Annotated in this window: 178 protein-coding genes (2 of these 178 cut by a window edge); 76 read left to right on the forward strand and 102 right to left on the reverse strand. The window is 41.9% G+C overall.

Features of this window, described 5'->3' with window-relative positions; genetic code table 11:
• From P1X15_RS02265 to P1X15_RS02290, 6 genes are all read left to right on the forward strand, one after another.
• On the forward strand, positions 1 to 685 hold the 3' end of the coding sequence (locus tag P1X15_RS02265; protein ID WP_277336516.1) for a bifunctional aldolase/short-chain dehydrogenase. 1448 nt of this gene lie to the left of the window's left edge; only the last 685 of its 2133 coding nucleotides appear in the window; its start codon lies off the left edge, out of view; its stop codon occupies positions 683 to 685.
• A gap of 149 nt (positions 686 to 834) precedes the next feature.
• A complete protein-coding gene (locus tag P1X15_RS02270; protein WP_277336517.1) occupies positions 835 to 2109 on the forward strand; it encodes a TIM barrel protein in 1275 nt (424 codons plus the stop codon).
• A 1-nt stretch (position 2110) separates the two neighbouring features.
• Entirely contained in the window at positions 2111 to 3505 is a 1395-nt protein-coding gene (locus P1X15_RS02275; RefSeq protein WP_277336518.1) for an FGGY-family carbohydrate kinase, read from the forward strand.
• Between the two features lie 194 nt (positions 3506 to 3699).
• Positions 3700 to 4131: a hypothetical protein gene (locus tag P1X15_RS02280; RefSeq protein ID WP_277336519.1), complete on the forward strand. Its 432-nt coding sequence runs from the start codon at positions 3700 to 3702 to the stop codon at positions 4129 to 4131.
• A 14-nt stretch (positions 4132 to 4145) separates the two neighbouring features.
• Positions 4146 to 7892: a M12 family metallo-peptidase gene (locus tag P1X15_RS02285; RefSeq protein ID WP_277336520.1), complete on the forward strand. Its 3747-nt coding sequence runs from the start codon at positions 4146 to 4148 to the stop codon at positions 7890 to 7892.
• Positions 7893 to 8298: 406 nt separating this feature from the next.
• Positions 8299 to 8637, forward strand: a complete 339-nt coding sequence (locus P1X15_RS02290) for an Hpt domain-containing protein (RefSeq protein ID WP_277336521.1) — start codon at positions 8299 to 8301, stop codon at positions 8635 to 8637.
• A gap of 1 nt (position 8638) precedes the next feature.
• On the opposite strand, the gene P1X15_RS02295 is transcribed toward P1X15_RS02290, so the two are convergent.
• The 16 genes from P1X15_RS02295 to kduI form a co-directional block, all read right to left on the reverse strand.
• A complete protein-coding gene (locus tag P1X15_RS02295; RefSeq protein ID WP_277336522.1) occupies positions 8639 to 10168 on the reverse strand; it encodes an ATP-binding protein in 1530 nt (509 codons plus the stop codon).
• 6 nt (positions 10169 to 10174) lie between these two features.
• On the reverse strand, positions 10175 to 11314 hold the full coding sequence (locus P1X15_RS02300; protein WP_277336523.1) for an FIST signal transduction protein: 1140 nt from the start codon (positions 11312 to 11314) through the stop codon (positions 10175 to 10177).
• Positions 11315 to 11542: 228 nt separating this feature from the next.
• The gene (locus P1X15_RS02305; RefSeq protein WP_277336524.1) at positions 11543 to 13195 is read right to left on the reverse strand and encodes an MGH1-like glycoside hydrolase domain-containing protein; all 1653 of its coding nucleotides are present in this window, start codon (positions 13193 to 13195) and stop codon (positions 11543 to 11545) included.
• An 11-nt stretch (positions 13196 to 13206) separates the two neighbouring features.
• A complete protein-coding gene (locus P1X15_RS02310; protein WP_277336525.1) occupies positions 13207 to 15942 on the reverse strand; it encodes a hypothetical protein in 2736 nt (911 codons plus the stop codon).
• Between the two features lie 29 nt (positions 15943 to 15971).
• Positions 15972 to 17846 (reverse strand): six-hairpin glycosidase, encoded by a 1875-nt coding sequence (locus P1X15_RS02315; protein WP_277336526.1) that lies wholly within the window; start codon positions 17844 to 17846, stop codon positions 15972 to 15974.
• A gap of 4 nt (positions 17847 to 17850) precedes the next feature.
• Positions 17851 to 18759, reverse strand: a complete 909-nt coding sequence (locus tag P1X15_RS02320; RefSeq protein ID WP_277336527.1) for a glycoside hydrolase family 43 protein — start codon at positions 18757 to 18759, stop codon at positions 17851 to 17853.
• Positions 18760 to 18779: 20 nt separating this feature from the next.
• The gene (locus P1X15_RS02325; protein WP_277336528.1) at positions 18780 to 21842 is read right to left on the reverse strand and encodes a DUF6298 domain-containing protein; all 3063 of its coding nucleotides are present in this window, start codon (positions 21840 to 21842) and stop codon (positions 18780 to 18782) included.
• Between the two features lie 289 nt (positions 21843 to 22131).
• Positions 22132 to 23760 (reverse strand): polysaccharide lyase family 1 protein, encoded by a 1629-nt coding sequence (locus P1X15_RS02330; protein ID WP_277336529.1) that lies wholly within the window; start codon positions 23758 to 23760, stop codon positions 22132 to 22134.
• A gap of 65 nt (positions 23761 to 23825) precedes the next feature.
• Positions 23826 to 25586, reverse strand: coding sequence for a RagB/SusD family nutrient uptake outer membrane protein (locus P1X15_RS02335; protein ID WP_277336530.1), 1761 nt, complete (start codon positions 25584 to 25586; stop codon positions 23826 to 23828).
• Between the two features lie 90 nt (positions 25587 to 25676).
• Positions 25677 to 28856: a TonB-dependent receptor gene (locus P1X15_RS02340; RefSeq protein WP_277336531.1), complete on the reverse strand. Its 3180-nt coding sequence runs from the start codon at positions 28854 to 28856 to the stop codon at positions 25677 to 25679.
• A 40-nt stretch (positions 28857 to 28896) separates the two neighbouring features.
• Positions 28897 to 29529, reverse strand: coding sequence for a DUF3826 domain-containing protein (locus tag P1X15_RS02345; RefSeq protein ID WP_277336532.1), 633 nt, complete (start codon positions 29527 to 29529; stop codon positions 28897 to 28899).
• Between the two features lie 72 nt (positions 29530 to 29601).
• Complete coding sequence (locus P1X15_RS02350) at positions 29602 to 32391, reverse strand: glycosyl hydrolase family 95 catalytic domain-containing protein (protein ID WP_277336533.1); 2790 nt, start codon at positions 32389 to 32391, stop codon at positions 29602 to 29604.
• Positions 32392 to 32395: 4 nt separating this feature from the next.
• A complete protein-coding gene (locus tag P1X15_RS02355; RefSeq protein ID WP_277336534.1) occupies positions 32396 to 33298 on the reverse strand; it encodes a TIM barrel protein in 903 nt (300 codons plus the stop codon).
• Positions 33299 to 33318: 20 nt separating this feature from the next.
• On the reverse strand, positions 33319 to 34452 hold the full coding sequence (locus P1X15_RS02360; RefSeq protein ID WP_277336535.1) for an exo-alpha-sialidase: 1134 nt from the start codon (positions 34450 to 34452) through the stop codon (positions 33319 to 33321).
• 482 nt (positions 34453 to 34934) lie between these two features.
• Positions 34935 to 36023, reverse strand: coding sequence for a pectate lyase (gene pelA, locus P1X15_RS02365; protein ID WP_277336536.1), 1089 nt, complete (start codon positions 36021 to 36023; stop codon positions 34935 to 34937).
• Between the two features lie 38 nt (positions 36024 to 36061).
• Positions 36062 to 36892, reverse strand: coding sequence for a 5-dehydro-4-deoxy-D-glucuronate isomerase (gene kduI, locus P1X15_RS02370; RefSeq protein ID WP_277336537.1), 831 nt, complete (start codon positions 36890 to 36892; stop codon positions 36062 to 36064).
• 432 nt (positions 36893 to 37324) lie between these two features.
• Here kduI and P1X15_RS02375 point away from each other — a divergent pair, with 432 nt between their 5' ends.
• Together P1X15_RS02375 and P1X15_RS02380 are read left to right on the forward strand one after the other, a co-directional pair.
• Positions 37325 to 38365 carry a LacI family DNA-binding transcriptional regulator gene (locus P1X15_RS02375; protein WP_277336538.1) on the forward strand — a complete coding sequence of 347 codons (1041 nt, stop codon included), beginning with the start codon at positions 37325 to 37327 and terminating at the stop codon, positions 38363 to 38365.
• A 52-nt stretch (positions 38366 to 38417) separates the two neighbouring features.
• On the forward strand, positions 38418 to 39629 hold the full coding sequence (locus P1X15_RS02380; RefSeq protein WP_277336539.1) for an N-acetylmuramoyl-L-alanine amidase: 1212 nt from the start codon (positions 38418 to 38420) through the stop codon (positions 39627 to 39629).
• Positions 39630 to 39671: 42 nt separating this feature from the next.
• Here P1X15_RS02380 and murF read toward each other — a convergent pair whose 3' ends face one another.
• The 9 genes from murF to plsY all read right to left on the reverse strand — a co-directional run bounded on the left by murF (position 39672) and on the right by plsY (position 48721).
• Complete coding sequence (gene murF, locus P1X15_RS02385) at positions 39672 to 40955, reverse strand: UDP-N-acetylmuramoyl-tripeptide--D-alanyl-D-alanine ligase (RefSeq protein WP_277336540.1); 1284 nt, start codon at positions 40953 to 40955, stop codon at positions 39672 to 39674.
• Between the two features lie 29 nt (positions 40956 to 40984).
• The gene (locus P1X15_RS02390) at positions 40985 to 41683 is read right to left on the reverse strand and encodes a membrane or secreted protein (RefSeq protein ID WP_277336541.1); all 699 of its coding nucleotides are present in this window, start codon (positions 41681 to 41683) and stop codon (positions 40985 to 40987) included.
• A gap of 119 nt (positions 41684 to 41802) precedes the next feature.
• Positions 41803 to 42729: an AraC family transcriptional regulator gene (locus P1X15_RS02395; RefSeq protein WP_028667550.1), complete on the reverse strand. Its 927-nt coding sequence runs from the start codon at positions 42727 to 42729 to the stop codon at positions 41803 to 41805.
• 346 nt (positions 42730 to 43075) lie between these two features.
• Positions 43076 to 44230 (reverse strand): acyl-CoA dehydrogenase, encoded by a 1155-nt coding sequence (locus P1X15_RS02400; protein WP_277336542.1) that lies wholly within the window; start codon positions 44228 to 44230, stop codon positions 43076 to 43078.
• A 106-nt stretch (positions 44231 to 44336) separates the two neighbouring features.
• A complete protein-coding gene (gene fabG / locus P1X15_RS02405; protein ID WP_277336543.1) occupies positions 44337 to 45071 on the reverse strand; it encodes a 3-oxoacyl-ACP reductase FabG in 735 nt (244 codons plus the stop codon).
• A 16-nt stretch (positions 45072 to 45087) separates the two neighbouring features.
• Positions 45088 to 45546 (reverse strand): MaoC family dehydratase, encoded by a 459-nt coding sequence (locus P1X15_RS02410; protein ID WP_277336544.1) that lies wholly within the window; start codon positions 45544 to 45546, stop codon positions 45088 to 45090.
• 148 nt (positions 45547 to 45694) lie between these two features.
• Entirely contained in the window at positions 45695 to 47311 is a 1617-nt protein-coding gene (locus P1X15_RS02415; RefSeq protein WP_277336545.1) for a M28 family peptidase, read from the reverse strand.
• 26 nt (positions 47312 to 47337) lie between these two features.
• On the reverse strand, positions 47338 to 47958 hold the full coding sequence (locus P1X15_RS02420) for a rhomboid family intramembrane serine protease (RefSeq protein ID WP_277336546.1): 621 nt from the start codon (positions 47956 to 47958) through the stop codon (positions 47338 to 47340).
• 118 nt (positions 47959 to 48076) lie between these two features.
• Entirely contained in the window at positions 48077 to 48721 is a 645-nt protein-coding gene (plsY, locus tag P1X15_RS02425) for a glycerol-3-phosphate 1-O-acyltransferase PlsY (protein ID WP_277336547.1), read from the reverse strand.
• A gap of 133 nt (positions 48722 to 48854) precedes the next feature.
• On the opposite strand from plsY, the gene P1X15_RS02430 reads away from it, so the two are divergent.
• The 6 genes from P1X15_RS02430 (at position 48855) to P1X15_RS02455 (ending at position 54871) form a co-directional block, all read left to right on the forward strand.
• On the forward strand, positions 48855 to 49565 hold the full coding sequence (locus tag P1X15_RS02430) for an SDR family oxidoreductase (RefSeq protein ID WP_277336548.1): 711 nt from the start codon (positions 48855 to 48857) through the stop codon (positions 49563 to 49565).
• Positions 49566 to 49649: 84 nt separating this feature from the next.
• Positions 49650 to 50558 carry an ROK family protein gene (locus P1X15_RS02435; protein WP_277336549.1) on the forward strand — a complete coding sequence of 303 codons (909 nt, stop codon included), beginning with the start codon at positions 49650 to 49652 and terminating at the stop codon, positions 50556 to 50558.
• Between the two features lie 91 nt (positions 50559 to 50649).
• The gene (locus tag P1X15_RS02440) at positions 50650 to 51765 is read left to right on the forward strand and encodes a glycoside hydrolase family 130 protein (protein WP_277336550.1); all 1116 of its coding nucleotides are present in this window, start codon (positions 50650 to 50652) and stop codon (positions 51763 to 51765) included.
• Between the two features lie 66 nt (positions 51766 to 51831).
• On the forward strand, positions 51832 to 52518 hold the full coding sequence (locus P1X15_RS02445; protein WP_409049665.1) for a DUF1080 domain-containing protein: 687 nt from the start codon (positions 51832 to 51834) through the stop codon (positions 52516 to 52518).
• Positions 52519 to 52581: 63 nt separating this feature from the next.
• On the forward strand, positions 52582 to 53463 hold the full coding sequence (locus P1X15_RS02450; RefSeq protein ID WP_277336551.1) for a tyrosine-type recombinase/integrase: 882 nt from the start codon (positions 52582 to 52584) through the stop codon (positions 53461 to 53463).
• A gap of 91 nt (positions 53464 to 53554) precedes the next feature.
• The gene (locus P1X15_RS02455; protein WP_277336552.1) at positions 53555 to 54871 is read left to right on the forward strand and encodes an Nramp family divalent metal transporter; all 1317 of its coding nucleotides are present in this window, start codon (positions 53555 to 53557) and stop codon (positions 54869 to 54871) included.
• Here P1X15_RS02455 and P1X15_RS02460 read toward each other — a convergent pair.
• On the reverse strand, positions 54864 to 56048 hold the full coding sequence (locus P1X15_RS02460) for a hypothetical protein (protein ID WP_277336553.1): 1185 nt from the start codon (positions 56046 to 56048) through the stop codon (positions 54864 to 54866). The two genes, P1X15_RS02455 and P1X15_RS02460, sit on opposite strands and share 8 nt — an antisense overlap.
• Positions 56049 to 56197: 149 nt before the next feature.
• Here P1X15_RS02460 and purN point away from each other — a divergent pair, with 149 nt between their 5' ends.
• Entirely contained in the window at positions 56198 to 56782 is a 585-nt protein-coding gene (gene purN / locus P1X15_RS02465) for a phosphoribosylglycinamide formyltransferase (RefSeq protein ID WP_277336554.1), read from the forward strand.
• On the opposite strand, the gene P1X15_RS02470 is transcribed toward purN, so the two are convergent.
• Together P1X15_RS02470 and P1X15_RS02475 are read right to left on the reverse strand one after the other, a co-directional pair.
• Positions 56769 to 58076, reverse strand: coding sequence for an OmpA family protein (locus P1X15_RS02470; RefSeq protein WP_277336555.1), 1308 nt, complete (start codon positions 58074 to 58076; stop codon positions 56769 to 56771). The genes purN and P1X15_RS02470 overlap by 14 nt on opposite strands.
• Positions 58077 to 58249: 173 nt before the next feature.
• A complete protein-coding gene (locus P1X15_RS02475) occupies positions 58250 to 60061 on the reverse strand; it encodes an acyl-CoA dehydrogenase family protein (protein WP_277336556.1) in 1812 nt (603 codons plus the stop codon).
• A gap of 127 nt (positions 60062 to 60188) precedes the next feature.
• Here P1X15_RS02475 and P1X15_RS02480 point away from each other — a divergent pair, with 127 nt between their 5' ends.
• The 4 genes from P1X15_RS02480 to P1X15_RS02490 all read left to right on the forward strand — a co-directional run bounded on the left by P1X15_RS02480 (position 60189) and on the right by P1X15_RS02490 (position 63332).
• The gene (locus tag P1X15_RS02480) at positions 60189 to 60353 is read left to right on the forward strand and encodes a hypothetical protein (protein ID WP_157585573.1); all 165 of its coding nucleotides are present in this window, start codon (positions 60189 to 60191) and stop codon (positions 60351 to 60353) included.
• 1 nt (position 60354) lies between these two features.
• A complete protein-coding gene (locus tag P1X15_RS32550; protein WP_409049667.1) occupies positions 60355 to 60546 on the forward strand; it encodes a DUF6169 family protein in 192 nt (63 codons plus the stop codon).
• Positions 60543 to 62030 (forward strand): Asp-tRNA(Asn)/Glu-tRNA(Gln) amidotransferase subunit GatB, encoded by a 1488-nt coding sequence (gene gatB, locus P1X15_RS02485; protein WP_277336557.1) that lies wholly within the window; start codon positions 60543 to 60545, stop codon positions 62028 to 62030. Before P1X15_RS32550 ends, gatB begins: the two co-directional genes overlap by 4 nt.
• A gap of 204 nt (positions 62031 to 62234) precedes the next feature.
• The gene (locus P1X15_RS02490) at positions 62235 to 63332 is read left to right on the forward strand and encodes a T9SS type A sorting domain-containing protein (RefSeq protein ID WP_277336558.1); all 1098 of its coding nucleotides are present in this window, start codon (positions 62235 to 62237) and stop codon (positions 63330 to 63332) included.
• A gap of 423 nt (positions 63333 to 63755) precedes the next feature.
• On the opposite strand, the gene P1X15_RS02495 is transcribed toward P1X15_RS02490, so the two are convergent.
• The 9 genes from P1X15_RS02495 to hemH all read right to left on the reverse strand — a co-directional run bounded on the left by P1X15_RS02495 (position 63756) and on the right by hemH (position 79894).
• Positions 63756 to 65930, reverse strand: a complete 2175-nt coding sequence (locus P1X15_RS02495; RefSeq protein WP_277336559.1) for an alpha-galactosidase — start codon at positions 65928 to 65930, stop codon at positions 63756 to 63758.
• Between the two features lie 65 nt (positions 65931 to 65995).
• Entirely contained in the window at positions 65996 to 68149 is a 2154-nt protein-coding gene (locus tag P1X15_RS02500) for a TIM-barrel domain-containing protein (protein ID WP_277336560.1), read from the reverse strand.
• A 42-nt stretch (positions 68150 to 68191) separates the two neighbouring features.
• A complete protein-coding gene (locus P1X15_RS02505) occupies positions 68192 to 69553 on the reverse strand; it encodes an alpha-L-fucosidase (RefSeq protein WP_277336561.1) in 1362 nt (453 codons plus the stop codon).
• Between the two features lie 4 nt (positions 69554 to 69557).
• Complete coding sequence (locus P1X15_RS02510) at positions 69558 to 71216, reverse strand: glycoside hydrolase family 172 protein (RefSeq protein WP_277336562.1); 1659 nt, start codon at positions 71214 to 71216, stop codon at positions 69558 to 69560.
• Between the two features lie 287 nt (positions 71217 to 71503).
• On the reverse strand, positions 71504 to 73207 hold the full coding sequence (locus P1X15_RS02515; protein ID WP_277336563.1) for a RagB/SusD family nutrient uptake outer membrane protein: 1704 nt from the start codon (positions 73205 to 73207) through the stop codon (positions 71504 to 71506).
• A gap of 13 nt (positions 73208 to 73220) precedes the next feature.
• Positions 73221 to 76673 carry a SusC/RagA family TonB-linked outer membrane protein gene (locus P1X15_RS02520; RefSeq protein WP_277336564.1) on the reverse strand — a complete coding sequence of 1151 codons (3453 nt, stop codon included), beginning with the start codon at positions 76671 to 76673 and terminating at the stop codon, positions 73221 to 73223.
• 205 nt (positions 76674 to 76878) lie between these two features.
• A complete protein-coding gene (locus P1X15_RS02525) occupies positions 76879 to 77961 on the reverse strand; it encodes a FecR family protein (protein ID WP_277336565.1) in 1083 nt (360 codons plus the stop codon).
• Positions 77962 to 78126: 165 nt separating this feature from the next.
• Positions 78127 to 78705 (reverse strand): RNA polymerase sigma factor, encoded by a 579-nt coding sequence (locus P1X15_RS02530; RefSeq protein WP_277336566.1) that lies wholly within the window; start codon positions 78703 to 78705, stop codon positions 78127 to 78129.
• Positions 78706 to 78829: 124 nt separating this feature from the next.
• Positions 78830 to 79894: a ferrochelatase gene (hemH, locus tag P1X15_RS02535; protein WP_277336567.1), complete on the reverse strand. Its 1065-nt coding sequence runs from the start codon at positions 79892 to 79894 to the stop codon at positions 78830 to 78832.
• Positions 79895 to 80059: 165 nt separating this feature from the next.
• Here hemH and P1X15_RS02540 point away from each other — a divergent pair, with 165 nt between their 5' ends.
• From P1X15_RS02540 to P1X15_RS02580, 9 genes are all read left to right on the forward strand, one after another.
• Positions 80060 to 81559 (forward strand): N-acetylneuraminate synthase family protein, encoded by a 1500-nt coding sequence (locus P1X15_RS02540; protein ID WP_277336568.1) that lies wholly within the window; start codon positions 80060 to 80062, stop codon positions 81557 to 81559.
• Positions 81560 to 81580: 21 nt separating this feature from the next.
• Complete coding sequence (locus P1X15_RS02545; RefSeq protein ID WP_277336569.1) at positions 81581 to 83230, forward strand: hypothetical protein; 1650 nt, start codon at positions 81581 to 81583, stop codon at positions 83228 to 83230.
• Positions 83227 to 84876, forward strand: a complete 1650-nt coding sequence (locus P1X15_RS02550) for a hypothetical protein (protein ID WP_277336570.1) — start codon at positions 83227 to 83229, stop codon at positions 84874 to 84876. Before P1X15_RS02545 ends, P1X15_RS02550 begins: the two co-directional genes overlap by 4 nt.
• Before the next feature lie 78 nt (positions 84877 to 84954).
• On the forward strand, positions 84955 to 86472 hold the full coding sequence (gene murJ, locus P1X15_RS02555) for a murein biosynthesis integral membrane protein MurJ (RefSeq protein ID WP_277336571.1): 1518 nt from the start codon (positions 84955 to 84957) through the stop codon (positions 86470 to 86472).
• A gap of 225 nt (positions 86473 to 86697) precedes the next feature.
• Positions 86698 to 87042 (forward strand): NADH-quinone oxidoreductase subunit NuoK, encoded by a 345-nt coding sequence (gene nuoK, locus P1X15_RS02560; RefSeq protein WP_028667580.1) that lies wholly within the window; start codon positions 86698 to 86700, stop codon positions 87040 to 87042.
• Positions 87043 to 87124: 82 nt separating this feature from the next.
• Entirely contained in the window at positions 87125 to 89038 is a 1914-nt protein-coding gene (gene nuoL / locus P1X15_RS02565; RefSeq protein ID WP_277336572.1) for an NADH-quinone oxidoreductase subunit L, read from the forward strand.
• A 67-nt stretch (positions 89039 to 89105) separates the two neighbouring features.
• Positions 89106 to 90314, forward strand: coding sequence for a hypothetical protein (locus tag P1X15_RS02570; protein WP_277336573.1), 1209 nt, complete (start codon positions 89106 to 89108; stop codon positions 90312 to 90314).
• A gap of 33 nt (positions 90315 to 90347) precedes the next feature.
• Positions 90348 to 91811 (forward strand): NuoM family protein, encoded by a 1464-nt coding sequence (locus P1X15_RS02575; RefSeq protein ID WP_277336574.1) that lies wholly within the window; start codon positions 90348 to 90350, stop codon positions 91809 to 91811.
• A 63-nt stretch (positions 91812 to 91874) separates the two neighbouring features.
• On the forward strand, positions 91875 to 93269 hold the full coding sequence (locus tag P1X15_RS02580) for an NADH-quinone oxidoreductase subunit N (RefSeq protein ID WP_277336575.1): 1395 nt from the start codon (positions 91875 to 91877) through the stop codon (positions 93267 to 93269).
• A 43-nt stretch (positions 93270 to 93312) separates the two neighbouring features.
• Here the strand turns inward: P1X15_RS02580 and P1X15_RS02585 are convergent, their stop codons facing one another.
• The 18 genes from P1X15_RS02585 to P1X15_RS02670 form a co-directional block, all read right to left on the reverse strand.
• Positions 93313 to 93690, reverse strand: a complete 378-nt coding sequence (locus P1X15_RS02585; protein WP_277336576.1) for a hypothetical protein — start codon at positions 93688 to 93690, stop codon at positions 93313 to 93315.
• Complete coding sequence (locus P1X15_RS02590; protein WP_277336577.1) at positions 93691 to 94701, reverse strand: 2OG-Fe(II) oxygenase; 1011 nt, start codon at positions 94699 to 94701, stop codon at positions 93691 to 93693.
• 20 nt (positions 94702 to 94721) lie between these two features.
• Positions 94722 to 97154, reverse strand: coding sequence for an outer membrane beta-barrel family protein (locus P1X15_RS02595; RefSeq protein WP_277336578.1), 2433 nt, complete (start codon positions 97152 to 97154; stop codon positions 94722 to 94724).
• A 41-nt stretch (positions 97155 to 97195) separates the two neighbouring features.
• On the reverse strand, positions 97196 to 97921 hold the full coding sequence (locus P1X15_RS02600) for an HlyD family efflux transporter periplasmic adaptor subunit (RefSeq protein ID WP_277336579.1): 726 nt from the start codon (positions 97919 to 97921) through the stop codon (positions 97196 to 97198).
• Positions 97922 to 97945: 24 nt separating this feature from the next.
• Positions 97946 to 100246 carry a peptidase domain-containing ABC transporter gene (locus P1X15_RS02605; protein ID WP_028667588.1) on the reverse strand — a complete coding sequence of 767 codons (2301 nt, stop codon included), beginning with the start codon at positions 100244 to 100246 and terminating at the stop codon, positions 97946 to 97948.
• 77 nt (positions 100247 to 100323) lie between these two features.
• Positions 100324 to 101373 (reverse strand): hypothetical protein, encoded by a 1050-nt coding sequence (locus tag P1X15_RS02610; RefSeq protein ID WP_277336580.1) that lies wholly within the window; start codon positions 101371 to 101373, stop codon positions 100324 to 100326.
• Between the two features lie 11 nt (positions 101374 to 101384).
• Positions 101385 to 102743 carry a radical SAM/SPASM domain-containing protein gene (locus P1X15_RS02615; protein ID WP_277336581.1) on the reverse strand — a complete coding sequence of 453 codons (1359 nt, stop codon included), beginning with the start codon at positions 102741 to 102743 and terminating at the stop codon, positions 101385 to 101387.
• 68 nt (positions 102744 to 102811) lie between these two features.
• Complete coding sequence (locus tag P1X15_RS02620; protein WP_277336582.1) at positions 102812 to 103012, reverse strand: hypothetical protein; 201 nt, start codon at positions 103010 to 103012, stop codon at positions 102812 to 102814.
• A 78-nt stretch (positions 103013 to 103090) separates the two neighbouring features.
• Positions 103091 to 103285: a hypothetical protein gene (locus tag P1X15_RS02625; RefSeq protein ID WP_028667591.1), complete on the reverse strand. Its 195-nt coding sequence runs from the start codon at positions 103283 to 103285 to the stop codon at positions 103091 to 103093.
• 65 nt (positions 103286 to 103350) lie between these two features.
• The gene (locus P1X15_RS02630) at positions 103351 to 103557 is read right to left on the reverse strand and encodes a hypothetical protein (RefSeq protein WP_028667592.1); all 207 of its coding nucleotides are present in this window, start codon (positions 103555 to 103557) and stop codon (positions 103351 to 103353) included.
• Positions 103558 to 103649: 92 nt separating this feature from the next.
• On the reverse strand, positions 103650 to 103853 hold the full coding sequence (locus tag P1X15_RS02635) for a hypothetical protein (RefSeq protein WP_277336583.1): 204 nt from the start codon (positions 103851 to 103853) through the stop codon (positions 103650 to 103652).
• A 218-nt stretch (positions 103854 to 104071) separates the two neighbouring features.
• Positions 104072 to 105283, reverse strand: a complete 1212-nt coding sequence (locus P1X15_RS02640) for a radical SAM protein (RefSeq protein WP_277336584.1) — start codon at positions 105281 to 105283, stop codon at positions 104072 to 104074.
• Entirely contained in the window at positions 105280 to 105480 is a 201-nt protein-coding gene (locus P1X15_RS02645) for a hypothetical protein (RefSeq protein WP_028667594.1), read from the reverse strand. The genes P1X15_RS02640 and P1X15_RS02645 overlap by 4 nt, the downstream gene beginning before the upstream one ends.
• 19 nt (positions 105481 to 105499) lie before the next feature.
• Positions 105500 to 105703, reverse strand: a complete 204-nt coding sequence (locus P1X15_RS02650) for a hypothetical protein (protein ID WP_037327995.1) — start codon at positions 105701 to 105703, stop codon at positions 105500 to 105502.
• Between the two features lie 130 nt (positions 105704 to 105833).
• Entirely contained in the window at positions 105834 to 108866 is a 3033-nt protein-coding gene (locus P1X15_RS02655) for a lantibiotic dehydratase (RefSeq protein WP_277336585.1), read from the reverse strand.
• 26 nt (positions 108867 to 108892) lie between these two features.
• Entirely contained in the window at positions 108893 to 109030 is a 138-nt protein-coding gene (locus P1X15_RS02660) for a hypothetical protein (RefSeq protein ID WP_277336586.1), read from the reverse strand.
• Between the two features lie 159 nt (positions 109031 to 109189).
• Positions 109190 to 109960, reverse strand: a complete 771-nt coding sequence (locus P1X15_RS02665; RefSeq protein ID WP_277336587.1) for a LytTR family DNA-binding domain-containing protein — start codon at positions 109958 to 109960, stop codon at positions 109190 to 109192.
• Positions 109944 to 111089 (reverse strand): sensor histidine kinase, encoded by a 1146-nt coding sequence (locus tag P1X15_RS02670; protein ID WP_277336588.1) that lies wholly within the window; start codon positions 111087 to 111089, stop codon positions 109944 to 109946. Before P1X15_RS02670 ends, P1X15_RS02665 begins: the two co-directional genes overlap by 17 nt.
• Before the next feature lie 277 nt (positions 111090 to 111366).
• Between P1X15_RS02670 and P1X15_RS02675 the strand changes: the two genes are divergently transcribed.
• From P1X15_RS02675 to P1X15_RS02685, 3 genes are all read left to right on the forward strand, one after another.
• Positions 111367 to 111543 carry a hypothetical protein gene (locus P1X15_RS02675; protein WP_169579805.1) on the forward strand — a complete coding sequence of 59 codons (177 nt, stop codon included), beginning with the start codon at positions 111367 to 111369 and terminating at the stop codon, positions 111541 to 111543.
• 72 nt (positions 111544 to 111615) lie between these two features.
• On the forward strand, positions 111616 to 111987 hold the full coding sequence (locus P1X15_RS02680; RefSeq protein WP_277336589.1) for a helix-turn-helix domain-containing protein: 372 nt from the start codon (positions 111616 to 111618) through the stop codon (positions 111985 to 111987).
• Between the two features lie 153 nt (positions 111988 to 112140).
• Complete coding sequence (locus tag P1X15_RS02685) at positions 112141 to 114117, forward strand: alpha-1,4-glucan--maltose-1-phosphate maltosyltransferase (protein ID WP_277336590.1); 1977 nt, start codon at positions 112141 to 112143, stop codon at positions 114115 to 114117.
• An 18-nt stretch (positions 114118 to 114135) separates the two neighbouring features.
• Here the strand turns inward: P1X15_RS02685 and P1X15_RS02690 are convergent, their stop codons facing one another.
• Positions 114136 to 114360: a hypothetical protein gene (locus P1X15_RS02690; RefSeq protein ID WP_028667600.1), complete on the reverse strand. Its 225-nt coding sequence runs from the start codon at positions 114358 to 114360 to the stop codon at positions 114136 to 114138.
• A gap of 110 nt (positions 114361 to 114470) precedes the next feature.
• The gene (locus P1X15_RS02695) at positions 114471 to 115670 is read right to left on the reverse strand and encodes a glycosyltransferase family 9 protein (protein ID WP_277336591.1); all 1200 of its coding nucleotides are present in this window, start codon (positions 115668 to 115670) and stop codon (positions 114471 to 114473) included.
• Positions 115671 to 116118: 448 nt separating this feature from the next.
• Here P1X15_RS02695 and P1X15_RS02700 point away from each other — a divergent pair, with 448 nt between their 5' ends.
• The 5 genes from P1X15_RS02700 (at position 116119) to atpG (ending at position 121734) form a co-directional block, all read left to right on the forward strand.
• The gene (locus P1X15_RS02700; protein ID WP_277336592.1) at positions 116119 to 116841 is read left to right on the forward strand and encodes a DUF5672 family protein; all 723 of its coding nucleotides are present in this window, start codon (positions 116119 to 116121) and stop codon (positions 116839 to 116841) included.
• The gene (locus P1X15_RS02705; protein ID WP_277336593.1) at positions 116838 to 118040 is read left to right on the forward strand and encodes a glycosyltransferase family 9 protein; all 1203 of its coding nucleotides are present in this window, start codon (positions 116838 to 116840) and stop codon (positions 118038 to 118040) included. The genes P1X15_RS02700 and P1X15_RS02705 overlap by 4 nt, the downstream gene beginning before the upstream one ends.
• Before the next feature lie 201 nt (positions 118041 to 118241).
• Positions 118242 to 119819 (forward strand): F0F1 ATP synthase subunit alpha, encoded by a 1578-nt coding sequence (gene atpA, locus P1X15_RS02710; RefSeq protein ID WP_277336594.1) that lies wholly within the window; start codon positions 118242 to 118244, stop codon positions 119817 to 119819.
• Positions 119820 to 119828: 9 nt separating this feature from the next.
• Positions 119829 to 120746 (forward strand): class I SAM-dependent methyltransferase, encoded by a 918-nt coding sequence (locus P1X15_RS02715; RefSeq protein ID WP_277336595.1) that lies wholly within the window; start codon positions 119829 to 119831, stop codon positions 120744 to 120746.
• 97 nt (positions 120747 to 120843) lie between these two features.
• Positions 120844 to 121734, forward strand: coding sequence for an ATP synthase F1 subunit gamma (atpG, locus tag P1X15_RS02720; protein ID WP_277336596.1), 891 nt, complete (start codon positions 120844 to 120846; stop codon positions 121732 to 121734).
• Between the two features lie 90 nt (positions 121735 to 121824).
• Here atpG and P1X15_RS02725 read toward each other — a convergent pair whose 3' ends face one another.
• The 12 genes from P1X15_RS02725 to P1X15_RS02780 form a co-directional block, all read right to left on the reverse strand.
• Positions 121825 to 122364, reverse strand: coding sequence for a hypothetical protein (locus P1X15_RS02725; protein ID WP_277336597.1), 540 nt, complete (start codon positions 122362 to 122364; stop codon positions 121825 to 121827).
• A 28-nt stretch (positions 122365 to 122392) separates the two neighbouring features.
• On the reverse strand, positions 122393 to 122869 hold the full coding sequence (locus P1X15_RS02730; protein WP_277336598.1) for a hypothetical protein: 477 nt from the start codon (positions 122867 to 122869) through the stop codon (positions 122393 to 122395).
• A gap of 114 nt (positions 122870 to 122983) precedes the next feature.
• A complete protein-coding gene (locus P1X15_RS02735) occupies positions 122984 to 123637 on the reverse strand; it encodes a hypothetical protein (protein WP_277336599.1) in 654 nt (217 codons plus the stop codon).
• A gap of 5 nt (positions 123638 to 123642) precedes the next feature.
• Complete coding sequence (locus P1X15_RS02740) at positions 123643 to 124467, reverse strand: DUF4249 domain-containing protein (protein ID WP_277336600.1); 825 nt, start codon at positions 124465 to 124467, stop codon at positions 123643 to 123645.
• The gene (locus tag P1X15_RS02745) at positions 124464 to 126827 is read right to left on the reverse strand and encodes a TonB-dependent receptor plug domain-containing protein (RefSeq protein ID WP_277336601.1); all 2364 of its coding nucleotides are present in this window, start codon (positions 126825 to 126827) and stop codon (positions 124464 to 124466) included. The genes P1X15_RS02740 and P1X15_RS02745 overlap by 4 nt, the downstream gene beginning before the upstream one ends.
• Positions 126828 to 126984: 157 nt before the next feature.
• A complete protein-coding gene (locus P1X15_RS02750) occupies positions 126985 to 127704 on the reverse strand; it encodes a hypothetical protein (protein ID WP_277336602.1) in 720 nt (239 codons plus the stop codon).
• Between the two features lie 182 nt (positions 127705 to 127886).
• Positions 127887 to 128726: a DUF4249 family protein gene (locus P1X15_RS02755; protein ID WP_277336603.1), complete on the reverse strand. Its 840-nt coding sequence runs from the start codon at positions 128724 to 128726 to the stop codon at positions 127887 to 127889.
• The gene (locus tag P1X15_RS02760) at positions 128726 to 131053 is read right to left on the reverse strand and encodes a TonB-dependent receptor (protein ID WP_277336604.1); all 2328 of its coding nucleotides are present in this window, start codon (positions 131051 to 131053) and stop codon (positions 128726 to 128728) included. Before P1X15_RS02760 ends, P1X15_RS02755 begins: the two co-directional genes overlap by 1 nt.
• Positions 131054 to 131072: 19 nt before the next feature.
• Entirely contained in the window at positions 131073 to 131585 is a 513-nt protein-coding gene (locus tag P1X15_RS02765; RefSeq protein WP_277336605.1) for a hypothetical protein, read from the reverse strand.
• A gap of 58 nt (positions 131586 to 131643) precedes the next feature.
• The gene (locus tag P1X15_RS02770) at positions 131644 to 132423 is read right to left on the reverse strand and encodes a hypothetical protein (protein ID WP_277336606.1); all 780 of its coding nucleotides are present in this window, start codon (positions 132421 to 132423) and stop codon (positions 131644 to 131646) included.
• 174 nt (positions 132424 to 132597) lie between these two features.
• A complete protein-coding gene (locus P1X15_RS02775) occupies positions 132598 to 132882 on the reverse strand; it encodes a helix-turn-helix transcriptional regulator (protein WP_037328000.1) in 285 nt (94 codons plus the stop codon).
• A gap of 121 nt (positions 132883 to 133003) precedes the next feature.
• On the reverse strand, positions 133004 to 133273 hold the full coding sequence (locus P1X15_RS02780) for a LuxR C-terminal-related transcriptional regulator (RefSeq protein WP_277336607.1): 270 nt from the start codon (positions 133271 to 133273) through the stop codon (positions 133004 to 133006).
• Positions 133274 to 133841: 568 nt separating this feature from the next.
• Between P1X15_RS02780 and P1X15_RS02785 the strand changes: the two genes are divergently transcribed.
• The 4 genes from P1X15_RS02785 to P1X15_RS02800 all read left to right on the forward strand — a co-directional run bounded on the left by P1X15_RS02785 (position 133842) and on the right by P1X15_RS02800 (position 142481).
• Positions 133842 to 135491, forward strand: coding sequence for a glycerophosphodiester phosphodiesterase family protein (locus P1X15_RS02785; RefSeq protein WP_277336608.1), 1650 nt, complete (start codon positions 133842 to 133844; stop codon positions 135489 to 135491).
• Between the two features lie 295 nt (positions 135492 to 135786).
• Complete coding sequence (locus tag P1X15_RS02790; protein ID WP_277336609.1) at positions 135787 to 137061, forward strand: Gfo/Idh/MocA family oxidoreductase; 1275 nt, start codon at positions 135787 to 135789, stop codon at positions 137059 to 137061.
• 30 nt (positions 137062 to 137091) lie between these two features.
• Complete coding sequence (locus tag P1X15_RS02795; protein WP_277336610.1) at positions 137092 to 140526, forward strand: DUF1080 domain-containing protein; 3435 nt, start codon at positions 137092 to 137094, stop codon at positions 140524 to 140526.
• Positions 140527 to 141041: 515 nt separating this feature from the next.
• A complete protein-coding gene (locus tag P1X15_RS02800) occupies positions 141042 to 142481 on the forward strand; it encodes a glycosyltransferase family 39 protein (RefSeq protein WP_277336611.1) in 1440 nt (479 codons plus the stop codon).
• Here P1X15_RS02800 and P1X15_RS02805 read toward each other — a convergent pair.
• Entirely contained in the window at positions 142478 to 143182 is a 705-nt protein-coding gene (locus tag P1X15_RS02805) for a response regulator transcription factor (RefSeq protein WP_277336612.1), read from the reverse strand. The genes P1X15_RS02800 and P1X15_RS02805 overlap by 4 nt on opposite strands.
• A 10-nt stretch (positions 143183 to 143192) precedes the next feature.
• The gene (locus tag P1X15_RS02810; RefSeq protein WP_277336613.1) at positions 143193 to 144947 is read right to left on the reverse strand and encodes a sensor histidine kinase KdpD; all 1755 of its coding nucleotides are present in this window, start codon (positions 144945 to 144947) and stop codon (positions 143193 to 143195) included.
• Positions 144948 to 145130: 183 nt separating this feature from the next.
• On the opposite strand from P1X15_RS02810, the gene P1X15_RS02815 reads away from it, so the two are divergent.
• A complete protein-coding gene (locus tag P1X15_RS02815) occupies positions 145131 to 145973 on the forward strand; it encodes a T9SS type A sorting domain-containing protein (protein ID WP_277336614.1) in 843 nt (280 codons plus the stop codon).
• An 11-nt stretch (positions 145974 to 145984) separates the two neighbouring features.
• On the opposite strand, the gene P1X15_RS02820 is transcribed toward P1X15_RS02815, so the two are convergent.
• From P1X15_RS02820 to P1X15_RS02855, 8 genes are all read right to left on the reverse strand, one after another.
• Entirely contained in the window at positions 145985 to 146587 is a 603-nt protein-coding gene (locus P1X15_RS02820; protein WP_277336615.1) for a tetratricopeptide repeat protein, read from the reverse strand.
• Between the two features lie 204 nt (positions 146588 to 146791).
• Positions 146792 to 147277, reverse strand: a complete 486-nt coding sequence (locus tag P1X15_RS02825) for a hypothetical protein (protein WP_277336616.1) — start codon at positions 147275 to 147277, stop codon at positions 146792 to 146794.
• 14 nt (positions 147278 to 147291) lie between these two features.
• A complete protein-coding gene (locus P1X15_RS02830) occupies positions 147292 to 148584 on the reverse strand; it encodes an HlyD family secretion protein (RefSeq protein ID WP_277336617.1) in 1293 nt (430 codons plus the stop codon).
• Positions 148584 to 150791 carry a peptidase domain-containing ABC transporter gene (locus P1X15_RS02835; protein ID WP_277336618.1) on the reverse strand — a complete coding sequence of 736 codons (2208 nt, stop codon included), beginning with the start codon at positions 150789 to 150791 and terminating at the stop codon, positions 148584 to 148586. Before P1X15_RS02835 ends, P1X15_RS02830 begins: the two co-directional genes overlap by 1 nt.
• A gap of 11 nt (positions 150792 to 150802) precedes the next feature.
• Positions 150803 to 151987, reverse strand: a complete 1185-nt coding sequence (locus tag P1X15_RS02840) for a hypothetical protein (RefSeq protein WP_277336619.1) — start codon at positions 151985 to 151987, stop codon at positions 150803 to 150805.
• Entirely contained in the window at positions 151974 to 153308 is a 1335-nt protein-coding gene (locus tag P1X15_RS02845; RefSeq protein WP_277336620.1) for an amidohydrolase family protein, read from the reverse strand. The genes P1X15_RS02840 and P1X15_RS02845 overlap by 14 nt, the downstream gene beginning before the upstream one ends.
• A gap of 5 nt (positions 153309 to 153313) precedes the next feature.
• Positions 153314 to 154651 carry a DUF5106 domain-containing protein gene (locus P1X15_RS02850; RefSeq protein ID WP_277336621.1) on the reverse strand — a complete coding sequence of 446 codons (1338 nt, stop codon included), beginning with the start codon at positions 154649 to 154651 and terminating at the stop codon, positions 153314 to 153316.
• Between the two features lie 116 nt (positions 154652 to 154767).
• Positions 154768 to 154932, reverse strand: coding sequence for a hypothetical protein (locus P1X15_RS02855; protein WP_277336622.1), 165 nt, complete (start codon positions 154930 to 154932; stop codon positions 154768 to 154770).
• Between the two features lie 227 nt (positions 154933 to 155159).
• Between P1X15_RS02855 and P1X15_RS02860 the strand changes: the two genes are divergently transcribed.
• From P1X15_RS02860 to P1X15_RS02890, 7 genes are all read left to right on the forward strand, one after another.
• Positions 155160 to 155549, forward strand: a complete 390-nt coding sequence (locus tag P1X15_RS02860) for a helix-turn-helix domain-containing protein (RefSeq protein WP_277336623.1) — start codon at positions 155160 to 155162, stop codon at positions 155547 to 155549.
• 421 nt (positions 155550 to 155970) lie between these two features.
• Entirely contained in the window at positions 155971 to 156540 is a 570-nt protein-coding gene (locus P1X15_RS02865; RefSeq protein WP_277336624.1) for an adenylate kinase, read from the forward strand.
• 157 nt (positions 156541 to 156697) lie between these two features.
• A complete protein-coding gene (gene obgE, locus P1X15_RS02870) occupies positions 156698 to 157690 on the forward strand; it encodes a GTPase ObgE (RefSeq protein ID WP_277336625.1) in 993 nt (330 codons plus the stop codon).
• A gap of 105 nt (positions 157691 to 157795) precedes the next feature.
• Complete coding sequence (locus P1X15_RS02875) at positions 157796 to 161626, forward strand: sialate O-acetylesterase (protein WP_277336626.1); 3831 nt, start codon at positions 157796 to 157798, stop codon at positions 161624 to 161626.
• Complete coding sequence (locus tag P1X15_RS02880) at positions 161623 to 162375, forward strand: shikimate dehydrogenase (RefSeq protein WP_277336627.1); 753 nt, start codon at positions 161623 to 161625, stop codon at positions 162373 to 162375. The genes P1X15_RS02875 and P1X15_RS02880 overlap by 4 nt, the downstream gene beginning before the upstream one ends.
• An 83-nt stretch (positions 162376 to 162458) precedes the next feature.
• Entirely contained in the window at positions 162459 to 163247 is a 789-nt protein-coding gene (locus P1X15_RS02885; RefSeq protein WP_277336628.1) for a metallophosphoesterase, read from the forward strand.
• Positions 163248 to 163371: 124 nt separating this feature from the next.
• A complete protein-coding gene (locus P1X15_RS02890; protein ID WP_277336629.1) occupies positions 163372 to 164598 on the forward strand; it encodes a 4-hydroxy-3-methylbut-2-enyl diphosphate reductase in 1227 nt (408 codons plus the stop codon).
• Positions 164599 to 164723: 125 nt separating this feature from the next.
• Here the strand turns inward: P1X15_RS02890 and P1X15_RS02895 are convergent, their stop codons facing one another.
• From P1X15_RS02895 to P1X15_RS02905, 3 genes are read right to left on the reverse strand one after another with little or no spacing between them, the layout of a single operon-like run.
• Positions 164724 to 165665 (reverse strand): GDP-L-fucose synthase, encoded by a 942-nt coding sequence (locus tag P1X15_RS02895; protein WP_277336630.1) that lies wholly within the window; start codon positions 165663 to 165665, stop codon positions 164724 to 164726.
• A 49-nt stretch (positions 165666 to 165714) separates the two neighbouring features.
• A complete protein-coding gene (locus P1X15_RS02900; RefSeq protein WP_277336631.1) occupies positions 165715 to 166485 on the reverse strand; it encodes a LytTR family DNA-binding domain-containing protein in 771 nt (256 codons plus the stop codon).
• A 12-nt stretch (positions 166486 to 166497) separates the two neighbouring features.
• The gene (locus P1X15_RS02905) at positions 166498 to 167532 is read right to left on the reverse strand and encodes a sensor histidine kinase (protein ID WP_277336632.1); all 1035 of its coding nucleotides are present in this window, start codon (positions 167530 to 167532) and stop codon (positions 166498 to 166500) included.
• A gap of 156 nt (positions 167533 to 167688) precedes the next feature.
• Between P1X15_RS02905 and P1X15_RS02910 the strand changes: the two genes are divergently transcribed.
• Positions 167689 to 168213 (forward strand): gamma carbonic anhydrase family protein, encoded by a 525-nt coding sequence (locus P1X15_RS02910; RefSeq protein ID WP_277336633.1) that lies wholly within the window; start codon positions 167689 to 167691, stop codon positions 168211 to 168213.
• Here P1X15_RS02910 and P1X15_RS02915 read toward each other — a convergent pair.
• Entirely contained in the window at positions 168206 to 168787 is a 582-nt protein-coding gene (locus tag P1X15_RS02915; RefSeq protein WP_277336634.1) for a Uma2 family endonuclease, read from the reverse strand. The two genes, P1X15_RS02910 and P1X15_RS02915, sit on opposite strands and share 8 nt — an antisense overlap.
• A 100-nt stretch (positions 168788 to 168887) precedes the next feature.
• On the opposite strand from P1X15_RS02915, the gene P1X15_RS02920 reads away from it, so the two are divergent.
• Positions 168888 to 170948, forward strand: a complete 2061-nt coding sequence (locus P1X15_RS02920) for a S9 family peptidase (RefSeq protein WP_277336635.1) — start codon at positions 168888 to 168890, stop codon at positions 170946 to 170948.
• A gap of 482 nt (positions 170949 to 171430) precedes the next feature.
• On the opposite strand, the gene P1X15_RS02925 is transcribed toward P1X15_RS02920, so the two are convergent.
• From P1X15_RS02925 to P1X15_RS02940, 4 genes are all read right to left on the reverse strand, one after another.
• On the reverse strand, positions 171431 to 171757 hold the full coding sequence (locus tag P1X15_RS02925; RefSeq protein ID WP_277336636.1) for a co-chaperone YbbN: 327 nt from the start codon (positions 171755 to 171757) through the stop codon (positions 171431 to 171433).
• Between the two features lie 471 nt (positions 171758 to 172228).
• On the reverse strand, positions 172229 to 176227 hold the full coding sequence (locus tag P1X15_RS02930) for a hybrid sensor histidine kinase/response regulator transcription factor (RefSeq protein WP_277336637.1): 3999 nt from the start codon (positions 176225 to 176227) through the stop codon (positions 172229 to 172231).
• Between the two features lie 292 nt (positions 176228 to 176519).
• Complete coding sequence (gene recQ / locus P1X15_RS02935) at positions 176520 to 178682, reverse strand: DNA helicase RecQ (protein WP_277336638.1); 2163 nt, start codon at positions 178680 to 178682, stop codon at positions 176520 to 176522.
• Between the two features lie 238 nt (positions 178683 to 178920).
• A complete protein-coding gene (locus P1X15_RS02940; RefSeq protein ID WP_277336893.1) occupies positions 178921 to 181392 on the reverse strand; it encodes a glycosyl hydrolase in 2472 nt (823 codons plus the stop codon).
• Positions 181393 to 182025: 633 nt separating this feature from the next.
• Between P1X15_RS02940 and P1X15_RS02945 the strand changes: the two genes are divergently transcribed.
• From P1X15_RS02945 to P1X15_RS02960, 4 genes are all read left to right on the forward strand, one after another.
• On the forward strand, positions 182026 to 182574 hold the full coding sequence (locus tag P1X15_RS02945) for a ferritin (protein WP_277336639.1): 549 nt from the start codon (positions 182026 to 182028) through the stop codon (positions 182572 to 182574).
• A 166-nt stretch (positions 182575 to 182740) separates the two neighbouring features.
• Positions 182741 to 183241 carry a hypothetical protein gene (locus P1X15_RS02950; protein ID WP_051211140.1) on the forward strand — a complete coding sequence of 167 codons (501 nt, stop codon included), beginning with the start codon at positions 182741 to 182743 and terminating at the stop codon, positions 183239 to 183241.
• Positions 183238 to 183438, forward strand: coding sequence for a helix-turn-helix transcriptional regulator (locus tag P1X15_RS02955; protein ID WP_277336640.1), 201 nt, complete (start codon positions 183238 to 183240; stop codon positions 183436 to 183438). Before P1X15_RS02950 ends, P1X15_RS02955 begins: the two co-directional genes overlap by 4 nt.
• A gap of 134 nt (positions 183439 to 183572) precedes the next feature.
• Positions 183573 to 184043, forward strand: coding sequence for a hypothetical protein (locus P1X15_RS02960; RefSeq protein WP_277336641.1), 471 nt, complete (start codon positions 183573 to 183575; stop codon positions 184041 to 184043).
• Positions 184044 to 184050: 7 nt separating this feature from the next.
• On the opposite strand, the gene P1X15_RS02965 is transcribed toward P1X15_RS02960, so the two are convergent.
• Entirely contained in the window at positions 184051 to 184890 is an 840-nt protein-coding gene (locus tag P1X15_RS02965) for a histidinol-phosphatase (RefSeq protein WP_277336642.1), read from the reverse strand.
• 12 nt (positions 184891 to 184902) lie between these two features.
• Complete coding sequence (gltX, locus tag P1X15_RS02970) at positions 184903 to 186414, reverse strand: glutamate--tRNA ligase (protein ID WP_277336643.1); 1512 nt, start codon at positions 186412 to 186414, stop codon at positions 184903 to 184905.
• Between the two features lie 402 nt (positions 186415 to 186816).
• Between gltX and P1X15_RS02975 the strand changes: the two genes are divergently transcribed.
• The 4 genes from P1X15_RS02975 to P1X15_RS02990 all read left to right on the forward strand — a co-directional run bounded on the left by P1X15_RS02975 (position 186817) and on the right by P1X15_RS02990 (position 189549).
• Entirely contained in the window at positions 186817 to 187494 is a 678-nt protein-coding gene (locus tag P1X15_RS02975; RefSeq protein ID WP_277336644.1) for a CAP domain-containing protein, read from the forward strand.
• A gap of 94 nt (positions 187495 to 187588) precedes the next feature.
• A complete protein-coding gene (locus tag P1X15_RS02980) occupies positions 187589 to 188047 on the forward strand; it encodes a GNAT family N-acetyltransferase (protein WP_277336645.1) in 459 nt (152 codons plus the stop codon).
• A gap of 8 nt (positions 188048 to 188055) precedes the next feature.
• Positions 188056 to 188841, forward strand: a complete 786-nt coding sequence (gene hisF, locus P1X15_RS02985; protein WP_277336646.1) for an imidazole glycerol phosphate synthase subunit HisF — start codon at positions 188056 to 188058, stop codon at positions 188839 to 188841.
• 144 nt (positions 188842 to 188985) lie between these two features.
• Positions 188986 to 189549, forward strand: a complete 564-nt coding sequence (locus tag P1X15_RS02990; protein ID WP_277336647.1) for a YceI family protein — start codon at positions 188986 to 188988, stop codon at positions 189547 to 189549.
• 57 nt (positions 189550 to 189606) lie between these two features.
• On the opposite strand, the gene P1X15_RS02995 is transcribed toward P1X15_RS02990, so the two are convergent.
• Positions 189607 to 190452 carry an MBL fold metallo-hydrolase gene (locus P1X15_RS02995; protein WP_277336648.1) on the reverse strand — a complete coding sequence of 282 codons (846 nt, stop codon included), beginning with the start codon at positions 190450 to 190452 and terminating at the stop codon, positions 189607 to 189609.
• Positions 190453 to 190656: 204 nt separating this feature from the next.
• On the opposite strand from P1X15_RS02995, the gene P1X15_RS03000 reads away from it, so the two are divergent.
• Both P1X15_RS03000 and P1X15_RS03005 read left to right on the forward strand, forming a co-directional pair.
• A complete protein-coding gene (locus P1X15_RS03000; RefSeq protein WP_277336649.1) occupies positions 190657 to 191358 on the forward strand; it encodes a response regulator transcription factor in 702 nt (233 codons plus the stop codon).
• A 198-nt stretch (positions 191359 to 191556) separates the two neighbouring features.
• Entirely contained in the window at positions 191557 to 193593 is a 2037-nt protein-coding gene (locus tag P1X15_RS03005) for a M3 family metallopeptidase (protein WP_409049668.1), read from the forward strand.
• Positions 193594 to 194077: 484 nt separating this feature from the next.
• Here the strand turns inward: P1X15_RS03005 and P1X15_RS03010 are convergent, their stop codons facing one another.
• The 5 genes from P1X15_RS03010 to P1X15_RS03030 all read right to left on the reverse strand — a co-directional run bounded on the left by P1X15_RS03010 (position 194078) and on the right by P1X15_RS03030 (position 202263).
• The gene (locus P1X15_RS03010) at positions 194078 to 194695 is read right to left on the reverse strand and encodes a hypothetical protein (protein ID WP_277336651.1); all 618 of its coding nucleotides are present in this window, start codon (positions 194693 to 194695) and stop codon (positions 194078 to 194080) included.
• A 94-nt stretch (positions 194696 to 194789) separates the two neighbouring features.
• Positions 194790 to 198434 carry a M1 family aminopeptidase gene (locus tag P1X15_RS03015; protein WP_277336652.1) on the reverse strand — a complete coding sequence of 1215 codons (3645 nt, stop codon included), beginning with the start codon at positions 198432 to 198434 and terminating at the stop codon, positions 194790 to 194792.
• 654 nt (positions 198435 to 199088) lie between these two features.
• Positions 199089 to 199382 (reverse strand): GIY-YIG nuclease family protein, encoded by a 294-nt coding sequence (locus tag P1X15_RS03020; RefSeq protein ID WP_277336653.1) that lies wholly within the window; start codon positions 199380 to 199382, stop codon positions 199089 to 199091.
• 724 nt (positions 199383 to 200106) lie between these two features.
• Positions 200107 to 200988 (reverse strand): ABC transporter ATP-binding protein, encoded by an 882-nt coding sequence (locus tag P1X15_RS03025; protein ID WP_277336654.1) that lies wholly within the window; start codon positions 200986 to 200988, stop codon positions 200107 to 200109.
• Positions 200989 to 201270: 282 nt separating this feature from the next.
• Entirely contained in the window at positions 201271 to 202263 is a 993-nt protein-coding gene (locus P1X15_RS03030; protein WP_277336655.1) for a polysaccharide deacetylase family protein, read from the reverse strand.
• Positions 202264 to 202327: 64 nt separating this feature from the next.
• Between P1X15_RS03030 and P1X15_RS03035 the strand changes: the two genes are divergently transcribed.
• Entirely contained in the window at positions 202328 to 203494 is a 1167-nt protein-coding gene (locus P1X15_RS03035; RefSeq protein ID WP_277336656.1) for a serine hydrolase, read from the forward strand.
• A gap of 835 nt (positions 203495 to 204329) precedes the next feature.
• Entirely contained in the window at positions 204330 to 204983 is a 654-nt protein-coding gene (locus tag P1X15_RS03040; protein WP_277336657.1) for a response regulator transcription factor, read from the forward strand.
• Between the two features lie 3 nt (positions 204984 to 204986).
• Here the strand turns inward: P1X15_RS03040 and P1X15_RS03045 are convergent, their stop codons facing one another.
• Both P1X15_RS03045 and P1X15_RS03050 read right to left on the reverse strand, forming a co-directional pair.
• The gene (locus P1X15_RS03045; protein ID WP_277336658.1) at positions 204987 to 205982 is read right to left on the reverse strand and encodes a hypothetical protein; all 996 of its coding nucleotides are present in this window, start codon (positions 205980 to 205982) and stop codon (positions 204987 to 204989) included.
• A 12-nt stretch (positions 205983 to 205994) separates the two neighbouring features.
• Positions 205995 to 208910, reverse strand: a complete 2916-nt coding sequence (locus P1X15_RS03050) for an FAD-binding and (Fe-S)-binding domain-containing protein (protein ID WP_277336659.1) — start codon at positions 208908 to 208910, stop codon at positions 205995 to 205997.
• An 87-nt stretch (positions 208911 to 208997) separates the two neighbouring features.
• Between P1X15_RS03050 and prmA the strand changes: the two genes are divergently transcribed.
• From prmA to P1X15_RS03065, 3 genes are all read left to right on the forward strand, one after another.
• Positions 208998 to 209837 carry a 50S ribosomal protein L11 methyltransferase gene (prmA, locus tag P1X15_RS03055; RefSeq protein WP_277336660.1) on the forward strand — a complete coding sequence of 280 codons (840 nt, stop codon included), beginning with the start codon at positions 208998 to 209000 and terminating at the stop codon, positions 209835 to 209837.
• The gene (locus P1X15_RS03060; protein ID WP_277336661.1) at positions 209827 to 210648 is read left to right on the forward strand and encodes an SDR family oxidoreductase; all 822 of its coding nucleotides are present in this window, start codon (positions 209827 to 209829) and stop codon (positions 210646 to 210648) included. Before prmA ends, P1X15_RS03060 begins: the two co-directional genes overlap by 11 nt.
• A gap of 295 nt (positions 210649 to 210943) precedes the next feature.
• On the forward strand, positions 210944 to 211456 hold the full coding sequence (locus P1X15_RS03065; RefSeq protein ID WP_277336662.1) for an RNA polymerase sigma factor: 513 nt from the start codon (positions 210944 to 210946) through the stop codon (positions 211454 to 211456).
• A gap of 97 nt (positions 211457 to 211553) precedes the next feature.
• Here the strand turns inward: P1X15_RS03065 and murB are convergent, their stop codons facing one another.
• Positions 211554 to 212573 (reverse strand): UDP-N-acetylmuramate dehydrogenase, encoded by a 1020-nt coding sequence (murB, locus tag P1X15_RS03070; RefSeq protein WP_277336894.1) that lies wholly within the window; start codon positions 212571 to 212573, stop codon positions 211554 to 211556.
• A gap of 44 nt (positions 212574 to 212617) precedes the next feature.
• Entirely contained in the window at positions 212618 to 213823 is a 1206-nt protein-coding gene (locus P1X15_RS03075; protein WP_277336663.1) for an RsmB/NOP family class I SAM-dependent RNA methyltransferase, read from the reverse strand.
• Between the two features lie 194 nt (positions 213824 to 214017).
• Between P1X15_RS03075 and panD the strand changes: the two genes are divergently transcribed.
• The 4 genes from panD (at position 214018) to P1X15_RS03095 (ending at position 216735) form a co-directional block, all read left to right on the forward strand.
• Positions 214018 to 214368 (forward strand): aspartate 1-decarboxylase, encoded by a 351-nt coding sequence (gene panD, locus P1X15_RS03080; RefSeq protein ID WP_028667320.1) that lies wholly within the window; start codon positions 214018 to 214020, stop codon positions 214366 to 214368.
• A 28-nt stretch (positions 214369 to 214396) separates the two neighbouring features.
• A complete protein-coding gene (locus tag P1X15_RS03085; RefSeq protein WP_277336664.1) occupies positions 214397 to 215443 on the forward strand; it encodes a lysylphosphatidylglycerol synthase transmembrane domain-containing protein in 1047 nt (348 codons plus the stop codon).
• Entirely contained in the window at positions 215436 to 215921 is a 486-nt protein-coding gene (gene rfaE2, locus P1X15_RS03090; RefSeq protein ID WP_028667318.1) for a D-glycero-beta-D-manno-heptose 1-phosphate adenylyltransferase, read from the forward strand. The genes P1X15_RS03085 and rfaE2 overlap by 8 nt, the downstream gene beginning before the upstream one ends.
• A 103-nt stretch (positions 215922 to 216024) precedes the next feature.
• The gene (locus P1X15_RS03095; protein ID WP_277336665.1) at positions 216025 to 216735 is read left to right on the forward strand and encodes a zinc metallopeptidase; all 711 of its coding nucleotides are present in this window, start codon (positions 216025 to 216027) and stop codon (positions 216733 to 216735) included.
• Between the two features lie 55 nt (positions 216736 to 216790).
• Here the strand turns inward: P1X15_RS03095 and P1X15_RS03100 are convergent, their stop codons facing one another.
• Both P1X15_RS03100 and proC read right to left on the reverse strand, forming a co-directional pair.
• Positions 216791 to 220459, reverse strand: coding sequence for a gliding motility-associated C-terminal domain-containing protein (locus P1X15_RS03100; protein ID WP_277336666.1), 3669 nt, complete (start codon positions 220457 to 220459; stop codon positions 216791 to 216793).
• A gap of 80 nt (positions 220460 to 220539) precedes the next feature.
• Complete coding sequence (gene proC / locus P1X15_RS03105) at positions 220540 to 221343, reverse strand: pyrroline-5-carboxylate reductase (RefSeq protein WP_277336667.1); 804 nt, start codon at positions 221341 to 221343, stop codon at positions 220540 to 220542.
• 99 nt (positions 221344 to 221442) lie between these two features.
• On the opposite strand from proC, the gene P1X15_RS03110 reads away from it, so the two are divergent.
• Genes P1X15_RS03110 through P1X15_RS03120 form a run of 3 tightly spaced genes read left to right on the forward strand, consistent with a single transcriptional unit; the run spans position 221443 to position 226405 of the window.
• Positions 221443 to 222744 (forward strand): AAA family ATPase, encoded by a 1302-nt coding sequence (locus P1X15_RS03110; protein ID WP_277336668.1) that lies wholly within the window; start codon positions 221443 to 221445, stop codon positions 222742 to 222744.
• On the forward strand, positions 222741 to 223490 hold the full coding sequence (locus tag P1X15_RS03115; protein WP_277336669.1) for a hypothetical protein: 750 nt from the start codon (positions 222741 to 222743) through the stop codon (positions 223488 to 223490). The genes P1X15_RS03110 and P1X15_RS03115 overlap by 4 nt, the downstream gene beginning before the upstream one ends.
• Positions 223491 to 223516: 26 nt before the next feature.
• Positions 223517 to 226405, forward strand: coding sequence for a S9 family peptidase (locus P1X15_RS03120; RefSeq protein WP_277336670.1), 2889 nt, complete (start codon positions 223517 to 223519; stop codon positions 226403 to 226405).
• An 88-nt stretch (positions 226406 to 226493) separates the two neighbouring features.
• On the opposite strand, the gene P1X15_RS03125 is transcribed toward P1X15_RS03120, so the two are convergent.
• Positions 226494 to 227450, reverse strand: coding sequence for a MoxR family ATPase (locus tag P1X15_RS03125; protein ID WP_277336671.1), 957 nt, complete (start codon positions 227448 to 227450; stop codon positions 226494 to 226496).
• A 140-nt stretch (positions 227451 to 227590) separates the two neighbouring features.
• Between P1X15_RS03125 and P1X15_RS03130 the strand changes: the two genes are divergently transcribed.
• From P1X15_RS03130 to P1X15_RS03145, 4 genes are all read left to right on the forward strand, one after another.
• Entirely contained in the window at positions 227591 to 228487 is an 897-nt protein-coding gene (locus tag P1X15_RS03130) for a LysR family transcriptional regulator (RefSeq protein ID WP_277336672.1), read from the forward strand.
• Positions 228488 to 228576: 89 nt separating this feature from the next.
• Entirely contained in the window at positions 228577 to 229809 is a 1233-nt protein-coding gene (locus P1X15_RS03135; RefSeq protein ID WP_277336673.1) for a sulfite oxidase, read from the forward strand.
• A 52-nt stretch (positions 229810 to 229861) separates the two neighbouring features.
• Positions 229862 to 230272, forward strand: coding sequence for a hypothetical protein (locus P1X15_RS03140; RefSeq protein ID WP_277336674.1), 411 nt, complete (start codon positions 229862 to 229864; stop codon positions 230270 to 230272).
• Positions 230273 to 230318: 46 nt separating this feature from the next.
• A protein-coding gene (locus P1X15_RS03145) for a GntP family permease (protein WP_277336675.1) crosses the window boundary here: on the forward strand, positions 230319 to 230686 show its 5' end (the start). It continues 970 nt past the right edge of the window; only the first 368 of its 1338 coding nucleotides appear in the window; the start codon lies at positions 230319 to 230321; its stop codon lies off the right edge, out of view.

Genomic DNA, 230686 nt, shown 5'->3' on the forward strand with positions numbered 1-230686 from the left:
GCGTTTGGAAGGAGCGAAAGCGGAGTTTGTGGCAAAGTTTGGCAGAGATGCCGTCGCTACTACTTTATTGAACGTAACTGACGCTCCAAGTATCAAAGAGGCCATGAATGCTTCGGCCTTGGCTTTTGGGGGGGTAGATATCATTGTCAACAATGCCGGCATTAGTATCTCTAAGCCTATAGAAGACCATACTCTTGAAGATTGGGACAGACTGTACGATATTTTGGTAAAAGGACAGTTTTTGGTAACTCAAGCGGGCGTGGAAGTAATGCGCAAGCAAGGGTTTGGTGGAGATGTGATTAATATTGTAAGTAAAAACGCGCTTGTCTCTGGTCCCAACAATGCGGGATATGGCTCGGCCAAAGCAGCTCAATTACACTTGAGTCGCTTGAATGCAGCCGAACTAGGCGCTGATAAAATTAGAGTAAATACCGTAAATCCTGATGCCGTAATCGCAGATTCTAATATCTGGGCTGGTGGATGGGCCGCAGGCCGTGCCAAAGCATACGGTATCACGATTGAAGAACTTCCTGCTTATTACGCTAAAAGGACATTGTTGAATGAGGCGATTTTGCCCGATGATATTGCCAATGCGTGCTTTGCTTTTGTGGGAGGACTTCTCAGTAAATCTACCGGAAATGTACTCAATGTGGATGGCGGAGTAGCGATGGCTTTTGTTCGCTAATAAACATCAATCTGTTGTTTCTTAAACAGATTTTTAAGACTGTTTTTTCATCATAGGTTAGTTTAATACTTGAATCTAACGCCTGGCTTCAGGCGTTAGATTTTTCTGAAATACCTATTCATGAAATATGACTCTAAATCCGGAAAACCATGCAACTCGAAAAATATAAGATACAACAACACAACGACGACTTACTGAAAATCCACGAACGTCGTTTGAATTTTGCTGTTTCGGAAATTGAAAATGCCGAGCAAATCATCCAAAAATTGATTGATTTTCAGATTGCTATTCCTTCTTGGGCACTAGGTACAGGTGGTACGCGCTTTGGCCGCTTTTCGGGTGGAGGTGAGCCACGGGTGTTGGAAGAAAAAATCGAAGATGTAGGGCTTCTTAACGCTCTCAATCAGGCAAGTGGAGCGATTTCGCTGCATATTCCTTGGGATATTCCCAAAGATGCCAAGGCTATCAAGGCATTGGCGGCACAGCACGGACTCAAATTTGATGCCGTTAATTCTAATACTTTTCAAGATCAACCTGACCAAGCTCTGACGTATAAGTTTGGGTCGTTGCAAAATGTAGATAAGGCCGTACGCAAACAAGCTATCCAGCACAACATCGAGGTAATAAAGCACGGGATTGAATTGGGATCAGAGTCGCTCACCGTATGGCTTTCTGACGGTTCGTGCTTTCCGGGTCAATTGAACTTTCGCAAAGCTTTTCAAAATACATTAGAAAGTTTGGAAGAAATCTACGCGGCCTTACCCCACGACTGGAAGATGTTTGTGGAATATAAAGCCTTTGAACCAAACTTTTATTCAATGACCGTTGGTGATTGGGGGCAATCATTGCTTTTTGCTCAAAAATTAGGCCCTAAAGCCTATACTTTGGTGGATTTGGGACATCATTTGCCCAATGCCAATATTGAGCAGATTGTGGCGTTGCTGTTGATGGAAGAAAAGCTAGGTGGGTTTCACTTCAATGATTCCAAATACGGCGACGACGACCTTACGGCGGGTGCTATGAAACCCTATCAATTGTTTTTGATATTCAATGAATTGGTAGAAGGAATGGATGCCCGTGGTATGAATCACGCCACTGATTTGGGATGGATGATAGATGCGTCTCACAATGTCAAAGACCCGCTCGAAGATTTGCTCCAATCCGTTGAGGGTATTATGGTGGCTTATGCGCAGGCGCTGGCTGTTGATAGAAAATCATTGATAGAGGCTCAAGCTGTAAATGATGTGGTAAAAGCGCAGGAAATCCTCCAAAATGCTTTTCGTACTGATGTGCGGGCATTGGTAGCGGAGGCGCGTTTGAGAGCAGGAGGCGCGTTAAATCCCTTGTCTTTGTACCGTGGTTTGAAAGTTCGCGAAAATTTAATTGCGGAAAGAGGTCTTAAAACTGTTGCGACTGGATTATAGTATGAAAATACCCGTTTGTGCCGTATTGGATGTTGGCAAAACCAACAAAAAAATATTCCTGTTTGACGAAAATTACCGAATCGTTTTAGAAAAAACAGAGCAATTTCCCGAAACTGTCGATGAAGATGGTGACCCCTGCGAGGATGTAGATTTGCTTACTCGCTGGGTCAAAGACTCAATAGCCCAAGTGCTACAACTATCCGAATACGACGTCAGAGCTATCAATTTCTCTACTTATGGGGCAAGTTTAGTGCATGTTGATAAAGACGGCAAAACAGTAGCGCCCTTGTACAACTATCTAAAACCTTATCCTGATTCGCTCAAGAAGCAGTTTTATGATACTTACGGAGGAGAGCAGCACGTATCTCGTCAAACAGCGTCGCCTATCTTAGGGAGCCTCAATTCGGGGATGATATTGTATCGGTTGAAATATGAGCAACCTGAGGTTTTTCAACAAATAGCCTATTCTCTTCATTTACCCCAGTATGTTGGGTCTTTGATATCAGCAGTGTTTGCGTCTGATATCACAAGTATCGGCTGTCATACTCATTTATGGAATTTTGATACAAATAGTTATCATGAGTGGGTCGAAAAAGAAGGTGTTTTAGACAAACTCGCCCCTATCGAAGAAGGTGATAAAGTTGTAATTCAGACAATCAGTAACCAAGAGTGTTTAGTAGGCATAGGTCTGCACGATAGCTCATCGGCATTGATTCCCTACTTGGTTAGTTTTTTGGAGCCTTTTGTCCTTATCTCTACCGGCACCTGGTGTATCAGTCTCAATCCTTTCAATCATACGCCTTTGACCAATGAAGAACTACAGTATGATTGCCTCTGCTATATGCAATACAACGGTAAGCCAGTGAAGGCGTCGCGGTTGTTTGCAGGCTATGAGCATGAGCAGCAGACCAAACGCCTAGCGGAGCATTTTGGAGTAGCCCTAGATTATTATAAAAGTGTGGCTTTCGATGCGGAGATAATTGCTCAACTCAAAGCCGATAAAAAAACAGACGGAATTGATTTCGAGTCATTGTCAAAACCGCCCATGCCTACTACGATTTTTGGACAGCGCGATTTGGCAAGTTTTGCCTCTTATGAACGAGCCTATCACCAATTGATTTTGGATATAGTGGCGCAGCAGATTATTTCTACCGAGTTGGTTTTGGCAGGTTCTACGGTTAAGCGGATATTTGTGGATGGAGGGTTTGGCAAAAATCCTATTTATATGAATTTATTGGCGGCGGCTTTTCCGACCATGGAAGTGTTTGCGGCATCCGTTGCACAAGCAACTTCGCTGGGAGCTGCCTTGAGTATTCATCGGCACTGGAATTCAAAATCTCTTCCACCTGATTTGATTGATCTACGGTTTTATAATAGTAAACTTTCGCTTCCTTAAAATCTTTTTAGGTTTCCACAAAAAAGGGCTTGGCTTTATTAAAGGCCAGCCCTTTTTTTATTATTTTACAATAATGCTGGAAAGAATATAGCTTGGGCAATAAAGGAGAAAAATACGGTATGAAATAGGGGATTTTTCTCCTCGAAGCGGACTTATATGTTTTTTAGTTTTGCGAAAAACTAAAAATATAGGTTATGAAAAGAAATGTATTTCTCTTCTTTTTTATTATTATTGGCTTAGGGTCGTGTAAAGAAAAAATTCCGCCTTTGTCGGAGCGAATTCAAGCCACTTGGATACTTGCCGAAGTAAAGGAGGGAGCGACCCTTGTGTATAGCAAAGGCGCGAATGCAAATATTCGTGCAGGCTATGCCAATTGGCGATTGGTACTGAGTGGGCAATCGGTTGTTTATACCGAGTTTGATAACACCCGATTTAGTGGGCAGTACGAATTGCAAAACGATACCAAACTCATTCTTAAAAATCTTACTCCTAAACCTTCGGCCACTGACGGTACGATGGAGTTTATGATTAGCGACGCTACTGATAAGCAAATGACGCTCAAAAGTGCTATCGCAAGCCTAAAAACAGGGAATAGTATTAATGAATACAAACTTATAAAAGAGTAAAACTTTACCCTCACATGAAAAAACTTTTATGCTTTTTGATAGCATGTCTATGCGCTAGTGTCTATGCGCAAGTTCCCCAAGAAAAACCTTTGGCGTGCGGTACTACCGAAGTTCCTGACCATATACGAAAGCTAATGCTCAGTCTCAAAGGAGCAAGTACTCCTACTGCTCGCACTGCCAACGAACCCCTACGAGAAATGAAAGTATGGGTGGTGGTGGATTCTACCATTTATGGCTTCTACAAGGCTGATACCAATGCTATTAAAGCTCACATCTATTTTATTTACCAGCAAACAAATATCATTTTTAATAAACAGTTGGGGATTCACCTTAATGTAGTATCTATTGAGATTTTGAAGAAAAAAAACAGATATACTTTTGCTACTAGAGGTGTATCTAATGACTTTGGGCAGCTCTATAATTTCAGTGAAGATTATTCAAAGAGGCGCGACGTGGTAAGAGACCTCACAGTGATGTGGACGCGCTACACAGGAGAGCCTTATGGTGGGGTTGCATTTTTGGGTGGAGCGTATCAGCATGATACTGGCGACCAGCTGAGTCCCTATTTGATAGCACACGAAACAGGTCATAATCTCGGTTCGCCACATACACATGATTGCTCCTGGAGGGGTGGGCCTATTGATGCTTGCAATGACATCGAAGGAGGAAACTGCTATACAGGTACCAAAACCTCTAATACAGGTACTGTAATGAGCTATTGCAGTAAATATGGCATTGAAGGACATAATGTATTTCATCCGCTTTGTGTAGAACTTATCAAAAAAGTAGCTAAGGATTCTTATGGGTTGATTCCGATGCAATCGGCTCCTTTTGCTGCACCTGCGTTGTTGTATCCAACCAATGGCTCCGAAAGTACCACCAATCATTACTTTTCGTGGCGTACTACTACCCAAACTACTCACTATCAGGTACAAATATCCGATAAGGCCGATTTTGCGAATGTTCTCCTAGATACTACCACTCATGCCCCTTCATTTTGGGTAGGCAAAAAACTCGCCTTCAACACGCCACATTATTGGCGGGTACGTGCCCGAAATGAATCAGGAGCGGGGGCATGGTCGGCATCTTTTACTTTCAAAACGGCCTCTTCTATTTCGTTGACCAAACCTGTGGTGTATGAAGTTTATAACCTAAAAACACACGAAGATCAAATTATTGCTTTTTCTTCGATTGCTGATGCCGTAGAATACGAAGTGTCTTTTCATCGGGTAGGAAGCAATGAAAGTTTGACGGCGGCCAATACCTACAAAACTATCAAAACCACTAAAACAACTTTGAGGATAGGTGACATCTTGAGCCGACCTGCCGACTTAGGCAGCTATCGGTGGAGAGTAAGGGCTTTGAATGGGACGACGGTAGGAGAATGGAGTGACGATAACGATCGCTCTGTCTATTTCTACAATAAACTAAACCTCAATATCACTGCCAACCCTACTTATAGTGTGCCTTTGGAATTTCCAATGTCATTGAATGTAGATTTCAATAGATTGGATAACTATCGAAGAATAACAGTGGACGTAGCGAAAGATGCTGATTTTAAGAATATAGCCTTTACCAAACAGCTAGTGAATGATGATAGCAATCAGCCCGAAAATTTTTACGTAGGTGTGTTGCCGATTTCAGGTTTAGAAAGTGATACCAAATATTTTTATAGGGTCAAGGCCGTCTCAAGAATTGATAGTAGTACACAGAGCTCAGAATTTAAGACAGGCTTGGAGCAACGCTGGAAACTCTGGAACAGTACCACCAATTCGGTGTTACCTGCAAATGCTTATTTAAGAGGGGTTTATGTGGATAATGCCAATTCTCAATGGGTATATGGCATCGATGGAATTTATGAAATAAAATCTGATGGAAGTGTCAACGCCTTCAATCAAGCTACATCCAACAAAATGCTGCCTAATTCTATCAACGACCTTACCAAAGATTCACGAGGAAGGGTGTGGGCAGCTACTAGAGATGGCTTGGCTTACTTTGAAAACAATCAATGGACTACCCTGAGAAATCGAGCGCCCTTTGGTCGAAATGTGGGAGGGTATATTTGGTACAATTCATTCAATAGAGTGGCTAGTGCTCCCAACAATGTGGTGTATGCCAATGCTAGCGATGTTTCTAAAATATTACGCTATGATGGCAATGAATGGAGTGATATTACGCCGCCTTCTACCTTATATGGTAGTTATCCGGCTATATTCAATACCGATAAAAATGGGAATTTATATATACTATCACCCGAAAAGAACAATAGAATTGGCGTCTATGAAAACGGAACTTGGAGCGAGATAACAATCCCCAATTTTACCAACAATCCCAATACTTATTATAGATTGTTTGATAATACGGGCCGAATATGGCTCGCTACATGGATTCCGTCCCAAAGCAATTATGATATTGCGGTCTTTACATCAAGAGCAGACATTAAGTTTTTGACCAATCAAATCAGCTATGTAGAATCCTCGACGGGGGTTACGAAAACTGGTTTTTTGACGAGTTTTATGAATACCATATTAGTCGGTAAAAAATACACCTATTTTATGGGATACAATGGCTTTTTGGAGTATGATGGAGCAAGGTATGTTTATTACAATTACCCTACTATATCGGCTTATACAATGAGTGCGGTATATACTCCCCAAAACTTTTCGATTGACTCCGAAGATAGGCTCTATTACGTAGAAGCGGGCAATACCATCTATCGTTTTGAACGCAATAACTTCAATGGATTTTTACAAAAACAAGTGGGTACGGGCTGTAATCTTACTTTTAGAGTAGGTCTTGCCACTCCGCCCACCAACTCAATGGCGATGAAGTTTTATTTGTCGGATGCTAATGGTGCTAATTTCAAAGAAACTCCGGCTACTTATAAAGACGGCTACATTACTTTTTCAATTCCCAATGATGGCGCAGGAAAAGGGTATCGGGTAAAATATACTTTTGCTGACATTTTTGAGAGTAAAGAAAGTGAGCCATTTGAAATAAGCGCACCTTTTACGAAATTGGCAATCACGGGAAACAATACCTTCTGTTTTGGAAATGCTACTACTTTAAAAGCAGAAGTTACGGGCGGGAAAAGCCCTTATACTTATGCTTGGTCAAAAGGAGGAAGTGCCGAAACCTATACAGCTTCTGCCGAAGGAGCCTATACCGTAACCGTAAAAGACGCCAGCAACTGTATCCAAACATCGGGAGAGGTAATTCTTACCACCACTGGTGCCAAAGAAGCAAAAATCACACCCGTAGGCAATCTTGAAGTGTATGAACCCAATACAGTGGTACTTAATGCCAATACAGGAGATAACTTCACCTACCAATGGCAAAAAGACGGTACTGATCTGGCAGGAGCCACTACTGCTACCTATGAGGCCAAAACATCGGGGAGCTATGTGGTAAAAGTACAGAAAGACGGCTGTAGCTTGGCGTCGGCGTCGGTAGGGGTGAAAATAGATAAGCTGCTATCAGTTCCTAATTCGGATATTCCGACAAGTTTAGTGTTGACCAATTACCCTAATCCATTTGCGACGAGTACTACTTTTAAGTTAGGGCTTCCTCGTCAAAGCAAGGTAAAGATGAATTTACTTAGCACCAAAGGCGAAACCCTAAATACTATCAAGGAAGGAATATTGGAAGCGGGCTGGTACTTGATAAAACTAGATGATACTTCACTACCCGCTGGCGTTTATTTTTGCCAAATCATGACGGAAGAAGGTACCAAAACGCTCAAACTGATGGTAGCTAAATAGGGCTTATCAACCCCTAGATATTGCCAATAAGGTATGTTTTACAAAAAGAAGAGACTTGGGTTCATTCATACCAAGTCTCTTCTTTTTTATGATATTCTTTAGCTTATATGTTTCCTAAGAGGGAGCAGCACTATACCTTCCTGTCTCTGACTTTAACTACAATAGATAAATAATTGTAAATTTTATATACCTTTATGGTTAGATTTTTTGGTAGAAAGCTTTCATTTTGAAAGAGATTGCACAGAAAATAGTTTTATATACTGTCTATTAGAAAATATAGTTTTAGGATAAGTAAGGGTTGTGAATAGAAGAAATTGAGAAAAAATATTGACCTAATCTAATACAAGTACTGAAGTAATATTGCACGGCTAAAAAACCCCACCTAACCTACACTTAGTTTTCTTTTATGATAGATTATAATCGCTTACAGCAGATTTATGGAGATGATAAGTCATACATTGCTGAGATGTTTGAAACTTTTCTACAAGATGCCCTTCCCGATTTTGACTTGATTCCTGACTTTATAGTACGCCAAGATTGGGGCAGTTTAGCACAATTAATTCATAAAGTTAAGCCTTCTCTTGGGATGGTTGGCTTAAGTGATTTAGAAGAGCAATTGAACGAGATTGAAATGAGGGCCAAAACCAACCCTGACGCTTCTCAGATACAGGCGCTTTGGCAATCGGCTCAGGGGGATTTAGAAAAAGCCGTAATAATTTTGCGAGATACAATGACTAAATTTTAGCCTAAGTTCTACCCGTATAACGAGCGATTTTTAAAAAAAGCTCTTTAGGGTTAAAGGGTTTTGTAACATAGTCGTTGATACCTACTGCAAATGCCTGGTCTTGATTCCCCAAAGAAGCAGAAGCCGTCAGTGCCACAATAGGAATATCAGTATCGACTTCCCTAATTTTTTGAGTCGCAGTATAGCCGTCCATGATAGGCATCTGAATGTCCATCAGAATAATATCATATTTCTCCTTTTCAAATTTGTCGACTGCAATCTGACCGTTTTCGGCGACGTCGACCTCTACTTGCCATTTCTGGAAAAACTTCGTTGCTATTTTGATATTGACCGCGTAATCTTCCACTAAAAATATCCGTACACCTTTCAGGGTCTGGTCATTGATTACTTCAGTAGGGTCTTCGATAGTAGTAGTTTTTACGAGAGAAGTACCAATGGGCAGGGCGAGTGTAAAATAAAATTTAGAACCTTTTCCAAGTTCACTTTCAATCGAAATATCACTATCGTGGAGTTGAAGCAAGAGTTTTGTGATGACCAATCCTAATCCTGTACCTCCGAATTGGCGTGTGGTGGCAGAGTTGGCTTGGGTAAATTTGTCGAAGATGAGACTCTGTTTTTCGGGGGCGATACCAATACCCGTATCCGTTACAGAAATATCCAAAAAAGCCGTTTGGTCTACTTTTTTCTGTAGCGAAAGCTCTACAGTGATGCTTCCCTTTTTGGTAAACTTGACGGCATTAGAAACCAAATTGGAAATCACCTGTCCCAAACGCAAAGCATCTCCTATAAGTATATTGGGTACATCATCGTCAATCATCAATTTGATTTTATTACCATTCTCTTCAGCTTTGATTTGATTGGCTTTTTTGATATTGGAGATGAGTTGTTTGAGGTCAAAGGGGTTTTGTTCGAGTTCGATTTTACCAGCTTCGATTTTGCTAAAATCTAAGATGTCGTTGATGAGGACGTAAAGATTATCGGTCGAAAATTTGAGTATTTTAAGGTTTTCGGCGATTACAGGAGGGACTTCCTCTTGCTGCATGAGATAGGTAAGTCCTACGATGGCATTAAGGGGGGTTCGGATTTCGTGACTCATCATCGACAAAAACTCCGACTTGGCTTGGGTGGCGCGTTCGGCGGCTTCCTTTGCTTGACGTAGCTCTGCCTCCATTTGCTTACGATTTTCGATCTGCACTTGGAGAAAATCTACCAAACTCAATAGATTGTTGGAGTCTAGGGCTTTACTTTCTAATCCTTCTTTGATTTCTAAAGAATAAATCGCTTCGATGAGTTTTTCGACCGAAAGCTTTCTTTGGACGATTTCTTCTTTCAGTTTATTGTTGATTTCACCATACTCTTTTTCATTGAGGGAGGCTGAATGTTCAAAGAGTTCTTTATCTCTGTCAAAACTTAGATATGACTCATTGACAGCTTTGATAAAATTCTGGAAGTGAACATACTGCATGCATTCTTCTGTCAGATGCCTGTTGATTTGTCGTTTTAGTAATTGATGAAAGGTAGAAGTATCCATTAAAGTTTAGGCTTCAGCTAAGGTGGTGATGGTCATAGTTTGGTTGTGAAGGTCGCAATGAGCGGTAGGATTCAGTGGGGAAATTTCGCCGTAAGAATAGAAACCAGTAATAGTAGGTTTGGGACCAAGTATTTCACGAGCTACTTCTACTTCTTCTTCGGTACGTTGGCCGAGCACAAGCTTGCGTCCTACACAGCTTACCAGCAGGGCAAATTCTGGAGGGCTTGAAAAAGTCTTAATAGAACTTTGGGCTGCCTTACCAGAAGCATCGACCAAGCGGTCGAAATTGGCTTTCATGAATCGCACCAAAGCGCCTTCAGGCAATGAACCCGCAAAAGTCATGCTTTTGGCCGTTTCGTCAATGGATAAAATAGTACGAACTACGGGCTCCGAATCAGGGGTGGCTCGCATAGATAAGGGAAACAATAGCGCCGCTCCTGGGAGCTTATCGGCGTATTTGCCTAGGTATTCTTTGTACAAATCTAAGGCGGCTTTATCCCCAATTTTGTACAATACATTGTATTCAGAAGAAGTTACTTCCCGTTCGGGTCCAAATACATCCCAGCCTCCCATACTACCATGACCTACTTTGAGGGCATCACCATAAAGGCCTATGCCCACAATTTTTCCCTCTTTAGGATTGTCATTGAGTCCCACTAATGTTTTTTCGAAGCGGGCTTCGTCTCCGGCAAGCCCTCCCGAAATAGAAATTTTATTGTCGGTCTTGAGATTAAGGGCGGCGATAAGCTCACTGCCATTTACTCTTCCTCCGTCCGAAATGATAAGTATCGCTTTTAAATCTTCTCTTTGTAAATTTTCTGCGATTTGCTCGCCTGCAGAAGTACTTTGGAAATGGTTTTCAACTTCAACTTGGGTGGTACGCACTTCTGTTTTATCAAAATGGATAGCGGTGGAGATGATGGTTCCGCTGTGTACAGCATCTCCGTATATTTCGCCCGAAGTAGAATTGATAACAATATCGGCAACAGGGTAAAGACTCCTTAAATACTCATAAGGTTTGACATTTTCCAGACAGATTCTTTCTCCAAAAACGAGCACTAATTGTGCAGCGGAAGCAGAAAATTCGGAGTTTTCGGATACTGGAATCCAGTTCTCTTCTTGAAAAGCGATTTGTTGGGTCTTCATTTGGATTTAAAAGTACGAAATTAAAACATCTTTTGGTATATTTTGTGGATTGTCACATTTTTCGTTACAAAAAAATGACTTATAGCACTATTTTCTTTTAAAGATAGACAAATATCAAGCCATTGATTGTCAGTGACATAAAAGACCAAAGAAAATTGTACATAAAAAAGCCACTACTTGCCCTTGTTTTAGAAGACCAAGCAGTGGCTAATAAACTCTATAAAATGACTATATTTTTATGGAGGTGTTTCCTAATTTTTGAGATTTGAATACTTCTTTTCCGTCCACAAAAACCCGCATCCCTTTGCCTTTGTGATAGCGTTTCCCTGTTTTATCCCACATAATTGTAACAGACTTGCCATGATATAGCACTTTGTCCAAACAAAACCAATCCCACTGCTGTGGGCTAAGCAGGGGTTGGATTTGTAAGGTGTTATCACTTCTAGGTTTTAGACCAATCAAGTCAGCAATAATTAAGTCGGCAAAGCCTGAATGGTTGTAGAATTTACTTCGAGGAATATCTCCTTTGAGCCATTCGCCATTTTTTTCGTCTTGGTATTCACCCAAATAAAGCTTCCCATTCATTTGGTGGGATTGGGCGTATTTGTATAATTCTTCATAAAACACCTGCTTTGTCATGGAGCCGTGGTGTTTATAATTGTTGAGTAAGTTGGACAATGCACGTAAGGTTTGGGTCGTGGCAAATGGCCATACGGGGCCGTCCCATTCGCAGCTATGTCCAGAGCCGTGGGTGCGAAAGAGCGGATGCCGCCTCTCGGCAGTAGTGATGCCCCACTTGGCCCGAAAGCCCGTAGTATCGGTGAGTTGGTCCCACTGACGTGCATAAAGGGGAGAATCATAAGGAAGATTGAAATACCACGGGATAAACCCAATCGCTTCTCGGGCATTGGCAAAATCTCCTTTTTCTAGCTTTACTTTGAAAAAAGTAGCCTCTCTATCCCAAAGATTTTCGTGTACTAGTCGCTTCAACACCTCAGCTTTTTGTTGGTATTTTTGTTGAAGAGTGTCGTTGTCCAAAAGTGCAGCCATCTTACTAATCGCCAAGGCATTACCATACATATAGCTGTTGATAGTAGGCCGAATATTTTTTTCTTTGCGTGAGCCACTGATAGATTCTTCCATGGCGTCGCGCACATCAAATTGCCAAAAAAGTTGATTAGGCAATTGGCGCTCTTGCTCCCATTTGCGGTAGTCAGCCTCTAAGGCAAAGAGGTGTTTTTGAAGGAATGTTTTATCTAAATTGACCAAATATCGCTGATAAACTGCATCCTGTACCCAACTGCTAAAGGCATGAAAGCGGGGGGCGGTGTGTTTTGGGTCAACATACAGCCAAAATGAAATGTAGTCGTCAATAAACTGTGATTGATGCAGCCAGCGCCCTTCGTAGATGTGGTGTCCGAGGGCACTACTGATGGCGTTGTGTTTGCCAGCGTGGTTTACTTTGGTAATGAACTCCGTAAAAATAAAGCCATCGGGAGTTTGCTTGAGGTGTTTTCGTAGCGACCACCAACGATAATTATATACCGTCCGAATGACCGAATCAGGGCAGTCAAAAAGAGGAATATTGTTGGCAAGCCATTCAAAAGATTGGGCATTAGGAACGTAGTTTTTGATGGCTTCATCATCGATAGCATTGAAATATTCGACGTCTTTCTTGAGTGATGCGGTGCTTAAAACGGCTGCTTTTTGTCCATGGCAAATCTTCACCGACCAAAGACAAATGACCAAAAATAAAGTATCTATTTTCCAATGTTTGTGAGTCATCATATTAGATGTGGGGGTAGAATGATGGGTATTTAAACCTTCCAAGTTTTCAAAACTTGGAAGGTTTTGAAAGGCGTCGTTTTTCAGGTGACTCATGGGATAAAACATTATTCAAACAGCCAATCTATATTTTTTTTATTTCCTGCCATGCCTGCGTCAAAGGTGGGAATTTCTTGAGAGCCTTTGACAAAACCTAAAATGAGACAAAATCCACGCCCCAATTGAAGGGTATGTGTGCCTGCCCCAAAAGAATAAGTATGAACGTTGGCGGGCGGAAAACCATTGACCAAAATCGCATTAGAAATTTTGATTTCTGCTTGACCATAATCATTGGCACTTGCATCGGTTTCGAGTTCAGGAGCGGGGTGATAGGCCGGATTTTTTTCGTTGAAAAAACCAACTAAAAGTTTGACGGGTTCTTGCGTCGTAAAGGTGATAGACGTACGATTTTGCTGTTGTACTTTTTTAGCAAACTGCAATCCCTTCAACTCCTTAAGTTCCGGTGCCACACCGCTGATGAGGGTGGTGCTGTCTGAAAATACGCTTTGGCCTTTAATGATAGCATATACGCCGATGGCAGGACTTTGGATTTTTACTAAGGCAGGTTTTAGAGTAGTTAATTGGCTTATTTTTTGATTAGTATGTGTTTTGAGGGAGTCGATTTTTCGTTTAAATGTACTCAATTCTTTTTCATAAATAGGAAGCATTTCGCTCCAAGTCTTGTAATTGCCATTGGCGCCTCTCATCGGAATTTTACGCTGTTGGGTCTGCATACTATTGGCATACAAATAAGTGTCTTTGGTCAAGTCAACAAGCTTAGTATAATAGGCTACGCTGTTCTGTAAATGTGGCAAAGCTTTCTCCAAATCTTTGACATCGTTGGAGTACTTGAAGCGGAGCGTGGTTAAGGCAGCACGCACTTTTTCAGCATAAAAATTTGCCATTGCATCCTGACAATAAACGTCGTTTTTAAGCCGATTAAATTCTTCTTGGTTTTTGGTTACACTGTTAGTGGCGCGGTTGATGGCAGTTACAGCTTTTTGACCGTGTTGTACTACCTCGTCGGCTATCATGAGGGGTGTTTCGCCAATGTGTTTTTGTTGATTCCATTCTTTTTCGGCATACTCCACAATCATCTCTCCTTCGGGTGCTTCTGATTCGTACATGAGCGTAAAAAGCCCATAGCGAAAAGGGTTAATGAGTTGTGTCATTAGCATGCCGAGCGTGAGGGTTTGGCGGTTGCCATCCGTAATACCATAGCGACGAAGAAGCTTAGGTGAGATTTCGCCAGTTTGCTCATAAGCTTCCAGCACCTCTTTGCCTTTGTCGAGCGGAAGACCGTACTTTTTGGCTAGTTGACTGCCCCAGTAATTGGTTTCGAGTGAGCGGTCACGATTGGCGTTCCATGCATAGCGTGCCCATGTTTTGTACCAAATCCAGTCACGGTCTAGTTGAAGCAGACGTTGCGGGGCTTTGTCGGCGGTATAGGGCCAATCCCAGTAGGAAGCTTGAGGATACAAGTGCAGCGCATTGGCTTCATACACAGAATGCATGGCTTGCACAGATTTCTGAACAAAATCGGGAGAACCATAGCGGAAAGGCTCTAAGTTGGCCAGAATATGTACGTTTTCGACGTGGACAGTACCAATTCGGCTCAAACTACGGTGTAGGTCGGCCCATTTGCCACGGGGAGTATAGGTGGTAAGTGCTTCGCCGTTGTATTTGGCCATGGTATACAGATTTTTGTAAAGTGGCAAAGCGGCTTTCATCACACGGGGAGCGTCGGTATCATGAGCGCGTAATACTATGGGTGGTTCGGTGGTCTTGCCCAAGGCTTTGAGGCCGTCTTGTACGCCGGGGATAATGGTTTTTGTGAACCAATCCACATCATCTTGGCCTTGGCCTTCCATGGCTTCTCCTAAGGTAATAAGAAGACCAACGTTCGGATATTTTTCAACAAAAGCGGCGATAGATTTGCGCGTATAATCGGCAATGAGGGGCAAAATAGGGCGATTGCGGTCTTGAGTTTTGATGCCATGTTTTTCGGCAAATGGTTTGGATACTATGATATTATAAAACATCTGAATCACCCAAATGCCCCGCTTATCAGCTTCGGAAGTCAGGAAACGAAACATATCTTCGTTTTTCTTAAAAGTGGCTTCGTCTACCTCTACAGCATACGGATATTCCTTGAGCTTAACCAATGACGCAAAGGGGTGTCCATTCCAGAGATAAAGAGAATTATAACGGTTTTCGACCATCATGTCGAGGTACTGAAGCCAAAGTGCTTTGTCGTAAAGCCAAGGGAAGGTTTCGGGCGTGTAAGGGTATTCGTACACTTCACGACCGGGCAAATAGTAAGGTTTTTGCACACCTATGCAAGTGCCGCGTAGTACCATGTCGGGCTGGTCTTCTACCGCAATTTCTGAGGGGAGAGCACCTTCTTTTTTTACTCTCTCTGCTACCTCCAAGCATCCATACAAAGTCCCCGATGCGTCGCTTCCAGCAATGATCAAGGGCGTATTTTGAGATTTATGTAGTTGAAATCCTTCCTTAGGTTTCTGGTCAGAAAGAGTCAGATGATGGTTTTGGGCGGTGATTTGAATGCCTTTTTGGGTGAGCGTTCCGACGATGATTTGAGAAGCACTTTTACTGATGGTTTTAGTCACAGTGGTTTTATAACCAGCATCGCTCAGGGCTTTTCTTAATTTTTCTACCCCAAAATCAATACGCGGATGAGATTCGGTGAGTACTATTTGGAGCGATTTTGAGGGAGGGGATTGGGCATATCCATCATTTAGCACCCATAGTATAATCGTCAAATAATAAATTATCTTTTTCATCAGAAATGGAGGATTAGGAGCTAAAACTATTAGAAAGGGCTAATTTGTAAAGATTTTATAAAAAATACCGCTTCTGCATCGCGGGCATCGGCGTTGGGCAAATCGTAGTTTTGGTCGGTGGGGGTATCGGCATCAGGAAAACGACGTACCTCACCCGTCCGAAACACCACCCGTTTGAACGATGCGACAGGCGCAAAAAATACCTTGGCACCCTTGCTTTGACCATTTATATAGACATTAAAAATGCGCTTGCTTTGGTCGAGTTCGAGGCGAATGTCATAGGTTTTTCCTGCTTCATATTTCATAATGTTGGAGTTTCGATAGCCAACTTTTACTTTGAGTTCACCATCGGTGTCAAAAATCAGGCGAGTGGCAGCCGTCCCTTTGGCATCTTGCATCTCAATGTGCAATTTGCCGTGGGTGTTTTGCTGGGGAGTTACGGAAAAAGCAACGGTAAGTTTTTTAGATTCAGGAATGATTCTTTCCGCTTTGGCATAATCAAATTTATCACTATCGCGGAGTACCAAAGCCCGAGTACCGTCAGTAGTAGATTCGATTTTGACAGAGGCTTGCAGTGGACTGTAAATATTCCAATAGGTAAGGGCAGTATTGGGGGATATTTCGTTGAAAGATTCTTTCACGTGGGTTTTTACTTCGTCAGTTACAGGCACCGGAATTTTAGATACCCAAATGTCTTCTTTATTCATACTATAAGTGACCCAGAGGTTTTTGTCGGGAGGAGAGCCATTCCCTTCTTCGATACCCCTTACGTATTGAGGACCATAGGATTTATAATTGCCCCCGTATCGCATCGACGTGATTTCGCCATTGATAAGCAATAGATTGGTATACGTGAGGCCATCGCTACTGGTCGAAATGGCAAGCGGCCAGCGGAATTCGGCTGGATTATAAACTGTAGCATATTTGTCGTCGCTGGTGCGTTGTCCCCAGATTTTGGCGTTGCTATTGATAAATCCCGGTGCCCGCAGTGGAGCATAAAGCCAAGTTTTACCATTGTCGCGACTGACCGATGTAAGGGCGTGTTTCCATAAACCTACTACGTTGCCATTAGGTAAATGATAATAACTAAAAGCTTTCAATTCTCCTTTGAGCGGAATGAGCGGGTCGTTGCGGTCGGCTTCTTCGAGCCACTGTTGCATCATTAGGGTATTGGAAAGTAGCTCGTCGCAAGCTTCTACAAAACCTGCATCTTTTGAACTTTTGTAAAATGGATAAGCAGATTTGCTTTTGTCCCAAGAAGAATTGTGACGAATAAAAAAGATGTCGCCTAGTTTGCCGTCGCTGTAGATTTCGCGTACTACACGACCCGTGCCTTTGCCATCGTTGGGGTCGTCTTTGGCATCCAGTGCAATTCCATAATAACCCAATGCCAGCAGGCGATTTTTTTTAGACACAAAAAAGCCCATACGTTGATGCATCACCGCATCTAAGTTTTTGGCTACACCTTCGTAACCTTGTTTTCGCCAGCCATCAGGAATTCGATAAGGAGGGAAGATGACAGTGGGCTTTGTCCATTGGTATCCGTCTTTGGAAGTTGCCATGAGCGTAGCTCCTGGCGGTACGTGCTCGCCTACGGGATTGCTGAGATAGTGTAAATAAAAAGTGCCGTTCCAATAAGCCAACATTGGCGCGTGGTTGTAGGTCCAGTTGAGTGCTAAACCTTCTTTATTGTCACGATTGGCTCTAAAAACCTGGATATTATGAACCCCCACGGCGGGACTTAATTGACCATGATGATAATCCACGTTGGAGAGGGTTTGGCCCACATATCGAATCGTATCTTGGGCATTTGCCATCATTCCCCACCATATTATAGACAGGGTGAAACACGCTCGTTTTAAGAATAATAGAGGTGTGTGTTTTTTATAAAAAAGGTGTGTCATCTTCCTAGGAGGCTTTAATGAGTTTTTTAATTATTGGGAGCTTTACCTTCAAAATAGTGCCGTGCTTGTGTCCTTCGGGAATTGAGATGTGAGGGGAAACGTTTGTAAAAGATTTAAAATCAGTGGTTTTAATGGCATCATAGCGTTTGTCTTGGTAAGTGTCAAAATAAATCAGCCACTCTTTTCCCACTTTAGTGACCGATGGACCTTCCGTAAATTTTTTGGTAAAAGGAGCCGAAACATTTTCAAAAGGCCCTAAGGGCGTTTTGCCAAAAGCAACTTTAAGGTTCCGCTCAGGACGAGTGTTGTCTTTTAGTACAAGTACGTAGTCATTTTTCTGACGTTTGACTATCACGGCGTCAATCACACTAAAGCCAGGGTCGAAAAAGAGCTTGGTAGGCGAAAAAGTCTTAAAATCTTTGGTAGTGGTATAATACATTCGGTGGTTGTTGTCTTCGTCTTCTACGCCTTTTGGAAAACGAAACGGAATCGTCGAAGCCCAGATAATGATGAATTGGTCGGCTTCATCGTCATAAAATAACTCAGGCGCCCATACATTGACGGTAGAAGATTCATGAGCCATCACAGGTAAGAGCCGTTGGTCTGACCAATGAACCAAATCTTTGGAATGCGCATAGCCAAATCCCTTGTCGCCTTTCCAACTTGTAGTCCATACCAAATGAAAGGTGCCGTCTTTGGCTTGCACCATCGAAGGGTCACGCATTACTTTTTGATTACCGATTTTGGGGGCTAGAAAAGTCTTTTTCAGGTCGTTCCAATGGTAGCCATCATAGCTATAAAGCAGCCGTAGACCTTCGTTGGCGGGTTCGTGAAAAGAAGTAAAAAGCCAAGCCTTTTTTTGACAAGAACTTAGGAGTAACATAGAAAGTAAAACAAGTAACCACTGTTTCATAGAGGGTGGGATTTGAAAAATCAAGGGTTTGTTTTTTTGAGCCAAACGACCAGTGGGGTTGTGGAAGTGGTTTGGATTTTTACCATTTCTCCGCCCCTAATTCTTTGTTCTTGGGGAGTAGCTTGACCCGTTTTAGGATTTATAAAATATACCAAAAAGGAATTTTTAGTAGTGCGCAGGTCTATTTGAATTTCGTCAGCCTCTTCGCAGTAAACTACATATCCAATATCAGGATTGCCCAGAGTCCATTGGGGAGATTGAGAGGTAAAAGGTGTCATAAGTGCGACGTCTTTGGCAAAATGAGCATCATTAATCATCGGAATACTTGCTAGCGAACCACCTGACATAAAAACCGCCCAGCCCAAAGCATCGAAACTATCAGCTGAATAGATGACTGCTTTTTGGGGGTATTTTTGACGGTACTCGTTTACGGCGCGGTATACTTGCTCAAAAGAGCTGCGTTTTGGGGGAGTAAGGCGGGCGTGTTGACGAGGGGCGAGGTTTTGACCCCCTATGGGCGCATAAATACTTCCATTGGCCTGATAATGCCAATACCGAATATCTATCACATCTACGACGGCGGCGCGTGAAGCATCGCTCAAAATCGCATCTTGCACGTCTTTGGTGGTACTAAGGGCAATCAATACATTTTTTTTCTTCTCTTGTTCCCATTCTTTGATGACATCTAACCAAAACTGAACGAAAGCCAATGGCCCCGTAAATTCGGCACTGATAGCGTGGATGACCCCGGATTGGAATGCGAAGTTGTCGAGACACTGACGGATGTAGGCGCGGTGTAATTTTTTGCGCACAGGGTGCGAAACATCATAAAACTGTTCGGCCATAAAAATGCGCTTGTCGCCCGCATAGGGTACAGGTTCGGGAAAGCCCGTGTGGTTGAGATTGTTGGCGGGTCTCCACGGGAAATCAGCATAATGTGCCCCTGCCTCGATGATATTGTGTTGGAAATAATGCTGGTGAAGCAGTACTAAGTTCTTTTGGTCGGCCAAGGTTGCAAATTCTTTTAGCCTACTCCAATACCATTTGTTGTATTTGGTCAAATCATATTTGCTAAGGCCGTCCCAAGCGGTTTCGTGGCCACTACGTGCAAAGGGTAATTCGTAAAAAGGTGCCCAAACTTCTCCATCCATGCGTCGGATACGCTCGTGGTCGTCGCGGCGACGATCGTACCATAAGCCATAGTTGTGGTCTAACGTGAGGATATTGTTGATTTTCATCCAGTTGCTTACTTCTTCCAAATCATCCGTAAGCCCGTTTCCAGTCATTCGGGGTACAAAACGGGTGATATGTGGCTTCGCATTGGTTAGGCCATAGGGGCGGGCGCTACCATTCCACCACGGCACTTCATGCTTTTTGCCCGTGAGAAGGGCTTTGTTTCGAGTCAACCGACCGTTTTTTAGTTGCAACACAGACGATAGCGGCGATGCTATAGCAGGCTTTAAGCCGATTTCTTCGATGGTTTTGGCGTTTGATTCGAGGGTCAAAGCTTGTCTTTCAGGAGCCTTGTGGATAAATTCGGACAAGCTAAGGGCGGGCGTTTGGGCCGATTGAGTAAGAGTGGAGGCTACTTCCACTTTGGGACTACTAGAGGCTTCGGTAGGAGTAGGCATCAAAATAGTGCGAGAAGTGATAGTTTCGCCTAGTCGGTCTTTGAGTTGGGCATAGTAGAGGCTGCGGGGTTTGATGTGCTCGTTTGACATAGCCCAATGCCCATCACCTGCAAACTGCGCCCATGTACCAAGTGCCCAATTTTGAGCGGTAGGTGGGCTGTAACATTCTACTTTTGCGGCCGTACATTGCCAAAAAACGCTGTTGGCCGCCGTCCAGCCTGCCCCTTGGCCGTCTTGCCCGAGATTGCTAAAACGTAAGGCATGACCGTCTATATTGACAATATCAAAAAGTACGCCTGATGCCCAGCTATCGATGGTTCCACTAAAACTATGTGGCAGATGAGCCTCGCATTGGACAAAAGCATTGGGTCCTGCGGCACAGTAGCCTACTGCAAAATCGTGGTAGCCATTTTCGGCATAGAGGCGCTGAAAAAGACATTGTTGGCCTTGCGTAAAAAAAGTATAACGACGCTCGCCACCGATTTCGGAAACAGGAGTTAACGCTTGACAATCTTCTACCGTAATACGGCGTGCAGTTGCCAATACGCTGACGGCAGAGCCAGCAAAATGCTTGAAAACGATACGTCTAGCCCAGGTATCCTGCACATTTTCAAACGAAATACCTACCCAACGATGGTCTTCATCTTTGGGGTTGGTTTTGTCAAAAGTTGAAACAAGGCTGAGATTTTCGACTCCTACCTGAGTGATGTTAGACTTTTCGATAATTGGGATTACGGAACCACCTCCAAAAGCCGTATCTAAAGCAGTGGTAAGGGGGGCATCGATGGTGATTTCGTTGCCGGAGATACTCACAATGGTTCGGTCCCAGAAAATATCGCGCTGATTAGGTTTCCACCCCAAGGCTGTCACACCGCCGCCAAAATGATCGGTACCAAGGCGTTGAATCCACTCTTTGGTAGAAGGGCGGTGTATCTGGACGGCTCCTCCCACTTTCAACTGTGCTGTACTTTCTACTTTGAAAGTCTGTGCATTTACAGGTATGTAGGGGGTGGTGATGCGGATTTTGGTTTTACTTGTTGAAGCGTTTTTCCCAGAAATCCTAACCAAATGCGCACGAGATGTACCCATACCGACAATGATGGTTTCATTGGTTCCACTCCCTCTTAACACCACCCCAGAATTATGCAAAAGCAGTTGCCCTGAAACTTCAAAAACGCCTTTGCCCAACAATACTGTCCCGCGAAAGCCATTTGCATCAAGTGGTAAGGTAGATACATAGTCAATGGCCGATTGAATACGATGGGTAGCATCGCCTTTTTGTGATTTTACTAAGACTTGAATCGCTACGTCGGGAATGGCGGTTTCTCCTGCTTGGTACCCACAATACGAAAAATCGGGTATCCGATTACCCAACGAATCGGGGGTATAGGCCAAAGTCCCTTGCTCAGTTTGATATACAAGGGGCTGTTTTTTAGGAGGTTTCTGGGCCAAGTTTTTAGAACCAAAACTCAGAAATACGCCTAAGAAAAAGAATAAGGTTTTATGAATATTGGCAACTAACAAAATACTTATATGATTTAAGGGCTAAAACATTGTTAAGCGTGAATAGTGGTTTTAATCCAACTTAATTTTCCAATCCTGCTTTGTCTCCCCACTGCGCGGAGATAGGGACAATCAGGGCTAAAGCCCTTAGCATTCTTATGTTGTAAAGCCCACGTCTATAGGCGTGGGGTTAGAATATTGTATTTAAGTGGATGAAACGAGACGGGTCTCTTTCCTCCTAGGGTTTTACTTCTTTTACTGATACAACACTGTTGAGATACTCTTCGATGTTGGTATAGCCGTCTTTGTTTTTATCCAAACTTGCATCGGCAGGATTGCGAGGGTCGAGGCCATTTTTGGTTTCCCAGGCGTCGGGCATACCGTCATTGTCGGAGTCTTTGTAAGGTGTGCCTTTGTATTCGGGATAGCCTCCTACTTGAGCAATATCGGTAATAATCCCCTGTTTGTAGGAATCAATGGGCAAACGGCGATGCTTAAATTGCGTTTCGGGGAGTTTTACATCATCGCGATACATGATTTTTCCAGTGCGTACTTGCTCTACTACTCGCATATCCACCGCGTCTCTTTTGGGGAGAGTGGCTCCTGCATGGGCCAGTACATAATCGTGGGCTTTTTGAGTAGGCAAAATCGTCATTTCGGGCATTGGAAGTGGCTGATTCACTTTGATGTCGGCAGTATATTTGTCGGCATTTTTGAAATTTTCAACTTGTACGCCGCCGTTCCAGTTGTCTTTGGTGACAGTCTCATTTCCTTCTACTACATTGCCTGTTACGTAGGCTCTGCCAAAAGTAAGATAGCCTAATTTGCTTCTGCCCGACTCTGGCTTTAAGATACGATACCCGATAGGAGAGTCTTTGGGCGTAAGTGGGCCGGGTTTGAAATAATTGTTGACAATGTTGTACATAGCCCGATAATCCCCGCCATCTACGGAGCGGTGTACCCAGTTGAAAACGACATTATTAACAAAATTAAAAACTCCATACCAGCCAATAGAAGGATTTCTGCCGGCATTGTCGGCCCATAGATTACGCATAAAACTACAATTTTCGCCACCAAGTGTACTTCCAAAGGCGTGATTCCATGTATCAAGTGCTTCTGAAAAAATAGAGTTTTGGATGGTAATATTGACGGTTGGGAGTTTTTGCTCAATGGCTCCCGTGCTGTCGTTGTACATATGTCGGTACATCGACATATTTTCGTCTAGCCCCCAACTCGCCGAAACGTGGTCGATGATGATATTGCCGATGGGGTTGCCACCGATAGAATCGTCACGGCGCCCTACGTTGGTTTCGCCACGTCTAAAACGCATATAGCGAACTACTACATCGTGCGTATTAATCCACACAGATTCGCCCGCTACGCAAACGCCGTCACCGGGTGCGGTTTGACCCGCTATGGTGATATAAGGTGCCCGAATGATAAGTGGGGATTGGAGGCGGATAATACCCGCTACATTGAACACCACCGTACGAGCACCGCCTTGTTCGCAAGCTTCACGGAGTGTACCGGGGCCGCTGTCGGCCAGGCTAGTGACCACATACACTTTTCCACCCCGCCCTCCAAAAGAGAAAGCTCCGCCGCCCTCTGCTCCCGGAAAAGCAGGAATAGAAGCCTGCGGTAAATCTATGGGACGCCCTGCCCAAGGAATGTAAGGTTTGCCTTCACGCGCTTCTTTTTGGATGATAGGCAGCGCTTTTTGCCAAGCAATATTTGATTGATGATAGGCTTCTTTGAGCATTTCATCGCTGGCTTTTTGGACGTCTTGAGGTACTTGGGGGTACTGCGCCCATGTCGAAAGCGACAGCAGGCTTACAACTATCAGTGGTGTGAGAAAGTGTTTTTTCATGTTTTATTAAGTTCAAAATTTAACCTTCCCTTGCTGATTGATTGAAACAAGAGAAGGTTGGAGATTTATTGTAAAGGGTCGAATCCGCCTCCCCATGTATTGTTTTGGATAAGTTTGGGGTTGTTGTCTAGTGCTGATTGGGGAATTGCAAAAAAGTAATATTCGGGTTTCCAGTTGATAGCGTACTTGGTATCCAATTGTTTGGTAACAATCGTAAAATATTTAGAGTAAGCAAGGTCCAAATCCACATTGTCTCGGTTGGTGGCAAAATCCGCCGGTACTCCCGTCGTATTGAGGTTGATGGTCACGCCTGTCCTACGTTTTCCATTCAAGGTTTTTTCGATGAGCTTCCAACGGCGCAAATCCCAAAACCGTTTGCCTTCAAATGCAAATTCAATTTGACGTTCAAACAGAATAGCCTCAAACATTTCGTCACGACTCATGTTGGCTTTGAGACCATACATACCGTCGGTGCCTGCTTCGATACCTGCTCGTTTGCGAATGGCTTTGAGCTGTGTATAAGCTTCGTCGAGGTTATTGATGCCGCAAGCACTTTCGGCGAGGTTGAGTAGTACTTCGGCAAAACGGATTTCAATCCAATCGGTTCCCGAAAATTGCACATCACTTACTCCTACGGTAGGGTTGATGGCTTTGCGCGTATAAAAACCCGTATTGGACGCGCGCGCTTCTACGGTTTTGTTGTTTACAAAATAAGTCCAAACCTTGAAAGCGGTGTTGCCATTCAAAGGCCAATTGGCACCGTTGTAAGCGATAGTTTTATCAAAACGCGGGTCACGGTTTTTGTAAAACAATTGGTCCGTATAAGGGTATTTGGTAGATTCTCCTACTTTTTTACCGTCTTTCATCGGAAAAGCCTTTACCATTTCCCATGAGGGCTGATTGGAGCCGCCGCCGGTACCCGTATAAGAAGGTCGAGTGCTATTGTCGTACCCATTGTTTTTTCTGACTTGGTCGCCCGTAGAAGTATTGAATCCTGTCAAGAAAACAGCTTCGGGATTGTTGACTTCCTGAAACCATAGTTGGTCAAAGGATGCATGAAGGCCGTAACCGCTTGCGACCAATAAGTCATAGGCTTGCTTGTTGGCGGTGTAGGCGGCTTGCCATTTGGCAGCATCACCCGATGGATTGAACTGAGGACTAGCTGCAAAAAGTAGTACGCGACCTTTGAGTGCGGCGGCGGCGCCTTTGGTAATGCGTCCCCAATCAGAACTGCCCCACTTGCCTGGCAAAAACAGAATGGCCGAATCGAGGTCGCTGACGATTTGCTTATAACTTTCGGTGGTGGAATTACGGGGCAAAAATGCCAAGTCTCGGGCTTCTACTCCCACGGCTTGGAGGGGTTTAGTAACCAAAGGCACTCCTCCATACAAACGTACCAAATCAAAATAACGCCAAGCTCTGAAGAAAAGGGCTTGGGCATTTAACCGGTTTTTGGTGGCTTGGGCGATAGGTCCGCTGTTGACATCGTTGATAAACATGTTGATAACTCGGATTCTTCCGTAGTTGTTGGTGGCGTTGAGGGCGGTTCCAAAGTCGGTCACGTCGTTTACTACCAAAGTCCCTTCAAAAAACTTGCTTTCGCCAAAAGACTCATCCGACAAGTCGGGGCGCGTGCCCCAAGTACCACCCCAGTTAGGAAGGTTTTGGTCGTAGATATAGTCGAGGTTCATACGAGCCAAAACAGAATCCTTAAAAATGAGATTGCCATTGACCGAGCCTAAGTCGGTTTTGTCGAGTACTTTTTCGCAGCTAGCTAATCCCAGCAAAGCCAGTATGCAGAGGGTGAAAATATGACTCAGTTTCATGATTTAGGTGCTTGCGCACAGTTATTTGTGATGGTTTTACCTGTCAATCGGGTTGACATCAGATGTCAAATTGTTGGATTCAACGGTTGGTTACAGACCTAAATTAAGACCCAATGAAAACGAGCGAAGCGTAGGATACGCATCATAGCTACCTGAGTAGGTTTTGTAACTGTAAGGATTATAAAAATTGAAAGGATTGACGGCTACCAAATAAACTTTTAGGTTGTTGAGCCCCAGTTTTTTAGAAGCTTGGGCGGGTAGATTATAAGAAACATTGAAATTGCGCATCCCTGCCGATAGAGCATTGACAAACCAAAACTCCGAAATCACATTGTAAGCATCACGATAGTAAGGACTTGGGTAAGCGGCTTGGGTGTTTTGAGGAGTCCAGTGGTCGGCCCAGAATTGAGGGCGATTAGCGGTTAGGGTAGCTTGCGAACGAGCGCTTGATTCAATCACGGCTTGTCCGCCAAACGAAGCTCCCATAACCGCCGAAACCGTGAGGTTTTTGTAAGTAGTGCTTATATTAAATCCTAGACCGTAATGATTGTTGACTTTTTTGGTCAAAAAATCCAAATCGGCATCGGTAATTTTTCCGTCAGGGGCGGTATATTGACCAGAGGCGTCTTTAGGTCCTCTAATGTCTTGATAATAAAGCATCCCGGGCTTAGGTGCCGCCCCGAAAATGGTGTAATTGGGGTTTTTCTCCAACCAACTATCCACGTCTTGCTGCGTACGGAACATCCCCAAATAGTGATAGCCTTGGACGCCCATGTCGGTTGATTTGCCGATAGGGTCTTCATAAGTGCCAAGTTTACCTTTGTCCACATCTACTTTCAATTGCTTGTTGTCGCTCCACGATAAGAAAGTGTTGATTTTGTAAGACCAATCGCTGTTGATTTTGTTGGACCAACCCAGTGAGATTTCATACCCAAATCCATCTACCGAGGCGTAGTTTTCGGAGGGAAGTGTGGCACCTACTAGCAGAGGTACGGAAGACGTAAGAGCCGTGAGCATATTGTAGCGATGGTCATAAAACGCATCAAAGCCGAAAGAAAGACGATTTTTGAGGAATTGGGCATCTATTCCAAAGTTGTACTTGGTGTTGTTGTCCCAGCGTGCCTGACGGTTTGACATAGCATTGTTGGGAGAGATAATCAAAGGACGATCGGCATTACCTCCAAATACGGCTCCTTTGCCAGTTTGGATAGAATAGCTAGTAAGCCAGTTGTAGGCTTTAGTGGCATCTCCTCCCATAAAGCCCAATGAGCCACGGAATTTGAGAAAATCTACAAAAGAGACATTGTTTTTGAAAAACTGCTCATCCGAAATCACCCAACCTGCGGAGATAGAAGGGAAAAATCCCCAGCGATATTCGGGGGCGAAGTTGGTAGAAGCATCATAACGAGCGGCTATTTCGACTAAGTATTTATTGGCAAAATTGTAATTGATACGACCTGCATAAGACAGGTTTCCTGATTCTGATTGTGTCTCGTTGGCGGTTTGGGTTCCAGTGGCATAGCGCATATTGTCAAGGCCGCCGATGATTACGCCCTCAGCCATGGCCGCTACACTGTTGAAATTGGTTTCGGATTGTTCAAAAAAAGCAATTGCTGATACATGATGCTTGCCAAACTGCCGGTCGTAGTTAAGATAGCCGTTCAACTGATAGGTGTCGTTGTAGCTAGGATTGATACGGACGCGGTCGCCGTTGTTGAGCGTAACCGTTCTTAAAATGTCTCCTCCGTAAATGTGCTTGTTTTGACCTAACATCGTAAAGCTGTACACATTGTATTTGGTGCCGTATTGTTTGCCAAAGCTATTGTCGAGGGTTTTGGCAAACAACACCCGAGCTTTAAGCCCTTTGATAAAAGGTATTTCGTAGTCAATATTGGCTGTGACGTTGAGGCCAGTATTGCGGGTACGGGTGTAGTTGTCAGAATTTTGTACTTCAAAAAAATGAAAAGCGTCTACAGTATTAACATTGCCTGCATTAGACAAAAGTACAGGTAAGCCATTGACATAGGGTGGGTTGAATTGAGGAGTGTAAAGCAACGCTTTCATGTCGTTTTCGGGGTTTTCTCCACCTTGTTTGAGATAATACATCCGCTTGTCGTAAAGGTCACCGCTCAACGAAAGCCCCGTTTTGAGTCCTTTTGCTACCGTAATATCGGTACTAGCTCGGAAAGTCCATTTGTTGGCGTTGATGTTGTCGAAATTGGCATTTTGAGCATTATAAGTAATACCCGCAAAGTATGTAGCGCGGTCGTTGCCGCCGCTTACATTGAGGGCGTGACGCATCACCGTGGAGGGTTTCCAAGCGGTTTCGAGCCAATTATAGTTGTTTTGTTTGAAATGCTCCAATTCATCTTGGGTATAAATGAGCGGGTCGGTGGCCGTTCTTCCTGCGGCAAAATTGAGGTCGTTGAGATAGGTGGCTTGTTCAAAACCATTCATCATTTTGGGGAGCATAGCTGCATCCGAGATTCCTACCGAACCACTATAGCTAAACTTAGGTGCTCCTACTTTGCCGCGTTTGGTACTTACTACTACTACACCTTGATTAGATCTTGCGCCATAAATAGCAGCAGCGGCGTCTTTCAAGACCGAAATAGCTTCTACTTCGGAGACATCAAGTAAGTTGAAATCCTCTTCGGTTCTGACTACATTGTCAATCACATAAAGTGGACGAAGTGTACCGCCGTCTTTGGATAAAATAATGGGATTACGAACAGTGATTTGGGCGTTTTCGCCGGGGCGACTTGTTCCACCTGATACACTTACGCCCGGCATCTGCCCCTGCAAAGCCGCTGAAAGGCTACCTACGGGAAGTTCTTGAATGGCTTTCATATCCACTGCTGCAACGGCTCCTGTAAGACTCACTTTTTTCTGGGTACCGTACCCTACTACCACCACTTCGCTGATAGACGCGACGTCGTCGTCGAGCGTGACGGCCACAAAGTTTTGCCCAGTAACCGCCACTTCGCGGCTTTGATAGCCTACCGAACTGATAACCAAGGTTTCGTTTCCTTGCGACAACGTAAGTTTAAAGTTGCCTTCACTGTTGCTCACAGTTCCTATTTTAGTGCCTTTGATGATGATATTGGCACCGGGAAGGGGCTGTGAGGCTGCATCTTTGATATTACCAGTGATGGTTTTGCCAGTTTGAGCAAAAGCTGCCCCCCAGAGAAAAAGGATAGCTACTATGGGAAAATAAGCTTTACTCAGCCTCTTGCCCCGAAATGAGAAGGTTAGTAAAAAGGAATTCATAGCATTTGTTTGGATTAGTGTAAACTGGTTTGAAAGCGGGTTATTTTTTGGCGGCTTTGGCTTCTTTGATGCGTTTTTCCCATTCCTGGCTCTCTTTTTTCATGTCGATGCCTTGGGCAGAGAGGTAGTTGTTGATTTTTCCTTTGTATGTGCCAAACCAAGCATGTTTCTTTTCTGATGATTCGGCATCCATAGCGTACTCGCGGGCTTCGGTAAGGTAGGCTAGAATTTGTGCTTTTTGAACTTCGGTCAAATCGGGCAGCATTTCTTGGTAAGCACTGTAAGTTTTAGGCAACACGCCATAGGTCATACCATCTTTGATTTTTTCAATCTGAACCAATGAAAGCTCTTTGTTCAATTGTGCTAAATATTGGATGTGTAATTGGCTCAATTGACGATTGGTTTCTACTTCCAATTCTTTTATTTTGTTTGGTTCAGTGATGCCTTTTTTTGCTGGTTTATGCTGCTCATGCAGATGATTAAGGTCTTGATACTGTTGAGCTACGACTTGGCTAACTCGCTTGAATTGGGCAGAATCGGTCAAGGCTAGCGTAGCCACAATCTTATCGGCACGTTGGGCAATGACTTGTTGGTAATTGCGGTCTTCTGATTGTGCAAAGGTGTTTGTGAGGCATACGAATACAGTAAGCCCGAAAAACAAAAATGTTTTCATCTTAGATTGAGTTTAGAAACAAGACACCTAGAGATCCAAATAGGAGTGCTTTGGGTGTTTATTTGGGGTTATTTATTGTTTTTGCAATTGTCCGTCAAATTCATAAATACTTCCTTTTTGCGTCGGGAATTTTAGTACTTTGTCTCCGTAGCGAAGTTGACAAACATTACCTGCTAAGGATTTTATTTTGAGGGTTTGGAGTGCTGATTTTTTCCAACTAAACTCTAGTTCAAAACCGCCTCTGGCTTTGATACCTTTGATGTTGCCTTGAGACAAGTCTTTGGGTAAGGCAGGCAGTAAATCAATAAATGAGGTATGACTTTGGAGTAGCATTTCGGTGATGCCCGCCGAGCCTCCAAAATTGCCATCAATCTGAAAAGGAGGGTGCGCATCAAAGAGATTAACATACGAGCCTCCTGCCCCAGAAGCGGGTCTCAAGAGCATTTTGACCATTTGAAGAGCGTGGTCTCCGTCTTTGAAACGTGCCCAAAAGTTGATTTTCCATGCCAAACTCCAGCCTGTACCTTCGTCGCCACGATAAATCAAAGACAGACGGGCGGCTTTGGTAAAGGCGGGGGTTTCGTCCCAATTGATTTCATTGCCAGGATGTAGTCCCCATAAGTGAGATATATGCCGATGCTTGTTGGTAGTATCATCTTTGTCTTCGAGCCATTCTTGCAATTGCCCAAATCTCCCGATTTGGTTGGGAGCAATTTGAGCATACTTGTTTTGGAGAAGCAGGCTAAAATCGGCGTCTGTTTTTAGGATTTTGGCAGCTTCGATGCAGTTTTTAAACAACGAACGGATGATTTGGTGGTCCATCGTAGGCCCTGCTACCAAGCCGCCATTTTCGGGAGAATTGGAAGGAGTACTTATCAACCAGCCTGTTTTGGGGTCTTTTACCAGAAAATCTACAAAAAACAAGGCGGCTTCTTTCATAATGGGATAGGCTGTTTTTTGTAAAAAAGCTTGATTTTGAGTAAACAAATAATGCTCCCAAAGATGCAAGCACAACCAGCCTGCGCCCGTCACCCAGATACCATGATTGGAGGCATTGATAGGGGTAGTGTTTCGCCAAAGGTCGGTGTTGTGATGCAATACCCATCCCCGGGCTTGATAGTATTTTTGGGCGGTTTCTTTCCCTGTTTCGGCAAGTTCCTCAATCATCTTTAGCAAAGGACGATGAAGCAAAGAAAGATTGAGCACTTCTGCCCCCCAATAGTTCATTTCGGCGTTGATGTTGGTGGTATATTTACTTCCCCACGGAGGCGCTAAGAGGTCGTTCCAGATGCCTTGCAGATTGGCAGGGCGGGTGTTTGGTCGTGAGCTCGAAATCAATAAATAGCGGCCGTATTGTACATACAAGGCCATGAGTGAAGGGTCTAAAACAGTCCCAAATCGCCCCAAACGTTGGTCAGTGGGAAGCGCCTCTGCGGGGCTTGTTCCTAGGTCAATATTGAAAGTCTGATAGTAAGATTGATATTCTTGCAGGTGCGCCTTACGGATATGGTCATACGTCGAAGCTTTGAGAGCGGTCAAAGTGGTTTTACAGCGAGTATCGGGGTTGGCCGAAACATCGCGATAGTTGATATAGTTAGTGGCGGCAACTAAGTACAGGGTTGCGTTGTCAGCCTCAGTGATTCTGATACGATTATTTTCGGTCTCCACTTTACCGTTGGTGGTTTCTATCCTCAGATAGCTTGTACCTTTCAATGTCCCATGTTTGACTTGCACTGCGAGTGAAAGGGTCTGTGAATCGAGCCGTGTCAGGGTGGTGTTTTGATGAGGACTGCTCAAGATAGCTTCAAAACTGATACTTGCTTTTTGGGTAGCTTCAAGTCTTACGACCAGTACTTGGTGAGGTTGGCTCACAAAGTAAGTACGAGTATATCCGATTCCGTTGGCCTCAAAGGAAGTTTGACAAAGGGCCTTGGCGAGATTCAACTCGCGGCGATAGTGGGTAGCATTACTTACATTTTTGAAATGAAGTTTCAAATCGCCAAAGGGTTGATAATCGGCCTGGTAGCGCGCCACAGCGGGTGGGTTGCTGTCTTGGATTTTGTATTTCCAAGGTTTATTCAAAGAAATCAGGCGGTCGGGCTGAGTCGCAGGATAAATACCAATAGCGCGAGTGGCGTCTTTGTATCCAGCAATTCCTCCTTTATCAAAAAAATTGATAACCTGAATGGCAATTGTATTGGAACCTGCCTTGACCAACTCCGCCGGGATGCGATATTTTCTAGGGTCGAGGCTACGAGTGCTTCCAATCAATTTTCCATTGAAATAAGTCATATCATAATCGCGAATGCGGTTGAGGTCTAAGATTAAATCTTTGCCGGCCCAAGAGGCTGGAATATCAATCGTAGTTCTGAACCATACCGCGCCGTCGAGTCCCTCAAACCCAATCGCCTCCCACCCTTCGTAGGACGGTACGGGCATCATAGGCCATGCTTGGTCGTCGTATTGAGGGAAGGCAGGATGAATGGGAAAGTCTTTCAATGCCAAAACCTCAGACAGCCACTTGGCTTGGTCACCTTCGGGGGTTTTGAGTCCCATAAAATGCGTTTCGGCCAGTTGTTCGGCTTCTTTTTGTTTTCCTTCTGCTAAAAGGCTTCTGATTTTTGATAAATATTGGGAGGCATCGGCTCGATTAGGATTGCGAGGGCTACCCGTCCAGAGGGTTTCTTCGTTGAATTGAATTCTGTCTTTTTCTATTCCGCCAAACACCATCGCACCTATGCGGCCATTGCCTAGGGGTAGTGCGTCTGTCCATTTTTGGGCAGGGGCAGTGTACCATAGCTTGTACTCTTGCGCATAGGTCAACAATGGTAAAAGGAAAATATAGAAAAGTAGTTTTCGCATATCCTTACGAATGTTGGAATATAGATTTAAGATAGGTCGTGTTGGCTTCAAAGTTTTTCTTCACGTTGTGAGGTTCTTTGGCATCGCGTGAGCGTTCAATCACCAGCCATCCTGTCCATTTGATTTCGTCTAAAGTTTGTTTTACTTTTTGAAGGTCGAGGCGCGTGTTGTGCTCAAGCCACACGCCATCTTCGTCGGTACAATGAATCTGACAGATACGTCTTTTTCCCAAAATTTTAAGTTCATTCACTAAATCACGGCCTGCTTTGAGGGGATTCGAGAAATTGAAATAAATTTGGATGTGTTTGGAACCTATTTCTTTGAGTAAAGCTACTTCTCCTTGGGCATCAAGCGAGGTTTCAATGCCGATAATTACCCCTGCTTTTTGAGCCATTTTGCCCACCACTTTGAGCCGTTGTACGATGGCGGGGCGGAGTTCAGGATTTTTTACTAAATCTCCCTGTACTCCTAGGGGCAAAAAAGCTATTTTGACATTCATGGCTTTCATGGTGTCGATGCAGTCTTGTACCATACGCTCATAAGTGGGACGAGTAGCAAAGGATTGAGCATAAAAACCCGTCATGGCCAAAGAGCAAATTTCAAGGTTTAGTTCTTTGGCTTTGTTTAAAAACTGTTGTCTGATTTCTGGAATAGATAGCTGATTGTCAAATGTTTCTCTATTTCCAAGTCCTCCCATGTCTATCTCAAGGCCATCGGCGCCAATGTCTTTGGTAAGTTGGAAAGCACCAAGTTTTTGGCGTTTCAAAATCATCAAATCTACCACTGCGATTTTATACCCCCCTTCCTGTGAGGCACTTGCCCAGTAAGGCGCACTGGCCATTGCCGTTGCCAACAAGCAGCTATGCTTGAGAAATTGGCGGCGATTAGTGATAAAGGAGGCTTTCATAAGGCAAATACAAACGAGGATTAATCTTTATTGTTTTCGGTTATTATGGGAGCTTGGTATCCCTCCATTTCGGGCCATTTGGCATTTTGGATAGGAATAAGCTTCCATTTTGAAGGGTCCACTACGGCGTGTTTGATGCGTTGACGACGCCATGTATAAATCACATGAATCATCCCATCAGAAGTCTGAATCACCGAAGGATAGGAATATTGACTAATGGGCGAATCTTCTAGAATAACGGCTGCTGACCAGTTCTTGCCGTCGTTGGATACCGACAAGTTAAGGGGGGTGCGAGGGCCTTTTGCCAAGTCGCCAGGAGGCAATACGTGATTATAAACCAGCACATGACGACCATCACGCAAGGTAACGGCGTCGGTGCCTGAGTTGTTGTTTGGTAGGTTTGATGCTGCTAATGGAGACCAAGTTTCACCATTGTCATAAGACCATGATTCCAACACGGCGCGGTTACGACTACGGGCCAAAATTTGAAGCTTACCTTTTCCGTGGTCTAAAATGCTTGGTTGAATGGCATTGGTGGCTTTGCCGTCATTGATCGGGCCGACTTTACGCCAAGTTTTGCCAAAATCAGGCGTCACCTCAAAATGAATCTTCCAACCGTCGCCCTCGGTACTTGTAGGACAAAATAGATTGCCGTTTGAAAGCAAAACAGGCTTGTTTTTGATAGGTCCTAAATATCCTTCAGGAAGTGCTTGCGCTGACGACCAAGTAATGCCCCCATCGGTAGAGGTTTTAAGCCATCCTTTCCACGTAGAAGGACTGGGTCCGATTTTATAAAAAAGCATCAAAGGGCCGCCGTTGGGCACTTGATACAATACGGGATTCCAACACGCATAGCGAAGTTTATCATTCACAATCCCATCGGCTACGTTTTGAGGTGCAGTCCACTTGCCATCTAGGCGGCGGCTTACCCAAATGCAGACATCAGGGTTACGTTCTTTGGTGCCACCAAACCACGACGCCACAAGCCCCTTGGGGGTTTCGGCGATGGTAGAAGCATGGCTTTCGGGAAAAGGTGCCGTTTCAAACAAAAATTCATCCACAATAACACCCGCTTGCCATTTTGATAATTGGGCAAATGTGGGCAGTGTTAAAGCCAACGAGAAAGCTAATACGTAGCGTTTTATGAATTTCATAGAAGGTTTGGAGGACTTTGATAAACGTATTTTTAAAATATTTTAGATAAACGAAAAGAAAAATGTTAAAAACAAAAATAAATGAAATATTTAGCTTGTATTGTCTTCAAGATATAGGATTCTGACCCTATTTTATTCTGATTGTCTCTTTCGATTTTTTTCTATTTTTATCAAAAAACCTTTGTTTTTTGATTTTAGAGGGTTTTTTGTGATATTTTGAGAATTAAATGTGTGAAAGTTAATACAAGTATAATTTTTTCTCCGAAAATAACCCTCCTGTACTGTCTGCTTGGGCAGGACTATGACAATGAATATGGGTAAAATCGAAAGTTAAATCTTTGTGTTTAATGATTTTGAAGTTGGTATAGGGTATCATTTCTTTCTTTTTCTTTCGTTTTGTCTAAAAAAGAAAAGTGTAGGTGCTGTAAAAGTGTTTTTAAGAAAGTCTAGCGTTACGAAGGAAGAGAAACGGAAGGAATATGTTAATTTTTACCCCATTTTTTCACCCAATTAGGATAATCAGTACCTATTAACTTCGCTGGCCAACTGCCATAATAAGCGTAACCTACACGGCGTTCATTTTCGATTTCGGCAAGTGAAGATTTGGGTATACTATTTCGACCTGTAAAAAAGGGTTTGTTTGTTTTGAGGTCATAAAATCTAGCCCAAACCGTAGAACTTGGGTCGACCACCACAATACGGTCGCGGCCTTTAGGTTGGGTAGCATCTGGGATAGTATCCACTCTAATTCCTACGATTTTAGATGCTTCGAGCCAGTTGACAGCCGCTTGGATGGCTTTTTTGATAGGAGGAGTAGGATTGTCGATACTCATCAAAAATTGTACGATTCCGACTGTTTCGTTGCCACTCAAAGAAGGAAGTTCAAAAGCGCGGGCTTTGGCAGGAAGTAGAGTTTGGCGGTCGTGTTGAGCACACCAAGCGGTGAGAGTTCCGTTTTGGACAAATTGAGTTTTAAGAATACAGTCGATTCCCCTTGCCATGGCGACTTTGGCGAGGGGAATTAGAGAGGGGTCGATGACTTCAAAGTCATTTTTACCTTCGACGATATATTTCAAAATCCACATTACATCTATCATCGCGTTGTCGTTGTAGGTAATGTGTTTGTGGTAGCTACTAGAGTCGGGATAAAATTGACCCCAACCGCCGGCCGCATTTTGAGCCATGATAAGATACTGAATGCCCCGTTCGGCTGCCTGGAGATAGTGGATATTCTGGGTCTTTTTGTAAGCTGTTACTAAGCTTTTAATCTCTCCGGTAGTAGCTTGGTCGTCGATAGTCGCATCTAAGTTATTTTTTTCAGAAAGAAGTTTCTGTTTTAAAGTCTCTTCAATGGCCTTATTGTAATTAATAGGATCGCCATTTGGTTGAGGCCATCCGCCGTTGTTACGTTGATACAATAGCATTCGTTCGGCAACAGAATCACTAGCCATGTGCTGAATTCCCTGCCAAGGGTAAGCATAGCTTTTGGGGGTTATCCAATAGGATAAAATGAAAAAAGACAAACATCCAAATTGGATAAGGAAAGAAGAAAAAGCTACGTTTTTTTTCATACTCAATAGATGGGTGAGAAAAGCTTTTTAGAGGGAACTTAGCGAAGTTGGGGGATAGGCACCGCATCCATATCCGTAAAATCTTTGTTTTCGCCAGCCATTCCCCAAATAAACGAATAGCTAGAAGTGCCGCATCCTGAGTGAATAGACCAAGGGGGCGAAATGATGGCTTGGTGATTGGCAACCCACAAATGACGCGTTTGGGTAGGCTCTCCCATCAGATGCAAAACGCCGTGATTTTCGGGAATATCAAAATAGCAATATACCTCCATGCGGCGGTCGTGAGTGTGAGAAGGCATGGTATTCCAAACACTCCCTGTTTGAAGTACAGTGAGCCCCATCACCAACTGACAACTCTGAATACCTCCTAAATGAATGTACTTGTAAATGGTGCGTTGATTGGAAGTCTCAAGTGTACCCAAATTGACGGGGGAAGCTTGCTCTTTGGTAAAAGTTTGATTGGGATAAGAATGATGCGCGGGAGCAGACAATAAAAAGAATCGGGCGGGGTTTGTGGGGTCTTCACTGGCAAAAGTGACCTCTTTTGTGCCTTTTCCAAGATAAACACACCCCAATTTTTCGAGATTGAAGAGGGTGCCGTCAGCATTTACCAAACCTTTACCGCCCACATTGATGATTCCTATTTCGCGACGTTCTAAGAAATACTCAGCTTTGAGAGCGTCGTGGGTATCTAGGGTGACAGAGGTGGTGGTGGGCATAGCACCGCCTGCCAATACTCGGTCATAATGTGTATATACCCATTGTATTTGATTGGAAACAAAAAGGCTTTCAATAAGGAAGTTTTCGCGAAGTTCTTCAGTATTCATTTGAGCCGTTTCTTTACGACTACTTTCGTGTCTGATTTGCATTATAGGTAGTTTTTGAAGTGAAAAGAGAGTTGAATGTCATTAGCCTTCCAAATAGTACTTTCTGAATCAGCGATCAAGAATATCAGTAAGTCCATTCTGATACCCCTATTGCTGTGGGATGCTAAGATAGTTTTACTTATTTCTTAAAAAGATTCATAGAATACTAATTTTAATTTTTTTTAGAATATACAGTAAGACAATCTCTATTGTATAAATGATATTATAACCAAGTTTAGAGAGGTTGTTTAGTACATAACAAATATTTTGTTGAATTTTTTTATGCAATCGTTGTCGGTAACGTTCCCAAAATCTTGCCTTTTCAGTTAATGGTGATTATATTTGAACCTATACCCAAAAAATGGTATTTTCACCAGTCTAAATAGGAAGCTGCACTTTCTAGTATATAAATTGTACTAAACCAATATCACAATAGTGGGAATTATTACGATAAAAGATATAGCCAAAGCCCTTAATTTGTCAACCTCTACGGTTTCGAGGGCGTTGCGAGGGAGCTATGAAATCAACGCCGAGACCAAGCGGCTAGTGATGGAATACGCTGAACGGATGAATTATCGTCCCAACCCTATTGCCCTGAGTTTGAAAGAAAACCGGAGCCGTTCGATTGGGGTAATTATCCCAGAAATCGCTAATAATTTTTTCTCCCAGGCCATTAATGGCATAGAGTCTATTGCTTATAATCGAGGCTATCACGTAGTTATTTCTCAAAACCATGAGTCTTATGAGCGAGAATTAGTAAGTACACAGTACTTAGCTCAGCGTCGTGTAGATGGGTTGTTGGTTTCATTGTCGGGAGAAAGCAATGATTTAGAGCACTTTAAAGAACTTCAGTCAAAAGGCTTGCCGATTGTGTTTTTTGACCGAGTTCCCCAAGATTATATTACTCACAAGGTCACTGCCGACAATTTTGCAGGTGCCTATGAAGGTACTGAGCACCTGATTCAGCAGGGTTATCGACGTATTGCTCATTTGACTAGCCCGTCGTGGTTGTCGATTACGTATGAGCGACTTGAAGGATATAAAAAGGCCTTGCAAAATCATGGGATTCCGATTGATGAGTCCTACATTAAGTATTGTAGTCATGGAGGAATGATCGCGGACGAAGTAGAAAATGCGGTTTTGGAATTGATTCATCACCCCAACCGCCCACATGCAATATTCTCAGCAGGCGACCGTCTGACTACTTCCTGTATATCTTTGATTAGAAAAGAAGGTTTGCGTATTCCTGATGATATTGCTATTGTAGGGTTTACCAATTTGGTATCAGCGCATTTGCTCAATCCTGCTCTGAGCGCGGTCACCCAGCCTGCCTATGAAATGGGACAGCTTGCCACAGAATTTTTGATTGATTTGATAGAGCGCCCCAAAGCCACTATTCGTTTTGAAAGCAAACGCCTTGATACTCGTCTAGTAATAAGAGAGTCGTCGCTCAAGTCTAGCAAAAACTTTAATTAAATAGCTTGCAAATTCCTACAAGAGCTATCTTTCACTTATTTATATTTGCTGAATGCGTCGTTTTGTTTACTTATGGATGTGGCTTATTGTCACTGGTGTTTCTGCTCAGATACCCCGAGATACGATTTTTAATTTTCCTCCTGACTCGTCCGTTTTCATTCGTACCAAAGGTCCGATGCCTTATCTTAATTATGGATTGGGGGAAGATCGGCTTGGTGGAGCCAAAATGGGCACAATTGATTCGTTGATTTTATTGAAAGTGACGGGTCAATACAAAAACCTCTATCGCGTGAGATTGACGCCACATTTGTCAGCCTGGATACCCCAAAATCTTACCAAACGTGATACCCTTGTGAAGCTTCCCTTACAATACCTGACGGGTTCGTGGAAGGTATGGGGAGAAGGCCATTTTGATTATGTTTCGATACCCTTACCGGACCGCTTGGCTTATCGAAGTTGGCAAGAAGTAAATCCTTCTAAAATCGTAGTGGATATTTTTGGGGCGACTACCAACACCAACTGGATTACGCAATTGAGGTCAGTAAAAGAAATAAAAAGCGTGGATTATGAGCAAGTAGCGGATGAGCAGTTGCGTATTACCATTTGTTTGCGGCATTCTCAGCATTGGGGCTATCGGGTAGGATACGAGGGGCGGCGGCTTGTGATAGCGGTGAAACACCAACCCGAAAAATTAAAACTAAAAACCTTGACCATTGCGATAGATGCAGGCCATGGAGGGACTAATTTAGGAGCGAGAGGGGTACGATCAAAACAATGGGAAAAAGACTTGAACTTGAGTATTGCTTTGCATCTACAAAGGGAATTGGAACGAAAAGGAGTGAAAGTACTTATGAGTCGTGTCAGTGATACTCTTTTCAATAACAATGACCGCGTATTAAGATTCAGAACCCAAAAACCGGATTTGTTGGTAAGTATTCACAACAACGCTGCTGGCGATACCACCAAAACTCGCGGGACTAGTACTTATTATAAGCATCTGGGGTATCGGTCTTTGAGTCAGACCATTTTGAAGCGACTGTTGGATATGGAGCTGGCTGAATATGGCAACGTAGGACGATTCAATTTTGCGCTCAATAGCCCCACCGAATACCCTAACGTATTGGTAGAAGGGGCTTTTATGAGTCATCCTGCGGATGAAGCTTTGTTAATCAATGATGATTTTCGCAAGAAAATGGCCAAACAAATTCGGAGAGGTATCGAAGATTGGTTGAAGAAAATCCGAAAAGGGCAGGATTTTGAATAAAATGTTATGAGCGAAATATTCGGATTTCGCTCATAACATTTTTTACAAATAAGGTACAACCGTCTCAAGCCCCATGCCACGAGAGCCTTTGATAAGAACGTGCGTATCTTGCTGAGGATGGTCTACTATCCAGTTGTGTAAGGAAAATTTGTCAGGAAAATAATAGGCTTTGGGAAGGGCAGGCAAAGCATCTTGCATAAGCTTACCTGCCAAAATCACAAGGTCAAATTTTTGTTGTGCAATAAGTTTTCCTAATGCCAAATGCTCTTCAGGAGACTCTTCTCCTAGCTCCAGCATATCTCCCAAAATTACTACTTTACGTTGTGCTTTGAGTTTGCCAAAGTTTTCGATAGCGGCGGCCATCGAAGAAGGGTTGGCATTGTAAGCATCCATAATGATGGTATTAGAACCTTTCTGTACAATCTGTGAGCGGTTGTTGGTAGGATTGTAATCGGCTACTGCTTGGTTTGCATCTTGAGAAGATACCCCAAAATAACTCCCTATCGCCAAGGCGGCTGCGATATTTTCAAAATTGTATTTGCCGGTAAGGTGTGTTTGGATAATAGTGCCCTGAGTATCTTTAAACACCACTAAGGGAGCGTCTTCAATCATTTGGGGAGCATCCTCATCCAGAAGATATTTGATACAAGTTTTGAAGGTACGTTCCTGTGCCATTTCGGTAAGCGTAGTATTGGAGGCATTGATAAATACCGTACCACCTGATTTTGCAAGCCAGTCATACAACTCTCCTTTCCCTTTACGAACTCCTTCTATACCGCCAAACCCTTCCAAATGAGCTTTTCCGATATTGGTAATAAGACCGTGAGTAGGAGCGGCTATACTAGACAAAAGAGCGATTTCTTTCTGATGATTGGCACCCATTTCTACGACGGCTATTTCGTAGCTTGAGTCGATAGCCAACAGCGTAAGTGGTACACCAATATGATTGTTGAAATTGCCTTTGGTAGCGTAGGTTTTGTATTTTTTTGCCAAAACCGTAGCGATAAGCTCTTTGGTGGTAGTTTTACCATTTGAACCAGTCAATCCTACGATGGGAATAGAAAGTAGGCTACGATGATGGTGGGCAAGTTGCTGAAGCGCTTCTAAACTGTCTTTTACTAATAGGTAGCGGTTATCCACCGCTACAGCGGGGTTATCCACAATGGCGTATTTAGCCCCTTTTTCCAACGCATCTTTAGCATAGGCATTTCCGTCAAATTTATCGCCTTTAAGGGCTACAAAAAGACAATCTTGGGTGATTTGGCGGGTATCGGTCGAAACGCCTCGGCAAGTGAGAAAATAATCGTATAGGTGAGGGATTGTCATTCTAAAAATTAAAGAATTATATGATGATATTACTGCTCTTTACTCCAGACTTCGTAGATTTTAGCCCCTACGCTGCTGAGTCCGCTGTGATGCCAGTCTTTGTTGTTTTTGAGTTCATAATCAAAAGACAGTGAAGCCCCTACGCGACTATTGTCTTTGCTAAAAAAATCAATGGTTTCGGTATATTTTCCGTCTTTGATCGTATAGCTGCCACCGCCCGTTCCCGAAAATTGTTTGGTTTCGGGATTAATAGCTGCCCACTGAAAACGTGTACCTGTCAATAATTTAAGGGTTTTGCGGGCACCGCGTTGCATAGGTGAAATGTTGCCGTCGTTGCCCATGCGCCCCGTAATCCGATAAAGCGCAGCTGCGGGGGTGTTTGCATTGTCTACTTGTTCCCAATCTCCTAAATTTTCAACAGATAGCTTGTTGCCTGAAAGATTAATTTTAAAACTCAACGTTTTACCTACTCTAGAAGTATCCATCGAGTTGAACTCACTCTTGTAGGTAAGGGTACCATTGGCAATACTATAAGTGCCTCCTTCGGTGTACAAAAACTCTTTTTCGGTATATCTGGTAGCCATCAGATAATCATCCGAGCAAATCAACATCGTTGTTTTGCCGTCGGTGCTAGTTTGCTTCCATGCTCCTTTGACTTGACTCCATGCTTGAGAGACACTTATGAAGCTAAACAGAGTGATGAGTGAAAAACATAATGTCTTTTTCATGTTTGTGAAAGATTGGTGGTTGTGAAAGCAAATTTAAACCAAAACCCCGACAAACAATAAAGCAGCCCACTTAGTAGGCTGCTTTATTATATCAATTAACCAATTTTTATTAAAGAAAACTAGACATTCATGAGTGATTCACGACGGCGCATTTTGCCTGCGGGGATACCAAACATCATCTTGAAACGGCGACAAAAATAGGCAGTGTCTTTATAGCCTACTTCAGAGCCGATAGCTCGAATGCTTTTCTTAGAGGTACGGAGAAGTGTTACGGCTTCTTCCATACGTTGATATTCGATATAGTCTTGTGGATTGATACCGGTCAGCATTTTGAAATACTGACCTACATAATCCTCCGATACATTGGCTACGTTGGCCAATACCTTATTGGAAAGGTCTCCACCTAAGTTGTCTTTGATATAAGCAAAAATATCAATCAAACGAGGATCTTTGAAATAAGTACTGTTGGTAACAAGCTGCTCTACAAAGAGCTTGTTTTTCAAAATATATCGAATGACTTCAATCGCCAATTCTTCAGTTTTGATTTTGATAATACGCCCACGGCCAGGGGTATCGTTGAAATCTTCTTGGAGAATTTCACCAATAAGCCGACCCATGTAACTGTGCTGCTTGATAATAAAAGGAGGAATGTCCAAAGAAGTAAAGAAATTGACCGAATCAAAAACTTTGGCATCAAATGCTACAAGCCCAAAAGAATGGGGGATTTTGCCCACTTGGCTAGCATCGCGCAATGTTTCAAAATATAGTTCACGACGGGTCAGAAACTCCTCATTGCTTACTACTTTCGGTTGTACATTGTCTCCACTACTATAGGTGATTGTCGCATGCTTACCACCAGGAATGAATAGCATATCACCAACTTCGATTTTTTCGTTTGCAAACATCACTTCCCCATCATACAAAATCATGAGTGAGTTTTCGACGTCATAAAAATTCTTAATGGTAATAGTTTGCAGCATTCGGATATGACGAGCTTTGATAAACTTCACTCCGAGTGATTCGATGATTTTATTATAATCTTCCATTGGACAATGGGTTAAGTGCTTCAGTGTTTGAAATTGCAAATTTACTAAATTTCAAAATTTGTACAAAACTAATAATTGTACAAAACTAATACAAGTGTGTAATTTTTTTCAATATAAAAAAAAGTGCGCGAATCCTGCAAGAAAACACACACTTTTTTTTGAGAAAAATAGTAAAATTGGACTTTTTGGACTTTTATATTAGTCTGTAATATTGCCTTTTTTTGTATTTCTGAGGTACTTTTGGAGAAAATAAGCCTTTACCCTTAGAAATACATCTCTATCAAAACAGCCTATTTGTGGTCTTTTGGGGTGTTAGAAAAATCCAAAAATATTTTATTTGAAACCCTTAATTTTTGAGTTCTCGTGCAATTACCAACTTCTGAATCTCAGAAGTACCCTCATAAATTTGGGTGATTTTTGCATCACGCATCAGACGCTCTACATGAAACTCTTTTACATACCCATATCCCCCGTGTATCTGAACAGCCTCGGTAGTAGCCCACATTGCTACATCAGAAGCAAACAATTTGGCCATTGCTGCTGCCTGTACATAATCTTTGTGTTCGTCCTTGAGACGGGCGGCTTTATATACCAATAAGCGAGCGGCTTCTATTTTGGTAGCCATTTCGGCCAACTTAAACTGTATCGCTTGATGTTCGAAGATGGGTTTCCCAAATGCTTTGCGTTCGTGGGCGTATTTGAGTGATAATTCCAAGGCACCTGTGGCAATGCCCAAAGCTTGGGCAGCAATACCTATGCGGCCGCCGTTGAGGGTACTCATCGCAAACTTAAACCCAAAGCCATCGGCACCAATGCGGTTTTCTTTAGGGACTTTTACATCCGAAAACATCAAAGAGTGAGTATCAGACGCACGAATACCCATTTTGTCTTCTTTTTTTCCTACCACAAATCCGTCCCACCCTTTTTCTACAATAAGGCAGTTGATGCCTCGATGTTTGAGTTCGGGGTGAGTCTGAGCAATCACCAAGCATACTGACGAAATCCCACCGTTGGTAATCCAGTTTTTGGTTCCATTGAGAAGATAGTAGTCTTCCTTATCTTCGGCAGTGGTATGTTGAGAGGTTGCATCCGACCCTGCTTCGGGTTCGGAAAGGCAAAATGCCCCGACGATTTCGCCTGAAGCTAATCGAGTAAGGTATTTTTGTTTTTGCTCTTCAGTGCCATATGCTTCTAATCCATAGCATACAAGAGAGTTGTTCACAGAAATTATCACAGAGGCTGAAGCGTCTATCTTTGAAATTTCTTCCATCGCCAATACATAAGAAACTGTATCCATGCCGCCTCCACCGTATTCGGGAGATACCATCATTCCCAAAAAACCTAATTCCCCCATGCGTTTCACTAGCTTAGGGTCGAATTTTTGTTCGTTATCACGTTCGATAATGCCCGGTAAAAGTTCGTTTTGGGCAAAATCACGTGCTGCTTCTTTGACCGCAAGATGCTCTTCTGTCAAATTGAAGTTTAGACCTTCCAATACCATGGTGTTTAGTTAATCTATGAAGTGAAATGTTTTACTTGGCTTGATGTCTCAAATGTACAGTTTATCCAAAAGGTATGCAAGCATACTAAAAACATCTTATTAAAGATTAAGCGACTCCTCCATTGACGCTCAATGTATGACCGTTGACATAACTCGCCTCGTCCGATGCAAGATATAGGTAGGCATTGGCAATATCTTCGGGCAGTCCCATTCGTTTGACAGGAATGCCAGCAACAGTCTGATTTTTTATTTCTTCCGGAATAAGATCTGTCATGTCGGTCTTGATAAAACCCGGTGCCACGGCATTGGCAGTAATATTGTATTTGCCAAGTTCTTTGGCCCACGTTTTGACCATCCCAATGATAGCAGCTTTGGTAGCAACGTAATTGGTTTGCCCGAAATTGCCCGTTTGCCCCACCACCGAAGAAGTACAAATGATACGGCCGTATTTTTTTTCTACCATGTAAGGAACAATGGTTTTGGTACAATTAAAAACGCCATTGAGGTTGATGTCAATTACTTGTGACCACTCCTGATACGACATTTTGAGCAGGGATTTGTCGCGAGTAATACCCGCATTGTTGACTAGAATATCGATTTGGCCATATTGCTCAAATATATCACGCGCTGCTGCTTCAATGGCAGGTACATCAGTGACACTAATCTTAACAAATTCGGCCTGAAATCCTTTGTCACGAAGTTCCTGAGCGGTTTGTTCGCCCGCATCCAGCATATCCCAAATGATGACTTTGGCTCCTTCTCTTGTAAAAATTTCGGCGGTGGCTTTCCCGATACCTCGGGCTCCGCCTGTGATGATAGCAACTTTATTTTCTAAACGCATGATAAAAAAGAGATAATTATTCAAACATCAAAGTAATCAATTCGGCTACACAAGCAGGCTTAGAACTGCCTTCAAGCTCAAAATACGCGTCTATTACGGTCTTGATACCATTGGGCTGTTGGTCTTCGATTTCTTTAAGGATAGCTCTCATTCGGATACGGCTACCCGTGGGCACAGGCGCGGTAAACCGAACTTTATTAGTCCCGTAGTTTAGCCCCATTTTGACTGATTTGACTCTATAAAGTTCATACAAAAATTTGGGAGCTAAAGAGAGAGTCAAAAAACCATGAGCGATAGTAGTTTTGAAGGGAGAATACTGAGCAGCCATTTCGGAGTTGACATGAATCCATTGCTGATCACCTGTGGCTTTGGCAAAGTCATTGATCATCTCTTGGGTAATCATCACCCAATCGCTCGTTCCTAATTCTTTTCCTAAGTGCGTTCGAAAATCAGAAAGTGTAGCAAAAATAAGCATAAAAAATAAAGGGAGTAGTTTATGTCTAAAGTACAAAAAAAACGAAGATATGTTCTTTTAAAGTACAATGAAATAAAGTTTTTCTCCTTATTTATATGATAAGAGAGACCGATGGCCTCTCTCTTATCATATACGCTTATTCCCAATCTTAAGGCTTATTGCTATCGACTTTGATGCGTTCATCTCGATTAGCGAGTTCCCAAGCGGTATGAAAAACAAGTTGGACAATTTTGCTTTGTTTATCAAACAAAATCTTCTCTACATCATCTCCTGGGCGATGGTAATCTTCATGAACACCTGTAAAATAGAAAATAACCGGAATTTTGTTTTTGGCAAAATTGTAATGGTCGGAGCGGTAATAAAAGCGATTTGGATCGGAAGGGTTGTTGTAGGTGTAGTCTAGTTGATAATTGATGTATTTGGAGTTAGCAGACTCACCAATGGCATGAAGTTCGGACGATAATTTGTCAGAACCAATAATGTAAACGTATTTTGGATCTTTTTGATGGGCATTATCTACTCGCCCAATCATGTCTATATTGAGGTTACAGACTGTATTTGCCAACGGAATCACGGGATTGGCAGTATAATATTCTGACCCCCATAGCCCTTTCTCTTCTCCTGTTACGGTCATAAACAAAATACTGCGACGAGGACCGTGCCCTTCGGCTTTGGCTTTTGAAAATGCCTCGGCTAATTCAAGGATTGAGACTGTACCAGAACCGTCATCGTCTGCACCGTTATTTATTTGTCCATCAGCTGATATACCGATGTGGTCGAGGTGAGCCGTAATTACAATCACTTCGTCTTTTTTGTCGGTGCCTTCCAAAAAGCCCATGACATTTTCGGTCATGACGATGTTGTCTTTGCGCTCCGCTTTGAGCTTGACTGTACTTTCGGCAATACTACCTGCTGCCGGTGGAATACCTTTTTGAGTAATATTCTTTTGAATTTTTGCTAATTTCTTTTCTTTAATATTCAACAAGTCCAATGCCATTTGACGTGAAATTGTGAAGGCAGCGTTACCATTGATTTTTTCGGTATAGGGCTTAGTGGAAAGCCGATTGAAACGTTGACTCATGGCGCTTCTTTTGGCGATTTGCTGGGAGAAGGCCGAGCCAGTCAGGTCTGAGACGATAAACACATACTTGGCACCTTTTTGAGTGGCTAAGTTTGCTTTACGTTGCCAAGCCAAATTATCGTCGCTCCATTTAGAGAGAGTCGCATCACCACTGAGCAAGTATTGTCCATTTTTGTTTTTGGGTTCTCCTTCCAAAATGACTACCGCTTTGCCTGTAACATCAATATTTTTATAATCATCATAGCGATCAGATTCGATGCCATAACCCGCAAAGATAACCGGCACTTTTTCTTCCGAAAGCACATTGAGCAACCCACTGAGATAGAAATCATGTTGTAACTCATAGCGTTGGGTTTCGGTTGCGAGATACACTTCTCCCCAATTTTTCTGATACAAGGCATAAGGCTGAAAATACGATTTGTTTCCGTCTTCGGTGGGGACAATCGCTTGCAGGCCGACCGACTTGAAAAAGTCAGCGACATATTTGGCGGCTTTTTTTTGCCCTTTCGAACCAGTATCACGTCCTTCGAGGCTATCGTGAGCAATGACTCTCAAATGGCGTTCTAAATCTTGAGGTGTGATTGTTTGCGAATACTGTAGCGATAAGTCTTGGGCGTAGGCGGTTGAGTTTGTCAGGCATAGAAGCGAGATACAGCTCAAGGCTAATAATTTTATTTGATTCATGGGGTTGATGAATAAAGTGGATAGCTTTAGAACAAACGCCAAGTGGCGATTTGATCAAAGAAATTTGGAATGGATGCTGGTAATAAAAGCGCCATGAAAACAATCCCAAACAAAGCACCGTACAGGTGGGCATCGTGGTTGATATAACCACCTGATTTTCGGGATTCATAAAATGAATACAGCATGTAAATAGCGCCAAAAATAAACCCTGGAATACAAATGGCGAAGTATAAGCACACTTTTTGTAAAGGAGCTAAGAGAATAAAAGCAAATAAGAGCGATGCTACGCCGCCTGAGGCTCCAAGCGAAAGATAGCGGCTGTTGGTACGGTGTTTGAGAAAAGTAGGAATATCCGAAACGACGATTCCCAATAAGTACAAAGCCAAATAATAAATAGTGCCAGTAGGTCCAAAAATACTGTTCAGAAACATTTCCATGGCTTCACCAAAGAAATACAAGCTAAACATATTGAAAATCAAATGACCAAAGTCGGCATGGATAAAACCCGATGTAATAAAACGATAGTATTCGTTTTTAGACGCAACCCGTACGGGATTCATTGCCCATTTGTCAAGAAAAGAAGGATTTTGAAATCCATACCAACTAATACCTGCTGTGATGATTATCAGAATGAGCGTAAGAGACATAGAATAAATGTACAGTTTATAGGGCTATATTGGAAACAACGAAATTGCTTGTAATCTTAAACAAGCTGAATTTCAAATGCAAACATACAGGAAGTACTCTAAAACTCTCTTTTTTGACTTATTTGTTTTTTTTGGAGCGTAGATACACCCGATTTTCGCTACCATTGAGGAGACGAATGATGTTTTTTTGGTGGGTAATTACTACTACAGCAAATAGCAAAAATCCAAATACAATCAATAGTGTACTAGCTTGCCCAAATATACCTAGCACCAATATCATAGGAAAAGCAAAGGCTGCCACAATAGAACTTAGAGAGACATAATTGGAGGCCAAAAATACCAATATAAAAATCGCAATGCACAGTGACGCCACTGGTGGGTCAATAGCCAAAATCATTCCTAGGGAAGTAGCAACTCCTTTTCCACCCTTAAAACGCACAAAAATAGGATACAAATGCCCTAAAACTGCCGCAGAACCTAAGAGTAGCTTGAAAGTGAGGATTTGAGAGGTGTCAATTACGTCTAAAAAATAGAGTATATTGGCCAACATAGTAGCCGTCCATCCTTTCAGTACGTCGATTAGTAATACAATGGTGCCAGCTCGTTTACCCAATACACGGAACGTATTTGTTGCCCCTGCATTTCCACTTCCAAATTTCCTAACGTCGATTCCAAAATAAGCTTCACCGTACCAAATGGCGGAGGGTATAGAACCCAACAAGTAAGCTGTCACAAAGGCAAAACACACATGCCAAACATTCATCGAAAAAGTGTAAGTTTTTTAAGGTTAGAAAAAAACACAGATAACGTTAAAAATTGGTTTTTCTTTCAGAAAAGCCAACAAATGTAAAACTTTATCTTGACCTTTGTTTTACAAAAATAACATTTTTTTAAGAATGAACCCTCTTTTAATTGTCACTGGTGGTACCAAAGGCATAGGACGTGCACTCATCGAAAGATTTGTGGAAGGCGGATTTGATGTGGTGACGTGTTCGCGAAATAAAAATGATTTAGAAACCCTTCGCTCTGATTTACAGTACAAATACCCTAACTCTCAAATTTTTATAAAAGTAAGCGACCTATCTCAAAAAGAAGATGTAAAGGCCTTGGCCTCTTTTATAAACGCATTAAAACGACCTGTAGACATCTTGGTCAACAATACTGGCCTATTTGCACCTAGCCAAGTTCATAGTGAGCCTGAAGGAGCCTTAGAAAAAATGATAGAAACTAATCTTTACAGCGCTTATTATTTGACTAGAGAACTTATAGAAGGTATGAAAGCACACAAAAAAGGGCATATTTTCAACATGTGCTCTATCGCAAGTACAACGGCCTATATCAATGGAGGCGCTTATGCAGTTTCTAAATTTGCGCTTTATGGCATGACTAAATTACTCAGGCAAGAAATGAAGCAATATGGCGTCAAGGTGACTGCGGTCTTACCGGGGGCTACTTTGACCCCAAGCTGGGAAGGAGTAGAGCTACCTGCGGAGCGATTTATCAGAGCAGAAGATGTTGCCGAGATGGTTTGGAGTACGGCCAAATTATCCCCTGAAAGCGTAGTCGAAGAAATTTTGATACGTCCACAGTTGGGAGATATTGTTTAAGTTTAGGATTTTTGCGCGTTAAATCGCTATTTTGCATTAAACCTTTTACTATTAACTATCAACTGATAAGATTTTAACTGACCAATGGAACAATATTTGGGTATAGACGTGGGGGGGACCAACGTCAAAATGGGCGTCGTAGATACAGAGACAGGGCGCATTTCAAATTTCTATAGCCACGATACTTCTAGCTGGAGACAATCAGGGCATTTTGAAGAAAATTTAGGCGATGCTATTTCTGTTCAACTACATGAATACCCGAATATTAAAAAAGTAGGTATAGGTTTGCCTGGAATGATTAATCGCAATCGTACCGTACCTTTAGAAATTACTGCAATTCCTGAAATTGATAATGTGCCTCTCGTAGAATATCTATCGAAGCGTTTTGAAGGGGTACAGTTTTTCCTGGAAAATGACGCAAATGCTGCTGCGCTTGGGGAGTTTTATTTTGCTGCCGAAAAAATCAATGAAAATTATATTTTTATCACGCTTGGCACAGGAGTAGGAGGGGCGGCTATCATCAATCGTAAGGTTTTTGTGGGTGGAGACGGAAATGCCATGGAGCCTGGACACATTCCTTCTCGCAACGGCAAGGTTCTTGAAAGAAATATCGGCAAAAAAGAACTCCTTGACTTAGCCAACTATATGCGAGGTAAATACACAGGAGATACCCACCTTCCCGACGATGGTACAATTTCTACCACGGGCCTTGTAGCAGCAGCAGCCGAAGGCGATGAGCTTGCTTTACAAATATGGAATGAAGTAGGGGAGATGTTGGGTGATGGCTTAGTGGCGATGGTTCGTATTTTGGATATTAAACTCATTTTAATTGGAGGAGGATTGGCTGCTTCGTTTGATTATATTCTTCCGGCTGTTACTAAACAATTGAATTATTGGCTTACGCCCTATTATTTAAAAGACCTTGAAATCAAGCGTGCTACGCTCGGCAATGATGCAGGTCTGCTAGGAGCAGCTTCTTTATGTTTTGATTAGTAGTTTACAATAAAACTTTGTAAAAAGGGTTAAGAGGGTTGTCTTTCAATGCTTTTAGCCTTTTTTTATGTGTTCCAAATCTTCTGATAACATGAAAAAAATAGCCTTTCTTATTCTGCTTTCGCCTTGTGCTTTGGCTCAACTAACCCAAAACTGGATGATTGGGCCTTTCAAGAAAGTCGATGGGCTTAATCCTATTCTTACTGCTAATACAACTACGACTTTTGAGTGTCCCGTACGAGGCGAAACAGTAAAATGGGAAGAGAAGGATGTTTTTAATCCCGCCGTCGTGGTACGTCACAATAAGATTTATATGATTTATCGTGCCGAAGATAAAGTGGGAAAATATGCTGGTACGTCGCGTTTGGGCTTGGCCGTGAGTAGTGATGGCTTACATTTCAAACGAATGCCTCAGCCTGTATTTTATCCTGACAATGATTTCATGAAAAAATACGAATGGGAAGGTGGATGCGAAGACCCTCGCGTGGTAGAAACAGAAGACAGCCGCTATCTCATGACTTATACCTCATACGATGGAGATAAGGCACGGCTTTGCGTAGCAAGTTCTGCCGACCTCTTGCATTGGCAAAAGCATGGTTTAGCTTTTGCTAATTTTATCAAAAGCAAACGCGATTTTTGGTCAAAATCTGGCTCAATTGTGTGTCGTAAAGTGGGAAATAGAATGATAGCCACCAAAATCAACGGTCAATATTGGATGTATTGGGGTGACCAAGCGCAGCTTTATGCCGCCACTTCCGACGACCTCATCAATTGGTACCCTGTCGTGAAAGCTTATGATGCGGCTTACCAACCTGCCAATGTATCGGATGTAGGATGTATGCCCGTAGCCTCGGTGAGAACTGGTAAGCACGATTCGCGATTGCTCGAATCTGGCCCGCCCGCCCTATTGACAAAAAAAGGTATATTGCTCCTTTATAATGGTATGAATTACAATAGTACAGGAGATGCCAACCTTCCTGAGGGTACCTACGCAGCAGGGCAGTTTTTGTTTGAAGCTGACAATCCTCTCCAACTCAAAGACCGTTCGGCAAATTATTTTATCAAGCCCGACAAACCTTACGAAATCAATGGCCAAGTAAATCAGGTATGTTTTGTGGAAGGATTGGCTTCCTTGCGGGGAAAATGGTTTTTGTACTATGGTACGGCCGATTCTAAAATTGCGGTAGCAGTAGCTAATCAAAAATAAAACTTAGGAAAGTAAATTTATCTAATTCATTCCCTTTTTCGTTAAACTATAACCAATTAATAACACATGAAAAGTATGCGTTTTTGGATGAGCCTTGCTCTGACAAGTACTGTTGTTTTTGCGTATGCCGGGCCTGGGCCTTGGAAAAATCTATTTGATGGAAAAACCACCACTGGATGGCATAGCTATGGCAAAACGGGCGTAAAAGGCTGGATGGTAATGGGTGGCTCCCTCATGACTCACGGCAAATCTGGCGATTTGGTAACCGACGAAGAATTTGAAAATTTTGAACTTGAGTTTGAATTTAAAATCAAACCCAAAGGCAATAGCGGTGTGATGTATAAAGTAATCGAAGACCCTGCTCATCCGCCGTACTATTCTGGGCCTGAATATCAGCTGATTGATGATGAAGGCTATCCGCCGTTTAATGACAATGGTAAAATGGTAAAAATCAATGACAAACAAAAAACTGGCGCTAACTATGATATGCAAGCTCCGAGTAAGTTTGTAGCCAAACCAGCAGGTGAGTGGAACAAAGCCAAAATCTTAGTGAAAGGCAATCATATCGAGCACTGGCTCAACGGCGTAAAAGTCGTAGAGTATGAGTACGGGAGTGCCGCATGGAAAGAACAATTGGCCAAAAGCAAATTTACCAAATGGACTTATGCCACTCCACGCGCCAAAGGTAAAATTGCCCTTCAAGACCACGGCGATGAAGCTTGGTTCAAAAACATGAAAATCAGAAGTTTATAGCTGATATATAATCTTGGAAAGGCTTCAAGCCTTTCCAAGATTTAAGAGAAAAGTTTCAATTCTATGCTTCAACAATATTTCCTCTATTTGGCCCACGAAAAGCGTCTTAGCCCGCATACTATCACGGCTTATACCAAAGATTTGGAACAATTTGCTGAGTTTTTAGAAAAAACTTATCAAATCAAAGAGCTCGAAAAAGCCGACTTTCGTATGATACGGGGATGGGCAGTGAGCTTGGTCGAAGCAGAGCTACATCATCGGAGTGTCAATCGAAAATTAGCTACTTTGCGGTCGTTGTATGGGTACCTTTTACGCTGTAAAGTCATTAGTGTCAATCCTATGCTGCGGGTATCAGCTCTGAAAACCGACAAACCTCTGCCGCAGTTTGTGGAAGAGAAAAGTTTGGAATTGTTGTTTGAGGAAATATCTTTTAGCGCCGATTTTGAAGGAATTCGTGACAGAGTCGTACTGGAACTCCTCTACGGAACAGGAATGCGTCTGACAGAATTGTTGACCCTCCGCGACACTGATATTAATTTTTATGACCAAACACTCAAAGTACTTGGGAAGCGCAACAAAGAGCGTATCATTCCGATTTATAAAGGATTGGCAGATATTCTCAAAACTTACCTTGAAGCCAAGCGTTCTTATTTTACAACTCTTTCTACCAATCAGCTCATTCTCACTCATAAAGGCGAAGCAGCTTATGCTGTTTTGATTCAACGAATTGTAAAAAAATACTTATCAGCCGTTACTTCTTTACAAAAACGCAGCCCTCACATTCTTCGTCATACATTTGCTACTCACTTGCTCAACAAAGGAGCTGACCTCAATTCCATCAAAGATTTGCTGGGTCATAGCAGCTTGGCAGCTACCCAAGTTTACACGCATAATTCTATTGAAAAACTGAAGAAAATCTTCAAACAATCGCATCCAAAAGCATAAAAGCAAAGCCGCGTGCATTTTCTATGTCATGAAATAGAGGAGTTTTGGTGGTTTTAGCACTTTCTTAGTGTATTCCCTAAACTCGTTTTTTATGCTTGCTCCTCCCAAAACTTTCTCCCAAAAATTCCGTTATTTAGGTCCTGGTTTTATTTTGTCGGCTGCAATTGTCGGCTCTGGAGAGTTGATTGCTACCACCACTTTGGGAGCCAAAGCCGGTTTCGTAACATTTTGGGTGATTTTGGTGAGTTGTTTGGTGAAGGTTACCCTTCAACTCGAATTTGGTAAAAATGCCATTTATACTGGCATCACCACCATGCAATCGATCAATCGACTAGAAGGTAAGCACTTTGGCAAAGCACATTGGACGATTTGGGTGTGGCTGTCATTGCAAGGGCTCAAACTCCTCCAAGTAGGGGGAATTGTAGGAGGGGTAGCTATTGTCCTTCATATGGGATTCCCTATTTTGCCGACAGCTGCGTGGGCAGTAGTGGCAAGCCTTGTGACAGCAGTGCTGGTATATCAGGGTTATTATAAATCGGTAGAAATGGGCGCCCTTGTGATGATAATGCTCTTTACGTGTACCGTTCTTTTTTCACTAATAGCCCTTCAATTTACGCCCTATGCCATCAGTTGGGAGCAGTTGGCAAGTGGACTGAGTTTTTCTTTGCCTCCTGCGGCGGTGGCGGTGGCTTTTGGGGCGTTTGGTATCACAGGCGTAGGTGGCGACGAAATCATGTTTTATAATTATTGGTGTATCGAAAAGGGCTATGCTGTATATGCAGGCCCCAACGACGGCACAGAAGAGTGGGCACAGCGAGCTAAAGGATGGATACAAGTGATGTATCTGGATGCTGTATGCTCGATGGTAGTTTATACGTTAGTAACCGCCGCATTTTATTTGCTCGGGGCAGCCTTACTCCATGGAAAAGGTGAAATCCCCGAAGGCTATGGCATGGTAGAAACGCTCTCAAGGCTCTTTACGGACACACTCGGTCCTTGGGCCAAAGTCATTTTTTTGATAGGTGCTTTTTTTGTTTTGTATTCAACGCTTTTTACGGCTACGGCTAGTTGGGCAAGGATTTTTGGGGATGCCTTTGGGCAATTGGGATGGGTGAAATTTAATGACGCAGCTTCTCAAAAAAAAGTAATTGGAGCACTTTCTTGGGCTTTCCCTATCATTTGGTGCAGCTTGTATTTGATTATCAAAATGCCCGTACTGATGGTATTACTCGGCGGAATCGCCACCTCCATTTTACTTATTATCGTAGTGTGGGTAGCGATTCAATTTCGTTATAAACAATTACCTCGTTCGCTAGAACCTACCGCAGTTTATAATTTCTTTTTTTGGGTGAGTGTGGTATCAATTCTGATGGTAAGTGCCTACGGCGTATGGCAAATTGCTAAATAAGAGGGTGGCGCTTAAATTCTTTGGTACGGTCAAACAAATAACGATAAGTGATATGAGTCTTATGAGGAGTTCCTCCCAATAACTCCGCAAAACGAATCATTTTAGGGTTGAAATCTCCAATCCAATTGAGTTCGAGTTCGCGGTATTGGTAATTGTCGCGCCATGCCACTTTGGAGGAGGCCAACGCAATCGCCGATTCTACCCCGCGCCCTTGAAACTCAGGAACCACCCCAAAAATGACGCCAAAAGCCTTGTAATTGGTTTTTAGGAGTTTGTGATAAAGAAACTTTAGTTTACCAATCAAATTTAGCTTTCCGTTGACGTACTTGAATATTTGATTGAGTTCGGGAAGCATGATAAAAAAAGCAATGGGCGTTCCCTCATGATAACCAAACCACATTAGTTCTTCATCTAGGATAGGTTTCATACGCTGCATAATGCCCCTGGCTTTGTCAGGAGTCATGTCTTCGGCACCGAGATTTTTGGCCCAAGCTTTATTGTAAATTATCCGAAAGTCTTCGGCGTATTTGTCCAAATGTGCCTTTTCGATGTGCTTAAACTCATATTCGGGCATTTTCAAAACCCTTTCGGCACGCTCAAAAAAAAGCTGATTTACATTTTTGATAAACCTATCATAATCCATAAACAAGAAAAAAGTCTTCTGCTCAAAATAGGCGTGAAAACCGTATTTTTCAAAAAAAAGCTTGTAGTAAGGAAAATGATACCCCATGCCATAGAGAGGTTCTTTGTCAAAGCCGTCAGTGAGAAGTCCCCAAAAACGATCTCGTTCGCCAAAGTTGATAGGGCCGTCCATGGCTTCCATACCTCGTTGGGTGAGCCATTGTTTGCAGTTGTCAAAAAGTGCAAAAGCTACGTCCTCATTTTCAATACACTCAAAAAAACCCATTCCGCCAGTAGGCTGTTCGTTTCCTTTATGAACGGTATTTTGGTTGATAAAAGCGGCCACTCTACCGATAGTTTGCCCCGAATCATCAAGCGCAATCCAACGTATACATTCCCCATACTTAAAATGTTTGTTTTTTGCGGGATTGAAAGTGTCTTCCACATCTTTGTCAATGGGGCGTATCCAATAAGGGTTTTCTTGGTAAAGTTTCACCGGAAGCATCAAAAATTCGCGTTGTCGATGTGGGTCAGTACCTACTTCTACGATTTGCATATCAATCAAATATTGGGTCTTGAGCCGTAGCTCAACAAAAAATGGGTGATGAAAGAGGAGCGAAATTATAGGTTTCTAAGGGATTATGAAGTATTGAGTTTCATAAAAAACTAACTTTGTGGCTTTATAAGCCCAACATTCTTTTTGTAATGACCAAAAAACGAATTGCTATTTTTGCTTCAGGCTCAGGCTCTAATGCCGAAAAGATTGCCGAATATTTCAAAAATCATCCTACGATTGAAGTAAGTCTGATTCTTTCTAATAATCCTCAAGCGGGGGTGATTGCTCGGGCTCGGAAATTCCAAATACCAGTGGTTTTGTTTGATCGCAAAACATTTTATGAAACCGATAAAATTACGGAATTGCTTCAAAATCAACATATTGATGTGGTTGTACTAGCAGGTTTTATGATGCTTATTCCAGACGAAATGGTAAAGGCATTTCCCCAAAAAATGGTCAATATCCATCCCGCTTTGCTTCCCAAATATGGCGGCAAAGGAATGTATGGGCATTTTGTACACGAAGCCGTGGTCGCCGCGAAAGAAACTGAATCGGGCATTACGATTCACTACGTCAACGAGCGCTACGACGAAGGGGCTATTATTTTCCAAACCTCTTGCCCCGTGGTTTCGGCTGATACTCCAGAAGATGTAGCCCAAAAAGTACAGGTCTTGGAACACAAACATTATCCAGAAGTGATAGAAAAAACATTAAATAATCTTACCTCTTCGTAATCACCATTTCTACGCGGCGATTTTTTTCGCAAGGGCTGGGTTTACACACCAAACGTGTATCTCCGTATCCTTTGGTCGTAATTCTGATAGGTCTTATTCCTTTCTTGATGAGGTATTCCCGAACAGCATTGACGCGGTCGCGCGACAGAATGAGGTTTTTGTCGGCATCTCCAATCTTATCGGTATGTCCTTCAAGCCGGATTTCGACAGATGGGTTGGCATTCATCCATTCCACTACACGGTCAAGTTCACGATACGAACTTTCCAATAAATCGGACTTTGTAAGTTCAAAATACAGATTCTCTAATACTATTGAGTTATTGAGTTTTACACCATCATAAGGAGTGGTGGTTGTTGTGACTTTAGGTTCAGGTTGAGGAGCAGGTGGTGGCGCCGTTTTCTTTACCTTTGATGTTTTGACTTTCTTGAGTTTGGGTTCTGATTTAACCCGATTTTTTCTAATATTTTCTCGATTGTGACTAATAGTGATGGGTAATTTGAGATTAAGCATTAGCACATTTTGAGTAATATTGATTCGACTAACACCCACTTCTTGGCTGTTTCTATAAAAAGTACTTTCTGTTTGGAGCAAAGGTGTCAAAGGGTGATAGTAAGCCAAACTTAGCTCTACACCGCTGTTTTCTCCTATTTGCATCCCAATTTCGGGTACGATAAGCGGCACCCCATCTTTGAGGTTATAGGTTTTGGTTCGATAGCCAGTGCCTCCTTCTAGATAGCCTCCAGTCCGTTCTTCAATTTTTTCACGGCCATTGGCGGTATTCATATAAAAAAGATTTGAATAATAACCCGCAACTTGGGCATAAATCCCACTCCAATCTTTCATCCAAGTACGTCGGATGATGAGCCCTGTTCGTAAATAGTTAAAATTCCAGACGGTAGAAACCAAATTATGCCCTTTGTAAGAAAAACTAAAAGGGTGTTCTAATTTGAAAACTTGACGTTGCCAAGCCGCACTTATTCCTATTGCCCATCGGTTTTCGGAGTGACGCTCTTTCCAGCGATAGTAGGTTTCAAATCCCCACAAATTTGTGCGATAATTACGCGTGTAAACCGTACCGTCGCTTTTGACTAACTCGCCTTGATAAGAAGAAACCCCAAAAGCGGGTTTGGGAGCTTCGGTTCCACTAATGAGCCTAACACTTGGGGGAATCACTGCCCCAAGTCCATACATAGGTGCTATCACCCAATCACGCTGTCGCGTGTAGTTTTGAGCAAATGACTGTATTCCAGTTAAAATAACTACGATAGTAAGAGCAAATTTTAATGATTTCATATTTGTCTAGGCAGAAAGAGAAACATAAAATTACAATACAAAAAGCCGCTTGCCAAGTGACAAGCGGCTTCCGATACCCCTTACTTATTAAACGGTTTTTAGTTTAATTCCAACAACTCGATTAATGCCCACTCATGCGTCTTATGGGCAGTTTTATTTCAAATCAGTGGAAACTAAAATATATATTTATTCTCGCTAATCATAGCGTCTGCTACACGGCGACGAGCTGTTTTGGTATTGAAAGGCTCAATCTTCGTGAAGCGTTTCAAGCCCATGAGCATTACACGCAGCTCATCGCCTTCGGCAAAAGACATAATTGCTGACTTGCCTGCGCTATTTACTTTCTCAACGGCCTCGTGCAAATAGCACATTGCTAAATCTTTTTGTAATGTACAAGCAGCTTCGCCTTTGATACCTATTAATTTTTCGGTACGCAAAATCGCTGACTCTGCTGCATAAATTTCAATCGCCATATCGGCTACATTCATCAGGATTTCTTGCTCTTCCGAAAGTTTCATCATAAACTTCTGTACCGCAGCACCGGCTACCATCAATGCCGCTTTTTTCAAGTTTTTGATGACTTTTTTCTCCGCCGCAAAAGCTACTTCATCGTCTGTAGTGCTAAAATCAGGAATCGACATGATTTCTTTCGCCACGGCCATTGCAGGCCCCATCAAATCAAGTTCGCCTTTCATGGCACGTTTGAGGAGCATATCGACCGTCAGCATACGGTTGATTTCGTTGGTTCCTTCAAAAATCCGATTGATGCGGCTATCGCGGTAAGCACGGTCCATAGGAGCATCTGCTGAGAAGCCCATTCCTCCATATACCTGCACCCCTTCATCGACTACATAATCTAGCACTTCTGAGCCGTGCACTTTCATGATAGCGCATTCGATGGCAAATTGTTCCAAGGCTTTGAGTTTGGCTTCTGCATCGCTCAATCCTTTGGCTTTTAGGTCTTCGATAGCATCGTCAATATTCTGACCAGCACGATAAGCAGCTGATTCGGAAGCGTATAGTTTCACTGCCATCTCGGCCAGCTTATGTTTGATAGCTCCAAAAGTGCTAATTGCCACTCCAAATTGCTTGCGTTCGTTGGCATATTGAATAGCTTGCACGGCTACTTCTTTGGCTCCTCCCACGGCGGCTACTGCTAATTTGATACGACCGACGTTAAGGATATTGACGGCAATCTTAAAACCATTTCCTCGCTCAGAGAGCATGTTTTCTACCGGAACATGGCAATCATTAAAGAAAATCTGACGTGTATCAGAACCTTTGATGCCCATTTTGTGCTCAGGCTCATTCATTGTGATACCCCCAAAGGTTTTCTCTATAATAAATGCCGTCAAGTTTTTATCAGTTTTTCCTCCTTCTTCAATTTTGGCGAAAACAATAAACAAATCGGCAAAACCTCCGTTGGTAATCCACATTTTTTGACCGTTGATTACATAGCTTTTTCCATCTTCGCTTAATACTGCCTTTGTTTTTCCTGAATTAGCATCTGAGCCTGAATCAGGTTCGGTTAAGCAGTAAGCGGCTTTCCATTCGCCAGAGGCCAATTTGGGCAAGTAATTGTTTTTTTGAGCTTCGTTGCCATAATACAAGATAGGCAAGGTACCGATACCCGTATGGGCCGACAATGCTACCGAAAAAGAATGTCCCGCTCCTGTAGCCTCCGCCACCAGCATAGAGGTATTGAAACTCATTCCAAAGCCGCCATATTCTTCAGGTACGGCGGTGCCGAGCAAGCCCAATTCACCTGCTTTGTCCATCAACGACGACATGAGTTCAGGCGATTTTGCTTGGTCAATTTCATCCAAACGCGGCCAAATTTCCGTGGCTAAAAAATCACGGCACGACTGCGCAATCATCAATTGCTCTTCGGTAAACTCTTCGGGTATAAATACTTGAGAAGCATCAGTGTCTTTAATCAGGAACTCGCCACCTTTGATACTGGCACGATTTTCTACGGATATCATGGTCTTAGGAATTATGTTATGTTTCTGCTTGTTAAACAAAATTAGGAGAAACAAAAATAGTATGCAAGCATACTATTAAAAATTTTTACACCCTGAATTACTATCTTTGTAAAAAAATCCAACGAACATGGAAACTATCGCAAAAACAGAGGAGCAGTTGCGCCAAGAGCGGGCAGTCGCCTGGGCGAAGAGAATGTTGGCAAGCAAACGAGAATTGGAGAAAAAAATGGACGACGATGTTAAAAACAACCCTAAAGTCAGGGAATTGGTGAGCCAAATTCGTAAAATGTAATATTTCAAGGAAATTTGGGGCATGGTTTGAAGAATTTAAACATGGCCAATTTGTTAAAGTAGATGCCACTATTGATGACTACTCTGATATAGTTTATCTAAACTCTCTAATTTTGCATACAGATAATCTCCACTTTGTAGAAATCATCGACGCCTTCCGAAAAGTGACGGGAGGCTATTCTGAAGATAAATGACCGAAACGCTTACACTATCGCCCGAAGTACTCGCCAAATACGAAATCGTGATTGGCTTAGAAGTACACTGTCAGTTACAGACCCAAACTAAGATTTTTGCGGCCGACGCCAACCAATTTGGTAGCGAGCCCAATACCAATATCAGTGTCATTACGTTGGCCCACCCAGGTACACTTCCCAAATTGAACAAAAAAGCCGTTGAATACGCTGTTCGAATGGGGATTGCGTGCGGGTGCGAAATCACTCGCCACACGATTTTTGACCGCAAAAACTACTTCTATCCCGACCTACCAAAGGGCTATCAGTTGTCGCAAGACAAAGCACCTATCTGCGTAGGCGGTGGAATTCCTGTTTCGTTCAAAGACAAAGCAGGAAAAACCGTGGAACGGACGGTGAAAATTCACCACATTCACTTGGAAGAAGACGCAGGAAAATCGGTACACGACGGTGCCGTTACGGATACCTTACTCGACTACAACCGCGCAGGAACACCCCTGATTGAAATGGTTACGGACCCTTGTATTGGTTCGGCTGAAGAAGCGGGTGCGTTTTTGACAGCCGTTCGCCAACTCGTTCGTTTTATCGATATTTGCGATGGCAATATGGAAGAAGGTTCGCTCCGCTGCGATCTGAACGTGTCAGTCCGTTTGAAAGGAGCCACTACGTTGGGGACTAAAGTAGAGGTCAAAAATATGAACTCTATCCGCAACGTCATGAAAGCCGTGGAAACGGAGTTTCGTCGGCAAGTAGAAATGGTTGAAAATGGGGAAACAATTTTGCAAGAAACGCGGATGTTTGACCCCGAAACGGGCGAAACATCAGGAATGCGGATGAAGGAAACCATGAACGATTATCGTTATTTTCCCGAACCCGATTTGGCTCCCGTGTTTATTTCGGACGAATGGATGAACCAAATCCAAGCCGAAATGCCTCCGTTGCCACGCGTTTTGTTCGAAAAATTCACCACTCACTACGGGCTTTCGGCAGGCCATGCCACTACCCTCGTTGATACCAAAGACGTGGCGTTTTACTTTGAAGTACTCGGAGCCGCTTGTGGCAATTACCAAGCGGCGGCCAACTGGGTATTAGGCCCCGTAAAGACTTTTCTTAACGAAAACAACGACGCTACTGCCGAGCAGTTCCCGCTTTCGCCAGCTCAATTGGCGGAGGTGATTAAGTTGGTAGAAAATAACCAAGTGAGCCATACTACGGCTTCGCAAAAACTACTTCCCGTATTGCTCGAAAATCCGTCGCTATCACCACTTGATGTAGCCCAGCAAAACAATTGGCTACAAAACAGCGATGCAGGCGCGTTGGAAGCAATTGTGGATGAGGTTTTGGCCGCCATGCCTGATAAGGTAAAAGAATTCAAAAAAGGCAAAAAAGGCTTAATGGGCTTGTTTGTTGGCGAAGTCATGAAAAAATCAAAAGGCAGCGCCGATCCCAAAGTTGTCAATCAATTGTTGGGACAAAAGCTATCATAAGTTATTCCTAATTTAGCAGAATTCGAAGCTCTTCTGGCCTCTGTGAGGCGGAAGAGCTTTTATTTTTTGTACAAAAGAAAGTAGAGAAAATTAGTGTTACAAAATAGCTTACTTTAATTCAGGAAATACTAGTAAGTGTCTAACTGTCAGAGATAATAACTTTTACATAGCTGTCGTTTTAAAACAATAAACCCAAACAGCGTCATGAAAAAGTTATCTACATTTATCTTGTTTTTAGTAGCCATTCAGCCTTCCTTGGCTACTCATGTGATAGGGGGTGAAATTTCAGTTAAGCGCACTTCACCTCAAAGCTTAAACTATCAAATTAAGGTCAACCTTTACATGGATGAAACAACAGGGGCGATTGCTAGCGCAGGGCAACATGATGTGAGTATATGTGTCGGAGAAAAAGGGCAAATCTTGAAGGCTTCTCGAAAGATAAAAATACAAATTGGTACTAATATTTCTCTAAATGTGTATGATATGAGTTACACTTATGCTGCGCCTGGCGTGTATACCGTGTCGGTGGGGCTTGAAAATCGGGCGGGTGATTTGGTCAATATTTCAGCAAACAATAATGCACCGTTTCACATACAAACTACTTTTGTAACCAATATACCCAATAGTACCCCTACTTTTGAACAAGGTATAGATACCCAAGCAGCTCCTCTCAAGCAGGTCTATTCTTATAGCCAAAAAGCCATTGATGCGGAAGGTGATAGTTTGGTATATCGATTAGCATCCATAAAGCGAGGACAACCAGAAATTTGTACTGGACGAGAGATAGAAAGCTACAAGTATCCTAATGAAGTGACAAAGGAAGGAACATTTAAAATCAATCCTCAAACTGGAAATGTGACTTGGATAGCACCTACGCAAGTAGGAAGATATGCGTATGTGGTAGTAGTAGAAGAATGGCGCGAAGGACAAAAAATAAGTGAGACTTATCGCGAGATTAGTATGACAACGGAAGATAGAGGAGGAGTCCCGATAGTGATACCACCTTATGAATACCTTGATAATGGTCTGATTATGAGCATTGATAAAAAACGTACAGATGAGTTGTGGGTATATCCTTCACCCGTACAAAAAACATTGAAAGTGGTGTTGAATTACCGTAAAGCACAACCTGTACATTTTCAGATTATTAGCAGTACTGGAAAGGTGATGGCTACTCAAGAAATATTAGAAAGTCGACAAATGCACGTTCATGAACTTGAGCTAGGGGATTTACCAACGGGAGTTTATTTTATCAAAACTCTTGATGCGAGTTCGCTTACAATCAAGTTTGTAAAACAATAGGATTGGTATAAAAAAGAAAAATAAGAGTCCTGCTAATTATGGATGATTCGTAACTTAAAAAACCTTCTGATTTGTATTTGAGTAGATACAAATCAGAAGGTTTTTTTACGATTATCATCTCTATCTTTTTTGCAAATGTTGTTTAACTCACTCTTTAATCTGATTTCTCCGAAGTCCTTTGTTTTGGTGGCAAAAGCTTGTTAGCTACAAACTTTGCGCTTCTCCGAGGCAGAATGTGAAAATGCTGTTGTGGACGAATAGCTTCGAAGAAGTTAATCTTTGTAGCATGATGTTTTGACCTCTAAACAAAGGACTTCGGAGAAGTCAAACCTTAACTGATGTAGCTTTTGACTACAAATTTTTGGCTTCTATCTGTTATGCTCTCCAATTGTCGGGACGACTCATGTTTAAGGATAATACTAGTTACTCCACCGTAAACCAAGTATAATTTTCGGGTTCAATCATAAATGTGAGTTCTACTTCATGATTTCGGTTAAGGGGGTATTTTTTAGCAACCTTCCCTTTTTCTTTAAAAGTAGCAGCACTTGTCAAACCTGTATAATAAAGCGGCACTTTGATAGTTCGAGTCATTTTCTCTTTTGTGGGATTGTAGAGCATCACAAATCCCTTTTGCTTGAGTTGAGGGTTGACATGGATAAGACCATCCCAATCGCGGCCATCAGCACGGCGGAGTTGAATCATATCAGCATTCAAAATATCGCGGTATTGTTTGTACCAACTTACGGTATTGGATACTAGTTGCCTTGTGGTTTCGGTATCATACAGGCGAGGTCCTCTATAACAGGCCTGCACTCCTGCTCCATAATATTGCACCATCAGCTGCTCATAGTCTTTGAGGTGCTCGCTAAGAGGCTCTAAGATAGCTTCAGGCCCGCCACCTTGATAGCGCGTCAGAGGCACAAAACCCCAGCTCATAGAGGCTGTTTTTTCGATAGTGCCGTCGTGGATGTTTTGGCGATTAAGGATGCGCTGTTGCTCTCTAGAAAGTGAAAAATTTACTTCACGGTATCCAATCGCTATTTTGTGAGTGCCATCTAAGAAATACCAGTCGGGGGCATTGATATATACCCCGTGTTCGTTGAGCCAGCGATACAGTTCTTTTTGAATTTCCATTTGTCGCCATTGCGAATCGTCTAGTCCTTTGTGGCCGGGATGAGAGGTAGAGCCGCACACATCGCCTGGATAAGGTCCGTCGTTTTCCCAGATGTCAAATCCTGTTTTTTCGAAAAAATACTTGATTTTGTTACGATAAGCCAATCCCCACTTGCTTCCAAAACAAGGTGCATGACCAAAAAAAGCGCCGCCCGGTTTGCCAGTTTTAGGGTCAACTACATCGTCTTCATCACTGATACGGCGGCTACTAAAAAGCGAATATCCTCCTAATAAGATATTTTTGCTGTGGGCATAGTCGGCGAGTTCTTTCCAACGTTGAATATTTTTAGCCGTACTATCTTCCATATTGAGATGGCTTCCAAAACTCAAAATAACCGCCTCATAACCCGTAGCGGCGCATTGGTCAATGCAGCTCCGTACTTGCTCATCGTTGCGACTCACTAAGTGCATGAAAATAGGGTTTTGGGTAGTCCAAGGAGCGACCGTTCTATACATTTTTCGAATCATCAATCCTCGCCGTTGACGGTCGTAGCTATCCATCAACAATTCGTGTGTTCTGACGGAGTTGAAAATCTCGTTGGGCTGAAGGTCAATGCCGGGCGCTTTTTCTGGATATACTTCTAGCAAACAGGGCGTTTCGTAGTTATAATTAACCTGCGATGTATAAGTACGATCTATTTTCCAGTGTGTCGTTTGGTCGCTGATGTCGTAGCGCATGGCATTGTTGAAAGCATAATTGGTCTCAACATAAATCCCATGCTGTTTTTTCATTTCTTCGGGTTTGCCCACAACCGCACTCTCTTCTTCCACCAGCGCCAAGACTTCATTTACGACACGGTTTAGTTTTAGTTCTTGGTTGTTTTTATTTTCGATAGAAACCCACTTCACAATCAACGGAATACCGTCGTACAATTCATAGTTGACGGTGACTTCAAGACCTTTTACGGCATCGGCTTGGGCTTTGTATTTAAAGGCAACGTGCTTACCAGTAGGTTGTTTTTGATTGATTCCCCACGTTTTAGCCTTGAAATTGATGAAGGGCTTGATGTCGGAAACAGTATGAGAAACGAACAGAAAATCTTCAGGCCCTACGGTCATTTTATCAAGCCATTCGGGCAGCAGATATGCGTTTTCTTTTTGGCCAATCAGCCCCCCTACACTGTATTCTTTGTCGTTGACAGTGATACGTGCTTCGGGTTTCACCCCTCGAAGGAGCTGCTGTCCATTAGAAAGGTTTTTGTAGTCAATACACGCTACATTGGGTTCAATTCTGAATACGCGTTTTACCAAGCCATTATACAAAATGATGTTTTTACCTTCAGTGATGACTTCGGCTTTTTGGGCAATAGGTGCCACTAGCCAATCAGTTGTCGTCAATTTGTCATAGCGTGAAAGGCCTGGACTCTGGGCATTTAGTTGGAACACTAAACACCATAATAGAATGAGAGAAAAAATAGGTTTCATTATAAATATGAAGAAGAAATCTCAGGCCTGCCAACAAGCACGAGAAGGTTTAGAGATAGTTTAGTTTAGTTATTAGAGGGAGTCATAAACTCCCATTTGATTTCTTTTGTATATCCAAAAGGTTTGCCCGTAGTCGGAGTAGCTATTTCTCCTCTAAGTTTTCCGTCGGCTGTTTTCATAACAGCTAACTTTGTGAATGAATATTGCCCTTTTTCATAGTCAAAAGAAGTGCCGTCGTCGTCATAAAGTTGCAATGAATTAGGAGCGGTGCCATAGTGTCTGACGGTCAAAGGCAATGTTTCATTGGCTTTAGGGGCGCGTTGACGAACTGGAATCATAGGAATAATACCCCCGTCTTTGACAAACAACGGTATTTTGTCAAGTGCAGGAGTGACTTTGATGACTTGATTTTCGCCCACCAATTGGCCCGTATAAAAGTCATACCATTTGCCTTGGGGTAAGTACACATCTCGGCTTTTTTCGCCTGCAAACATAGGAGCTACCAATACAAAATCTCCCATCATATATTGGTCTTTGATGTCTTTTTTGATACTCATAGCATAAGGATTGGAGGTGGCGTCAAAAGTACCTGCCTCCGTGGTGGATTTAAAACCAAAGCCTTCTACCAAATTCATCGCTCTAAACGGTGGTTTTCCTTCAAAGTGATATTGGGCAAAGGTCGAATAGAGGTAAGGGAGCAATTGCATACGCAAGTTGGCGACGTCATTCACGGCTTGTTCTACTTCAGGGAAAGACCAAGGCTTGGTGCCATCGGCCCACGCATTGAGCATAGCCATCGGCGAAAAACACACCGATTGCATCCGTCGTACCCATTCTTCGGCGGTTTTGGAAGCCCTTACCTCGGGGGTCCAGAGTACACCAATAAAACTACTGTTGACCAAGGCCGTGATGAAATCTTTATGACTATAGTAGTCGTTGTAAATCACATAAGGAAAATTGCTTGCTCCTGCATTTGAGGCTCTTACGAGTCCATAGGTACGTTTATTGATTTCTTTGTACCAACTACCCGTCATATTTTGTACCATAAGACCGTAAGTTTGGCGCATTTGCTCGGCGGTAGTGCCAGAGGGAAAGGTGGCTACATCGGGCCACAGCCAGCTGTCAAATCCATCTACTTCGTCTATTTTGTATCCACCTACGCCGATGCTCAGATGGTGTTTCATAAAATGATCTTTGAACAACTGACGCGCTTGGGGCATAGTAAAGTCAGGCACAATGCCATTCCAAACGGTGTGAGAACCAGTGTAAGGTTTGATTTTGGGATACAAAGACCCTACCGGCGAAACGAAAGGATTGAGCCAAAGATTGGCGCTGATGCCTTTTTGAGCCAATGTTTGTAGAAAACCCTTAGGGTCGGGAAAACGGCTTTTGTCCCATTCAAAAGTACAGGGATAAGCCATGCTATGCCAGCCGGGTTCTACGCCGATAAAATCAAGAGGAAAATGATGTTCTTCAAAACTTTGGACTTCTTTCAGTATATCGTCTTGTGAATATAATGTCGGTACACGCTGCGTAAAGCCCAATCCCCATTTGGGAGGAAGGTAGCCACCACCATTCATGAGATTGTATCTTTGGACTACATTCATTGGAGTAGGACCTCCAAAAACATAAATGTTGGCTCCTTCGGCAGGAATCAGTATTTCTATAGCATCCGAGTAGGGTTGGGCTTCCCATTGCTTGTCAGTGTTGCGGTCGCGCAACACGGGAGGATGCTTGGCATCGGTTCTAATGGCTGTACCGGCATATACGGTGATATAACGCGCCACATCTATAAGCACCCCATATCCTTTGGAAGAGACATAAAAAGGCACGGGAGCATGCGTGCGACCATTGTCTTTACCGCCATAATGATCCACATGGAGATTAAGAATCCGGCCTCGTTGGTTGACAGTTTGGAAATTGAGCCCTAAGCCAAAAATTTGTTCTTCTTTCTCCAACGGAAACCTTAAATAAGTCTTGTGGTCAATGACCTGTACCTTGATATCGGGTTTGTCTAAAGGAAAAGAAGTTTTGGGAAGATTAGAGAGTGCAGTGAGGTTGGGTTTGGCATTGGCTGCGCTCAATAAAGTTATTTTTTCGGGTTTGCCCACGATTGCTTTCCAAATCCCAGGGTGCTGCTCTTTCCATTGGATAGTAGTCTGACTATGAGAGTGATATACAATCGAAAAAACAAAAATTAATAATTTAAAAATCTTCATAAGCCAGGATAGGTTGGTCGAAAGGAGATATGTTTTTAAAACTTAATATACTGCAAATTTGGCTAACTGAACTTCCCCTACGCTATCGGTGATTTTGAGCCTTAAACTTTGGATATTTTTAGAAGGTAACACTTCGATTCTTTTGTGTCCTACGCTGCTACCTTGCGCCAAAGATTCCCAGTTACCATTGACAAGTCCTTCGAGTTGATACGCACGAATACGTTCGCCTTTGCTGATATTTTCTTGAATCACCGCAAACTTAGGAGCCGTATTGGTTTTCCATTTGAGAGTCCATTGCTGGCCTTTTCCTTGCGTAGAAGCCAAAGGGGTTGAAAAATGCTTTTTTACTTCTTGACCAAATTCGCTGAGTCGTGCTACATCTGCATCGGGCACGAGGCCATGTTTGTCTATCACAATTCCAATCAGGAGGTTTGTGTTGCGTCCCACGCTATTGTAATAACGGTGCATCATCAAGTCCAATGAGCTAATGACCTCGTCTTGTCCTTCTTTCCAAAACCACCCGCCTTCAAAAGATTTATTGCTTCGCAAAGGCACATCTGCTTCTCCAGGGCACCATACTTTGCCGTTGGGATTGCCATGAAGCCCTTTCATGACTACTGTACCATCAGCTTGGGTGGTAGAGTCGGCGGTAGCCCAGCAAGGATAAGCCGCCAATCCTTCTTCATTGCCTACCCACCGTACGAGGTTTTTGAAGCCATAAGGTCCTTGAAACACCACCGCGTCGGGTTGGAGTTTTTTGAGGAGGTCGGCAATGGGAGGGCCGCCTTTGGAAGAAGGAAGTACGCCACCATCAAACCAGATTTCAAACAAATTTCCGTAGCGCGTCCAGAGTTCGGTGAGCTGCTGCATCACAATCTCATTGTATTTTTTCTGGGCTACAGGGTCTCTATTGATAACCAATCCAGGATTATCTACTTTGCAATAGGCATTGGCAGAAGCACTGGCATAGATGCCTGGTTTGATATTGTATTTTTTACAGGAAGCAATAAAATCCGCTACAATGTCACCTTTTCCGTTTTTCCAAGGAGAGTTTTTGATGCTGTATTCGTGGGCATCGGTTGGCCATAAACTAAAACCCGAACAATGCTTGGCTACTAAAACTACATAAGTGGCTCCCGCATCTTTGGCGGCTTTTATCCACTGATCCGTATTGAGTTTATCAGGATTAAAAATAGCGGGGCTTGGTTGATAATTGAAGTCCTTGCGCCATTTATAAGAAGGTTCATAGACTTGTACATCATAATGAATCAATGCCCCGATTTCGGCATTGGCCCATTCTACTTGGCGAGGCGTGGGAAGCACTAGTTCAGATTCTTTGAGGGGCTGCGCGTAGGTGTGAAAACTCCCCACAAGCACTAGCCACAGACATATCCATTTTTTCATGTGTTTATTTTTTTTGTTTTTCTTTTAATGACTTTTCGTCCAATTCTTTCAAAGTCATGATAGGTTGAGCGGCTTTGAGGGGCTGAGCGGGGCGATTGTGGGTAGCTCCCTGTTGGCCATACCAAAAAACGACTGCCGAATATCCCAGAAAATCCCAAGGGTTACGAATTTGCACGCCGGGCGACGCTTCCATGTCGAATACCAATCTTTTAGAAAAAGGAATAGCATCTAAGGCGCGGATGCGGGTGCAGATATTGAATCCTCTTACGTCGCGGCGGCGCTTTGTATCAGAGCCTACTTCGATATTGGCTAAATAAGGATGTGAAAATACATCATCTTTGGAGGGATTTTCGCCGCCGGCCCATCCATAATAATCTTCCGTACCTGTACCAAAATGGGTGGGTGTTTTTTTCTCCCAAGCTTGGTCAACATAGATTTTTTCGTCGCCTTCTCCCCACCATCCATAGTCGGGATTGAGGGCCGTCATGGCATCTCCTACCAACACACCTTTGCCCGAAATGTCAATGAAATTCCAATCAATAAAAGTCGAACCTTGCACAATATCATCAGGCCGCCAATTGGTATGAAAGTACATCGACTGCTCGTTCCAAGCCCAGTTTTTGTATTTAATTTCAAAATGTTGGATAGGAAGAGGCTCAGAGCTTAGGTTTTGAAGGGATATAGTAGCCGCATTTTTAAAAGGCATAATCCACGTACAGACCATTTGCCCGAGAGAATTGACGGTACGAGTCCATGTTTGAAAGGGATTTAGCTCATTGGGGCTGCCAAAAAAATCACCCAAAGGCACCCATATGGTTTGTTGTTGGTCAAATTGCCCCACCAATACCACCGACCGAAGTACTTCAGGATGTTTTTTTAAATATTCAGGCTCCACAAAAATCTCTAATTGATGAATTGCTTTTTGTCCACTGATAGAGAGTTGCATTTCTTTACCCGCTTCTAGCATACCATTTTTATGGATAGCATTTCCCTGATCAGCCGAATAAACCGAATGTAAGATTTGGCTTATTTTGTTCATTTGTAATAAAGACTTACGAAGTTGTGACATCGTAAATGTCTCTACAACCGTACCCGAAGGATAAGCCCGATAATTGATGATATTGTAAAATGGTTTTTGTGAAAATGTAACCTTACAACTTTTAGCAAAAGGAATAGGTAAATAACTATTGCCAGCACGAGCCGTAACCCGAGCAAAAGGAGGAGGTACGGAGCCTTTGCCCGTGATGAATCTGAAATAGTTTTGGCTGATAGTGGGAGTTGTAGCTCCGTCTAAGTAAATATTGATAATCGGCCCTTCCAAATCGTCCAAACCTCCATAGTAGAAATAAGGCGCCCACATCTTGGTAATTGCTCCTGGCCCTGTATGTTCCATCGCCACCCATTCTTGCTTTCCATTAATGACTTCGGTACGGATAAAACCCGTTCCGTCGCTATCGGCAAACCATCCGGGAGCATCTTTGGTTGTAGATTCACGATTATAGCTACTCGCTTGTAAAGATTCATACAAAGGAGAAGGAAAGCGAGCAAGTCGGTCTCTATCTGCCATTTCGGTGAGCAAACTGCTTAGGGATACAGATTGGGCTGCCAAAAATGAAGGTAAAAAAAGAGTTAATGTCAGGAATAGCCTATAAAAAATGTTCATAAAAAGTTACGGCTTTTAAGTAATTACGCATAATTAGTTTAGACTATCCAAACGGTCCGCCGCGCGGTTTTAGGTTTATACTATTGATAATCAGAAGAGTTATAAACTTGGAAAGTCTATTTTCGCATCAGTACTTATTATCAATAAGGCATAGCCTACCCACAAGCATACAAAGAGGGCTATGCTTTTTCAAAAGACAAAACAAAAGAGTTATTACTTTTTTAAGAGAAAGGAGAGGTTTAGGAGCGACGGTATGTTGTTTGTGCAACATACCGTCGCTATTTTTATTATTGAAGTGGGTCAAAGCTGCCGCCGTCCCAGCCATTGGTTTGTTTCAAATTCGCATTTTTTTCCAAGTGAGTTCTTGGAATTGCGAAGAAATAATATTCGGGTTTGAAGTTGATACTTTGTGTTAAATCTAGATCACGCACATCATTTCTGAAATACGTATTGTAGTTTTTGTTGAGGTCAATAGTACCTTTGGCAAAGGCATCAAAGAAATCATTTTTGCTGCCATTAAAAGCAATCAGGTTGATTTGATATCCTTTACGTTTGGTTCCATTAAGCTCAGAATCGTACAATCTACGTCGGCGCATATCGGCAGAGCGTTTGCCTTCAAAAGCAAACTCAATTTTTCTTTCGAGCAAAATCGCTTGTCTCATTTCGGTTTTGCTCATGTTGGCTTTGAGACCGTACAACCCATTGGCACCTGCCTCAATACCAGCCCGTTTGCGAATCGCCTTCAGTACGTCAAGAGCTTCGGCAGGATTGCCTATTTCGTTGGCGGCTTCTGCAAAGTTCATCAACACTTCTGCAAAACGGATTTCAATCCAGTCGGTTCCGCTCAACTCTGTTTCGTTGGGTTTATACCCTTCAAAAATCGCTTTACGACAATAAAATCCAGTGTTAGTATTACCCGTCTGTTGGCTTCCCAAGAATGTCCATTGGGTACGTCCTGTTTTGCCAGAAAGCTCCCATAGGCTTCCATTGTAAGCTACCGTAGCCGCAAAACGAGGGTCGCGATTGAGCCAAAAAGCAGTAGCGTCATATCCTGAGTTAGGGTCTTTGATAGAAAGTCCATTTTTCATAGGAAACGCTTCTACCATCGAAATCGTGGGATAATTAGCTCCTGTACAGTTTTGGGCTTCGTCCAAAGGCCGAGTACAAGCGTCGCGGTTGTGAGTACGGCCAGGGTTGATAAAACGAGTCGCTAATATTATTTCAGGATTGGCATTGCCTTCGGTGTACCAGAGTTTTCCAAAATCAGCAAACAATGCGTGTCCCGCTCCTTCCAATGCTTCTTTGGCGGCTTTGGTAGCAGCGTAGGCTGTAGTCCAGCGCTCAGGGAGCTGTGTAGGATTAAATTGCTCCGAAGCATAGTGTAGCAATATCCGGGCTTTGAATGCCAACACGGCTCCTTTCGTAATTCTGCCTGCGTCGATATTGTCCCATTTGACTGGTAAAAGACTGGCGGATTCGTCTAAGTCTTTGATGATTTGAGCAATACATTCGGAGGTTTTGCTGCGGCTCACTAGCAGGTCGGCGGTGATTTCTTGGGGTTCAAGTACTAAAGGTACCCCGCCATAGCGAGAAACTAACTGGAAGTACTGCCAAGCTCTTAAAAACAAGGCTTGCCCTTTTAAGGGGTCTTGTTGACTTTTGGTGAGTGAGCCAGAACCTAAGTTTTTTAATAAAACATTGATATTCCGAATCTGATTGTAAGGCCAATAGTCTACACCATCGATGGTAAGTTGCCCAAACATATAAGCTCCCCCTCCGCCCGATTCGTCCGAATCGCCAGAGGCATTAGTAGGCCAAGTGGGCATATTATCAACATATAACTGATTGACATAGGCAGTGGCCAAGGCGATGTCGTTCCAAACGGCCTGCTCTGGAATCGCAGTCAAGTCTCTTTTATCAAGAACTTTCTCGCATTGCGTAAAAGAGATAAGAGTAACTACGGTGAATATATGAATAAATAGCTTTTTCATGTGCGTAACGGATTTATAATGAGATGTTAAGACCAAGTGTGTAGCTTCGATTGATAGGATAAGCATTGATGCCTCCTTCTGGGTCGTAAAGCTTGATACGGTCTTTTAATAAAAATAAATTAACGCCATTGAAAAACACTTTCACGTTTTCAAGACCTACTTTTTTGGTCAAAGTGAGTGGAATGTCATATCCGATATTGAGGTTTTTGAGACGGATAAAAGACGCATCTTCAAGCCAAAAAGTAGAAGTGCCGCCATTGCCTCCCAAGTCGGAATAAAGAGGATAAGCTGCGTTAGGATTGGAAGGTGTCCAGTGGTCGCGCCAGTAGTCAAAGCTTCCGGTTTCTTGAGATTGCCACTGAGAGGCATGCCAGGTGATTTGCCGAACTTTTTTGTAACCACTTAAGCCTTGGAAAAACACATCTACACTTAAGCCTTTCCATTTACCACCAATCGTGGCTCCGTAAGTAGTAGGGGCCGACGAAAAAGTCGCAATAAACTCGCGGTCGTTGGCATCAATTTTTCCGTCAGGTTCTTCGGAAGTAGCTCCTCTGATATCTTTGAAGTTGAGCATTCCTAAGCGAGGAGTGGCGCCATTGATGGTATATCCCGCAGGTAGGGCGTCCAGATCAGCCTGAGTACGGATGATGTCGGTGGCAATTTGTCCAAAAATTCCGCCTGTAGGCCGTCCAAGTTGAGATTGAAAAGGACGAATATTGCTAGCTTCGTCAATCAGTACTTGCTTGTTGGTGGCATAGCCATAGTTGAAGGAAAGGAAATAAGATAGGTCTTTGCGGATATTTTTGCGGTAAGCCAACTCCACTTCTACCCCTTTAGAATCTACTCTTCCATAATTGACGGCGGGGAGGGTTCCTCCAAAAGTAGAAGGAATACTTTGGGTACGAGCGCCTAAAATATCAGTACGTTTGTTTTGGTAAATGTCGAGAGAGGCGGTGAGTTTATTACTAAAAAATCCAGCATCAAAACCATAATTGAAAGTGGTTTTCTTAGCCCAAGTAATGTCGGGATTGGGAATGGTGCCAGGTGCTACGCCATTGGTAGTGCCGCCACCAAATACCGCCCCTACAGTTTTGCGATAGCTTTGCGACCATTGAAGGGCACCTGCGGTATTGCCTACGCTTGTATTGACCAAGTCGTCGCCAGTTCTTCCAAAAGAGGCTCTGAGTTTGAGGTCATTGATAAAAGTGATGTTGTTTTTGAAGAAAGGTGCTTCGCTAATCCGCCAACCAGCAGAAATAGAAGGGAAAAATCCGAAGCGTTTTTCGGGTACAAAATACCGCGACCCTTCATACCGAAATGAGCCTTCCAAAAAGTACTGCTCTTTAAAACTATAGTTAAGACGACCAATATACGAAAGGCGACCATCTTCAAGCTGCCCGCCCGAAACACTCATGTCTTTTGAATCGCTACTTCCCAACGACAACTGATCTAACTGCGTAGAGATGAAAAATTGGTTTTGAGCACTAAAGTTTTGGTTGTTAGACTCAAATTGCTCATACACAAACATACCTCCTAGATTGTGATGCCCAAACGACTTGTCGTAGTTAACAAAGAAGTTGAGCTGATAAAAATTACTGTTTTGGTAGGTTTCGCGTATCCAATTCCCGTCGTTTCGTTCAAAGGTTTTGCTGGGATCCAGTATATTTCCTACGAGGTGGTTTTTAGAACCAAGGGAGTTAAATACATATAATTTGTAAGGTGTATTAAACTCTTTACGGAAATCATTTCGGATGTATTTAGAATACAAAGCCCGCAATTGCAGTCCTTTTACAAACGGGACTTTATACGTAAGGTCAACTTGGGTAGTATAGTTCGTCCAAGTTTTACGGTTATATCCAGAGTTGCCATTGATGACTTCACTTGGGTGCCATTTCATTAAGTTTCCGACCGGATACTGTTTGCCTTCATACTCAAGATAAGCTGGCGACATTTTTCCCCGCAATACTAGGTTGCGATATAAATCTAGGAAATCGTCGTTGTCGCTATCGTAGCGCCAATAAGGTTTTTCATCGTTGCGGGTGTCAGAACTTAGATTTAATGAAACACTTAGATTGTCGGTGATTTTGGCTTCTACTTTGGCTCTAACGTTGTATTTTTCAAACTCTAAATTTCGGAAAGAGCCTGTTCCTTTATAAAAAGCACCCCCAACAAAATAACTTACGCGGTCGTTTCCACCCGTTACATTGAGCGCATGACGAGTAAGGGTAGGACGAATAAATTCCGTTTTGAGTAAATCAAAAGAATTGTTTTTGAAATAATCTAACTCATCTTGGGCATAATAGGCTGCGTTTTGGAGATAGTTGGGGTCGGTTTGCTGTAAATAATCATTGGTAAACATGGCCTCCTCATAGGCAGAGAGGGTTTGGGGAATCTTGGTTGCTTCTTCGATTCCATAGCTTGCCACGTAGTTGATACGAGGTTTGCCTTTAGCGCCTTTTTTGGTCGTAACCACAATCACCCCATTGGCAGCACGCGCGCCATATACAGCCGATGATGCACCGTCTTTCAAAACCGAGATATTTTCGACTTCGCTTGCATCGAGCCCATCGAAGGCAAATTGATCCACAATCACCCCGTCAATCACAAACAAAGGAGGACGAGCTGTACCAAAACCGTCGTATCTGCGTATATTTATGGAAGAACTCTTGCCCGGTTTTCCACCACTTTGAGTAATATAAAGTCCTGGGGCACGTCCAGCCAACGTGGAAGCCAAATTAGCTGCGGGAATTTCGGAGATTTCTTCTGCTTTGATAGAACTTACGGCTCCCGTCAAATTTCCTTTCTTTTGAGTGCCGTATCCTACTACTACGATTTCGTTGAGCGTTTTATCGCCAGCTTTTAGGGTTACGTTGAGTGTAGTCGAATTGGCTACGTTTAGTTCTTGCGAAATCATCCCTACATATGAAAATATGAGGGTGGTTTCTTTGTCTTCCATCATAATCGAATAGGAGCCATCGCCTTTGGTGGTAGTGCCTTTGGTGGTTCCTTTCACAATGACCGATACCCCTGGCAATACATCTCCGTTTTCATCGGAGACTATCCCGCTTACCGTCTTAGAAATTTGTGTTTCATAAGGGGAAAGCACTGCTCTTAAAATAGGAATTAACGAAGAACGTGGCGCTTTTGTCCGCGACAGAATGATTTGGTTTTTCTTAATAAGCTGATACTGAATCTCGCGCGGAGTCAATACGAGTTTAAGAATTTCTTCAACAGTTTGATTCTTAAAATCAGCATTGATTTTTTCTTTAGAGGCGGTTACTTCTTTTTGATAAGAGAACGAAATATCGGTTTGCTTTTCTATTTCTCTTAAAAAAGTTTTAAGGCTACTACCCTTTACAGAGACAGAAATCCGCTCTTTGAGAGCCTCCTGTCCAAAACCGGGACGTGCATAAGACAAGCTCGCAAACAGCCCAATTACGATAAGTTGAATAGCAGTGATTTTCATATAATAGAAAATCTGTTTTGTCGTAAAAAATTTTGACATAACTTTGAATGTTTTTGTTAGTACGAAAACGATTTAGGGGGTTTACCGGATGTTTCTCAGGCAGAGGTAAACTTGGATGGGAAGGATGTTAGCGCATCTTTCCCATTTCTTTTATAAAAGGGTTAGGAATAGAAAATACGTTGGGGCATAGGCAAAAAAGAGGGTTTTAGTGACAACCATTTGAACTGATAACAATTTGAGCGTCAACTTCTTTGTAAGTCGCTCCAATGGTTTTGCAGATTAAATCTAGCTTATCATAGAGCGACTCATTTCGAAGGGTGGTGGTGATGATACAGTCGGAAAGCTCCTCTTCATTATATAATATTTTCACTTCATAGAGTTTTTCTAATTCGCGAAAAACATTCGTAACAGGTACTTCATCAAAATAAGTACGAGGGTATTTTTCTAAGGGTACTACGGGGCGAGGTTCCGCCACAAGCCCTTTGCTGATCGTAGGGGTAATTCTACTGATAACGACCCGTTGGTTGGGAAGTAAGATAAGTCCTTGGGTCTCGGGGTCAGCGATGTCAATTTTGTTTTGCTTAAAAACCGAAACCCTTCCCGTGTGCACATTTACAAAAACTTTGTTGTCATTGTCAAATGCCTTGATTACGAAGCTAGTTCCTAAGACCTTAGTAATCACTTCATTGGCATAGACATAGAAAGGCTTTTTCTTGTTTTTTGTTACTTCAAAGAACGCTTCTCCACTCAAAAATACTTCTCGTTGGTGTGGACTAAATGGTGTAGGATAACTAATACGACTATTTTTTTGGAGTGTTACGAAACTACTGTCAGGTAATCTGACTTTGAGTGGCGTATCACTTGTATTGATATGTTCGGCTAGGGTACTTTTATTTTCGGCTTCTTGTACCAAATCATGATAGCTAATTTTTATTTCGGACTTAGGGCGAAACAAAAGCCATCCTATTACTAGCAATACAGCTATACTTGCCGCCCACTTCAGACCTGCCGATTGCCAAAAATCAATCTTTTTGGCTTCATTTTCAGTATCAAATAGAGTACTTTCAATAGTCCGCCAGACTTCTTTTTTATTTAAATCTGGTGAGGTGGTGTGTTCGGCTTTATATAGGCTTCTCACTATTTCTTTGGCTTCGGTTATGATGGTATGTTTTGAAGGATTTTGTTCCAAAAAATCAATCCAAAACTCATCTTGCTCTGCAAAGAGTACCCATTTTACAAACAGATCATCGTTTAGGAAATCTTGTACCTGATAATCTTGATATTTCATTTGTGCGCGTGTATAACATCTTCAGAAGTACAGGTACATTTTTTTGAAAAAACTACCCAATCAAAATATATTTTTTTGATAATTTTTTCAATAAAAATATTAAAATCCTGATTATCAGTGATTTGAATATTTGATAGTTTGCAAAAGAGAGAGAAAAAATGGGGATTAAAAAAGAAAATATACCATTGAAATTATGGCTTTTAGCGACATGCGCAACACGGCATAAGCTTTAAAAAGAAGATTACTAACCGACTGAACGGTCAGTTCCATGAGTTGGGCAGTCTGCTGAATACTCAGACCTTGATAAAAACGCAGATGAATAGCTTCGCGCTGACGAGGGCTTAAATGCGATAACGCTTTTTGGATATGCAACTGTTGATCAACCAACAGTTCGTTGTTCATCAGTTGCTGATCAATAGACAACGTGGTCAGGTAATCCAAAAAACTGTCGATATTTTCAGAGCTTTCAAAGACATTGTTGCGGGAGTTTCGCAGCAATTGGTTTCTTAAAGAACGGAATAAATAAAACTTGACATTGTCGGGGTCGTTGAGGTATTCTTTTCGCCGCCAAAGATCTATGAATAAGTCTTGAATCGCATCTTCTATGAGTTGCTTATCGGAAGTAAGCCTAAAACCGTAGCTTCCTAATACATTAAAGTAGGTCTGATAGAGATTTTCGAAAGCAGCTCTATCGCCCTTTTTGAAGTGTTGCCAAAGCTCAATATCATTAGAGAGTGTCGCCAAGATAGTTGATATTTAAAAACCTCAAAAAGATACTTTTGTTTTATTCCGCAAATAAATTGTCTTTTTTGTGGAATATATGCCATTATTTTAGCATATTATTCTACTATTTTGGCAAATCAACTTATTAGGCTTTGACTATTAAATCTACCAGTGCTTCCACCCAAACGGGGCTATCGTTGAGGCTTTCCACCAAATCCCAGTGATGACCACCTTCTTTTTCAAAGACTTCTTTATATTCTTCGCCTACTTCGAGAGTGGTTTCGAGGCAGTCGGCGACGAAAGCGGGAGAAAATGCGAGTACTGTTTTAGCACCTTTTTTAGGTAATTCTTTGACTATATCTTCGGTATAGGGTTTTATCCAAGGGTCGTTGCCAAGCCGCGACTGAAAGCAAGTTGTATATTGCCCTTCGGGGATATCGAGTGCTTTTACCAACAAACGAGTCGTCTCGAAGCACTGAGCTCGGTAGCAGTGCTGATTCATGGCATGGAGCGTGTCGCAGCAGCTGCCTAATTTACATACCTCTTTTGTGCAATCTCCTTTTCTGATTTGGCGCTCGGGAAGGCCATGATAACTAAATATAAAATGATCGTACTGATGAGCTTGGAGGTATTTTTGGGCGTTTTGTACAAAGCCTTCTAAAAACTTAGGATGGGCTAAAAATTGATTCACAAATCTTAGTTCGGGCATGACTTGCCATTTTGTCAATACCCGCATTACTTCTTCATATACCGAGCCCGTTGTAGCAGAAGCGTACTGCGGAAAAAAAGGAACCACGATGATTTTGGTAAGTCCCATTTTTTGAAATGCCTCTAAACCAGCTTCAATACTTGGATTTTGATAGCGCATTCCGAGCTTAACCACATAATCGTTACCAAGAGCTTCTTGCAGCATCGTCTCGACGGCTATGCCGTAAACTTTCAGTGGAGAGCCTTCGGGTAGCCAAACTTGCTTGTAAACTTTCGCAGATTTGGGTGCGCGGAAAGGAGCAATGATGCCATTGACCAACAAAAAACGAGGAATAAAAGGAATATCAATCACACGGCCATCCATCAAAAATTGACGCAAATAGCGGCGAACATCCGAGACTTCGTAGCTGTCAGGAGTGCCTAGATTGACAATCAAAACGCCAGTTTTTCCTAATGAGGTATTTGAAATAGAAGTGGGATGTTCGGGAGAGTGAGATACCATGACCAAAATTTTGCTATTTGGAGAATCAATTTTAGAGTAACTTTGCTTCTCTTTTAACCACAAACCTATAAAAAAGTTTCCGACTTTGTGAGGTTTCTGTGAATTTAGAAGATTGAATTTTACCCTTGAAGATATTTCATATTTAGTCTTTTATATTTTTAATATATGCCCTCAAACTTCGATTTTTCTGGTCTATTTATCTTCGAAATGGCCAACAACCACCAAGGGAGTGTAGAACATGGTGTGCGTATCATTCGCGAAATGGCTCAAATTGCCCGCCAATATGGTATCAAAGCAGGTGTGAAATTTCAGTACCGACATTTGGATACTTTTATTCATCCCGATTTTAGAAATGATACCAAAGCCAAACATATCAGTCGCTTCTTAAGTACTGAAATGACTTCCGACCAATTCAAAACAATGGTGGATGCTTGTCGGGAAGAGGGACTAGTGACGATATGCACTCCTTTTGATGAGCGCTCGGTAGATCAGATTGTAGAACATGGCATCGAAATCATCAAAGTCGCAAGCTGTAGTGCGGATGATTGGCCTTTGTTAACCAAAATTGTTAAAACTGATAAGCCTATCATTGCTTCTACGGGCGGATTGGTGCTCCAGCAGATTGATAATTTGGTGTCTTTTCTAGAACACCGTAATCGTAATTTTGCCATTCTACACTGTGTTGGAATTTATCCAAGTCCCAATGAAGTACTTCATCTCAAATTTATTAAAAAACTAAAGGCACGTTATCCTAATGTGACGATAGGGTACTCAGGGCATGAAGCTCCCGACAATACTGAAGTGGCGCAGTTGGCAGTAGCAATGGGTGCTGAGATTTTTGAACGGCACGTAGGAGTGCCTACCGAAACGATTACGCTCAACAACTATTCGATGAACCCCGCCCAAGTAGCACAGTGGGTGGAGGCTTACCAACGAGCACTTGTGATGTTAGGAGAGGATGAAAAAGTGGTCACAAATGCGGAAAAAGAATCACTATTGTCGTTGAAGAGGGGTGTTTTTGTGAATAGGCCTATCAAAAAAGGTGAATCAATTGTGGCACAAGATGTATATTTTGCAATGCCTTGTGCCAACGGCCAACTCACTTCAGCCGAATTTGGGAAACTTAGGGCGCGTTTTGTTGCTTCCAAAGATTATGCTCCGAATGAAGGTGTCTTCGAAACCACTACCGATGATAACTATCACCGTATCAGACGTATTATTCACCAAGCCAAAGGAATGATGGCGGAAGCAGGCGTAGTGCTGAATGAAAAAGCCGAAGTTGAATTGTCGTTTCATTATGGACAAGAGCGATTTGAGCAGTTTGGTTGTGTTTTAGTGAGTTTGGTAAATCGGGATTATTGTAAAAAAATCATTGTGATGTTTGCAGGGCAGCACCATCCCGAGCAAAAGCACCTTAAAAAAGAAGAGACATTTCATATTTTGAGTGGCTCGATGATCATCACACTCAATGGCATCAGTCGTTCGCTTCATAAAGGAGATATTCTTACCATCGAACGAGGTGATTTACATGCTTTTTATACCGAAGGTGGGGTTATTTTTGAAGAAATTTCTACCACCCACTATCGCAATGATTCTTTCTACACGGATGAACTCATCATGGAGCAAGATCCTTTGCAAAGAAAAATGATTGTAGAGGAGTTTTAAAAAGTACTTGGATTAAGACCGATGATTTTAGGAAAATTACTTGAATTTGGTTGTTGTCCAGCAAAATGGTGGTTCATAGGGCATTTCTTATGGTTTGGGTTTAGCTATTGGGTGGTTGCCCACAAAAAAGCATTACACGGTGGGATTTATTGGACTGTGGTAGTTGGGTTAGCTTTGATGATGCGTTTGCCCGTTATTCTATACGGAGGACAAATCAACAAAGATGAAAGTCAAATGCTAGCACAGGGGATTACGCTGATGGTAGACCCGGTTTTGTATCATCTAGTCGACCCCACTACTGGAGGCCCGCTCAATAGCTACTTGTTAGCAGTATTGGGGTGGTTAGGAGCTAAGATAGATTTTCATTTAGCTCATTTTTTGAGTTTACTATTATCCCTTTTTTCATTTTATTTTATTTACAAAATAATAGAAGTGCTTCGTAATGAGAGGATTGCGCAAGTAGTTGTGCTGCCTTTTTTAGTATTTCTGAGTTTTGTTCAAGATAGCAATTATGTTCATTATAATAGCGAAGTCAATGCCATCTTGCTGCTAAGTGTTGTGGTGTATGCTTGGGCTTATTTGGCCAAAATCCAAGCCTATACCCCTTGGCGTTTAGTAGGTTTTGGAGTGATGCTAGCGCTGGTTCCTTTATGTAAATTACAAGGTTTACCTTTTGCGTTTTTTTGGGGATTGGCTATACTTTTTCAGTTTTGGCTAGCAAAGCCATCCAAATTTTGGCAATACTTTGGATGGGTGGCGGTAGGTGTAATTTTGACTTGGGGCATTTGGGTATTGTGGCTCGCTATCAATGGCGTACTCGACGATTTTTACAATTTTTATATATATGCCAATTCTCAATATAGTCATCGTTTGACTGATGAGCGCCCTAAATTTTTTTATACACTTGTGCGTTTTCCAGTGGTTGTGGTTAAAAAAGCAATCGAACTGAATTATATTTTCTTTCCTATTCTTGTTTTGAGCTTGAGTCTTGTTGTTGTCAATAAAACTTTGGTAAAAGAACGCTTAAGAGCTATTCTGAAACGGGATTACTATTTTTTGCCACTGATGCTGCTGTATGTGGTAGCAATTTCACTGACTATCATTCGGACAGGTAGTTTTTATGCCCATTATTTTTTATTTTACTTGTTACCATTGGCTTTAATTTTTGGATTATGGCTTGAAAATTTCTCAAAAACATGGTATTGGGCAGTACTATCTACTCAGTTGATTTTCTTTGTCGTTTTGGTTAAAGATATTGTGACTGATAATCCGATTAATCTTTATCCTACAAAAGCACCTCAGGCTCAAATAAGTGAGGTAGGACGAGCAATATTAAAATACAAAAGGCAAGGTGATCACTTGGCTGTTTGGGGATGGTCTTGTGAGTATTTTGTAGAAAGTCAGATGCCACAAGGTGTAGCCGAAAATCATACTACCAGAAGTGCGATGAAGCACCCCCTTCAGGAGGTATATATGCAGCGCTATTTGAGGGATATGCGTTTGCATCGCCCCGCTATTTTTGTGGACGCCATTACTCCCAAAACCTTGTGGATGGAAAAGCCTGAAGTCTATAAACATGAAAATTATCCAGCCTTAGCCCAATTGATAGCTGCCAACTATACCCTTAAAGACAGCCTGCAAGGAGTCAGGATTTATGTACGTAACCGATGAAAACACCACTTACCCATAATACCAACACTAGTCAATCTCTGCTTTATTGGGGAGGGTGGAGTTTTATGATAGTGTATTTTATGATTTATGGATGGTACGTAATGCAGTATGCTCTTAATGTTCCCTATCTTGATGATTATAACGCTATTTTGGGGTATCTAATTAAGGTGCAGGATATTTCATGGATTGAGCAAGTGAAGGAGATGTTTGTGCCCCACAATGAGCATATTATGTGGGGAACTCGTTTGATAGGCTTATTGCAATACCATCTCATAGGCAGCGTAGATTTTCAATGGTTGATTTTGCTGGGCAATGTCTTGTTTTTAGTTCAGTTTATACTTTTGTATAGACTTTTCCCCCAACAAAAAGCTACGTTTTGGCTACTAGGAATCATCTTACTCAATCCGCAGTATAGTGCTACTTCCTTTTGGGCTATGGCGGTATGGTCAAATGTATTGGTGATTGTTCTGGCAACTTTGACAATCAGTTGTTTAGTTCAAAAAAAAGCACTGTGGTGGGGTATTGTTTTGGGTATATTAACCTTGTTTAGTAATGGCAATGGAATGATGATTTTGCCCATAGGTTTTTTGATACTGTGGTGGCAAGGGCGTACTCGTAAAGATATTTTTTATTGGATATTAGCTTCGCTGATAGGAGGTCTGAGTTATTTTATGATTCTCAGAGCTCATCCCACTCATGATACTTTTTTTGTGGGGAATTTGCTGTTGTTTCCGCTCAATATGGCTGCTTTTATGGGAGCTTATGCTGCTCTTACCACGGGTTTAGCGGGTCAGATGAGTGCTATCGGAGTTGGTGTGGTAATATTGGTTCTGACGGTTCGGACAGCTTTTAGGCTTCATCAAAAACGCCAAACGGCTGATTTAACACTTTTGAGTATCATGCTTTTTGTGATACTCACGGCTTGTTCGGTAGCGATATTTCGTTCCGAAAAAGGAATGGATATAATCATAGGAAGTAGGTACAAGCATTATTCATCTTTGGCAATCGCCCTAGCAGTGCTGATGGCTTGCCGAGAAGAAGCTAGTAAGCGTGTGCCTCTATTCGTAAAGGTAATTGGTTGCGGAATATTGCTAAGTATGACCACACTTTTTTATATCAAAGATATAGGATATCGCTTGTCGACACGGTGGATTTTGAATGCTGCCTATCATAATATCTTGTACCAATCTACCGATTTGTATTCTGAAGGTAAAGATTCGCCTATGGTAAAGGCGGCACAAGAAGCGCACAAAAGAGGGATTTTTATTGTCGCCGCTGACAATGATTTACATCGGCAGTTGCAAAAAGCGCAAGTTATTATCGCAGATTCACTTTCAAAAATAGAATATCAAGCGCCTCAAAAATTTTATGAGCAGTCGGGGCGTTATCTTTCCGTCACTCATCCTCAACTTAGTATCCCCACCAAGGCTTCTGATGGTCTATATTTGGTTTTAGATTATGGAAAACAGACTTTTATGATTCCGACAAGTTCAAAAAGGAATAGTTTAGCAATGGCTTGGCGTCAGAAAACTTACTTTCAAAAAGGTGTAGAAGCCGAGACTATTGATAGGTTATTGCCCAAGACAAAATTTGGCATAAGCTGGTTGGAAATTAAGGATAACTCAGTGAGACGTTTGATGCCTTAAGTCGTCTTAACATTAGAGTTGACATAGGGTCGCTCTCTTAAGCTTTTTGATTTGTCACTGGATTTTAAAAATATTGGAATGCTGTTTGGCATCAATGGGCTGAATATCGCGCTCAATGTAGCATATTCTACCCTCATTGTGCAGTTCTTTGGGACCTCCTCCCAAGTAGAAGCATTCTTTGCAGCTTCTGTACTAGGTACGGCGGTATCTCGTTTTGTGAACACTGGTCAATTGGTCGAGATTGTAGTATCACGCTATCACCGAATCAAACAAAAATATGGGGTACAGGCTGGCATGTCGATTATTGCTACCCTTTGCAACTATATGGTAGGTGGAGCGTTGCTGTTGGTACTGGGTTTTATTGCTAGTGGTACTGGTATCGTCAATTTGTTGGTACCCGGTTTTGACGAAGATACCAAAGTGCAAGTATGGCAGATATTTTGTATTACGGGGTTTTTGATGCCGATTCAGATTGCGACCAATCTTTTTCAAGGCATGCTCAATGCAGAAGGGATTTATGGCAAAGTCGAATTTACATCCACTGTGTCGCAAATCGCCAATATTGCGATATTGATAATCTGGGGAAGAGAAGGAAACATATGGAGTTTGGTAGTGGGTCTGGTGATTAGTGTCTTAGCACAGTTTGCTACTACTTGTTATTATTTACGTCAAGTCAATTATCAGCATTCTTGGCTATTGAGGAATCCTCATTTTCCATTGCGAGAACTGGGGCGGACACTCATGGCTACGTCTACTTATATGCTCAGTGTACAGGTGTACACTTTTGTGTTCAATATGGCTTTGTCGTTGTTGCCTAGTGGAAGTTTTGCGATATATCGTTATGCGGAGTTGATTTACGGCAAAGTAGCGAATGTATTTATGATGCCTGTCAGTACTGTTTTTTTTAACGAAATCAATCGATTGATTCATAAGAAAAATAGTACTGAGGTGAAGGAGTTTGTGGCTAAAAACTTAAACTTTTCCTATTTCATTGCTTTTCTAGTGATACTTACCTTTTGGGCAAGCGGAAAGTATTTTATTTGGTCTTTTTGGGCAGGTATTAAATTTGATGCCTCGGCCACTACAGAGGTTTATGAGCTTCTTTGCCTTTTTTTCTTAAGTATGACTACCAATGGCCCTTCCTTGATTTATCGTAAGTTGGCGGTCTCGGTGACCAAGCCTGAGCTCCAGTACTACTATTGGAGCATTATACACCTCATATCAGTTGCGATAGGCTATTTTCTTATTCATTCTTTTGGATTTGATGGCGTCAAGATTCAGGTGCTTGTCCATTGTTGCTTAATGGCGTCTGTACCGATTCTTACGGTTTGGTTTTATAAACGGGTGTATTTTACTGGATACCAATTGGTCGAAGTTTTAAAAATAACCCTCGCTCTGGCTGCTGGGGGGGCGGTGGTGTGGGGAATTCGAAATTATTGGAACGATGCCACGTTGTACAGCAAAGAAGTAAGTTTTTTTATAGGAGCGAGTTTGGCGATAGGGGCTGCGTCGTTTTTTGTGATAAGTAGTATGATTTTTAAAGTTCATGAAATAAACTTGATTAGGGTTAAAATCCTCAATCGTATAAAATCATAAGGGAGTAAAAGTAGAAAAACAATAGATTGTCGCAGAATATCAATACGAATGCAGCGCTTGATTAGATCCAAAAGAAGGTGAGTGTTGATACAAATGACCGATAGATAAATATTCTTACTGATAGTTTTTAAGGTGCAGATTTGGGCAAGTACGATTATTCAGTAAATTTGCCACGTTTTTGGGAAAATATATTGACCACAAAACCTCTTTGGACCTAACTGCACTATGTTTCCACAAGCTACCCCGTCGATTCCCGACGTTGTTCAACTGATTCCATTGCAAAACTATGTCCTGTTGGCAACGACGTTGTTTGTAATAGGTATAGTAGGCGTACTCACACGTCGCAATGCTCTCATTATTTTTATGAGTATAGAGCTCATGCTCAATGCTGTCAATTTACTGCTTATTGCCTTTTCTACTTACAAATCTGACCCTGTAGGCCAGGTTTTTGTGTTTTTTATTATGGCAGTAGCTGCAGCAGAAGTGGCAGTGGGGCTAGCGATTATTGTGATGATTTATCGCAATACTCGTACTATCGACATCGGATTCTTGAATAAACTAAAATGGTGATTCTCTAGAAATGAGTGGGCAGACCTTTTTGACAGTATGAGGTCTGCTTTCTGTATGTCTGTCTAAAATCATTAAGAAATATATGTCTGCATCCTTACTAATTTTAATACCCCTGCTACCACTGATTGGTTTTGTCATCAATGGAGTTGGTTTTCGTCATGTCCCCAAGAGTTTGGTAGGCATCATAGGGTCGGCGGCGGCTTTAGGAGCTTTTGCCATTTCTATCTTAGCCTGGAATAGTTTTGAGGGTCAGCCTCAAATCGTACCCTTGTTTGATTGGATTTCGATTGGTTCGCTCAATATTCCTTTCTCATTTCAAATCGACCAACTCTCTTTGTTGATGTTGTTGGTGGTGACAGGAGTAGGATCTTTGATTCATATTTATTCCATTGGATACATGCATCATGACGAAGGATTTGGGAAGTTTTTTGCCTTCTTAAATCTATTCTTGTTTTTCATGTTGCTCTTGGTAATGGGCTCCAACTACGTCATCATGTTTATTGGTTGGGAAGGCGTAGGACTTTGTTCGTATTTATTGATTGGTTTTTGGAACAAAGTCACCAACTACAACAATGCCGCCCGGAAAGCTTTTATCATGAACCGTATCGGTGACTTAGGCTTTTTGTTGGGTATCTTCATGATTATCCAAAACTTTGGTTCTGTTGAGTATTTAGAGGTATTTGAAAAAGCAGCTGATGGAAGCTTTGGTGTCAATGATGCTATCATAGTGAGCATTACGGCATTACTTTTTGTAGGTGCTATGGGAAAATCAGCTCAGATACCTCTATACACTTGGCTGCCTGATGCGATGGCTGGCCCCACGCCCGTGTCGGCTTTGATTCACGCCGCTACGATGGTGACGGCCGGGATTTACATGGTGATTCGTTCTAATGTGTTGTACTCGCTCGCACCTGCTACATTAGGTGTGGTAGGGGGCATCGGATTGCTTACTGCCGTAGTGGCGGCATCAATCGGATTGTATCAAAATGACATTAAAAAAGTGCTTGCTTATTCTACCGTGAGCCAATTAGGATATATGTTTTTGGCCTTGGGAGTGGGAGCGTATACTTCGGCTATGTTTCACGTAATGACCCATGCGTTTTTCAAAGCACTTTTGTTTTTGGGCGCGGGTAGTGTGATACATGCTATGTCGGATGAACAAGATATTCGTAACATGGGAGGTTTGCGTAAGCATTTGCCTGTTACATTCTGGACATTTTTGATTGCAACACTGGCGATTTCGGGGATTTTCCCTTTATCAGGTTTTTTCTCTAAAGACGAGATTTTGGCGCATACATTTCAGCACAACAAAGTAATGTGGGGTATTGGAGTCGTGACAGCGATGATGACTGCCTTCTACATGTTCCGATTATTGTTTGTGACTTTCTTTGGTAACTTCCGTGGTACGCACGAACAAGAGCATCATTTGCATGAATCACCTGCTAGTATGACTGTGCCCTTGATGATTTTGGCGGTATTGTCGGCAGTAGGAGGGTTGATGAACGTACCGCATGTGTTGGGTGGAGGAGAATCTTTATCTCACTTTATGGCACCGCTTTTTGAGCTTTCTAAAAAAGCTAATCCCGCGTTTTTTGAGCATGGACACTTGGAGCATTCTACCGAATACATTCTCATGGGCGTATCGGTAGGAGCAGCTTTGTTGTCTATTTTCTTTGCTTATAACCTATTCATTAGTAAAAATACCGTCCCTGCGGCTGACAAAGACGTGACAGGGTTTGCCAAAGTTTTGCAAAACAAATATTATATCGATGAGTTATACGAATCAGTGTTTGTAAATCCGATTCGTAAGCTATCTGATTTGCTTTACAGTTTTGGGGAGTTCTTGATTGATTTGGTAGTAAATGGAGCAGGTCGTTTAGTTCAGTTTCTAGGCGGACGTTTCAGAATGCTACAAACTGGGGAGACGGGTTTTTATCTCTTTGCTATGGTATTGGGGATATTGGTTGTACTTGCGTGGAATCTTTTGCTTAGATAAAACAAGCAAGTAAGTGCAAGAGAAAGAGGGGGAGTAGATTATATCCATTATTTTATCCATCAATACAATGGTTCAGCACACTTTATCCCTACTCTTGCTCAAGATTGAGGCTCTGGTTACATCTTTTATTGGGGTTGGAAAATACTGGAAATTGAAAGTGACGGCATTGTCTTGTTTACTTGTATTAGTGTTTTCTTTACCCAATTATCAATATTTTTTTCAAAAAGACAATCCGTTGAATATTCCTTGGGATTATCTGCATGAAAAGGTAAAACAACCACTAGGAGAAAATAAATTGAAGCTAGGCACCAACGAACATAACAAGCAATATCGACTTACTCCTATTTTGATAGGAAGTATATACGATACTCCTCACAAAATGAGGATTGTAGCTTTTATGACTTTGATAGAACATCTTTTAGGAGCTGCTTTTTTTTATCTAGTACTGAGGATGGCTTACGAAATCACACAAGATAAGTTGTTGTCATCGTACTTCTGTATGGGTTTTAGCTTTTTGTTTGTAGGTAAAGACTTTTTTTGGGATTTAGCCTCGTGGCTGATTCCATTTGCCTACTTTTTTATTCTATTATCCATGGCTACGCGCAACGTTTGGATTGTGTTTTTGAGCCTTTCCTTAAGCTTTTGGTCAGATGAAAGGGCCCTTTTGTTTTCTCCTGTCCTATTCTTATGGTGGAAATTAACGGCTTCTGATAAGTTTGGCCGCCTGTCGGTGGGGTATTTAGTAAGTGTTGTGGGATATTTTGTGGTAAGATTCGTGCTATCCACTTATTATATCAAGGGAACCGATTCCTACAAACTACATCCACGAGAAACTGGGGCAGATTACTTTTGGTGTTTGTATGAGCAATTTCACCACATACCACTCGGGTTGGTTTTGCCTTTTGAAGGATACTGGATTTTCATTCTTATGTTTGTGATTTACGCTTTCCACAGCCGTAATACCCCCAATTTTAAGTGGTTTTTGTTGGCATTTTTAACTTTCTTGGGAGCCGTAGTGGTATCATATAGTATATTGGATACAACCAAAAGTTTGTGTTTAGTATTTCCACTTTTGTTTATATCCCTAAAGCTACTTCAAGACAACGAAAGTCCCGCCTTTGTAAAAAATGTGGTGATAGGAGCTGTGGCCGTTTCCTTTTTATTTCCCACCTACTATTTCAAGGGAGATTATGCTTGGATGACCCCCATTTATTATGAGCCAGTCAAAGAGTCAATTGGTTGGTTATTAAATACATTTGTTAACAAATTAAACTAAAGCGCTGAATATTTTAACGATATAGGTGAAATTATGCTTACACTTACACTTATCCTGATTCCGTTGATTGCGGGCGTTGTTTCGTTAATCACTAAAAACAATAATGCCAAACAACTTGCCCTCGTAGGGGCGCTTGTAGAGTTGGTTTTGGCTATAGTGATTTTTACTAAGTTTGAACCGACAGCCACTCAGCAATTTGGCTTTAGTTATCCCTGGATTGCGTCGGCTGGAATTTCTTTTGCAGGAGCGATCGATGGTATTAGTTTATTATTGGTAATGTTGACTGCGTTTTTGACCCCGCTGATTATTCTTTCTACTTTCAGACAACCTTACAAAAATGCTTCGGCTTTTTATGCGCTGATACTTTTCATGCAGTCGGCTTTGATGGGGGTATTTACGGCTACTGATGCTTTTTTGTTTTATCTATTTTTTGAGGCGGCTTTGATTCCTGTTTATTTTTTGGCCGCAGTATGGGGCGGAGAGAATCGTATCAAAGTCACTTTCAAGTTTTTTGTATATACCATCTTTGGAAGTTTGTTTATGCTAGTGGCGCTTGTGTATTTGTATTATCAAACTACCGCCTCTACTTCGCCAAACGGTCATACTTCCGACATCGCTTCGTTTTATAAATTGGCTCTAGATGCCCACAAACAAGGCTGGCTTTTTTGGGCGTTTTTTATTGCTTTTGCTATCAAAATGCCACTCTTTCCTTTTCATACTTGGCAACCTGATACTTATACCGAATCTCCCACACCAGCCACGATGCTATTGGCGGGTATCATGCTCAAAATGGGGATATACGGCGTGATTCGCTTCATTTTGCCAGTGGTGCCATTGGGCTTGGCAGATTGGGGTAAGACAGCGATTGTCCTCTCGGTCATCGGGATTGTGTATGGGTCGATTATCGCTATTCAGCAGCGCGATATGAAAAGACTCATCGCTTATTCTTCTTTTGGGCACGTGGGACTTATGGCAGCAGGAGTATTTTCGCAAACATTGAGTGGGGTACAAGGTGCGTTGATTCAGATGTTGGCGCACGGAATCAATGTGGTAGGTTTGTTTTTTATTGTTGAAATTATCTTTTCTCGTACCAAAACACGCAATTTAGAACAGTTGGGAGGTATTACACAACGTACTCCTCATCTTACTGTATATTTCATGATATTGATGCTAGGTAGCGTAGCTCTGCCGCTCACCAATGGCTTTGTAGGAGAGTTTTTATTGTTGAAAGGTGTCTACGAATTTAATATTTGGCTCGGGGCGATTGCGGGTACTACTATTATCTTAGGAGCTGTGTATATGCTTCGTTTGTTTCAGAAATCAATGTTTGGTAATAAATCGACCTTTACGGAGCATTTTGCTGACTTATCGATGAGTGAGCGTGCGGTACTTGTTCCGTTGATAGTAATGGTGTTTTGGATGGGATTGTATCCTAATACCTTTTTGAAATTGACAGAGCCCGCAGTAAGTAATCTTTTGCAGATGATTCATTATTAGAGCAACAAGTGCTTGAAAAAAAATATGAGTAAATGTTAATCTTTAACAATTAACGAAAACAAAATGCTTCCAATCATACTTCTTTCTATACTAGGTCTTTTAGTTTTGTTTTTGGGTTTCCAAAAATCCAAAACTCTTTTATTACCTGCTACCCTTTTGGTATTGGTAGTAGTTTTGATAACCAATTTCCTCAACTGGAATGACGTGCCTTCGTTGTATTTTAAAGGTATGCTTTACGAAAACAAACTCACTATGGCTTTTTCGGGCATTGTGATTTTATCGGCGTTTTTGATTGTAGCCTTGACACGTGGATTTGTAGATGACGAAAGTGCCCAACCTGCCGAGTACTATGCTTTAATGCTGTTTTCGTTGGTGGGTGCAATCATGATGATTGGTTTCGAGAACCTTATTATGTTGTTTGTAGGAGTGGAAATCTTGTCAGTATCGATGTATGTATTGACAGGCAGTGACAAACGTAATTTGCGCTCAAATGAAGCGGCTCTCAAGTATTTTTTGATGGGTGCTTTTGCTACCGGTATTATGCTCTTTGGAATGGCGCTGCTTTATGGCGCTACAGGTTCTTTCAATGTAACGGCGATTAAGTCTTATGTACTTACCAATGCTACACCGTCGATTATATTATATGCTGGCTTATTGATGTTGTTGATTGGAATGCTTTTCAAAGTATCGGCGGCACCTTTCCACTTCTGGACTCCCGATGTATATGATGGGGCACCTACTATTTTTACGGCATTTATGTCAACGATTGTAAAAACAGCGGGATTTGCTGCGATTTACCGTTTGCTTGCTGGGTCGTTTTCTGGTATTTATACCTTTTGGTGGGCTACTTTGGCGGGGATTACCATCCTTACACTATTGGCTGGCAATGTCACCGCTGTATACCAGAAAAGCTTCAAACGCATGATGGCTTATTCAAGTATTTCTCATGCAGGCTATCTGTTGCTTAGTGTGACGGCGCTCACTAGCCACTCCCAAAGTGCCATTGTGTTTTATTCACTAGCTTATTCGCTAGCTACTATTAGTGCTTTTGGAGTGCTGATGATTGTTGCTAAAGAAACAGGGGTACATTCTAACGAAAAATCCGAAAGCTTTGAGGCTTTCAATGGTTTAGGTAAGAAAAACCCGCTTTTGGCATTTGTGTTGACTGTATCTATGTTGTCTTTGGCAGGGATTCCGCTTACAGCTGGTTTTTGGGGTAAATTCTTTATCTTCTCTAGTGCAGTAGACCGAGGTTTGACATGGATTCTGGTCATAGCGGTATTGATGTCGACAGTAGGTATTTATTATTATTTCAGAGCTATTATTGCTGCTTACATGCGTGAAGGAGAGCTTGCTGCCATTAAAATATCTCCCTTTTATCGTCTAGTGCTGATTGTTACGACTGTTATCACGTTGGTATGTGGTCTCTTGCCCGATTTTTTGAAGGGTTTAGTATAGTATCAGATAGTATAGTTATATCAACAAAAAGCGGAAGCATTCATTAGCTTCCGCTTTTTGCGTTTCTTACTTTTTCGATGCCTTCTAAAAATCGGCTATATGAGAAGGGTTTGTGAAGCCAATCTACGTATTGAAAAGGGACTTCTTTTAGCATTTCTTCAAACAGCGCTGAGGTGATGATAACGTTTGAATGGTACTTAACAATAGGAAGTAAAATCGGGGCCACTACAATCGGTGTTGCTCTTACTTCCCAAAAAAGAATATCAGGATTTTGTTTTTCTAAAAACACATGAACATCGTCTTGCGAACCGCAGGTCCAGGCCAATGCTAGACCCTCGGTTCGGCGGATAAAAAAATCCATTAGAGCAGCGGCGGGTGGTTCAAACTCAATCACCCCGCAAGACAAAATTGGCAAGGTCATTCAAGGTACAGCAGGTTGATTTCTTACCCAAATATTGCAACCGTATTTGGTGCCATTCGCAACGGGGAGGCCTGCGTGGGCAGATTGGAGCAATATCGACTGGTCGATACGATTCAAAAAATATAAGGCACGTCCTTTTTGAGGTTCTACTTTTAAATTAAGTTCAGGAAAAAATGTCTCGCCACCACTAAAATCATCATTTAGATATACCAACATGGTATGAATACGGTGATTGGAGGCTCCCGCATCAAAATGTGGCTTAAATTGCTGCCCTTTGCTGTATTTGACACATTGAAGGTTTTCAATAAAATTGACTGGCACGTTTAGTAAATCGCTCACTTTTTGCAATATCGCTTTAAATTGCGGATTTTGACGCTCTCTAATACCCGCCGAATAACTCGTGCGGTCGGCAGAGACGTAGCTTTCGTTGGCATATGCTTCTACTTCACTTCTTACAAATAGATTTTTTTCTTCGCAATATTGAATAATATAATCGCAGGTATCATCACTCAAAAAATGGTCGTAAGTGCGAATGTGATTTTGGAGATAATTTTTCCGTAGTAGACTTTCTGTGTCTTCTTCAGCTATGCCATGTATTGAGTCTAAAGAATGAGGCACGGCCCGCAAAAGTGCTCCACTCCATTTGGTGGCAAATTGGTCAAGTGGTTCGACGGTTTCACCCCCATAGGGCGAGAAATAAGAGACGAACCCCTCGGAGATTGCTGTAATGATGATAAAATACTGGTCGTTTTCAAAACCCTTTAAAAAAGATAAGAGAGGGAAGTGAAGCTGTTCTAGAGAAGCCAAGGAAACCTTAAACATTTTAGTAGAACAGTTCCAATGTTGTAGTAAAAGATTGATGTCGTTTAAAGAAACAATGGGATAACGTGGTAGTTTTTGTACAGCCTCACGAATAAGTGCTTGGTTGGAATAAGGAATTATTCTTTTCACAAATTCTTGAATAAGAAGTACATTAGGACACTGTAGCGGAGTGATGACGGTCGTTTCCATATCAAAAAAATGGTTAAAGGTTAGCGAGTTCTGCTTTCTTCTTCGGCGCTACCGTTGGCGCGGTTTTTACGTTTGAAGGCCGATTTGCCAAATTTGTAAGTAAGACGTACACCAAAGTTTTGCACATTACGGGTCTGTAAAGTGTTGACATCTACATTCAAAAACTGTCCATAAAAAGCTTCGCGATAGGTATTGAAGAGGTCATTGAAATTGAGCTGGGCGGTGAGTTTGTTGGCCCAAAAACTTTTTTGAACCCCCACCGAAACTACCCCATAGCTTTTGACGCGATAAAACTGATCGGCTGAAGGACCTTGGTAGTAATAGCTCAGCTCGATAGTGCAATTGTTTTTGAGAGAGAAATACTGGCCGCCTCCGTAGTAGTAAGTCCAGATTCGATTGTCGAATTGTCCCGTCAGAAAACTTGATGCTACCTGACGGTGCATGATAAGTAGGTTGTTTTGTAGAGACCAAAACTTTGTTATTTTGACTGGTAAAGATAAGTCAATATTAAACACATTTTGCGTGTTGAGATTGACACGTGTATAACGAATGATCTTGGTGGCGTCATCTTGAATGGGCATTTGCACAATGATGTCCGTATCATGCACATAGCTTAGACCCGCATTGAAGTTTTTGAAGCTATAGCTCAATTCGGCTGTGTTGCGCATGGTAGGCAACAAAAATGGATTGCCTTCGATATAGGTGAAAGGGTCGGTATAAAAAGTAAAGGGGTTGAGATCCGAAAATGAAGGTCGGGTGAGTTTGCGGGCATATCCTAAGCTGATATTTTGGTTGTCGTCGAGGCGGTAACTGGCCTGAAAGCTAGGGAGCCAGCGTAAATAAGAGCGATCTACGACCGACGCAAGTGTGAGAGAATTGCCACGGGTTTGGGTATGTTCGAGGCGTAAACCTGCTTCAACAGTAAATTTTTTCCATTCTTTTCCCAAAATAACGTAGGCGGCTGAAATCTGCTCGTTGTAGCGAAAACGATTGCTTTTGGAAGCATCATATCCCCAGCCCCCTAGCGAAAGCGTATCATAGCGTAGGGCATCGTCACTATTTACCCAACTAAATTTGGTTCCAGCGGCCAACTGAAGTGTTTTGGACAAGGGGTGCGTATAATCAGCACGAATCGAACGAATACTTAACTCCGATGTACCATCGCCCATTAGACGAGAAGTGGATATGACAGTGGAGTTATCGTTGTTGAGAAAGCGGTTTTGAATGTCCTGATTTTCGGTGCGTGAGTATTTGCCATAATCCAAATCAATGGTTAATTGATTGTTTTTAGGGCTGAGCGTACCTCGATAATTGAGATTGAGAGAGCGGGTAGGCCCTTTGATGGTATTTTGATTGAGGGTCTGGATGTTTTGTCGTGCAGTGATGATGTTTTGGGCATAAGTATCAAGATGGGTCAAGTTGTCACTCAAATCGGTGCGATTTCTAAATACCCCTTTTGCAATAACTCCAATAGTATTTTTAGGGTTGATTTGATAATCAGCTCCTACGCGATAAGTGACTGGCTTTGAATCATAGTGAATGAAAGCATTGGGCGTCATAAGAGTATAGTTGTTTCCTTGCCCGATGCGTCGAAAACCAGACATATTCAAAAAGTCGTTGTCGTTTCGGTGGCTTACTACTCCAAAATACGTCCACTGGCGTGTTTTATAAGTGGCACTTAGGCCAGTTTCGTAGCCACTAAATTGTCGATTTTGATTGAAGCCCCCGTAAGCTATGCCAGTCCAACCCAGGTTTTTGTCACGTTTGAGTTTGATATTGATAACCGCTCTTATTTCACCTTCAAATCTTGCACTGGCGTTGGAGACGATTTCTACTTTTTCGATGTCAGAGGCGGGAATATTCCTTAGTTCTTCGGCACTAAGTGGCTGAGGACGCCCGTCGAGCATTACCAAAGGTGCGTACAAACCTTTGATGCTAATTCCTCCACTGGGGTCAACGATAAGGCTAGGAGAGCGTTTTAGAACATCGATAGCATTGGTAGATGTTTTGAAAACGGCGCTGTTGGCTACATTTACAATCAATTTTCCGTACTCACGTTCGAGCAATGGACGCTCGCCTTTTACCACCACCTCTTGTAAATTTCGGGCTTCAGATTCAAGAATGAATTCGCCTATTGATAAAGAAGGAGAACCATTTTTTACTTCCAAAATAGAAGAAATAAAAGCTTTGGAACCCATGTTGGAGATCTTTACAAAATATTGACCTGAGCGAATCCCTACCAATTCAAAGGTGCCTGTAGTGTCAGTAATAGCTCCTTTGATAAAACTAGAATCAGCGGCTAGTAGCATGACAGTCGCAAATTCAATAGCATGACGTTTGTCGTCAAAAACCTTTCCTGTCAAAGTCGTGCTTGACGAATCGGCAAGTACTTGTGCCTGGGCCAATATCCGCCCTGCTAGTACCATAAAAACAAGAATGATTAGCTTTTTCATACCCATGTGAGAGTTGAATGATTGATAAAAAATCTAAGAAGCTAGATGATTGACTTGAAAATGCGACTGAGAAGCCGCTCGTCATCAAGCATAATTTCGGCTGTTCCTTGCAACAAAGGCTGGATTGGGAGTTTGTTGCCAGTATTGGTAACAAGACCATTGCTAAGGGTGACATTGGCACGGTAATGATTATCAAGAGATACCGGTACTACCCCTGAGACATATCCTTCCAAAAAACCATACTGATTGTCGGGATAAGGATCGAGTTTGATAAGTACTCTTTGCCCTTTTTTCACTCGTCCAGCTCCTTTGATGGGGAGTTTGAGCTGTACTTCGTAAGACGTCACCGTCGGTACTACCAGAAGCATAAAAGCTTTGGGATTGTTTTCGACTCCTTTGATGAGATAAGTTTTTCCCGAAACACGCGCCCGGACAGGCTTGGTAGTTTTGTGAGCCGCATCAATTTCAGACACCAAAGTGTCGCCTACTTTAACTCGTTGGCTGTCTCCCACATGAGTACGATAAGTGACGAGAGGGTCTGTGATGTACCAAATGATTTTTTGGGGTTGATCTTTGGCATTGATGAGGGCTTGGGCGTTGAGGCTGTCAGGGTAGCGAATAGTGTGCGAGACGAGCACCAAAATGGCGATAACCCCTGCTAAGATTGTAATCCCCCATCTAATGATCCAATGAGGTACATGACCGATGATTTCTTGCAGTTCGCCGCTATGAAGCTCATAGCGATTATGAATATCTGACTGTGGCATAGTAATAGTGCGTTTGGAGGCTGATTAACTCTCGGCCAGTTCGAGTTGATTTTTCACAAGTTCAAAATAAGCACCTTTGCGGGCGGTAAGTTGGGCATGATTTCCCACTTCTTTGACCATACCATCTTCCAAGACTACGATTTGGTCGGCGTTTTTGACCGTGCTTAAGCGGTGAGCAATCACTATTACGGTGCGGCCTTTAAAGAAACGTTCGAGATTTTCCATGATGACCCGCTCGTTGTTGGCATCTAAGGCGCTGGTGGCTTCGTCAAAAAATAAGTAAGTGGGGTTTTTGTAAACCGCTCGTGCAATAAACAATCGTTGCCGTTGGCCGCCGCTAAGACCTGCCCCAGTATTCCCTATTTTAGTAACAAATCCTAAGGGAAGCTTGCGGATATAGTCTTGAAGATTGGCTACCCTGACCGAATCCCAAAGCCGGTCTTCATCGACAGTATTGCCATCGACCGCTATATTGCGAGCGATAGTATCCGAAAAAATATACCCATCCTGCATAACTGTACCACAGCCTTTGCGCCATTCTTTGGCCGATAAGTCGAGTAAGTTGCAGTGATTGACGATGATTTCGCCTTCCGAAGGCGCATAAAACTTCAGAAGAAGTTTGAGAAGGGTAGTTTTGCCACTTCCACTGGTACCCACAATAGCCGTCACCTTTCCTTCTGGAATGTGTAAATTGAGATTTTTGAGAACCAAAGAAGAGTGCGGCCCGCCATAGCGAAACGAAACATTGCGAAGCGTAATACCACGGCGATGTGATACCGCAGCTAAGGTATCATCATCAAAATAGAGTGCCTCGGTAGATTCTGCCATAGGTGTTTCGTGCTGGAAAACTCTCCCCAAAAGCTTTTCTTCGTCGATTTCTTCATCGGGTTTGTTATGAATTTCGCCTAAGCGGTCGAGGCTGATTTTTGCATCTTGTACACTTCTAATAAACTGCATGAGTTGGCTCAGTGGGCCGTTCATTTGTCCGATGATGTACGAAATACTCAACATCGCCCCTAGCGTAATTTGGTTGTTGATGACCAGCATCGCCGCCAAATACGAAATCAAAATGTTTTTGAGCTGGGTCACAAAAGAAGCGCCTACTTCTTGGTATTGTTCAAGAGCTAGGCTTTTGATATTGATTTTGAAAAGTTTGGCCTGAATTCGTTCCCATTCCCAGCGGCGGGCTTTTTCACAATTGTTGAGCTTGATTTCTTGCATACCCGTAATAAGCTCATAAATCGTGTTTTGGTTTTCGCGCATTCGCTGGAATCTTCTGTAATCCAAATCCTTCCGCTGACGTAAGAAAAACATAATCCACCCAATCGAAATGAGACTCCCAATGGCAAACACCGCCAAAAGCTGTGTGCCATAAATGCCAAGAATGACGGAGAAAATCACCAAGTTGACAACCGAAAAAAGAGTATTGAGAGAGGCACCAGTCAAAAAAGATTCGATGCGGTGATGGTCTTGAATACGCTGCGAGATGTCGCCAATGTTTTTGGATTCAAAAAAACTAATCGGCAACTTCATGAGTTTCATCAGAAAGTTGGAAATAATCGTGACACTCACTCGCGTACTAATGTGGAGCAATATCCAGTTTCGGATGAGATCGACGGATACATTGCCAATAAAGAGCAACAACTGCGAAAGCAGAATGAGATGGATAAAGGAGACATTGTGCCGATGAATCCCAAAGTCGATTAAACTTTGGGTTAAAAAAGGAAATATAAGGCTGATGACACTGCCCAAACACATCCCTAAAAGCACTTGTGTGATATGTCGCTTATAAGGATTGAGGTATTCAAATAAAAATTTAAAACCCGTCTTTCGTTCTTTGGTTTCTTCGCTGAGTTGATAAAACTCAGGAGTAGGCTCTAGAAGTAAGGCAATTCCGCGACCGTCGTCGGCGGCTCCCCAGCATTTCATAAAAGTGGCTTTGTCGAGGTTGACCATACCGTGGCTAGGGTCAGCTACGAGGAGCCGTTCGGCTTGTTCTTGACGAAAAGGCAAAAACCGCCAAAAATCTCTTTTTACTTCATACAGTACCACAAAATGCTCTTGATTCCAGTGTAATACACAGGGGAGAGGGGCATCTTGAGTGAGTTGTTTGTAAGAGAGTTTGGCACGAAGGGTTTTGAAACCAATTTTTTCGGCAGCTTCGCTAATGCCTAGCAAGCTCACTCCTTGGCGAGTGATGTAAGAATTAGCGCGCAGATATTCCAACGAATAATCTTTGCCGTAGAAGGCCGCGGCCATCTTCAGACAAGTGGGCCCGCAATCCATCATATCGAGCTGACGGTAATATTTGTAGCGGTTTGCCATAGTGTAAGTGCTTATGCGTAGTTAATTATGAATATTTGACTGATAATCAACAAGATTATCAGTGGCTTGTCGGATACTTAGACAGAAGCCAATTCTTCGGAGGGAGCGAGTGCATTTTTGAAAAAAAGTACACACGAGGCACGTTGGCGAGAAGAAACTTTGAGTTTGTTGACGAATTGCTCGGCGGTACTTTGCCAATGTGTATCATAAAACCCCCCTTGACTCAGGTGTTTGGTGAGCTCGACAAGCAATGCCAATTTATAGATGTCAAAATGAGTCGGTTGGTTTTTGAAGAAAGAGACAGTACGCTGTAAAATATCTTCTGATACTTCTGGTGCATAAAATGCCTCTTTGAGCTCAAACCATTCTAGCATTGCACGTTCATCGGGAGTAGCGGGCTCCCAAAAGGTAAGATTTTTGAACGCTATCTCAAACAATTCACGTTCAGTAGACAGATAATTTAAGAAAATGCTAACAGTTTCACTGCTCAATTGGAGCAGCATGTCTGAACGGAGTTGGACGGGTGCTTGGCGTAGATAGTTTTCTGCCCATTGGTCGCCCAGTGTCGGTATATGTCCATATACCATAAAACGCAACGCTTGTCCAATCACACCAGCAGCTTCTTCTAAGCGTTGTTGCGAAAAATATAGCCTTGCCAGATTGTGCAACTGCTGAATACGGTGGTATTCGAGAATATAAAAACCCTGCGCTGTAAGTAGAGCGTCATTGCCGATAGCCGAAACAAGCATGGTTTCTGCCTCGGCATAGTTTTTTTGTTTGTAACGTAAATAAGCAATGGCTGGCAATGCCGAAACCTCTACCAAATAAGGAAAAAGTGATAAGTCGGTAGGAGTATGGTGCCTGTAATGTTGTACTTCGTCAAATATACGTTGCGATACTTGAAACTGTCCATTGCGAGCTTCCGCCAGTCCTTTTTCATACCTAGTCCAGAGGTAGCTCAAACTACGCCATTGGGTAGCTGCATAATTTTTGGCTAATTGTGTGAGGGTATCGGCGTAGATATTATCATGGATTAAATCCCGCTTGGTGGAGGAGGTGCCAGATTCTACTTCACTCAGCAACTCTTGCATCTCTTGTAAGAGGGTGGTATACACAAATCGGTTCATGGCTTGGGAGTTTATTGGTTTAGGAGTTCTACCAGTTTTTCTTTGCCTCGTTTTTGGAGAGCATAGTACAGCTTGAGCTTTTCTTCGATATTGAATTTGTTGGTAGGGCAAGGAGCCATTCCTTCACGCCAAGATTTGGGGCAGCCACCACCGCACACAGGAAGCATTCGGCAAGTAGTGCAGGGATAATGTCCGCCTTCGGCTACTTCGTCATGAAACGACAGCAATGGGCGATGCTCGGAGATGGTTTCGAGGCCATTGCTCACATTTCCCAATACGTAGGGGGTGTTTTCGTAAGTCGAGACATACGGTACTTCGGTGCAGTCGAAGACATTTCCAAAAGCGTCAAATACCTCGGCATCGGGAGTTACAGATAAGCATACCACTGGATTGAGACCCGGTAGTAAACGAGGATTGAAACCTAATCTGAACATTTCGAGTATCCAATCCATTTCTTGTTGGGCAAAAGCTTTCTTTTCAAGCGATAGTAAATGAGCGTCGTTGCCCCAAGAGTGAATGGGAGCTACGTAGAAATAAGAGATTTTGTCTTGTAAATTATGATCAGCAAGGAGTTGTAAAAGTGGTTTTACGCTCTCGTTGTTTCGTTCGTCTACATTACACCGAATCGAAATCGAACACCCTAACTCTTTGAAATCTGGTCGGTTATATATTTTTAGAAGATTTTGGAATATCAATTTAAAAGTAGAAAGTCCTTCTTTGGTATGGCGTCGTGCATCGTGGTATTCGGCGGTACCATCAAGGGTTACTTCCATGCTAGTAACACCGTATTTTTGGGCCAATTCTAAGAAAACTGGTTCTTTTAAACTTAGTCCGTTTGTGACGACTTTACTGCTATAGCTGCATCCATGCTTTGCTGCAATCGCCTGAATACGAGGAGTAAGGGCGCGAATCTGAGCATAAGCCATGAGGGGCTCGCCCCCAAACCATGATATTTCTACATGCTTGTATTTTTTCTTTTCAAATTTACTTTCGATACGAGTTAATATACGATCATAATTTTCGGACGATATATAATCTTTGGTATGATTTTGTCCACAATAGCCACAGCCCAATTGGCACATTGCCGTAGGCTGAATAACGTGGTAGAGGGTATTGCCATCAGCCACTGCGGCTTTGTTGCGACCAATGATCGTTTTGAGTTCGTCATTATCTGCCGGAACGATGGCTTCTATTTGTAACATTTTCTCAAAAACCTGATCCTCAATTTCATCCCAAGCACCACGCATTAGCTTGTCGTAGAGGGAATTGGTAATGACCAAGGTACGAGCCGTGCGAGTAGCAAAAAGTACTCGTTTGCGTTCTGTGACAGGTTCGGTCACAACGAGGTATTGTGATAGCTTGAAGTCCATTTTGATTCAGGGATGATTAATGGGTTTTACGAAAGACAGATAGCGGTAATCTGTAAAATGAGATATAATCACTTATGGGAAACGACAGTATTAGGGTCACAGCTGCTGTTGCTTACCGTGCAGCTATCATTTTTGTTGTTGCCAGAGCAGCTAATATTTGTCTCAACGCCTCCCGCTAGCTCTTCGGCTTCTTGGGGAGTGATATCTTCCACATGCTCAGAGGATTGCGATACTAGCTGGTCTATATTACGCTTAGATGGAGTATTCATGGCAGTGATTTTAATTTTAGAAATTAAGTCTTGAAAAGCAGGCGGGGAGTTGGTAGCGTCCCGCCTGCTGCTGCGGTTTTATTCAGCTACCTCGGCTGCTTTAGGACCACAGCCCGTATTGCTGATGGGACATCCTTTGTTGTTGCCAGAGCCACAGGATACGTTGAGTTCGTGACCTCCTGCGAGTTCTTCGGCTTCTTCGGGTGAGATGTCTTCAAAGCCTTCTCCTTGTGATGCGAGTTCGTCGAGTTTGAGTTTAGATGGATTTGCCATGAGAATTGAAAGTTTAGAGATGATTTTATAAATTAAAAAAAGGAACCTCAGTGTTGTAATTCCTATTAAGTGAGGTCAATAGAAGCCGAAGACGGAGGACAACTGTTGTTGCTTACGGGGCAACTGTTGTTTTTGTCGTTGCCAGTAGAAGGGCAGCCCGTATTTCGGTCAAAACCTCCTGCGAGTTCTTCGGCTTCATCTGGTGAGATGTCTTCAAAGCCTTCACCTTGTGATGCGAGTTCGTCAAGGCTAAATTTGGAAGGATTTTTCATGAACTTTTAGATTGGCTGAAAGTGATGATTGAGGGTACTTCTAAAGAACTATCGGCTGGTAAAGTTTTGTTGCCAGCCGATAGGGCTTATCTCTAATTGGCTTCTGCCGCAGCCGGACCGCAGCTCGTATTACTTACTGGGCATCCTTTGTTGTTGCCAGAGCCACAAGCTACGTTTAATTCATGTCCTCCGGCGAGTTCTTCAGCTTCTTCAGGGGTTAGTTCAGCAAATCCTTCTTCTGGATTCTCAGTTCCGTCAAGTTTGTTAAGGATGTCTCCTAGCGATTTCGTTGCCATGATTGAAAGTGGTTTAGAGAAATGAAATAAATGATTTGGGAGGATTATCGGGGCGCCTTTCGATTCAACTCCCTGTCGTTTTGACATTCGAAAATTGGCAGATTAGGCGCGGAACAGAAAAAAAATTAGACGGAGTTTAGAAGATACTCGACGAATTTGAGCCTTCTCAAGAAGCTTTTTTGTATACTCGACGAATGAAACTTGGTGAGTTTAGGGCATTAGGCGTTGTGGTGAAGCTGAAGCAATGCCTCTTGATAAGAAAGTGGCGTCAATTGAGTCTTCTGGACAAAAGATACGGGTAAGCGTTTAAGTAGTTTGTTTTGTATATGGGTAATGAGTTTTAATAAATCCCGACAGTAAACCGAGGGATTATCGAAACCATTACTTGGATGATAGCGATGTACAATAAATCCTCCCCCGCAGACCTCCTTGATAGGGCATCGCCGACAGGCTGAAGGAAGCTCTTGATGGCTCTGAGCACATAGCTGAATCAAAGGTGCTTGTAAGGCCTCTTCCAACGAATGTGTTGTCACATTGTAGCCTTCTTTCGTAATGCCATCTGCGCATACTTTGAGCGAGTCTTGGGCTTCGATACTGCCGTCGGTATCAATAATCAAAAACAAATGAGCATCTCTTCCTACTTCGTCGGCACTGGAAGGTAATCCTAGGATGAGCTGGATAATGTGTTGAAAATAAGGGATGTAAGGTCTTTGGGGGGAGGGGAGTTGCCACCAATCGTCAAACACTACCAAAAGCCAATCGGCAAGGGGCGTAGCGGGGTGGGCATTAAGCCAGGGATAAGAGGTGTGGGTATAGTCGGGAAAGAGAAAATTGAGGAAACGAACTTGGAGCGATAAAAAATGTCGGAATACTTCTAAAGGATTAGTAGTGGGGTCGATTACGCACAAAACCCCCGGATGAAAAGGGAGCGCCGGGTGATTTTGGGCAAGTTTGAGCCCACGTACAGTGTCATGATAGGAGCCTTGGCCCGCAAAATCCACCCGATAAGAGTCGTGTAGATGTGGAGGCCCGTCTAGGCTGAATCCAAGTCGAAACCCCCAATCCCCTAGCTGCTGACACCAATCGGCTGTAAGTAAGGTACCGTTGGTTTGTAACGAAAAAACGGCCTCGGTATAAGAAGGTAACAAACGAGATGCTTGAGCTACAAATTTTTCATAAAAGGCCGGTGGAAGTAGCAAAGGCTCTCCTCCGTGAAATATAAATCGAAAATGCCTAAGACGGTGCCGCCGACAGTAGTGTGCCACTCGCTTCAGAATAGCCTCTACTGTCTCATCGCTCATGCGTTTGGGCTGCGCTTTGTAAGTAGTATCTCCTTTGTTATAAACGTAGCAGTAAGTGCAATTGAGATTGCACCTACTCGTAACTTTGAGTACGAGGCCTTTGATATGAGCGCTTCGGCGACGACTCATTGGTCATTGGTCGGAAATGATTCGGTTTTGGCCTGATTGCTAAGGCCATCTTTAATCCAACCTACATTTTGACCATCAAAATCTTTTTGTGCGCCTCCCGTAATGATGTCTAAGTTATCTTCTTCTAGATTTTTGAGTTCATCCAAGAGTTTTTTATTGGCTTTTTTGGAAGCAGGAAGCGAAAACCACTTTTTCATGACTTATTTATTGTTAAGGTTAAAAATTGATTAACAAAAAAGGTGCTGTCGTTTTGGGGTCTTTGTCTCTGTCAAATTGAGAAGTTGGGGTAAAATCTTTGTCACCTCCTCTTACTTGTAAAGACTCTTCCTCTGAAAGCAGTTCGATAAGGTTGTTGGTGGATTGCATTGCTAAGTCTAAGTCACTAGCTGTTGCTACAAAAAAATTCAGTGTCTTTTTCATAGATAAGGAAAATAGGTTAATGACATATAATATACCACGCCAAACGGATTGTGGTAGCAAGAATACAGTCTAATAAAAAAGCGAAAAAAAAATTTAGACGAATTTTGGGTTCTACTCGACGAATGTAAGCCTACTCTAGAAGTTTGGATTTTCGTTGACGTGCGTTTTCGGAACTATAAAACCTCAGAAGAAAGTGATAAACGATAAGTTCGTGCGTACGAGGCGCATTGGTAAAGAGGCGATTAAGTGAAAGATGAATATAACTCGCAATGACCTCAAAAGCTTGCTTGGATACAGGCAAATACGACTCTATGAAAGCCCTTACTTTTTCCGAACGTTGAAGAAGGATAGACGCCTCTGCAAGATTGGTGTTTAAGAGTGCTTCTTCAATCAAAGAAAACTCTCGGCGGTATTTATCGTTGAGTTGTGTTTTGAGATGGAGAGCATGTTCACTCAAAAAACGACTTTGAAGTAAAGCGAGAATTTCTACTTTTTGATTCAAATCCAACCCAAAATCATCTAACCAATAGCTTACGTTGCTTAATGCAAAATACCCCTTCTGGTTGTCGTCGGAAGCATGGATGAGATAAGCTAAGATGGCCTCACTATCAGCTGTAAAAATCTCCTCAGTGATTTTTATGGGAAATAAATGATAACGTTCAATCTCGCGCTGGTAAGTATCAATTTGCACTTTGTAGATAGTACCCGCATCAAGATAGGTACGCAAAGCAAGATTGACTAAGGAGAAAACATCCGAGTCGCTAGAGTGATGCCTAAAACGCAAACGTAAATGAGGATGAGGGTCGGCAAAGCGTACAAAAAACCATTCGTGGATACAATCGTGAGATTTTAAGGAGAAAATTAAGGTAGGAAGAGCGTGAATGATAAAGTGCTCAATCGTAGATTCTCCCGCGTACAGTTTCAAAGAGAGCCATTCTTCTCCCGGAAAAAAAACTTGTTTTGTGGATACATAATGAGAAAATGGTGGCAGAGGGGGGACGACTTCTGCCGTTGGGTTCCAACACGGAATAATCATCTCATTGGTGTATCTCTTTTGGTGTGGGCCTTGTACCCAGCATTGATCGGGCGATTGTAGCCACTCACTAAGCCTGATTTTTTTATGAGCTTGTAGGGTAGTGATTAGTATTTCTTGGCAAAAAGGCTTTGAAAGATCCAATAGTAGTTCATTGTCGCCTTCGGAAATGCTGATTTTATCGGGAAACAAAGGATACTGTCGAAACCATTCTTTGATTTGCGCAAAAGTCAATGGGGTTTTGAAATACTCTACCGAAAGATGCCAAGTGGCTCTACTCAAAATGACTTGTTTGTAGCGTACGCGGGGCAAAAATGAAAGATGCTCTAACTCACCCCATTGCCAGTAAATTCTCAACCGTCCGTACTGACCCTGTAAGTCGCACAAAAACCGGTACACTCCTAAACCGTTGCGGTAGTTGTGTGCGGTAGATAAGCGAGGAATAATTTCCTTTTGCAGACGTTTGGAACGGACTATAATTCGGTGATTAGAAGTAACCGAAATCATCAAATCATCTAAAGAAATAGTATGGTTATCATCTACGCTACTTTGGCCTACATAAGGGATTTCGTAAGCCCTGAGTTGGGGACGAGCAATGACATTGGAGAGACGGCCTTGGGGCGAATGTACCACCTCCGCAAAAATAGCATGGGGATGTTGGTTTTCTTCTTGCTGAATACAATCACGGACAAGTTTAGTAAGGTGTGAGTCACCGTTACAAAATCTTCCAAGCAAATTGACAGCCGAAGGACCCTCCACCCCATTGAGACAAAAACTAAAATCGCCTGCTTCTAAGGCCTTGATAGATGGACTAAGAAGACTCCCAAAAACAAAAAAAATGCTAGGCAAAGGAGAGGGACTTGAAGAGGACAGCTTGGCCAAGTCGCTTGCTTGTAGCTCTATTTCGGCCTTGTTTTTTTCTATACACTGAGACCAAAGCTGTAACTTATGGGCATCGGTAATATTCCAAGAAGAATTACTTGGCGCATTTGACGAAAAATCTAAATCTTCGAGCCAGCCCGAAAAAGCGGAGTTTTGGCCATAGCCAATCCCAAAGTCATCGTCCAACGCTTGCAAAAAAGCGATTTCGCGGTCTTCGTATCTTTCTCTAAATCGTTTGCAAAAATCTTCTAATGCCTTAGGCAAGGTGGCGGCATTGAGTGGTTCAAGTTCTTGAATCTGGTGAATGAGCGGTTTGACAAACGTATCTTTTAAGGGCAGTGCGTCATTGCCAAAACGCAAATTGATATGAAGCAGATTTCCTTGTGCTAAAGAAGGCTCAATATGAGCCAAATGCGACATGATTTGTTCGCGTCTTACAAATTCGTTGGGCGCAAACTCAAGGTCATGAATGATTGCTTTCAAGGTTTTAACTAGAGGGGAAGTACCTTCAAGCGTCGAAATTTTTTGATAAAGACGCCATAAATGCGGCATACCCGTCACCGTGGGTTCTATTTCCGAAACGAGAAGTTGCTGTTCAATCAGCAACTCAATAAAACCTAAAGCATCTTCAGCAGCGATTTCATCATTGATTAGTAGCCCTACAAGCTCTTGGATAGTAGCTCCAGTTTTTGCTTTTTGAAGCACCGCCTGCAATTCGTCCGAGCGTGACACTTCACTCACAAAAAAACTTTGATTTCCTTCTTCGATTTTACTTTCTGTATATCTTAAATGGCTGTCGATAGCGTAGAGGGTATTGTTAGGAAAAAAAAGAAGGTTTTCATAAATCTTGGGCTCTGCTAGTAAAGCCTTGGTAAGTTGCACCAGAGATTCGCCATCTAGCTGTGCCACCCTTGTGGCTTGCCGATTCTCAAAATTTAAGCCAGAGTACTCACCCCACTGCCCTACGGTATAGCCTGCAAAAAGCCCAAAGGGTGTACAGCGACTAGCCATACGCTGGATATACTTCCAAAAAGATTGTTGAGTTTTGAGTGGTAGGTTTTGTTTTTGAAAACACTCTTCAAGATGTTTGTAAAAGGATGGAGACGCCAAAAGAAGAGCTTCTTTAACAAGCGGAATCGCCCAATAATGATTAAAAAAATCAAGGGAAATATCGGCATCCCAAATATCGTCCAATGGAAGAGATGGCAATCGGGCTACGTAAAATGGAAATAATTGCCATCTCTTCATACCTGCTTCGGTTATCGATTTTTGTTTTACCAGTGCGTTACAATGATAGTAGTACCAGTAGCTGATAGATTTTCTTGGCTGCCTTTCGAGGCTTTTTTGTGGTTGTTGAGTTTAGTAATTGTTCTTTTCTCAAATTTGATTTTAGAAGTGTTTAAAGTTTTCATAGTTTAATAAAATGGTTAAATGATGGAATGGAACATAAGCGCAACAAAACAATTGTTATTCTGAAATATCTGCTAATTATTTAGACTAATGTGGGGCGTTTTTAGACTAATATTGACCTCTACTCGACTAACTTCAGATTTGCTTCGACCAATTTTCCCCTATCTTTTGGTGAGAGAGCCGTTTACAAATTCTTGGACTATTTCACGATAACTCACCCCAATCGGAATCTCTTTCGAAATAGTTGTCTCTAACGTATTTCCTTGGATTACTTTGATGCAACTTTTATTGACGAGGTAGGAGCGGTGTACCCGCAAAAACAAGTCCGAAGGCAGCATTTCTTCCATTTTATTCATGCTTAGGTAAGTTACGATGGGTTTGTCGTTGAGGTATACCTTTACATAATCTTTCATTCCTTCTACAAAAAGAATATCTTCCACCTGAATATGTAGCAACTTCCGTCCTTCTTTAATCCAGATAAAAGCCTTCTCTTTTGACCCTTCGTTTGTCTCAATGGGAGGGAGGGATACAGGCGTTGCTTCTGTTGATTTGGGTGTTTTGTTTTTATCAAATCGTTCGCGGGCTTTATTGACTGCTTTTAAGAATCGTTCGAAAGGAACTGGTTTGAGCAAATAATCAGTCACATCATATTCAAAACCTTCTAAAGCATAATCCCGATACGCCGTAGTTACGATTACTTGTGGACTGTTGCGTGCAAAACTTTTAAGGAGGTCAATACCCGACATTTCGGGCATGTTAATGTCCAAAAAAATCAAATCAGGACTGTGTTGATGAATTGCATTCAAAGCCATGTAAGCGTCGTTACACTTTTGGAGTAAGTTTAAAAAAGGCAACCGACTAATAAAGTTTTCTAATACTTGTTGAGCGGGAGGTTCGTCGTCAACAATGATACAATTAAGGGTGTTTTCCATATAGCTGTAGTTGTAATTCTACCGAAAAAGTATCTTTTTCGTCTTTTATGGTAAATGAATGGGCTGAGGGATAGAGCAGTTGAAGTCTTCGTTTGAGATTGTTGAGGCCGACGCCTTTGGGTTGTTTTGCATAAAACGGCACAAGAGGTTTTGAGTTTTTAACAATAAATATTAAAAGTCCATCTGGAGAAATATGGAGTTGGCTTTGTACCCAAGCGGGCTTAGTTGTACAATGAATCCCATGTTTAAAAGCATTTTCGAGCAATGTCACCAGTAGCAATGGTGGAATCCTGAAAGAATGAGCATTGGTTTTATCATAACTAAAAGCCAAAGTGGCATTTTCGCGTTGACGCATGGCTTCTATACTCATAAAGTCTTCCAAAAAACTCATTTCTCTTGTGAGCGCGATGGTTTCTTGACTAGAGTCATAAATCGAATATTGTAACAACTCTGAAAGCTTAAGCAGCGACATGGCTGTTTCTTCATCTTTTTCGATAGCAGTAGCATAAATGCTATTGAGGGCATTGAATATAAAATGAGGATGAATCTGCGACCGTAAGAAGTCCAACTCAAGTTGTATATTGTCGCGTTCTAGCCTCAGGATACGCGTACGTGCTATCACAAAATCTTTGACAGTCTTTAAAAAAAGTGGAATCGTCCAGTTGGAAATAGTAAAGCTTAAAGTGTACACAAACACATTGACACTAAAAGCGCCCAACCAGAAATTGGATCCATACATATCAAAGACACGTTTGAACTTGAGAGGTAACTCAAAAAAACGTGCTGTCAACATCCCTACTCCATAGCTTCCCCAAGCATTGAACAAATAAATACCTATAAGGTGAAGGATAAAAAAGTGCCATTGGTTATTGTAAATAGTAGGCAATATAAAACTCACAAACCAATAATAACTACCAATGATAATGCCGAGATAGCCTACCCACATTACTACCGCTCCCCACAATGATTGACCGATATTGGCGATGCCCCATATGATTTCGAACCATACTACTGGCGATATCAGTAGCCAGAAAAAGAAATGCAGCCCTACCCGAAACCAGCTATTGGAGGACTCGTTATTGAACCAAGAATTAAATTTTTGACTAAAAGTAGCCACTCTGTTGCCCAAAGAGAATGTTGACGATTTAGTTTGTTTTAGGTCGAAAATGCTGCCTTATAAGCTAAATAAGTGCCTTAAAAGCAAATATCTTCTTTCTTATAGTCATGATTTTGAAGCAGGGCAAGTGTAAATTTAAAGGAATAACTGATTGATGAAAACTCGAAATAGGAATTTTTCAAGAAACTATACTATTTTTAAGTATTTTTTAATATTTTTTTAAGAAAACCATTGTAAATATTAAAAAAGCCTTTACCTTTGTAGAGGAAACCTTAAAACATCACAAAAAATGAAAAAAGCATTCGCATTCTTGTTCGTAGCTGGTATGGTAACTTTGGCTGCTTGTGGCGGTAAAACTGAAGAAGCTGCTACTACTGATACTACTACTGTAACTGTTGATACTACAGCTTCAGTTGATACTACTGCTGTTGATACTACTGCCGCTGATACTTCAGCTGCTCAATAATCGCACGCAAAGAGTACAACAAAACAAAAGCCCCGCGAACTATCGCGGGGCTTTTGATGTTTTGAGGTCAATATGAAACCCCTGGCTGACAAAATAAGACTTCTACGCCTTGAGCGCGGCTTTTCGCAAGAAAACATGGCTGATTCGTTAGGAATCTCAACCACATCTTATGGCGATATAGAGCGTGGCAAGACCGATATTACTTTGTCGAGATTGATGCAGATTGCAGAAATCTATGGTATTACCCTTCTTACGCTGCTGGGTGAGGCACCTACACTAGAGCTAGAAATCCAACATCTCGAATTAGAAAAACTGAAGATAGAGAACGAAAAGCTACGTCTCGAAAATCAGTATCTGCGCGAAAAACTTGCCACCAGAATCATCGTGGACTTGATTCAAGACAAAGACCAAACTTCTCAAGAGCGACGCCGCATCGGTTTTTGAAAAATTAAGTACTCTTTAAGGCTAAATATTTGTGGCTTTAAAGGATTGAGTCTCTTTGAGAAAGTTGATAAATAATACATAAATTGCATGCCCCTACGTTTGTTCACGTTGGGGTATTTTTTTAGGTTTAGGGTCTAAAATTAAATTATACCTATGATGAAGCTTGCCGCTATAAAAGGAAGAAATCGAGTGATTATCGAACGTGTAACTCCCGAATTAGACGGAGGGCGTTTTTTTATCAAGTCTGTACCTCAAGAAACCATTCCGGTCAAAGCCGACATCTTTTGCGATGGTCATGATAAAACAGCTGCTCGACTTCTTTACAAACATCAATCCGAAAATAAATGGAGTGAGGTACCGATGCGCCTCATCAATAATGACCGCTGGCAGGCGGAGTTTATTGCCCAAAAAGAAGGATTTTATCATTATACCATCGAAGCTTGGGTAGACCATTTGGCGTCTTGGGAGCATGAGATTACGCTCAAAATTAGAGATGCCCAGCATGTAAGTAGTGAATTGCTAGTAGGGGCTAATTTGCTTGAGCGGGCCGCCGCTCACGCACCCCAAGAAGATAAAAAGGCAATATTAGAAGTAGTAAAGATATTTCGGGATGAAAGCCGCTACGATGATGCCGTTATCAATGCTATCAGCGAGCGATTGGTGAAATGGATTGATTTGTATCCCATTCGCGAAAACGTAAGCCGCTATCATGAGCTCAAGCTTTGGGTAGACCGCCCTAAAGCCGGTTTTTCTACTTGGTATTCTATGTTTCCTCGCTCAGCAGCTAAAGAACCCGGTCAGCATGGTACTTTTCGAGATGTAATAGATTTACTACCCCGTATTCAACGTATGGGTTTTGATGTACTTTATTTGACCCCTATTCACCCCATTGGAAATCAGTTTCGAAAAGGAAAAAACAACAACGTGCTATGCCAACCCGGCGAGCCGGGGGTGCCTTACGGGATTGGTTCTGAATTGGGAGGGCATGATGCGATTCATCCGGAATTGGGCACCTTAGAGGATTTTAAGACATTGATTGAAGCGTGTAAGGCTCATGGGATGGAAATTGCGATGGATTTGGCCATACAGTGCTCGCCCGACCACCCTTGGGCTAAAGAGCATCCTGAGTGGTTCAAAATTCGGCCTGATGGCACTATTCAGTATGCCGAAAATCCTCCCAAAAAATACCAAGACATCTATCCTATTAATTTTGAAACCGAAGCTTGGCAGAGCTTGTGGGAAGAACTTAAACGCATTATTTTCTTGTGGGCGGAGTGGGGTGTTCGCATCATTCGGGTAGACAATCCTCACACCAAAGCCTTTGCGTTTTGGGAGTGGGTCATTGCCGAAACCAAACAAACATATCCAGATATGTTGTTTTTGGCTGAGGCTTTTACGCGGCCCAAAGTCATGCAGCAGCTTGCCAAAGGAGGATATAGCCAATCTTATACTTATTTTACTTGGCGCAATACCAAAGCGGAGCTAACAGAATACATGACGGAGCTGACGCAGGAAGAAATGCGCTACTATTTTAGACCTAATTTTTGGCCTAATACCCACGACATCAATCCTCCACTTCTCCAAACAGGACATGAACCTAACTTCTTGATTCGCTACTTTTTAGCAGCTACGCTGTCTTCTAATTACGGTATCTTTGGGCCAACATTTGAATACATGGTGCACGAAGCATTTCCGGGAAAAGAAGAGTATTGGAACTCCGAGAAATATGAAATCAAACACTGGGATTGGGAGCAAACCAATAAACTTATTTACGTAATTACGCAAGTGAATCGCGCCCGAAAGGAGAATGCGGCGTTGCAGCATACCAACAACATTACCTTTTGTGAGGTTTATGATGAGCAGCTTATGGCTTACCTCAAGATTCAGGGCGACAATCAAATCCTGTGCGTGGTGAATTTAGATGGATACAATCGCCGGGGTCACATGATTAAGATTCCTATCCAAAAAATAGATAAAGCAGGTTGGGAAGAATACATCGTACATGATTTGTTGACAGACTCTAAATATGTATGGAAAGGTGAAATGAATTATGTCGAATTAGATCCCTATTTCTTGCCCTTTCATTTGTTTAGAATTGAGGAGGTGGAGGCAAAGGAGGTTGGCGTTTAGCCAACCTTTTTTATCTCTTTACCATCCCAAAATCTCAACCGCCGCATAAAGCACTAGCACAATACCGAGACTTGTAAGGCCATACATGATACCATTGAAAGAGGTATCGTGCATGTATAAGATGTACTGAATCAAAAACCCAAGCCCTAGGGTAGCTACTCCCACGCCTCCCACAATCAGCCCCCTTTGGCGTCTTTTGGCAAAATGTGTCTCTTTCTCTTCGGTAGAATTTGGTTGATTCATTGCATGAAAAGGTTTAGAAAAATCAAATTAAATCTTTTTATAGTTCAAATAAAATGATTTTTATCAACCCTCACAACCACATTTAGCGCCCTGTAAGTTATAAAATCGGCTCAATGATGAGATAAATTCAATGTTTGAACCCAATCCATGGCTCGTGTCAGAACATCTGTGTCAAAAGCTTCTACGTACTGACTCACAAAACCGGGTCGCTCGATGCTGAGATTTTTACTAAACACATGGTTGTGAAAAATCAATATCGGAAAATTGGAAAGAGGAAAAAACTGCAAACCTGTTCCATTATAAAAAAACGAAACAGTAGGGCAGTAAATAGAACACAGATGTGCTGGTAAGGATTCTAGTGTGAAAGCAATCGCCGCTTTTTGCGATAGGGAGGCTAATTCGTTGAGATTTAGTTGAGCCACTGCGTCATATACCCGCTCCTGATATGTCGGATAAGCCATTTTTATTTGCTGGAGTAATTCTTTGGTTTGATTTTGCTGCCCACACCCAATCAGCAGCCCCTGTTGTTGACGAAGAATCTTGCCCGCAAGTTCGATCCAAAAATCATTAGGAAGAAATCGACTAGCCGCGCCACTTTCGGGGCATAGTAGTATATACGGTTGTGCTTGGTTCAAAAATGGGAGTTTTTGGACCAAAGTTTGAGAGGCTTTTTCGGGAAAGTTGAAGTAAGGATTTATATCTGCCAAAGTAGCGTTGATGCCTACTGCCCCCAAAACATCTAACAGTAACTCTAAATGATGAAACTCTCGATCAGGTAAAAAAAACTCTTCATCTAGCAGTCCTCCTAAACCGCGCGTACCAAAACCTACGGCTTTTTGAACTTGGAGAAAAGGCAACAAAAACAAAAACGGAGAATCAGAAAATCTTAAATCTATAAAAGCACTATAAGTCTCATTTTTTAACGCCTTAATCGCGCTACGAGTTGTACGGATATGGTCGCGCCACTTAGCGGTTTTACTGATGTTGCGTCGATTGGTATTGGCATGGTTGAGATGAATAATCCTTCGGATGCAGGGGTTGTTCACTAAAATAGGATCGCACCAATCACCCACAACTACGTCGATAGTACATTTATGGTATGCTTTTTGAATAAACGGAAAAAGATACGACATCGTGAGCGCATCTCCCAAGTGCCCCGACATAAGTATCAAAAAACGAGGAGAGTCAACTTTGGGCCTAGAGCGTCGTTTATAGAAAAGTTGAGCATAAATATCCACCAATGAATCCATTAGCCAAAGCGGATAGCTTAAACGGCGAGGGGCACAGTACTTACGAGATTTACCAATCATTGTTTTTAAAAACGCACCAAGGCGTTTGTAATAAATTTATATATAAATAAAATCTGCTGGCACGATAGGGACTTCAAATTAGAGCAAATCAACCGCGTTGTAAAATTAGCAATAGGGCAAATATATCATGATAGAAAGATAGAAAACCTTAAAAGTCTAAGGATGTATTTCTTCAAAAGCACATTCAAATAGACTAGTATTCTGTCTAAGCCATAAGATGTTATAGCAAGCTATATCACAGAGTCAAAGGTATTTTTTTGTACCTTTGTCCAACATCCTAAGCACAAGAGTTTTTGCATTATACTGTTATGATAAAACTCTACCATTTTGATAAGAAATTATGCCATTAGCAGCTGTTGTTATTCCAATTTACAAAAATACACTATCAACGTTTGAAAAAGTATCTTTAGAACAATGTGTGAAAGTACTAGGCAAACATCCTTTGATAGTGATTAAACCAATCTCATTGGATATCAAAAATATAGAGAAACAGTACCCTCAACTAAGCGTTGAAACTTTCGACGATAGTTATTTTAAGTCTGTTCATACCTATAATCGTTTGATGTTAGCTCCAGAATTTTATCAACGTTTTCTGGACTATAAGTATATGTTGATATATCAGTTAGATGCATTTGTGTTTAAGGATGAGTTGGTATATTGGTGCAATGAGGGGTATGACTATATTGGCGCACCTTGGCGGATAGAGCGGGAGTTTTCGTCGGGTTGGGATTATGCTTATTTTTTATTAAAAAAGAAATTGGCGATTTGGCTAAAATTGAGCAGCAAAAACGAGGTCAATGAGGTAATTCCTTATGACGTAGTTTTGAAGTTTAGTGTGGGAAACGGGGGCTTTTCGCTTCGCAAAACCCAAAAGCTATTAGATATAGTACTAACCCATCAATCCAAAATCGAAGAGTACCTTTCTCATTCTAGCAATTTTTATAATGAGGATATGTTCTTTTGTATCGAAATGAATAGGTATTATCCTCGTTTGCGGATTCCTGATTGGCGCACAGCTCTTCGTTTTTCGGCAGAGCATTTGCCCCAAAAAGCCGTAAAACTCAACGGCGGCTTACCTTTTGGGTGCCATGCGTGGGATATCTATGAGACAGAATTTTGGAAAAAAGAAATAGCCAAGTTTGGTTATGAGTTGAGTGAAAAAACAATATGAAGTTTTTAAAACGCAAATATTCTGGTACCCCCCGTGAAACCCTGCCTATGAGGGTTATCGATTTTTTTGTAGATTTATATGCAAGTGCCTTCTACAAACGTCGGAAACTACCAGAAGTGTCAGTCGAAGCTCCAAAGATTTTAATTGCTTCTTTAGGGCATCTGGGAGACGCCCTTACTACTACTTATTTGTTTCCCATCATTAAGGCAAAATATCCTAAGGCTCAGATTGATTTATTGGCTCCTAAATGGTGTCAAGCTATTAATCAGATCAACCCTTACATTAATCAACTCATTACGTTAAATCATTTCCAGACAAACCGCCAAAACATTTCATTTTGGGCCAAGGTAGTTGATCATTACCGTAGTTTCAAAGAAGCTCTTCCGCTGTTAAAGGCTTCAGAATATGATTATTATATCGACCTAAGGTATTCTAATGCTGTTGCTCATTTTATTTTACCGTTTATTGAAGTAAAAAAAGCTTATGGATTTAGTCGGAGAGGTTTAGGGGGATTGCTTGATAAAGAATTTGAACTTCCTACTTCTGAATTTCATCATTTTGATATGTACCTGATGCTCTTAAAAGAAATTGGAGTAGAAGGCGACTTAGCATCGGTAAAGCCCTATTTGTATTTGCCTCCCGACTTAACACTCCATAATGTCTTACAAAAAATCCCGTCTATTGGCAGTGAATATTGTTTGGTATTTCCTGAGTCAGGGCATCCACAGCGGCAATTATCCTCGGCCTATTGGGCGCAAATGTTGACAAGAATATTAGAAGAGAAACCCCTGTCGATTGTGTTTTGTGGACAAACTAGCTTTTCGGCCCAAATCATCTCCCAAATCAATACTGCCTATGCTAGCTATTTGGTTGACTCTTCTTCTCAGATCAATATTTATGAGATTGCAGTTTTGGCCAAGAGTGCCTCCTTTGCTATTACTTTGGATTCGTTTCCTGAGCATCTTTGTTGCGTTTTTTGCCCTACCTTCACTTTTTACAAAAGTGCCGGATATCCTTTCTTTCCTATTGCCAATTTTCCGGTGTATTTGAAACACAATCACATACGTAGTGCTGGTCTAAAATTTGCTCGTTCCAATGTATTTGTGGAGTACGCTGAGCCACTCGAAACTTTGGAAGTACAATCAAAAGTGGTGGGGCAAATTCAAACAATCTTAAAGTCTTCTGTGAGTGAAGCCTAAAAAGACGGCTAAGATTGTTGGAATTTTGAGATGATAGGGGTTGAAATCTTTTAAAAACCCAAAGAATTTGCCGCAATTGGCCGTTTTTTCTCCAAAATGTATAATTATTAGTAGAAAAAAGTTGTTCGGCCTCTGAATTGTCATTTTTATAATCTATTTTTGCGGCAAATTTATGAATCACTATAAACTTAACAACATAATATGGTAGCTGTAAGACCGGATGAGGTTTCGGCGATACTTCGGGAGCAATTGGCCGGTGCTAAGACCGAAGCTCAACTCGAAGAAGTAGGTACAGTGCTGCAAGTAGGTGACGGGGTAGCTCGTATCTACGGCTTAACAAAAGTACAAGCAGGGGAGTTGCTCGTTTTTGAAAATGGCCTAAAGGCACTCGCACTTAACCTCGAGGAAGACAATGTCGGAGCGGTATTGCTCGGCGAGTCAACCGAAATCAAAGAAGGTGATACCGTAAAACGTACTGGCGAAATCGCCTCTGTAAAAGTAGGCGAAGGAATCGTAGGACGTGTAGTAAACACATTGGCTGAGCCTATCGATGGTGCAGGCCCAATCTTAGGCGAAACCTTTGAAATGCCACTTGAGCGTAAAGCGCCAGGGGTAATTTATCGCCAGCCTGTAACCGAGCCTCTTCAAACAGGTATCAAATCAATCGATGCCATGATTCCTATCGGACGTGGCCAACGTGAGCTTGTAATCGGTGACCGTCAAACTGGTAAAACGGCAGTTTGTATCGATACTATCATTAACCAAAAAGAGTTTTACGATAAAGGAGAGCCTGTATATTGTATCTACGTAGCTTGTGGTCAGAAAGCCTCAACCGTAAAACAAGTAGAAGCTACCCTTCGTAGATATGGTGCAATGGACTACACTGTCATCGTATCAGCTGCTGCTTCTGACCCATCTCCAATGCAATTCTTTGCGCCATTTACTGGTGCGGCTATTGGTGAGTATTTCCGCGATACGGGCCGTCCTGCTTTGGTAGTTTATGATGATTTGTCAAAACAAGCCGTAGCTTACCGTGAAGTATCTCTACTCCTTCGCCGCCCTCCAGGACGTGAAGCTTACCCTGGAGACGTATTTTACCTCCACAGCCGTTTGTTGGAACGTGCAGCCAAAGTAACTTCGTCTGACGAAATTGCTAAAAATATGAATGACTTGCCACCTTCGTTGAAAGACAAAGTAAAAGGCGGTGGTTCATTGACCGCTCTTCCAATCATTGAAACTCAAGCGGGTGACGTTTCGGCTTATATTCCTACCAACGTAATCTCGATTACTGACGGTCAGATATTCCTTGAGTCAAACTTGTTTAACTCAGGTATTCGTCCAGCTATCAACGTAGGTATCTCGGTATCGCGCGTGGGAGGTAATGCCCAAATCAAATCAATGAAAAAAGTAGCGGGTACTTTGAAGCTTGACCAAGCTCAGTTCCGCGAATTGGAAGCGTTTGCCAAATTTGGTTCTGATCTTGATGCTTCTACCAAGCTTACCATTGACCGTGGTCGTCGCAACCAAGAGATTTTGAAACAAGGACAATTCTCACCAGTAAGCGTAGGAGAGCAAGTGGCGATTATCTACGCTTCTATCAATGGTGTACTTGATAAAGTAGCTGTATCTAAAGTGAAAGAATTCGAGACCGAATTTATTCATTTATTGAAAGCTACTCATCCACAAGTATTGACTAGCCTAGCCGCTGGTAAATTGGATGACGCCGTAACTGATACTATCAAAAAAGTGGGTCGCGAATTGGCCACTAAATACGCATAATCGCCTCGAATGTCGCGCATTAAAGAAATCGTTAAGGCTACGCCCCTTATTGGGGACGTAGCCCGATTTATTGGCAAGTACCGCACCCGGGTTCCGGCAGGGCATTTTTATAGTCCTATCGTATCGGTTGAAGAAGTACGCAGAAGAGAAAGTCAAATTTATCCCGAACCGCCTCGAACCCTCCCCGGTATCGACTTGAGAGAAGAGGCACAGGTGGAGTTGATGAAAACTTTTGCAAAATCTTATTACCCTTCCGTTCCATTTACGGATGAGCCACAAGAAGGGTTTCGGTATTATTTTGTCAATAAATATTTTATTCACGCTGATGCTACTACGCTTCATTGTATGATGCGGCATTTCCGTCCTCAGCAAATCATTGAAGCGGGGTCTGGGTTTTCGTCGGCAGTGATGCTAGATACCAACGAACGGTTTCTGAATCAAAGCGTTAAATTCACTTTTATTGAGCCTTATCCTGGCAGGCTGTACTCGCTACTGACACCTGCCGACCACAAGCAGACTACTATCTTTGAGAAAACTTTACAGGATATTCCCGTAGAATATTTCGAGCAACTTCAGGCAAATGATATTTTGTTCATTGATTCTACGCACGTCTCCAAAACGGGAAGCGATGTGAACTATTTCTTATTTGAAATTTTTCCGCGTCTCAAGCCCGGCGTGATTGTTCACGTACATGATGTGTTTTATCCGTTTGAGTATCCCAAGGCATGGGTGATTGACGGCAATGGTCGTTTTGGATGGAATGAGGCTTATATATTAAGGGCTTTCCTTATGTACCAAGATAAGTTTGAGATATTGTTTCACAACGATTTTCTACAGACTTTTCACGCAGATTGGCTTTCCAAACACATGCCTACTTACGCTACACGCGGTCGTGGGTCAAGTATTTGGTTAAAAAAAGTCAGCTAAAAAAGTTAATCGTTAATTGTTAATAGGGGCCTCCGATTAACCATTGACATTTAACTATTAACAACAATCTTTCAACGATTAAGATCGTAATAAAAAAATGGCTTCACTGAAAGAAGTTCGGAATAGAATCACCTCGGTCAACTCGACCCAACAAATCACGAAGGCCATGAAAATGGTGGCCGCTGCCAAACTTCGTCGCGCTCAAGACGCTATCTTACAGATGCGCCCCTACGCACGTAAGTTGAGCGAAATGCTTGCGACGGTATCGGCTGCTGCTGAGACTGCCGCTGATAGCCCTTTTAAGCAGGTTCGCACAGTGGAAAAAGTGTTGATAGTAACGGTCACTTCTGACCGTGGCCTTTGCGGTGCCTTCAATACCAACGTCATCAAAGCGGCGGTTGCCCTTATCCAAGAAAAATACCCTACTCAAGCCGCTAAAGGCAATGTAGAGATTTTGGCTTTGGGTAAAAAAGGAGGCGAGGCTTTTGCGCGGAGAGGCTACCAAGTCAATACCAAATTCATGGATGTCTATACTCGTTTGAGCTTTGGGGTGGTAAAAGAAGCAGCTGAGAGCATCATGACTGATTTCCAAGAAGGAAAGTACGATGCGGTAGAAATCGTTTTTAATGAATTTAAAAACGTAGCTACTCAAATCATAAATACGACGCAGTTTTTGCCAATCGTAGCCGATGAAGAGGCTTTGAAAAAAATGCCTACTTCAAAAGTTGACTATATATTTGAGCCTTCTGAGGAGCAAATCGTACAAGATTTGATTCCTAAAACGCTCAAAATCCAACTATATCGCGCAGTACTAGAGTCTAATGCCTCTGAGCATGGTGCCCGTATGACCGCGATGGACAAAGCGACCGAAAACGCCCAAGAGCTTATCAAAGCGTTGCGTTTGGAGTACAACCGTTCTCGCCAAGCTGCGATTACGAAAGAAATTCTCGAAATCGTAGGGGGTGCCGAAGCCTTATCGCAAGGGTAATCCCCTACGATTTTTTTATATACCCAAAAAAGCCTGTCTCCACAAAGACAGGCTTTTTTGGGTATTAGATGTATTGTTTTACTCTTTATCCTAAAGGGCTTTGGTGATGCGTTGTATTTTATCATCAAACTTAAAGGTAACAAGCGTACCATTGTGTACTCCCCCCATAGATATATACTTAATTTTGACAAGTTTACCGTTGATGTTTTCCCATTTTACAAACATCCCTCCCTCTTCTTCTAATCTTTTAAAGTGACCTTCCACGAGGGTATCTACAGCTTGTAAATAGGAGGGTGAAAATTGAGTTTGGTACAACCCAGAACTCCCGAACAAAACCAGAACTTCGTCAACAAATGTATATTGTGTCGGAACTCTGATAAGCGTAAAATAAGATTTTCTCTCTTCTTTAATAGCAGATAGATGAATGGTATAGCCATCACCGATCCGATTGTAGGTTACAAACACAAGCCCAAGCGTGTCATTAATTATGGTTTTGAGTTTACACTCAGCAATATAATTACTAATTAATTTTAAATGGGCGGGGTTTTTAATTTTCACATTAGGAACCGATTGGGCGGTGCTACAAACACTTATTGAAAATCCAAAAATGAATAACCAAAGAAATTTCATGATGTTAAAAATTTGAAGATACACAAGATTACAACTTTATAAAAGTGCCATTATAGACTCCTCCTTCAAAGCTCTCGGTAGCCTCTTTAATTGTTTTAGGGGAATTTTTATTCCTCTTTTTTTGGGGAGTATAGTAGCTTTCTACAAACTTGTCAAGTTCTTTAAAAAACGAGTCAGGGTATTTGAAACTAACCTCAAAACCCGACCTTACCAATACGAACACGCCATCAATGAAAGTATAATAGGCTGGAATCACCTTCTTACTAAAAAAAGAAGAAGGGGCTTTTCGAATCGCCATAAGATGTAAAGTGCCTCCGCCAGCAGGCATAGAAAGTACCACAATACCTAAAGAGTCAGGCAAAAAACCTTTGCTTCGCGAGTCATGAATATAATTCAGGAGATGTTTTACGATTTCTGGGTTTTGGACAGTAACCTGTGGAATGGGCTGGGCATTCCCAACCATAGCAAAGAGCCATAAAAGAATAATATAATACGTGCATTTCATAAGATTGCAATATTTTATTACAGTGTTAGCTCCAAATCTATGAGACTTTATTATGTTATCATAAGGAATGGTTAAAGCGAATAAAACGCTTTTTTTCTGATAGCCTATTTAAGGTTAAGGTTTACTTGCTTTTTTTGATTTAAACAACATAATACCCACCGAAACCCCAATACTTCGACTCATAAATAGATATCTTGGTTTTTCAGGAATAGAATGTACTATTCTTAAATCATAAGGTGAAAGACTTCGAGAATAAAATACTTCCGCTCTTACCCACTTGTATTGATACCCTAGGCGTCCATTTATTCCAAATTCCAATTTTTGAAGTTCTTCTGCGCCTAACATTTTTGTCTTATCAGAGATTAAGAAATTTAATTCAGGGCCTACGCTTGCGAAAATGCCTTTGTAAGTGATTCCCATTCTACTTCCTAACCCTATATAATTATACTTATTGATCGCAAACACAATTTCTTTATGAAATGGATCTTCATAGCGATTACCTCGGCGTAAAAAGTAGAGATCATTATCTATAAATAGCCACCGATTCAATCGGATTGTGGCCCAACCTCCTGCCTGAAATCCGTCTTCATTGCCGATGCCAGTTAGAGTAAGACTAAGATTCCTAGGTTTTTTGACAATAGTTGTACTATTCTGATTGACTCCTCCTTTTAGGCCAAAAGCGATACCTTCGGCGATTTGGGCTGCACTTTGGATGGTGGTCAGAATACCGAGAGAAGCTACATAGATGAGATTTGTGATGTTTTTCATGGGAGTTATTGTTTTATGTTGACTGTGAGGGTATCCATATGGCAAACGCCTACATATCCGTAGCCATTTTGGATGTTGTTGCTGACTGAAATAGACTGGGCAAAAGCATCATCATGATAGGAGTCGTAATCATGCACCAGACGATAGTAATCATAGGTATTTTTTGAGAGATGATAGAAGCAGATTTTAAGCTGACGAGCTACAACGTCTTGATTATTGCCGAGGTCTTTGCGTAAAAATATTCTATCTTTAATAGTATGTATTTGGGATTCAAAACCTACGTCTGACAATAGCTTGTTGGTAGGAATTTGGTAAATAGATTCGTTTTGAAAAGGAATACCTTCGTAAATGGGAATGATTTTATAAGCATAAAAATTCTCGCCCGGTAAATCCTGAAAACTCATCGTCACCTGAGCCTCCGAAGTTTGGGGAATCTGAGAAGCCAAGGCGTTTTTTAAACCAATACTACTCGGTAAAGCTTCGAGGGATGCTTTGGCGATGCCGAGCTGAGGGTTTTGTACTTCTACTACAAAAGAAGAATTATAATCCCATGCTTTATTGGTGATATACAGATTGTTTTCTAAGTGTAGTGTTTCTAAAACTTGCTCGTTCTGTTTTAGACTTACAATGGCTGACAGGGGAGGATTGGCTCGCACAGGCTCCAATACAGGGTAGGTTTTTGTCACAAAAACTCCGATGCCTACATTGGTAGCAACCCCATTTACTACCAACTTCGTAGGAGCAGAAGGAATATCCACGTTTTTGACGGTAGATACTTCACAAGCCAAGCCTATCACTGCTACCAAAAAAATACAAACAAAAGACCTCATCTGAATTTATAAATAATGCTTATGGATGGTAATATTGGAAATACGGAGGTAGACTTAACTACGTTTCGGGTTTCGATGGGGCGGTTTTGGGCATCTCTGATGGTTTCTATCGCAGGATATAACCGATAGGTATTTCGGCGACTATAGGCATTATAAAGGTTGAAGTTTAGCTCCCAAAAACGTCCGCGAGATAATAAATATTTTTTAGTCAAAGAAACATCTAACCGATGATAATCAGGATATTTGCCATTGTTTAGGTTGTCATAGACCACATGGTCGGGCACCATTGGACTGCTCACAATCCGCCCCGCTGGTCGATTGTATCGCTGTCCGCTATAATACACCCACAGCAGCGAAAGCTGAGTAGTTTTATTGATTTTAAACAAAGCAGTGGTATTTAATACATGCCGGCGGTCATAGAGGTCGTTGAACCAAGCTCCTTGGTTGAGTTCGGAAAATTGCCGTTTGTTCCACGAAAGGGTATAATTCAAGGACCAATCCCAGCGACGGTAATTTTTCTCAAGCGTCATTTCGATACCATATGCCTTCCCTTGGCCTTTGGAGAGGGTATTGTTTTGCCAATTGTAGTAGAGGTAGGGGTCTCCATAATAATATTGATACTGGCTCAAGTCTTTCATGCTTTTGTAGAACAGTCCTAAACTATGTTTAAACAGCTTATTGGCATGACTCCACCCTGCCGTATATTGCCAGGCACGCTGGGGTAAGATAGACGGAGTGGAAGGCACCCAAGTGATTTTGTCTACCAACTCTCCACTTTTGAGCAAGGCATGATTGTACTGCCTCATTTGAGTAATCCCCCATGAAAATTGATGATTGGGCGATTTCCGAAAACTAAATGAAACTCTTGGTTCAAAGCCTTGGTAGTTTGCTTGATTGGTAATAAAATAAGAGAATCTGCTACCTATATTCAGTTGGAAATGAGGGGAAAGGTTGAACAAAAGACCCGCAAAAATCCCCCCTTCCAGTGCTTTCGCGTCATTTTCTTTCAGAGATAAGCTATCACCTTGGCTATTGTTTTGGAGATAGTCAATAGGAGTGTAGGTATGTTTGATGATATCGCCACCTATCTTAGCCTTGATTGTTGAAGTAATGGCTCCTTCAACCAATACATTGGCCGATATGTCACTGATTTTGCCAGTGCTGCGTTTATTTTCTTCGCCAATCTTATTAAACGTAAGCTCTGGCTCCAGCCAAGGTTTGGGGCGGGTGGATACTACACTATAGGAGGTTTGGCCTTCGTCGTAGTCGAAATGATAACGCGTAAAATGTGCGCCCGTTTGGAGAAACCACCGAGAACTTAACACATGAAAAGTTCTTAGTGAAAATAGCTGATTGGTGAGATTTCGTCTATTATGGTCTCTGGTGGTTCCAAAAGGGTCATTTTGGAGTGATTCGTATTTATCATTGCCTCGATAGTAGCTGATAAATAATTTATGATTTGGGTGAAAGGTATGGTTAAATTTTAGGTTTAAATCATAAAAATTATATCCCAAGTATCCATTAGGGTCTCCTTTTTCAATGGCTTTCTTTTTGCCTATATTAAACAAATTAAAATACGCAGTCCGTCCAGCTATTAGCAACGAAGTCTTGTCTTTTTTGATAGGGCCTTCGATTAAAAACTTGCTAGACACTACTCCTAATTCGGCCTTCCCTTCCCAACTGTTTTTATTGCCTTCTCTAAACATTACATCCGTAACCGACGAAAGTCTTCCGCCAAATTCAACGGGGAAGTCTCCTTTATAAAAGTTTACTTTTTGTAATGCATCGGCATTAAACAAAGACAGAAAATTGAACAAGTGACCTGTGCTATAGATAGGTGCTCCATCCAGATAAAAAAGGTTTTGATCGTTGGTACCACCCCGTACATTGATACCCGACGATAACTCACTTCCCATACTCACCCCTGCAAACACGCCAATCGCTTTGAGTAAATCTTTCTCGCCGCCCAAGCTGGGGAGATTATTGAGCAAAGTAGGAGTGATGCTTAATTGGTTAATATTTTCGGTATTTTGATACTTAGCTTTAACCTCTACTTCTTGGAGGGTATAGGGTTTTAAAACAATTTTTAAAACGGTATCTCCATAAATCTTGATTTTTGTGCTTTCATAGCCCATCAGCGATGCCCGTATCCAATTGGGCGTGCGTTCTAAAATCATGCTTCCATGCCCATACCGATTGGTCAGGGTGTGTGTGTTGGTGATGGAGTCAGAGAGATTGACGGAAGAAAGCGGCTCTCCCGTTCTTTCTTCCGTCACCTTCACAATTACTTGTTGGGCATAGACACTTTTTTCATTTATCATCCAAAACGCCCCTATTATAAACCACTTCCAAAAGTGCATATACCAGATTTTTTTTAGAAAGAATAATACTAGCTAGGTGTTACATAGTAATTTATTAAAGGTGTTAATTGTTAGGTATTTAGGGGTATGCCTTCTCCTCTCCAAGTATAAAAATAAAAACAAGCATATAGTTTATGGCTTGCTACAAAATCACCGTTTATTCTTCCATCAAATGCTCAATTTTTTTAAGAAAATAAACATTTTCATCGTAAGATTTAATAATTCCACCTACTACCTTTTCAGCCCGTGCCAGTTCTTGGGGAGAAAGTGCTTTGGTGTTTTCTCTGAAATTTTCTCTTATTTGTTGCACAGAATCTCCCGTTTTTTCAATCGCTGCTTTTACCCGTTTGTGGGTGACTTGGGCATATTCTTTGATTTTTTCTTTAGGCCAATACCCTTTCAATTGGGTAAGAGCTAGACAAAGATGCCCCGCGTGTACACCTTTATTTTTGTACAATAGCTCCGTATAAAAAGCAGTGCGTTCTAGGGCTGTTTTATCTGTGTTGAGGAGAAGCCCAAAGTCTTTTAATATAATCTGCGCCATGTGTTCTTCAAACACAAATTGAGTCTCAGGGTCGTTGAGAGAAGGGTAATGGGCTTGAAAAAGAGAATCCATTTGCTGCCAAGATTTTTGTTTTTTTGCAGCAACAATTTCTTCTTCCATCATCGGGATTCCCTTTGTTTTTAGCTCCATAAGCGCCCCTATGGAAACGGGTTTTCCATTCATGGGAGGAATGGAATAGCTTAGTAAATCTATTTCAGACCCTTCCCGTTTACTTTTGGATTGTAGTGTGTCATTTACAGCCTCCCTTATAGACGCGTCGTCGTAAATGTGAATGAAAAAAATAACAGTAGAAACTAGAAAATACGATTTCATAAGCCCCTTGATTAAAATACAAAGTTCTGTAAAACAATCCTAAAGCTTTTCAACCCAAAGTTTGAATTTTCTCCACCTTAGGGTGGAGATGAGGCGATTTTTTGACTTTTTTAGTCAATCACAGCGAAGACTCTAAAACCATTTTTAATAAAAGGCTTACAGCCTATTGTTAAGTAGTTAAACTATTGAATGGGGGTGAGACTAATAGAACGATTATACGCCCCAAAAATACCCACCCCACCTTCAATATTAGAATAAAGAGGTTTAGGCTCTTTTAAATTAGGAATAAGGCCACTCGTATTCGCCTCCCACGTGTAGGCCTCGGCCCTTGTTTTGAGGTAATGATAGCTGTGGCTGTCAAGCGAATAAAGCACAGTTTGTAATGATACAGATTCTGCCAAATAGGCATTAAAGGCCTTATTTTCAATAGAATTGACTGTAAAATCTTTCGCATCGAATAGCCCATTCCCAACTAACAAGCCTAAATAAGGACCCGTTGAAGCCCCTAATTTTGGGACAAAAACAACGTTTTTAAGCTCAAAATGAAAGGTAAAAAAAGAAACATTGTTTGCCGGTTTTTGAATGGAAAAAGCATAATCGTTTCCTTCTTTATTTCCTTCGACTACCGCCTTATCAGGATTGGGTGGTACTGTACAATTCCCTGCTAGAATAGCCCCAGTTGAAAGCAGTACTTGAAGCTTATAATTTTTTGAAGGCCTGACTTTTAAGGTGCGATTATCCACAAAATAGCTATTATTCTTTGCATCAAAATGTAACATATGCACCGTGCTATCATCTGCTATGCTAACTTTGGCATCATTGATGACTGCTTCACTCGAACGAACCACGCTTCCTAATGCCTTTCCTTGATAAACATATACCTTTACAATAGAATCTTGGGGAGAAATCAAGGAGCTAACGGCGACTAAATTCTCAGGCGAAATTCTTTCTATTTCAACACCACTTTGGCAAGACAAAAACCAAATGCTCACCAACCCGACCAAAAAATTACCTATTCTCATCAAAATTTAAAGTTATATGTTACCGAAGGAATTACGGGGAATAAAGCTCGTTTTACCAACCTGCTCCGTTGTCCTTCAGGAGAGTTTTCGGTTTTTAAATAATAGTAAAGAGGGTTCTGGCGATTATACGCATTGTAAAGACCTACTTCCCAAGTACGTTCTCCCCAACGTTTTTTCTTGTGAAATTGCACGGCAACATCTAATCGGTGATACGCTTCTGCCCTAAAACTATTGCGGCTTCCTAGGTAGTCAAAACGTTCAGGAAACGTTTGTCCTAGCCCCGCTTGGGTAAAGTAAAAGCCTTGCGGTACTGTCAGCGCATTACCTGTGGCATAGACCCAATTGGCTGAAAGGGTCACTTTCGGAGATAATTTATAAGAAGCTACCAGCGAAAAATCATGGCGACGGTCGTAGCGGGGATAGAACCGTTTTCCATTGTTGAGCGAATCAAACTGATGTACCGTCCACGAAAGCGTATAGCCAACCCAACCTGTCAATCGACCTTTGTTCTTTTGTAAAAGCAACTCTGTCCCATACGACCACGCGCGTCCCGTTGTTACGTTGTTTTCCCATTTCAAAGGTTTTGCCCCTTCATCAAAAGATAAAAATGTAGCTCCTTCTTTATACGCAACAATGCCTCGCATCCACTTACGATAACTTTCCACTGTCAACTGAAGACCTGCTTTAGGAAACGCCTTACTCAACCCCACAGCCACTTGGTCGGCTTGCTGTGGTGGAACACGCTCCGTGGCGGGCACCCATAGGTCGGTTGATAAACCCGTACCCGTGTTTGTCAACAAATGGATAAACTGATTGTTGCGCGCATACGACATTTTGAGGGACCAATCGCGAGACAAAGAATACCCTGCCGTCAGACGAGGCTCTAAGAAAACGTAAGTACGAGCAGTTGTTTGGAGACCATTCAACCGCAAACCTGCATTTAATGAGAAACCCTTATAACTATACGTATCTTCTACATAGACAGCAAACTCTTGATTACTAGAGACTTGATTATCTCTTTCTTCAGTGTTATCCTCTTTATTTTCTTTAAAATACGCCCTTGGTTTAAAGCGATGATGAGTCACCAATGCTCCAAATTTAACTTGGTGGGCGTTGTTGGGGAAATAATCAAAATCCGTTTTGAGGGTGTAATCTCGAATGGAGGAAGTAAATTCCGTAAAAGTATGGGTGTTTTCTCCACCGTCGCTACGAATACGCTCAAATTCGTCAAATAATCGAAAACGAAAATCGGTAACCGCTAAGGTCGTATTCACAAAAAGCTTTTGATTCACCAAATGATTCCATCGAAGTGTACCTGTGGCATTGCCCCATCCTAATCCTGAATTGGTTTTGATGACGGAAGAGGTTCGTTCAATATACTCTTTGACACGCAGCGCATCATTGCCAAAATACCCGCTTAGGTATAGTTTATCTTTGTCGCCCAAATCCAGATTTATTTTGGCGTTCAAATCATAAAAACTGTAGCCTAACTTTTCTTCTTTTGGCATCAAGGGCATCGTTAGCAAGTCTAAATACGTACGTCTGCCTGACAAAAGGAACGACGATTTTCCTTTTTTGAGGGGGCCATCCAACGTCAATCGACTCGACAATAATCCCACTCCCCCTTCTCCCCTCACTTTGTCTTTGCCGCCTTCTTTCATTTGTAAATCAATAACCGACGACAAACGGCCTCCGTAGCGGGCGGGAAAGCCACCTTTCCAAAAATCCACATTTTTGATAGCATCTCCGTTAAAAACCGAGAAAAATCCAAATAAATGATTGGCATTATATACCTGAGCTTCATCCAACAGAATAAGGTTTTGGTCAGGCCCTCCACCTCTTACATAGAGCGCGGTACTTCCTTCCGTTCCTTTTTGCACACCTGGCAACAACTGCAAGGCTTTAATAACATCTTTTTCGCCCAACAGGGTTGGGATTTGTTTGATTTGCGAAACAGGCAAACGCACTACACTCATTTGTGCTACTTCCGCAGGTGGGTGCTGTCCGCTTACCTTGACTTCATCTAGGTCTTTGGCTTGAGCAGTAAGCACGATGTTTTGTTGGAACGATTGGGAAAGGGTCATCGTCCTTTCCTCAGTGGCATATCCCAAGGCCGAAAATCGAACTAAAAGGGCCTGATTGACAGGCAAATGAAGTGAATAAAATCCATACGCATTGGTGACTGTCCCAATCGTACTCCCCTCCACACCCACACTTACTCCCACTAGGTTTTCTTGCGTTCCTTTTTCTCGTACATACCCACTCAACGTAACGGTTTGTGCCTGAACGATAGCACTAAAAAAAACAAATAACCAACAATAGTTCATGGTTGACATTAAATACGTGTTATTTTTCGGTAGCGACAAAACCTACCTTTACATCTGGCAGCGTGCTATTTTTTATTTGTACGGCAGTCATTTTTTTATCGACTACACTCAAAGACCACTCACCGCTCATCAGTGCTATTATCTTCAACTGACTAGGGGTAGGTTTTTTAGGTGGGTCAGGAAATTGATTTTTAATATAAATAGCTATAATATAATTTTTCGTGTCTGAATTATATTCGTAATCACCACCAAAAAACTCGCCATTAAAAAAGAAATCTCCTGTACATCTCCTTGTATTTGTTTTTCTCGTTTTTCGTGAATACTTACATTCTTTGAATAAAAACTCACCACTTTTTAATACATTCTTCAGTGAATCTGGAACATTTCCACTAATCTCAAAAGACTGAATATCCCAAGAAGTACGAACTTTGTCTAGCTCGGCCTCAATCATCTCATCTTTGGTGTTTTGACAGCCTAAAAGGAAGACTAGTAATATTGTTAGCGAAATCGTAAGGTATTTTATTTTCATCATGACTATGTTTTAAATGTGGGGAATTACTGATATTCCCCACAATAACTATAGAAAAGTGTTAATATTGATTAAAATTTGCTGTAAATCCTTTGGAATCATACATTGGACTCATAGAATCATAAGCAACCTTTATACGAACTTTCCACGGGCTTAATCCATAAGCTTCTGGCCCATCTAACCAATGAGTATCAGTGGCGGGACCTTGGAGAGGATACCAACCTCCTGATTCATAAAAAGTAGTCCAAGAGCTATACCATTTCATTTTTTTATCTAATGCATAGGAAATAGTTTGTCCACTTACAACACTAATAACTAACTCTTCAGGCCATGTATCGCTAATAAGTTCCCATTCCCTCGAATAGTTAATCTTAGCGTTTTTGGCATTTAAACCATTTAATGGTTTAGATGTGACGCTTAGACTATAGCCTGTAGCACCTTTTGGTAGTTCTTTTTTTAAGACCTCTGTAATTATTGTACTTATATCATGATTTGAAGATTTTTGTTTAATAGGGATACTTGGTGAATGTTTTGATGGAAACTCCTTGAATACTGTCTTAATTTTAAAGTCATGGTTTGCCAAATGTTGTTCAAGCATTTCTTCATCAAAGCTAGCAAATCGTAGAAATACTTTTAAGCCCGTATTTTCATCTGTCAACGTTACATCTCGTTTAAAGAACTTTATTCCTTCTTCTTTTTCCATTTGGTCGATTACGCTTAATGGTTCTTCTTGTGCTTTAGCGTTGGTTGGAGTGATCCCTGTTTCTTTGGATTGGTCACAACTTAGCATTAGGGCGGTCATAAAGAGTGCCCCCATCGTTGATAAAACGATTTTTTTCATAATTTTGTACTCTGTTTAAATGATTGAAAAATTGTTTAAACTGCTACGAGAAGCTCCGCACGGTGGCCAAACTGACGCGGGGCTTTCTTTTTTGAACTATGCGCAATAGTCAGCGGCAAAGTTCTGTAAAACAATCCTAAAGTTTTTCAACCCAAAGTTTGAATTTTCTCCACCCTAGGGTGGAGATGAGGCGATTTTTAACAAAAACTTTTGAAATTCTTCCCGGCCTTGTAAGCCAAGTTTAGCGATGAGATTGTTTTTGTGGGTTTTGATAGTACTCTCTTTTACATTGAGCTTTTGGGCGATTGCGGGATTGTTATAGCCTTGAAGCGACCAATACATCACATTCAATTCTTGGGGAGTTAGCTGTGGGCGTAGGGAGTGCTTATCCAAAAAAGTGGCTAGTTTTAGCCATGTTTTTTTCATTTCGGGATCAGAAAATGGTGGTAGTTTAGGCATTTTAAATATGGGTTTGGTTCAATTCACAAAAAGGATGCGTATCCCTTTGATACACATGGAGGTAATTTTTTAAGTGAGTTGATCAAAACGTAGAGAGGTACTTTTCAATAAGGATAATTCCTCATTTTAACGAGGCTTTTTCCAACAAAAATCTTCTAAAATCCGCTCGCCCTTTTCTGCCAATTTGGGTAATGAGCTTGTTTTTATGGGATTTGATGGTGGAAATACTCGTACCCAAAAGGATGGAGATTTCGGCATTGCTCTTTCCGTGGAATGCCCAATACAGCACCTTGAGTTGTTGGCGGCTTACTGTTATAGACTCATCACGAAGTAGCAATTCTAGCTGATAAAAGCTGTGGAAACGATCTGATAAGTGGAGATTGGCTGTCATATATGTATCTACATTGGTTTCTATCCTTTTATTAGGTCAACACTTTTATTTTAAAGATTTTCTGAGTACAAAGCACTCCCAAAAAACAGCTAATAAATAAAACTGTCAAAGTATTTTAACGTGAAGTAGGGTAGAAACAACAAGTATGATTTGCTGTATAGGTTTCAAATATACATTTGTTTTTTTTTTTAAAACAAATAAAAAATGTAAAATTTATCAAATGGTGATTAGGTGTTTTTAAGGTTTAGTTATAAATATTTTTATAATATTATTACTGTTTTTGGTGGTGTTTTATTATTGTACTTGCTTTGTTTTTTTTAATTGTTTACGGATTTTTAATAATTGATGACCTGTGCCAAATCATGTCAGAAGCATCGTTAGTTAACAACAGTAATCATTTTTAAGCACTATTCACTCCGTAGAAGACGATTAGTTTGTATTTTTAATGGTCTCTATTGCTATCGAGGGAAATAGCTCCTAACTTGCCTAACCACAGAAAGTTTATGCCTATTTCTAGTCTTTTCCACCCTTTTAGGAGTATTATATAGAATTCTAAAATCCTTCTCTGATGAAAAGTATCTGGTCTCAATTATGCTTTTTTTGGATGGTAGTTCAGGCTGTTTTTGCCCAAACTACCCCAGCATCTCTCCCTCAGACCCAACACAAATTTGTGGTGATTGCTCACCGTGGCAATCATCAGCATGTTCCCGAAAATACTTTGGCTTCTTATGAAGATGCGATTAAGGCGGGGGCCGATTATGTAGAAATAGACCTGCGAACCTCCAAAGACGGAGTGCTGATGATTCATCATGATGCTACCCTCGACCGAATGACCGATGGCAAAGGACTTGTCAAAGATTTGACATGGGCGGAACTTTCTGCTTTAAATATCAAGAAAAATCAGGCTTCGGACGTAAATAATTATCGAATTCCGACTTTTAAGGACGTGCTAAAACTTTGCAAAGGACGTATTCATATTTACCTTGATTTTAAGGAGGCTGATGTGGCGCAGACTTGGCAGGAGATTCAGGCCGAAGGCATGGAAAAACAAGTGGTGGTGTATATCAACAAAATACCTCAGTACAAACAATGGCGGAGCATTGCACCTCAAGTACCCCTCATGACAAGCCTAACGGAGGCTATCAATACCCCCGAAAAGTTGGGGTTCTTTTTGGGACAAGCCAAGCTAGAAGTATTAGACAATATCACTGACCAAGGGATGCTACAAGTGGCGCACCGAAACGGTATCGCTGTGTGGCTCGATGTACAAAACCCCTCCGAAGGTCCCGAAATATGGCAAAGCGCTTTACAAAAAGGGGTGGATGGCGTACAAACCGACCACCCCGAAGATCTTGTTAAGTATTTGACTGAAAACAAATTAAGAGATGGTGCCACGCAGAACAGTGCAGCATCGCTGGCCGCCAAACCTAGCTATCGGGCTTTTAAGGATATTCCTTATGGAGAGGCACCGGGCAAAGATAATTTGTTGGATGCTTATTTTCCTGAAAATCATAATTCACAAACCAAAGTGGTTGTGTATATTCATGGTGGTTCTTGGAGCAGGGGCGATAAATCGGAGTTTCCTGAGCCGCTTATTCAAAAACTCGTTGGTGAAAAAGGATATGCTTTGGTATCGATCAATTATCGTTTGGTGAAAGATGGGAAAAACCGTTTTCCAGCCCAAATTGAAGACGTTAAAAAAGCAATTTCTTTCATAACGGATAAGGCTAAACGTTATCAATACAACGGAAAAGAATTTACCATTATTGGGGCAAGCGCGGGTGCGCATTTGGCTTTGCTCTATGCGTATGGGCACGACAAAGCGAAGCAAGTAAAAACAGTACTCGACTTGTGGGGACCTACCGATTTGTCGGATAAGTCGGTACGGGCAGATGGGAGTGATGCCAACAATACCGTCATTAATTTTTTGGGAGAAGCAGACCCTAAAGCCCAAATTTGTTTGGATGCGAGTCCGGCTTATCATCTGACCAAAGAAACGGGAGTGCCTACGCTCATTTTTCACGGTGGTGAAGACCCGCTTGTACATGTGAGTCAAGCGCAAAACCTCCATCAAAAGCTTGATTCTTTGGGAGTAGTGAATCATTTAGAAATTTATCCCAAAGAAAAACATGGCATGAGTGCCGATGCGGCGGTCGATGTTTTTGCTAAAATGGTAGATTGGTTAGAAAAGTACTATCCTACTGTACAAAAACAATAATTTTAAAAATGAACCTATTTTTTTTAAAATAAATAAGTAATTGGCAGTATTTATTTGCTTAAATAAATGTGCAATTTTAGACCTTCCAAGTTTGGGTTTGAGCGTATATAAAACTTGGAAGGTCTTGCTTGGTTTTAGACCTTCCAAGTTTGGGTTTGAGCGTATATAAAACTTGGAAGGTCTTGCTTGGTTTTATACCTTCCAAGTTTAGGTTTGAGCGTATACAAAACTTGGAAGGTCTTATTTAGTAAGTTTATTTGCTTCATGTCAACATAATTTTGATTCATCTATCACCATGAGTAAATCTCTCCCTCAAAATTTTTCAAGAAGAAAATTCCTCAAAGGCTCGCTTGCTACGGTAGCGGCCTTTTCTATTGTGCCTCGTCATGTATTGGGAAAAGGCTATTTGGCACCTAGCGATCAGCTCACGAAGGGTATTGTGGGTGTAGGTGGCATGGGTCGTGGACACATTCCATATGCCGGCACCAAAGTAGTAGCAATATGCGATGTCGATAAGCGGCATATACAATTGGCAATGAATGAATTAGATAAAGGCGTGAAAACCTTTTCAGATTATCGCGAACTCATTCAATTGCCCGAAGTTGATATTGTACACGTCGCTACTCCCCCGCATTGGCATGGTATCATCGCCGCCGATGCCGCTCGTGCTGGTAAAGATGTATGGTGTGAAAAACCCATGACACGTACCATAGGTGAAGGCAAACGTTTGGTAGAAGCCGTCCAGCAGCATGGGCGTATTTTTAGGCTCAATACCTGGTTTCGATTTGAGTCTAATTTCTACGGTATGAACACCACCGTAAAACCCATCAAAAAACTCGTAGAAAGTGGCTTGCTTGGGTGGCCGCTCAAAGTGACGGTGAGCCGGCATACGGGATTTGATTGGAAGTTTTATTGGGTAGGCAAAACCGACTTGAAACCTGAGCCTGTTCCCGCCGAATTGGACTATGAGATGTGGCTAGGACCGGCGCAATACAAGCCTTACAATGCACACCGTGTGCACGGTACTTTTAGGGGATATTGGGATTATGACGGTGGCGGGCTTGGCGATATGGGGCAGCATTACTTAGACCCAATTCAGTACTTTTTGGGCAAGGACGATACCAGCCCGATTAGTGTCGAAATCGACGCCCCTCAGCAGCATACCGACGCCGTCGGCACTTGGAGACGAATCGAATACACCTATGCCGACGGTTGCAAAATCATTTTGGACGGTGAAGCCAAAGATGCCAATGTGCCTTATATCGAAGGTCCCAAAGGTAAACTTTATCCTGGTTTTCGCTCGGATATTCCCGATTTGGAGAAAAAATTGGCCGCTTTCCCAGATTCTGAACCTCAAATAACTGATTTTGCGGAGGCAGTTCGTAAAAGACAAAAATTTGCGCTTAACGAAGAAAATGGGCATCGCTCGTGTACCATTGTCAATATGGGATTGGCGGCATTGCGCTTAGGGCGCTCTCTGAAATTTGACCCCGTAAAGCAGCTTTTTGTGGATGATGAAGGAGCTAATCGCCTCATCGACCAACCCATGCGTGGCCCGTGGACGATTTAATAACCCCAACCCCTTCTTCTGTAAATCATTATGAAAAAAACACAATATATACTCTTCATTTTTTTGTTGGGTGTTGCTACTTTACGCGCTCAAGTAGATAGCAAGTACACCACACTCTTAGGGCAGTTTCCTGCACAAAATGCCAAACAACTCCAAAAAAACATGGAAGATATGGCGGCATTGGGCAAATCAGGCATTGCTCAATTGGCATCCATGTTGGTTTCGGCTGATAAAGGCAATAATGCAAAAGTTCAATATGCACTTGGAGGCTTTTCTTATTTTGTAACCCAAAATGGTAAAGAAGATTTACGTAAAATGGCCGCCGAAGCCTACGGCGAAGCACTCGGTAAAGTAGCCGATAAAGAAAATCAAGCATTTTTGATTTTTCAACTCCAACAAGTCGGAAAAGATGAATCTGTAGCAGTACTTGCACCTTATTTGTCGGATCCAAAATTGAGCGGTCCAGCGGCTAGGGCATTGGCAAAAATCGGCACCTCAAGCGCCGGGCAGGCGTTGGCTCAAGCTTTGATCAATGCTTCTGGAGGCACTCAGCTTTCGATCGTAGAAGCCTTAGGTGATAGCAAATTTGGCGCATCAGCGTCAGCTATCGAAAAATTGGCGACTAGCGAGGATGTAAACCTCCGTAAAGTAGCGCTCTACGCCTTGGCAAATATCGGAGAACGTTCTTCCCTGAATGTTTTGAAAAATGCCGCTTCCAAAGCTTCTTATGGCTACGATGAAGCCAATGCTACGTCGTCTTATTTGACTTATTTAGAAACGCTAGCAGGAAAAGGTGATAAAGTTACTGTGCAAGCCGCTACAAGCGACCTTCTAAAAAATACAACCTCAACCAAACAAATCCCTACCCGCTCGGCAGCGTTGAAGTTATTGGCTGATAGTCAGGCAAGTGCAAGCGTACCTGTGCTAATCAAAGCCACTACCAGCCCCGATATAAGCTATCGTATAGCGGCCTTGAAAATTGCGCAAAAATACATTACCCCTGCCACAACGGCGCTTTGGCTAAAGGCTTTGCCCACTTCAAAACCGCAATCGCAAGCCGAAATCATAGAGATGTTGGGAAGCGTAGAAGCCAAAACCGCACTGCCTACTATTCTAAAAAACATCAGTCATAAAGAAGGAGTCGTGAGGGCGGCGGCCATTAAAGCAGCTGCTAAAATGGGTCAAGAAAGTGTATTAGGAAATCTATTAAGTGCTTCCAAAAAAGGTACTTCTGAAGACATAAGTGCTGTAAAAAATGCGCTTCTGATGATGAAAGGAGAAGGCGTCGTAAATCAAGTAGCGGCGGCTATTCCTACCATGCCTGCTACGGCTCAGCCTGCTCTTATAGAAGTATTGGCGGCTCGCGGCGCAGATGCACATCTTGAAGTGATTTTGGCACAATTAAAAAACAATGATAGTGCAGTGAAAAGCGCAGCTTTTGCCGCTTTGAAGAATGTAGTTAAGACCAAAGATTTAAACACCTTATATGGGATTTTGGATTCGACTACGGATGCCCAACACATCAAATCGCTTCAAGAGGCCGTTACAGCGGCGCTGAAAGGTACAGGCTCTCCGGCACAGCAGACCGAGACCATTGTATCCAGAATCAATGCAGTAAGTGCCGACAAAAAGCCCAATTATCTTCAAGTATTGGCCAATATTGGCACCAAAAAAGCCCTTGATGCTGTAGGTGGTTCTTTTACCAATGGCGACGAAGCTACTCAAAAGGCTGCTTTAGGGGCATTGACCAATTGGTCTGATGTCAGTGCTACGAGCGAATTGTACAAAATTGGAAAAACTACTTCTAATGCCGCTTATCTCGACCAAATCGTGAATGGCTATGTGAAGGCAATCACTAACGCTAGACAAACACCTACTCAAAAAGCCTTGGCTTATCGTAAGGTATTGGAGGTAGCCAAAACAACGGCCCAAAAAGAAAGTATCCTAAAAGAACTTGTCAGAAATCGCACTTTCAATGCGCTTATTGCGGCAAGTAATTATTTAGATAATACCGAATTACAACAGACCGCCGCGCAAGTAGTATTGAATGCTGCATTGGCTAATAAGGAGCTGACGGGTACTAGTATACGTCAATGGATTTCAAAGGCCATGAATGTTGTCAACAATGATTCCCAAAAAGAAGCCGCTCGGAAATGGTTGGCCGAAATGCCCACAGGCGAAGGTTTTGTGTCGTTGTTTAACGGTAAAGATTTGACGGGCTGGAAGGGCTTGGTGGGTAATCCTATCGCACGTGCTAAAATGCACCCCGATACATTGGCCAAAAAACAAATCAAAGCCGATGAGATAATGCGTAAGGGATGGATAGCCAAAGACGGCGAGCTTATTTTTACGGGACATGGTGACAATCTCTGTACGGAAAAAAAATACGGTGACTTTGAGATGTACGTAGATTGGAAAATCGAACCTAAAGGCGATGCAGGAATTTACTTGCGTGGTTCGCCGCAGGTACAAGTATGGGATACCTCACGCGTAGATGTAGGCGCACAAGTAGGGTCGGGTGGACTTTACAATAACCAAAAACAACCAAGTAAGCCGCTTAAATTGGCCGACAATGCCATTGGCGATTGGAATACTTTCCATATCATCATGCGGGGCGACCGTGTCACTGTGCGTCTCAATGGGGAATTGGTAGTTGATAATGTGATTTTGGAAAATTACTGGGATCGTAAGCAACCTATTTTCCCAATCGAACAATTGGAACTCCAAGCGCATGGCACTTTGGTGGCCTACCGCGATATTTATGTGCGTGAGCTGCCAAGCCCTACGCCTTTTGTATTGAGCGAAGATGAAAAGAAAGAAGGATATAAAATGCTTTTTGACGGGACCAATATGTTTGAGTGGACCGGAAATACCACGGACTATATTGTCGAAAATGGAGAAATGGTAATCTATCCCAATCGTGGCGGTAAAGGCAATCTTTATACCAAAGATGAGTACAGTGATTTTGTGTTTAGATTTGAGTTTCTCCTTACACCCGGTGCCAACAACGGGTTGGGAATTCGGGCGCCTTTGCAAGGAGATGCCGCTTATGTAGGAACTGAACTTCAGATTTTGGATAATGATGCAGAGATTTATAAAAACCTTCAGCCGTATCAATATCACGGCTCGGCCTACGGGATTCTGGCGGCCAAGCGTGGCTTTTTGAAGCCCGTAGGGGAGTGGAATTATCAGGAGGTTGAAGTAAAAGGCTCTAAAGTAAAAGTGACGCTCAACGGAACGGTCATTTTAGACGGTGACTTAGCCGAAGCTTCTAAAAATGGAACAGCCGACCATCGTGACCATCCAGGATTGAGTCGCACGTCGGGCTATATTGGGTTTTTGGGACATGGAGATGTGGTAAGATTCAGAAATATAAGAATCAAAGACCTTACAGTGCCTGTCAACAATACTCCTACTGTAGTAGAAGAAAAAGCTCCCGAAAAAAAGAAAAAGCGTAAAAAGTAAGCACAAAACTTGCCAAGTTTATCTAAAAAGCCTTCTGATTTGTGTTTGAGTAGGTACTATCTCTCAGATACAAACAGAAGGTTTTTTGCTTATCATACCTATCTTTTGATTCTCTTTTTAATCAAGCTTCTGTTTGACTTCTCCGAAGTCATTTGTCTTTTTGGACTTGTCCGCTACAAACCTTGCGCCTCTCCGAGGCAAAATGTAAAAAATGTTGTTATAGATGGCATGGCTTCGGAGAAGCGTAATATTTGTAGCATGAGATGAGTATCTGCATACCCAGGACTTCGGAGAAGTCCAACCTTGACCTATATTCCTACAAATTTGGCGCATCTTGCGAGCTGTTACGCGTTCTTGTCAGCTACCAACCTTGCGCCACTCCGAGGCAAAAATAAAAATAGGGCTATGGACAAATAGCTTCGGAGAAGCTTAATCTTTGTAGCTCATATTTCTAATGACCCAGAAGAAAAGTTTTGTACATTTACGGTACAGCTTAAAGCGACGATTATTTTTGTATGTCATCTTCTCGGTTATCTTCTTGGCTTCCTTGGGGAGCTATGGCTTTGATTATCTTGGCCTTGTGTACTTATTTTCAACGTTATCCTACTGGCGATGACGCTTGGTTTGCCGAGGAGTCGTATTGGTTGTGGAAAGAAGGCAAAGTCCGTTCAGAGTTTTTTAGAGGCTTGCTTCATTGGGAAGAGCATTATTTGGTAAGTCACAAGCTTTTTATTGCTTTTGGGGCCTTGTTGGGAGGTATTTTACCTGATTCATTATATACTTCAAAGCTATCAGGTTTATTGTTTTTTGGAGTGATTGTGGTGTTTTTATTAATAGAGACGCAAAGCAAAACACCCCAAAAAAACGGCTTCTGGGGTGTATTGATTTTGGTTTTTGGGAATACGTTGATGACTCAAATGAGTTTTGAAAACCGCCCCGAAATGATGATAACGGCCTTTGGTTTGGCTTCTTTTTATGGCGTTAGGCGCATGGATAAAAACAGGGTCATGGTGCCCTTGGCTGGTCTTTTTGCGGGCTTGGCGGTATTGACTCACCTCAATGGTATTATTTTTTTGGGAGCGGGTTTTCTAACTCTCGTTCTGACTCGTCATTATAAAAAGGGCCTTATTTTTGGCATTGTAGGAGCCTTGACGGCTAGCCTTTATTTTTATGATATTTTACAAGAACCCGACGGACTGACCAAATGGTGGTTTCAATTCCGAAACGACCCTGCTACCCAAAATGCTTTTGGGTGGGTAGCAAAATTGAAAGTCTTAGCTTCTTATCCATTGATTTTTGTAGAATCTCCCGAACAGCTCTGTACTACTTTGCTATTGATAGCGGTAGGGTGGTTTGGCAGGAAAAACATTCGGCATACCGACCGTATTTTACCGCTTTATAGCCTATCGTTGCTAATACTCTTTTGGCTTATCACCAAGCGAGCAAGCGCTATTTATCAGGTCATGTTTGTACCCTTTATGATTTTGTTGATTTATGAATGGTTGCAATCAAAACCTCTTCCGACAATCCCCTTCTATCTAAAGGTGATAACTGTCTTGTATCTTATTGTAGGTTTGGTAGGCAATATACAGGTGATAGGCCGAAACCTGTCGGGATACCTGCCTCTGCAATACGCCCAACTTCGTCCCCAACTTCCCCAAAAAGGTATGGGCTTGGTGCCCATTACTTTTTATTTCAATGAATATGAGCATTTTGATAAGTTGCTGTGTCATACCAACTTTGAACTACAGATGCAGTACCAACAACAGATGAAGCCTTGGTCGAGCGAGAAGTTTGGGGCATGGGCGCAGCAGCACAAAGCGAGTTTTATTGTATTGGATTACAAAACCGCCCGTGCCGATTATTATCCTTCGCAAGGGGCCGCCCGGTTTGGCAACTATCATTTGGTTTTTGCTGACAAACAGTTTTCTGTTTATTCTCTAGGTTCCAATTAGGAGTCTACCAAAAGTTTAAATCCTTCTCCGTGAAGATTCATGATTTGTAAGGAAGAATCATCTTTGAGGTGTTTTCTTAACTTAGTGATATATACGTCCATGCTACGGGCGTTGAAATACGAGTCATCGCCCCAAATGAGCTTCAAAGCAAAACTCCGATTGATGGGTTGGTTTTTGTTTTCACAAAAGAGCTTGAGCAATGCCGCCTCTTTGCTTGTGAGTTTTTGGGAGGTATCGTGAATCGTCAGCAATTGATGGTCAAAATCGAAAGTGTATTTGCCAAGTGGAAAGATATTTTGAGGTTGTTCGTTGGGAAGGGATATTTTCTGATAACGCCTCAGTACTGCCTGAATACGTAATAACAATTCTTCCATACTGAAAGGCTTAGTGATATAGTCGTCAGCTCCTACTTTGAAACCTTGAATAGTATCTTCTTTCATACTCTTGGCCGTCAGAAAGATAATAGGGACGTCTTTATCAGTAAGGCGAATTTCTTTGGCCAACGAAAACCCGTCTTTTTTGGGCATCATTACATCAAAAAGGCATAAGTCGTAATTGTTTTCTAAAAAACGTTGTAAGCCTACATTACCATCCGACGCCAAGTCGGTCGTATAGCCTTTGTTGGTAAGGTATTCTTGCAACAATTGCCCTAGATTGGGGTCGTCTTCGGTCAAAAGGATTTTAGGGTTTTGCGATTTCATAGTTGTGAGGTTAGGCGCTTTCTTTTTTTAACGGTAATTGAATCGTAAACGTACTTCCTTCGCCCACTTTACTCTCTACGTGGATGCTCCCTCCGTGGGCTTCAATCATTTTTTTGACATAACTGAGCCCCAATCCAAACCCTTTTACATCATGGATATTGCCCGTAGGAACGCGGTAGAATGGGTCAAAAATCTTCAATTGTTGTTCTTTGCTGATACCACGGCCTTTGTCGCTTACACTTATATATACAAAATTATCGTCGTTGTAAGTACTAAGTCCGATGTGTGGCTGCTCTGTTGAATACTTGTTGGCGTTGTCGATTAAGTTGGTCAAAATGTTGGTAAGGTGCATAGGGTCGGCTTCCACGATTTCGTTTTCTGCTTCAAAACTCAGCTCCACTTCCCCTTGTCGCTGTTCTATTTGTACACCGAGGTTGTTGAGCACTTTTTCCAGAATATCATGAATATTGATAGCAGTTGTTTTGAGCTTGATTTCGCCTCGTTCTAGCAGCGCCATTTGCAGTACTTTTTCCACATGACTACCCAAGCGTTGATTTTCATCCTGGATAATTCCTAGATAACGATTGATTTTTGTGATTTCTCTGTGGTTTTGTACTTGTTCTTGGGCCATGCCTACGGCCAAAGAAATAGTCGAAATTGGTGTTTTGAACTCGTGAGTCATATTATTGATAAAATCATTTTTGACATCCGAGAGCTTCTTCTGTTTTAGAATAGTAGCTACCGCCACATAAAAACAACCCAAAATAACTACTAACAACAATACCGAGCTTATGAGCGAAAAGCCCATACTTTTCAAAATAAAATCTTGCCTTTGAGGGAAATACACTAAAAGCTGACTTGGAAGGTTATTGATTTCGTTGGGAAACAAAGTGGCTTTGAATAAGTCGGTGCTAGCGGTATCGGGGCGATAAGATGCGCTAGAAAAAATAACATTTTTGGGGAATGTATTTTGAATGGCAAACTCATAAGAAATTTCGATGCCCCGTTCCTGAAACGAATTTTTAAGTAAAGAATCAAGTGTAATCCGGTTGACACGTTGGCTTACAGGGCGTTTGCTAAAAAGCAAATCCTTAAAAACATCTTTCAGCAAATCGGTTTGGGCAACGGTTTGCTTGTTTTTTTCTTTTTTAGGAGCTATAATCTCTGAATAAGGCTTATGCGTTTTTTTGAGAGACGAGCGTACACTCAACAGCACTGAATTGTGATGAAGGCTATCATTGGCCCAGGTGGATTGTCCTATTTGTTCAAACCACGTATCAAAGATTTTTTCTTGTTCGGCATGGATTTTCAAAAAACGTTCGATATTGGGCAGTTCATTATTACGTTGCCGTAAAAATTCATTGATTAAGCTCGCCTGAAAATCCGTAATAGCTCTATTTCGGGGAATGAGCGCATCACTGATATTTCTTCCTGAGTTGGGCACATCATCATGCGTATTTTGGGCGTAGGTTTCGGGAAGGTTGGGTTTGGGAACATTGGATTTTTGAGCCAATCGATTTTTATTGAGGGCTTCTAGTTTGCGGCGTTGCTGTTCTATTTCTTCTCGTTGACGAATCAGGTAAATAATCTCCTGCTTTTCGAGTTTACGCACTACTTCTTGCATGGCTTCGGAGACTTTCAGATCAAACTGTTCGTTGCGTAGTTCCAAGGCACTCGTAATCCAGTGCCACTGAAAACCCACAAGCCCCAGCATAGCTAGCCCCATCAAACTAATCAATAACCGTATTTTTGATTTTGTCATCATTTTTTTTCGACCTCATGCAACATTCTTTTTCAGAAATGCGACCTTGTGATTGTGACTTTAACAACGTGTTAACGTTCAAATTAAGATAATTCTATCCATCCTTTAACACATTTTAAGAAACTTTAACATCGTCAGTTTGGGGAAGTTGTGCAATTTTCGAAAAAGTTTTAAAAAACAAAAAGCATGAAAACAAAATGGGTACTCATGGCATTGGTCGTAGGACTGGGAGTGGTCTCGACTGCTAATTCTCAAGAAGACACTAAACAACAGACCAACAAAGACAAAGTAACCGTAAGGGTACGAATGACCGAAGAAAAAGACGGTAAAACAGAAACCATCGAGCGGTCTTATACCTACAACAACCTCACAGGTGACGAACGTGAGTCGAAGATTAAGGCCATCGTGGATTCGCTTAAAGGCAATGACAAAAATGCTACCAATCGGCGGATGAGTATCATCATCGAAGAAGGCGACGGGATGCCTGAGCGTAGAATCGGTTCGCGCGAAGAGCGCACCCAAAATCGGACTCGTGAATATCGCTCTGGCCCCAACAACAACCGTTCAGAACAATGGAATAACAACAGAGACGATAAATTTCCTTTTGATGAGGAGGCATTTGCCGACCGCATGAAACGCATTGAGAAAAAAATTGAGCCTCAAATGCGTAAATTGGAGCGCAATATGGAAAACTGGAGCCGCGATTTTGAACCAAAGTTTAAAGAATTTTGGGAAGGCGACGTCAACTTCAGAGGAAGTCAGAAGCCGGCTTCGGTGCGAGGGCTAGAGGCTTTTCCTAACAACCCCGAAAAAAATGAATTAAATCTGCGTTTTTATGCGCCTATCAAAGGCGATGTACTGATTACCGTAACCGACACCAAAGGAAAGCAAATTGCCAAGAAAGAAGTAAAAGATTTTTCGGGGGATTTTGTGGGGCAGATAGACCTCGGCAAAAATCCTAAAGGAACTTATTTTGTGAGTGTAGTACAAAATGAAGATGGCGCCGTTAAGCGCATTGTAATAGAATAAAAAAAGCGTTTTTATTTAGCTTTTTCAAGTTCTTGAATTACTTCATGTAGTGTAATTTGATGAGGATAATAGGCATAAGCTTCATTATCCTCATTTTGTTTATAGCCTTCTTCAAATGATTTTTTTGCAATTTCCAGATAAGACTTATATTCTTTTGCCGTGTCTTTATTAATCATTGCTAAGTAAAAATTAGTATCAGGAAATTGAGGGAATTGTCTTAAACATTTTTTGAGATATATTTCTGCCTTTTTATAATTTTTCATTTCATAATAAACAATACCACAATAAAGCAACGTATTGTAATGTATGTTTTTAATACTATCACCTTTTGTTTGAATTTTAATGTCTTCTAAAAAATTTTGTTCTGCTTTTTTAAGATTTTTTAATTCCAAATAACAAAGCCCTTTATAAAAAGAATAAGAATGATCCATGACAAAAATATGAGGTGCTATTTTTTGAGCTAAATCAAAATCTATAATTGCCCCTTTATAATCTTTAGAAAATATACATTTCAAAAATGCCCGATAACTCACCCATCTTTCAGGGTCGTATTGTACTGCTTTGTCTTCAAGAGGGAAAGCACTTCCATAATCCCCATTTTTAATATAAGGCAAGCTTTTTGTTGATAAGCTCTTGCGATGTTGGGGCAAATAGAAATTAAGCTATCAAGGTAGACTTGCCATTTAGGGTGGTTATACCCAAATTTTTCCGCTCCATTATCAATATAGTGCTCGACAAGGCTATCTTGAACTTGCTTGGACGAGCAATCAATTATTTTTGAGTTTTGACCTAAGCAAATGATTTGAAAATAAAAAAGGCTAAGGAATAACAGCGACAATTTGGCCATGATGAATTTTATAAGAGATGAATGCGGTATAAGAAAGAGGTATTATGTTTTTATATTTGACTAGTTTCCAATCTTTTAATGACTTTGTAAATTCATACAAACTTTGAATAGTTTCTACTTTAAACTTCTTAGGTTGGTAATTTTCATCGGTTTGCATCAATTTTACATAGCTTATTTCGCCACTACAATTGACTCTAAACCGAAAAGTAACGTAACCGTTTTCCGTCAATTTTATATTTCTTTGATTCAAAAATGAAGAGGCATTTGTTTGAATCGTCGTTGAGCTTCGAGGATATTTCGCGTCATAACTGTAATAGTAGGATTCTCCTTTTGTATCAAAACAGTTTTTTCCAAGAACTAATGTTGTATCCATGTACTCTCCGTCAGGACGAACATAGATTTGACTTTGGGCAGCCAAGCTAGCAAGAAATAGAGAAAGTAATAGGTATCTATTCATAAATGGTTTTAGTGTTATTGCTGATTTAAAGCTCGTTTGACCTGATAAAATACTCGCTCAATAAGCCTCAAATCTTCGGTAATGATTTCGGCGGATGCTACCATTCCCGTTTTGTAAATGAGTTGTTTATTGGTGCCAGTTTTTAAGCCATTTGGCAAATTGACTGTTGCCAAAAAAAATTGACTATCAGGTGTAGGAACCTGTGAGATAGTAGCAATTTGTCCCTCTACTGCCCCAAACTCCTCAAAAGGATACCCTTGAAATTTTATTAAAACGCGTTGCCCTCTTTTTACTTTTCCAAAATTAACCTGAGGTATGTTTATTTCCCCAAAATAACGGCCACTAGTTCCCCCTACGTACATAATTTCTGTCCCCGCCCGTAGCGATTGATTTTCTTGCAGGGTCATTGAAAAATTTGTTTTTCCATCCGTTGGAGCGCGTAAAATAAAACGTCTTTGCCAATTTTCCAGTTCGCTTCTCAATGTATTCAACGCCTGAATAAACTGCGCTTTTTGCTCAATTGCCTGACGCTCAAGCTCCGTCAATTCTCTTTGTTTTTGGGTTTGAGCAGTTATATTATAAGTGATACTCATTTCCAACTGCCTGACAGGCAGTTGTTTATTGATGTATTTACTTTCTTCCCGTTGGTATTCTAAGGGAGAAATTACTTTTTCTTTGTAGAGTTTTACGTTGATTTCAAATTCTTTTTTTGCCAACTCTGCATCACGTTTGTGCAGTTCTAATTGGCCTAAAAGCTGTATTCTATTTTGTTGTAAATCCTTAAATTCGGCGCTTAAATAACTTTTACGTTTGTTATAATATTCGTTAGAAAACAACGCCAACGTTTGCGTGTAAGATTGCATGAAACTTTGATAAGTTGTTTGTAACTCCCCCAATTTTTGAAACCGATTGGCAGGGAATATATCAAGCTTATCGAAACTACCTGATTCAATTACTGTGTGAAGGTTCTTTAAATCTTTTTGTAATAATAAAACTTGCGAATGGTCGGCAGTAGCTTCTATAAAACCTATGATTTGGTCTTGTCTAATAATTTGATTGTCAGTAACAAATAACTTAATTAATCGACCCTCAGCACGTACCACAACAGGTTTTGGAGCGTTGTCGGAAGTGAGTCTGAAAGCTGCCGTAACGATAGTAGGGTAATGTACAAACCAACTAATAGTCCCAAGCGACAACAATACAAAGAAAATGACGGTAATTCCCCAACGCAAAATCCAAGCGGGAATTTGCTCCATGTAGTCGCGGATAGCCTCACTATTTACTTCTAATTCTTCTATTTTCGCCATTAGTTCCCCAATTCTAGCTGATTCTTTACTAATGAATAATAATAGCCACGTTGTGATACCAATTCTGGATGAGTTCCACTTTCTACAATTTCGCCTTGGTTCAATACGATAATTTGGTCAGCATTTTTGACTGTACTTAAGCGATGAGCCACTACTACCACTGTTCTGTTTTTGAAAAACCCTTCTAAATTTTTCATAATGACGGCTTCATTATTAGCATCTAAGGCACTGGTAGCTTCGTCGAAAAATAAGAATTCAGGATTTTTATACACAGCACGGGCAATGAAAATCCGTTGCCGTTGGCCGCCACTGATTCCCATTCCACTGGCTCCAATTCGGGTGTTAAAACCATTGGGCAATTCTTCTACAAAAGATTCAATATTGGCGATTTCAACTGCTTCCTGAAGTTTTGAGCGATTGACAAGGCCATTAGAATCTGATTCACTGATATTTCGGGCAATAGAATCAGCAAAAACATAGCCATCCTGCATTACTACACCGCATTGGCTTCGCCAAAAGTTATAACTCAAATTTTTGAGGTTTATTTTTCCAATACTGATTTGGCCGTTTGTAGGCTCATAAAACTTTAAAAGCAATTTCAACAAGGTAGTTTTACCGCTTCCACTCGCTCCTACAATCGCGGTTACTTTCCCTTCGGGTATGGTAAGACTGATGTTTTTCAACACCAATTCCGAGCTGCTGCTTCCGTACCGAAAATCTACATTTTGAACTTGAATGGTTTTGTGAGTGGGCAGCTCGTTTATAAGTGGGTCATCAAGCCGTTCTTCATTAAGTTTATCATGAATTTCAGAAAGTCGCTCAATGCTTATTTTGGCATCTTGGTAACTGCGTACAAAGGTGATAAAGTTGTTGAGAGGGACGTTCATTTGCCCTACAATGTACTGCACTGACAGCATTCCCCCCAATGAAATTTGTCCATCTATTACGGCTTTGGCCGCAATAAAACTAATGAACATATTCTTGACTTCGTTGATAAAACGCCCTCCTTCATTTTGAGTTTGAGAGAGGGCCAAACTGTTGATATTGAGCCGAAACAAACGGGTTTGAATCGCTTCCCATTCCCAACGGCGGCGTTTTTCGGAGCCGTTGAGTTTGATTTCCTGCATTCCGTTTATTAATTGAATCGTGCTGCTCTGATTACCAGAAGCTTGGTCAAAATAACGGTAATCTATTTCAGCCCGCCGTTTGAGAAACAGAAAAATCCAAGCCACATAAAGACTTGCTCCTAGTAAGAAAACCCAGAAAAGTTGGGCATTAAAATAAAACAGGATGCCGCCAAAAATGAGAAATGTGACCGTCGAAAAAAGCACATCTAAAGTAGTGGCCGAAAGAAAACCCTGCACGCGACTATGATCTTGAATGCGTTGCATGATGTCACCTGTGCTTTTGGAATCAAAAAAAGCCATGGGCAAATTCATTAGTTTCATCAAAAAATCGGATAACATACGGAGATTGATACGGCTCGTAACGTGCATCAAAATCCAACTCCGTATCACGTTTACGCTTGATTGTGAGATGAATAGCACTAACTGCGCGAGCAAAATCAAATACACAAAGTTAAGATTGCGCGTATTGATTCCCGTATCTACCACTTGCTGCGTCAGAAATGGAAAAATCAATTGTAAACCCGTGACTACCGTAAGGCCAAGTAAAACCTGAAATCCATAGGCATGGTACGGCCGAAAATAACGCCCCAGAAATCCCCAAAACGATTTTTTAGGAGATGATGATTCGTTTTTCTGTTCAAAAAATAAGGGAGTGGTTTCAAATAACAACAGCACTCCTTCAGCATCTTCCTGCGTGGCTTTGTTGGGTATCCACCCTTTCAGGAAATCCTGTTTGGTATAAGTGATAAGTTGGTAGGCAGGGTCTCCCACGACTACTTTCTCGGGGGTAGCTTCATAGATTACTACATAATGCCGCTGCCGCCAATGCGCAATGCACGGCAAGGGAATTTGGGAAGACAAATCGTCATAGGTAACATTGAGCGCAAGTGTGCTAAATCCAATTTTTTCAGCAGCATCGGCCAGTCCTCCCATGGTAGTGCCGTCGCCGGCTAAGTTGGATATTTCGCGCAAATAAGCTGCCTCAACCGAGCGACCATGATACTTACTGATCATCCGTAGGCAAGTAGGGCCACAGTCTCGTGTGTCTAATTGTTTATAGAAGGGGTATTTTTTACGCATGATTCAAGGCATCAAATACCACTTTTAGCCATAAATTTTTCAAACGGATTTATTTGTGAAAAATGGAAATAACTGAATTCTGAGGGTTGATTAGATAAGTCAAAAACGCCTTCTAAGTGTTCTATTTTTTTGATATAATCAGCGCACAATGTATCTAAAAGTTGATAAATTTCTTTTCCCCTATTAGTATATACGTCGTCTAAATATAATAATTCCAGCCCTGTACGAAATCGTTTTTTTAAATCGGTAAATCGTCCTAAAAACTCATGCTTTTGAATACCCAAAAAAATATCTGCTTTGTACAACTCAAAGAAAGCTTCGTAGCGTTTGGCTACGGTGTACAGTCCATGAAAAGCCGAAAAAATACTTCTTTCTTCGCTTTGAAGTCCAATCACATTTCCTAATTGTGTTTGTTCTACATCAATTTTGAAATAATTAGACCGATTAAACAGCATAATGTTAAAAGTATTGTGAGAACATTGATGTATCAACTCTTCTAGAAAAAAGATTGTTCCATTAGTTGGAATAGTACTCAAAAAAGCACAACCTGTAGCCCCGATATTAGCAAAACAATTAACTTGAGGGTTGAAAAATACTGATAGTGTTCGATTGGTTGAGGTTATTTCTTTGCAGAGGTTTGGTAGATGAATTTTCAGTATTTCTAAGGCACGGTCAACGCTTTGTATATGACGGTGTGTCGTTTGGGTAACTTCAATATCTAAAATTTGTCTATTGCCGTTGGCTTGGTAGAACGAATTTAGTAAAGGATTTTTATGCCTATAAATTTCTATTTTCCCATCTAATACAGTTAGACAAGGTAAAAAGCCGTATGAGATGTTCTTTAATTGGTATGTTTCGCCGTCACATTCTAGCAGTAACTTTTGATTTGAGTATTCAGTATAAAAATAACCTACTTGCGGAACATACACTGTACCATCTGCATCTGAAATAACTTCAAAGCATCCTTGTTTTTCAGTAAAATACGCGCACAAAATTTGTTCCAATGTTGTATAGGAAGGACCACCTGAACTTAAATATGCAATCAAAAGGGGTTCTAAAAATGCACTATCATTTTCAAAATCAAGGCGTTCAAAGATGGTCTCGTTAGTTCTGTAAAGAGCCGCTTTGATATAATCAGAGATGGCCATTTTTCCCAACTGAATTTCTTTTTTGAACAATATATCAAGGTTGTTCACGGTAGTTTTGTTTGCAAGTTTGTATCAATTCATTAATTTGTGAGGCTGAAAACCATTGCCCACGTTTCATTACACCTTTTATTTTTCGTAAATTTTCAATATCTTCAAGTGGATTGGCTGCAAGCAATACCAAGTCGGCCACGTTGTTTTTCTGAATACTTCCCCATTGGTTCGCTTCGCCCATGTACTCGGCTGCATTAAGGGTGGCAGCCCGCAAAATATCATATTCAGGGAGGCCTGCTTTCTTGTACCATTTCATTTCGTCAATCATTGCTAAACCCGGTACTTGAAAAACTGTAGAAGCATCTGGACTCACCAATAATTTACATCCATTTTGGTGTAGTTTACTGAGTATTATTAGTTTCTTTTCGATGTATTCTTTTTCAACTTGTTGCTCTTTTCTTAAAGAATCAGGGTGTTTTTGGGCTTGCTTAGCAAAATAATCATCAAAGGTTTTTGTCCAACTTGCTACCAGCCCTGTGGGTAAACGGTCTAAGCCCGGGCGTTTTTTTAGCTCGTTATAGGGTACTTGTGTATAATTTACAAAATACCAATCCAATGTAGGGCAATTGTAAACCTGCCGGGTTTTAGTTTGTTCTATGGCGGCAGAGAGTTCAGGGCTGTTGATAGATAAATTTTCATAACCACCTAAGTGCTCAATGCTGTTGAGTCCTTTGCTGAGTGCGTGGGCAATGGTTACGCCATTGGGTACGTGCCCCGACAGTTTAAAACTGTGATTTTGTGCCAATTGTGCCAACGTATCAAACCAAGCAACTGAGGGTACACTTAAGACTTTGAGTGACTGATAGCCTTGACTTTGGTAGCTTTTTAGCAGTTTTTGGAGGGAGTCACCTCGTATCCATACTCTGCTGGCATAAAATGGTGGTGCTGAAGTATAAATATCGGGATTAGTTTTTTGAGTGGCTTCTTTCTGGATGACCAAATCGGCATCAGCCCCTCGCATCGAACGCAGGTGAGTAACGCCGGCAGCTAATTGCAATTTCAAAAATTCATCAGTACCATAGCCATACTTCGTTTGGCGTGGGATATGTACGTGCATATCTGCTAATCCCGGTATGAGGTATTGGTTAGTAGCGTCAATGAGAGTTGCCGATTTATACCTTTTTTTACTGCTTTTTACAATACGCTCTATCACACCATACTTTACTACTACATCTTGATTATACAGTATTGTGTTTTTGTGAATAGGAATGATATTTACGTTTTTGAAAATTGTTGTCTGTTGGCCAAATAACTTACACGTAACGAGAAAAAATAAACAAGCACTACTGAACTTCGAACGAATTGAATGATATGTCATGATTATTATTTTGAAATTAAAGGATTATCTTTACTATGAAGGTTATAAAATGGTTCTAAATCTTCTACACCAATTCGCCTAGCTATAATTTTATGGTTTTTATCTACAATATAGATAGTAGGAGTTGAAATAGCATCATAGTCTTTCCGATAGTCTACTTTTCGTGAAACAGTTAATCCATACCCGTTGGCTAAATTTTGCCATTTATTATCACTAATAAATTTTTTCCAGTCTTCTTCACTTCCTTCGATAGAAATTGGCATCACCTGAACTCCGTAATTCCTATATTTGTCATAAAAGGATTTTAACTTAGGAGCAGCCTCTTTACAATGACCACAAGAGGGGGAGTAGAAAAATATTACATTAAAATCTCCATTTAGTTCATAGATATAACTAAAACTGCCACGTATATTTTGAACTCCAATGTTTGGGATTTCTCTATTTAATAATAGAGGCTTTAAAATGCTTATTTTTTCTTTTAATGCCTTAAGTGTAGAAGTGTCGTTCAAAGTTATGATTTCTGTTAAATAGTAATTTTCTACCATATGAACAAATACTCCTTCTGTACCCATAATTTTAGGAATTTCATACTGGTTTGTTATATATGAGATGATGTATGAAACAAAATCTTTTTGATATCCTTTCTGTGCCTTATTTATTAGTTGATTGGCACTTTTTATAATAGAGTCTTCTCTTTGAATAGTTAAATTCTTAATGTACCTTTCTAATTTTTGATGTAAAAAAGGTGTTTTAGCTAATCTTGTGTCGGAAAAATCAAAATTGTCCCAGTAATGAGCTTTGTAATATTCAAATAATTTTGTACTATCAATTGATCCATTAGGCAGTTTAGGGGCATTGCTAATATCGGTGTCTGCTGCGGTTTTTAATAGCTTTGTAACATAATACCCTTTGTTCTTGTTTATAAATTTTTCGTAAAAAACTTTGCGTTCATCTAATATGATATTTTGATTTTTAGAGAGTTTAGCTTCTTTATATTTTTCTTGATTTACCTTCATGAATTTTTGAAAATCATAGAATAATTTATTTTCATGAGAATTCATGATTTTCATTTTTTCTATTATATCTGATGTGTCTGTACTGAAGCTAAATTGCTGTGCATCTGAAATAATTAAACTGATAGTTTTGTTACGATTAGGTAATAAGATTTCATATATTCCTGTGTCTAATTTTTCATTTTTTGAAAAAATTATTCTACCTGTTTTGTCTACTTTGGCAGTGTCTTTGGCATAAAGTTGTGAAGAATAGTGGTTGTATGCGAGAATACAATTGCCATCGGTTATACCCCGAATTACCCCTTCAATACGATATACTTCTTGACTCAATAGATTTGAGCTATATGTTATTAATAAAGTTATTAATAGCCTTTTCATTTATATCTATCCATTCCATCTCGACAGTAATCGATTATTCATTAGTCTATTACTGTCGAGACTTAAAACTAATTTTTTAAAATTACTTCTGTTTTAGGGTCAGGAGATCCTGAAGGTGGCGGAAGAATACTTGGCGTGTGGCAATTGTCCAGATTTCCACCCTTAATCGCTTCCAAATTAGCGACTACGTTTCCTGACTGTGCCTTTAATTCGGCTAATGATAATCTTTTCATGTTGTTTTTATACCAAAGGGGAATAGTGATAGCGATAATGCTTTTTAGCCTTTGGCGGATTCAAAAAAACAAGTAAAAAAACAAGTAAAAAAATAAGCAATTAATTAATTTTATTAAGGTTTTGTTTTTTGTTTTCAAGATAAATAACTAATGGTGGCGTTGTTGATATAGGTGACTTTTTAAGCTGAATAGGGTCTTAGAGAAACAGCCTCAAACCGAAAAGCCGTATGAGTTTAGGTACTCTTCTTCGTAAAAATCGCGACCGCTGCAAACTAACAGGGTCAGAAATCGCTGATTTATTGGGGGTATCGCAAGGTACCTATCATAATTGGGAGAGTGGAAAAACCAATCTGCCGGCCAAATATTTACCCCAATTGGCGGAAATCTTCAAAGTGGAGATTATAGAGCTTATCCCAGCGCGTAATGTGGCTCTAAGTCATGATAGGCCGCAGTCAGCAAATCAAGAGAAGGTAGCCACGGATTCTGAAGCCAAAGTAGAGCCGCTTGAACTCTACCAAAAACTTTTAGAGAGCAAAGAGGTCGTCATTAGGTTGCAAACGGAAGAAATTAGGCGATTGCAAAAAAGGCTTGCGGATCTGGAGGCTAACTCATTTTAAGCCAGAATTAAAGGCTAGGGAGCCAATTAGTTCAATTTTAGCTTATTTGTTGGGGAGTTTGTGCCTCAAAACCCTTGAAGATAGCGCATTTGAATAAAACAAAAACGAATGGAAACGTCGCTTGAGGAAATAAAACAACTACTTCCAGAAGTAATTATCTCTCAGAATGACACTGATGCAAAGTTTAAAGAAACCGACCGAAAACTTAAAGAGGGGAGTATGTAGATTGGCAGTAGCGGTGAGCATTTTGGTTCTTGAGTTTAAAATCAATGGCCCCTTATACACCCAACTACCCTATTTTAGCAGATTCCTTTTTTAATTTGTTGCCAAAAACAGTTAAAGAGTGTTACGAAATTGTAAATTTGCGCATTAAACCACTCAAATTTATAGCACTACCTCCATCAAACGCACTTTCTGTCAGATGCTTAACATTGTACTTTTTGGCCCTCCGGGTGCGGGCAAAGGCACTCAAGCTGCTAAACTCATCGAAAAATACCAATTGGTTCACATTTCCACCGGAGATTTGTTCAGGATGCACATCAAAGAACAAACCGAGCTGGGTAAGCGTGTCAAAGATTTACTGGACAATGGTATCTTGGTGCCCGATTCAGTGACTATCGATATGCTGGAGGAAGAAGTACAGAAAAATCCTGATGCCAAGGGCATTATTTTTGATGGATTTCCGCGTACTGTACCGCAGGCAGAAGCGCTAGATGCTTTTTTAGCTTCCAAAAATGCCTCTATCAAAACCGTATTGCAGCTGGATGTGGACGAAGGCGAGCTAAAACGGCGTATTGCCGAGCGTAAAAAAGTCAGTGGCCGCGCTGATGATGACGAAGAAAAATTGGTAAAAAGAATCGATGAATATTTTAATAAAACGGTTCATGTGTTGCCTTATTATGAAGCACAAGGTAAGCTTACAGTGGTAAACGGAATCGGTCAAATTGAAACTATTTTTGGGAATTTATGCGAGGCAATTGATGCCGAATAATAAATTTAACCTATAGATTCATACATACTCTGCTATTTCTTTGCGAAATTTGTAACTCGTGTGGCCAAAATTTATGGTAGCCACACGAGTTTTTGTTTATATTCACACCTATCTTCAATTAATTGATAACGAATAAATTGTGCTTTGGCACATCAATATGGCTAGTTCAAACTTTATAGATTACGTAAAAATAAATTGCCGTTCAGGAGCTGGAGGCGCAGGGTCAGTACACTTCCGTCGTGAAAAATTTGTAGATAAAGGCGGTCCCGATGGAGGTGACGGAGGACGGGGGGGCCACGTCATATTAAAAGCAAATCCTCAATTGTGGACATTGCTGCACTTGAAATATCAAAAACACATCAAAGCCGAAAATGGTCAAGCTGGAAGCGGCGCCCGTTGCAACGGAAAGCAAGGAAATGACGTCATAATAGAAGTACCCCTAGGCACAGTGGCCAAGCACGCCGAAACAGGTGAAATTTTGGCGGAAGTGACCGAAGCAGGGCAAGAGGTGATTTTGTTGAAAGGTGGTCGCGGAGGATTGGGAAATCATCACTTCAAATCATCGACCAATCAAACTCCCCTTCATGCTCAGCCGGGCGAAGGTGGGCTAGAAGAGTGGGTGGTGTTGGAGTTGAAACTTTTGGCCGATGTAGGTTTGGTGGGCTTTCCGAATGCTGGTAAATCCACTTTGCTTTCGACAGTTTCGGCGGCACGCCCCGAAATCGCCGATTATCCCTTTACGACGCTTGTGCCCAACTTGGGAGTGGTGTCTTATCGCGATTTTAAATCGTTTGTGATGGCGGATATACCCGGGATTATTGAGGGAGCCTCGCAGGGGAAAGGGCTGGGATTGAGGTTTTTGAGACATATTGAGCGCAACTCTATTTTGTTGTTTTTGATACCGGCCACGAGCGAAGACGTCGGAAAAGAATACCGGACTCTTCTTCATGAGCTTGAAGTGTATGATGCGACATTACTCGATAAAGCTCATCTGTTGGCTATCTCCAAAGGAGATTTGGTGGATGAAGAAACAAAAAAAGAGGTGTTGAAAAAAATACCTTCGGAGGTGCCTTACGTATTTACATCGTCGGTAACCCAAGAAGGAATTAATGAACTGAAAGATTTGATTTGGAAAACGTTGAATAGCTAACTCCCTAATAATTAAAGGCGAAGGAAGTTTTTGGGAAAATGGAGTTGGTATAGTTTGTGATGCCTATTATTAAAACGATAATATATTCCACCAAAATAATTACAAATGAAATTGAACAATTACTTTCTTGCTTTTTTGCGTAGTTTAGGATGTCTTCTTTTTCCTTTAGCCGTTTTGGGGCAAATCAACATCACTTTCCCTACTAGTAGAATTGTATTTCAGCGTGATAATGGAGGCAACGGTACCATTTTTGTCACAGGACAATATTCTCAAAACATAGATAGAGTAGAAGTCAGGGTGGTACCAATGAACTCTGGGCAAGGCGAACAAACCGACTGGCGGGTGCTTCAAAATGCTCCTCAAGGTGGTTTCTATTCTGGTAAGATTCAGGTGAGAGGGGGATGGTATGAATTACAAGTACGTGGAATATTCAATAACAATGTGATCAGTACTGCCGAACTCCAAAGGGTAGGTGTGGGAGAAGTGTTTTTGGTGGCAGGGCAATCCAATGCCCAAGGGTTTTATAACTACGGTGCCCCTGGTACTGGCGACGACCGCGTCAACTGTGTTAGTTATCGTAACGTAACCAATCAAAATAACAGTTTTCCTCAGCCCAATTTTGTAAGAATGGGTGACAATAGCGACATTGGCCCTAGAGGACTTTCTGCATGGTGTTGGGGGCGATTAGGGGATATGTTGGCAAGCCGACTAAATGTCCCTATTTTGTTTTATAATGCTGCTTGGGAAGGAACAGCCTCCAAAAACTGGAGTGAAACCGTAGATGGTGGAATCACTAATAGCATTTATGTGAATGATTCTTACCCCATAGGTCAGCCTTATGGAAACCTTCGGATGGCGCTCAACTATTATGCAAGTACTACAGGACTTAGAGCTGTACTCTGGCATCAAGGAGAGGCTGATAATCAGCTCAATACTTCTGCAGGAACCTATCGGGACAACCTTCAAAATGTAATCAGAAAATCTCGTCAGCATTTTGGTAGGGATATCGGCTGGGTGATTTCTAGAGTATCCTATTATAATTCAAAAGGAAGTAATCAAGAAGTTATCAATGGACAAAATGAATTAGTGACAAATACTCATGCAGTGTTTTTTGGCCCTAATACTGACGGAATACAAGTCCCTCGCCCCGATGGGTTTCATTTTCAAAATCAAGGATTATCAGATTTAGCCAATGCTTGGAGCAACTCTTTAGATGATAATTTTTTTAATTCATGTTTTCCCCAAACAGGAAATTATCCTAGTTTTTCGGTAAGTTGTGTGAGTGGCAATCAGCTCAATATCAATGTTCAGGGTGTTTTTACTTCAGTACAATGGAACAATGGAGCACAAGGGTCATCGGTCAATTTTGGGCCGGGTAATTATCAGGCTACCATACGCGATGGGGCTGGGAATGTATATTTTACGCCCCAAATCAATGTCCCCAATGATATCCAAAGCGCGGCTGTAAATATCCAAGTAGATGGCAAACTACCACTTTGTCAAGGTAGTAGTGTGACTCTTATTTCTAGCAATCCATCTAATAATCAATGGAATACTGGGTCTACCAATCAACGCTTAGAAGTGAACTCTTCGGGGACTTATACTGTCTCTACCAAAAACTTATATGGATGCTCCGCACAAGCGAGTATTACGGTTACTTCTTTTACAGGTGCTCCCCCCGCAAAACCTACTATTTCGCCTTCGGGGGCAACTACTTTTTGTCAAGGGGGGGAAGTCACGCTCACTGCCACCGAAGCTGCTGAATACCGTTGGTCTACTGGAGATAGAGGTCGGAATGTGGTGGCACGAAACACTGGAAACTATGAAGTAAGGGTCTTAGATGCGCAAGGTTGTATTTCGGAGCCTACAAGCCTGAGCGTACAGGTTAATAGTCCGCCAGCGGCACCTACTATTACAGCTTCAGGAATAACTACTTTTTGTGAAGGTGGGAAAGTAGTACTTTCTTCCAATTATAATTCTGGTAATATCTGGAGTAATGGTTCACAAGCAAAAGATGTTGAAATCAGCAGTTCGGGTACTTACAATGTGCGCTTTAGAGATGGTAATGGCTGTGATGGGATTTCAAATAATATTACTGTTACGGTAAATCCTCTACCGAGTGCCCCTGTCATCACGCGCGAACGGCCTACTACTTTTTGCGAAGGTGACTACACTGTTTTGGCTTCTAGTAGTTCTGCGATTTATAATTGGAATAATGGCGAAAAATCAAGACGCCTCACCATCTCCAAACCAGGAGATTTTTCGCTTTCAGTAACTGACGCCAATGGTTGTACTTCGGCTGCCTCTGAGGTAGTCAATGTCAAAGTGAATCCATTGCCAGCAGCACCTACTATTACAGTTGACCGAAACCCAGTGATTTGTGAAAATGAAGTTGTAACCCTTACTTCTTCTGAGCAGTCAGGTTATATTTGGAGTAATGGCCAAAATACTCGAAGTGTTACGGTCAATATCAGTAGTCAGTATTCGGTCAGAACGGTGGATGCTAACCAATGTCAGTCATTGCCTTCCAATATAATCTCATTAAGAGTCAACCCCCTTCCTGCCAAACCAATCATCACAGCGCAAGGCCCTACTACCTTTTGTGATGGGGGGCAGGTGACATTGTCTACAAATTATGATAGAGGAATCAACTGGAGTAGTTTTCAGACTACCCAAAGTATAGTAGCTACCAAAGGAGGGAATTATAATGTAAGCTACGTTGATGATAACGGTTGTCGGTCGGTTTCGGATGCGTTTGTGGTGACAGTCCACCCTTTGCCTGCGGCACCTACTATAGTCAACGAAAAGCCTACTACCTTCTGTATGTTTGATAATACTGTGCTTACCGTCACATCGCCTGGCGATGTGTTTAATTGGAGCAACGGAGGACGGGGAAGAAGTATCACGGTGTTTTCGGCGGGGCAGGTAAGTGCTACCGTTTTCGAACCTCGGACAGGCTGCACCTCACCTGCTTCACAATCGGTACAAATTGTAGTCAATCCAATTCCCGATCGTCCTACTATCACTGCTACAGGCCCTACCGCTATTTGTGCCGATAAGACTGTTACTCTTACAGCTACTGATGCTAGTGCTTATCAGTGGTCAAATCAAGGCAATACCAAGAGTATATCTGTCAATGTACAGGGAAATTATACGGTAGTGGTACGCAATCAATTTGGCTGTGCTTCTGCCGCTTCTGAACCTATTTTTATCAAAGTAAATCCTTTGCCCAACGCGCCCACGGTGATAGCTGAGAGTCGAACTACTTTTTGTGACGGTGACCAAGTGGCATTGCGGGTGGATTCTCCTCTGCAAGTAATCTGGAATACAAGCGAAGAAGTATCGCGGATTATTGCCAAGCAGTCGGGCAATTATGCCGCTAGGCTTAGGGATGAAATTGGTTGTCAATCACCTTTTTCTAGCTCGGTAAGGGTAGATGTAAAGGCCTTACCAGCCACGCCTGTCATTGCCAAAGTAGGTGTGTATAGTCTCCAAGTAGATAATATCACTCCCACAGCTACTTATACATGGAAAGTAAACAACCAGAATATTGGAGATACACAGCCTTATCTCAAAACAGGGCAAGTGGGTAGCTATACGGTTTTTTCGTCGGTTCAGCATAGCTCTACCTTGACTTGTGTTTCCAAAATATCCACTGCTTATGCGTTTGAGATTGATGCCTCAAGTACTGGATTGGGTGTTTATCCTAATCCTTCCTTTGATGGTAAAGTGATTGTGGAGACGCTCGAAAATTTGAAAGATGCTACGGTGGTGGTATATGATGTGACTGGAAAAGTAGTAAGTACGGCAGAACTTCCTTCTCTTAATACACAAGTACAATTTGATTTTAGGAATTTAGCCATCGGAACCTACTATTTGCAGGTTTTGTCCAAAGAATTTAAGCAAACCAAAAAGATTGTTATTAGTAAACCATGAGATTATTTGCCCTGATAGGTTATCCTTTGACCCATTCGTTTTCTAAAAAATATTTTACCGAAAAATTTGAAAAAGAAGGTATTGCCGAGAGCAAATATGAGCTACTTGAATTGCCAGACTATCATAATTTTCCAGCACTTATTGCAGCTCATCCTACTTTAGTGGGCTTGAATGTGACGATTCCTCACAAACAAAATGTGATACCATTTTTGGACGAATTAGATGAGGCTTCGGCGGCGCGGATTGGAGCCGTAAACACTATCAAAATCTTGCTCGATGGCCGACTGAAAGGATTTAACACCGATTATTATGGTTTTAGGCTTTCTTTGGAACAATGGCTTGCAGGATTGCAGCTCCAAGCAGCATCTCTAAAGGCGTTGGTATTGGGCAATGGCGGCGCAGCCAAAGCTGTTTTGACCGCTTTGACAGATGTGGGGATTGAGTATCAAATTGTATCTCGCCAACCAGCAAGAACAACGCTAGGATATGACCAACTTACGCCCGAAATAATGGCGACTTATCGTCTCATTATCAATACTTCGCCTGTAGGGACTTATCCGAAAGTAGATGAGTGCCCTGCTATTCCGTATCAATATGTAGGGGAAAATCATCTTTTGTATGATTTGGTATATAACCCCGCTGAGACGCTTTTTTTGCAAAAAGGAAAACAAAACGGCGCACACACTCACAATGGTTTGCCCATGCTACATCTGCAAGCTGAAAAGGCTTGGGAAATTTGGAATGAATGAGATTTTTCGTTTTGTTAATAAACTTTCTCGCCAAAAATTGAGCGTAAAACCGTTTCTTTGAGAAGAATTTAACAAAACACTTCATGTTAGGTCGTCGCAAATTTTTACATCTTTCGATGGGCTTGTTGGCTTTTGGATGTCAACGGCCTGCCCAATCTTTCTCCAAACTCCGTTTTGCGGTGGCTTCAGATGGGCATTATGGCCAACCCAAAACAGATTATAAATCTTTTTATGAAGCAATAATATCGAATCTCCAAAAAGAACGCCTCGAACGAGGACTTGATTTTGTGGTTTTCAACGGAGATTTGTTTCATGATGATGTAAAATTTTTGCCAGAAGTCAAGCAAGCACTTGACCGGCTCGGATTTTCCTACTACGTGACCCGTGGCAATCACGACCACGTTACGCCTGAGCAGTGGGAAAATACGTGGGGATATGGCCTTAATCACTCAGTAGAAATCGGTAAAAATGCCATCATTTTGGCCGATACTTCTAACGAAAAAGGCGAATATCTATGCCCTAATATTGAGTGGATAGATAAGGAATTAGCGCGTTTTTCGAAGAAAGAAAAGGTATTTTTATTCATGCATATTCCCGCCAAGATGTGGTCAGAACATGGTACTACTTGCCCCCAACTCGAAACTACTATTGCCAAATATCCTAATTTAAGAGCGATGTTTCATGGACACGACCATGCCATCGACAGCGGAAAATCAACTTCCAAACCTGCTTTTTTTGATGGACATTTTGGTGGTAGTTGGGGGGTAGATTATCGTGGCTATCGGGTGGTAGAGGCCCAAAAAGACGGAAAATGCTACACCTATCAGTTTAACCCTGTGACTCAAAACAAAGTAAATGAGCAGGTATTTTAATAAATTCTCGAAACAATGCGTTAGAGTAGTATGTTATATATACGTTCGTCGTAATTTTGTGATGCGATAGAGTAACCCATTTTATATTATATTCATCTAGAACGCGCAATCCTGCTCTCACGGCATGAAGACCTTCCATATTCCCTCATTTTATCGAAGCCATATCATTGGTCCTATCAAAGAGTTACGTCGGAAAAACGATAAACTCAAACGCGATTTTTCGCCGACCGTACTTGATTTTGGACCTGTCAAGTTTCTGATTGCACGCCATTTTGGATTTTGCTATGGGGTCGAAAATGCCATTGAAATTGCTTACAAAGCCATTGCCGAAAATCCTGGCAAACGTATTTTTTTGTTGAGCGAAATGATCCACAATCCTGATGTAAATCGCGACTTACATGAAAAAGGAATTCGTTTTTTGATGGAAACTACGGGTCGGCAGATTATTCCTTGGGAAGAACTCAAACCCGACGATGTGGTGATTGTTCCTGCTTTTGGAACTACCATTGAGATTCAAAATCGCCTACAACTGCTTGGGATTGATGCTTATCAGTATGATACTACTTGCCCTTTTGTAGAAAAAGTGTGGAACAGAGCTGCGCAAATTGGGCAAAAAAACTATACGATTGTCGTACACGGCAAACCGTTACATGAAGAGACACGCGCGACTTTTTCGCATAGTAAAGAAAATGCCCCTACCGTAGTAGTAAAAAATATGAAGCAAGCGGAGCGCTTGGCGCGGTACATTGTAGGCGAAGGACAAAAAGAAGAGTTTTATGAAGAATTTAGCGGACAGTATTCGGTAGGTTTTGATCCGGAGCAAGATTTGCAGCGTGTTGGGGTAGTGAATCAAACCACAATGCTAGCTTCTGATACACAGGGAATAGCAGATTATCTAAAAGGGGTAATGATTAAACATTACCAATTGGCACCTCATGAAGTAGAAGACCGCTTTGCCAATACGCGTGATACACTTTGCTATGCTACCAACGATAACCAAGACGCTACGTATGCATTACTTCAACATAAAGCCGATTTTGTGCTGGTGGCGGGTGGTTACAACAGTTCCAATACCTCTCATATTGTAGAGCTTTGTGAACAAAAACTCCCTACGTATTTTATCGAATCAGCTATTAAAATACTAGACCGAAATATCATCAAACATTACAATCTGCATCGAAAAAAAGAAGAAGTCACCGAAAACTTTATCCCTCAGAAAGACCAAGTGACTATCATGCTTACGTGTGGGGCTTCTTGTCCTGATGCTATCATTGAAGGCGTTTTGACGCGGATGCTTTCTTTCTTTCCCGATGCCAAACCCATTGACGAGGTGGTGAATGCCTTATCCTAATTATGGCCGTCTGTAGATATGTTGCATGCAACGTATCTGTTTTTTACCATGTGGAATACGTTTCATGTGTGGGATATTGCATGCGTGGAGACGTTGCATACGTGGAGACGTTGCATGCAACGTCTCTACACCGAATATTCCGTCATTTTTGACAAGAAATCTTGATAGGTAATTTTGATGCCTTCTTCAAGACTGTATTTGTGCTTCCACCCCATTTCATGCAAACGCGATACATCCATGAGCTTGCGAGGAGTACCGTCGGGTTTATCGGTATTCCAGTGGATTTGTCCTTCATATCCTACGGTTTCTTTGATGAGCTCGGCTAGGCTTTTGATAGAAATGTCTTCACCTACTCCAATGTTGACAAACTGCTCGCCGTCGTAGTTTTTCATGAGATAAACACAAGCATCCGCCAAATCATCGGCATGGAGAAACTCGCGCAGAGGTGAGCCTGTACCCCAAAGTTCTACAAAAGGCTTTCCTTCGATTTTGGCCTCATGAAATTTCCGGATCATTGCCGGCAAAACGTGCGAATTATTGAGGTCATAGTTGTCGTTGGGGCCATAGAGATTGGTGGGCATTACCGATATAAAATGGCAGCCATATTGTTTACGATAAGACTCACACATTTTGATGCCCGTGATTTTGGCAATAGCGTAAGGCTCGTTGGTATATTCTAAAGGGCCAGTTAGTAGATAGTCTTCTTTAAGGGGTTGAGGTGCCATTTTGGGATAAATGCAAGAAGAACCCAAAAACATCAATTTTTTGGTGTCGGTGGCATATGCATTATGAATGACATTGTTTTGGATTTGGAGGTTATCGTACAAAAACTCCGCTCGATAGATATTGTTGGCCATGATACCGCCCACTTTAGCTGCCGCTAAAAATACATATTCAGGACGCTCCGCTTCAAAAAAATCAGTGACCGCTTGCTGATTTCGCAAATCTAGCTCACGTGAAGTACGAACGATGATATTTTCATACCCTTCCGACTGCAATCGGCGTACAAGTGCTGAGCCAACCATGCCCCGATGACCAGCTACGTATATTTTAGCATTTTTTTCCATAACGCAAATTTAACCCAAATGAGGCAGCTTTCCGAAGCAAAAACACATTTTAAACTTCAAACCACGTGCGAAATTGGGCTGCCTTATCTTTGCTAATAACAATCTCTTCTTTAACAGGGATGATAAGGGTGAGTTCAATTTTTCCCATATAATGAGTTCGATAGCTTTCAATGGCATCTTTTCGCACGATATATTGACGATTGGCTCTAATAAATTGTGCAGGATCAAGCATATCTTCTACTTCATCCAATGAAGCATAGTCTGTAATAAGTCGTTGATTATCAGTAGTAACTAGCCATATCACTTCTTCTCTTACAAAATAAGCGATGCGAGTGTCGGCGACGGCTACTACTGCACGCTGATGATGGGCCGTAAAGCGATGTTTGTATTGCCGAATATTACGGTTTTCTAAATCATGAAGTAAATTTCGTAATTGCTCCGAAAAAAGGTCAGTAGGAGAATTTTGTTGCCAACGACTAAGTTTTTCGAAAGCGCATTTAAGGTCGTTTTTATCAATAGGTTTTAGCAAATAATCAATGCTATTGAGCTTAAAGGCTCGTATGGCGTATTCGTCGTAGGCGGTGGTAAAAATGATAGGGCATGAAAGGTTTAATTCTTGGAAAATATCGAAGCTCACACCATCCGCAAGTTGAATATCAGATAAAATAAGGTCAGGCTCAGGGTGTTTCTTAAACCAAGAGAGGGTAGTTTCGATGCTTGCCAAAGGGCCTTGGATGATGGCTTGTGGAAGAAGCTGCTGTACAAGCTTCTCAAGATTTTTGGCTACAAGTGGCTCGTCTTCAAGAATTAAAATGGTCATAGTATGGCGGAATTATTGGCTAATAAGTGGTACATAAGCCACAAACTTGCCATTATATTCGATAGTCTTAAAAGGAGTATCAATCAAAAAACTGTATAGGGTTTTGAGATTTTGTAAACCTTGTCGGTTAGAAGTTTCGACCTGTTTTTTTGGTTGGAAATTGTTTTCGACTTTCAAAAAAGTATCATCTGAACAAATGTGAATATGGAGTGGTCGCTCTTGGCTTATGATATTATGTTTGAGCGCATTTTCAATCAAAATTTGCAGCGTTACGGGAGCTATTTTTTTGTCGAGGCTCTCCTCTGGAATGTGAAAGTCAATTGTTAGATGATTTTCAAAGCGAGTATGCAGCAAAAAAACGTAGTTTTTGATGAAGTCAAGTTCGGTATATAGCGGTACTAGACCTTTGTCTTTGTGCTGTAAAACATATCTAAATACTTTGGAAAGTTGCTGTAAAAACTGCCGAGCCAATTCAGGATTTTCTTGAATAAGGCTATCTAAAGAGGTAAGGCTATTGAACAAAAAATGGGGATTGAGCTGATTCTTTAAATTGTCAAATTGAACCTGTGCTTTTTCTTTTTCGAGGTGAATGGCACGTGTGGCATTTTCGCGCCATTTATGAAACAAATAATCTGAAAGATGTAACACATTGATAAGGACTACAACCAAAAATTGGGCAAAATAACCCGCCATTTTGGCTAAATCGGTGTATTGTTGTGCAATGATACCGCTCGTAGGGAAAATACTGATGGCCCAGTTGATACTTAATTGGGAAATGACCAGTACAAAAATAAAAGTAAGCAATACTTGAGGAATCATACGGGCAATAATTCCGCGCTCATACGGAAAAAAGGTATCAAACAATCGATGTATTTTGCTAAAAACCACCCATGAAAGCGTCATTACGGTTCCTGAAACCGAGGCAAAGAAAAGATTGGAGCGCCAAGGAATCCGGAAAACATACCACCGCATTACAAAAGAACATACAATAAGTACGATAATGACTATGGTAAAAATGCGAGCTTTTGAGCGCAATAACTTTTGCATGTGATTTTTTTGTCAAAACAATAAAGTTGGTCAATAAATGCCAATTTTTTAAATCTAAAACCGTCAAAAACAAAGAGGAAACGGAAATAAAACAACGGGACTATTATCTTTGTGGCAAATAGATTGACTTAAATTATCTTCAAAAAACGACAAAAAATGGCTCTCATTAAAGCTGTACATGGCATCGCCCCTCAATATGGTTCTCATTGTTGGTTTGCCGACAACGCTACGGTGGTCGGCGAAGTAATCATGGGGGATTATTGTACGGTATGGTTCAATGCCGTAGTGCGTGGCGATGTCAATACCATTCAGATGGGGGATTATGTAAATATCCAAGATGGGGCGGTGATTCACTGTACTTACCAAAAATCTAAAACCATCATCGGCAATCATGTCTCTATCGCCCACAATGCTATCGTGCACGGCTGTACTATTGAAGACAAAGTGCTTGTGGGTATGGGGGCCATCATCATGGATGGAGCGCATATCGGTACGGGTTCAATTATTGCAGCAGGGGCGGTGATCACGCAGGGAAAAGTGGTGCCTCCGGGTACGGTATGGGCGGGCAATCCAGCCAAATATTTGAAAGATGTAACCCCCGATTTGGGTGAAGTATTTATGCGTACTGCCAACAACTACGTTATGTATGCGGGCTGGTTTAGAGATGAAGAAACTATCTGAAAATCTTTTCAAGAGGTGCTTCAAATCCTTCAAAAATAACTGATTGGGCGGGAGATTGGTCATAAATGCCTCCCAACTGATACTGCTCCTCATGGAGATAATAGACTTGGATGGTTTTTTCGCTCGGAATTGCAATCCAATATTCACGAACGCCTGCCTTTTCGTACCAGTTAAATTTGTCGTTGAAATCTTTTTTGAACGTCGATCTCGACGTAATCTCGACTATCAAATCTGGTGGGCCAAGGCAGCCGTCTTCGTCTAGTTTGGTTTCATCACAAATCACACAAATATCCGGCTGGACAACCGTATAAATTTTTGCAGGATTTTTTTCATTTCCTATCGGCAATCGTACATCAAAAGGAGCTTCAAATATACTACAGGGGCTGTTTTCTAGGTATTTACGAATCAAATACGACAATTGTCCCGACACCCATTGGTGCGCAGTTTTAGGGGCGGGAGACATCAAGTATATTTTCCCTTTGATGAGTTCGACCTGCTCTTCAAATCTCCATTTGAGGTAATCAGCATAACTATAAGTACCGTTCAAATCTAAAGCATTGATGTTTGTAATCATATAGATGTGCTTTTTTACAAAAATACATTTTTTACAAAAAGAAATTGTACTTTTCAATTTTGAAATACCTTTAGATAATCCAAAAACGAATATTGAATTTATGGAATTGACGCCCCCCAAAGCCACGAAACATCCCCACACGTTTGACTTACATAATGACCTCCGAACCGACGATTATTATTGGCTACGTGAGCGCGAAGACCCCGAAGTGATAGATTACTTAAATGCCGAAAATGCTTATACAGAGGCTGTTTTAGCGCCTGTAAAAGAGTTTAGGGAAATACTATTTGAGGAAATGAAAGGCCGTATCAAAGAGCAAGACGAATCGGTACCTTTCAAAATCGGTAATTATTACTATTATTATCGGTATGAACAGGGGGGCGAGTATCCTATTTACTGTCGCAAGTTAGAGTCACTAAGTGCGACCGAAGAAGTGATGCTCAATCTCAACCAACTTGCCGAAGGCCATACTTACTACAATGCTACTTTTCCTGATGTATCTGACAATGAAGAAATTGCGGCTTTTGGCGAAGATACTGTAAGCCGTCGTATGTATACCTTAAAATTCAAAAACCTTAAGACGGGAGAAATCTACCCTGATGCCATCCCCGATACTGAAGGTGGCAACTACGCTTGGGCAGCCGACAATGAGACGGTTTTTTATATTCGGAAAGATGCTGAGACGCTATTGGGTTATCAAGTATGGAGACATCGTTTGGGGACTGAGATTAAAGACGATGTATTGGTCTATGAAGAGGCTGACGATCAGTTTTATCTGACACTATTTCGGATGAAATCCAAAAAATACATTGCTATCGTTTCTGACCAAAATGGCCTAACCACCGAATACAACCTGCTGAAAGCCGACGAACCAGAAGGGAAATTCGAACCCTTTTTACCTCGTCAACGAGGACACGAATACTTTGTAGAATACTTGGAGGGTGAGTTTTTTGTCAGAACTAATATCGACGGTGCTTCTAATTTTAAACTCATGACCGTAGCCGAAGCTTGGGCGGTTGATATAGCGAAATGGCAACCGCTCATTCCGCACCGAGCGCAAGTGTATTTGGAAGGGATTGAGGTATTTAAGCGGCATTTAGTATTGCAAGAGAGAGAAGCGGGCTTGCTTCACATTCGTATCATCGACCAAGTGACTCAAAAAGAGCATTATCTCAATTTTGGGGAGCCTGCTTATACAGCCTATGTAAGTACCAATCCTGATTTTGATACACATATCCTTAGGTATGGCTATACGTCGCTTACAACCCCCAATAGTACTTTTGACTATGACATGAATACAGGAGAGCGGCTATTGCTCAAGCAGCAAGAGGTATTGGGGGGCTTCAACAAAGATGATTACCAGACCGAACGCCTTTTTGCACCTGCGCGGGATGGTGTGTTGGTTCCTATCTCTATCGTTTATAAAAAAAGTTTCCAGAAAAATGGTACAGGCCCTTTGCTTCAGTATTCTTATGGCTCATACGGCTACTCTATGGACCCGAGTTTTAGCGCTGGACGATTGAGCTTGTTAAATCGTGGTTTTGCCTTTGCGATTTGTCACATCAGAGGAGGGCATGAGATGGGACGCGCTTGGTACGACAATGGTAAAATGCTCCATAAAAAGAACACTTTCAACGATTTTGTAGATTGTTCTTTATTTCTCATTCACGAAAAATGGACCTCGTCCGAAGGGCTTTTTGCGATGGGAGGCAGTGCGGGCGGGCTGCTTATGGGTGCGGTGGCCAATATGGCTCCTCAGTTGTACAAAGGAATCGTAGCGCAGGTGCCTTTTGTAGATGTAGTGACTACCATGCTCGATGATAGTATTCCGCTGACTACGGGCGAGTATGAAGAGTGGGGAAATCCCCATGAAAAGGTGTATTATGACTACATGAAATCCTACAGCCCTTACGATAATGTAATCCCTCAATCCTATCCAAATATGCTCATCACTACGGGATTGCATGATTCTCAAGTGCAGTATTGGGAACCGGCCAAATGGGTAGCAAAGCTACGTGAAGTCAAAACCGATGCCAATCAACTGTTGTTGCACTGCGATATGGAAGCAGGCCACGGAGGCGCATCAGGACGTTTTAAACGACTAAAAGACGTCGCGCTTGAGTACGCTTTTATGCTGAATTTGCTAGGAATTAGAGAATGAAAAATAACCCCCTGAGCCAGGAAAAAATTCTAATTGTTTTTTAAACTAAATGGCACATCAAGATTTAACTAGATGATGAAAAAGAAAGGGCGTATTTTGTTTGGCTTGTGCTTTCAGAAAATGTGATTTTTTGGGAATAGAATACGTAAGAATGAAATTGACAATCACCGGTGAACTTGATGGGCGGCTAAAGTTCTTTATGGTAATGGGCCTGATGTGTACATCGGCTCATTTTTTTGGGAGAAGGGAAAAGTTGAATTTCAGACTGGAGGTGACCATTACGAATATAAATTGTGGGTAAGATTCGAGCCTTTGGATTGTAAAAAAGGGCATTTAACTATCAAAACAAAAATAATGTAATTAACCACAATCCATAAATAAAAACATGCAGCAAAACGCCGTGTTTATAGGTGGTTTGTGGTTAAAATAAATACTACTTCATACAATTTAAAAGTATAATAGCTTGAGAAACTCAAAATGACTTAAAGATTACTATCTATAAATTCGCGTAATTGTTTCAGTGGAAGTGTGCCTACCTTGGTGGCAGTTAGTATACCCTTTTTGAAAATGATGAGGGTAGGAACATCTTTCACATTATAATTTGTGGGCATTTTTGTGTTCTGGTCAATATAGAATTTGGCTACTCTTAGTCTACCAGCATACTCAATCCCTATCAACTCTACTATGGGGTGTATTATCTCAAGGGGACCAGCCCACACTGCCCAGAAAAATACCAGCACAGGTGTTTGACTGCGAAGTACGTCATTCTCAAAAGACGCATCTGTAACTTGAACAACTATATTTTTCATACTTATTTGCTTGAACATAACGCTTCGTCTTAGCTGTGGTTGTGCGTATTTGTTTCTTAATCGGAGAGTGTTCAGATAAATCTCCTAAAGTAGAAGGGCACGAGCGGATGCTTGTGCCCAAACTACCATTATTTAGGGTAAAGTAGGCATTTCTTTATGTTAAAGATTGATAGAAGTTTGCTATTAATATGTTCAAATCTATAGAATAGCTTTTTGTGCGGGTAGTAATAGTCGGCTAAGTGTATTTTATAAGGAGTTTTAGTCATTATGATGAGGTCTTATAATAGGGAAATTACTCCAAATAAAATTGCTTAATAAAAACCCTGTTAGGAGGTGTTACAAAGATGAAACAAACAGGTATAATCGACATTTCTATTCGTCCCAAATTCATTTCGATTGGTTGCATACCACAATAAAACAGCTTTTAGGCAGTAGATGAATTAACTAAAACCCTGTTTTGTGTATTGATAATCAGGTATTTTTGATTTCACTGGGCGGGAAGCCAAACTCTTCTTGAAAAGAGGTCGAGAAATGACTAGGATTTTTATAGCCTGTTTGCCAGGCTACTTCTGAGACACTAAAATTTCCTGATTCAAGTAATGTTTTGGCTTGGTTAAGGCGGTAAGAACGAATGAAATCTGAGGGAGAGGTGTCCATTAGAGCCTTCATTTTGCGAAATAGCTGAGAACGGCTCATACCGATTTTGAGGCAAAGTTGGGTTAAGTCAAATGTTTCATCCGCAAAGTTTTCTGCCACGATATTTCGCACTTTTGTCACAAAAGCATCCTCTAGCGCAAAGTCTTCCACTTCGGAGGAGTGATTTGATTTGGGTGAAGGTTCTGCGACAATGGCTCTGGCAAGGTTGAGTTTTGAAAAATGGGTAATGAGCCGCCTCTGTTTTTCAATTAATACGTTCAGTTGTACCAATAGCTCCTGCTTATCAAATGGCTTGATTAAGTAGGCGTCAGCACCGCGTTTTAGCCCTGTTATTTTGGCGTCTATTCCTGCTTTGGCTGTCAACAAAATAATGGGAATGTGGCTGGTACGTTCATCGTTTTTCAAGGCGTCGCAAACTTGATAACCGTCTTTTTCGGGCATCATTACATCACTAATAATGATGTCGGGTATGGTTTCAAGTGCCTTTTCAATACCGATTCTGCCATTGTAAGCTACATTTATCTGATATAAACCTTCTAGGCAGGATTTGAGATATACGACTACGTCGTGGTTGTCTTCGATGAGCAAAAGCTGCGGCAACGAAGATTGTGGGGGATTAAAATATACGTTGGACAATAAAGACGGAGTGGCAGTATTTAGGTTTTGTGGTAGTTCAAAATTGAAGGGTGTGGAGAAAGGTGCATGGTGGGTAATTGGAATAGTGACAGTGAACAAGCTGCCGGTACCAAGTTGACTTTTTACGATGATTTCGCCTCTCATCAACTTGACAAGTTCTTGGGCATGAGCTAGCCCAATGCCTGTGCCTTCCTTTTGGCGAGTAGGAGAACTATCAACTTGATAAAAACGGTCGAATATATACGGTAACTCATTAGCGTCTATACCAATGCCAGTGTCTTGGATTTCTATGCATAAATGACCTTCTTTTTTGGTCAGTCGTATCATAATATCACCTCCCGATGGAGTGAACTTAAATGCGTTAGAAAGCAAGTTGGTCAGTACTTGTTTTATTTGTTCAGAATCATAATCCATGACGCATGATTCTACGTTGGTAAAAAATCGGAGAGATAGATTCTGACTATTTGCATAAGATCTGAATGATTCGGTAATATAGCGCAGGTAAGGTACAATATCGCTCTGTTGCAGATTGAGTCGAAACGATTTGTTTTCAAGTTTAGACAAATCAAGTAATTGATTAATAAGCTGCAAGAGGTGTTTGCCATTGGATTGTATGAGTCGTGTGCCTTCCTCAAGATATTTTTTTGGTTGCTCTCGAATTTGCTCCGCCATACCTAAAATAACCGTGAGCGGGGTTCTGAACTCGTGGGTAAGATTGGTATAAAGTCGATTTTTGACTTGGTCTAGTTCTTTCAAACGACTGGTCTCTTCCTGTTTTCTTTGTAGTTCGTTTTGCAGTAGAAGGCGTTTTTTTAGAAATAAATAAACGGTGTAAGCAAGACTTAAAAATAATAAAATATAAATAGTATACGCCCACCAAGTACGCCACCATGGGGGATGAACCACCACATTTACGACCAACTCATGCGGACTCCATCGGCCTCGGCTATCACGAGCCTTTACCCGAAAAATATAATGGCCACTGGGCAGGTTGTTGAAGCGAGTAAAGTTGTATTTGGAAGGAGGAGACCAACTGTCTTTGTAACCTTCCATTTTATAGCTGTAAAGGGTTTCTTCTGGGTTTGCATAATCAGTAAGAGCATACTCAAATGTGTAAGACCAATTCCAATGATTGAAGTGTATTTCGGGATGATTAGCAAATTTGGTTTCCCGAAATACAGTATCTTGACGTTCGTCGGTATATTCAATAGAAGTAAGTACCATGTTAGCTCCTCGATTTCTATTCTGATAAGCTTGCATTACCTCTTTTGGAAAAAAGGCATTGATTCCCCTCATGCCTCCAAAATACATTCGGCCATTGCGAGATTTAAAGTAAGATTTTCGATTAAACTCGTTGTGGGTTAATTCATCTCCTTCAAAAAAATTAATAAATGTTTTGGTTGGGATATGAAAACGGGAAAGGCCATGATTGGTACTTAACCATAAGCAGGAGTCGCCTTCTGTCAACAAGCCACAGATAAAATCGTTAGGTAAGCCGTCATGGACAGTATATTGTTTTGTCGTACCTTTGATAGGATCGACCTGCACAAGTCCAGTATCTGTTCCTAACCAAAGTTTTCCGCTTTGGTCTTCTTCAATCACTGTAATACGAGTGAGGGATAAATTCCAAGTCTTGGGATCAAACCATTGTTGTTGTTTCGTGCGAGGGTCGTATTGTAGCAATTTACCATTAAAGCTAAGCCAAAGTTTCCCAGTTTTTGTTCCATAATGCAGTGCTTCGGTCTTATTAAAAAATTTTTCGGTTAGCTCTAACTCTTTTGTCCAATAAAATCCCGTCGCTGATTTATGCAAGCGATACAATAGATAATGAGAAGCCCACCATAGCGTTCCATCTTTTTCTTTGGCGAAAAAACCATTATCTGAAAAAGAATTTTCACGAAGTGGGCTGGGTATATTGCTTACCTTGCCTGACTTTGGATTTAATAATTGCCAGCCATTGATCCAGATTTTTTCCCCTTCTGCCGAAAGGTCGAATAAACTAAGCAGAGGGTTGAAGGTATAGGTTTTTGATGATTTTTTGCGGTTAGGATCAAAGCGGACTATTCCATCATAATACATTCCATAAATCATTCCCTGATTATCTTCAGTAAAACCTCGGAAGCTATAGTGTGCGTTAGTTGGATTTAACCCATCAAAATATTTCTCAAATGGATTGGTTTGAGGTGTTACTTTGAGTAATCCTAGGCGTGTATCTACCCATACAATTCCGGTTTTGTCCTGAAACAGCCCCATAAAATCATTCCGGTTGGGTAGTAGCTGTTTTAGTTCATCCTGAAAATTATATAAAGTATCCTTTACGACATCATAATAAATGAGGGTTCTATCAGGTCCACAAGCCCAAATACTACCGTTTTTTTCTAAGATAAACTGAAGTAAAAAACTGGAACCGGATTGTAAAAAACGATTAGCAGGGTGTGGAACAAATCTATTTATTGTTTTGTCTAACTGATAAAATTGTTTGTTTGACAGCATGACCAAATTGCCATCCGAAGCAAATTGAAAAGAAAGAAAAAAGCAGTTCTTACAGATATTGTCTAGCAATGTTATTGTCTTAATCTGTCCTGATTTGCTCAAATGATAAACTGTATCTTGGCACATTAAGCCATAATCATATGAGGCACTTCCCTCCCAATAATAGGTATTTAACAAGAGTGGATTGGTTGAGTTAAGAACAGTTCCTAATTTGTTATCCTGAGGATGTGGCTTATGGATTTTCAAAAAGTCTTTTTTTACCCGGTTCAATACAAAGTCCCCGTGACCGGGTCTTACCCAGATTCGACTCCCGTCATTGGGAATATTCGATTTAGGTAGTTTGAGAGGTTGCCAGTTCCCTGTTTTGGGATTAAAAAGGAATAGAAAATGCTCACTCCATACAAAGAGCAGAGAATCTTGCCACGAAGCTAATCCTACCAGTGATTCGTTACCTATGGATAATTCTTTCGGAATGGGATGAATGACAAAGTTTCGTCCATCATACCGATGGAGTTTGCTCTCATTGAGAAACCAGATAAACCCCTGATCATCTTGTGTGACTGAAGACGTGTGGTTGCCGGCTAGTCCATTTGCCGTAGTAAAAAACTCAAATGTTGCCTTTTGTGCAGTACTACAAAAGGACATAAGGAGTAGGATGATATGAGTCAGGAACGCCTTTCTCATTTATTTATTAACATGCTAAAGTAGTAATACATAGAATAAATGTACCCGATTAACGCCTTAGTTATTTTTAGGATTTTTATTGTCATTAATCATCTATTAACAAAAATACAATAATCTTATCGCTGTCAAAGTAATTGTATTGTCGAGAATAAATAGGGGTTCGATGAAACTATTTAAAGTTTTTAAATTATCCCAAAATTAGGTGTCTATTTCGTTGAAACCTTTAGAGAATTTTTTGTTTTTTCTGATAAAAAATAAAACAACAAGAATGAAAATTTAAACCGATATTTATTTAGAGTTCGTTATTCTTATTCCAAATAGCAAGCACGATACGGAGTTTATAATATTCATATACACCTTCTAAATGCTCAAAAAGGGGCTTAAGAGCCGCACCTTGAGTGATTTGAAGATGCTCGGCAGCTTTGCTAATAGTCCGATATTCGCTTTTGGTGAGATACTGCCAGAGGTCAATCTCGTTGCCGTCTTCATACAATTTTGCCAAATGTGAAAAAATGGTCAATTCGTTCAAATTGCGCCTTTGTGCAATCTGACTGGGCGTAAATCCTTGTTTGTACAAGTCGAGCGTCTCGATGTAAGTCATGCCACTCACTACACGCGTACCTGGCTGGGTTTTGGAGCGAGCATATTCCAAAATCTCATTGATAAAATCCGCGCCATAGTGCGCAAATTTAGCCTCACCTACGCCCGATACTTGTAGCATCTGAATGCGATTGATTGGGCGTTTTTCGGCCATGTCGGCGAGGGTCGCATCCGAAAATACTACGAAAGGAGGAACATTCTCTTCTTCGGCCAATCGCTTTCTTACCTTTCGAAGTCGCTCAAAAAGCTCATCTCTGATTACCTCTTTCTTAGTCTTCACGGGTTCGGCCTGTTCTTCTTGGCGTTTTCGTTTTTCTTCGTACGATTCAAATCGTACTAGCTGCACCTTTCGTTCGTTGCGCAGCACTTGCCACGAAAGTTCGTTGAGTTTGAGGGCGTGGGCTTCGTCGTAGGCGATGTCCATGATTCCTGAATTAAGCATTTGGGTGAGGTATTCGGCCCATTCTTCGGCGCGTAGGTCGCGACCTACGCCAAAAGTCTTGATGCGGTCGTAGCCGCGTTCGGTTACATTTCGGTTGTGCGAACCACGAAGCACATCTATCAGCAAGCCCATAGCGATTTTTTGGTCAGTGCGAGCTATGGCCGAAAGTGCTTTTTGGGCCGAAACCGTCGCGTCAAATTTAGAACGAGGATTGCGACAAACATCACAATTCCCACAGTCTTTGTCAACGGCCTCATTAAAATAACTCAATAAAATACGACGGCGACAGTGGTCGGCCTCGGCGTACTGTTTCATGCGGTCGAGCTTGGCAAATTGAATGTCTTTGAGGTGGGCAGGTAGTTCAGAATTTGTAATCATCTCGCGGCGCATCATCCAGTCGGCAAAGCTGTAAAAAAGCAGCGTATCGGCGCGGAGACCGTCGCGCCCTGCTCGCCCGATTTCTTGGTAAAAACTCTCCACATTGCCAGGCATATTGTAGTGCATAATCCAGCGTACGTTGGATTTGTCTATCCCCATACCAAAAGCAATGGTAGCCACCATGATTTGAACATCGTCTTTGATAAACGCGTCTTGTACTTGCGAGCGTTCGTCGGCGGGCATTTTGGCGTGATAATGCCGCGCATTGATGCCTTTTGCGCGAAGTTTTTGAGCAATATCTTCGGTCGTTTTACGGGCTAAACAATAAATGATACCCGATTGATTGGGATGATCGTTGATAAATTGCTCAATGATTTTCAGGCGATTACGGCCTGGCAATACATTGAGGGATAAATTAGGGCGGTCAAAAGAAGCTTCAAAAATTCTGGCTTCTGGAATTCCCAATTGCTTAAGCACATCTCGGCGCGTGACACGGTCGGCGGTGGCGGTGAGGGCAATCATCGGAACTTCGGGAAAAGCTGCTTTGAGAATATGAAGTTGGGTATATTCAGGCCGAAAATCATGACCCCACACGGAGACACAATGCGACTCATCGATCGCAATAAGATTGACTTTGAGTGCCCTTACAAAATCCAACGAACTTGCGGCCAAAAGCTTTTCGGGTGCAATATAAAGTAGTTTGATGACTCCAGCATGGCATTTACGTTCAATAGCGTACTGTTCGGAAGACGTAAGTGTACTATTCAGATAGGCAGCTTCTATACCATTAGCACGGAGGGCTTGGACTTGGTCTTTCATGAGTGCTATCAATGGCGATACTACCAGCGTAATACCTTCTTTTATCATGGCTGGAACTTGATAACAGACCGATTTCCCGCCCCCTGTAGGCATCAAAACCATGCAATCATTGCCAGCTGATACCCAGTCAATGATTTCGGCTTGGAGTGGGCGGAAAGTATCATACCCGAAATATTGTTTGAGGATGTTTTCTTTGCTAGGAGGTATATTGGTCATTGTAGAACTTATGCGCTATGGTATCCATAATTTTGAAACGCAAAGAACGCTAAGAAGTCACATAATTTACAAAAATTATAGGGAATAAGCCCTTTGAAGACCATAATAAAAAATCGCTGTCGGTAATACCAACAGCGATTTCTCTCTCTAACAGCCATAAAAACGAATACGATTATCTATTCTATGTAAACTTACGCTGGATTGAGAATGTTCGTTGCAAAAGCCAATTAAAAATTAATTAATCTTTGGAAGTTTCAAGTTTAACATCATTCAATAGCCCCGATGGCATGGCTTGCCATTTGGAAGCATCAAAAGGCTTATATTGAATATCTACCATGTTGATTTCTTGGAATTTTTTCCAATCGGGTTTTTGGGTATCTCTCAGACGCATATAGTTGGCCGCCAAATTTGTGACTTCGATTTGGAGGGTATTTTTGTTAGTTTTGAGCGTGTTGGCGGGAATTTCCAGCCTAAACGGCAAGCACCAAGCCGTCCCGATTTTTTTACCATTGATAGTTACCTCCGCTACTTCGCGCACATCTCCTAAATCAAGTACAAATTTGCGATTTATTGGAAAGTTAGGAGGCAAATTAAAAGTTAAAGAATAGCGGGCTGTTCCCGAAAAATAACTCGCCGAATCGGAAAGGGAAGCCCAAGAGCTGGGTTTGTCCATGACCGCTGCTTTAGGAAGAAAAGGTCTGCCTTCCAAAAATTCAATCTTCCATTTTCCGTCTAAGCCAAATGAAGGCACAGGTAGGCGAGTGGATGAGGTCGTGGTAGAGCTGGGAGTGTCATTAAGTTTCAAAAAACAAGATTCTCCCGACAGCAGGCGCAGATATACTTGGGTTTTGCCCGCTACTGTTTGGGTAGCCAAAGGCCGAGATTCATGGGTCAAAGGATTATAAAGATTCACGCCTTTGGCCGCACTAGCGAGGGTAATCCAGCCTTCTTCAAAGGTTTGGTTTTGGTTGGCAATAAAATAAATCACTTTCCCATTTTCAGTTTTGCGAATATAACGCAAGCCATTTTTAGCCCATTGTTCTTGTTTGATATTCAAAGAAGAAAGTGTTTTTTCAAGATTATCAAAAGTGGGTACTATCGAAGGTGCATTTTGTGTCCAATTTGTCAGATTTTTTTGAAAGACTTCATTCCTTTGGGTCTGTTGCAAAAAGCCCGTAGGTTGCATCGGCAAATGTTCCATAAACACCACCTTTACACCTGCTTGTGCCAAGGCCTGAAGACGTGCAAGAGTGGTTTCGGGCAGGTAGGTAGTGGCAGGCACAAGGATAGTTTTGTATTTGGGCAAAGTAGAAGGGTTCCATTGCTGAAGCTGATTGTCGGAAATAAAATCAAAAGAAAAACCATTTTTCCAAAGCCAATCACTCAGTTGTCCAAAAGGTAGTTTAAGTAGCCACTTATCCACATGATGTACTTCCAAAAGGTGAATACCTCCGCTGGCGCGGGCTTTGGTGGCCCACAAATCATGAATGGGAAAATACACCAAAAGGTCGTTGTCGGGTTGGCTGTTTTGCAGTATTTCTTGGCACCGCTCGATGTATTTATTTAACAAGGGATAGTGTTTCCAAAAATGAGAATGTACGCCGTAGTTGGTAGAAGCATAAAAAAGCCACCCTGGATAGGCTTCATTTTTTGGGGTGTAAGTAGTACCGTGGTAAAATACGTGATTGATACCTGCCGTAAAAAGTTCGTCAATTTGCGGTTTGATTTGTGAAAGCGATACCTTGAAATGATTGGCAAGCCAAGTAGTACTTTCCGAACTCACCCATTTTTTGCCCGTAAGGTGAGCCGCCGAACTCGCAAATTTCATCGCTAAGGCATTGGGCGTGCCGTAGCGATCTACTTCGTATTGTTCGTCTACTCGCAATCCCTTGATAGGCAGCTGACTACTACCAAAAGACTCCGTTTCGGGAATATCGGCTTCGGCATAGAGATCTAGTAAGTTTCCGGGGGAGCCATGCGCTTGATAGCGCGTCAAGAAGCCTTTGGTGCGCGACCAATCCGTCCATTTTTTGGCGTAATTTTCGTGTAAAAGCTCCGCAAGTGTTTGATGATAATCGATTTTGACCAAAGCGGTGGTGGTATCGGTAAAGGCCGCCCATTGGTTTTGCAAATCATAGCCACGGCGTTTTCGGAATTGTTCCAGAAAATCGGTGGTCCAATTGGCACCATATACTTCGTAAGAGTCGTTGTACATGGCACGGGGGAGTTCTTTGATGGTTGCAAAAGCCGAATCAAACCGTTGTACATAACGGGGGATTGCATTTTCGAGAAAGGGGTCAAGTACGAGTCCAGCTCCACCCGGCGCGGCGCGTTTGACGGCCTGCTTGGTAAGTACGCTTTCAAATTTGCCGTTGTTATACTGCCATTTTTTAGCAGCCAAGTCAGGTGTCACGTTGGGGCCGCCAAAAGGCCAGCCCGTACCCGTGGTCATATCTACTCCTAGCCCAAGGCGTTTGCCTTCGCGGATGGTATGCGTAAGTACTTGCATCCAACGAGGGCTTAAGAAAGGAATCGCCTGCTGTTCGAGTCCTTTGACCCCATAAATAGGAATGATATGTACGCCACCCAGCCCTGCTTTGGCAAAATTTTCGAGCTGCCAAGTAATATCGCTTTCGGTGACGGTACTCCCCATCCACCACCAATACGTCCAAGGTTTGGCGGTGTTTTGGGCGATGGATTGCTGACTTATAAAAGTCAAAATGAAAAGGAAGGTTTTTAAAAATTTCACTTGACAAATAAGTTGATTGGGAAATTTGACGAATGACACTATCTGCTACTAAATGACAATAACCCTCACTATCTACCTTAAAATTTTAGGCTAAGTAGGAAGTATGAGTAGAATCTAGTAATTCAGACTGGTGGCTGCGGGCAGATAAAGTAAGAAACAAATTGAATTGTTGGTTATGACTGTAGCAATTGTGGTAAAAAATCATTCAAAAATGCCTCTAAAGCACAAACTAAAATACTCGCTTCTACTCGGTAGCTTTCATTGACCTGAGCAATTACAAATCCTTTTTAGGACGTAATCAGCTCCATGAAAATCAAAAATTAAACTTTGGATTTTCATGGTAAAAGTAAGTTTTTGAGCTAAATCTCAAGCGATACAGTTCCATTTTCCAACGTATCTTCTAAGTCAAGCAGAATTCTTATGTACCTTTCTAAGTATTTGTGGCTTCATGCTAAATACAGATACACGAGTCGAATATGCAAATTCAGACTCATTCCAAATTTTGGGCGAAACCCCCAGAAATAGAACAATATTGGCCCGAAGATTGTAATATTGTTGAATAATCAATGTAGAAATCAAAAATTTAACGATACGATGAAAGATCTGATGCGTCTTCGGACTTCCCTCAAAGAAGAATTGCAAATCGCCCTCAATGCCCAAGTAAAAATGGAAGCAGAGTCTTCTTCTAAATACTTGGCGATGGCGGCGTGGTTGGACCGTAATGGCTACTCAAACAGTGCCGATTTTTTCTTCACACAAGCAGAAGAAGAGCGGGGGCACATGCTCAAAATATTCAAATACATTAGCGATATGGGTGGCGTAGCTATTACTCCCGAAGTGACCAATATCCCCCAAGAATACCCCACTTTTCGTAGTGTGTTCGAAACGGCCTTGGAGCAAGAAATTGCCGTTTCGCAGTCAATCAACCGCATCGTCGGATTGACCCGCCGTCATGATGACTATGCTACCGAAAACTTCATGCAGTGGTTTGTGAAAGAGCAAATCGAAGAAGAATACATCGCTCGCCGTCAGGTCGAATTGTTTGATGTGATTGGCGAAGAAGGTATCGGTCGTTATACGATTGACCAAGAGATTGCCAAGGTTACCTATCCAGGTGCGGCGGGAGAAGCAGGAGCCGAATAGTAAAGGAGGTGCTTTTCAATCAATAATTTTCGACAACCCACCCTAGCAAGCGCGCTGTAAATTTTACGGCGCGCTTTTATTTTTGACTTAATGTCAAAAATATTTGCTTAAATGTAAAGTTTGCTTTACATTTAGATCGGAAATTAAAATCAACCTATTAACAGCTATGGACACCAAATTACTTTTGCCCAATCGTTTCAAACGTCTCGGATGGCTTATCTTTGCACCCGCATTGATTTTGACTATTTTAGGTATGTTAGAGGTAAGCTCTGCGCTTAGTTTTTTTTCTGGGGATCATTTTTTGTCGGCGTGGACTACCATTAGAGTTGCCGAAAAAGGCAGCTTGAGTGAGTTTTTGGACGGCCCTACCAACGACTTGGCAGGCGAAATTTTGATGGCTTTGACGGCGATTGGTTTTTTCTTTGTGGCCTTCTCACGCGAGCGTACCGATGATGAGTGGATTATGAAAGTACGGCTCGAATCCTTGCTTTGGGCTTTTTATGTACACTTAGCCGCGTTTTTTCTGTCGGTGTGGTTGTCGTACGGGTTGGCATTTTATGTGGTATTGTCGTGGAATATGCTCACGGCTCCGTTAGTATTTTTGGCGCGTTTTCACTGGATAGTGTACGTGAAGCCTTATTTGGAAGAAAGGAGGACTGCCGCATGAAAAACACAATTCACGTAGAGCGTGCCATCAAGCGGATTACGCAAGCTGATTTAGCCGCCGCCGTAGGCGTATCGCGCCAAACCATCAATGCCATCGAAGCTAACAAATACGTTCCGTCGGCGGTGTTGGCCTTTAAAATCGCACGCTATTTTGCCAAGCCCGTAGAAGCTATTTTTGAACTGGGCGAGGACGACTGATTTTTCTTTTGCTACCTCATTGTAATCATCCAAATAAAAACTTAGATTTGTTTGAAGATGATTGACAATGAGGTGGTTTTAGTGTGAAGTAGAAGGAGTAGGAGATTGATATCACCATCTGAACCTTTCCCAACATGAAGAAAAATTTACTCGTACTTCTTTGCTTACTTTCGCTGCTTTCGTGTCAGAAAGAAGCGCCAATTCCTTCAAAAATTGAACTGTTGACTTCTCAAAAATGGAAATGGGTAGGAGGGACTATTTCGCCTTCCTATGATATTTTCGGAATAGGGGTTTTGATAGGAGACGATTATTTTACGAGGACTCCCGAGTGTTGGCGCGATGATGTTTGGGTGTTTTCGGTGGCCAGCAAATTTACCCACGAAGAAGGCGCTACCATATGTAACATTGGAGACTCGCAAATTTATGCACAAGGGACGTGGAAATTTGAAAATGAGGAAGCTTCCATTAGAATCATTGAAGAAGGTAAGGGCCAGAACAGTTTTGTTTGGAGTATTCAAGAACTGAGTGCTACTTCTTTGAAAGTAATGGAAACTTTTATAGATGACGGAAAAACCTATAAAATTCAATATACATTTGGGCACTAAAACCTCGCTAGAGACTCACATCTTGCCATTTTCCTCCTAACAGTACCCGTATTTCTTCATAGCCTGCTTCTTTGGCAGTGGCCAATGCCAAGGGATAAGAGGCGGTGATTTCTTGGGGACGATGACTATCGGAATTGATACAAATAGGGATGTTAAGCTGTTTCATTCGCCTGATAATCCAGCCCGAAGGATATAAATCCAAGCCGCGTTTGTAATTGCCACGGGTATTGATTTCCACAATCAATCCCGCCTTTTGAATCGTCTGAAGCGTTTGTTCTACTTCTTCTACGTACCATGCTTCTGTTTCTTCAAACAATAGTCTCGCTTCATTGTGCATTTTGATTTTGTCCAAATGCCCCACTATTTGAGGTGGGTCGGTTTCGACCATTTCTCGGATGATGCCGTAGTATTTCTTAATAACCGGTTGAATATCGGAATGATACAAACTGTCGAGGCATTCTAAAAACTCAACCGAGCTACCGTCGATTTCCCAAGGCTGTCCAAATTGATTAAGTCCTACGTAGTGAACTGAACCTACGCAATAATCAAGCATCGGAAAATGACTCGGACCTAGGGGCTGTAAACCGGGGTCGTTGGGGATAAAATCGACTTCAAGCCCTTGATAAAGCTCAATTTGGTCGGCGTATTTGAGTTTGAGAGCTTGGGTTTCGGCCAGGTATTGGGGTAGGCGTTCGGCTTTCATACTCCATTGATTGTCAAACCAAACGGGGCAGTGCGACGAAAACCCAAAGGCGCGAAGCCCCTGAGCTATCGCGCCTTGTACTTGTTCTTCCAACGAACCTTTGCCGTCACAATAATGGCTGTGGCTGTGGTAATTGGTAAGCATATGATGATTATATTATGATAAAGTGGCTAGCGCTTTTTCCAAGCGAGCGATGACTTCTTGTTTTCCTAAAATTTCCATAGTAAGCATCAAATCAGGGCCGTGTCCAGCGCCTGTTACGGCCAAGCGCAAGGCTTGCATTACCTTGCCCATCTTTACCCCTACGCGCTCTGCCGCCGCCGCCCAAATTGCCTTCGCAGACTCTGCCAAGAAATCACCTTCAAATATTTTAAGGTCTTCTATGTAAGCCGCAACGGCCTTTTGGGCATCGGTATTCCATTTGCTAGTTGCCACGGCTTCTTCATAAGTAGCAGGAGGCGTAAACAAAAACGCAGCTTCGCTCAAAATTTCCTGCGGGAAAGTGACGCGGTCTTTCATGAGAGCCACCACTTTGTCCAAATCCAAGGAAGTATCCGCAGGCCATTGGCCATTGTTTTGGAGGATTTCACCCAATGCTTCATTGGAAGTGCCTTTTAGGTATTGTTGATTAAACCACTTGGCTTTGGTAATATCAAAACGTGCCCCTGCTTTATGGATACGCTCTAGCGAAAAGGCTTCGATAAGTTGATCCATACTAAATAGCTCTTGGTCGGTGCCGGGATTCCAGCCTAGAAAAGCCAAGAAGTTGACGACGGCATCTTTGAGGTAGCCATCTTCGCGGAAGCCTCTAGCCACTATACCCGTATTGGGGTCGGTCCATTGGAGGGGAAAAATCGGGAATCCACCCAAATCGGCATCTCGTTTGGAGAGTTTGCCATTGCCTTCGGGCTTGAGCAAAAGCGGCAAATGCGCAAATTGGGGAGCTTTCCATCCAAAATATTGGTACATCAATACATGCAATGGTGCCGACGGAAGCCACTCTTCTCCTCTGATAACGTGCGTGATTTCCATCAAATGGTCATCCACGATATTGGCCAAATGGTAGGTAGGCATACCGTCTGATTTGAGAAGCACTTTATCGTCGAGGGTAGAAGCATGTACCGATACCCACTCGCGAATGATGTCTTTGAAACGAATTTCTTGTTTGGGGTCGATTTTGATACGAATTACATAAGGGTCGCCCTTGGCAATGCGTTGTTGTACTTCTTCAGCCGACAATGTGAGCGAATTGGTCATTTGAAGGCGCGTAATGGCGTTGTATTGGGCGGCATCGGCTCCTGCTTCTTCGAGACGCTTGCGCATGGCTTCGATTTCGTCGGCAGTATCGAAAGCATAATAAGCCTTGCCTGCTGCTATGAGTTGCTCGGCGTATTGGCGATACATCTCTTTACGCTCAGACTGACGATAAGGGGCGTGAGGGCCGCCTACGCCTTGTCCTTCGTCGATTTGAATCCCTATCCATGCCAAGGCTTCTAAAATGTAAGCTTCGGCGCCTGGTACGTAGCGGTTTTGATCGGTATCTTCGATGCGAAGAAGCATCTTGCCGCCATTTTTGCGAGCAAATAAATAATTGTATAAAGCCGTGCGAACCCCTCCAATATGGAGAGGGCCGGTAGGACTGGGGGCAAAACGAACTCTTACTGACATGAAATTTTGTAAATCTTGGTTGTTTTTGTCGGGTTGTTTGAGAATGTCTTTTCTTTAGAATACACATTGGTAATCAATGAATTCCGAAAACTATTGATGCATTATGGATTTCTAAATGTTGATTCCAAAACAAGCCCTCACTTTTGGAGGTGCAAAGTTACCACAAAAAGACAAGCTCAGCGTTTGAAAAGTTATTTGATAATTTAAAAATGCCTCTATTAATAGGTTGTGGTTTGATTATCAGTATATTGTGTTTTTATTTTGTTGTTGGACAATAGAAAAACCTATAAAAACTTTTCCTTATTTTGTAAGCATCAAGAATTTTTGTAAAGTGTTTTTATTGATGAAAATTGATTATTTTTAGATTTTATATGTAAAAAATACGATATAGCCATGTTTAGGATGATTGTTTTTTTACTTCTCATTTGTTTAGGGAGTGCTTTTCAACCCAAACCTTTGGATTATCATGAGCTTACGACCAAGGAGTTTGTTCGTTTAGGGGCTTTGCAACAACCTGTAAATGTCTATGAACCTGATTATAAACTCCTCGATGCTACGATTTTTCATTTGACAAATCGAGAACGGATGAATAGAGGCTTAAAACCCCTAAGCTATGCGGTGGGACTGCATCTATCTGCCGAAAATTTTGCGAAAGACATGATTCAAATGGACTTTTATGGACACAATCATCCCTACAGTCCGGCCCTTGCTACCCTCAATGAAAGAGTAGGTTTTCATACGTGGGAGTTTCCACGTAAAGCCGAAAACATAGGCCAATATCAAGTAATAGACACCCCTGAGCAATATTGCTGCCGCCGCAAAAGAGACGGTAGTTTTGAGTACATGGATTGTGATTCCAAACATCTCTTTCATCCTTACACTTACGCAGGATTTGCCCAAACGGCAATCGATGAATGGCTCAGGTCTCCTTCTCATCGCCGTGCCATGTTAGACTCCACGATGACTCATTTAGGCTGTGCGGCTCGACTCTCCAAAAAACCTTACCAAGTATGCAAAGCCCCTTACGGACGTTTTGTGCAAAATTTTGGACAAAGGAAAGAGTCATTGAGTCAAAACTAAAGTAGGGATTTTAAAAGAAAAATTGACAAGTAAGGTCTTTGGGGAATACCGCCTTTTTTTCAGTTCTTTGCGGTATCATTAGGCCTACCAAACTATGTCTTTGCTCGATTCTTTCTCCTATGAGTTTTCAAAAGAACCCTTTTTGATTTCTACCGACAAATCAAAATTAGACATTGATTTGATTCACAGCTATCTATCATCACGCTCGTACTGGGCCGAAAATATTCCTCGCGCTATGATTGAGCGTTCGATACAAAATTCGGTAGTTTATGGTGTCTATGAAGGGAAGTATCAAATCGGCTTTGCACGGGTGGTGACTGATTTTGCTACCTATGGCTATTTGGCAGATGTGTTTGTGTTGGAAGAGTACCGAGGACAAGGGCTATCGAAATGGTTGATGGATTGTATCTTTAATCAAACCCCCGAATTTCAGGGATTTAGAAAATGGTCGTTGGCCACAGCCGATGCCCATGGGCTGTATGAGCAGTACGGTTTTACGGCTTTGGCTCGCCCCGAACGGATGATGGAAAAAGTAAATTTTACGAAATATTAAGTACCCTTATGCTTACAAAACGTATCATTCCTTGTTTGGATGTAAAAGATGGACGCACCGTCAAAGGCGTTAATTTTGTGAACCTTCGCGATGCAGGCGATGCCGTAGAGCTTGCCGCTATCTATGCCGAACAGGGTGCCGACGAATTGGTATTCTTGGATATTACGGCCACGGTCGAGGGGCGTAGCACACTTTTGGAATTGGTTCGTCGGGTGGCGCATACCATCAATATCCCCTTTACCGTAGGAGGTGGTATTTCCTCTAAAGCCGATGTATCAGCCTTACTAAATGCAGGAGCTGATAAGGTTTCGATTAATTCGGCTGCGGTGCGCAATCCTGGTCTTATCAATGAGCTGGCGTTAGAATTTGGTAGTCAGTGTATTGTGGTGGCAATAGATACGCGCAACATCGCTGTTCAGACCGAAAACGGCGAAGAAATGATTGACATCGTGCATACACATGGCGGTCGTAAACCTACCGAACTTCGTACATTGGCTTGGGCCAAAGAAGTAGAAGAAAGAGGCGCGGGCGAAATACTCTTGACGTCAATGGATACCGATGGTACCAAAAATGGCTTTGCCTTAGAGCTCACTGCGGCGATTTCGTCAGCGGCCAATATTCCCGTCATTGCCTCAGGGGGAGCTGGCACAATGGCCCATTTTTATGATGTTTTTATGACCGGCTATGCTGATGCTGGTTTAGCAGCGAGTATTTTCCATTTCAAAGAAATCGATATTCCCGTTCTTAAAACATATCTTCGTGACCAAGGTATTGCGATGAGGATGTCGCGCTAAAAATAAATGTAACAACACCTTTATTTTAGCAAATGGTAGAGGTATTTTGTGAAATGGTCGATTTATAGAAAAGATAAAACGTATATTGTGCTTGATTTGCATATTACTATTTTTTCCTATCTTATCACAAAACCTATACAATCAATGAAAAAAATCACTTTTGTAGCCGCCCTTTTGGTGTCATTTGCCTCTTTTGCGCAAACTTGGAATGTAGATAAGGCTCACTCAAAATTAGGCTTTACGGTGACACACTTGATGATTTCGGAAGTGGATGGCAACTTCAAAACTTTCGATGCTACGATCAAGTCTTCCAAAGAAGATTTTTCGGATGCGGTTTTTGAAGTATCAGCTGATGTCAATAGCCTCAATACCGACAACGACAACCGCGACAAAGACCTCAAAGGTGCGAGTGGGTTTGACGTAGAGAAACATCCCAAACTGACTTTTAAAAGTACTTCTATCTCCAAAATAGATGCTAAAAAATACAAATTGACGGGCGACTTGACCTTGAAAGGCGTTACTAAACCCGTGACTTTGGAGATGACCCTCCTTGGTATGGGCAAAAACATGCGTACTCAGAAGCCCAAAGCAGGCTTCAAAATTACAGGAACTATCAAACGCACTGACTTTGGCGTAGGTGGTATGCCCGCCGCCGTAGTGGGTGAAGATGTAGAACTCAGAGCTGTCGGTGAGTTTGAACAACAATAGGTATCTCTTAAAAATTAGTTTTAAAAATTCCCTCCCTTGCAAAGAGAGGGAATTTTTTTATATAAAATCGCCCAACAAACCCTTGTTTTTGGCTCTAATACCTTTTTCGGTCATTTCTACTGTACAGCAGTCAAAGAGGGGGTCATGGTCAAAAAATAGGAGATAGTCATGCTCCAAGGCTTCTTTTAAAAGTGCTTCTTTTTCTTTCATGGTTTCGAGCGGCCTTACATCATAGCCCATCACATAAGGTAGTGGCAGATGCGCGTGCGACGGAATGGTATCAGCCATAAACACCACCGTTTGACCTTTGTAGGCTATTTTGAGCATGGTCATTTTTTCGGTATGTCCATCTACATAAATAGGAGTAACGTGGGGGCCAAAAGGATTGTCAAATTCGTCAGAAAATCGAAGTTGTCCTGCTTCTTGAATCGGTAAAATATTTTCCTTGAAAAAAGTAGCTTTTTCGCGAGCGTTTGGAAAATTAGCGGTGTTCCAGTGGTCCGAATGCGTCCAATAGTGCGCATTCGGGAAAGTAGTTTGGTAGCCCGAACGGTCGGCTTTCCATTCGACCCCACCACCGCAGTGATCAAAATGTAAATGTGAAAAAATAACATCAGTGACTTCGTCTACTCCAAATCCTGCTTTTTGTATCGATTTTACCAAATCTCCTTCGCCGTGTCGGTAGTAGAAAGCTTGCCATTTGAGGTCTTGTTTGTTGCCCATACCTGTATCCACTAGCATTAGGCGATTGCCGTCTTCAATGAGCAAACATCGCATATCCCAGCTACAAAGATTGTTTTCGTCGGCAGGAATCACCCGATTCCAGATAGTTTTGGGTACTACACCAAACATCGCGCCGCCGTCGAGTTTGAAATGCCCTGCGTCTATAACGTGTAATTGCATATTGTGGAGCTTTTGAGGAATGATTTCAAAACAACTAATTTCTGACGAAACTCGTTATATTTACCGTATAAAAAATGCTAAAGGAGATAGAAAGTACGGAAACTATTGTGAGGCCAAATGAATTCTCTATAAAAGTGAAGCCGATACTAAGCCTAGTGTTTTTGTAAATAAAGTGGATTATTAACCAATATGACAGCCTAATTGATGACCAACGAAATAAAAAAAATCCTGATTGTAGAGGATGACTCACGCATTGCTCAAAACATCAGTAAAGGCTTGCGTGAAAAAGGATACGATACCGAAGTGGCCTATGACGGACTGATAGGTAGCAAAATTGCCGCTGCTCATCACTTCGATTTAGTGATTTTGGACATCAACTTGCCATCCATGAATGGCTATGAGGTATGTAAAAATATCCGACAGCGCGATCCCAATGTGCCTATTTTGATGCTAACGGCTCTGGGTGAAGCGGATGATAAAATCGAAGGCTTCAACGTAGGTGCCGACGACTATATCGTAAAACCATTTGATTTTCGGGAGCTACTAGCCCGCGTCAATGTGTTTTTGAAACGCTCACAGTCGGATATCGAAAATGTGACAAACAATTTGCTTCGCATTGCCGATCTTGAAATCAATCCTGATACCAAAACTGTCATACGCGCAGGGCATACGATTGACCTCACTCCTAAAGAATTGGCTTTGCTCGAATACCTGATTCGTAACAAAGGTCGAGTGGTATCCAAAACCGATATTGCCGAAAAAGTATGGGATATGAATTTCGATAGTGGTACCAATGTCGTAGAGGTTTATATCAATTTTTTACGTAAAAAAATTGACCGAGATTTTGAAACCAAACTTATTCATACCAAATCTGGAATGGGCTATGTTTTGAAAGAAGATTCTTGATTGTTAGGGAATTAGCTTAGATTTGTTCCCGTTTTGGCAAATACTCTCCCCTCAATTGGGGGAGGAATTTTTAGAATACAAGTATTAACTTGCCACTTCATTAAAAACTAACCGTTCTTTCATCCCATGAAAACCAAATCTCTATTTTTGGGCTTGCTGCTTAGTAGTGGCATGGCCGTTGCACAAAACACCAGTAACATGAGTTCAAATCCACTTTTACAACCCTTTGATACCCCCCATCAAACGGCTCCTTATGACAAAATCAAACCCGACCATTTTTTGCCTGCTTTGAAAGAAGCAATGGCACAAGGAAAAAAAGAAATTGACGCGATTGTTAACAACAAAGCCAAGCCTACTTTCGAAAATACCATCATTGCGCTCGAGCAAGGTGGCGAAAATGTAGGCAAAGTCAGTTCGATATTGTTTCATTTGAATGGGGCAGAAACCAATCCCGAAATCCAGAAAACAGTACGCGAAGCCTCTCCTTTACTTACGGAATATGGCAATGATATTACCCTCAACGATAAGCTTTTTGCGCGTGTAAAAGCAGTGTGGGATCAACGCGATAAACTCAAACTTGATACTGAGAGTGCGATGCTTTTGGAAAAAACCTACAAAAGCTTTGCCCGTAATGGTGCCAATCTCAACGCCGCTGACAAAGAAAAACTGCGTGGTATCAACAAAGAATTGTCGCAGTTGTCTATCAAGTTTTCTGAAAACAATCTCGCCGAAACCAACGAATACTCGCTCGTAGTAACCGACGAAAAAGACCTTGCAGGTTTGCCCGATTTTGTGAAAGAAGCTGCAAAGGCCGCTGCCAAACGCCTCAATAAAGAAGGTTGGGTGTTTACGCTGCATGCTCCAAGTTACGGGCCTTTTATGCAGTATGCCGACAACCGCGACTTACGCAAACAACTTTTCTTGGCTTATAACGGACGTGGATTCAACGGTAGCAAAAACGATAACAAAGACAACATCGCCCAAATCGTAAAGCTTCGCTATGAAAAAGCAAAGCTACTCGGCTACGCTACTTGGGCCGATTATATCTTAGAAGAGCGTATGGCCAACAGCAAGCAGATTGTCAACAATTTTTTGAATGACGTCAAAAAATACGCCGAACCTGCCGCTGCCCGTGAACTAGCCGAGTTGACGACCTATGCTAAGAAAAATGGATTTACCGAAGACAAATTGCAGCGTTGGGATGTTTCGTATTATTCAGAAAAACTGAAAAAAGAAAAATACGCTATCAATGATGAGTTGTTGAAACCATATTTCAAACTCGAAAATGTGTTGGACGGAATCTTTGCTCTCACCAACAAACTATACGGTATTAGTTTCAAAGAAAACAAAAACATTCCTGGCTGGCATCCTGAAGTGAAAGCTTATGAGGTTTTTGACAAAGACGGGAAGTTTTTGGCGGTATGGTACGGGGATTATTTCCCTCGCGCAGGCAAGCGTGCGGGTGCGTGGAACAACAGCGTCCAAGACCAATGGATAGAAAATGGCGTAGAATATCGTCCGCACGTGGTCAATGTTTGTAATTTCTCACGTCCTACCGATACCAAGCCTTCATTGTTGTCTTTTGGTGAAGTGACTACCTTGTTTCACGAGTTTGGTCATGCCCTTCATGCGATGCTTGCCAAAGGCAAATACCAAACTACCTCAGGTACGAGCGTAGCGTGGGACTTTGTAGAACTTCCTAGTCAAATCATGGAAAACTTTGCGGAAGAGCCCGAAGTACTTCGGATGTTTGCAAAACACTATCAAACGGGCGAAGTGATTCCCCAAGAATACATCGAAAAAATCCGCGCTAGTTCTAACTTTATGGCAGGCCTAGCCAATCTACGCCAAATAGGATTGGGAATGATAGACATGGCTTGGCACAGCAACGTACCCAATGGCGAATCGGTAGCGCAAATTGAGGAAAAAGCCGACATAGGTGCTCAAATTTATCCAAAAGTAGAAGGAATAAGCGTGAGTACTGCGTTTAGTCACATTTTTGCGGGCGGCTACTCTGCGGGCTATTATAGCTACAAATGGTCGGAAGTGTTAGACGCTGACGCCTTTGAGTTGTTCAAAGAAAAAGGTATTTTCAACCAAGAAGTAGCCAATTCGTTCCGCGAAAACGTACTTTCAAAGGGAGGTAGTGAGAAGCCAATGGTACTTTATAAGCGTTTCCGTGGTCGCGAGCCTAAGCCCGAAGCAATGCTCAAACGCGCTGGATTGATTTTGTAAATTATTGATCTATAATTTTTTAACCAAAAAGCCGCTGTGATGAACAGCGGCTTTTTGGTTGGAATGAGGGGGGGAAGACTCAGCAAAGACTTTTCAACGATTCGTAACCTATGGTATCGTATCAAAGAAACGGGGTATTATGAGGGGTTGGAGAAACCTCTACATTTTTTGCCGTTATTGTACCGGGCAGTATAATACTCCCCAATATCTTCTATACCTTCGTAACAGCATTCAAAGACCTCTTTACTGACAATAAGTTCAGAGCCACATTAATAGCACAATGAATTTGAAAGTCAATTCCTTTTAAATTGACTGCATCATAAATATGCACATTAGAGTCATTTTTCTAGACTGCATGATTACAAAAATATTTCGACACCGATTTCCTACAACATTTCCACTTTCATCACATTATCATCCGAAATGCGGTCGATGAGCTTGTTGTAGGGGTCGATGCCGCCTCTGACGGACAATTCTGGACAGATTAGGGTAAGAGATAGATAACTGTATCTATAAAGAAAAAAACACCATGGCTTGTCAAGACATTTTCATCGTGTAAATCTTCCAAAATAATACCCCATTCAGGATGATAATAATCGTTATTTCTCCTGTGTTTAAAACCGTTTCGTTCTAAGAATTTCCTCAATTCATCTAAGTCAGTAGGCTGCGTAGATTCTATAAATGATTGTTTGACAACTGAATAAAAATTGTTGTCTTTGAGATAAAAACCAAGCAGCTCGTAATGAGTACTCGGAAATAAAAAGTTGTGAATAAGCAGGCTAACAAAATAGTCTTTCCAACTTTCATAAAAAATGGCATCGTTAATTTTGGTAACGCTCCTACCATCATTATTGAGAAAAACTTGCTGCTCTGCTCCTTCGCCAATATACTGATTATCATCAATTAACGAATACCAATAATCGTATTGAGCAGCAAAAAGAGATAGCAGTTCTACCTCGTCTTTTTTACTGAGGAATTCTGTTTTTTGAGCCGTTCTACCTGTGCTCTCGCTTGTGCTAAGGTAAAGCAAGGCTGTTTGGATAAGATTTCTGCCTGTAACTTCTCCAATTCTTGAAAGGATATCTCTGATTTCATCTCTCATAAAGTTTAGACAAAAATAAAAACAAATTTAAAGATTAGAAAAAAAGACGGCGAGTAGCCCCTGTACGGAACCCAACTCGCCGTCTTTTCCATCTCTACAGCATTTCTACTTTCATCACATTATCATCCGAAATGCGGTCGATGAGTTTGTTGTAGGGATCGATGCCGCCTTTGAGGGGCTTGCCTTTTACCACCAACTCAATCGTGTGCTTGCCTGGACTGAGTTTGTGTTTTTGGAGGTAGAGCGGCACTTTTTGCTTCATGCCTAGCTTGTTTTTAGACTCCTCCGTAAATACCCCAATGTCGATGTAGTTCGGGGTTTTTCCCTGCGCAATTTCTTTGCCCGTTTTGTCAAAATACAGCTTTTTGGTCTCTACTGTCAGCTTTATTTTATACTGGTCGCCTTTCAGTGGCGTCGCTTCTACGGCCGTTACTTTGTTTTCGTACAAGGTGATTTTCTTGATACAATCCTCCACAAAATACTTGAGCGAATCAGGCGTTTGGGTGTAAATACTGTTGTACCATTCGTCGGTCGTCGTAAAAGGCGCTTTCTGGCGGAAGGCCGTCCGTTCGGCGTAGTCTTTCAGCCACGTATTGAGGCGCTGCTCGCCCACCATGTCTTGCAGGGCATAAAACGTCAACGTGCCTTTTCCGTACCAAATGTACGCCCCACTCTCGTTGTCCATCAGCGGCTGTTCGCCTTTGTTTTCTGTACCACGACCGCGCAAATACTGGTCGAGGGCGTATTTGAGGCGCTCCTGCATCACGTCGCGGCCGTAAGTGTGGTGTAGCACCATGTGCGAGCTGTACTCGGCCAATGCCTCGGCGATGTTGTTGGCTCCCCGCGTGAAGCTCGGCATCACTTGGTGCCCCCACCATTGGTGTGCTACCTCGTGGGCCGTTATGTAATACGCATAATCGGTTTTGTTGGGGTCTGAGAAATCGGCCAAAAACCCAAAGTTTTCCGAATACATAATGGTATTAGGGAACGACTGCGCAAAGGTCTGATAACGAGGAAACTCCAAAATACGCATCTGTCGGAACTGGTACGGGCGAAAATTGGACGAACAGTAGCGCAAGGCGTCTTTCAACCCATTCATAAAGTGGGAAATGTTTTTATTATGCGTAGGATGGTGAAAAATCTCCACTTTAATATCCTGTCCATCAGAGTTTTTAACCGTTTCGCGGTGGACGGCATAACGCGCCGACGCGACGTTGAAAAACAAATCCATGAACTCGTTTTGTTGGTAATGGAAGTACTTACGACCATTTTGCGTCCATTCCTTTTGCAGATACCCAGGCATAATCGCGATTTGGTCGGGTTCGGTACTGACCGTGCCTTCAAACGTTACCCAGTCGCCTTCTTGGGTAAACAAGAAATTCTGTAATCCCGTGGAGTCGGTGCGTTTGGGCATGTCAAATTCCCGAATCGGCAGTTTATACTTTTTCCGATACCGCTCCGACGAAAGTTCGGCGGACTGACTGTATCCGATGCTCGGGAATAAATCGCCTTGGTTCACAAAAGTACCATTGTCCGTAATCGTAAACTGCTCTTCTCCCCCATTGCGAAAGCCTCTAAACTCACCATGCGACGCGATTTCAAGCACCGCCGAGTCGTTGGGCATCAGCTTTTTAGGCAATTGATAAATATAAAAACGTTGAATCGTATCGTTCAACAATTTCTTAGGCTCTACTCCGTCGATTTTTAGACTCATTCGGTAATGCGGGAAACCGCCTCCCACGTTCAAAATCAGCGAATCCAACGGGCGGTTATGCTTATTTTTTATCACAAATCGACCACGGGCATCTATCATTCGTTTTTTAGGGAATAAATCTACCTCTACCTTCACCGACGTTACTTTAGGCTGGGGTTTAAGGTAAAATTTACGGTATTTTTCTTCGTACTCCGCACTTCGTTTGCGGCCTTCTTCGGCGGTACGGTACTTGTTCAATACACTTTGGTTGTAATAAATAAAGCCCGCTGAACCTAGCCACACAAGGGTAAAAACCGACAGCAACGCCCCCGTAGCAGGGGTAAAACGCTGCATGGCCAAACGCCAACGATTTTTGAAATTGGTTTCGGTACCGCGCGACCAAAACAGGTTGCCAATCACCAAAAAGACTGCCGCCAATCCGCCCCAACACAACAAATACCACATCGTATTTTCGGTAAACCCAAACCCGTTCATGTCTGAATACGTCGAAGTAGGAACGGCGTTGAAATATAGCAACATGTATTTGTATTCAGAAAAAGCCCGCGTGCCGTACAATACCGCCCAAAAAGCAATGTTGACCACGTGCCCCGTCATTTTGTTGTTGACCAACGTATGAATCAAAAACGTAATCATGGTCAGGAACGTCCACTGCAAAATAGGCACTACGTAGCCTTGCAGGTACAGCGCCAAGTTGTAATCGAAGTATCCTTTGATGGTCTGCCAGATAACGCCGCACAAAATCCCCACGACAGGAATGAACAGCATCACCCCAATCATGGCCAAAAACTTGGAGCCATACACCAACCAGTTGGGCAACGGTAAAGCATCGCCAATGAGGTGAAAATTGACCGTTCGGTCGCGGTGAACGACTTCGCCCGTAATGAAAATAATGAGGATAATTACTACAAAATAAAATGTACTGTCTTTCGACTCCAACATAAGGTAAGTGGTAGGAAGCGAATCGGTTCCGTACATCATTCCTGCGTATTGATTGTCTAAAAACAAGAACAACGCCGCCGCTAACAAAATAGCAATAAAGAAGGGATCACGAACGATGTTCCGAAACTCCACTTTGGCCATGCTGAGCATTTGTCTCAAATAACGACCCGTGGTGTAGGCTTTTTCGGCCACGGGCAAATCAGCCAATGAGCGAGGAGCTGCCACTTTTTCAGTCTTCTTTTTGGAGATTTTTTGAGATTTTGGGGCAATGAAGCGTTGAAAATCAAAGCGAAACAACAAAAACAAAAGTGGAGCAAGCCCTACCCCTATCCACAACAAACGGTTCCATAAGAAATTACCCTCCAGAGGAAAAAAGCGGGTATTTTGTTCCGTAACTGTCCAGTAACGCGTCAAATCGTCGAGCGCTCCCAACGCAAATGGGTCGAGAATAGCGGCCAGCGACTTGTTGTCCAAATCGGCCATCAACGAAGAGGCGACCAAGTAGGTCACCAATAAAACCACCCCACCCGCATAGGTGACAAACACGCGTTTTGTCAAGGCCACCAAGCTAAAAAAGAGGCTTCCCGCAAAGAATAAATTGGGAACCCCTACGACCAAGTAAGGCCACAGGTAGTTGAGCAGGTTGTAAGGACCAATACGCTCGGCATTATCGCCAACTTCGAACGTTTTTCCAATGATACAACCGACCAAATGTCCTACAATCATTCCTGAACCAATAAACAACAGCGTCAGAAATGACCCCATAAAACGCCCCATGAGGTACCCTTTTTCGGAAATGGGATAGCTGAAATAATAATTTTGGGTTTTGTGCTCAATGTCGCGATAGACGGGTACGCCCATCACTGCTGTAGCAAGCATGATGCCGAAAACACTCATCACGGCAATGAAAACTCCCGCCATAGCAGGACCGTTGATGAATACTTTTTCGGACGAACCGCCACTGATGCTCACCGAACCAAACAGTGCCAACACTAACGAAAATAGAAACATCACCGCCCAATAGCCCCAAGTAGCAGGTCGCTTAAAGCGGTATTTTAGTTCAAAAGAAAGTATGGTTGAAAACATAAATTTAGCTGTGTTTGACTATTTTTGAAAAATCTACTGTTTGATAATTTTTCTTTGTCACCCCCGGCATTTGCATTGTCACCCCGACGATAGGAGGGGTCTATATCCTTGCAATGATAATTCGCCGCTTTAGATTCCTCCTCCGTCGGAATGACAAAAAGCCTACATTGGAATGACAGAAAACGCCTACACTTTTGTTACCCCATTTTCTCCCTTGTCACCCCGACGATAGGAGGGGTCTGCATCCTTGCACGCGCAATTCGCCGCTTTAGATTCCTCCTACATCGGAATGACAAAAAGCCTACGTCGGAATGACAAAAAAGCCTACGTCAGAATGATAGAAAACGCCTACACTTTTTTTTATTACCCTATTTTCTCCCTTGTCACCCCGACGAAGGAGGGGTCTGCATCCTTGCAATGATAATTCGCCGCTTTAGATTCCTCCTCCGTCGGAATGACAAAAAGCCTACATTGGAATGACAGAAAACGCCTACACTTTTGTTACCCCATTTTCTCCCTTGTCACCCCGACGATAGGAGGGGTCTGCATCCTTGCAATGATAATTCGCCGCTTTAGATTCCTGCTCCGTCGGAATGACAAAAAAGCCTACGTCGGAATGACAAAAAGCCTACGTCGGAATGACAAATGGTTTCATTAGTCTTGAATATCATCGTTTAAAAATTTCCATTCAGGATTAAACTCATTGATAAGTGCTTCTTTCTTTGATCTTCGCCAACCCTTTATTTCCTTCTCACGTTCGATAGCGTTGTAAACGTATTTGTGATGCTCCCAGTAAAGGAGATAGAAGCAATTGTACTTTGCAGTAAATCCACTTACTCCTTGCTTATGCTCGCTTAACCTACGCACCAAATCATTTGTAACGCCAACATAAAGAACCGTCTTATTATAGTTTGTTAAAATGTACACGTAATATGAATGCTCTCTCATGATTTATAAAATGCAAAAGGTGATAAGGATTTAGATTCCTCCTCCGTCGGAATGACAAGAGACTTTCGTCGAAATGAAAAAAGGTTTCCCTAAAATGACGAACCATTGCCTTTTTTGTCACTCACCTTTCTTTTGTCACCCCGACGAAGGAGGGGGCTGCATCCTTGCACACGCAATTCGCGGATTTAGATTCCTCCTTCGTCGGAATGACAAAAAACTTTCATCGAAATGACAAAAGGTTTCCCTAAAATGACGAACCACTGCCTTTTTTGTCACCCACCTTTCTTTTGTCACCCCGAGGAAGGAGGGGGCTACGTCCTTGCACGCGCAATTCGCGGATTTAGATTCCTCCTCCGTCGGAATGACAAAAGGGTTGCGTCGGAATGAAAAAAGCTTCATCAGAAGAACAAAGAACTTTCTTTTGTCGCCCTGACATTTCCTTTGTCACCCCGACGAGGGAGGGGTCTGCGTCCTTGCACGCGCAATTCGCGGATTCAGATTCCTCCTCCGTCGGAATGACAAAAGGGTTTCGTTGGAATGAAAAAAGCTTCATCAGAAGAACAAAGAACTTTCTTTTGTCGCCCTGACATTTCTTTTGTCACCCCGAGGAAGGAGGGGTCTGCGTCCTTGCACAGAATTCGACGATTTAGATTCCTCCTCCGTCGGAATGACAAAAAACTTTCGTCGGAATGACAAGAGACTTTCGTCGGAAGAACAAAAAAGACTACACTGCCAGTCCTTGTCGAACCGTGATTTCGGAGAAATACACATCTTCCAAATCAGGAGTAGTTGCTTCAAAACCTTCAAGTGACTCGTCGGCTATGACTCTGATTTGGGTTTTACCCATTTTCAGTGAAGTCGAAATCACTTGGTAATTTTCGCGATAGTTGTTCAGTTCGTGTTTTTCAATACTTTTCTTAAATACCTTACCCTCAAGCCCTTTTACCAATTCATTTGGATTGCCTTTGGCCACTACTTCGCCCAAACAAATGATAGCCATGTGAGAGCAAAGGTTGGTAACATCTTCCACAATGTGCGTTGAAAGAATCACAATCGTGTTTTCGCCAATTTCAGAAAGTAAGTTATGAAAACGATTGCGTTCGGCGGGGTCAAGACCCGCCGTCGGTTCATCAACAATGATGAGTTTGGGATTGCCAATAAGCGCCTGTGCAATACCAAAGCGCTGTTTCATCCCTCCCGAATACGTCCCCAAGTTTTTCTTACGGGCTTCGTAGAGGTTTACTTTTTGAAGAAGCGCCGTAACAATGTCCTTACGCTCACCACGATTCGAAATTCCTTTTAGGTCGGCGATGTGGTCAAGCATGGTTTCGGCACTGACGCGCGGATATACCCCAAACTCTTGCGGTAAGTAGCCTAGAATTTTACGTACCTCCTCTTTTTGGCGTAGTACATCCAAGTCATCGAGCGAAATACTACCGCTATCGGCCTCTTGAAGGGTGGCAATGGTGCGCATCAAGGAGCTTTTACCCGCGCCATTAGGACCCAAAAGTCCAAACATCCCCTGCGGAATGGTAAGTGTAACATCTTTAAGGGCTTGTACGCCATTAGAATACGTCTTGGAAAGATTGGTAATGGTTAGCTGCATGAAGAAATTAGTTTGTAGGTTTTGAAGGTTTTGCGAAAATAGAAAAAACCATACTCAAACTATATTTTTTGGGATTAAAGGCAATATGGGCAGATGAATATTAGAAAATTTCTCATGAAACTTCTGAGAATTGTTGATTTTTATCTAAAAATATAGAATAACGTTTGTTGAGTCCCAATTATACTACCAAAACAAAACCACAGAAGGCAGAATAGATATCAAGGAAAAAGCCTCGCTGTATCTCTGCACCTCTGTGGTTTTTTAAAAAATATTTAGGAAGTCTTATTTTACTTTGGCTCTACGCTCTCGCATTTCGCGCCAAGTGGTAAGAATGATGCCTTCTTTTTCGATAAAAGTTTTTAAGGCAGGGTCTAACATCGCCCAAAAATCACCGTAGCGGGTAGGCCAAGAATCGGTGATTTCTTTGAAGTTGTCGCTGGGGGCAGCGCAGTGCATGATTACCATTGTAATACCCGGCTTAGCTTCTTTCAAAAGCTCAATGTATTTTTCGGTTTTCATTTTCCGTAAGTTTTCTTCGGTATTAGGCACATTAGCGGCGAGTTTCCAACCATAAGTATCTGCAAACAAATCGTCGAGTACCGGCAAACCTGCGTTCCAAAGCATTTTACCAATTTGCTGAAACTGTTGTATTTCTTGGGCTGGACTGTTACGCTCTTTGGAGATAAGCGTAGCATGGCCCGCAGGAAACATCACGGGGATTTTTTCTTGAATACCCACTTTTACATAACGTTCCGTAAAAGCAGGCGAACCGAAGAGCGTTCCCATATGCGAATCGATGTGCGAAGGCTCTACCCCAAATTGTCGAAAACGGGCTATTTGTGCCCTGATTTCGGTTTCTACTTCGTCGGCGGAGGCATTCTTGACCACACTAGCTACATTAGACCACATAGCACCTTCTTTGTCGTGCAAGCCCGGTACTTTGTCGCGCCCCGACAGCGGAAACCAACGATAGCCTTTCCATTCGGAGGTAAGGGTGAGGTGCACGCCTGCGTCAGTGTTGGGGTGCTGTTGGAGGTATTTCATGTAGGCAGGTACCCACCCGCAAGGCATCATCACGCTAGCTGAATTGGCCACCCCTTTTTCCATGGCGAGAATAGTACCTTGATTGGCCTCATACGACATGCCCGCGTCGTCGATGTGGAAGATAATGACTTTTTTGCCTTTGGGATAGCCTAGTTTTTCGGCATAAGTCTCTTGAGCCATGCTGCCAATGTTCCCTAGCAAACAGAATACAAATAGAAAAAGATATTTCATGGAATCCAGGGTTTATATTTGCCTCATAAAGTAATGAGCCTATCCTTAATTACTTTAGGGACTTATGAAAAGACTATCTCGCAATTTACTTTTTGGCTTAGTAGGACTGTTGCTTGTAGGGACAGGGCTTACCTATACCTCACCATTGGTGCACATCAAAAACTACGTTCAAAGAGGAGATGTGGATATTATTGATTACAAGCAGCACCCTACGCGGCAGGTGCTGGCTTCTACTCGGCCTGAGCCTTGGCCTTTAGACTCTAATTTTAATAAAGCGGTGGTGAGCCAAAACCTCTTGGATACCCTAGAAAAGTATCGAACAACGGCTTTTTTGGTGTTTCAAGACGGAAAATTGCTTTATGAAAAATATGGGGAAAATACCGATACCAGTAGTCTGAGTCAGTCTTTTTCGGCGGCCAAAAGCATCATTTCGATGTTGGTGGGTATTGCTCTCAACGAAAACAAAATTCGTAGTTTGGACCAGCCTGTCAAAGCATATTTAGGGGCCTTTGCGGAAGGTGAAAAAAGCAAGATTACCATCCGTCATTGTTTGACGATGAGTACAGGACTAGATTGGCACGAAAAAGACAAAGGTTTTTTTAGCAACAATGCCTTGGGATACTATGGCGAAAATATAGAAGGGGTGATTGAGCATTTGGATTCCGAAAAACCTGCGGGTAAGGAGTTTGAGTATCGAAGCGGAGATACCGAAATTTTGGCCTTGATTTTGGAAAAAATATATAATAAAAAAATCGCCGATTTGGCGTCCGAAAAAATCTTTCAGTTGATTGGCAGCGAAACCGATGCGGTTTGGATGCTCGATAAACCCAAAGGCCGCGAAAAAGCATTTTGCTGTTTTGCTCTTACTGCTAGGGATTTTGCTAGGTTTGGGCATTTGATGCTTTGGAATGGCAATTGGAAAGGGCGTCAGATTGTTTCTGAAGGGTATATGAAAGAAGCACAGCGGCCTGCTTCTTACCTTCTCGACCCCAAGACTCAGCTGCCTCTTCAGGCTTATGGATACCAATTTTGGATGCAGTCTTACAAAGGAATCTCAACCGTTAGTATGCGAGGTCTATTGGGGCAGTTGATTTGGGCGATTCCTTCCAAAAATGCCGTAGTAGTAAGATTAGGGCATAAAGAGTCTCCCCAAAAAGTAGAAAATTATTTCAAAAAAGACTCCGAAATCTACTTGGAAGCAGCCTTGCAGGTTTTGGAGCAATCAAAGTAAGGTGAGTCTATAGACAACCATTTTTTTCATTGCAACAGCACTAACTGTATCCTAAGTAGGCTATACTTTTCTATAAATGCTATATTTTTTGCTTCAAAAAGCTCAAATTAGGCTAAAAATACTGGATTTCCAGTATTGTGTGATATAGTTGATAGTGAGAACTTTGTGTCGCTAAACCTCTATCCTACATTGACAACTAGCTATACACTTTTACCCGAAAATGTTTCTTTGGAAAACTTCATTTTCCAAGGTGGCGTTGTTGGTTCATTTGTAAGCTATGCTTAATTATACTCGCCTTGTTAATATTGCTGTACATTAAACTGTAACTAGTAAGTCACTTGGCGAGTATAAGACAAGCTTGTAGACGTGGTCGCAAGGAGTAGGAAAGATATATTATTATTTAATTGATATATAGATAGAATACCACTATTTCCAGCAGGAAAAGTATTTTGAAATATTTAGTAAAACATAGTCTCAGATTGTTGAACTCAAACCGATAAAAATCGGTCAAATTACTTTAATAAGTGTAATACTTGATTAAAAGTAGTGAGACATGAAGATTATAGATTTGGGTTGAATCATCTATTAATGTATAATAAGTGCCTGTATAGCCATTTTAAAAACATTTGCTGAGTATGACGTTGGTAAGACCTTTTTTCTTATCAACGTTTTTTTTTAGACTCTATATTTTTGATAAGTAGAACATAAATCCATATGTTCTTTGTCTAGAATATAGACGATGAGTAACGATTATCTAATAACTTTTTGAGATATACTTTGGTAGTTTCTTTTAAAAGTATGAGATAACTCTTTTAATAGTATATGTATTGGATTTATGAAACTTACCAGAGTATTATTAGTTGACGACCATCCTATCTTTCTTGAAAGTCTACAAGCCCTGCTTACCAATCTCGGAAAAGTAGAGATAGTAGCAAAAGCTGTCAATGGAATCGAAGCTTTGAAGCTTCTGAAGCAAATGCCCATAGATGTGGTGATTACTGATTTAAGTATGCCTTTACTTAACGGAATCGATTTTACGGTCAAGGCGAGAGAGATTTCGCCTCACATCAAGGTGATTTTACTAACCATGACGGAAGACATGGCTCGTGTACGTGACGCTATGCGAATAGGAGCATGGGGTTATATTTTAAAAAGCTCAAGTCTAGAAGAACTTCAGTGGGCAATCAAAGAAGTAGTAGAGGGGAGAAAGTATTTTGGGGCTGATTTAGAAATAGAAACCGCAGAAAATGCTACAGTGGTAGTATCAAATTGGCACAGCAAAGAAGATGAGATACCGCACCTTACCAAGCGCGAAATTGAAATCATCCGTTATATCGTCAAAGACAAATCTAGTGAAGACATTGCCAAGTTGCTTAATATTAGTCCCAATACCATAGAAACACATCGTCGCAATATTTTCAAGAAACTTGATGTAAAAACGGTAGTCGGCTTGATGCGGTTTGCGATTAAGCACAACTTGATTGATTGACGCCTAGCGAGGTGGTCCTCCCAAAAAAAGTTTTTCGCTGCGAAGAGCTTGTATATACCGCTCAAGCGGAGCAATATAAGGAGATGAAGGGAAATCTTCTTTGTATTTTTCTAGGAGCTTTACAAAAGGTTGCGGTTTTTTACCATCAAAATATACATAGGGGAAAAAATACATTTTTATTAATTGCGCTAATAGAATTTGTCGTGTTTTGGGAACCTTGCTCAAAGTTTCATAAATCTGATGGTATTTATTTTCTAACGCAATGCTGTCAAGGCTCATGGCACCTCTTCTAAATGCTGGATTAGGATGAACGTACACGTCGGGTCCCGACAAAAAAAACGAATGAAGCGCCTGCATATACAAGCCTGATACATAGAGGCTATCTTCTGTAATGGCTGGACGGATTTGTTCTTGTTTGGCTAGTTCTCCTTTTGAAAATAAATAGGCCTGCTTTCTAAAATATTTCTGTCCTTCCAAAGAAGCCCACACATATTTGTTGATGTGGGGATTGGTAGTATTGCATTGATTCCTAAAGTTTTCCCAAGATTGGGCCGCTAAATCATTAATAATGACTGTATAGTTTTCAAGCGACATATGCTGAAAAAGAGGATTGGCTGTGAGGCTATCTTTGCCCATCAAGAGGCTTTTGTACAAAAAATCATGTAAGCGCGCTATTTTACCTTTTACAATTGGGAGGGTGGAACGATTAGGGGTGTGAAAAATCAGAGTATCGTGGGGTGTTAAAAAAAAATCAAGTTGATAGCCCAAGCACTCGATGACTACTTTTTGGGGATAAGCTAGCGCAAAATCAGCCTTAAAATTCCCTTTTTGGTCGGTTTTTCCTTGGTGTAAAGGCACATTTGAAATAAAATGCAGTGAATCTTGAATGAAAATTTGATATTTTGATGAAGGAAAACCTTCAAAACACCCCTTCACCCAAACATTGGATTGGGCAAATCCCTGAATACAACAGATGAGTAAAATACAAAAATAACGCATATCTATGGCTGTTTAAGTCCGTAGTGCCTCCCACAAAATCTCTATAGGATGCTTGGCTTTTCGACCTGTACCATCTTTGATTTGATGGCGGCAGCTTGTGCCAGGCGCAGCAATCACTACTTCTTCGGGCTGTTGGCGGATGGTAGGAAAAAGTACCAATTCGCCTACTTGCATCGACAGCTCGTAGTGTTCAGCTTCGTATCCAAAAGACCCCGCCATCCCGCAGCAGCCCGACGGAATGAGCTGAACTTTGTAATTGGCTGGCAAAGACAGCATTTTTTTGGTAGGTGTGAGCGACGCTAAAGCTTTTTGATGACAATGTCCATGCAATTTAATGACTTTGTTGGAAGTTTCAAACTGATTAGAAATGAGGCGTTTGGCATCTATCTCTCGGGCTATAAATTCATCAAATTGGAGAGCGTTTTGGGCTAATTTTTGGGCTGCGTCTCTGAGCGATTCGGGTACGAGGTCGAGGTATTCGTCCCGGAAAGTCAAAATCGCCGATGGCTCAATACCCACCAAGGGAGTTTGATCCGAAATAAGTCCTTGAAGCATTTCGACGTTTTGAATCGCTATTTTTTTGGCTTCCTTTACTAGCCCTTTGGAGAGATACGTCCGTCCACTTTCTACGTGTTTAGGAATCACCACCTCATAGCCTAGCTTTTCCAGCAGCATAATGGCTTTTTGCCCAATTTCTACGTCGTTATAATTAGTAAATTCGTCACAAAAGAGATAAACCTTCGATTTGGGGGATGCCGTAGTAGAACGGCGGTTTTTTGCCCAAGCCTCCAAAGTAGTACTGTGCAACAAAGGCATGGTGCGGTCGGGGTGGAATCCCACGATTTTGTTGGCAATACGGCGTAAGGATTCGTTTCCAAAAATCATATTATACCCCCAAGGTGCGATGCGAGCGAGACGCATTTGCTGGGAGAAATTGGCAATCAAACGCGAACGAAAAGGCACTCCTTTTTGGTCGTAATAACTTTGTAAAAACTCCGCTTTCATCTTAGAAATATCCACGCTTGAAGGGCATTCGGATTTGCAGCCTTTGCACGAAAGACACAAGTCTAATATTTCTTTGGTCTCTTCCGAGGAAGCCGGTGTACTAGAAGCGGTTGTATAGAAATGCCGCAACATATTGGCACGAGCGCGAGTAGTATCGCGCTCGCGTCGGCTTGCCATGTAACTAGGACACATAGTGCCGCCCGTGATGTGGGTTTTGCGACAGTCGCCTGAGCCGCTGCATTTTTCGGCTAAACGCAGTATGCTTTCTTGTTTTGAAAAATCAAAGACTGTATCAATTTTGGGGTTTATTTGGTCGGGCTGATACCGCAAAAACTCATTCATGGGGGGCGTATCCACGATTTTGCCACGGTTGAAAATCCCCTTAGGGTCAAAAAGTTGTTTTACCTCTCTAAACAAAGCGTACACTTCTTCGCCCATCATAAAAGGAATAAATTCGCCTCGGAGGCGGCCATCGCCGTGTTCCCCCGAAAGCGCGCCATTGTATTTTTTTAGCAAAATGGCGGTATCGGCCAAAATCGCCCTGAATTTGGCTTTGCCTTCTGAGGTTTTGAGATTGACCATTGGCTCTACGTGCAGCTCACCAGCACCTGCGTGGGCATAGTAAGAGGCATGAACGCCATGTTTTTGGAGTACTTCGCCTAGGTCTTGGATGTAATCTGGTAAATCTTCGACAGCCACAGCGCAGTCTTCGATAAGATTGACGGGTTGTACATCTCCTGGTAGGTTACGAATCAAACCTAAGCCCGCTTTTCTTACGTCCCATGCTTTTTTGGAATCGTCGCCAAAAAGTAATGGATAAGCATAGCCTAGTTGATTGAGTTTTAGTTCAGTGACTAATACAGCCGCTTTTGCTTCTACTTCTTCACGAGTATCAGCTCCAAACTCCACCATTAGCATTGCGGCGGGGTCACCTTCGATAAAGAAGCGATTGTGCCGGTATTCGTTGTGGTTTTTGGTAAAGTCCATGATGTATTTGTCCACTAGCTCAGAGGCCAAAGGGGTATGCTTCATGGCAATTCCATTGGCCAACAAAGACTCATGCAAAGTAGTGCAATGGATACAGAGTAAGCCTAGTTCAGCCGGAGGAAGAGGTAAGAGATTGATTTTGGCTTCCGTAACAAAGCAAAGTGTACCTTCCGAGCCGGCAATAAGTTTGGGGAGGTCGAGAGCGATGTCTTCAGAATCAAGCAGGGCATCCAAAGCATAGCCTGTATTGCGGCGGGTGATGCTTTGTTTGGGGAATTTTTCCCGAATCAACGATTTGTTTTGTGAGACAATTTCAGAAAGTCTTTGAAAGATGCTTTGCTGTAAAGGATTGAACTTTGCTTCAGTGCTACTAGGCTTTCCAAACAGTACTTCTGTGCCGTCGCTCAGAAGAGCTTTTACTTCCAACAGGTGGTCGCGGGTAGCTCCCCAACTTATGGAGTGGAGTCCACAGGAGTTGTTCCCAATCATCCCTCCAATCATGGCGCGGTTGGCGGTGGAGGTCTCTGGGCCAAACATCAATCCAAAAGGTCTGAGTGCCACATTCAAATCATCTCTTACTACACCTGGTTGTACTCTGACCCAGTGCTCTTGGGGATTGATTTCTAAGATTTGATTGAAATATTTTGAAATATCTACTACTACACCATTGCCTACCACTTGCCCTGCAAGAGAAGTGCCAGCAGCTCTTGGAATCAGGGTGACTTGGTGGGTAGTAGCCCACGCGATAAGCCGACGAATGTCATCTACGGTACGGGGGAGTGCTACTGCCAAAGGCATTTCTTGATAAACAGATGCATCGGTGGCATACAGTTTCTTGATGGCTTGATGCGCAACAGATGAGTCAAAATATAATTCTCCCGCAAAATCACGGGTGAGTTCTTCAAACGAAAAGTGGGTATTAGAAACGTAAAACATCAGAAAGGAATGGTTTCTGCAAATGTAATTTAAAAATAGATTGGGCGTACCTTTGTTTTTTTATGTACATCAATCAAAAACAATTATATGCCTACCAATTACTTTGAAGCACGCCTGCTGCTCAATCCTGATTTTAACGAAATCCTGATGGCTGAACTAGCCGAAATAGGATACGAATCTTTTGTTGAATCCAACGAAGGAATTTCTGCGTATATACCCGAAAATAATTTTGACGCATCACTTCTTCAGCAAGTAGTGGACAATTATCAGCATTTGACGCCTATCTCGGTTGAATATGAGCAGTTGGAAACCAAAAATTGGAATGAAGAATGGGAACGAAACTATCAGCCCATAGAAGTGGCTGGGAAGATTAGGGTAAGAGCCTCGTATCATTTGCCTGACCCAAGTTTTGAATATGATTTGGTGATTGATCCTAAAATGTCGTTTGGAACAGGGCACCACGAAACCACAACTTTGGTGATGGAACAACAACTCTCCCTTGACCACCAAAATAAGTCGGTGCTTGACGTGGGAAGTGGTACGGGGATATTGGCGATTTTGGCCGAAAAATTAGGGGCCAATCGCCTCACAGCATTCGATATAGAAGAATGGGCTTATCTAAATGCTATTGAAAATGCGGCTTTGAATGATTGTACTCATATCACCGTTTTTCAAGGTACGATTGCCGATTGCCCGTCAGATATATATGACATTGTATTGGCAAATATCAATCGCAATATCTTATTGCAAGAGATTCCGACTTATGTAAAATTCCTGAAAGTGGGTGGTACGTTGATTGTTAGCGGATTTTATGAGTTTGACATTGCCGACATAGTACAGAAAGCAGAAGAATCAGGTTTGAAGCTTATTGATCAAAAAACGCTTAACCAATGGGCAACTTTAAAATTTGAAAACCATGAAAATTAGTATTTTAGGTTGCGGTTGGTTGGGATTACCATTGGGGAAATCTTTATTAGAAAAAGGCTATATAGTACGGGGGAGCACAACGCGTGCCGAAAAACTCAGTGATTTGAGGGCTAGAGGAATAGAACCGCTATGGTTACAACTTACCCCAGAACCTAAGGGAATTGGGTGGGATTATCTGCTCGACACAGAGGTATTGATTATTAATATTCCTCCTCGTTTGGAAAAAGCAGGTGTAGGGTATCATGTAACCCAGATGCAGCATTTAAAATCACTTGTGGAAACAAGTACGGTACAAAAAATAATCTATGTGAGTTCAACTTCGGTTTATGGAGACTTAAACAGAGAAGTGAGCGAACAAGATGTAACTATGCCTTCTGAGTCGGCTACTCCTGCGCTTGTGGAAGCAGAGCAATTGGTGCAGCATTTAGGGCGACCTTGGCTCGTACTACGCTGTGGAGGTTTGATGGGCTATGAGCGTATTCCAGCCAAATACGTAGCTGGCAAAAAAGACATTACGACGGGAGATGTGCCTGTCAATTATGTGCATCGAGATGATGTAATAGGCGTAATAGAAGCTTTTTTGCAAAATACTTCTATTTGGAACGAAGTGTATAATGTCGTTGCTCCTTTACATCCCACGCGCCGCGAGGTGTACATCAGTAGTGGGATAAAGTTTGGCTATGAGGCTCCTACTTTTGTGAGCAGTGCTTCACCTAATGATTTTAAAATAATTTCTTCTCAAAAATTAACCACTCATTTAGGGTATTCTTTTAAGTATAGCAATCCACTAGATTTTTATTATGAGCAGTGATTTTTTGTTTAATGTTTGATTTGAAAGGTGAAACAAAACATCTTGCTTTATTTTGTTTAACTTATAATCTAAAATATTAAACAAGGTTGGTAATTTGTACTTTTTGTTTGGTTTTTGGCGATTTTTGGCCAATTTGAAGGTGGGTTTTTGTAGTATTTTAAGGTAATTTGTCATGATGTTGTACTAGTTTTGGAGGAGATTGAAAAAATATTTGAAAAAATGTTTTGAGTTTTGTTTAACTATTTACTAAATTTGATTCAACAAAATAAGGCAAAGACAATTAATCCATCACATCATGACTGCCATTGAATTCACGTATCATATCGCTAAGGTTTCGAAATCACTAAAGCCTTTCGCAGTTCGTCTGACAAAGGATAGTGACGATGCGAATGATTTATTACAAGATACCTTACTAAAAGCCTTTACCAATCGAGAAAAGTATGCAGACGGTACTAATCTAAAGGCGTGGCTCTACACCATAATGAAAAATACTTTCATCACCAATTATCAGAGAATGGTGAGAAAGAACACCTTCATTGATACAAGCGAGAATCTGCACTATATCAATTCTTTGGAAAATAGTACGGACAACGATGCCCATAACAAATTTGTAATGGAAGATATCAACAGAGCTGTGGATTCATTGGAAGAGACTTATCGTGTGCCGTTTATGATGCACTACCGAGGGTTTAAATACCATGAGATTGCCGAAAAACTCCATATCCCTATCGGAACCGTCAAAAATCGAATTCACATAGCGCGCAAAGAGCTAAAAGACAAACTGAGTCTGTACGCTTATTCGTTTTAATGGAAAACATACAAGTGTTTGCTGTCCCCTATAAGAAGTCATTAAATTAATAAAGAGGAAGGTTTCGAAAAGTTGGCTAGATTCTGGCCAACTTTTTCTATATGAAGTTAACTTCTGTGTGAAGTTTGATACCGAAATTTTCTTCTACCGAAGCCTGAATTTTTTCGGCTAGTTGTTTGATTTCGGCTCCTTTACCACCCCCGTAGTTAACCAGTACAAGAGCTTGCTTTGTATGAACGCCAATATTGCCAAGGCGTTTGCCTTTCCAGCCACATTGCTCAATAAGCCATCCTGCCGGAACTTTGGTCGTATTCTCACTAACTACATAGCCCGGAATCTCGGGGTAGAGTTGTTGGAGTTGTTGGTAGTGAGAATTTGGAATTTCTGGATTTTTGAAGAAACTACCTGCATTCCCAATTTCGGCAGGGTCGGGAAGCTTACTTTTACGAATTTTGATGACTGCATCACTAATCGCCTTGATACTCAGTTCTTTGATGCTCATTTGGTCGAGCGTTTTCTGAATATCCCCATAAGAAATATGGAAAGTGGGGGTTTTGTGAAGCTTAAATTGGACGCTCAAAATGATATATTCTCCTTTGACTTCATTTTTAAAGATACTATCTCGGTAGCCAAATTTACATTCTTCATGCGTAAAAATGCGCTTTTGACCCGTCAAGATATGAACAGCTTCGAGCCTGTAAAACGTATCTTTGATTTCTACGCCATAAGCGCCGATGTTTTGCATAGGGGCGGCACCCACGGTACCCGGAATCAGCGATAAATTTTCGAGACCTGCCCATTTTCTTTCTACACAATACATCACAAACTCATGCCAATTTTCGCCCGCACCTGCTTGCACCCAAATATTGTCTTGGTCTTCTTTGATGGTTTGAATGCCTTTGATATTGATTTTAACCACTAGCCCATTAAAATCCTGCGTAAGTAGCAAATTACTGCCTCCGCCCAAGATAAGTTTAGGGAGTGTTTGAACGTCAGGAAGCTGAAGTAAAGTCTGAATGTCTTCGTCGTTATCCACTTCCACCAAATAGCGCGCAGTGGCGTCTATTCCGAAGGTATTGTATGATTTGAGGGAAACGTTGCTTTGGATGGTAAGCATTTCGTCGGCTAGATTCTGTTGCAAATAACAAAAAAAAGGTTGTTTTACAAAGCTTTTACCAAACAAGCCATATAAAACCCATCAAAACCCTGAAGCGCCGGAGAAGTACGTTCTTCTTGTAAGAGTTGCCATTTTGAACCCTGTTCACTCAAAAAACGTCTGACTTGATCTTCGCTTTCGGATGGTAAAATACTGCAAGTGGCATATACGAGCTTACCGCCTGCTTTTACCATTTGAGAATACCCATTGAGGATTTCATACTGAGTTTGACGAATTTGGGTCAAAAACTCAGGCTTCAATTTCCATTTTGAATCGGGATTGCGGCGTAGCACGCCGAGTCCTGAGCAAGGTACATCGAGCAGTACGCGGTCGGCGGTATCGCGTAGCCTTTTGATGGTTTTGGCTTCGATAGGGCGCGTTTCTACATTGCTTACGCCATTGCGGCGAGCTCGGCGTCGGAGTTCATCGAGTTTCCATGCTTCGATGTCCATCGCAATGAGCCTTCCTTGATTTTGCATCAAAGCAGCGAGATGGAGGGTTTTTCCACCTGCGCCCGCACAAGCATCTACTACGCGCATACCGGGGTGTACATCCAGCATAGGGGCAATCCGCTGCGAACCTGCGTCTTGTACTTCAAAAAATCCATTTTTGAAAAGCTCGGTTTGAAATACATTTTTCTTTTCTGTCAATACAAGAGCTTGAGGTAAATCAGGCAGCTGTTCAGTAAAGATATTTTGGTTTGCCAAAGCTTTTCTCAGTTCTTGGGTATTGGTTTTGAGGGTATTGGCTCTTAATACTACGGGAGCTGTTTGATTGAGTGCATGAAGCTCTGCCTCCCAATTATTACCCAATTCGGTCGAACCTGTTTCATCTAGCCAATCAGGAACAGATTCTCTTATTTTACGAATCTTGAGCGCTTCTTCGTAGGCTTTTTTGATAACAACAGGAGAGAGATGCGCAAACTCTACCCAAGGTGGTAAGGTGTTTCCTTTGATAATCTGCCATGCCCCAAAAAGATCAAGGTACTGAGATGACTCATCCACTTTGGCGGTTTCGACTACAAAAGTCAGTAATCGCCACCAGCGTACGATTTCGTAAGTGTTTTCCGCAATAAATCCACGGTCGCGGGCGCCCCATTGCCGATTTGATTTGAGCACTTGCTCGATTACTTTGTCGGCTTGGCGATTTTTTTCGAAGATTTCGCTGAGAGCAAAAACCGTAGCTTCCACAAGTACCCGATGAAAGCGCATGTTATTTTGTTTTGTAGTAGTTGTCATAAAAATTGGGACAAAAGTACGCTAAAGTCTTACTTTACTAAAATCAAATTGAATAGACCTCTGTACTTTTGAAAATTAAAGACGAACTTTGCGGCATTCTTAAAGGTTATTTCAACGCCGATTTTTTTTAAAAACGGTTTTAAACTAACTGATAATATTCTAACATCATGTTTGTAACCCTCTTTAAATCTAAAATTCACCGCGTCAAAGTTACCCAAGCCGAGCTGAATTATGTAGGTAGTATCACGATTGACGAAGACCTCATGGACGCGGCTGGAATCCTCGAAAATGAGCAAGTGCATGTGGTCAACAACAATAATGGTGAGCGGCTCATTACGTATGTTATCAAAGGTGAACGTGGAACGGGCATCATTTGTCTCAATGGTGCAGCAGCTCGTAAAGCCCAAGTTGGGGATGTCGTGATTATTATTTCTTATGGTATGATGACCGAAGAAGAAGCAAAAACTTTCCAACCTAAAATCGTTTTTCCCGACGAAAACAACCTCATTGTGAAATAGTGCCAAATCGCTATTTACTTTTCAAAAGATGAAAAATATTGTCAAATACATCATTTCATTGGCAGTGGCTGGGGGCTTGATGTGGTACGTTTTCAAAGACATGGATTTGGCGGCTATGTGGGCCAAATTCCAAAATGCCAATCATAGTTGGCTTATCCTCGTAGCGATTTTTACCATCATTGCGGCTTGGAGCCGCGCTTATCGTTGGAATATGCTCTTGGAGCCTGTGGGCTATAAGCCTTCGGGTTTCAACTCGACGGTAGCGGTTTTTACGGGATATTTTGCCAATCAATTGATTCCAAGGGCAGGGGAGGTGACGCGCTGTGGCACACTCAATCGCCTCGAAAAAGTACCAGTCAATGTGAGTTTTGGGACGGTTGTAGCAGAGCGGGTGTTTGATGTGGTTTCGTTATTGTTATTAATAGGTCTAGCCTTTGTGCTGGAATTTGGGCGTTTGAGTGATTTCTTTATGAGCCTTTTTGGTGAAAAACTAGGGCTCGGAAAAGAAGGCGGCTCTAATAGAATAGTACTTCTGGCAGGGGTAGGAGTAATAGGAATAGGCTTGGCGGTGGCGGCGTGGTGGTTTTACAGAAAAAATGCCGAACGTCTGCGTCAGAATGCACTCTTTGCTAAAATTGAAGGTTTTGTGTTAGGTTTGGTTGACGGGCTATTGAGTATTCGAAAACTTCGGAGTCCGGCGGCTTTTGTCTTTCATACTGTGCTGATTTGGGTGATGTACTTCTTGAGTTCTTATGTGTGCTTTTTTGTACTACCTGAGTCGTCGGGGCTTTCTTTGTTGGCAGGGCTTACGGTATTGATTATGGGTGGATTAGGTATGTCGGCTCCCGTACAGGGGGGGATAGGCCCATATCATATTTTGGTGAGTAGTGCTTTGGTATTGTATGGATTATCCAAAGAAAATGGATTGGCGTTGGCCACTTATATCCACGGTACGCAAATGATTCTGATGTTGATTTTGGGCGGTATTTCGTTTATCATTACGCTGGTCAAAAGTCCCAAAGCCTCAAATCAAACAGATTCTGTAACACATTCTATTCCAAACAAAAATGTCTAGTACTGCCGACAAAATTATGAGCTGGGAAGCTGCCGCCCAAGTTGCACGCGAATGGCAAGCCGAAGGGAAGAAAATTGTATTTACCAATGGGTGTTTTGACATTGTTCATTTAGGACATATCGACTATCTCGAAAAATCACGTGCTTTGGGCGATAAGCTGGTTTTGGGCTTGAATACCGACGCGTCGGTGAGTCGTTTAAAAGGCCCTTCTCGCCCCGTGGTCAACGAATACGCCCGCGCCCGTTTGATGGCGGCCTTGTCGTTTGTAGATACTGTCATTTTGTTTGATGAACCTACTCCATTGGAGCTAATTCAGACAATTTGTCCTGATATTTTGGTGAAAGGTGATGATTATACACCCCAAAACATCGTTGGCGCAGATTTTGTAGTAGGTAGAGGAGGAGAAGTGAAGACCATCGCCTTGGTGAAAGGGTATTCGACGACTTCTTTGATTGAAAAAATTAAAAACAGCTATTAACTCGATTTTAGTTGGATTTTGGTGATTTTAATTAGTTTTAAGTTTGAACTTATCCACTAAAATCGAAACCAATTAAAATCGGTAAAATCTAAATCCAAAAATCATGGGTGGTTTAATTCTAATTGGACTGGTATTTATGGTCATTGGGATGTTTGTCCAATGGCGTTTGAAAAGTAAATTTACGGAATACTCACAAGTAGGCTTGATGAATGGCCTCTCGGGCGCAGAAATAGCCCAACGAATGCTTCGAGATAATGGTATCTACGATGTCAGAATCACACAAGTAGAAGGAATGCTCACCGACCACTACAATCCTGCCGATAAAACTGTCAATTTGAGTGCAGATGTGTACCATGGTAGAAGTGTATCGGCGGCAGCGGTAGCAGCGCACGAATGCGGCCACGCCGTGCAGCATAAAGTAGCCTATGCACCTCTTAAAATGCGTTCGGCACTGGTACCTGTGGTGCAAGTGTGTAGCAATATTCTTAATATTTTTAATATGGGAATGTTGTTTTTGGGCGGATTTATTTTCTATAACCAAGGGATTGTGAGTACTACTTTGTTGACTATCTTGGTAGCGGCAAACTTGGGAGTTACTCTTTTTGCACTCATTACTTTACCAGTAGAATTTGATGCAAGCCGTAGAGCTTTGGCTTGGGTAGAGCAAAGAGGCATTGTCAATCGAAATGAATATGATATGGCCAAAGACGCTCTGTGGTGGGCGGCTATGACCTACGTAGTGGCGGCATTGGGCGCCTTAGCAAACTTGATGTATTACGTTAGTTTGTTGCTTGGAAGAAGAAGCGATGACTAATTTTAAGTCCAAATAATTTTATACAAAAAAGGCGGGGGAACCCGCCTTTTTTGTGCTATTCCAATACTTGTATCCATCCTTTACAGGGTATATCGCCCGGTAGAGAGAGTTGATAAAAATAAGTTCCTGCTGAAACGTCTTTACCCCAATCGTCGGCATAATTGGTACTACTGAAAGTAAGCTTGCCCCAACGATTAAATATCTCTAGACGAGTGCCAGCAACACCGATGACAAAAGTATCATTTTTGCCATCACCATTTGGGGTAATTACATTAGGGATTTTATCTAAATTCAAGACATTGACCGATTGAGTGACTGACGACTCGCACCCTCGGGCTGAATAAGCCTTAAGAGTTACTTGGTAGGTGCCATTTTGGGTGTAAGTAATAGGTGAGGGCGTCAGGGTAGTAGCCTTTACACCATTGCCCAAATCCCACTCATATCTTGCGGCTCCTGAGGTTTTGTTGACATATTGTAGCGTAGTTGGCTGACCGCAAGTATAGGAAGGTACTATATCAAACGCCATATTTTGAGGACCTCTTTCGATACTAACCGTTACATTCTTTTTAGGTCTGCACCCGTCAGGATACACCGCCGTCACCGTATAGGTAGTAGTCTGGGTGGGCGTCGCAATAGGGTTTTTGATAAGGGTATCGCTCAGTGACGGGGAAGGTGTCCAGCGGAAAGTGGCATTTCCTTCGGCCAAAAGAAGCGCGCTTTGGCCCGCACAAATAGTGGTATCTGGTGATACTTTAAAATCAGGTTTATTGTCTTCTATCCTAACTGTAATGCTTTTTTGCGGCCTACAGCCATCGGCATACAAACCCGTCACTGTGTAGGTAGTTGTTTGGGTAGGCTTGGCTGATACGGTAGTACCTACCGAATCACTCAAAGTACTGGAAGGATTCCAGCGAAAGCGTGGGGCATTTCCTAAAGCCGTCAATAGGGTACTTTGTCCCGAACATAAAGTGGTGTCTTTGAGGGCATTAAAATCGGGTTTTGCATTATCAATACGTACTGTCACGTTGCGAGTTACGGTACATACCGAGTCAGTAATTGTACAGATAAATTGAGTAGTGGCATTGACATGAGCGATAGGGTTGGCAATATTGGGATTGCTCAATCCTGCGGCGGGACTCCAAGTATATTTGATGCCTCCTTGAGCCAATAAAGGCACACCTACATTGCTACACACGGTGGTATCTCCTTTGGCGCTTGCTTTGCTAGTTCCTACTTTGATAATTTTAGTGACTATATCTTGTCCACGGCATACAAGCGGGTTGAAGGCCCGTAAAGTGACACGATACTCTCCTGGTTGATTAAAAGTATAAGTGGCTTTGTTGGGGTCGCGGGAAATGGTATTTCCTTCTATATCCCATGTATAAGTTTTGCCTCCTTGACTGATATTGATAAAATCTAAGGTCAACGGAGCACAGCCCGATACCACGCCTTTTTGAGAACCCAAGTAAGGGTCAAAGTCGGCCTTGAGACGATCTATGTCAATTTTAAAAGCGGCATTATTACAGTTGTCACTGTTATTGGTTCGTGACCAAGCCATCGGAGTAGTAGGAAAACGAGACCCCCCACACGCACAAGTAGCGTGATAGATGATGCCATTTTTAGAAAAACGACTTGTGCCACCATCTACATGGTCGCCTCGGTCTACGTCACCAGGACTAGAGTTTCCAAAAAAAGTACTGTATAATAAAGATTTTGCACCTTTCTCAAGAATGGCAATGTAAAAATTGTTGCCATTTGTATTTTGTTGGTAAGCATCGGTAGTGATAGGAAGCCCCGTAGTACTACTGTAAGGGTTGTTTCGATTACGAGTATTGACTACTCCTCCCCAGCCCGAAAAGTAGATGTTCCCACATTCATTTACTAAAAAAGCAGTGGGTGAAATATCGGGACGGGCACGACTGGAGCCAATAGTAGTAGAAAATACCGTGCTAGATAGGTTTTTGTCTAAGGCGTGAATAAACTGACCTGCGTTTAGGTTGCGATAAGTGCCTGTAGTAGTGGCGTATCTCCCTCGAGTAAGGCCAATAGCATAGACATTTTCTTCGGCGTCAATATCTACCAGATAGGCGACATCGGAGCTATCAGTACCTAGGTAAGTAAGTTGCTCAAACTTATCATTCGAAAACTTAGCGATAAACCCGTCTTCTATCCCACTTAGGGTACCTTTATAAGCACCCGCTTTTGCGGGAAGGTTGCTACTTCGAGTACCTCCCGTGACATAGAATGCGCCCGAAGGTGCCCACTTGATACCGTAGGCAGCATCAATGGCTGTACCTCCTAAATAGGTACTCATCACAAGATTTTGTAAGCTAGCATTGAGTTTAAAAACTACCGCATCTTGTCGCCCACCGTATTGGTTAGTAATTCCATTTACTACTGGAAAATTAGTAGAGTTGGTAGAAGTCGCTACATATACATTGTCTTGGGCATCTACTACCACTTCTCCTCGAAACTCATCACCATAATTGCGGACAGTTAGGTCAAAAGCATTACATATACCATCATTGCCATTGCCTCCTACAAAAGTGCTTCCTTCGAGTCTTGTACCGGTGGTATTGAGTTTAAGCACAAAAATATCACTCCCATTTTCAAGTTCCAGACCATCAATAGGGGTAGTACGAGTGCCTCCGCCAAATCTTGTTTGATAGGCTCCTGTAGTAGTAGGAAAATTGGAGGAAGAAGTAGTTCCAAAAATCACCAACTCATTTTTATGATTGACAATCATACTATGAGGGATGTCGGTAAAAGCTCCCCCAATGTAAGTGGCGTAGAGCAAGCGACTACCATCAGGAGTGAATTTCAATACGCCCACGTCCACTTGACCGCTAAGGCGTGTTTGAAAAGCCCCTGTCGTAGCTGGAAAGACCCGCGTATCCAAAATAGTCCCCGCAGTATAAAGATTGCCGTCTTCGTCGTAAGTAGCAGCGTGGCCCCAGTTATCAGCAAAAGACCCCGAAAATGACGAAAAAACAAGCTCAGGGTCAATCGTAAGGGTGTGCTCTTTTTGGTATCCTTTCGGAAACTCAAAAGAAACCCGATTGCCTTCCAAGCGGTATTGGGTGGTTATTTCACGGGTACGGTCATTGACTTCCTGATAGGTATAAGGTTTAAGTTCATTGAAGGTATTGACAGTAGTCTCGACTGTGAGCTGATTGTCGATGAGTTTGAGCGATTTACCACCTACATATTTAAGCTTGATGCGCGAAGCATCGGCCTGAGGCGCTACCAAAAATTCGTATTTGAGGGTTTGGCGAAAAGCATACATTTTGAAGTCAATGCCAGGATACACGTCACGATAGATGATTTCGCCAAAAGAAGGAACATTAGAGGCCCATTTGGTAGGATTACTATCCAAAAAATAATTATTACTGCTAGCATTAGGGTGCTGTTCTTCGACTTTAAAAGCGGCATTAGCATCTTCAAATAGCACTTCTACAGCGTGGCTGTTTACTACATCCGACGTACGGGCGTTGGCTAGACTGCCCATGGCATGGCGACTTTTGAGGGCTTCGGCATCAAAGAAAACGTACATCAGCGATTTCTCTTTCAACAATAGATACCCCCCAGGGATTTCGGCCCGATAACGAATGGCGGCATCCCATTGTCCTTGATTGCGCACAAACCGAACCGCAGCGGGATTTTGAGCCTGTATCCCGTCGATAACCCACAACAACAAAAAGATAGTACGTAAAATTTGCTTCATACCAAAAATAACGAAAAATAGGGCTTCTAAATTACGGAGGCGGGCAATTTACTGATAGCAAATACAAAGGAGTGAAAATTCTACCCCTTCGACAATTCTTTGGCGCGTTTTTCGGCGGCCAAAATCCCTGCTTGAAGGGTTTGGGATAGTTCTCCTTCTTCAAAAGTACGTAAAGCTGCTTCAGTAGTTCCCCCTTTTGAGGCTACCGCCTTGATAAGGTCGTCGAGGCTTTTGTCGGCATTGTTGATAAGGTGAAATGAGCCAAGCATGGTTTGTTTTACCAAAAGCGTAGCAAGTGATTCCTCAAAACCCATTTTTTTACCAGCTTCTACCATTGACTTTACGAGATAATAAAAATAAGCTGGCCCACTACCACTGAGTGCCGTGACGGCATCAAGCATGGATTCATCTTCCAAAAAAACCGAACGACCAGTGGCATTGATGAGGTTATCGACTTTGAGGAGTTGGGCAAAACTTAATTCTTTGGCCGCCGAAAAACCCGTAATTCCCATGCCAAGCATGGCAGGTGTATTGGGCATGGCTCTAATCACAAGTCGATGATTGAGGGCGTCTTGGATAGTACTGATTGGAATCCCCGCCATGATCGAAAGCACCACTTGCTGTGGCTGGAGCACTTCGCGTAAAGCTGCCTGTACATTCGTAAAATCTTGGGGCTTTACCGAAACAATCACTACATCATAGTCGCCAATGTGCGAGCTGATCGTTTCGATGACTACGCCCGTGTTTTCAGTACGAAGGGCTTTGGCGCGGTCGGCGCTTTTTTCGATTAAAAGAAGATTCTCCTTTTTTACTAAATCATATTGTAGAAATGATTTGGCAAAGGCCATTCCCATATTTCCACAACCTACTATGGCAATTTTCATTAGTTTTGACTAAATAGTTGGTGATTACGTCGCAAAATTGGGGATAATTCAGCAATAAAACGCGTTTTTAAGTAAGTTTACAAAAAAGATAAGGGTTTTATGAACAATGAGATAGAAGGCGTTTATCTAAGTAAAGTCACTATCAAAGACTTTAATTGTTTTCAGGGTGAGCACCAAATTTCTTTTACTCGTCCTGATGGTCGCTATCAGCAATGGAATGTTATTTTGGGAAATAATAATACAGGGAAAACAACCATTTTGAGGTTGTTGAGCGGGTTGAGTGCGACAATATTACAAGATAATAGTGAGGAAAAAGGCATAGCTCCGTGTGTTCTAATGCCTTTTCAGCATATGTGGGATTTGACATCAGTAATTAACCAATTTGAGATTAAATCCGTTATACAAAAAAAGGAAAATAGTTCTTTTGAAAATTTAACTAAAGGGTGGGCGTACTATAAAAGTCAAGAAACAAACAATGTGATAGTAAGTGGTTTATTTCCTGATGACCAAAATTTTTTGTACTTCAAAAAATTGAAATTTTACGGATATGGAATTGCTCGAAAAATGTCAGAGACAAATATTACGGATAGCTCCTATTTAGATACTATAAGTGGACTTTTTTCAGACAATTATGAACTCACCAATGCCGAAGAGTGGCTTTTACAGCTAGACTATGCCGCAAAAAATGGGGTGTCAAATGCGAGCGCTGTTTTAGAAAGGTTAAAAGCAATCCTCTCTAGTGGGCTTTTGCCAGATGTAAAATCCATCGAACTTAAATCAGAATTAGATTCCAAAACAAATAGTGTCAGAAACTATGCGATTTTTGAGACTGATTATGGCAAAGTGCGCCTCAAAGGCTTAGGATATGGTTATCAAGCTACGATGGCGTGGGTGGTAGATTTAGCCAAAAAACTTTTTGAACGTTATCCCAATTTAGACAATCCGCTTACAGGAGCAGCGATTGTATTAGTGGATGAAATAGACTTACACCTACATCCCGATTGGCAGCGTAAAATTATAAGTTATTTGAGTGGCATTTTTCCTAATACTCAGTTTATCGTTACAGCACATAGTCCGTTGATAGTTCAATCAGCCGAAAATGTTAATTTGATTATTTTAGAAAAAGGAGCAGACAACTACACCCACATCCGACAAGAATTTGGCACTTTTAAAGGGTGGACAGTAGAAGAAATCTTGCAGGATTTGATGGGGCTTGGCGATAAAACCTTGTCTGATACGTATTTGCAACTACTAAGCCAGTTTGAAGAAGGACTTGACAGTGACGATTATGGTAAAGCTCGTACCGCGTATGAAGAACTTTTACCACTGCTTCATCCAAATAGTAGTCAACGAAAACTTCTTAAGTTACAGTTAGGTGCTATTGCCCCCGCTAGTGTATGATTAGATTGCAAGACGTGCCGTGTCCTACCGAACTGACAGATGAATTGGTGGCGCAGCTAACCGAAGAGTTTAAGCAGACGAAAAAGAGCGTTTGGAAAAGGAAATTTATTGCGGAGCCATTGTTGGCGATGTCAAACGGGAAGTGTTGTTTTTCGGAATGTAAACTACAGGAAGAAGGCAAATACCTCGAAGTGGAGCATTTTTATCCCAAATCCTTGTATCCCGACGAAGTAGTAAAGTGGGAAAATCTATTACCCATAAGTAGTGCTTGTAATAAAGCTAAACGTGATCATGATACGAGAACCATACCTATTATTAACCCGAGGTATGACAATCCCCGTGAGCATTTGTATTTTCAAGGGTATAGATTTAAGCCAAAAACAGAGAAGGGGCGCGAAAGTATTGAGGTTTTAAATCTAAATGATCGTACTCTATGGGTAAATAAACGCTATGAGATTGGTGATAAGGCAATAGAAAGATTGGAAGAAATTAGGGATAAAATGGTATCCTACGACCAAGAAGTAGTAAAATCAACTCACTCACGAAATACCATTATTAGGCAGTTACGAAACCTTTTTGTGGAAGGTACACCAAAAGCAGAGTACAGCTGTGTGGTAGCTTCTTATCTTCTTCATGATGATGATTTTCAAGTGATAAAAGATTGGATGCTGAAATATAACCTGTGGGATGCTGAGTTTGAGTCTTTAGAGGAACAATTGCAATACTGCGCTTTAGAAGTCAAATAACATCAATAAACTATTTTTATTAAAGAATGAAAAAGTATCTACTATTCCTGCTTCTAGGGGTGGCCTCCACTCCTTTGATTGCCCAGAAGAAATCTAAGAAAGCCCCTGCCGAGGCTCCAACGGTGGCCAAAAAGCCCTTAACCCATGATGTATATGATTTTTGGAAGGATATTCCAGAAAGAATAGTGAGCCACAATGGGCAATGGTTTGGCTATGCACTCAATCCCCAAGAAGGCGATGGTAAAGTGGTTTTTTACAATTTTACTACTGCTAAAGCCGACTCAGTAGCGCGCGGCAATGACCTCAAATTTACGAGCGATTCGGAGTTTGGCGTTTTTAAAATAAAACCCCAACTCGCCGTCACAAAAGCCGCAAAGCGTGCTAAAAAGAAAAAAGATGAACTTCCTAAAGACTCGTTGGGAATTTATACATTGGGCACCAAACAACTGGTCAAGTTTCCCTTAGTACAGTCTTTCAAAATCCCTGAGAAAAGCGGTAGTTGGGTTGCTTTTATTAAAGAATTAGAAAAGGCCAAAGCGCCCGAAGCCAAAGGCGATAGCACTAAAAAAGCACCACGTGCAAAGGCCAAAAAAGAAAGCGAGGAAAATGGCTATGGCCTTGTGTGGCGTGATTTGAAAACGGCCACCGAAAAAAGCTTCCCCTTCGTGACTGATTATGAAGTGACCAAAAACGGCAAACTATTGGCTTTTGCTTCTACTGGTACAGATTCTACCAAGGCAGGGGTATATGTGTATGACATTGCTACAAAGCAACTTGCCCAAATCTACGAAGGACATTCAAAACACAAATTCAAGAAACTTTCTTTTGATGATAATGGAAGCCAATTGGCTTTTGTGGCTGATTTGGATACCAACGCCAAAACCCAAATTAGAAGCCATAAACTTTTATATTGGAAAATGGGTGAGCAAACGGCGACTTTGCTGGCCGATGAAAGTACCCAACCTGCCCAGAAAGATTGGCTAGTAAGTGGTGACTATACTCCTAAGTTTTCTAAAAGTGGTGACAAACTCTTTTTTGGTACTGCTCCCCGCCCTGTGGTTCAGGATACTACTCTCTTGTCTGACGAAATTGTAAATGTGGAAGTGTGGCATTGGCAAGATGCCAAGCTCCAAACCCAACAAAAGGTGTCGTTGGAGAGAGATAAGAAAAAGTCATACTTGGCCGTAGCGCACTTAAATGATAAAAAACTCGTGCAGCTAGGAGGAGTTCATCTGCCTGATGTTGATTTGGTAGCGGAAGGCAACGCCAATATTTTGGTTGGTCATGCCGATGAAAAATATTCGGGTCAACACTGGGATTGGAATCCCAAAGAGGATTTATATATCCTTGACGCCAAAGATGGTTCTCAAAAATTGGTGAAAGAAAAAGTGGAAGGAAATGTGCGTGTATCGCCTGAAGGCAAGTTTTTGTACTGGTTTTCTAACCCTGATACGTCGTGGTTTGCGCATGAGATTGCAAGCAATAAAACGATTCAACTTACCAACAATAAAACGGTAAGATTTGCTGATGAAGAAGACGACCACCCTGATTTTCCACGAGCGTATGGCGTGGCAGGTTGGAGCAAAGATGACCAATCTCTTTTGATATATGACCGCTATGATATTTGGCAAATTGATCCCAAAAACCCTACTCAGGCCAAACGCCTGACCAATGGTCGTACCGACAAGAAGGTGTTTCGCTATGTAAGACTTGACCCCGAAGAAAAAAACGTAGATGTAAACAGCCCGCTTTTGTTGAGTACCGTCAATGAGACCACTAAGAAAGAAGGATTTGTTGAGCTTGCCGCTAATATTTCTCAAATAACGCCGCTATATGAAGGCGATTTTAGTATAGGAAATGTAGTACTGAAAGCCAAAGATGCCAATCGGGTATTGTTTACCAAACAGACTTTCAAAGATTATCCAGATTGGTATGCTACGGATTTGAGTTTCAAGAATATAACACGTGTGACAGAGGCTAATCCTCAGCAAAACAATTATTGGTGGGGTTCGGTAGAAATCGTAAGTTGGAGAGCTGGCGACGGTACGCCTCTGCAAGGGTTGTTGTACAAACCCGAAAACTTTGACCCTACCAAGAAGTATCCCATGATGACGTATTTTTATGAGAAAAACTCAGACAATATCCATACGCATTATGCTCCGCGCCCTATTCGCTCTTACATTAATTACTCTTACTTTACGAGCAATGGCTACTTGGTTTTTGTACCTGATATTGTGTATAAAGACGGCTATCCAGGACAAAGTGCCTACAATTGCATCGTACCTGGTGTATTGAGTATGATTGACAAAGGATTTGTGGATAAAGAGAAAATCGGTATTTCGGGTCATAGCTGGGGTGGGTATCAGACGGCCTATCTCGTGACACAGACCAACTTATTTAAAGCTGCCGAAGCCGGTGCTCCTGTATCTAATATGACAAGTGCTTATGGGGGTATCCGTTGGGATTCGGGTATGTCGCGGCAGGCGCAGTATGAGCATACGCAGAGCCGTATCGGGGGTACATTGTGGGAAAAACCAATGCAGTACCTCGAAAACTCACCGCTTTTCCACGCTCCCAAAATCCAAACGCCTGTATTGATGATGCACAACGACGACGACGGTGCGGTGCCTTGGTACCAAGGAATTGAGTTTTATATGGCTCTAAAACGCCTTAATAAGCCCGTGTGGATGCTTAATTACAACGGTGAAAAACACGGTCTTACCAAACGTCAAAATATGAAAGATTTTGCGGTGCGTTTGTACCAATATTTTGATCATTATCTCAAAGATGCGCCTGCTCCTGCGTGGATGACCGAAGGCTTGCCTATGGTAGAAAAAGGTATCAACCAACGCCTCTCTCCCATACAAGCAGAAGCGGCAAGTGGGACTTCAAAATTGGGCGGTTCAGGAAAGTAAGCATTAATCAGTATTACACTAAACATCAAACCCTGAATCTCATCTAAAATTCAGGGTTTGATGTTGTAAGAGTATTTTTTGGTTTAAACTACCGTCCAATCGCTACTTTTCTCAAAATGGAATCAATCACAAAACGTGTTGTGATACCATCTGCTTCGGCTTCGTAATTGAGAGTGATACGATGATTGAATACATCGGGAGCGGCTTCTTTGATGTCTTCGGGCAATACATAATCGCGTCCCGAAAAATAAGCGAGGGCTTTGGCTGCCAAATTTAATTTAATCGTTCCCCGTGGCGAAACGCCATATTGAAGGTATTTATCTTCTTCACGCAAGCCGTATTCGAGGGGCTTACGAGTGGCAAAAACCAGTTCTACAATGTAGTTTTCGAGGGTTTCGGAGAGGGTAATTTGATTGATTTCGTGCCTGATTTGGCGAATATCTTCTTTTGTTAAAATAGCCTGAGGTTCATAATTATAATCCAAATTTGACATTCGGCGCATTACCTCTAGCTCCTCCGTTTTGCTGGGATAATCCACAAATACCTTCATCATGAAGCGGTCGAGTTGCGCTTCAGGGAGTGGGTAAGTGCCTTCTTGCTCTACGGGGTTTTGGGTAGCCAATACAAAGAAAGGGCGGTCGAGGTGAAAAGTTTCTTCCCCAATCGTCACTTGTTTTTCTTGCATTGCTTCTAGCAAAGCCGATTGCACCTTCGCAGGTGAGCGGTTGACCTCATCGGCCAAAATCATATTGGCAAAAATAGGACCCTTCTTCACCTCATAGTCACCGAGTTTGGGTTTATAAATCATAGTCCCGATGATGTCGGCAGGAAGCAAGTCGGGCGTAAACTGAATACGTTGGAAATCTAAGTCTAAAACTTTGGCAAGGGTATTCACTGTCAGGGTTTTGGCTAGTCCGGGGACGCCCTCTAGTAAAATGTGTCCACCCGTAAAAAGGCCAATGAGGAGGCGGTTAATAAGCTTTTCTTGGCCTACCACCACTTTGCCCATTTCCTCAAATATTTGTTGAATTTTCTGTTGTGGCATTGGGTATGTTAACGTAAAATGTAAAGTGTAGGCTGTAAAGTTAGGGATTAGGCTATTGTTGACCAAACCTTATCATGGTTCAAAAAAATATATTCCCTAAATTCTATTTACTTTGTATTTCATCCCAAGCTCAAGATGTCGTGTCAGATTTTCGTTTAAAAGTATTTTGTAGCGTGGCCAATCACCTCAGCTTTACCAAAGCAGCGGGAGAGCTGTTTGTGACGCAGCCCGCCGTAACCAAACACATCCACGAACTAGAGCAGCAATATGGTACGCGGCTTTTTGAACGAAAAGGAAACTCCGTTTTTTTGACTCCTGCGGGCGAATTGCTCAAAAAATACGCTAATCAAATATTACAGCTATACCAAGAAGCAGCTTTTGAGTTGGGAACACTCCAATCAAAGCACAGCGGCAAACTTCGCCTTGGGGCGAGTACTACTATTGGGCAGTATTTGATTGCACCTTTGCTGGCTAAGTATTATGAGAAATTTCCTCAAGTGGAGCTATCGCTTCTCAATGGCAATACCGAAATGATAGAAAATGCGGTTTTGTCGCATACCATAGATTTGGGCGTAGTAGAAGGTAGAAAGCACCATTCGGGCATCAAATACGTTGACTTTATGGATGATGAACTCGTGGCGGTGGTGCATGTCAAAAGCAAATTGGCTCATCTCGACGAACTCACCATCGACGAACTCACCCACATCCCCTTGGTGTTGAGAGAGCGTGGCTCCGGTACTTTGGAGGTGATTGAAGGCGCGCTAAAAGAGCATAATCTCAAACTCTCTTCGTTGCAGATTGTGATGCATCTGGGCGGTACCGAAAGCATCAAGTCCTTTCTCGAACATTCTAATTGTATGGCTTTTTTGTCGATAAAATCCATCCAAAAAGAGTTAAATATGGGTCAATTGAAGCTTATTAAAGTAAAAGACTTAGTACTGATGCGAAAATTTTGGCTGATTCACTTACAAGGGCAGCCCGAACCAATGCCGGAATCTTTTATGCGTTTTGCTTTTAGGGAATACAATAAAAAGTAAATCCTAAGCTTGGTAAGTTTTGAGTTTTTGTAATTTATTGATTTCAAGAAAATAATGATTAACGTGCGCTTTCGCACTTACAACCTCTTATGAATACTGAACTTCATGACCGCCGCGGTTTTTTGAAACAAAGTGTGCTTACGTCACTAGCGGGCTTGGTAGGAACCGACATTGTTTTTGCCGAAAATATGCCAAAGCACCACGTTCCATTGGCCTTAGATGAAGGCTTAAAGGGCAAACACCCCGATATGATTGTGTTGAGCGATAAGCCTTGGAATGTCGAAACGCCTCCGCATTTGTTGAACGATGCAGTTACACCTATCGATAGGATGTTTATAAGAAACAATGGCCTGGTACCAGAAGAAAAAATAGACCCTACTACTTGGACATTGACCATCAAAGGGGAATCTGTAAAAGCGCCAAAAACCTACAAATTGAGCGATTTGAAGAGTAAGTTTAAGACTTATACTTATCAATTGGTGTTGGAATGTGGCGGCAATGGGCGTTCAGGTTTTGTGCCACAAACTTCTGGCAATCAATGGGATCAAGGGGCGGTCAGTTGCGCCGAATGGACAGGAGTACGCCTCAAAGATATTCTGAATGATGTAGGTCTAAAAGACGATGCGGTATATATTGGATATTATGGCAAAGACCTTCACCCAAGTCGTGATGCGAGCAAGGTGGTGATTTCGCGGGGAGTACCTATTAAAAAAGCCCTTGAGGACGAAACACTCATTGCATGGGCCGTCAACGGCCAAGAGATTCCGATGATGCACGGTTTTCCGCTGCGATTGGTGGTGGGTGGATGGCCGGCGTCGGTATCAGGCAAGTGGCTTCATACGATTGCGGTCAGAAACAAAGAGCATGATGGCGCCAAAATGGACGGACATAGCTATCGTATTCCTCGGCAGCCGATTCAACCGGGCGAAAAACTAGCCGAAACGCCCGAAAACTATCAAATCATCGAATCAATGCCCGTAAGGTCGCTCATTACATCGCCCCAATCAGGAGCAATGATTGATTTTAGGAAAACATTGACCGTAGGTGGTCATGCGTGGGCAGGGGATTTGGCAGTGAAAGAGCTACATGTTTCGATAGATTATGGGGCTACTTGGCAAAAAGCAAGTTTGCAAACGCCCAAAAATCGATTGGCTTGGCAACAGTGGTCGACTCAAATTCAGTTTCCTAAAAAAGGATACTATGAAGTATGGGCAAAAGCTACGGATTCACATGGCGCTTCTCAACCGATGGTGATTCCGGCTTGGAATCCAGGAGGGTATCTGAACAATACTTGTCATCGTATTGCGGTAAAAGTGGTGTGATAGTCTAGCTATAATTGAGAAATGAGTGTTTTTGCACTTAATGATGAAACAAATGAAAACAGTGAGAATATCAATAGAGCGTTTTGTGATGATGTTGGCCATTGTCGGCTTATTTGTGGCGGCTATCACTAGAGAAAACGCGCCTTCTCTCGAAAAATCGCAAATGGTTTTGGCCGATTCAGTAGATGCCGAAACAGGACTCGCGCTAGACCCTAATTTTGCGATTATAAAAGCCCAATGTACGGGTTGTCATTCGCCTAAGTTGATTCTTCAGCACCGTTTTACGAGAGATGAATGGTTGAGCAAAATCAGGTGGATGCAGCGCAACCACAAGCTATGGGATTTGGGCGAAACCGAAAAAACGGTGCTTGATTACCTTGCCAAACACTATGCGCCCAATCAGGCCGCCTACTCGCGGCGCGAGCCACTACGCAACATCAAGTGGTACAAATTAGAACAGTAGATATAGCAAGTGCTGTGCTTGTATTTTGACCTAAACCTTGGTTTTTATGCACAGTCCATTTTTTGTGTCTATTCTGCTTGTTGTCAGTATTTTGACTATCATTTTGCTTAGCTCTAAATACAAATTCAATACTTTTTTTGTGTTGATTTTGGTGGCAATTGGTGTAGGATTCGCGGCAGGCATGGACGGAGAGAGTGTACTCAAATACCTCAAAGTAGGTTTTGGAAGTACGCTCGAAAAAATCGGATTACTCATCATTCTAGGCGCTACTTTGGGAGTTATTTTAGACAAAACCAATGCTACGCTAAGTTTGGCTAATTTGATTTTGTCCAAAACAGGTGAAAAGTACGCACCTCTAGCCATCACTATGGTGGGAGTGTTGATAGGGCTGCCTATTTTTTGTGATTCTGGATT

The organism is Runella sp. MFBS21 (genome assembly GCF_029433105.1).
Classification (GTDB): Bacteria; Bacteroidota; Bacteroidia; order Cytophagales; family Spirosomataceae; genus Runella.

Bases quoted from the DNA above. Each gene is read 5' to 3' on its own strand.
- P1X15_RS02345 (WP_277336532.1), bottom strand. From the start codon at position 29,529: ATGAAAACATTTTTGTTTTTCGGGCTTACTGTATTCGTATGCCTCACA.
- P1X15_RS03135 (WP_277336673.1), top strand. From the start codon at position 228,577: ATGAATACTGAACTTCATGACCGCCGCGGTTTTTTGAAACAAAGTGTG.
- P1X15_RS02415 (WP_277336545.1), bottom strand. From the start codon at position 47,311: ATGAATCAAATAAAATTATTAGCCTTGAGCTGTATCTCGCTTCTATGC.
- P1X15_RS02990 (WP_277336647.1), top strand. From the start codon at position 188,986: ATGAAAAAAATCACTTTTGTAGCCGCCCTTTTGGTGTCATTTGCCTCT.
- plsY (WP_277336547.1), bottom strand. From the start codon at position 48,721: ATGAATGTTTGGCATGTGTGTTTTGCCTTTGTGACAGCTTACTTGTTG.
- gatB (WP_277336557.1), top strand. From the start codon at position 60,543: ATGACCGAAACGCTTACACTATCGCCCGAAGTACTCGCCAAATACGAA.
- P1X15_RS03000 (WP_277336649.1), top strand. From the start codon at position 190,657: ATGACCAACGAAATAAAAAAAATCCTGATTGTAGAGGATGACTCACGC.
- P1X15_RS02590 (WP_277336577.1), bottom strand. From the start codon at position 94,701: ATGGAAACGACCGTCATCACTCCGCTACAGTGTCCTAATGTACTTCTT.
- P1X15_RS02410 (WP_277336544.1), bottom strand. From the start codon at position 45,546: ATGCTTATTTTTGCTACACTTTCTGATTTTCGAACGCACTTAGGAAAA.
- P1X15_RS02965 (WP_277336642.1), bottom strand. From the start codon at position 184,890: ATGCTTACCAATTACCACAGCCACAGCCATTATTGTGACGGCAAAGGT.
- P1X15_RS02270 (WP_277336517.1), top strand. From the start codon at position 835: ATGCAACTCGAAAAATATAAGATACAACAACACAACGACGACTTACTG.
- P1X15_RS03060 (WP_277336661.1), top strand. From the start codon at position 209,827: ATGAAAATTAGTATTTTAGGTTGCGGTTGGTTGGGATTACCATTGGGG.
- P1X15_RS02275 (WP_277336518.1), top strand. From the start codon at position 2,111: ATGAAAATACCCGTTTGTGCCGTATTGGATGTTGGCAAAACCAACAAA.
- P1X15_RS03015 (WP_277336652.1), bottom strand. From the start codon at position 198,434: ATGTTTTCAACCATACTTTCTTTTGAACTAAAATACCGCTTTAAGCGA.
- P1X15_RS02855 (WP_277336622.1), bottom strand. From the start codon at position 154,932: ATGAAAAGATTATCATTAGCCGAATTAAAGGCACAGTCAGGAAACGTA.
- rfaE2 (WP_028667318.1), top strand. From the start codon at position 215,436: ATGTCTAGTACTGCCGACAAAATTATGAGCTGGGAAGCTGCCGCCCAA.
- P1X15_RS02500 (WP_277336560.1), bottom strand. From the start codon at position 68,149: ATGAAGATTTTTAAATTATTAATTTTTGTTTTTTCGATTGTATATCAC.
- P1X15_RS03005 (WP_409049668.1), top strand. From the start codon at position 191,557: ATGAGTTCAAATCCACTTTTACAACCCTTTGATACCCCCCATCAAACG.
- kduI (WP_277336537.1), bottom strand. From the start codon at position 36,892: ATGCAAATCAGACACGAAAGTAGTCGTAAAGAAACGGCTCAAATGAAT.
- P1X15_RS02515 (WP_277336563.1), bottom strand. From the start codon at position 73,207: ATGAAAAAGCTATTTATTCATATATTCACCGTAGTTACTCTTATCTCT.
- P1X15_RS02725 (WP_277336597.1), bottom strand. From the start codon at position 122,364: ATGAAATTTCTTTGGTTATTCATTTTTGGATTTTCAATAAGTGTTTGT.
- P1X15_RS02550 (WP_277336570.1), top strand. From the start codon at position 83,227: ATGAAAACACCACTTACCCATAATACCAACACTAGTCAATCTCTGCTT.
- P1X15_RS03020 (WP_277336653.1), bottom strand. From the start codon at position 199,382: ATGAGAGAGCATTCATATTACGTGTACATTTTAACAAACTATAATAAG.
- P1X15_RS02635 (WP_277336583.1), bottom strand. From the start codon at position 103,853: ATGGCAACGAAATCGCTAGGAGACATCCTTAACAAACTTGACGGAACT.
- P1X15_RS02905 (WP_277336632.1), bottom strand. From the start codon at position 167,532: ATGCAAAAGTTATTGCGCTCAAAAGCTCGCATTTTTACCATAGTCATT.
- P1X15_RS03025 (WP_277336654.1), bottom strand. From the start codon at position 200,988: ATGCAGCTAACCATTACCAATCTTTCCAAGACGTATTCTAATGGCGTA.
- P1X15_RS02980 (WP_277336645.1), top strand. From the start codon at position 187,589: ATGTCTTTGCTCGATTCTTTCTCCTATGAGTTTTCAAAAGAACCCTTT.
- P1X15_RS03035 (WP_277336656.1), top strand. From the start codon at position 202,328: ATGAAAAGACTATCTCGCAATTTACTTTTTGGCTTAGTAGGACTGTTG.
- P1X15_RS02505 (WP_277336561.1), bottom strand. From the start codon at position 69,553: ATGAAAAAATGGATATGTCTGTGGCTAGTGCTTGTGGGGAGTTTTCAC.
- P1X15_RS02705 (WP_277336593.1), top strand. From the start codon at position 116,838: ATGAAGTTTTTAAAACGCAAATATTCTGGTACCCCCCGTGAAACCCTG.
- P1X15_RS02680 (WP_277336589.1), top strand. From the start codon at position 111,616: ATGAAACCCCTGGCTGACAAAATAAGACTTCTACGCCTTGAGCGCGGC.
- P1X15_RS02585 (WP_277336576.1), bottom strand. From the start codon at position 93,690: ATGACCTTGCCAATTTTGTCTTGCGGGGTGATTGAGTTTGAACCACCC.
- P1X15_RS02575 (WP_277336574.1), top strand. From the start codon at position 90,348: ATGCTTACACTTACACTTATCCTGATTCCGTTGATTGCGGGCGTTGTT.
- P1X15_RS02440 (WP_277336550.1), top strand. From the start codon at position 50,650: ATGAAAAAAATAGCCTTTCTTATTCTGCTTTCGCCTTGTGCTTTGGCT.
- P1X15_RS02790 (WP_277336609.1), top strand. From the start codon at position 135,787: ATGAGTAAATCTCTCCCTCAAAATTTTTCAAGAAGAAAATTCCTCAAA.
- P1X15_RS02765 (WP_277336605.1), bottom strand. From the start codon at position 131,585: ATGATGAAAATAAAATACCTTACGATTTCGCTAACAATATTACTAGTC.
- fabG (WP_277336543.1), bottom strand. From the start codon at position 45,071: ATGCGTTTAGAAAATAAAGTTGCTATCATCACAGGCGGAGCCCGAGGT.
- P1X15_RS02510 (WP_277336562.1), bottom strand. From the start codon at position 71,216: ATGAACATTTTTTATAGGCTATTCCTGACATTAACTCTTTTTTTACCT.
- recQ (WP_277336638.1), bottom strand. From the start codon at position 178,682: ATGACCAATATACCTCCTAGCAAAGAAAACATCCTCAAACAATATTTC.
- P1X15_RS02640 (WP_277336584.1), bottom strand. From the start codon at position 105,283: ATGAGTCGTCGCCGAAGCGCTCATATCAAAGGCCTCGTACTCAAAGTT.
- gltX (WP_277336643.1), bottom strand. From the start codon at position 186,414: ATGTCAGTAAGAGTTCGTTTTGCCCCCAGTCCTACCGGCCCTCTCCAT.
- atpG (WP_277336596.1), top strand. From the start codon at position 120,844: ATGGCTTCACTGAAAGAAGTTCGGAATAGAATCACCTCGGTCAACTCG.
- P1X15_RS03125 (WP_277336671.1), bottom strand. From the start codon at position 227,450: ATGCCACAACAGAAAATTCAACAAATATTTGAGGAAATGGGCAAAGTG.
- P1X15_RS02690 (WP_028667600.1), bottom strand. From the start codon at position 114,360: ATGAATCAACCAAATTCTACCGAAGAGAAAGAGACACATTTTGCCAAA.
- P1X15_RS02570 (WP_277336573.1), top strand. From the start codon at position 89,106: ATGGTTCAGCACACTTTATCCCTACTCTTGCTCAAGATTGAGGCTCTG.
- P1X15_RS02775 (WP_037328000.1), bottom strand. From the start codon at position 132,882: ATGCCTAAACTACCACCATTTTCTGATCCCGAAATGAAAAAAACATGG.
- P1X15_RS02380 (WP_277336539.1), top strand. From the start codon at position 38,418: ATGCGTCGTTTTGTTTACTTATGGATGTGGCTTATTGTCACTGGTGTT.
- P1X15_RS02310 (WP_277336525.1), bottom strand. From the start codon at position 15,942: ATGAAAAAGATAATTTATTATTTGACGATTATACTATGGGTGCTAAAT.
- P1X15_RS02475 (WP_277336556.1), bottom strand. From the start codon at position 60,061: ATGATATCCGTAGAAAATCGTGCCAGTATCAAAGGTGGCGAGTTCCTG.
- P1X15_RS03120 (WP_277336670.1), top strand. From the start codon at position 223,517: ATGAAAAAGTATCTACTATTCCTGCTTCTAGGGGTGGCCTCCACTCCT.
- P1X15_RS02540 (WP_277336568.1), top strand. From the start codon at position 80,060: ATGCCCTCAAACTTCGATTTTTCTGGTCTATTTATCTTCGAAATGGCC.
- P1X15_RS02280 (WP_277336519.1), top strand. From the start codon at position 3,700: ATGAAAAGAAATGTATTTCTCTTCTTTTTTATTATTATTGGCTTAGGG.
- P1X15_RS02890 (WP_277336629.1), top strand. From the start codon at position 163,372: ATGAAGACCTTCCATATTCCCTCATTTTATCGAAGCCATATCATTGGT.
- P1X15_RS02695 (WP_277336591.1), bottom strand. From the start codon at position 115,670: ATGATTGGTAAATCTCGTAAGTACTGTGCCCCTCGCCGTTTAAGCTAT.
- P1X15_RS02770 (WP_277336606.1), bottom strand. From the start codon at position 132,423: ATGAAAAAAATCGTTTTATCAACGATGGGGGCACTCTTTATGACCGCC.
- P1X15_RS02780 (WP_277336607.1), bottom strand. From the start codon at position 133,273: ATGACAGCCAATCTCCACTTATCAGATCGTTTCCACAGCTTTTATCAG.
- P1X15_RS03045 (WP_277336658.1), bottom strand. From the start codon at position 205,982: ATGCGTTATTTTTGTATTTTACTCATCTGTTGTATTCAGGGATTTGCC.
- P1X15_RS02355 (WP_277336534.1), bottom strand. From the start codon at position 33,298: ATGAAAGCCTCCTTTATCACTAATCGCCGCCAATTTCTCAAGCATAGC.
- P1X15_RS03075 (WP_277336663.1), bottom strand. From the start codon at position 213,823: ATGCGCTTTCATCGGGTACTTGTGGAAGCTACGGTTTTTGCTCTCAGC.
- pelA (WP_277336536.1), bottom strand. From the start codon at position 36,023: ATGAAAAAAAACGTAGCTTTTTCTTCTTTCCTTATCCAATTTGGATGT.
- P1X15_RS02755 (WP_277336603.1), bottom strand. From the start codon at position 128,726: ATGAGAATAGGTAATTTTTTGGTCGGGTTGGTGAGCATTTGGTTTTTG.
- P1X15_RS02735 (WP_277336599.1), bottom strand. From the start codon at position 123,637: ATGAAAAACATCACAAATCTCATCTATGTAGCTTCTCTCGGTATTCTG.
- P1X15_RS02300 (WP_277336523.1), bottom strand. From the start codon at position 11,314: ATGAAGACCCAACAAATCGCTTTTCAAGAAGAGAACTGGATTCCAGTA.
- panD (WP_028667320.1), top strand. From the start codon at position 214,018: ATGTTTGTAACCCTCTTTAAATCTAAAATTCACCGCGTCAAAGTTACC.
- P1X15_RS03040 (WP_277336657.1), top strand. From the start codon at position 204,330: ATGAAACTTACCAGAGTATTATTAGTTGACGACCATCCTATCTTTCTT.
- P1X15_RS02895 (WP_277336630.1), bottom strand. From the start codon at position 165,665: ATGGAAAAAAATGCTAAAATATACGTAGCTGGTCATCGGGGCATGGTT.
- P1X15_RS02490 (WP_277336558.1), top strand. From the start codon at position 62,235: ATGAAAAAGTTATCTACATTTATCTTGTTTTTAGTAGCCATTCAGCCT.
- P1X15_RS02460 (WP_277336553.1), bottom strand. From the start codon at position 56,048: ATGCAAATCGTAGAAGTAGGTACTGACCCACATCGACAACGCGAATTT.
- purN (WP_277336554.1), top strand. From the start codon at position 56,198: ATGACCAAAAAACGAATTGCTATTTTTGCTTCAGGCTCAGGCTCTAAT.
- P1X15_RS02655 (WP_277336585.1), bottom strand. From the start codon at position 108,866: ATGAAGAGATGGCAATTATTTCCATTTTACGTAGCCCGATTGCCATCT.
- P1X15_RS02930 (WP_277336637.1), bottom strand. From the start codon at position 176,227: ATGAGAAAGGCGTTCCTGACTCATATCATCCTACTCCTTATGTCCTTT.
- hemH (WP_277336567.1), bottom strand. From the start codon at position 79,894: ATGGTATCTCACTCTCCCGAACATCCCACTTCTATTTCAAATACCTCA.
- P1X15_RS02920 (WP_277336635.1), top strand. From the start codon at position 168,888: ATGGAATTGACGCCCCCCAAAGCCACGAAACATCCCCACACGTTTGAC.
- P1X15_RS03100 (WP_277336666.1), bottom strand. From the start codon at position 220,459: ATGAAGCAAATTTTACGTACTATCTTTTTGTTGTTGTGGGTTATCGAC.
- P1X15_RS02595 (WP_277336578.1), bottom strand. From the start codon at position 97,154: ATGAAAAAGCTAATCATTCTTGTTTTTATGGTACTAGCAGGGCGGATA.
- P1X15_RS02625 (WP_028667591.1), bottom strand. From the start codon at position 103,285: ATGGCAAATCCATCTAAACTCAAACTCGACGAACTCGCATCACAAGGA.
- P1X15_RS02750 (WP_277336602.1), bottom strand. From the start codon at position 127,704: ATGAAATCGTATTTTCTAGTTTCTACTGTTATTTTTTTCATTCACATT.
- P1X15_RS02360 (WP_277336535.1), bottom strand. From the start codon at position 34,452: ATGAAATTCATAAAACGCTACGTATTAGCTTTCTCGTTGGCTTTAACA.
- P1X15_RS02315 (WP_277336526.1), bottom strand. From the start codon at position 17,846: ATGACACACCTTTTTTATAAAAAACACACACCTCTATTATTCTTAAAA.
- P1X15_RS02600 (WP_277336579.1), bottom strand. From the start codon at position 97,921: ATGCCACAGTCAGATATTCATAATCGCTATGAGCTTCATAGCGGCGAA.
- P1X15_RS03115 (WP_277336669.1), top strand. From the start codon at position 222,741: ATGATTAGATTGCAAGACGTGCCGTGTCCTACCGAACTGACAGATGAA.
- P1X15_RS02630 (WP_028667592.1), bottom strand. From the start codon at position 103,557: ATGAAAAATCCTTCCAAATTTAGCCTTGACGAACTCGCATCACAAGGT.
- P1X15_RS02950 (WP_051211140.1), top strand. From the start codon at position 182,741: ATGGACACCAAATTACTTTTGCCCAATCGTTTCAAACGTCTCGGATGG.
- P1X15_RS02900 (WP_277336631.1), bottom strand. From the start codon at position 166,485: ATGACCATTTTAATTCTTGAAGACGAGCCACTTGTAGCCAAAAATCTT.
- murJ (WP_277336571.1), top strand. From the start codon at position 84,955: ATGCTGTTTGGCATCAATGGGCTGAATATCGCGCTCAATGTAGCATAT.
- P1X15_RS02810 (WP_277336613.1), bottom strand. From the start codon at position 144,947: ATGATGACAAAATCAAAAATACGGTTATTGATTAGTTTGATGGGGCTA.
- P1X15_RS02995 (WP_277336648.1), bottom strand. From the start codon at position 190,452: ATGCAATTACACGTTATAGACGCAGGGCATTTCAAACTCGACGGCGGC.
- P1X15_RS02580 (WP_277336575.1), top strand. From the start codon at position 91,875: ATGCTTCCAATCATACTTCTTTCTATACTAGGTCTTTTAGTTTTGTTT.
- P1X15_RS02305 (WP_277336524.1), bottom strand. From the start codon at position 13,195: ATGAGTCACCTGAAAAACGACGCCTTTCAAAACCTTCCAAGTTTTGAA.
- P1X15_RS03065 (WP_277336662.1), top strand. From the start codon at position 210,944: ATGACTGCCATTGAATTCACGTATCATATCGCTAAGGTTTCGAAATCA.
- P1X15_RS02715 (WP_277336595.1), top strand. From the start codon at position 119,829: ATGTCGCGCATTAAAGAAATCGTTAAGGCTACGCCCCTTATTGGGGAC.
- P1X15_RS02825 (WP_277336616.1), bottom strand. From the start codon at position 147,277: ATGAATAGATACCTATTACTTTCTCTATTTCTTGCTAGCTTGGCTGCC.
- P1X15_RS02320 (WP_277336527.1), bottom strand. From the start codon at position 18,759: ATGAAACAGTGGTTACTTGTTTTACTTTCTATGTTACTCCTAAGTTCT.
- P1X15_RS02350 (WP_277336533.1), bottom strand. From the start codon at position 32,391: ATGCGAAAACTACTTTTCTATATTTTCCTTTTACCATTGTTGACCTAT.
- P1X15_RS02650 (WP_037327995.1), bottom strand. From the start codon at position 105,703: ATGAAAAAGACACTGAATTTTTTTGTAGCAACAGCTAGTGACTTAGAC.
- P1X15_RS03095 (WP_277336665.1), top strand. From the start codon at position 216,025: ATGGGTGGTTTAATTCTAATTGGACTGGTATTTATGGTCATTGGGATG.
- P1X15_RS02480 (WP_157585573.1), top strand. From the start codon at position 60,189: ATGGAAACTATCGCAAAAACAGAGGAGCAGTTGCGCCAAGAGCGGGCA.
- nuoK (WP_028667580.1), top strand. From the start codon at position 86,698: ATGTTTCCACAAGCTACCCCGTCGATTCCCGACGTTGTTCAACTGATT.
- P1X15_RS02975 (WP_277336644.1), top strand. From the start codon at position 186,817: ATGATTGTTTTTTTACTTCTCATTTGTTTAGGGAGTGCTTTTCAACCC.
- P1X15_RS02605 (WP_028667588.1), bottom strand. From the start codon at position 100,246: ATGGCAAACCGCTACAAATATTACCGTCAGCTCGATATGATGGATTGC.
- atpA (WP_277336594.1), top strand. From the start codon at position 118,242: ATGGTAGCTGTAAGACCGGATGAGGTTTCGGCGATACTTCGGGAGCAA.
- P1X15_RS02805 (WP_277336612.1), bottom strand. From the start codon at position 143,182: ATGAAATCGCAAAACCCTAAAATCCTTTTGACCGAAGACGACCCCAAT.
- P1X15_RS02435 (WP_277336549.1), top strand. From the start codon at position 49,650: ATGGAACAATATTTGGGTATAGACGTGGGGGGGACCAACGTCAAAATG.
- P1X15_RS02865 (WP_277336624.1), top strand. From the start codon at position 155,971: ATGCTTAACATTGTACTTTTTGGCCCTCCGGGTGCGGGCAAAGGCACT.
- P1X15_RS02295 (WP_277336522.1), bottom strand. From the start codon at position 10,168: ATGGATACTTCTACCTTTCATCAATTACTAAAACGACAAATCAACAGG.
- P1X15_RS02785 (WP_277336608.1), top strand. From the start codon at position 133,842: ATGAAAAGTATCTGGTCTCAATTATGCTTTTTTTGGATGGTAGTTCAG.
- P1X15_RS02815 (WP_277336614.1), top strand. From the start codon at position 145,131: ATGAAAACAAAATGGGTACTCATGGCATTGGTCGTAGGACTGGGAGTG.
- P1X15_RS02875 (WP_277336626.1), top strand. From the start codon at position 157,796: ATGAAATTGAACAATTACTTTCTTGCTTTTTTGCGTAGTTTAGGATGT.
- P1X15_RS02885 (WP_277336628.1), top strand. From the start codon at position 162,459: ATGTTAGGTCGTCGCAAATTTTTACATCTTTCGATGGGCTTGTTGGCT.
- P1X15_RS02835 (WP_277336618.1), bottom strand. From the start codon at position 150,791: ATGCGTAAAAAATACCCCTTCTATAAACAATTAGACACACGAGACTGT.
- P1X15_RS02610 (WP_277336580.1), bottom strand. From the start codon at position 101,373: ATGAACCGATTTGTGTATACCACCCTCTTACAAGAGATGCAAGAGTTG.
- P1X15_RS02290 (WP_277336521.1), top strand. From the start codon at position 8,299: ATGATAGATTATAATCGCTTACAGCAGATTTATGGAGATGATAAGTCA.
- P1X15_RS02960 (WP_277336641.1), top strand. From the start codon at position 183,573: ATGAAGAAAAATTTACTCGTACTTCTTTGCTTACTTTCGCTGCTTTCG.
- P1X15_RS02945 (WP_277336639.1), top strand. From the start codon at position 182,026: ATGAAAGATCTGATGCGTCTTCGGACTTCCCTCAAAGAAGAATTGCAA.
- P1X15_RS02495 (WP_277336559.1), bottom strand. From the start codon at position 65,930: ATGAAACCTATTTTTTCTCTCATTCTATTATGGTGTTTAGTGTTCCAA.
- P1X15_RS02685 (WP_277336590.1), top strand. From the start codon at position 112,141: ATGATGAAGCTTGCCGCTATAAAAGGAAGAAATCGAGTGATTATCGAA.
- prmA (WP_277336660.1), top strand. From the start codon at position 208,998: ATGCCTACCAATTACTTTGAAGCACGCCTGCTGCTCAATCCTGATTTT.
- P1X15_RS02845 (WP_277336620.1), bottom strand. From the start codon at position 153,308: ATGACATATCATTCAATTCGTTCGAAGTTCAGTAGTGCTTGTTTATTT.
- P1X15_RS03050 (WP_277336659.1), bottom strand. From the start codon at position 208,910: ATGTTTTACGTTTCTAATACCCACTTTTCGTTTGAAGAACTCACCCGT.
- P1X15_RS02335 (WP_277336530.1), bottom strand. From the start codon at position 25,586: ATGAAACTGAGTCATATTTTCACCCTCTGCATACTGGCTTTGCTGGGA.
- P1X15_RS02285 (WP_277336520.1), top strand. From the start codon at position 4,146: ATGAAAAAACTTTTATGCTTTTTGATAGCATGTCTATGCGCTAGTGTC.
- P1X15_RS02795 (WP_277336610.1), top strand. From the start codon at position 137,092: ATGAAAAAAACACAATATATACTCTTCATTTTTTTGTTGGGTGTTGCT.
- P1X15_RS02400 (WP_277336542.1), bottom strand. From the start codon at position 44,230: ATGGTATTGGAAGGTCTAAACTTCAATTTGACAGAAGAGCATCTTGCG.
- P1X15_RS02955 (WP_277336640.1), top strand. From the start codon at position 183,238: ATGAAAAACACAATTCACGTAGAGCGTGCCATCAAGCGGATTACGCAA.
- P1X15_RS02675 (WP_169579805.1), top strand. From the start codon at position 111,367: ATGAAAAAAGCATTCGCATTCTTGTTCGTAGCTGGTATGGTAACTTTG.
- P1X15_RS02620 (WP_277336582.1), bottom strand. From the start codon at position 103,012: ATGAATACTCCATCTAAGCGTAATATAGACCAGCTAGTATCGCAATCC.
- P1X15_RS02395 (WP_028667550.1), bottom strand. From the start codon at position 42,729: ATGGAAGATTATAATAAAATCATCGAATCACTCGGAGTGAAGTTTATC.
- P1X15_RS03110 (WP_277336668.1), top strand. From the start codon at position 221,443: ATGAACAATGAGATAGAAGGCGTTTATCTAAGTAAAGTCACTATCAAA.
- obgE (WP_277336625.1), top strand. From the start codon at position 156,698: ATGGCTAGTTCAAACTTTATAGATTACGTAAAAATAAATTGCCGTTCA.
- hisF (WP_277336646.1), top strand. From the start codon at position 188,056: ATGCTTACAAAACGTATCATTCCTTGTTTGGATGTAAAAGATGGACGC.
- P1X15_RS02390 (WP_277336541.1), bottom strand. From the start codon at position 41,683: ATGAAAAAGACATTATGTTTTTCACTCATCACTCTGTTTAGCTTCATA.
- P1X15_RS03030 (WP_277336655.1), bottom strand. From the start codon at position 202,263: ATGAAATATCTTTTTCTATTTGTATTCTGTTTGCTAGGGAACATTGGC.
- P1X15_RS02660 (WP_277336586.1), bottom strand. From the start codon at position 109,030: ATGAAAACTTTAAACACTTCTAAAATCAAATTTGAGAAAAGAACAATT.
- proC (WP_277336667.1), bottom strand. From the start codon at position 221,343: ATGAAAATTGCCATAGTAGGTTGTGGAAATATGGGAATGGCCTTTGCC.
- P1X15_RS02420 (WP_277336546.1), bottom strand. From the start codon at position 47,958: ATGTCTCTTACGCTCATTCTGATAATCATCACAGCAGGTATTAGTTGG.
- P1X15_RS02760 (WP_277336604.1), bottom strand. From the start codon at position 131,053: ATGAACTATTGTTGGTTATTTGTTTTTTTTAGTGCTATCGTTCAGGCA.
- P1X15_RS02740 (WP_277336600.1), bottom strand. From the start codon at position 124,467: ATGAGGTCTTTTGTTTGTATTTTTTTGGTAGCAGTGATAGGCTTGGCT.
- P1X15_RS02910 (WP_277336633.1), top strand. From the start codon at position 167,689: ATGGCTCTCATTAAAGCTGTACATGGCATCGCCCCTCAATATGGTTCT.
- P1X15_RS02645 (WP_028667594.1), bottom strand. From the start codon at position 105,480: ATGAAAAAGTGGTTTTCGCTTCCTGCTTCCAAAAAAGCCAATAAAAAA.
- P1X15_RS03010 (WP_277336651.1), bottom strand. From the start codon at position 194,695: ATGAGAGATGAAATCAGAGATATCCTTTCAAGAATTGGAGAAGTTACA.
- P1X15_RS02455 (WP_277336552.1), top strand. From the start codon at position 53,555: ATGCTTGCTCCTCCCAAAACTTTCTCCCAAAAATTCCGTTATTTAGGT.
- P1X15_RS02830 (WP_277336617.1), bottom strand. From the start codon at position 148,584: ATGGCGAAAATAGAAGAATTAGAAGTAAATAGTGAGGCTATCCGCGAC.
- P1X15_RS02330 (WP_277336529.1), bottom strand. From the start codon at position 23,760: ATGAAAAAACACTTTCTCACACCACTGATAGTTGTAAGCCTGCTGTCG.
- P1X15_RS02545 (WP_277336569.1), top strand. From the start codon at position 81,581: ATGATTTTAGGAAAATTACTTGAATTTGGTTGTTGTCCAGCAAAATGG.
- P1X15_RS02925 (WP_277336636.1), bottom strand. From the start codon at position 171,757: ATGAAAAATATAGTTGTTCAAGTTACAGATGCGTCTTTTGAGAATGAC.
- P1X15_RS02430 (WP_277336548.1), top strand. From the start codon at position 48,855: ATGAACCCTCTTTTAATTGTCACTGGTGGTACCAAAGGCATAGGACGT.
- P1X15_RS02860 (WP_277336623.1), top strand. From the start codon at position 155,160: ATGAGTTTAGGTACTCTTCTTCGTAAAAATCGCGACCGCTGCAAACTA.
- P1X15_RS02615 (WP_277336581.1), bottom strand. From the start codon at position 102,743: ATGGACTTCAAGCTATCACAATACCTCGTTGTGACCGAACCTGTCACA.
- P1X15_RS03140 (WP_277336674.1), top strand. From the start codon at position 229,862: ATGAAAACAGTGAGAATATCAATAGAGCGTTTTGTGATGATGTTGGCC.
- P1X15_RS02525 (WP_277336565.1), bottom strand. From the start codon at position 77,961: ATGAAATATCAAGATTATCAGGTACAAGATTTCCTAAACGATGATCTG.
- P1X15_RS02665 (WP_277336587.1), bottom strand. From the start codon at position 109,960: ATGGAAAACACCCTTAATTGTATCATTGTTGACGACGAACCTCCCGCT.
- P1X15_RS02520 (WP_277336564.1), bottom strand. From the start codon at position 76,673: ATGAAAATCACTGCTATTCAACTTATCGTAATTGGGCTGTTTGCGAGC.
- P1X15_RS02800 (WP_277336611.1), top strand. From the start codon at position 141,042: ATGTCATCTTCTCGGTTATCTTCTTGGCTTCCTTGGGGAGCTATGGCT.
- P1X15_RS02470 (WP_277336555.1), bottom strand. From the start codon at position 58,076: ATGAAATCATTAAAATTTGCTCTTACTATCGTAGTTATTTTAACTGGA.
- P1X15_RS02880 (WP_277336627.1), top strand. From the start codon at position 161,623: ATGAGATTATTTGCCCTGATAGGTTATCCTTTGACCCATTCGTTTTCT.
- P1X15_RS02730 (WP_277336598.1), bottom strand. From the start codon at position 122,869: ATGAAATGCACGTATTATATTATTCTTTTATGGCTCTTTGCTATGGTT.
- P1X15_RS03085 (WP_277336664.1), top strand. From the start codon at position 214,397: ATGAAAAATATTGTCAAATACATCATTTCATTGGCAGTGGCTGGGGGC.
- P1X15_RS02745 (WP_277336601.1), bottom strand. From the start codon at position 126,827: ATGCACTTTTGGAAGTGGTTTATAATAGGGGCGTTTTGGATGATAAAT.
- P1X15_RS02445 (WP_409049665.1), top strand. From the start codon at position 51,832: ATGAAAAGTATGCGTTTTTGGATGAGCCTTGCTCTGACAAGTACTGTT.
- P1X15_RS02450 (WP_277336551.1), top strand. From the start codon at position 52,582: ATGCTTCAACAATATTTCCTCTATTTGGCCCACGAAAAGCGTCTTAGC.
- P1X15_RS02340 (WP_277336531.1), bottom strand. From the start codon at position 28,856: ATGAATTCCTTTTTACTAACCTTCTCATTTCGGGGCAAGAGGCTGAGT.
- nuoL (WP_277336572.1), top strand. From the start codon at position 87,125: ATGTCTGCATCCTTACTAATTTTAATACCCCTGCTACCACTGATTGGT.
- murF (WP_277336540.1), bottom strand. From the start codon at position 40,955: ATGACAATCCCTCACCTATACGATTATTTTCTCACTTGCCGAGGCGTT.
- P1X15_RS02915 (WP_277336634.1), bottom strand. From the start codon at position 168,787: ATGATTACAAACATCAATGCTTTAGATTTGAACGGTACTTATAGTTAT.
- murB (WP_277336894.1), bottom strand. From the start codon at position 212,573: ATGCTTACCATCCAAAGCAACGTTTCCCTCAAATCATACAATACCTTC.